Raw genomic sequence first — 225,562 nt, 5'->3', positions numbered from 1 at the left:
CCCGTGTCGGACACCGCATCTGCGTGTCTGCGCAGCACGCTGGCAGAGGTCATCCCGAAGGCGCGACGCATGTGCTCCAAGAGGGTCGGCAACGCGTCCTCGCCTCGAAGGGTGGCCCGCGCGACGTCCGAGAGGGTCCGCGCCTCTGCGGCCGCCCGGGCCGCCGCAGACGCGGTCGAGGCGGCGCGATGCACCACGCCGCTGACCAGCAGCCCGACGACGAGAAACCCCACCACGGTCCAGATGTTGCGCGCTTCACCGATCTGGAAGGTGCGTACGGGCGGGATGAACCAGTAGTTCAGCAGGCTGGACCCGAGCAGCGCGCAGAGCACCGCCGACCACTGCCCGCCCACGAGAGCCGTCACGATGACGGCAATGAGCAGAGCCAGCGCGTCGCCGGCGACACCGACGACATCACCGGCCCGCACGAGCGTCGTGGTGAGCGCGACCGGCAGCAGGACCGCGAGCGCGATGCCGCTCAGGCGACGGGTGCGGGGCAGGGCGCCCACGGCCGCGGTGTCCGGGAGCGCACTCAGCGACCCGTCGACATCGGCCGACACGTTCTGCGCCACGCCGACATCCTTGCGCACTCCATGCACGCAGGCCGCATTCCCTTGCACAACCTATGCGCGAGCGCTCCTACCGTCGGGCACGTGCTGAGACAGCTGAACACCGCCAAGCGGATCCTCGTCGGGCGACCGATGCGCAACGACCATCTCGAAGGGACCCTCCTTCAGAAGCGGATCGCGCTGCCGGTCTTCGCCTCCGACCCCCTGTCGTCCGTCGCGTACGCCACCGAGGCGATCCTCAAGGTCCTGACACTCGGTGGGCTCGCCTACCTCTCCTTCACTCCGTGGATAGGGGCAGCCGTGGTCGTGCTCCTCACCGTGGTCGTCGTGTCCTATCGACAGGTCGTCCGCGCCTACCCCAACGGCGGCGGATCCTACGAGGTGGTGCGCGACAACCTCGGCAGCGGCCCCGCCATGGTCGTGGCCGCCTCGCTCATGGTCGACTACGTCATGACGGTGGCGGTCTCGGTGGCCGCCGGCATCGACAACATCATCTCCGCCATTCCCGCCCTGCACGGTCAGCGGGTGACCATCGCCGTCGGGGTCATCGCCGCGCTGACGATCATGAACCTGCGCGGAACCCGCGAGTCCGGACGGGCCTTCGCCGTACCGACGTACGTGTTCGTCGCCTCGATCCTGTCCGTCGTCGGGGTCGGGCTGACCCGCGCGCTGCTCGGCAGTACCCCGGTTGCGGAGAGCGCTGGCTACACCGTGCATCCCGCGCAGTCGGGTCTGACCGGACTGGCGCTGCTGTTCCTCGCCCTCAAGGCGTTCTCGTCCGGGTGCACGGCCTTGACGGGCGTGGAGGCGATCAGCAACGGAGTGCCGGCCTTCCGCCCACCCAAGTCGCGCAACGCCGCCCGGACCCTGCTGGTCATGGGTGTCCTGGCGGTCACCATGTTCACCGGCATCACCGTGCTGTCGATCGTCGCCCGCGTCCACGTCGCCGAAGACGCGTGCGACCTGGTCGGCTTCCACGGGAACTGCCAGACCGACCCCCAGCAGACCGTGATCGCCCAGCTGGCGGCAGCGGTGTTCGGCCGGGGCAGCCTCATGTTCTACGTCGTCCAGGCCGCCACCGCCTTGGTGCTCCTCCTCGCCGCGAACACCGCGTACAACGGCTTCCCGATGCTCACCTCGCTGCTGGCCCGGCACCGGCTCATGCCGACCCAGCTTCGCACCCGGGGCGACCGGCTCGCCTACAGCAACGGCATCGTTGCCCTTGCCCTCGTGGCCGGGCTGCTCATCGTGGCGTATCGCGCCGACGTCGACCAGCTGCTGCACCTCTACATCCTCGGAGTCTTCACCTCCTTCACCCTCAGCCAGATCGGCATGGTGCGTCACTGGAACCGCGAGCTGGAGCGGGTCGTCGCGCCCGGGGTACGACGCCGCATCAACACGTCCCGCGCCCTGAACGCGTTCGGGGCCACGTGCACCGGGCTCGTGCTCGTCATCGTGCTCGTCACCAAGTTCAGCGGTGGGGCGTATCTCGTCGTCATCACCGTCCCCCTGCTGTGCCTGCTCATGCGAGGCGTCAACCGCCACTACACCCGCGTCGCCGGCGAGCTCGCGCCCCGACGCGACGCACGGTTGCTGCCCAGCAGGGTGCACGCCCTCGTGCTCGTGTCGCACTTCAACGAGCCGGCACTCCGAGCGGTCGCCTACGCCCGGGCGACGCGACCCTCGACCTTGAGCGCAGTCACCGTGTGCATCGACCCGGAAGAGTCCCAGGCGATCGAACGCGAATGGGCCGACGCCGAGCTGCCGGTCGAGCTCACCCTGCTCGAGTCGCCCTTCCGCGACATCACCACGCCCATCGTCGACCACATTCTGCGGCTGCGGTCGGACAACCCCCGAGACCTCGTCGTCGTCTTCATACCGGAGTACGTCGTGGACCGCTGGTGGGAGGGTCTGCTGCACAACCAAAGCGCCCTGCGCCTCAAGCTCCGCCTGCTCACCGTTCCGGGGGTCGTGGTCACCAGCGTCCCGTACCACTCGGAACCCGACGTCCGACGGACGCCGATCCACTCGAGGGTCACCGGGTGAGCCAGGTGGCGGGGGCCGTCGGGCCCACGATGCGGCGGGTCCCGCGGGACGACCTCGACCTGGCCGTCAGCGACATCACCTGCTCCCGGCGACGCCGGTGGGTTCGGCGCGTGATCCGCGGCGTCCACCTCGCCTCACCGGAAGGCCTCAACGGCACATGACGCCCAGGGCCGACGCGGCGAGGTCCCGGCTCGCCTGCCCCAGTGCCCCCACCATGGAGTCGACGAGAGGGGCCGGCGCCGCCGGCGACACCGCCAGGAGGACGTCCCGGTGCGTCGAGGCGGCGCTCACCCGGGCCACGGCCAGCTGCTCGTGCGGGTGATGCCCCAGCGCCGGGACGAGCGCGATGCCCAGGCCCGCCCGCACGAGCCCCTGGATGACGCCGTAGTCGTTGCTCCGGTACGAGACGGCCGGCTCGAACCCGTGGCCGCGGCAGAGCTGACGCAGCATCGTGGCGGCGGCCGTGCCGTTACGCGTCGAGACCCAGGTCTCCTCGGCGAGGCCGGCGACGTCGACGACGTCCGTGCCGGCCTGCGGATGGCCGGGTGGCAGGACCAGGAGCAGGTCCTCGGTGAGGAGGCGGCGGATCCTCACGCCACGTGGCCACCGCCGAGGGACCAGTGCGTACCGGTAGACGAGCGCGACGTCGAGCTCTCGTGCCAGCAGCAGCGGCATCAGCTCGTCGGGTTCGCCCTCGTCGAGCTCGACCTGGACGCGGTCGTTGCCGCGTCGGAACGCGGAGAGCGCGGCCGGGAGGAGGTGCTCACCTGCGGACGGGAAGCTGCCGAGCCGGAGGCGTCCGATGACACCCCCGAGCAGCAGGTGGATGTCGTCCTCGAGCGAGCGGAGCGACCCCAGCGCGGCGCCGCACCTCGCGACGATGAACTGGGCCACGGGCGTGGGCCGGATGCTGCGTGCGTCCCGCTCGAACAGCGAAACCTTGAGATGGCGCTCCAGCGTCGAGATCTGCTGGGACACCGCCGAGGGCGTGTATCCGAGCTGGCGCGCCGCATCGGCGAACGACCCGCACCGCACCACCGTCGTGAGGGTCCCCAGGTGCACCGGGTTGAGCATTACGAGTCCTTGTCCCGTCGCTTGATGAACGAGGCTGCCGGGGTGACGGATCGACGACCGGCTCGGCGGACATCGGCGTCCATCGCTGGAGACGATAGCCCTTCGGGCGGGAGAGGCACCCGAGAAGCCAGGGCCACGAGCACTAGCAATGCTTACCGCGACGTCAGAGCGTGGCGGTCTCCAGACCCTTCCGAAGGTGCCGGCGTGCACGGCAGGCTTCATGCGGAACGGACGAAGGAGGACGGTATGCAGCTCGACACCCTCCAGCTCATGGACGAGTGGGGGCCCGAGAAGGTCGTCTGCGTCTCCGACCGCAGGTCGGGGATGCGTGGAGTGCTCGTCATCGACAACACCGCGCGAGGCGTCGGCAAGGGTGGGACCCGGATGAGCCCGCACCTCAGCGTGTTCGAGGTGGCAAGGCTGGCCCGGACGATGACCTGGAAGTGGGCCGGGGTCGACCTCTTCCACGGGGGAGCCAAGGCCGGCATCCTCGGTGACCCGACCGCGCCGAACAAGGAGGAGGTCCTCAGGGCGTTCGCGCGAGCCCTGTCGAACGAGGTGCCGACGGAGTACGTCTTCGGCCTGGACATGGGCCTGACCGAGAAGGACGCCGCGATCATCGTCGACGAGCTCGGCGACCGTGGCGCTGCGGTCGGCCTCCCGCGCGCCTTGGGCGGCCTGCCCTACGACGAGCTCGGCGTCACCGGCTACGGGGTCGCCGAGGCGACGGACGCTGCGGCGGCAGCGATCTCGCTGCCCATCGCAGGAGCGACCGTCGCGATCCAGGGGTTCGGGGCCGTGGGTCAGGCTGCGGCCGAACGGCTCGTCGAGCTGGGCGCCGTCGTCGTGGCCGTGTCCACCGCCGAAGGGGCGATCCTCGACGCCGACGGCATCGACATCCCCAAGCTCGTCGAGCTGCGTCAGCACGTCGGGGACGGCTGCGTCGTCGAGTACGGCGGGTCCGTCGCCCCCGCGGCAGCGCTCACCTCGGAGGCACAGATCCTCATCCCTGCCGCCCGCGAGGACGTCATCGACGAGGACCTCGCCTCCTCGACGTCCGCACGTCTGGTCGTCGAAGGGGCCAACATGCCGACCACTGGGGCCGCCCTCGACGTGCTGCACGGAAGGGGGGTGACCGTCGTGCCGGACTTCATCGCCAACGCCGGGGGCATCGTCGCTGCGGCGCACTCGATGGACGCGAGGTACTCGCCGTTCACCGTCGACCCGGACGCGGTCTTCCCGATGGTCTCGGCGAAGATGCGGGAGAACACCGTCACGGTCGTCACCGAGGCCCGCAACCGGAAGCTGACCACGCACGCTGCGGCCCAGGACATCGCGCAGGAGCGGGTCCGGGCCGCCATGCAGCTGAGAGGCCGGCACGGCCGGCTCGGTCCCGGCGGAAGGCGAGCAGCATGAGCAGCATGAGCACGAAAGGCACGACCGTCAGCAGCACCGAGCTGCGCGCCCGCTTCGCGGCGCGCCTCTCGGCCCTCTACGGCAGCGAGGTGCCGGCGTACAACACCCTCGTCGAGGTGTCGCAGGAGGTGAACGAGCGGGTCATGTCCCGGCTCGGCCCGGACGCCGCGACGCTCGGCACCATGGAACGGGTCACCGCGGAGCGGCACGGAGCCATCCGGGTGGGCTCACCGCGCGAGCTCGAGCAGGTCTCGCGCGTCTTCGGCGCCCTCGGCATGTTCCCGTGCGGGTTCTACGACCTCCGCGACGCGGCGCCGGCCCCGATCCCCGTCGTCTCCACGGCCTTCCGCCCCCTCGACCGGGCGGAGCTCGCGGTGAACCCGTTCCGGGTCTTCACATCGGTGCTGGTGCCGGAGGACCGTCGCTTCTTCGACGCCGACCTCGAGCACCGGTTGACGAGCTTCCTCGAGGCCCGGGAGCTGTTCCCGCCCGAGCTGCTGACGCTGGCCGACCGCGCGATCGCCCACGGCGAGCTGTCGGCGGCCGACGCCGAGCGGTACCTGGACCTCGCGACGGCCTCGTTCGCGTTGTCCCCGGAACCCGTCGACCGGGCCTGGTACTCCGAGCTCGAACGGGTCTCGGCCGTGGCCGCCGACATCGGCGGTGTCACGACGACGCACATCAACCACCTGACACCCCGCGTCCTCGACATCGACGACCTCTACGCCTCGATGCAGGCACGCGGCGTCGAGATGATCGACGAGATCCAGGGACCGCCCCGCTGGGACGGGCCCGACGTGCTCCTGCGGCAGACGTCGTTCCGAGCGCTGTCCGAGCCGCGCACGTTCCGCCATCCCGACGGCAGCCTGACCCAGGGCGCGCTGCGGGTGCGGTTCGGAGAGGTCGAGGACCGCGGGATCGCGCTCACGCCCGCCGGCCGGGACCGCTTCGAGCAGCTGACGGCCGAGACCGACCGACGCCTCGCGGCGGGACCCGACCTGAGCCGCGCCGACGTCGCACCACAGGTCTGGGCCGAGGGGTTCCCGGGGACCGAACGCGAGCTGTGCACCCAGGGGCTGGGGTTCTTCACCGTCACCGTCGACGACGCGGTCGCGGCCGGCAACGCCGACCCCCAGCAGGCAGCTGCGCTCGAGGAGGCCACCGTCACGGGGCTGGTCGCGACCGGCGTCCTGCACCCGGTGCCGATCGTCTACGAGGACTTCCTGCCCCGGTCGGCCGCCGGCATCTTCGCGTCGAACCTGACCGACCACGGCGCGGTGGACGCCGCCGACGGTGGCGCCGACCGCGACCCGGCCTGGATGGCGCAGGTCATGGGCCGGGAGGTGATGGTTCCGGAGGAGATCTACGCCGCCGAGTCGGCGGCCTCCGTGCAGGACGTCGAGGCACTCCTGGGCCGCCGGCTCAGGTGAGACCGCGGGCTCCGACCATCTCGGCGACGATGGTCTGGGCCACCTCGATGAAGACCCGGACCGGCTCCCTGGGCGTCCCAGCGCCGCGCGTGATCAGCACGATCTGACGGCTCATGGGGTCGGCCATCTGCAGGGCGGCCAGCTGGAGGGACGGGTTGAGCCGCCGCATGAGGTCGGTCGTCACGGTCGCCCCCAGGCCTGCCGCCGCGAGCTGCAGGGAGGCACCCGTGTCGGTGACCTCGTGCACGACGCGAGGCTCGAGCCCCCGGCGTCGGAACCCGGCTCGCACCGCCCGCCCGAACTGGCTCGACTCGGGAGCCAGGATCCAGCTCAGCTCCGCCAGCTCCGTCACGGTCGCCACGCTGGCCGCGTCAGGGCCACGGCCGAAGGACCAGGCGGCCGGTGCCACGGCGACCGCGAAGGTCTCGGAGTGCAGCTCGACGACCGACAGCCCGGCATCGCGCCGCATCGGCGCATCGGCGTAGTCGAGCCCGAACGCGATGTCGACGTCCCCGTGGCGTACCGAGCCGGCCGCGTCGTCCACGTCGACCTCGCGGGACGACACGACGACCTCGGGGTACTCGGCCGCCATTCGCTCCACGACGGGAGCGAGCAGACCCACGGCCGTGCTTCCCCAGGTCCCGACGAGGAGGGGTCCGGCGGCGCCACCCTGCACAGACCTCGTGACGGTGACCGCCTCGGCCTCCAGGGCCAGGAGCCGTTCGGCGTACCCGGCCATGACACGGCCGGCATCGGTCAGCACGAGCTGCCGCCCCGAGCGCTGCACGAGCGGTGTGCCCAGGTTCTGCTCCAACGAGGAGAGGTGCTGCGACACGGCGCCCGCGGTGTACGCGAGGTGCTCGGCCGCCGCGGCGAGAGTTCCCCTGCGGACGAGCTCGCGCAGGGTGGCGAGCTGGGTGAGGTTCAACCTCGACGACGCGCCCACGACGAGCCCTCTCCGGACGGCTGGTGACTCGGCTGCTGACTTCAGGGATTCTAAACATCAAAGGCCAGAAAGGTTCGCTTGTCGTGAACCTTGCCGTGGGCCGACGATGGCTGCGAGAGCCGTCGGACCGAGGTCGTTCCCCGCGTCGGTGCTCCGTCCTCGCCCCCGACGAATCGAGGCCCACGATGGCGCAAGCCGCGAACCTGCCCACCCACGCCTCCGTCGTCGTCGTCGGCGGCGGGGTCATGGGCGTGTCCACCGCCTACCACCTAGCCCGGGCGGGTGTCACCGACGTCGTCCTCGTCGAGAGGGGCGAGCTGGGCTCCGGCTCCACGTGCAAGGCTGCGGGCGGCGTCCGCGCCCAGTTCTCCGACCGGGTCAACATCGAGCTCGGGCTGCGCAGCCTCAGGACGTTCGAGACCTTCGCGGAGACCTTCGGCCAGGAGATCGACCTGCACCAGGTCGGCTACCTCTTCCTGCTCGACCGGCCCGACCACGTTGCGGCCTTCGAGCAGAACGTGGCCCTGCAGAACGAGCTCGGCGTGCCGAGCCGGATGATCGAGGTCTCCGAGGCCAAGCAGCTCTCGCCGATGATCAGCACCGAGGGGCTCCTTGCGGCCGCGTGGTCCCCGACCGACGGGCACTGCACCCCCGAGTCGGTCGTCCTGGGGTACGCCGGCGCCGCCCGCCGCGCCGGTGCCCGCCTCGTGCGCGGCTGCACGGTCACCGACATCGCCTCCACGGGCGGCACCGTCACCGGCGTCGTGACCGACCGCGGCACCATCGCCACCGACACCGTCGTCTGCACGGGCGGAGCCTGGTCCGCGGCGGTGGGGGCCATGGTCGGAGTGGACCTGCCCGTCGAACCCCTGCGCCGTCAGATCCTCACCACCGAGGCGATCCCCGGACTGGACCCGCGGACTCCCTTCACCATCGACTTCTCCACGAGCCTCTACTTCCACTGCGAAGGGCCCGGGCTCCTGCTCGGGATGTCCGACCCGGAGGAGACCCCCGGCTTCAAGCTCACGCAGTCCGACGACTGGCTGCCGCGTCTGGCCGACGCCATCGAGAAGCGGGTTCCGGTCATGGCGGAGACGGGTCTCGCCGCCGGATGGGCCGGCCTCTACGAGATGACGCCCGACCACAACGCCCTCATCGGCGAGGCTCGCGAGGTCTCCCGGTTCCTCTACGCCACGGGGTTCTCGGGTCACGGCTTCCTCATGGGCCCGGCCATCGGTGAGGTCATGCGCGACCTCTACCTCGGCCGGCCGCCCGTCATCGACGTCTCGAGCCTGCACGGCGACCGGTTCGCCACGAGCGACATCCGACCCGAGCTCAACATCGTGTGAGCCAGGGTCACGACCTTTACCACCGACGAGCGGCCCGGCCGCGCCAGCCTCGACCGAGCGAAACCACACACCAAGGAGAACCCCATGACGACGCAGCAGACCACCCGGAGCCCCGACCTCCACAGCCTCGCCACGGAGACGGCGCGCCGCTGCGGCGTCGACATCGACGCGATCGCCGGCGACGTCGTGACCACGTCCCCGGTCGACGGCCTGCCGCTGTCCTCGGTGCGCTGGGTCGAGGGCGGTGCGGTCGACGACGCCGTGGCCCGGGCCCACGCAGCGTTCCGGTCGTGGCGCACGGTCCCGGCGCCCACTCGGGGCGCGCTCGTCAAGCGTCTCGGCGAGCTGTTGGCCCTCCACAAGGAGGACCTCGGCACCCTCATCAGCCTCGAGGTCGGCAAGATCACCTCGGAGGCGCTCGGTGAGGTGCAGGAGATGATCGACATCTGCGACTTCGCCGTCGGGCTGTCACGCCAGCTCTACGGCAGGACCATGGTGTCCGAGCGCCCCGGCCACCGGCTGATGGAGACGTGGCACCCGCTCGGGATCGTCGGCGTCATCTCGGCCTTCAACTTCCCGGCTGCGGTCTGGTCGTGGAACACCGCGATCGCCCTGGTCTGCGGCGACCCGGTGATCTGGAAGCCGTCGGAGCTGGCGCCGCTGACGGCGTTGGCGAGTCACGCCATCCTGGCCCGGGCCATCGACGAGGTCGGGGCCCCGGCCGACCTCTCCCAGGTCCTCATCGGGGGCGCCGACGTCGGCCAGGCGCTCGTGGACCACCGCGGTGTTGCGCTCCTCTCGGCGACCGGGTCCACCCGCATGGGCCGGGCCGTCGGTCCGCGGGTTGCCGACCGTTTCGGCCGGTCGCTGCTCGAGCTCGGGGGCAACAACGCCGCCATCGTCACCCCGAGCGCCGACCTCGACCTCACGGTGCGGGGCATCGTCTTCTCCGCCGCCGGTACGGCGGGCCAGCGGTGCACCACCCTGCGCCGCGTCATCGCGCACACCTCTGTGATCGACGAGCTCACCGACCGGCTCGTCTCCGCCTACTCCAGGCTCCCGATCGGCGACCCGACGAGCGAGGGGACGCTGGTCGGCCCACTCATCCACGCCCGCGCCTACGAGGCGATGCAGAGCGCCATCAGGCAGGCGGCCGAGGAGGGCGGCAAGCTCGTCGCCGGAGGCCACCGCACCCTGGAGGAGAGCGCCCCCGACGCCTACTACGTCGCCCCGGCCATCGTCCGAATCGACTCCCAGACGCCGGTGGTGCAGCAGGAGACCTTCGCGCCGGTGCTCTACCTCCTGCCCTACGAGACGATCGACGAAGCGATCGAGCTGAACAACGCTGTGCCGCAAGGCCTGTCGTCGAGCATCTTCACCCGCGACCAGGCCGAGGCGGAGCGGTTCCTGTCGGCCGAGGGCTCCGACTGCGGCATCGTCAACGTCAACATCGGCACGTCGGGCGCCGAGGTCGGTGGCGCCTTCGGCGGCGAGAAGGAGACCGGCGGCGGACGCGAGTCGGGATCAGACGCCTGGCGTGCGTACATGCGCCGCGCGACGAACACGGTCAACTACTCCGGCGAGCTTCCCCTCGCCCAAGGCGTGAGCTTCACGGTCTGACCGGGCGCGCGCCCGGCTGTCAGAGGGTGAAGGCGTCGCGGAACCGCTTGAGGGCGAGCTCCGGGGCGCCCGAGGCCCAGGCCTCGAGGCCGACGGTGCCTCGGTAGCCCATGTCGGCGAGCGCGCGAGCCACGGCGGGGTACGCGATCTCGCCGGTCCCGGGCTCGCAGCGCCCCGGCACGTCGGCGACCTGGACCTCGCCGATCCACGGCAGGGCCCGCCGGCACAGCTCGATGAGGTTCCCCTCGCCGATCTGGGCGTGGTAGAGGTCGAGCATGAGCCGCAGGTGCGGGCTGTCGACCGCCTCGACGAGCGCCAGGCAGTCGGCAGCGCGGGCGAACGGTGTGCCGGGGTGGTCGACGTCGGTGTTGAGGTTCTCGAGGACGAACTGCACGCCCTCGCGCTCGCCGAGCTCGGCGACCCGGCTCAGGGTCTCCCGGGCCTGCAGCCACATCGCCCCCGTCACCTCGTGGGTCGGCCGGACCGGGAACCCCTTGTCGTCGAGGCCGGTCCCGTGCAGGTTGAGGCGGGGGATGCCGAGGCGCGCGGCGACGGGCACCGACTCGGCGGCCGTCGCCAGCAGCTCGTCGGCGCCATCGCGGTCGGCGAGGCGCCCTCGCACGTAGCCGGTCATCGACGAGAAGACGACGCCCTCCTGCCGGAGCGCCTCCAGCGCGTCCACGTCGTGGCGCGTCCAGTCCCAGATCTCGACGGCGAAGCCGAGCTGGTGGATCCTGCGGACCCGCTCGGTCACGGGCAGGTCGAGGAAGACCATCTCGGAGCTCACGGCGAGGGTGAACGGCCCTGCGTCGCCGGGCGTCGCGGCGCTCATGCGACGACCTCGCGGTCGTCGTCGCGGATCGTGACGGTGGTGCCGCCCTGCACGGCCTCGATGCAGGCCAGGGCGATCCGCAGGGCTGCGCGCGCGTCGTGGCCGTCGACCACCGTGGGGGTGCCGGCGCGCACGGCCGTGCAGAACGCAGCCAGCTCGGCGGCGTACGCGTCGGCGAAGAGATCGGTGTCCGTGCGTGCGGTCGGCGCCGAGAGGCCGTCGACGGTCCAGAGGCTCGTCGTCAGGTGTGCGGCGCCACCTGCCTGCACCATGCCGGCCGAGCCGAAGACCTCGCCGCGGACGTCGTAGCCGTAGGCCGCCGAGAAGCTGGCCTCGGCGACGCCGATGGCACCGTTGTCGTAGCGGATCGTGACGACCGCGGTGTCGAGCAGGCCTGCACCCTTGAAGTCCGGCGCGACGAGGGCGTCGGCCATGACACTGACCTCGACGGCCCGGGCGCCGGCGTTGAACCAGTTGAGCGCGTCGAAGTCGTGGATGAGGGTCTGGGTGAAGATCGTCCACGGCGGGACGGCGCCGGGGTCGGCCAGGCCGGGGTCGCGCGTCAGCGAGCGGAGCAGCTGCGGGGTGCCGACACGTCCGGCAGCGACCGCGTCGTGGGCGGTGGCGAAGTCGCGGGCGAAGCGGCGGTTGAAGCCGACCTGCAGCGGGACGCCGGCCTGCTCGACGGCGGCGATGGCGCGGTCGGCGTCGGCGAGTGTCATGGCCATCGGCTTCTCGACGAAGACCGCCTTGCCGGCGCGGGCCGCGGCCACGACGAGGTCGGCGTGTGCCGTGCTGGCACAGGTGATGGCGACGGCCTCGATGCGCGGGTCGTCGAGGAGGGCCTGGGGGTCGGTGAGCCACTCGACCCCGAGGTCATCACCGAGGCGCCGGGCGGACGCCTCGAACGGGTCCGCGACGGCGACGAGCTCGGCCTCGGGGAGTCGACGGGCGAGAGTCGTGGCGTGGTGGGTGCCGATGCGGCCGGCGCCGATGAGGCCGACGCGTACTGGACCTGGGGCGGTCACGGGGGGCTCCTTTCGCTTCTGTACTAGAGCGCTCTAGTCCGATGGTGGGGCCGATGCCGAGTCGCCGTCAAGAGATCACCGCAGAATCGTCTGGAGCGCTCTACACTTCGGACGCATGGCGACCGCACGCGTGACGATGGAGGACGTGGCGGCACGAGCCGGAGTGTCGCGCGCGCTCGTGTCGATTGTGTTCCGCGGCGTCGCCGGGGCCTCCGAGGAGACGCGCGCCCGCGTGCTCGCCGCGGCCGCCGACCTGGACTACCGGCCGGACACCCGCGCCAGTCGGCTCGGCCGCGGCCGGACCCGGACTCTGGGTGTCACCTTCGCGGTGGGCCACGCCTTCCACGGCGAGGTGATCCGCAGCCTCTACACCGAGGCCGACGCGGCCGGGTACGAGGTGGTGCTGAGCGGCGTCACCGCCGACCGGTCCGACACGGATGCGGTCGACACGCTGCTCGCCGAGCGGTGCGAGGGGCTCCTTCTCGTGGGGAGCGGCCTCGCACCGGGCGCCATGGCGCGGCTCGCCGAACGGGTGGCGGTTGCCAGCGTGCTGCGGCCCGTCCGTGCTCGGGGAGTCGGGGTGGTGCGCACCGACGACGCACTGGGGTCGCGGTTGGCGGTCGAGCACCTGCGTCGGATCGGCCATGAGCGCATCGCCGCGCTCGACGGAGGCCGTGCGCCGGGCGCGGCCGAACGGCGACTGGGGTTTCGCCGTGGCATGGGCAGGGGGACCGGCGCGCAGGGGACGCTCCTCCCAGGAGGCCTGACGGAGCTGGACGGGGCCCGGGCGGGCCAGGCGTTCCTCGAGCTCGGGAGCGAGCAGCCCACCGCCGTGGCCGCGTTCAACGACCGGTGCGCCCTGGGTTTCATCGACGTCGTGCGCCAGGCGGGGCTGCGGGTGCCGCGCGACGTGTCGGTCGTCGGGTTCGACGACATCGAGCAGGCCGGCTACCCGCACGTGGCGCTGACGACGGTCCGCCAGGACGCCGCGAGGCTCGGTGCCGAGGCCGTCCGCGCCGTGACGTCACGGCTCGACGAGGTGGAGGTGAACGGGAGCGCCGAAGCCGTCGGTGCCGTTGTCGAGCCCGAGCTCGTCATCCGCGCCAGCACCGCCCCGCCACCGTGCTGAGGGCGGTGTCGAGGGCGGAGGGCGGCCCATGACGGGTTCGGTCCGGCGACAGGCCGCCGGACCGAACCCGTTTCGTGCGCAGGGGCCTGTTTCGCGCGGCCTCAGGCGTAGAAGGCGGGCTTGTCGATCATCTCGACCTTGACGACGCCGTCATCGGTCAGGGCCTTGACGCCGGCGTCGCAGACGCACGCTGCGGCATACCCGTCCCACGACGTGGAGCCGGTGTGCTCGCCGCGCGCCACCGCGTCGATCCACTCCTGGACCTCGGTGACGAACGCGCCCCGGAAGCGGTCGTTGTGGTCGGTGCTGATCGCGTTGCGGTGGCCCGAGCCGTCGCGCACCTCGACGGCGTTCTGGTCGGCGAGCGACACCGTGCCCTTCTCGGCCACGGCCTCGCAGCGGATGTCGTAGCCGAACTGGCAGTTGACGAAGATCTCGTCGTCGACGCGTACGCCCGACTCGGTCTCGAGGACCAGCACCAGGGGGTCCTGCAGGTGCTCGAACCGCAGGGACGTCTTCTTCGGCTTGTCGACCCGCGCGGAGACGAACTCCTCGCCGAGCAGCCAACGCATCGTGTCGATCTCGTGGATCGCCGTGTCGTTGATGGCCATGTCCCACGTGTAGTGCGCGGGCACCGTGGGGTTGCGGTGCGCGCAGTGCACCATGAGCGTCTCGCCGAGCTGCCCCGAGTCGAGCAGCGCCTTCATCTGTCGGTAGCCGTGGTCGAAGCGTCGCATGAACCCGACGGTCACCAGGCGCCGTCCGACGGCCTGCTCCGCCTCCATGATGCGCAGCGCCGCCTCGGCGGTCGGCGTCAGCGGCTTCTCGCAGAAGACCGGCTTGCCCACGGCGACCGCCGCCAGCACGTCGACCTCGTGCGCAGGTCCGTAGCTGCAGATCATCACCGCGTCGACCTCGTCCGAGCCGATGAGGTCGGCCGACGTCGCGTAGGACGTCCCCCCGATCCGTTCGGCGACCTCCTTGGCCCGGACCTCGTCGACGTCGCTCACGGCGACGACACGACCGCCCGCGATGACGCTGTGGATGCGGTCGATGTGGGCCTGGCCCATCCCGCCGGGGCCGATCATCCCGATGCGAACGGTCATGTCCTGTGACTCCTTCGTCACTTGAGGCCGAGGCCGATGGAGGCGAGGTACTCGCGGGTCTGGATGGCGTTGGGCAGCGGGTAGGACGGGTCGCAGGGATACATGTCCTGCTCACAGACGACGTAGAGCTCCTTGTCGAGGTCGGCGAGGGCCTCGACGAGCGAGGGCATGTCCGGCGCGCCGGCAGGCGGGGCGACGGAGCAGCCCTTGGCGACGGCCAGGCCGAAGGGCCAGTCCTCGTCGTGGGCCTGCTTGACCAGGCCCTCGTCCATCGCCTTGATGTGGACGTAGGAGATGCGCTCGGGGTACCTGCGGCACAGCTCCACCGGGTCGCCGCCGCCGTAGACGACGTGGCCGGTGTCGAGGCAGAAGCCGACGTAGTCGGGGTCGGTCGCCTGGAAGATGCGGTCGATGTCCTCGGGCGTCTCGATGTGGCTGTCACCGTGCGGGTGCAGCACCATCCGGAGGCCGTAGTCCTCCTTCATGATGCGTCCGAGCCGGTCGGCGTTGGCGATGTAGGCGTTCCAGGCCTCGGTCGACAGGACGCGGTCGTCGGTGAACTCCCACGTCTTGTCGTCGCGGAAGAGTGGCGGCAGGTGGACGATGTACTCCGCGCCGACCGCGGCGTGCGTCTCGGCGATCTCGCGGAAGGTCTTCTCCGTGTCGGCCCAGGCCTCCGGCCGGTGCAGGATGCCCCATCCGGTGCCGGCGACGACGCGGAAGCCGCGCTTGTCCATCTCCTCCTGGAGGCGCTTCGGATCCTTGGGGAAGTAGCCGAACGGGCCGGTCTCCATGACCGAGAAGCCGGCCTCGGCCATCTCGTCGAGCGCTGTCTCCCAATGGATCTGCTTGTCGTCCTCGGGGAACCAGACGCCCCACTGGTCGGGGCACACGCCGATCGTCAGCTTGCTGTAGCGATCGTCGGTGTTGCGGGCCTTGGACTCGGCCATGGTGCTTCCTCTCGCTTCCTCGGGTTGCGGCTCCCTCGCCGCGGGTCACCCGGTGGTCTGGTGGTGGGCGGCACTGCGCCCGGCTGGGACGGCGCGCGCTGCCGCCGCCGCCTCGTGGTGGAGCCCGGCGTGGCCGATGCGCGGCTCGTCGTACCGCAGCTCGCGGCCGTCGTGCGCGCGCAGCGTGAAGCCGCCCGGCTGGTAGAAGGGTCCGTCGATGCGCAGCGTCGCGGCCGAGCCGACGACGGTCGCGGTCGTCGGGGTGTCACCGAGGATCGTCGCGAACAGCGAGGCGACGCCACCCGATGCCGACCGCGCCGACACGGCGATCTGCCCCTCGACGCGGTCCGGGCTCAGCGACGCCGGGGCCGGCGTCACGACCTCGTGGACCTCGTCGAGGTCGCCGAGGACCCAGCGCGCGAACCACAGCGGGTAGGTCAGCAGGTCGTACCGCGGACCACCGAAGAGGTCGGCGCGCATGATCCGGTGCTCGGGCCCGAAGTGCTCACCGAGGTCGGCCTGGACGGAGTGCACCGTGCCGAGGGCGCCGTCGTCCAGCAGCTGGCGGATGACGTCGAACTTCGGCAGGTGGGCCGACCACAGCGCCTCCATGAGGAAGAGCCCCCGCGCCGACGCCAGGGCCTCGAGCGAGGCCACCTCCACCGCCGAGATGCCCATCGGCTTCTCGACGACCGTCGCCTTGCCTGCCTCGAGCGCGAGGCGCCCGTGCGGCAGGTGCAGGTGGTGCGGAGTCGCGACGTAGACGACGTCGACGTCGGGGTCGGCGACGAGTGCCTCGTACGATCCGTACGCCTTAGGGCGCTCCACGGGCCGGCCCGTGTCCACGCCGGCGTTGCGCACGACGAGGTCGTCGGCGAACGTGTCGGCTCCCTCGCGCGTCCTCGACCCGACGGCGAGCACGCGCTGGCGCGTGTGCCGCACCATCGCGTCGCAGAAGCGCTGCGCGATCCAGCCCGTCCCGAGGACGCCCCACCGCAGCGGCGGGGCATCCATCGGGTCCGGGGTGCGCGGTGCGGGCAACGCCGTGGGGAATGTCATCGGTCCGGTCTTCTCTTCCGGGGCTCGTGCAAAGGCCTTGTGGCTCAGTCGTTCTGGGGAAAGCCGAGGTTGAGGCCGCCGTGGCTCGGGTCGAGCCAGCGCGACGTCACGACCTTGCCGCGCGTGAAGAAGTGGACACCCTCGATGCCGTGCGCGTGCGTGTCGCCGAAGAGCGAGCTCTTCCAGCCGCCGAACGAGTAGTACGACACCGGCACCGGGATCGGCACGTTGACGCCGACCATGCCGACCTCGACGTTCCGCTGGAACGTGCGGGCCGCTCCGCCGTCGTTGGTGAAGATCGCCGTGCCGTTGCCGTACGGGTTGGCGTTGATGAGCTCGAGGCCCTCGTCGTAGGAGTGGACGCGCACGACCGACAGCACCGGGCCGAAGATCTCGTCGTCGTACACCGACATCCCCGGCCTGACGTTGTCGAAGAGCGTCGGCGCGAGGAAGTAGCCCTCGCCGTCGGAGTCCACGTCGCCCTCGCGGCCGTCGACGACGAGCGTCGCCCCGTCGGCCACACCGGAGTCGAGGTAGCCGGCCACCTTGTCGCGGTGCTGCTTCGTCACGAGCGGGCCCATGTCGCAGCCACGGGTACCGTCGCCCGTGACGAGCTTGCCCATGCGGTCCCTGATCTTGGAGACGAGCTCGTCGGCGATCGGCTCGACCGCCACGAGGGCGCTGATCGCCATGCAGCGCTCGCCGGCGGAGCCGAAGCCGGCGTTGACGGCGGCGTCGGCGGCGAGGTCCAGGTCGGCGTCGGGCAGCACGAGCATGTGGTTCTTCGCGCCGCCGAGGGCCTGGACGCGCTTGCCGTGCGCCGTACCCGTCTCGTAGACGTACTTCGCGATCGGCGTCGACCCGACGAACGACACCGACCTGACGTCGGGGTGGGTCAGCAGCGCGTCGACGGCCTCCTTGTCGCCGTTGACGACCTGCATGACGCCGTCGGGCAGGCCCGCCTCCTTCCACAACGCCGCCACGGCTAGGGCCGCCGACGGGTCCTTCTCGGACGGCTTGAGCACGACGGCGTTCCCGCACGCGATGGCGATGGGGATGAACCACAGCGGCACCATCGCCGGGAAGTTGAACGGCGAGATGACGGCCACCACGCCGACCGGCTGGCGGATCGAGTACACGTCGACATTCGTCGAGGCGTTCTCGCTGAAGCCGCCCTTGAGCAGGTACGGGATGCCGCAGGCGAACTCGGCGACCTCCAGGCCGCGCGTCACCTCGCCGACGGCGTCGGAGAGCACCTTGCCGTGCTCGGCGGTGATGAGCGCGCCGATCTCCTCCTTGCGGGCGTTGAGCAGCTCGCGGAAGGCGAAGAGCACCTGGGACCGTTTGGCGAGCGACGCGTCGGCCCACTCCTCCCAAGCGGCCCGGGCGCTCTTGACGGCCTCGTCGACGAGAGCCGCCGAGGCCAGGTCGAGGACGCCGGTCTGCTCGCCGGTGGCCGGGTTGAAGACGGGGGAGGTGCGCTCGGCGGTGCCGGCCCACGGCCGGCCGTCGATGAGGTGGGTGATGCGGGTGGGCGTGCTCATGGTGGTCCTTCGGTGTGACAGCCGGCGGATGCCGGGGTGGTGTGGCTCAGGGGGAGACGAGCAGGGGAGGGGTGGCCCACTTGTCCAGGTAGGAGCGGATGGTGTCGCGCATGTACGTGCTCGACTCGCGGGCGCGGTCCTCCCAGGCGAAGACGCAGGAGGTGACGATCCCGTCGAAGCCGATCCGCTCGAGGCCGGCGAAGAGCTGACCGAAGTCGACCTCGCCCTGGCCGATGTCGAGATGCTGGTGCACCGTGACCTGCGCGCCGGGCGGGTTGACGATGTAGCGCAGCCCCGACGATGCGGTGTGGTCGTAGGCGTCGGCCACGTGGACCATGGTCACGAGGTCGCCTGCCTTGTCGAGGATCCCGTCGCAGTCGTTGCCCTGGTGGAAGGTGTGCGGGGCGCAGTAGAGGAACGAGACGTTCGGCGAGTTGATGCCGCGGATGATGTCGACGGCGCGCTTGCCGTCCTCCTCCCAGTCGTCGGGGTGGGGCTCGAGCACGAGCCGGATGCCCTCCTTCTCGAGCTCGGGGAGCAGCTCCTCCATCGACTGCCAGAACCTCCGCTCGCAGACTGCGGCCTGACGAGGGTTGCCGTTGAGCTCGGAGTTCATGGTGTCGACGCCCAGGTCGGAGGTGATCTGGATGGCGCGCTTCCAGTAGCGGACGGCGGCCTGGCGGTCCTCCTCGTCCGGCCCGCTCCACCGGAAGAGCGGCAGCACCGACGACACCCCGACTCCTGCTGCGCGCAGCGCGGCCCGGAAGGCGGCCACGCCGGCGTCGTCGACGCGGGGGTGGTTGAAGAAGGGGATGAAGTCCTCACGCGGCGACAGCTCGATCCACTCGTAGCCGAGGTCGGCCACGAGGGCCGGCAGCTCGAGCAGTGGCGTCTCACGGAACATGTACGGGTCGAGGGCGAGCTTCATGGGGGCGAGCTCCTCGTCAGCCGGGTGGGTCAGCGGTCCGCGCGAGGCGGGGAGAGCAGTGGGCGCTGGGTGGCCTTGTGGTCGAGGTACTCGCCGTATGCCGTCTGCGTCGTCTCGAGGTCGCTGACCTGGGAGACCGGCACGTCCCACCACGACGCGCTGTCGGGGGCGTAGACCCTCGGGTCGGTCTCGACGTGGATGACGACGGGGCCGCCGTGGGCCGGCCACGCCTTGGCCTCCTTGACGGCCTGGCGAAGCTCGTCGACCGAGTGCACCTCGATGACGTGCGCGCCGAGCGACCGGGCGTTGGCTGCGAGGTCGACGGGCAGCACGTCGCCGTCGAGGCGACCCGAGGACTCGCCCCGGAAGCGGTAGGCCGTGCCGAAGCGCTGCGAGCCGAGGGACTCCGACAGCGACCCGATCGAGTGGAAGCCGTGGTTCTGCACGAGCACGACGACGACCTTCACCCGCTCCTGCACCGCCGTGACGAGCTCCGTCGGCATCATCAGGTAGCCGCCGTCACCGACCATCGCGAAGACGTCCCGGGACTCGTCGGCGAGCCGGACGCCGATCGATGCCGGCACCTCGTAGCCCATGCAGGAGTAGCCGTACTCGACGTGGTAGGCCTTCCGGTCGCGGACGCGCCACAGCTTGTGGATGTCACCCGGCATCGACCCGGCCGCGCAGAGCACGACGTCGCGCGGGTCGGTCAGCTCGTTGACGACCCCGAGCACCTGCCCCTGGGTCAGCAGGCCCTCGGCCAGCGTGTCCGTGACGTCGCTCGACGGGTTGAAGGCGCGCTCGACCGCCGAGTCCCACTCGGCCCACAGCGCGGCCTGGCGCGAGCGGTAGGCGTCGTCGACGGCATACCCCTGCAGGGCCTCGGTCAGCGCCGTGAGCGCCTCGCGGGCGTCGGAGACGACGGCGAGGCCGGAGTGCTTGCCCGCGTCGAAACGGGCGACGTTGATGTTGACGAAGCGGACGTCGTCTCCCTGGAAGGCGGTCCGCGACGCGGTGGTGAAGTCGCTCCAGCGCGTGCCGATCCCGATGACGACGTCAGCCTCCGCGGCGAGGGCGTTCGCCGCCGTCGTCCCGGTCGAGCCGATGGCCCCCATCTGCTGCGGGTGGCCGTGGGGGAGCGAGCCCTTGCCGGCCTGCGACTCCCCGACCGGGATGCCGGTGGCCTCGCAGAAGGCGCGCAACGCGTCCTCGGCACCGGAGTAGTGCACGCCGCCACCCGCGACGACGAAGGGCCGCCTGGCCGAGCGGACGAGCTCGGCGGCGTCGGCGATGTCGACGGCCTCGGGCAACGGTCGGGCGATGCGCCACACGCGAGCCGCGAAGAGCTCGACCGGCCAGTCGAAGGCCTCGGCCTGGACGTCCTGTGGCAGCGCGATGGTGACGGCACCGGTCTCGACCGGGTCGGTGAGGACCCGCATGGCGCCCAGTAGCGCCGACGGCAGCTGCTCGGGCCGGCTGACCCGGTCGAAGAACCTCGACAGCGGGCGGAAGGCGTCGTTGACCGTCACGTCACCGGAATGCGGCTGCTCGAGCTCCTGGAGCACCGGCGCGCTGACGCGCGTCGCGAAGGTGCCGGAGGGCAGCAGCAGCACGGGGATCCGGTTGATCGTCGCCAGGGCGGCGCCGGTGAGCATGTTCGTCGAGCCCGGCCCGACGGACGCGGTGCACGCCCACGTCTGGAGACGGTCCTTCTGCCGGGCGTAGGCGACGGACGTGTGCACCATCGCCTGCTCGTTGCGAGCGAGGACGTACGGGAGGTGCTCCTCACCGTCGGCCAGCTCGTTCTGCAGCAGCGCCTGTCCCAGGCCCGCGACGTTCCCGTGGCCGAAGATGCCGAAGCAGCCGGCGAAGAGCTTCTGCCGCTCGCCGTCGCGCTCGCTCCACTGGTTGGCGAGGAAGCGGACCACGGCCTGTGCCACGGTGAGCCGCACGGTCTGCTGGTCGTCACGCGTCATCGGGTGCCTCCAAGCGGCAGTCGAGGGTCGACCGGCTGGTCGGCCCAGGTGTCGCGGACCCAGCCGTGTGCCGGGTCGTCGCAGATGAGCCACGCGCGCTCCTCGCCGGGGCCCGCCATGACGTTGAGGTAGTAGAGGTCGTAGCCGGGAGCGGCGATCGCGGGTCCGTGCCAGCCGTGTGGGACGAGCACGACGTCGCCCGCGCGCACCTCCGCGAGCACGTCGATCGGCCGGTGCTCCGTGCCGTAGACGCGCTGGTAGCCGATGGGATCGGTGGCCGCGGCCTCGGGCGACCCCGCCTCGGGCGCCACCTCGAAGTAGTAGATCTCCTCGAGCTGCGTCTCCTCACCCGGCCGCTCCTCGTCGTGCTTGTGCGGCGGCCAGGAGCTCCAGTTGCCGGCCGGGGTCACGACCTCGCAGGCGATGATCGAGTCCGCCTCGAGGACGCCCGGGACGCCGAAGTTGCGCACCTCGCGGGAGGCGCTGCCTGCGCCACGGAGCTCGACGGGCACGTCGCTCGCGCTCACGTGCCGGAACGCGAACCGCGCCTCGGCAGAGGGCGTCACGGCGAAGACGACGGCCACACGGGCATCCCCGACCGCGGTGACGCCCAGGCCGGTCCCAGCGGGGACGTAGGCGACGTCCGTCGCGCCCTCGAACACCGAGGCGCGACCCTCGAGCTTTGCCTCGTGACGGCCGTCGGGCCCCTCCGCCGCGACGACGACGGACCCCGACAGCGGCACGACGACGTGCTCGCGGGGCCCGGCCTCGAGAGCGCGCGTCTCACCGTCGGCGAGCCGGCCGGCATACATCCCGGTGTGCTCCCAGCCGGTGGTGTCGGGCTCTATGACGACGTCCCAGCCGTCGCGCGACGCGGTGCCGTGCGGCCGGTGCCAGCTCATGCTGCACCACCCTCGGCGCCGTGCACGAGGTGGGCCGCGATGTCGACGGCGGCGGCCACGTCGCCGTCGGGTGGGAAGAGCAGGGCGCGGCCGACGACGAGGCCACGCACGGCGGGCAGCTCCAGCGCCCGGCCCCACGACGCGTACGTGTCGTCCGGGTCGCCCTGCGGGTCGCCGCCGAGCAGCAGCGTCGGCAGCGTCGTGGCGTCCATGACGCGGTCGAGCTCGTCGACGACGGGCAGCTTGAGCCACGTGTAGGCGCTCGAGGCGCCGAGGCCGGCGGCGATGTGGATCGACCGGATCGTCGAGTCGGGGTCGAGCTGGTTGACGACGCGGCCTGCCCGGCGGATGGACAGGAACGGCTCGACCATGGCCATCACCCGCCGCTCGGCGAGCTCGGTGACCGCCTGCGCGCTCGCCTGCAGGGTCGCAACCGTGCTGGGGTCGTCCAAGCAGATCCGGGTCAGCATCTTCCCGCCGTCGAGGCCGCGGGCGGCGATCTCGGCAGCGGTGTAGGCGGTGAAGCGGTCATCGAGCTCGAAGCTGGCGCCCTGGAGGCCGCCGCGGTTCATCGAGCCGATCGCGACCTTGCCCTCGAGCGCGCCGAGCAGGAGCAGGTCGTCGAGCACGTCGGGCGTGCCGAGCACGCCGTCGACGCCGGGACGCTGCAGCGCGGTCACGAGGCGCTCGAGCAGGTCGCTGCGGCTGGCCATCGCGGCGCCGGCCCCACGGACCCCCAGCGCGCCCCGGGCCGGGTGGTCGGCGGCGACGAGCAGCATCCGGCCGTCCTCGCGGACGAGAGGTCGGCGCCCGCGGGCCGCCCAGGCGGCTGTGATGCGCTCGGGCTCGCGCACCCGGATCTCGGTGAGGTCGCGGACGCGGACGGTGGCGCCGACGGGCGTGGTGGTCATCGTGCCTCCTCGGTGACGCCGGCGAACGGTGAGGCGTGCCGGTCGGGGGTGGCCAGGCGTTCCTCGACCTCGGCAGAGGTCGGCATCGCGGTCGAGCACTCGAGCCTTCCCGCGACGATCGCACCCGCGACGTTCGCGAACTCGAGGACGCGGGTCAGGTCCCACCCCTCGAGCAGGCCGTGGCACAGCGCGCCGCCGAACGCGTCCCCGGCTCCCAGGCCGTTGACGACCTCGACGGGGTGGGGACGCACCTCGACGCGCTCGTCGCGCGTCGCGGCGAGCACCCCCTTGGGGCCCTGCTTGACGACCGCGAGCTCGACGCCGCGCTCGAGCAGCGCGTCGGCCGCACGCTGGGGGTCCGTCTCGCCGACGGCGACCTCGCACTCGTCGCGGTTGCCGACGGCGACGGTCACGTGCTCCAGGGCGCGACCGACCTGCTCGCCGGCCTCGGCCGCGTCGGACCAGAACATCGGGCGGTAGTCGAGGTCGAGCACCGTGTGGGCGCGGCGGCCGCGGGCCGCCCAGCCACGGAAGTGCGCCGAGCGGCTGGGCTCCTGGGAGAGACCGGTGACGGTCGACCAGTAGACGCCCGCGTCACGAATCGCCTCGAGCGGCATCTCCTCCGGCTCGATCATCAGGTCGGGAGCGATGGGGTAGCGGTAGAACCAGAGCGGGAAGTCGTCCGGGGGGAAGACCTCGCAGAAGGTGACCGGGGTGGGCGGCCCGCTCACCGCGGAGACGAACGCGTCGTCCACGCCGAACTCGCGCAGCGCCTCGTGTACGTAGCGGCCGAACGGGTCCTGGCCGGTGCGCGTGATGAGGGCGGTGCGGTGCCCGTGACGGGCTGCCGCGACGGCCACGTTGGTCGCACTGCCGCCGAGGAACTTCTGGAAGGTCTGCACCTTCTCGAGCCCCACGCCGTGCTGGAGCGGGTAGATGTCGACGCCGGTGCGGCCCGTCGCGACGACGTCGAATGCCCTGTCCGATGTCGTGTCGCTGGCCGTCGTGGTCGGGCTGGTGGTCGCGTCGGTCGTCGCGGTGGTCGGGTGGGTGCTCATCGTGGCCGGGTCCCTCACAGGCTGGGGATCTCGTCGAGCGAGACACGGCGGTTCTCGTGGCGGGAGAGCTCGCAGGCCTCTGCGACGCGGAAGGCCTGGAGAGCGTCCTCGACCGTGCACGGCGAGGCCAGCGTGCCGCGAGCGACCGCGGCGAAGGCCGTCAGCTCGGCACGGTAGGCCGGCAGGAAGCGCTCCATGAAGGACCAGTGGCGTGGGCCCGAAGGGTAGGTGGCGCCCGGCTCGGCGGACGTGACCGCGAGGGAGTCGTCGTAGCCCACCCCGACCGTGCCCTCGCTGCCGAGGACCTCCATGCGGACGTCATGGCCGGCGCCGTTGTAGCGGGTGGCGGACAGCGACACGAGCGTGCCGTCGTCGAGGGTGAGCACGGCCGCGGCGGTGTCGACGTCGCCGGCCTTCGAGAAGAAGTCGGCGCCCTTGTTGGCGCCGGTGGCGTAGACGGAGTCGACCTCCCGACCCGTGACGAACCGGATGATGTCGAAGTCGTGGATGGAGCAGTCGCGGAAGAGGCCGCCGCTCGTGGGGATGTAGGTGGCGTGCGGCGGTGCCTGGTCGTGCGTCTGCGCCCGGATGCTGTGCACGAACCCGAGCTGCCCGGTGGCCACGGCCTGCTGCGCGCGCTGGTACCCGCGGTCGAAGCGACGCTGGAACCCGACGTGGACCGGTGTGGTCGTGGCTCGGACGAGCCGCGCGAGGTCGAGCGTCTCGTCGAGCGTCGCGGCGACGGGCTTCTCGCAGAACGTCGGGACACCGGCCTGCAGGCCGAGCCGCAGAAGGGGCGCGTGCCCGGGCGTGGCGGTGGCGATGACGAAGCCGTCGACGCCGGAGGCGAGCAGCTCGGCCGGCGACGCCGCGAAGCCGACCTCGAGCTTGTCGGCGACCGCACGGGCTGCGTCGGCGTCGAGGTCCGCCACGACGACCTCGTCGACGTCCGCGAGGTCGCGCAGGGTCTCGGCGTGGAACGCCCCGATGCGGCCGACTCCGGCCAGTCCGATGCGCATGCGCTCTCTCCCTCGGGTGGTGTCGGTGGTGGAACGATCGTCCAGCCCGCCGGCAGCCCTGTCAAGCAAATGTCAGAACATTATGATGTTTGCTCAATTGCTTGACAGGGCATCCAAACCAGAGGCATCCTCCAATCGCTGGCACTGACGCCGCGACCGGCCCGCATCGACGGAGGTGGCCGTCCACGGCGCACTGACCAGTGTGGCCACCGGTGATGCACCACATCAGCGGTTCACCCAGGACCCGCGCACCCTTCGGGCGAGGACCTCGCCCCACACCGTCCACTCGGACGCGACGCAGCCAGACCTCGCAACTGCACACGACATGCACAGCACCCGGGTCGAGCTGACCCAGGCTCCCTTCCGGCCCGCACGCCTCATGTGCCAAGGGGCACACGGCATCTGGGCTCACCTGATCGACGGGACCACCGTCACAGCACGTCGCGCCATTCGGCGACCGGGCCACCGCGACGCAACGAAAGGACTCAACGATGACTCCGACTAGGACTCGCAAGAGCCTGACGGTCGCAGCCGGCACGGCCGTGGCCGCGGCCATCGCCCTCGGCGCCTGCAGCGGCGGCGGCGCTCCCAGCACCACCTCGACGGGTGGCGGTGGGGGTGGCGGCGGCAACAGCGGTTACACCTTCGCCATGATCACGCACGAGACGCCGGGTGACACGTTCTGGGACCGCATCAAGGCCGGCGCGCAGCAGGCCGCCAAGGACACCGGTGCCACGCTGAAGTACTCCTCGGACCCGGACGCCAGCAAGCAGGCGGTGCTGATCCAGAACGCCATCGACTCCAAGGTCGACGGCATCGCCACGACCCTGGTCACCCCGGACGCGCTCATCCCGACGATCAAGAAGGCCGAGGCGGCCGGCATCCCCGTCGACACGTTCAACTCCGGCATCGACTTCTTCCAGAAGGCGGGGGCACTGACGCACTTCGCCTCCAACGAGAAGCTGGCGGGTCAGCAGGCGGGCAAGCGCGCCGCCGACGACGGCGCCACGAAGATCCTGTGCACCATCCAGCAGACCGGGTCGGTGGCCCTCGAGGACCGCTGCGCCGGCGTCAAGGACTCCTTCCCCAACACGGAGAACCTGCAGGTCAACGGCGCCGACGACGCCGCCGTCACCAGCGCCATCCAGGCCAAGCTGACCCAGGACAAGTCGATCAACTGGGTCATCACCCTCGGCGCACCGCAGGCCCTCGACACGATCAAGGCGGCCCAGACCGCGGGGGCGAACGTCAAGATCGGGACGTTCGACACCAACCCTGATGCGGCCCAGGCGGTCAGCGACGGCAAGATCCAGTGGTTCATCGACCAGCAGCCCTATCTGCAGGGCTACATGGCCATCACCCAGCTCTACCTGTTCAAGAAGAACGGCAACATCCTCGGTGGTGGCCAGGCCGTGCTGACCGGGCCGTCCTTCGTCGACAAGGCGAACATCGCCCAGGTCCTCCCGTTCATCAAGCAGAACACTCGCTAACCGCCTCCAGGGGGCCGGGCCCCTCCGGTCCGCCCGGCCAGCCCGGCCCCCGCCGAACCGCACTGGAGCTGTCATGAGTAGCACCCCCGTCAAAACCGACCCTTCGCCCCCGGCCCATGCCGAGGCGTCCAACCGGGTCACCCTGGGCTGGTCGAACCGGCTTCTCGCACGACCCGAGGTCGGGGCCCTCGTCGCGGCGGTCGTCATCTTCATCTTCTTCCTCGTCGTCGCGCCGGCCTTCCGCACCCCCGCGTCCTTCTTCACCGTCCTCTACCAGTCCTCGACGATCGGCATCGTTGCCGTCGCGGTCGGCATGCTGATGATCGGCGGCGAGTTCGACCTCTCCGCCGGCGTCCTTGTCACCACTGCTGGGCTCTTCAACGCGATGTTCTGCTACCAGCTCGGGATCAACCTGTGGGTCGGCGCGATCCTGTCTCTGGTGCTCTGCCTGGGGATCGGGTTCCTCAACGGCTACCTGGTCATGCGCACCGGGATTCCCAGCTTCCTCATCACGCTGGGTACCTTCTTCGTCCTGCAGGGCGCCAACCTCGGCGTGACCAAGCTCGTCACCGGGTCCGTGTCCAGCCCCAACATCAACCAGATGGCCGGCTACGACTCGCTCAACTGGATCTTCGCCCACGAGTGGCAGATCGGCTCGGTGACGCTGTCCATCACCGTCATCTGGTGGCTGCTCTTCGTGGCACTCTCGGCCTACGTGCTGCAGCGCACCAGGATCGGAAACTGGTTCTTCGCCGTCGGCGGCAACGCCGCGTCGGCTCGTGCGGTCGGTGTGCCCGTCACCCGGGTGAAGGTCGGCCTCTTCATGACCGTGGCGTTCCTCGGCTGGTTCGCCGGCATGCACTACCTGTACAACTACAACACCCTCCAGGCCGGCAACGGCGTCGGCAACGAGTTCCTCTACATCATCGCCGCCGTCGTGGGTGGCACGCTCCTGACCGGCGGCTACGGCAACGCCATCGGCGTGGCCATCGGTGCCTTCATCTTCGGCATGACGAGCCTGTGCATCGTGTACGCCGGGTGGGACCCGAACTGGTTCAAGGCCTTCCTCGGCGTCATGCTCCTGCTCGCGGTGATGGTCAACCTCTACGTCAAGCGACTCTCGAGCGCCCGAAAGGTGGGCTGACATGACCGACACCCTTCACGAGCACGCCGATCCTGGGCTGTACGAGGGCGAGCCGCTCGTCGAGATGATCGACATCGGCAAGACCTACGGTGCCATCCGGGCGCTCAAGGGCATCAACCTGACGGTCAACGCGGGAGAGGTCACCTGCGTCCTCGGAGACAACGGCGCGGGCAAGTCGACGCTCATCAAGATCATCTCGGGGCTGCACCCGCACAACGAGGGAACGATGAAGGTCGACGGCAAGGAGGTCCAGTTCACCAGCCCCCGTGACTCGCTCGCGCACGGCATCGCGACCGTCTACCAGGATCTGGCCGTCGTCAGCCTCATGGAGGTCTGGCGCAACTTCTTCCTCGGCTCCGAGATCACCGGGTCGTCCGTCCCGCTCGCGCCGCTCAAGATCAGCGAGATGAAGGAGATCGCCGACCAGGAGCTGCGCAAGATGGGGATCGTCGTCAAGGACATCAACCAGCCCATCGGCAACCTCTCCGGCGGTCAGCGGCAGTGTGTGGCCATCGCCCGGGCGGTCTACTTCGGGGCGCGCGTGCTCATCCTCGACGAGCCCACCGCGGCCCTCGGCGTCAAGCAGTCCGGCGTCGTCCTGAAGTACACGGCGGCAGCCCGTGACGCCGGGCTCGGGGTCGTCTTCATCACGCACAACCCGCACCACGCCTACCTCGTCGGCAACCACTTCGTCATCCTCAAGCTCGGCCAGGCCGTGCTCGACAAGAAGCGGTCCGAGGTGGCCCTCGACGAGCTGACCCGCCAGATGGCCGGCGGCGACGAGCTCGCCGAGCTCTCGCACGAGCTGCAGAAGTGAGCGGGGTGGCGTCATGAGCGTCGCCGTCGCCCACCACACCCGCAGCTCGAGCGCGCTCGCCCTCGAGGAAGGAGCCCGTCAGGCCTCGTACCGTCGCACGGGACTCGTCGTCGTGCACGTCGTCGAGTCGCTCGACAACGACATCGCGGAGGCGAACCGGGCCGGCATCTCCGACGCGGTGGAGAAGGCGCTGACCACCGCGGCACTGCCCGACATCCCCTGGGACGTGCTCCTGGTCGCCGGCGGAGGTGACACCGCCGACGTGTCCGCGGCCCTCCTCCGTGCCGTCGACGACCTGCGACCGGACCTGCTGGTCATCGGCGCCCGGCGGCGTTCCCCGGTGGGCAAGGCGTTCCTCGGGAGCGTCACCCAGAACCTCATCCTCGACGCCGACGTGCCGGTGCTCGTGGTCAAGAGCCCGAGGTGAGGACACACGGGTGTGCTGACATGAGCACCTTCGTGCATGGCACGGGCTCGTCGGTACCCTGCGGCCATGACCAAGCCCGTTGACGTCCGCATCGACCGCGAGACGCCGGTCCCGCTCTACCACCAGCTGGCCCAGCAGCTGAGCGCGGCCATCGCATGCGGGGACCTGCAGCCGGGCGACCCGTTCGAGAACGAGCTCGCCATGGCGGACCGCCTCGGCCTGTCCCGGCCGACAGTCCGGCGGGCCATCCAGGAGCTGGTCTCGCAGGGGCTGCTGCTGCGTCGCCGGGGGCTGGGCACGACCGTCGCCGGGCGCCAGATCCACCGGCGGGCCGAGCTGACCAGCCTGTACGACGACCTGCGGCGCGAGGGGTCGGGGGACCCCCGCACCGTGGTGCTGACCCACGAGGTGACGTGCGACGAGGCGGCCGCGGCCGCGATGGGACTGCCGGCCGACACGGCGCTGCTGCATCTCGTCCGGCTGCGCCTCGACGGCGACAGGCCCCTCGCGATCCTGCGCAACTGGCTGCCGCCGGCGTACTCCGACCTCAGCCGCGAGGACCTCGAGCGTGACGGGCTCTACGCGCTGCTCCGCGCCCGAGGCGGCAAGCCCGTCGTCGCCCACCAGCGCATCGGGGCCCGCCCGCCGACGGGCCCGGAGCGCAAGCACCTGAACCTCACTCCCTCACAGCCCGTGCTCACGATGTCGCGCACGGCCTTCGACGCCGTCGGCTCCCCGGTGGAGTACGGCGACCACTGCTACCGAGCCCAGGACTACTCCATCGAGGTCATGCTCGACGAGCGCTGACGGCGTCGACCGGCCGACGGCACCCTGTCGCGTAGCGTTGGTGGGTGAGCCGCGAGACCGAGGACCTCAACCGCGCCTGCTTCGCGCCAGGGACGCGATGGACCGCGCCTACGCCGAGCCTCTCGACGTGGGAACGGTCGCTGCGCTGGCGCACATCTCGCCCGCCCACTTCAGCCGCTGCTTCCGCTCCGTCTTCGGCGAGACGCCTCACCGCTACCTGCAGCGCCGCAGGGTCGAGCGCTCGATGTTCCTGCTCCGCGAGACCGACCGTACGGTCACCGAGGTCTGCCTCGCGGTCGGTTTCGCCAGCCTCGGGACGTTCAGCCGCACCTTCACGGAGATCGTCGGCGAGACCCCGAGCGCCTACCGGAGGGGGCACGGCCCGATCGTGGCGCCGCACTGCGTCCAGCTGGCCGCCCTGCGTCCCTCGGCAGCCCTGGGCGGCCAGGACGGTCGAGCAGTTCCGGAGAAGCCGGCCCGGGAGGCGGCTCCTTAGGATTGGGGTCGTCTCATCCGGAACGGCGCAGGAGACCACGATGATCAGCAGGCTGAATGTCGCGTCCATCTATGTCCTCGACAAGGAGGAGGCGCTCGACTTCTACGTCAACAAGCTCGGGCTCGAGAAGGGCAGTGACGTCCAACAGGGCGACTACCGCTGGCTGACCGTTCGGGCTCCCGGCGACCACGCCACGGAGATCTCGCTGGAGCAGCCCGGCCCGCCCCTCCATGACGAAGAGACGGGCGAGCGCCTGCGCGAGCTGGTCAGCAAGGGCGCCCTCGGCGGGCTCGTGTTCACCACCGATGACGCTCGCGCCATGTACGACACTCTCCGCGAGCGCGGCGTCACCGACTTCACCCAGGAACCCACCGAGCACTTCTACGGCGTCGACATGGGCGTTCGCGACCCGTTCGGCAACGCCATCCGCATCCTGCAGCAGGGAACCTAGCCGGGTAGCAGCCCCGGCTCCGGTGCATCAGCCGTTGTGGCCGCTAGACACCGCGGTCAGCGGATCCGGCACGTCGGCGCAGCGCGAGCCGGCGCAGACGGAGCTCGCGGACCAGCGCCCTCTGCCGGAGCAGGACCGGATGTCGGTCCGGGGCGGGTCTGGTCGCGCCCTCGGTGACCCGTGGCTGAGCGTCGCGCAGGGCGTCCTCGGTCGCGGCCAGCTGGTGCACGAGCTCTCGGATCGAGAGGTTGCTCAGGGCCGAAGGGTCGACACCGACCCCTCCGTGCGAGCCCTCTGCGATGCGTGCAGGCGACATCGTCATCGCCTGACCATGCTTCGGATGGTGCGCGGTGAGTGCTCTGCCGCGAGACGTGACAGGGCCAGTGCACCGACGAGGAGGCCGACGTCGCGCAGCGCGACGTCGTAGTAGTCGCCGATCGACACCAGGTTGACGATGATGCCGGCCAGCCAGGCGGCTACCAGCAGCGCGCCGTAACGCGGCAGCACTGCCACGGCGACGCCGGCGATGACCTCGACGACGCCGACGGCGTACATCGCCTGTTGCGCGGTGCCCGGAACCAGGTCGTCGATCCACGGGGCCAGGTACTGCGGCCAGTCGGTGAGCACGTTGCTGAACTTGTCCAGACCGAAGATGATCGGGGCCACCGTGAAGACGGTGCGCAAGAGGAGGAACGCCTGCCGGGACGACGCGGCTCCGTGCCGCACGGGGTTCACGACGTCCTCGGGCCGGGGGATGGTAGCCATCGTCAGCACCTCTCTACTCGGAGTGGGTTGGCGGAGAAGGACGCGTCAGGGTGCTTGCCACGATGCCCCACAGCGGCCGGCCTGCCAGCGTCGATGACCGGCCAAGAACGCGTCCTGTCGCTGCCGGTCCCCAGCAACATGCCGCTGGCCTTGCTCGACCGGCAGCCGGTTGCCGGTGCCCGGCAACCGGGCGTCTACTGGTGGGGCACCATCGGTCGAGCGAACGGACGTGCATGGCAGACATCGGCGACTCTGCTGCCGGCCGATCGGCTCGGAAGGGCGTGCCTCCCGAGGCGCACGACGACGAGTGGCTGAAGGATGTGGCGAAGGGTGCCAGCCGCGACGCCGGCGACGTGCCGGAGGAGTTCCTCGGTGACTACCTGCCGATGCTCGCCGATGCGGCCACGTTCGGACAACGCCCCGCTCCCGGCGACCTGGAGGCGGTGCGACTCCTGGGCCGGCGTGCGGCCGAGTCGGGGATCTCCACGCGGAGGGGCGCTGACCTGTATCTCTCCGCGGCGCGGCGGGTGTGGCTCGAGCTGCCGGCGGTGATCCGCGAACGGGACAGCGCAGCAGTCCGGTCGGCGGCCGAGGCTCTGCTGCTGGTCATGGAGGAAGCCGTTGCCACCTTCGCCGAGGGACACGCCGAAGCCGGTCGCGAGATGGTCCGGTGGGAGGAGACCCTTCGGCGAGAGCTCATCGAGGACCTGCTTCGCGGTGACGCCCACCTGGGCGAGCTGGTGGAGCGCGCGGAGCCTTTCGGGCTGGACCTGACCCGCGCGCACCAGGTCGCCCTGGCGCGACCCGAGCAGCGGTTCGCGTCGATCGAGGCCGCGACCCGTTCGTTGGAACGCGTCCTGCTGGACCGGGTCGGGGATCGGGACGTGCTCGTGACGACGAAGGAGGGGTTCGTCGTCGTCCTCGCTCCCGGCGACACGGCGCAAGCATCGACGGGAAGCAGCAGCCGCGCCAGGCCGCCAGCAACCCTCGGCGGGCTCATCCACAGCGAGCTCAGCCGCCAACGTGGTGGAGGGACGTGGCGGGTAGCCGTGGGGCGGGCGCACCCCGGCGCGTACGGGATCGCGCGCTCCTACGAGGAGGCGAGGGAGGGACTCAACACCGCAACCCGCATGCAGCTGAAGAGCCCGGTGGTCGAGGGGCAGGATCTCCTCATCTACCGGGTCCTGTTCCGCGACCAGCCCGCGATCGTCGACCTCGTCCATTCGGTCCTGGGCCCGCTGCGCGAGGCACGCGGTGGCGCCCGGCCACTTCTCGACACCCTGGAGGCGTACTTCGAGTGCGGCGGGGTCAACACCGCGACGGCGCTGCGGCTGCACCTGTCCGTTCGAGCCGTCACCTACCGGCTGGACCGTGTCAGGGCCTTGACCGCGCACGACCCCGTGGAGCCCTCGCACCGGTTCATCCTCCACGCTGCGGTGCTCGGCGCGAAGCTGTTGGGATGGCCGGAACACGAGCTGCCCGGCCCAGGTGCTGCGCTGGGCTCCGACTGACCGAGGCTGCATCGCGCCCTGGCCGCGGGCCGCGCTCCGGGACCATCGACCATCACCGTGTGTCGGGGGTTCGCCGAGCGCGACGTTGCCGCTCGGGGGCAACGAACGGCTCCGAAGTCGACCGGCCGCTGACGCTGCCGGCCCTCCCGCCCAGTGCGAACCTGGGGAGAGGCACAGGGAAACCCAGGTCGAGGAGCCGGTGGGAGAGCAGTGGATCCGCTTGTGCGACTGGTGTCGTCGATCATCTTCGTGGCGCAGCTGGACCGGTCGGTCGCCTTCTACGGCGAGGTGTTCGCCTGCCGGGAGGCGGTCCGGGATCCGGGGGCCGCTCTGCTGGTCAGCCCGGACGGCTTCCAGATGTACCTCGTCGAAAAGGGGTCCAGGGCGCAGCACCCTTCGGGACACATCGGCCTGCAGTGTCTGATGTGGTCCACGGACAGTGCTGAGGCACTCGACACCGTGGAGCGCGTCCTGGGCGAGCACGGCGCCGGCCCGGACCGGTACACCAGCGGGGGAGTGACGTTCGTGTGCGGCCGCGATCCCGACGGCATCAACGTGGTGGTTGCCCACCCGGCTCCCATGGTGCTGCCGCGGCACATCATCGCCCCTCGCCTGTACAACACCTGAGATGCGTGGTCGGACGTCAACCGGGCTGACCCGCCCGCGCCCCGTGATAGAGGCACGCGTGCGGGCAGCACGGTGCCCGGTCGTGCCCGCGGTCCGGTCGGACCGTCACGACCCTCGTAGGACGTCAGCGAGGACAGCGGCCTGACTGATCTCGACCGCCTTGGTCGCCGTGAGGAGAGTCAGGGGGCCCGCCTCGGCGAGCACCCGGAGGTGCCGCAGCGCTGCGGCCCGCAAGGGATCGTCGAGCTCGGAGCGATAGCGGCGTGCGAACTCCGCGTACAGCGCCGGGTCATGTGCGTACCACGTGCGCAGCTCGGTCGAGGGGGCGACCTCTTTGCACCAGTGCTCGATGTGCGCATCCTCCCTGCGCATCCCGCGCGGCCACACCCGGTCCACGAGGACGCGAGTGCCATCGGTCGGAGCGGGGGGGTCGTAGACTCGCGCCGCCCTGACGGTCGGTGTCTTCGCCATCCGGCTGTCCTCCTGGAGCGAGTCGGAGGCGAGTCCGTGTCGCCGCCGTGTGGTGACCGACAGTCTGCCTCCATGATGATGGACGGATCATCCTCTATCCTACTCGGGCAGACCGGCGGGCCATGAGCCGACGTGAGGAGCCAGGACCCTTGGACGAGATCATCGCGGGGATCGGGGCGAAGGTTCATCTCCTGCGCCAGGGCGCGGGCCTCTCCCTGCAGCAGCTGGCGGAGCGCTCCGGCGTCTCCGCGGCGGCGATCCACAAGATCGAACGGAACGCCATGGTCCCGACCGTCACCACCCTGATGCGGCTGGCGCAGGCCCTCGGTCGCTCGGTGGCCTACTTCGTGGAGGAGGACCGTGACGAAGCGTCGCCCGTCGTGCTCGTGCGCGCCAACGACCGCGCCACCCTGCTCCCCTCGCGAGGCGGCCTGACGAGGCAGAACCTCGCCGGGCCGCTCGGCCGTTTCGCGCTCTCGGCGTCGATCGTGACGATCCCTCCGGGTCGCGACAGCGGAAGGGCGCCCCTGGTGCAGCCGGGCGAGGAGCTCGTGTACCTGGTCAGCGGCTCCATGGAGTTCGAGGTCGACGCCACCTACCGGCTCCGGCGGGGAGACTCCCTGCATCTGCGGACGGAGCATCCACACCGCTGGCGCAACACCTCGGCACGGCCCGCCAAGGCTGTGTGGATCTCGCTGCGGGTTCCCCCGCCGAGGTGACCGGCGTTCGCCTGCACAGCCGTGGAGCCTCCACGTCGAGGTTCACTATAGGAACCGTTTTGGTTCTGATAGTAGATGTGGCCGAAGGCATCTCCCCACGACCAGATGCTCGTAGGCTGTGCAGGACGGCATCATCGCGTCAAGGTGGACATTCATGATCCGAGTCGACGGCTATGCGCCCCTGCGCTCCTACGCGGCCATCGGGGACGGCCGCACGGTGGCGCTCGTGGCCCGGGACGGCACGATGGACTGGCTCGCCGTGCCGAGCCTTGACTCGTCGAGCATGTTCGCCGCCCTCCTCGATGCGGAACAGGGCGGTTCCTTCACGCTGGCCCCCACCGTCGCAGGTGAGGTCTCCCGTCGGTACCTGCCGGGCACGAACGTGCTGGAGACCACCTTCACCACGACGACCGGGGTCGTCACGCTCTCGGACTCGATGAGCCTCGACGGCGGCACGGGCTTGTGTCCCCTGCGCGAGGTGCAGCGCCGGGTCGAAGGGGTCGCGGGGCAGGTCACGATGAGCTGGCGGGTCAGGCCGCGGTTCGGCGACGGCCAGCGGCACACGCGGCTGACCAGGCGGTACGACGTGCCGGTGTTCTCATCCGGCGCCGATGCCGTGGCCGTCTGCGCGTTCGATGCCGGCGTCCCCGAGCTGGGCAGTGACTGGGTCGGCGGCACGTTCGAGACCCGTCCCGGGTCGGCGTCGGTGATAGCGCTGTGCGCAGCCCATCAGGAGCCGCTGGTCTTTCCCGGTCGCGACGAGCTCGATGACCGCTACGCCACGACCTTGGCCACGTGGCGGAGATGGCAAGGTGCCGGGCGCTATGAAGGCCCGTGGCACGAGCCGGTGGTCCGGAGCGCGCTCGCGCTCAAGCTGCTGGTGCACGCCCCGTCGGGGGCCCTGGCCGCCGCCGCGACGACGTCGCTGCCCGAGGACATCGGCGGAGTGCGGAACTGGGACTACCGGTTCTGCTGGGTCCGCGACGCCGCCTTCACCCTCGACGCGCTGCTCCGCCTGGGCTGCACCCCCGAGGCGCAGGCGTACTTCTGGTGGCTGATGCACGCCTCACAGCTGACCCGCCCACGGCTGCAGCCGCTGTACCGGCTCGACGGCGGGGCCCGCGCCCGCGAGCAGACGCTGCCGCTGCCCGGCTACCGCGGGTCGCGGCCGGTCCGGGTGGGCAACGCGGCGGCTGCCCAGCTCCAGCTGGACACCTATGGCGAGCTCCTCCACACGGCGTGGCTCTACGCCGAGGCCGGCCATCGGGTGGACGCCGACATCGGTTGGCGCCTTGCCCAGACCGCGGACCTGGTCTGCCGGCTCTGGCGCTCCCCGGACGCGGGGATCTGGGAGGTGCGCAGCGAGCCGGCGCACTTCACCCACTCGAAGATGATGTGCTGGGTTGCGCTGGACCGGGCCGCACGCCTGGCCGAGCACGGTCTGATCCCATCGCGTCACCGGGCCCAGTGGGACGACCAGGCCGTCGCCGTCGCGGACTTCATCGAAGGCGAGTGCTACTCGAGGGAGCGGAAGAGCTACGTCCGATGGGCCGGCGGCGACGAGCTCGACGCGAGTGTGCTGCTGGGTCTCCTGTCGGGCTACGGTGACGCGCGGTCCGCGCGCTGGGCGGATACCGTGACCGCCGTTCGTCGCGACCTGGGCCATGGCTGCTACGTGCGCCGCTACAGCGGCGACGACGGGCTCGTCGGAGGGGAGGGCGCCTTCGTCAGCTGCTCCTTCTGGCTTGCCGAGGCCCTGGCGCGCACCGGGAGCACCTCCGAGGCGACCGGGTTGATGGACGAGCTCGTGGAGCTGGCCAACGACGTCGGCCTGTACGCCGAGGAGGTCGACCCCGCCACCGGAGATTTCCTCGGCAACCTGCCGCAGGCGCTGAGCCACCTGTCGCTCATCAGCGCAGCTCTGACGATCGCAGGGGAGAAGCCCCGATGAGCGTCTGGGCGGCGCTCGCCGGCGGTTTCGCCGGGACCCTGGTGCTGACCACCGTGCTACGCACGGCCAGCGAGTTCCACCTGACCCGGATGGACCTGCCGTTCCTGCTCGGTACCGCGATCACGGTGGACAGGACACGAGCCAAGGCGCTCGGGTACCTGGCCCACTTCGTCATGGGACAGCTGTTCGCCCTGGGCTACTACGTGCTCTTCCTCGCCCTCGGCCGGTCCGACTGGTGGCTCGGCGCTGCGTTCGGGCTCGGGCATGGGCTGTTCGCCGGCACGGTTCTCGTCAACGTCCTTCTGCCGCTGGTGCATCCCCGCATGGGAACGACGTCTTCCGACGCGGGCACGGTCTCGCTGCTGGAGCCACCTGGTTTCATGGCCCGCAACTACGGCGTGCGAACCCCCCTCGTCAGCCTGTGCGCACACGTCGCCTACGGCACGATCATCGCGGTCTTTCTCGGCCTGGCCCGTTGACGGTTCCCCAGGCGATGCGGATCGGGCACGGCGGCCACCGGTCCGATCGCGCGGCGCCCCAGTGCCCGGAGGCAGGCTCACGGGGCCAGACGCCGTCCGAGCTCGTCGAGGAAGTTGTCATACGCGGCGGCGACGTCGTCGAGGTCCAGCGCCTGCGGCAGGTCGACGGCAAGCTGGCGCTCGATGAGAAAGGCTGCGGTGGCCTCCACGATGCGGGCCTCGGCGGCCCCGTCCGGCTCTGGCTGTAGCCGCTCGACGACGTCGGGGCTTGCCTGGATCATGATCTCGACCAGTTCCTCGCCCTCGCGGACGTGGACCAGGTAGTCGTGGCCGCCCAGGGGGTCGACCCGTAGGTGGTTCGTCATGAGGGAGGGTCAACCGCCGGCCGCACGCGTCGCCGTCATCGCAACGTCGGTCGCGATGCTGAAGATGCGCTCGGCACGCCGCGGGTCGGACCACTGGTGACTGTCGTGGAAGCTCATCCACTGATGCGGAGGGATGACCGTCCTGCTCGAGTAGTCGAGCTCGGCCCAGGTCACGGCGAGCTCGAAGAGGTCCAGAAGCACGTCGGGGTCACTGAGTACGGTGAGGAGCCGGTGGTGATGCCACTCGGTCAGGCCGCCGAAACCGCATCGGCCACGGCAGGTTCGGACGCGCCGGGCGCTTGCGGGCCCTGGGTCCACCACACTGACCACAGGTGCCAGGCCGGACCGCCGCCGGGCCCGCTGGTCCCCGGTCCCGATGCGAACAAGACCGGTGACCGGCTCCACACCGTCGCGGGGCGGCGTCGACAGCACCCTCGGACGGTCGCGAGGGTCCTCCGGAGCTCCTGTCTCATCCCTGGCGAGGGGCATGTTCGCCTCCTTGGTGCGGCGGGGAGTTCTGTACTGGCCTGCCTCGAACGTATGGCTGCCGGAGGGCGGCGCACAGGCCGGGTGGCGGCAGGCCTGGGGTTCCTACCTTGCCGACGGTCGGCAAAGGAGCCGGCTCGGCCGAGGCCGCCGCGGCCCCACCGGTTTCCCGCTGTGGGCAACGACGAGGCCAGAACGTGTCCGGGTGTGGCCCTACCGGCTGACGCGACGGCGGGCGAGCCTGAGATGACCGAGGCCGTCCTCTCGGGGACCTGCGCCTCCGCCCTTCGTCAAAGGAGCCACCATGACGCCAGCCCGCCACCAAGGTCCCGAGTCGGCACCGTCCTTCATCATCGGCCGGCTTGCTCTCGACAGGGACGCCCGCCGCCTGCCCGTGCCGTCCGTCGCGGTGGCGCGTTCCTGCCGGTGGCCGCGGGCCGCGGAGCCGACGACGCCCGGGGTCGGCATCGGCCCCGACCCGGGCCCGTGGGACATCGTCGACGAGTGGGGTGTGCAGTCGTTCCCGGCGAGTGACCCTCCCGCGAACTGGTGAGGTCGACGGAGGCACCACTACCGTCCGGGGGCGGAACGGGGAGGTGGCCATGGGTGAGAGGCTCGACGGGCAGCACCAACGACACCACCATCGACCCCACCATCGACACGACCATCGACACGACCATCGACCCCACCATGGACACCGCCGCGATCGCGGTCCAGGAGCAGGAGACCGGTGATGACCACCGCCGCATTCGTCTACGACGCCGTCCGCACCCCGTTCGGCCGCCTGGGTGGGCTGCTGGCCGGAACCCGGCCCGACGACCTCGCCGCCCACGTCGTCGAGCAGCTCGTCAGACGGGCACCGGGCCTCGCCGACGGCGGCTTCGGCGAGCAGGTCGACGAGGTCGTCCTCGGCAACGCCAACGGCGCCGGGGAGGAGAACCGCAACGTCGCGCGCATGGCCACGCTCCTGGCCGGGCTGCCGACGAGCGTCCCGGGCTCGACCGTCAACCGGCTGTGCGGGTCGAGCCTCGACGCGGCGATGCTCGCCTCCCGCTCGATCGAGACCGGAGACGCCGACATCGTGATCAGCGGCGGGGTGGAGTCGATGAGCCGCGCCCCGTGGGTACTGCCCAAGACCGAGAAGCCCTATCCCGCAGTCGATCTGGCCCTTTCCTCGACCACTCTGGGTTGGCGGCTGGTCAACCCCGCCATGCCGTCGGAATGGACGGTGTCCCTCGGCGAGGCCACCGAGCAGCTGCGGGAGAAGTACGGCATCACGCGCGAGCGGCAGGACGCCTTCGCCGCCCGGTCGCATCACCTGGCCGACCGGGCGTGGGCCGACGGGTGGTACGACGACCTCGTCGTGCCCGTGCCCGGCGTCGAGCTCACCCGGGACGAGTCGATCCGCCCCGACACCACGCAGGAACGCCTCGCCGGGCTGCGCCCGTCGTTCCGCACGGAGGGTGGCACGGTCACCGCCGGCAACGCGTCGCCGCTCAACGACGGCGCGTCGGCGGTGCTGCTCGGTAGCGAGGGCGCCCGCGACGAGATCGGCCTCGACCCGCTGGCCCGCGTCGCCGGGCGCGGTGCGAGCGCCCTCGAGCCCCAGTACTTCGGCTACGCGCCCGTCGAGGCGGCCGAGGCGGCCCTCGCGCGCGCCGGCATCGGGTGGGACGACGTCTCCGCCGTCGAGCTCAACGAGGCCTTTGCCGCGCAGTCGCTCGCGTGCCTCGACGCCTGGCCGGTCGATCCGGAGCTCGTCAACCGGCACGGCGGCGCCATCGCCATCGGCCACCCGCTCGGGGCGTCGGGCGGTCGCATCCTCGGCACCCTGGCCCGGGACCTCCAGCGCACCGGTGGACGGTGGGGCGTGGCGTGCATCTGCATCGGCGTCGGGCAGGGCCTCGCGGTCGTGCTCGAGAACGTCAGCTCGGGCGTCACGTCGTGACGACCCAGCATGCGGGGAAGCGCCCGGACACCCGCGGTGTGGGGCAGTCGCGAGCCAGGGCGGACCCCGCTGCGCTCAGGGGCGGGGCAGCACGACGTCGACGAGGAGGGCGGGGTGGTCCGTGGTGCCCTGCATGTCGACCACCACGTGCGATCGCACACCGGCACCAGGGCTGACCACGACGTTCTGCACCACGCCGTCGTCGACGCGTTGGTAGCCGCTGGGGAGGCACGACTGTGGGCTGGGCGAACCGCGTGCCGCGAGGTTGAGATCCGCACCGAGGACGACCGGGTCGACGCCGTCGCCGCGGGTGATGCTCGGCACCACCGAGGTCAGCAGGTACCGGCACTGGTCGAGCGCGACGGCGGTGCTGGTGCTCGCCGTGTGCGTGGTGCACGCGGAGAACCGGGTGGCCACGTCGATGCACACCCAGACGCGTTCCTCCGGGTCGTCGAGGTCCTGCATGGGGTACACCCCGCTGTGGCGGCGGAGGCCGGCTGCGGCTGACGAGACGACGACGATGACCGCGTCGCCGAACTCCTGGCCGTTCTGGCACCGGACCGGGGCCCGGCTGGGGCGGTCCTTCGCGGCGGCGAAGGCCACGGCGACCTCGGCGGCGGGGAAGGCGGCCGACAGCGCCTGCTCGAGGACCCTCACGTCATCGCGGCAGACCTCGTTGAGGCTGAGCATGTCCGGCCGATGCTGGTGCACCAGTGCCACCGCCCGGCCGACGGCACGCCCGCCGGCATAGCAGGCAGCGCGCCCGCTGTTGCACAGGTTCATCTGCAGCACGCGCACCGCCGTCCCGCCCGGGCCGGTCGACGGCCGGCTCAGGCTCGGGCGCTCGCTCGCCGCGCGACCGGCGCTGCAGCCCGCGGCAGCGCCCACCGAGAAGGCCAGGAGGCACGCGACGGCGGCCCGGTGGGGCCGGCGGACGTCTCGAACCCGCATACCCATCGATCCAACCCGGCATCCGGGCGGTGTGCAATCGACGCGGGGAGCCGGTGCCCCTCAGGCTGTCCTGACGAGCCGGTCCACGTGCCAGCACCGCTCACGCGGCGAGGCCGGCCAGCGGACGAAGCCCTCGCCCGGCACGGCGAGGTACTCCTCGTCCGGCCCGCCGACGACCGCGCAGACCCTGACGCCGAGCAGTCGCGCCACCAGGTACGTCGCGCTCAGCCCCGTGACGTCGCGGGTCGTGCCGAGCGGTAGCAGCGACCGGGTCTCCGCGATCGCCTCGTGCTCACCGGCTCGGAGCACGACGCGCGTGCCTGGGGCCACCGCGTGCGCTGCCACGGCGACGGCGATGTTGTCGAGGTCGTCGGAGCCCACGGCCGCCAACGCCGCAGCCCGATGCAGCCGCAGCCGTTCGAGCACCGCCCGGTCACCGCCGTGCGCCATCACGACGGGCACCCCGAGGGTGCGGGCGAGCCGCAGGTTGGGGGCCTGCGGGTCCCGTTCGACGCCGACCACGGCCACACCGAGGCGTTGCAGCTCCTGGCACAGCCGGAGGCCAACCTGCCCCAGGCCGACGACGACCACGTGGCCGGACCGCGGCAGCGCACGGGCGCCGACCAGGCCCACGAGGCGCGGTCCGAGGAGCCGGTCGACGAGGCCCGCGGTGAAGGTCGCCGTGAGGACGACGGTCACGAGCATGGCGAGGGCCGACACGAGCAGGTAGCGCGCCGGCTCGCCCTCCGCCGACGCAGGACCCACGGTGGCCACGACCCGCGCGGCCTCGTGGAACGCCTCCGCGGACGCGTGTCCGGCCACGAGCGTCAGCCAGGCCCAGTCGCCGAGCAGGATGGCGAGCAGGCCGGCGGACCCGGCGAACAGGATGCGGCTGCCCGTGTCGTGCGGGCGAAGCTGCCCAGCCACGCGGCCCGCCCGAGCGTGCCAACGGGCCCGTCGACCCAGTGCCCACGGCGTCTCGGTGAGGGCCTCGCCGGTCCGTCGGACTGCCGTCGCCCCCTCGGCCGAGCGGCGGATCGCGAGCGCGTCCGGCGCGAGACAGGGAGCCACGAGCGAGGAAGCCGCCAGGCGGGCCGGCGACGTCACGTGGCAGTGCGGCAGGAGCCGCACCAGCTGCTCGGCCACGGTCTGGTCGAAGATCGTGACGACGAGCTCGGCCGCCGGCTCGATGTGGGCGGTCGCCAACGCGTACCGAAGCGCCGCGACGTCGTCGTGCAGGAGCACGGCCACGCCCGCGGGCCGCCACGACATGGCGCCGCGGAGGTCCTCGTCGCCGGGGGCGACGAGGTGCAGCACCTCGAACCCACGCTGGCTCAGTGACGCGCACACCCGACGTGCCACGTGGGTGTCGCCGATGACGAGGTAGGGCCGGCCCGCGTGGCACCCGTCCATCGAGGTCACCTCATGTGGGGGTAGCGGTGGTCCGTCGCCGGGACGAACGTCTCCTTGATGACGCGGGTGGACGTCCAGCGCATGAGGTTCTGCGCCGCGCCGGCCTTGTCGTTGGTGCCGGAGCCGCGGGCCCCGCCGAACGGCTGCTGGCCGACGACGGCCCCGGTGGGCTTGTCGTTGACGTAGAAGTTGCCGGCCGCGAACCGAAGTGCCTTGGTGGCGTAGGCGACTGCCGTGCGGTCCTGGGCGATGACGGCTCCGGTCAGTCCGTACTGGGACGCCGACTCCATCTGGTCGACGACCCGCTCGAAGTCGGAGTCGTCGTAGACGTACACCGCCAGGATCGGACCGAAGTACTCCGTGCTGAAGATCTCGTCGTCCGGGTCGGTGCACTCGAGGATCGTGGGCCGCACGAAGTAGCCGACGGAGTCGTCGTAGGTGCCACCGGCGACCACGGTGATCGTCGGGTCGGCGTGCGCGCGGTCGATCGCCGCGCGGTGCTTGGCGAAGGCGCGCTCGTCGATCACGGCACCCATGAAGTTGCGGAGGTCGGTGACGTCGCCCACTGCCAGGGCCTCGGTCTGCGCCACGAGCTCGTCGCGCACCAGTTCCCAGACACTCCTGGCCACGTAGGCCCGCGAGGCCGCGGAGCACTTCTGCCCCTGGTACTCGAAGGCGCCACGCAGCAGTGCGGTTCGCACCACCGCCGGGTCCGCCGACGGGTGTGCCAGCACGAAGTCCTTGCCTCCGGTCTCGCCGACGAGGCGCGGGTACGTGTCGTAGCGGGCGATGTTCTCACCCACGCTCCGCCACAGGCCCTGGAAGGTCGGGGTGGACCCGGTGAAGTGGATGCCGGCGAGGGCCGGGTCGGCCAGCGTCACCCCGGAGACGGCGATGCCGTCACCCGGGAGCATGTTGATGACGCCCGGCGGCAGGCCCGCCTCCTCCAGGAGCCGCATCGTGTAGTGCGCGGCGAGCTGCTGCGTCGGGGCGGGCTTCCAGACCACGGTGTTGCCCATGAGGGCCGGAGCGGTCGGCAGGTTGCCCGCGATCGCGGTGAAGTTGAACGGCGTGACGGCGTAGACGAAACCCTCGAGCGGGCGGTGGTCGAGCCGGTTCCACACCCCGGGCGCGTTGGCTGCCGGCTGCTCAGCCAGGATCTGCCGGGCGAAGGCGACGTTGAACCGCCAGAAGTCGATGAGCTCGCACGCCGAGTCGATCTCGGCCTGGTGGGCGGTCTTGCTCTGCCCCAGCATCGTCGCGGCGTTGAGCGTGTCGCGCCACGGTCCCGAGAGCAGCTCCGCGGCCTTGAGCAGGATGGCGGCCCGGTCGTCGAAGCCGAGGGCGCGCCATCCCGGTGCCGCGTCGCGAGCAGCGGCGGTGGCCGCCCGGGCGTCGGCCTGTGTCGCGTTGCGCAGGGTGCCGAGACGCCGGCCGTGGGCGTGCGGCTGCACGACCGCGCGCTCCGCGCCGCCCCCGTGGCGCTGCTCGCCGCCGATCGTGGCGGTCAGCTCGACGTGTCGTCCGGCCTGGTCCTTGAGGGCCAGCTCGAGCCGGGCGCGGGCGTCGCTGCCGGGCTCGTAGTCGCGGATCGGCTCGTTGGCGGGAACGGGCACCTGGGTGACGCCATCCATGGGAGTCCTTTCGGGTGGTCGGGGTCGGGTGGTCGGGGTCGGGTGGTCGGGAGGTCGGGGCGCGGGTCAGCGCGAGACGAGGGAGCGCAGGAGGAAGCCGACGTTCGCCGGACGCTCGGCGAGGCGGCGCATGAAGTAGCCGTACCAGTCGCCGCCGTAGGGCACGTAGACGCGGACCCGATGGCCGGCCGTCGCCAGACGGCGCTGCTCGCCGCTGCGGATCCCGTGGAGCATCTGGTACTCGAAGCTGCCGGGGGCGCGGCCGTGCCGCTCGGCGAGCGCGCCGGCCAGCTCGACCATGCGCGGGTCGTGGCTGGCCACCATCGGGTAGCCGTCGCCGGCCATGAGGATCTCGAGGCAGCGGACGTACGCGAGGTCGACGTCGGCCTTGGCGGGGTACGCCACGGACTCGGGCTCTGCGTAGGCGCCCTTGACCAACCGCACCCGGGAGCCCGCGTGGGCGAGGTCGCGGCAGTCGGCCTCGGTCCGGTAGAGGCACGACTGCAGCACGGCACCGGTCTCCGGGACGTCGCGGCGCAGCTCGCCGAGGATCGCCAGGGTGGAGTCGACGGTCGTGTGGTCCTCCATGTCGAGGGTCACGGTGGTGCCGGCCGCTCGCGCGGCCGCGCAGATGGCGTGGGCGTTCTCGAGCGCCACCCGGTGGCCGTCGTGAGGGAGAGCCTGCCCCACCGCGGAGAGCTTCAGCGACACCTCCGCACGGCCGGCAAGGCCGAGGTCGGCCAGGCGGCCGAGCACCTCGACGTAGGTCCGCCGGATGCCGGTGGCGTGCCCGACGTCCACGGTGTCCTCCCCGAGATGGTCGAGCGTCACCGTCAGGCCCTCGTCGACGAGGCGTCGCGTGGCCGCGAGGGCGTCACCGAGGTCCTCGCCGACGACGAACCGCTCGACGAGGCGGCGGGTCGCGGGCGCGCTCGTGACGAGGCGCTTGACCCGAGGACTGCGCGAGGCCGTCAGCAGGGCCGTACTGAGCATGGTGTCTCCTCCGGGCGGGTGGTTGGCGGCGAACCTACGCGCGCCGCAGACCCCGCGGCAGCGGACAGGTGCCACACGGCCGTCCCCCGGCTTTGGACATCTGCTCAAAGCGGCTGCGACAATGCCCGCGAGCCGCTGCCGGACCGTTGGAGGACGCCATGCGACCGGAGTTCCAGGACATCGTCGACGACGTGGCCCGGTTGCTCGCGCGGCCGGCGACCCTGGAGGACCGGGACTTCAACCTCGTGGCGTTCTGCTCGCACGAGGCGCAGGGCGACGAGGTTCGCCTGCGCTCGATCCTGCAGCGGCACTCGAGCCGCGAGGTGCAGGACTGGTTCGAGGGGTTCGGCATCGCGACGAGCACCGTGCCGGTCCGCACCCCCGCCTCGTCGCAGCTCGGCGTGCTGAGCCGGCTGTGTCTTCCGGCGCGCTGGAACGGCGTCACCTACGGGTACCTGTGGCTGCTCGACGAGCACGTCAGCATCGACGAGGCACGCATCCCTGCGGCGGTGGCACTGGCCGAGCGGGCCGGAGCGCTGATGGCCCAGCAGGCCCGCTCCCGCGAGGAGCTCGCCTACTCGGTCGAGGACCTCCTGTCGGCTGACCCCGATGCGGTCAGCAGGGCGACGGAGGCCATCGCCGACCTGGGCATCATCGGGCGCGACGCCCCGCTCGCCGCGGTCGTGCTCCGGCAGGTGGGGGACGTCGCGCCACAGCCGCTGCCGATGAACCTGTGGCGGTTGCCGAGGTCGGTGCTGGCCTCGAGCGGCGAGGACCACCACACCTTCCTCGTGCCGTCGGACCCGACCAGCCTCGACGCCGCCCGGCAGGTCGCGCGACAGGCGCTCGACCTGTACTCCGACCGCCTCCCTCCGGGCTCCCGCAGCGGTCTCGTCGTCGGCATCGGCGGCATCCGGCCGAACCTCGCCCAGGCACGCGGCAGCTGGAACGAGGCGCGGCTGGCCACCCGGGTGGCCGAGGTCGTGGACTCGCTGCGGCCCGTCGCCGCCTGGCCGGAGCTGGGAATCTACCGGCTGCTCGCCTGCGGCCCGGAGAAGGCGTTGGCGAGCGCCGTCCTCGACCCCGCCGTGCGGCGGCTGCTCGAGCAGGGCGACCCTGACCTGCGCCACACCGCGGTGACGTACCTGGAGGCCGGCGGAAACGTGCAGGAGACGGCGGCCGCACTCCACGTGCACCGGCAGACGGTGTACTACCGGCTGCAGAAGATCGAGCAGGTCACCGGGCTCGAGCTCGCCCGCGGCGACCACCGGCTGGTGCTCCACCTCGGCCTGACCCTGGCACCGTTCGTGGCAGACACCATCCAGGCCCGAGCTGCTTCGACATCTGTCTGAAAGCGCGGCGGCGACACTCGTACGGCTGTAAGTCGCAGCGGCCCGCGGCACGCGCTAGCGTCGGAGAGCCCTCAGGGACGGATCTCTCGCCCGCTCTTGCCGGCTCTCGCCGGGGCCCACCAGCAGCCCTGTGGCGCAAGGCTGGTCCCGTCGGTGAGCACCAGAAGTGCTGACGGCAGGCTCAACAGTCGCAGGACCTCCCTCCCGCCTTCGCAGGCCTTTCCCTTGGAGACACCGATGTCACCTGGACCCGAGCTGAAGAAGACCCTGACCCAGCGTCAGCTGAGCATGATCGCGATGGGGGGTGTCATCGGAGCGGGGCTGTTCGTCGGCTCCGGAACGGTGATCCACGACACCGGTCCCGGCACCTTCCTCACCTACGCAGTGACCGGCGTCCTCATCATCCTGGTGATGCGGATGCTGGCCGAGATGGCGGTGGCCAACCCGTCCACCGGGTCGTTCGCCGACTACGCGCGCAAGGCCCTCGGCCCGTGGGCCGGGTTCTCGGTGGGCTGGCTCTACTGGTACTTCTGGGTCATCGTCGTCGGGTTCGAGGCCGTGGCCGGCGCGAAGATCATCCAGTACTGGGTCGACGTCCCGATCTGGACCTCCGCCCTCGTCCTCATGGTCCTCATGACCGCGACCAACCTCTTCTCGGTCGCGTCGTTCGGCAGGTTCGAGTACTGGTTCGCCGGCATCAAGGTCGCCGCCATCATCTTCTTCATCGTGTGCGGCAGCTTCTTCGTCTTCGGCATCTGGCCCGACAAGCACCTCGACTTCAGCAACCTGTGGAGCCACGGCGGCTTCCTGCCCCACGGAACCGCAGCGCTGACGGCCGGCGTCGTCACCGTCATCTTCTCGATGGTGGGTGCCGAGGTGGCGACCATCGCCGCGGCCGAGTCCGAGAACCCCGAGCGCGCCGTCGCCAAGGCAGCCAACTCGGTCATCACCCGCATCTGCCTGTTCTTCGTGGGGTCGGTGTTCCTCCTCGCGGTGGTCCTCCCCTGGAACTCGGCCGCGCTCTCCGGCTCACCCTTCGTCGCGGCCTTCACCGAGATGGGCATCCCCTACGCCGACGACCTGATGAACGCCGTGGTCCTCACGGCCGTGCTCTCCTGCCTGAACTCGGGTCTGTACACCGCGTCGCGGATGCTGTTCGTCCTGGCCGCCCGACGTGAGGCCCCGGCACAGCTCGTCACCGTCAACGGTCGGGGCGTGCCGACGAAGGCCATCCTCGCCTCGTCGGTGATCGGCTTCCTGTGCGTCATCGCGGCAGCGATCGACGAGGACGGCGTGTTCGCCTTCCTGCTGAACTCGTCCGGCGCCATCATCCTCTTCGTCTACCTGCTCATCTCGATCTCGCAGATCCGGCTGCGGCTGCGCACCGACGAGTCGACGCTCACGGTGAAGATGTGGCTCTTCCCCGGCCTGTCCGTGCTCGCCACCCTCGGCATCGTCGCGGTGCTGGTGCAGATGGGCCTGACGCAGAGCGTGCGCTCGCAGCTCCTGCTCAGCCTGCTGTCGTGGGGCGTCGTCCTCGTCCTCTACGTCCTCAACAAGTACGTCCTGGCCCGTGCGCAGACCCCCGGGACCCCTGCGTCCGACCACGCGCGCCGGGTGCTGGTGCTGGCCAACGAGACGGTCGGCTCCGCGGAGCTGCTCGACGAGCTGCGACGCATCGACGCCGAGCGGGCGGCCACGTACTACGTGTGCGTGCCGGCGAGCCCGGTCGAGACCGGGCAGGCGGCCGTCACCGGCCCGCTGCACGTGTCGGACGCGACCGTCGAGGCGGCCCGGACCCGGTTGGACACCACGCTCGCCACGCTGCGCTCGGAGAGCCTCAGCGTCGAGGGCGACCTCGGGGACTTCCGGCCGCTGCGGGCCCTCGACACCGCCGTGCGGTCCTTCCGGCCCGACCAGATCGTCATCGCCACCAGGCCCCTGGAGGACTCGATCTGGCAACGCTACGACGTCGTCGACCGGGCCCGCACCAGCTACCCGGTCCCCGTCACGCACGTGATCGCGCACCGCACCGAGCCGGCACTCGTGGAGGAGCCGTGACCGTCGTCGTCGGCTGCACGCCGAAGGAGAGCGGCACCTCGGCGCTCGAGCTGGCCGCGCTCCTCGCCCGGTCGTCGGGGGAGGACGTCGTCGTCGCCGTGGTCGTGGCGGCCGCCTGGCCGCCCAGCACCGAGCGCGTCGACGCGGACTACCGGGCCTACCTCACCCAGCGTGGCGAGCAGTCGCTCGCTCAGGCCAAGGAACGGATGCCCGACGACGTCAACACCGCCTACGTCCTGCACCATGCCCCCTCGGTGCCCACCGGGCTGCTCGAGGTGGCCTCCGAGCACGACGCCAGCGTCCTCGTGCTCGGGTCGTCCGAGAACGGGGGGCTCGGCCTCGTCGCCCTGGGCAGCGTCGCCGACCGCATCGTGCACAGCTCGCCGGTCCCGGTCGCCCTCGCGCCGCGCGGCTACCAGGCCGAGCCCGGCGGCCGGCTCCGGCGCGTCACCGTCGCGTTCGGTGGCACGTCCAAGGACTGGTCGTTGGTCCGCGCCGCCGCGGACTACGCCGCCCGCACCACGAGCTCACTTCGAGTCGCCTCCTTCTCGGTGCGACCGAAGAAGGTCTTCGCCGCGACCCTGGCCGGCGCGGGCGAGGACCTCGTGGTGCACCAGTGGTCCCGGCGGACCAGGGAGGTCATCGACGAGCAGCTCGCCGAGGTGCGCCGGCTGCCCGACGTCCCACGCCGGCTGGAGGCCGTCATCGGTGACGGTCACAGCTGGCGCGAGGCGATGGGACAGGCACCGTGGTCCCTGGGCGACCTCCTCGTCGTCGGGTCCAGCTCGCACGGCCCGGTGGCGTCGGTGTTCCTGGGATCGAGGGCCTCGAAGATCCTGCGATGCGCGCCGGTCCCGGTCCTGGCACTGCCCGTCTCCGGGCAGTGACCCCCGGCTGGGAGCGCGCACTCAGTTCGTGGCGATCGTCTCCGCAGCGCTGGTGCCTCAGCTTCTCGACGCCTGCCTGGCACGCTGGGCATCCAACGCAGCCACGGCGACATGGAGCTGGGCGCGGAAGTCACCGGACTCGATGTCTCCGTGGAGGACGTCCTCGATGAGGTGCAACCGTTGGTACAGCGCCTGGCGCGACAGGTGGCTCCGGCGCGCGGCGACGGACTTGTTCCCCGCGGCGGCGAGGTAGTGGCGCAGCGTGGAGAGGAGGTCCGTGCCGTGCGTGGTGTCGTAGGTGAGCAGGGGTGCCAGCTGTCGTTCGGAGTAGGCCTGGACGCGCGGGTCGTCGCGCAAGGAGTAGAGCAGCTCGGGCAGACCGATGTCCGTGACGGTGTAGACGCCGGGCGGGGCGTCCGCCGGGGTGGCGTCCGCCACGTCCTCGGCCTCGGCGGCTGAGCGGCCGACGTCGGACAGCTCGCCGACCTCGGCCCCCACGTAGGCGGCGGTGCCGGCCATCTCGCTGACCTCCTCGGCGAGCGGCCGCCAGCCTTCCGCGCCTCGAAACGCCAGGAGGACGCCGACGCCTCGGTCGCCGAGGTCACCCACGAGCGCAGAGCCGTCGAACCGGCTGCGCAGCTTCTCCAGCAACGCTGCCGGCTCGTCGGGGCGGACCAGGACGACCGCCAGCCGGCGCCCCTGCGTGGGCATGCCGAGCGCGCTGATCTTGGCCCTCGTGTCGCGCCAGGACAGGTGCCGCTGCTCCAGCACGTCGACAAGGGCGTCCGAGTGCGCCTGCTCCTCCCAGTGCGTCTCGTGCGTCAGCCGGGCCAGGGTCAGGGCCGTGGCGGCGCGTTCGAGCACCATGACGTCCTCGGCATGGAACTGCTGCTCGGCGGCGCTGCTCGGCAGCACGGCGAGCCGCCCCCAACGCTGCCCACGAAACTCCACGGAGGTGACCAGCCAGCCTTCCTGGCCGGAGACCGCGGTGCGGTCGGTCGGCGTGGGGGTCGCCCGGGAACGCTCCTCCCAGCGGTTCAACACGTGCTCGAGCGTGTGCTCGCCGGGCGCGCACATCAGCGCCTGGTGCGCAAGGTTCTCCAGGACCGCCGCCCGTCCCGTCATCGTCGCCGTGGCCCGGACGATCTCCTCGGCCCCTGCGCCCCGGAGGGAGAGCCCGGTGAACGTGTCGTGGATCCGCTCCGCCGCTCGAAGCGTGCGCATCTGGCCGGTCAGGATCATCGCGTGCACCTCCTGCGTCACGTCGACGAACTTGACGCCGCGGTGCAGCACGATCAGCGGCAGTCCTCGGGCGCGGCACCCTGCGACGAGGTCGTAGGGTGCCTCCTCGAAGCACCGACCGAGCTCGAGCACGACCCCAGCCGCACCGATGTCGGCCAGCTCTGCGGCGTAGTCGTCGAGCCGACTGGGGAACCCGATGCCGGTCGTGAGGACGAGCTCACCGCCGCGCAGGGCTGAGGCAGGCTTCTCCCACTCGTTGACGTGCACCCACCTCACCGGGCGGTCCAACCGGTCCTGGCCGGCGAGCACCTTGGGGAGCCCGCCGGCCAGCACGGGGAGGGCCAGGACCTCCGCCACGGTGACCTTCCCTGCCCGACTCACCCCACCACCCTGCGCCACGCGTGAGGCGGGCGCAACGGCGCTCGTCGAAGGGCCGGCCGGAGGGCTGGGAACGAGGGTCACGAGCTCCTCGCTGCGCCTTCCGTGTCGGGTCGGCCGAGACGCCCGGCGCGGCCGTGGAGCGCCGGAGTCCGCTCCCGCACGGCTGACTCGGAGGTCACCGTGCTCGCCGTCGCCAGGGCGAGGCCCTTGGTCTCCGGAGCCAGGGCGAACGAGACCGCCAGTCCGACGAGGGTCACTCCGGCACCGATCAGGAGCGTGCCGGTGTTGCCCACCGAGGCCACGAGCACCGGAAGGAAGAACGTGCCCCCGGCCGAGCCGAAGCGGCTCATGGCCGCTGCGAAGCCCACCCCGGTCGCGCGCAGGTCGGTGGGGAAGAGCTCGCTCGGGTAGAGGAACTGCAGCGCACTGCCGGCGGCCTCGGCGAAGTGGAACACCACGAACAGGAGGATGATCGGCACGGCCAGGTGCAGGGGCAGCACGGCAAGGCCGACCAGTGCGACGAGGATCGCCGCGAAGCTGGTCAGCAGGAGGGGACGGCGGCCCACGCGGTTCACCAGGACCAGACCCGTCGAGACGCCGAGGATCGGGATCAGCATCAGGACCGCCGCACTGACGGTCGCGTTCTGCACTCCCATGGACGCGAGGATCTGCGGCTGGAACGTACGGATGGCGAACCCCGTAGTGACCTGGCACAGGAAGAAGGTCGAGCAGAACACGATCTGCCTGCCGTAGCCGCGACGGAAGAGCTGACGGATGTTGCCCAGGCCGGAGCCGTTGCGCCGAGGAGCCGCGCTCTCGCGGAGCAGCTCGTCGAGTGCGACGTCCGTGCCGACGTACGTGTGCACGACGGCGGTGGCCTCCTCGATCCGGCCACGGCTGGCCAGCCATCGCGGGGACTCCGGGACGCCGGCACGGGCGAGGAGGAACACCAGGGCCGGGACCGCGCCCGAGAGCAGCATCCACCGCCAGGCGTCCTGGCCCAGGCCGGACAGACCGAGCCCCACCCAGTAGCTGACGCCGAAGCCGACCCACCACGAGAGGACGAGCCCGGACAACGCGGGCCCACGCAGCTTCCTGGGGACGAGCTCCGCGGTGATGGCAGAGGCGATCGGGTAGTCGGCGCCGACCGCGATCCCGATGACCAGGCGCAGGGCGAAGAGCTGCCAGGCCTCGTGCACGAAGAACTGCGGGACGGAGGCCGCGACGAACACCACGAGGTTGAGCAGGTACATCAGGCGCCGACCGACCCGGTCGGTGAGCGCGCCGAAGACCATGGCTCCGACGAAGACCCCGATCAGGGCCGAGGCTGCGATCAGGCCTGACCAGACCGACCCGAGGTGCAGCTGCGGCGTGATCTGGGTCAGCGCCACCGCGATGATGCCGAGCAGGTAGCCGTCACAGAACGGGCCGCCCATCGCGATGGCGACCAGGCGCCGGTGGAAACGGTTGACGGGGACGTCGTCCAAGGTGGTTGTCATGGGAGTGCCTCTCGGTTGCCCGGGCGGATTGCGAAAATGCGACCACTGTGCGCGCGGTCACACTCCCGAGACAGACACAAACTGTCACCTGGTCGCCATCTGCCTTGACACAACGTCCCGGTTGCCGACTCTCCAGTATCGCCGGACCCGAGCCGCGCCGAGGTGGCGCCGAGGTGGCGCCGACGCACGGTGTGTCTTGCGCGCGGCCGGACTGCGGACACTTTGTCAAGGGCACGCGACCGTCCCCCGCCGTTAGCGTCGAACCGCAGCCACCCACCCCCGGCGGAAGGGAGGTCCGCTCCGTCGGGGAGGCCCGGCCGGGAAGCGTCCTCGCCCTCCTCGCGGGCTGCAGGGACCGACCCCTCTGCACGGCACGATGCCGCACGACCACCAGGAAGGCGAACCATGACCCCACGCCCCGTCGTCACGTTCGACTGTTACCGCACCCTCATCGACTTCGACCTCAACCGAGAGACCCTGCCCATCGTCCGTGACCGCCTCGACGAGGTCGGTGTCGAGCACGAGGTCTTCCTCGACAACCTGCGCGTCATGCGCTTCCAGGCCGTCGTGCAGCCGTACCGCCGGTACCGCGACATTCTCCGAGACACCCTGGAGAACTGCATGCTGCTGCACGGCATCGAGTTTCGCGACGAGGACTACGACCGGTTGATGGTCGCCGTGGAACGGTTCCCGGTCTTCCCGGACGTTCCCGACGCGCTGCGCACGCTCAAGGAGGGCTACGACATCGCGATCCTCACCAACAGCGATGACGACCTGATCCCGTTCCACCTCGACACCATCGGCGTGCCGTTCGACTACGTCGTCACCGCCCAGCAGGCCGGTGCCTACAAGCCGAGGCGGCAGGCGTTCGACAAGCTCTTCGAGGTCCTGCCGCAGAGCCGGGACCAGATCACGCACGCGGCCCAGGGCTGGGACTACGACATCATGCCGACCAAGGACCTCGGCATCCATCGCCGCGTCTGGGTCAACCGCTATGGCCTCAAGGGCAGCTCGTCCTACGAGCCGTACGACGAGATCCGGGACCTGTCCCAGCTTCCATCGCTGCTGGGGATGTCGTGAGCACCGCCATCGAGACCGGGCTCGTCAACGGAAACGTCTCGTTCTGGTTCGAGGACATGGGCGGGCGACCGTCACCGCGGCCCGGCCTGCCCGGCGACCACGAGGCGGACGTCTGCATCGTCGGAGCAGGCCTGACCGGCCTGTGGACCGCCTACTACCTGAAGAAGGCGGACCCCTCCCTCGCCATCACCCTCGTGGAGCGGGAGTTCGCCGGGTTCGGTGGCTCGGGCCGCAACGGCGGCTGGGCCTCGGGTCTGTTGGCGGGTTCACGCGACCGGTTCGCCAAGCTCTACGGGGCCGACGCCGTGCGCAGCCAGCAGCGGGCGATGAACGAGGCCATCGACGAGTTCGTCGGCGTGGCAGCCGCCGAGGGCATCGACGCGGACGTGGTGAAGGGGGGACGATCCGGATCGCCTCGTCGACGGCCCAGCTGGCGCGGCTTCGCGCCGGCGTGGAGGAGGACCACCACTGGGGCGTGCCGGAGTCGCGCATCCTCGACCGCGACGACTCCGCTCCCGCATCACCATCCCGGAGGCCATCGAGGCGGCCTACACGCCGCACTGCGCCCGGATCCAGCCGGCCCGTTTCACCCGTGGCCTGGCCGACGTCGTCGAGTCGCTCGGCGTCCGCATCTACGAGGGCACGACGGTGACCCGCATCGACAGCGGCGTCGCCCACACCGACCACGGAGTGGTCCGGGCACCGGTGATCCTCCGGGCCACCGAGGGCTACACGGCGTCGATCTCCGGCGAGCGTCGCACGCTGCTGCCGATGAACAGCTCGATGATCGTGACCGAGCCTCTGCCGCAAGCGGTCTGGGACGAGATCGGCTGGGAGGGATGCGAGACCCTGGGCGACAAGTGCTACTCCCACATGTACGGTCAGCGCACCGCCGACGGCCGCATCGCGATCGGGGGCCGCGGCATCCCCTACCGGTTCGGCTCCGCGACCGACCGCGACGGGGCCACCCAGGCGGCGACGATCCGGGCCCTGACCGAGATCCTGCACCGCCGGTTCCCGGCCACCGCCGGCCACCGGGTCGTCCACGCCTGGTGCGGCGTGCTCGGCGTCCCGCGCGACTGGTGCTCCAGCGCCGGCTTCGACCGCACCACCGGCCTGGGTCACGCGGGCGGCTACGTCGGCCAGGGCCTGACCACCACCAACCTGGCCGGGCGGACCCTCAGGGACCTCGTGCTCGGCCGCGACACCGAGCTGACCCGGCTTCCCTGGGTCGGACATGCGTCCGGCACGTGGGAGGTCGAGCCGTTGCGCTGGCTGGGTGTCAGGTCGATGTACCTCGCGTACGGCCGTGCAGACCGCAACGAGCACTCAGGGGGTCGCCCATCGCGGATCGCGCGGCTGGCCAACGTCATCACCCGCCTGCCGTGACCGCTTCCCACCCCGCGGCTAACCTGCGGACATGCTCGATGTCCATCGACTGGTGCTGCTGCGCGAGGTCCACCTTCGAGGCAGCATCACCGCCGCGGCGCGGGCGTTGTCGTACACGCACTCAGCGGTCTCCCAGCAGCTCGCCCTCCTGGAGAAGGAGGCGGGCGTGCCGCTCCTGGAGAAGGTGGGACGGGGGGTGCGGCTCACGCCCGCCGCCGAGGTGCTGGTCGAGCACGCGAACGGCATCCTGACCATCCTGGAGCAGGCCGAGACGGACCTGGCCTCCAGCATCAGCCAGGTCCGGGGGACCCTGCGCCTGGCGGCCTTCACGACGATCAGCCGCAACGTCGTCCCCCAGGTGATCTCCTCCCTGGGCAGGGACCATCCTGACCTCGACGTGCGCTTCCGGCAGGTCGAGCCCGAACAGGGGCTGCTCCTGCTCTCGTCACGTCGCCTGGACGTCCTCGTCGCCGACAGCTACCCGGGGACCTCACAGGCCGTGCCGGACGACCTTCACGCGGACCTGCTCATGGACGACCCGGTCCGGGCCTACCCGCCCGTGGGTGCCGATGCGGGCACCCTGGACGGGCTGCGCCGGCTGAGGTGGGTCATCGAGCCCAGCGGCGCCGAAGCGCACGCCTGGGTCCGCCGCGTGTGTCGCGAGCACGGCTTCGAGCCCGACGTCGCGTACGAGTCCGCCGACCTGCTCTTCCACCTGCGCCTGGTGCAGTCCGGGGTGGCGGCAGCGTTCCTCCCGGACCTCCTCGTCAGGGGCGAGGGCGCGACGCTGACACCGTCCGCGGTGCTCGGCACCCAGCAGCGCCGGCAGATCTGGCTGATCTGTCGGGCCGGGGCGGAGCGACGGCCGGCCGTTCGAGCCTGTCGCGACGCCTTCTCGCTCCACCTCGAGTCGCAGGCCTCCCGTCAGGGGTCGTCCTGACGTCGACCGGCGACTTCTCCTAACAGGAGCCGGTCAGAAACCGTCGCTTTTCTTGCGACGTCGGCCGCCCTATCGTCCTGTCTGCGGCTCCAGACGAAGGACGAACCACAGTGCGCAGGCCTCCCCTTGCCGACCGGTCGACCGGTCTCGTCGGCTCGATGATCGACTCCTCGACCTCGCTCCTCGCACGCCAGACGCATGACATCGTGCGGTTCGCCATGGGTGCGCCCAGCGACGACCTGATGCCCGTGGAGCTGCTGGACCGCTTTGCAGCGCACGCCGTGCCGGGCAAGTACAGCTACGGTGCGTCGGAGGGCGAGCCCGACCTCGTGGGCGAGATCCTCAAGCTCCAGGCCGAGCACGGGTACTCCAGCGCCGCCGAGCGCATCACGATCACCACCGGCGGCATGCAGGGCCTGGACCTCGCCTTCAAGCTCTTCGTCGACCCGGGTGAGCTGGTGGTCGTCGAGGGGCCCACCTACACCAACGGCAACGCGACTGCCCTGTCCTATGGCGCCGACCTGTTGGAGGCGCCGGTCGACGAGGACGGTCTGGTCGTCGAGGCGCTCCCGGAGCTCGTCGCGCGCGCCGGGCGTCCGCCCAAGGCCATCTACACGATCCCCAACTTCCAGAACCCGTCGGGCGTGACGCTGACGCTGGAGCGTCGCGAGCTCCTGCTCGAGCTCGCCTCGCGGTGGGGAGCGGTCGTCATCGACGACGACCCGTACGGTCTGCTGCGCTTCGAGGGCTCACCGATCCCGGCCCTGAACGAGATCGACCCGGGCAACCCGCTCATCTTCTCCGTGCGCACCTTCTCCAAGATCCTGGCGCCCGGGCTGCGGGTCGGGTGGGTCGACGCCGACGCGAGCCTCCAGCCGCTGCTCATCAACGCCAAGCAGGCCATGGACACGTGCACGAGCGTCCCGACGCAGCGCGCGGTCACCGAGCTCCTCGCCGGCGGCCATCTGCAGCCGCACCTGGACCGGGTGCTGGGCCTCTACCGCCAGCGCAAGGAGGCGATGCGGGCCGCGCTCGTCCGCCACTTCGGCGACGCGGTCCGTGCCACGGACCCCGACGGCGGCTTCTTCCTGTGGGCGACGTTCGCCGATCCGGCCGTGGACACCGCAGCCCTCTTCGAGTCCGCGCTGGCCGAGGGCGTGGCCTACATCCCGGGGCCGGCGTTCTCGACCAACGACCACTTCCACGACGCCCTGCGGCTCTGCTTCGCCACCTCGACGCCGGAGCGCATCGACGAGGGCGTCGCCCGGCTCAGGTCGGCCGTCGACACGTTCGGAGCGCGCGGGTGAGGCGCCGCACGGCTCTCGTCACGGGCTCGACCTCGGGGATCGGGTACGAGATCGCCCGACGCCTGCACGCCGACGGGCTCAACGTCGTCGTCACAGGTCGCGACGAGGTGCGCGGGGAGCGGGTCCGCGAGGAGCTGGGGGAGCGCGCCGCCTTCGTGGCGGTGGACCTGACGCGCGCGGGCGGGCCGGCACGGCTTGCCGCGAGCGCTGTCGACCGGTTCGGGCGTCTGGACGTCGTCGTCAACAACGCCGCGATCGACCACACGGACGACCTTCTCGAGGCGCCCACGACCGAGGTGCGGCGGGTCTTCGAGGTCAACACCATCGCAACCATCGCGGTGCTGCAGGAGAGCGCGAAGCGGATGGAGCACGGCGGGGCGATCATCAACATCACCTCACGGCTGGCGTCCGTCGGCGTACCGACGATGGGCATCTACAGCGCGAGCAAGGGCGCCGTCAAGGCCCTCACGACTGCGGCCGCCGTCGAGCTCGCCCCGCGCAACATCCGTGTCAACGCCGTCGCGCCGGGCATGACGCGCACGCCCTTGTACGACGCCTGGCTGGGCGAACAGGCCGACCCGGAACAGACCGAACGCGACGTTGTCGCCGCCATCCCGCTCGGCCGGCTCGCCAGCTGCGCGGACGTCGCCGCCGCGGTGAGCTTCCTCGCCTCCGAGGAGGCCTCCTACATCACCGGGGTCTCGATCCCCGTCGACGGCGGCTACAGCGCCCACTGACCCGCCTCCAGCTACCCGAAAGGACGCTCCATGTCCGCCACCCGCACGATCCTCGACGGTCCGGCCCTGTGGCCGGCGCAGGCCCATCTGCCCTCCGTCCTGGGTCGCCAGCTCGTCGTCGAACGAGGCGACGGCTCCTACGTCCACACCAGCGACGGCCGGCGCCTCTTCGACGGCACGGCCGGGCTGTGGCACGCCAACATCGGCCACTCGCACCCGGCCCTGGCCGAGGCCGCCCGTGCGCAGATGCTGAGGCTGGAGACGTACCACATTTTCGCCCGGTTCGTGAACGACCAGGCGCTCCAGCTGGCCGAGCGGCTCGCCGGGCTGTCACCGATCGCCGACCCCAAGGTCATCCTCAACTCCGGTGGCTCCGACGCGATCGACGTGGCCTGCAAGCTGGCCCGACGCCACTGGCAGCGGGAGGGCAAGCCCGCCAAGACGACCATCCTCAGCCGGGAGCACGCCTACCACGGGCTGCACGCCTACGGCACGAGCATCGCCGGCCTGGACTTCAACCGCGAGGGCTACGGCACCGAGTCGCTCGTGCCCGAGACGGCGCGGGTCCCGGTCCACGACGCCGACGCGCTCGCCGCGACGATCGCGCGGATCGGTCCGGAGAACATCGCCGCGCTCGTGACCGAGCCGATCCAGGGCACGGGCGGCGTCAACCCGCCGGCACCGGGGTACCTGGAGAAGGTCCAGGCGCTGTGCCGCGAGCACGACATCCTGCTCGTCGTCGACGAGGTCATCACCGGGTTCGGACGCACCGGCGTCATGTTCGCCACCGACCGGTTCGGTCTGGAGCCGGACCTGGTCACCTTCGCCAAGGGCGTCACCTCCGGCTACGCGCCTCTGGGCGGCGTCCTGGTCGCCCCGAGGATCTGGGAGCCGTTCTACGTCGACGACCCCGCCACGCCGGTGTTCCGCCACGGCGCGACCTATGCCGGTCACGCGACGGCGAGCGCGGTCGCCCTGGCCAACCTCGACGTCCTCGAGCAGGAGCGGCTGCTGCCCCGGGTCGTCGAGCTCGAGCACCGCCTCGACAGCCTCCTCAAGCAGCTGCTGGCCCGCCGGCCCAGCGTCGTCGACGTCCGGGTCGCCGGGTTCCTCGGCGGGGTGACGCTGCGCGACGAGGTCCCCGCCGAGCGGGCCGCCGACGCGCTCGTCGAGCTGGGCTTCATCTCCCGCCCGCTGCGCGGCAACACCTTGCAGATCAGCCCGCCGTTCATCACCACCGACGACGAGCTGACCTCGTTCGTCGAAGCCATCGAAGACGTTCTATTCGCTGAGGAGACCCGATGACCACCGACCTGAACACCCAGCGCACCACCGAGCTGACGCCGCCCGGCACCCGCCTCGCCGTCGCGAACCCCGACCGGGCGCGCGCCGCCGACCGCGTCGTGCAGGGCCTTCGGCTGCCCACCGGCCCGGCCACGTTCGACGTGCACAACCCGGCCACCGGCGCGGTCATCGCCAGCCTGCCCGACGCCGGTCCCGGCGAGGCGATGGACGCCGTCGCCCGGGCCGACCAGGCCGGTCGTGCCTGGGCGTCCACCACCCCACGGCAGCGGGCCGACGTGCTGCGTCGCTGGTACGACCTGCTCATCGAGCACGCCGACGACATCGCGCTGCTCATCACCCTGGAGATGGGCAAGCCGCTGGCGGAGTCCCGCGCCGAGGTGACCTACGGCAGCGACTTCGTCCGCTGGTACGCCGAGGAGGCGGTCCGTCCGGCCGGCAACGTCCGCGACGTCCCCACCGGTGGCGCCACGCTGCTGACCCGACGCGCCCCGGTCGGGCTGTCCGTGCTCATCACGCCGTGGAACTTCCCGCTGGCGATGGCCACCCGCAAGATCGCTCCCGCCCTTGCCGCCGGTTGCCCCGTGCTCATCAAGCCGGCCGCGCTCACCCCGCTGACGACCTACTACGCCGTCGAGCTCGCCCAGCAGGCCGGCGTCCCCGAAGAGCTCGTCCAGGTCGTGTGCACCAGCAACGCGTCGGCCTTCAGCGAGGCCGTCCTGCCCGACCCCCGCGTCCGCAAGGTGTCCTTCACGGGGTCGACCGGCGTCGGCAAGGTGCTGCTGCGCCTGGCCGCCGACAACGTGCTGCGCTCCTCCATGGAGCTGGGCGGCAACGCGCCGCTGGTCGTCTTCGACGACGCCGACCTCGAGCGGGCCGTCAACGGCGCGTACGCGGCCAAGATGCGCAACGGGGGCCAGTCCTGCATCGCGGCCAACCGGATCTTCGTCCAGGACGGCATCGCCGACGCCTTCGTCGAGGGGCTCTCGGAGAAGGTGGCGGCCGCGGTCACGGGTGACGGGCTGGCCGACGACGTCGCGCTCGGCCCACTCATCGACGACCGGGCCGTGACGAGCATGCAGCGCCTGGTCGACGACGCGGTCGCGCACGGCGCGAGTGTCCGCACCGGCGGCCGGATCCTGGCGTCGGACGGCCACTTCTTCCAGGCCACCGTGCTGGACCACGTCCCGGCAAGCGCCCAGGTCGCGAGCACGGAGATCTTCGGGCCGGTCGCGGCGATCCAGCGGTTCAGCACCGAGGCCGAGGTCGTGCAGCGGGCCAACGCGACGGAGTTCGGGCTCGCGGGCTACGTGTTCACCGAGAGCCTGGACCGGGCCCTCAACGTCGCCGATGCCCTCGAGACCGGCCTGGTCGGCATCAACCAGGGCGTCCCGTCCAACGCCGCCGCGCCGTTCGGGGGCGTGAAGCACTCCGGTCTGGGCCGCGAGGGCAGCGCCGAGGGCCTCGAGGAGTACCAGTCGGTCCGCTTCTACAACGTGGCGCGTCGAGCCACGGCCTGAGCCGGCACCGCACCGGCCGGCGGCGGCACGAGCCGACGCCGGCCGGCGGCACGTCACGCACGGAAAGACAGCACCATGCGCATCGCGACCGTCAGGGAGACGAGGACGAAGGAGGCGCGCGTCGGTCTCACCCCGGCCGGCGCCGCCGTCCTCGTGCGGGAGGGGCACGACGTCCTCGTCGAGCGCAACGCGGGGCTCGGTGCCGGCTTCTCCAACGAGGACTACGCGCACGCCGGTGCCAAGCTCGTGGACCAGCCCGAGGAGGCCTGGGCCAACGCCGAGCTGCTCGTGAAGGTGAAGGAGCCGGTCGCCTCGGAGTACCGCTTCCTGCGCGAGGACCTGACGCTCTTCAGCCACCTGCACCTCGCCGCCGACCGGCGGCTCACGCACGCCCTCCTCAACGCAGGGACGCTCGCGATCGCCTACGAGACGGTCCAGGACCACACGGGGCTGCCCCTGCTGACACCGATGAGTGAGATCGCCGGGCGGCTCGCCGCGCATGCCGCGGCGCGCTACCTGACCTCGTGCGAAGGCGGCCCGGGCCGCCTCCTCGGCGGGTCACCCGGGGTGGCCCCGTGCCGTGTCGTCGTGGTCGGCGGCGGGGTCGCGGGCACGCAGGCGGCTCTGCTCGCGCTCGGCATGCAGGCCGAGGTGACCGTCCTCGACACCGCCGCGGACCGGGTCCGCGACCTCGACGCCCTCCTGGGTGGCCGTGCCCGCGTCCTCCTGAGCGATGTCGACGCTCTCGCCCGTGAGCTGCGCTCTGCGGACGTCGTCATCGGGACGGTCCTCGTTCCCGGCAGGGCGGCGCCCAAGGTGGTCTCCCGCGCCGACCTCGCCCTCCTGCCGAGGAGCGCCCTCCTCGTCGACGTCGCCATCGACCAGGGCGGCGCCTTCGAGACCTCGCGCGCCACCACGTACGCCGACCCCATCTACGAGGTCGACGGCATCCGCCACTACTGCGTCGCGAACCTGCCGGGCGCCGTCCCGCAGACGTCCACCCGAGCCCTGACCAACGCGACCTTTCCCTACCTGCGACGGCTCGCCGACCTCGGACCCGAGCGGGCGATCGAGGAGGACCCCGCCCTGGCGCTCGGGGTCAACACGAGGGGTGGGCTGCTCATCCATCCCGGCGTCGCCGAGGCCTTCCGCGACCTGCCCCGCGCGTGAGGGTGGACGAACCCGAGGCCATACGCCACGGACGGCGCCCGGGAAGGGCGCCGTCCGTGGCTCCGTGAAGGGTCAGACGGGCTCGGGAGACCGTTCGACCGTGGGTGCCGCCGCACCCTGCCCGAGGCGGCGGCGCACCGCCGGCCAGAACAGGGCGAGAGCACCCGTCGCGAGGCAGCTGGTGAACACCTGGGTGCGGCCGCTCTCCGTCGTCATCATGATGGCGACGATCCCGATGGCGCCGGCGATGAGCACGATGTTCACCCACGGAAAGAGCCAGACCTTGAGCTTGAGGTTCCCCTCCTGCTCCGGCGTCATGGCCCGGCGCAGTCGCCACTGCGTCACGGTGATGAAGACGTACACGAAGAGCGCCACGAGGCCGGTCGAGTTCATGATGAAGTCGTAGATGCCGGAAGCGGGGCGACGAAGTTGACGACGGTGGCAACGAGGCCGCCGACCGTCGACGCGACCACCGCAAGGGCGGGGACACCACGCCTGGTCCGCCGCGCGACCGCAGCGGGCGCGAGGCGCTGCTCGGCGAGGGCCGCGAACATCCGCGACGCGGAGTAGGTGCCCGAGTTGAGCACGGACACGACGGCCGTGAAGATCACCAGGCTCATGATGGTCTCGGCACCGGGCACGCCGAACATCCTGAAGATGTGCGTGAAGGGCGCCACGACGTCGGGCGACGGGAAGTCGTTCCACGGCACGACGGTCACGATCACGAGGATGGACCCGACGTAGAACAGCATGACCCGCCAGATGACGGTGCGTGCGGCGCGTCGGATCCCGGACGCGGGGTCCTCGGACTCGGCGGCGGCCATCACCGCGATCTCCGTGCCAAAGTACGAGAAGAGGACGAGCGCGACGGACGAGATGACGACGCCGACACCGTTCGGCATGAACCCGCCGTGGGCCCAGAGGTTGCCGAGCGACCAGCTGCTGGACGGCCAGAGTCCGAACGCGAACAGGACTCCGGCAGTGAGGAACACGACGATGGCGACCACCTTGATGCTCGCGAGCCAGAACTCGGTCTCACCGAAGGACCGCAGCGAGATGAGGTTCGTCGTCACGAAGACCGCGAGCAGCGTGAGCGACCCTGCCCAGGCCGGGACGGACGGGAACCAGGTGTGGACCATGCCGCCTCCGACGACGGCTTCGTAGGCGATGACGCCGACCCAGAAGTACCAGTAGAGCCATCCGACGACGTAGGCCGCCCAGCTGCCGAGGCCGACCCTCGCGTACTCCATGAAGGATCCGACGGCGGGCCGGTCGGCTGCCATCTCGCCGAGCATGCGCATGGCCAGGAAGACCAGCAGGCCCCCGACGAGGTAGGAGATCGCCGCGGCCGGGCCGGTGGCCCGGATGATGTTGGCCGAGCCGACGAACAGGCTGGCGCCGATGATGCCGCCGAGCGTGATCATCGTGACGTGCCGGGAACGCAGCTTCTTGGCCGGCGCCGGTCCGTCCTGGGGGTCTGCCGCGCCGGCATCCGGACCGAGCAGGTCGGGGTGAGGTCGTGTCGCTGAGGTGGGCAAGGGTGCTCGAGCCACGTGGGACGCTCCTTCTGCATGACGGACGCGGCCGAGACCGCGACGCTGTGGGGGTGCCTGTCTCGCTGCTGCCGGGTTGCGGTGCGGTGGCCGGAGCCCGCGCGGGTGGGCGGGGGACCGGGGCGAGAGCACGATAGAGCGCGCGTCGGGTCTCGTGTCGTGACGCTTTTCGACCGATATGCGTCAGTGCTTCTTACGTGACAGTGCGTCGGGCTCCGGACGGCGGTCAGGCTCGGGGCCGCCGGCGTCCCGGCCTCAGAAGGCGGTGTAGCCGCCGTCGACGGGCAGGACCGCCCCGGTGACGTACGACGACTCCGACGATGCGAGGAACAGGATCGCGTCGGCGATCTCGTCGGGTGTGGCGAGCCGGTGGAGCGGGATCTGGGACTCACGCTCGCGCCGGTACGCGTCGGGGTCGGGGCGGCGCTGGATCGAGGCCTCGATGACCGGGGTGGCGGTCAGGCCGGGAGCCACGACGTTGACGCGGATGTTGCGAGAGGCCCATTCGATCGCTGCGCCCTTGGCGAGCATGATGAGACCGCCCTTGGCGGCGGAGTACAGGACCTCGTCCGGCTTGCCGACCATGCCGAGCCGTGAGCCGACGCAGACGAACGCCCCTCCCGCGGGAGGCATGAGCGGCGCGAAGTGCTTCATGACGAGGAACGCGCTGAGCAGGTTGCTGTCGAGGACGCGCTTCGCGTCCTCGTACGCCATGTCCGTGAGCGGGCTGCTGACCTGCAGGCCGTGGTTGAGGACGACGACGTCCACGGTGCCGAAGGACTCGGCGGCCCGGCGGGCCAGGCTCTCGACGAACGCCTCGTCGTTGAGGTCACCGGGGACGTAGAGGTCGTCCGGCTCGGCGGTGTCGAGGCGATCCCGGCGTCCGGTGAGCAGCAGGCGCGCGCCCTCACGGCGGAAGCGCGCGCTCACCGCCTCTCCGATCCCGCTGCTGGCACCGGTGACCAGCGCCGTCACCTTCTCGAGTCTCATGTCAGGTACGTCCTTCAGGGTGTGGTGGGTCGGGGGGATGCTGGGCCGGTTCAGCCGAGGTGGCCGCGGGCGTCGACCGGCCACCGCTGCAGCGAGGTGCCCGCGCTGTCGGTGACGAGGAGCTCCTCGAAGTTGAGCACGACGGGGCAGACGTGGTTCGGCACCACGGGGACGACGGTGCCGATGCCGGGCCGGAAGTCGCCGGCAGGCAGGCCGAGGAACCCGTGGTACTCGTTGAGCTTGGTGAGGACCGCCGTCGTGCCGGCGACGCCACCGTAGCCGCGCTCGACGCTTCCCTCGCGGCTGAGCGCCTTCGTCCCCACATCGAGGATGACCTGGTCGGGGACCCAGTCGCTGACCACCGTGGCGGCGACGAACAGGGCGACCTGGTCCTCGGTGCAGGCGCCGAGCCGGGTGTTGTCCCGGTCGCAGAAGACGTACTCGCCGGGACGGATCTCGGTGACCACGTCGCTGCCGGTGAACTCGATGGTCGGCGTGGAGCCGGCGCTGACGACCTCGGCGGTGACCCCGACGGCGCTGAGGCTGCGCACGGCGGTGACGAGCGCGTCCTGCTGGTCCCTCGCGGCCTGTCTGCGAGCCTCCCGGCCGGAGCTGCCGTGACCGGGGTACGTGAACACCCCGACCGGCACGAGCCCGCACGTGCGAGCAGCGCGCGCGAGGTCGCCCGCGAGCTCGGGCGGGGCCCCGGAACGCCGTGCGCCGCAGTCCACCTCGACGACGACCTCGAGGCGGTCGGGCTCGTCACCCATGGCGCCGGCGAGGGCCTCGATCGCCGCGACGTTGTCGACGCCCACCCGCAGCCGGGTGGACTCGGCGAGCCGGCGGATCCGTTCGCCCTTGGTCCCCGCGGGCCAGATCGGGTAGGCGATGAAGATGTCGTCGAACCCGGCCTCGGCGAACACCTCGGCCTCGCCGACGTTGCCGGCGGTGATCCCGACGGCGCCGGCCGCGACCTGGCGCCGACCGATCTCCACGCACTTGTGCGTCTTGACGTGGGGCCTGACGTCGAGACCGTGTTCGTCACCGAAGCGCTGCATGCGCTCGATGTTGTCCTGCATGACGTCGACCAGCACGATCGGCGCGGGGGTGCTGACCCGCTCGACCAGGCCGTCGAGGGCTCGTTGGATCCGGTTCACGCTGGACTCCTCCTGGTTGCGTCTGAACACGGTCGGGCGTCGTGCTGCTACACGGCGGTGCACACCATCTGGATCTCGACCGGGGTGTCGAGCGGCAGACCGGCGACGCCGATCGCGGTCCGGGCGTGCCGCCCGTTCTCGCCCAGCACCTCGATGAGCAGCTCGCTGGCCGCGTTGGCGACCTGGGACTGCAGTCCGAAGTCCGGCGGGCTGGCGACGAACACGAGCATCTGCACGACCCGGACCCGGTCGAGGTCTCCCACCGCCTGCACGGCGGCGGCGAGGCAGTTGAGAGCGGCGTGGCGTGCGAGCTCCTTGGCCGTCTCCACGTCCACGTCCCGTCCGACGACGCCCCGGCCGAGCAGCCGACCGTCCTTGAACGGCAGCTGGCCGGCGATGTGGATGCTCTCGCCCACCGCCCGGTGGTGCACGAAGTAGGCGTTGTCCTCGAGGTCCGGCAGCTCCAGCCCGAGGGCGAGGAGCCGCTCGGACGCCGAGTCGCCGGCTACGGTCTGCGGCAGGGGAGCGCTCATGCCACCACCGCCGGGCTGTCGATCATCATGTGCGCGGTCCTCCGGTCGTGTCAGGGTCGTGTCAAGGTCGTGTCAAGGTCGTGTCAGGGACGCGGCAGGCCGAAGAGGACGGGCAGGTCGGCGATGTCGGTGATCCGCTCGTAGCCGAGCCAGTGCTCGTCCTGCTCGAAGCCGCGGTCGACGTAGACCTTGTCCCGGATGCCCATGACGGCCGCGGTGCGCAGGTCGTACATCGGGCTGGCGGAGACGTGCACGAGCTCGGCGGGGGTGACGCCGAGCTTGTCGAACAGGTACTCGAACGCGGCCAGGCGGGGCTTGTAGGTGCCCATCTCCTCGGCGCTGATGACCAGCTCGAACGGGGCCTGCAGGTTCTCGGCCAGGCGCACGGCGTGCTGGGTGTCGCTGTTGGTGATGATGACCAGCGGCACCGCCTCGGCGAGCCGGTTCAGTGCCGCGGTGACCCCGGGGTAGGGGCCCCAGGTCGGGACGATGTCGTAGACGGCCCGGGCGTCCTCCTCGCGGAAGGGCAGGCCGACCCAGCGCGAGGCGCGCTCCATGGAGCGGGCCACGATCTGGTGGAAGGGCTGGTAGGCGCCGGTGCACTCGTCGATCCGGTAGGCCTTGCAGATGCGCAGGTACTCGTCGGCGACCTCGGCCGGCAGCCGGTCGCCGAGGACCTGGCGCATCGCGTCGTTGATGGCGAACTTGATCAGCGTGCCGTTCATGTCGAACGTGACGAACGTCGGCGGTGCGAAAACCACGGGTCCTCCTGGTGCTCGGTCCCAGAGCGGTCCGTTCCCTCTGGTCGATGGTCGACCATACGTGTACAGTAGTCAACTGTCAACAGCTATGCTGGCCCGCGGCGACCGGCTCCCGCCTGGTCTGGTCCGTCGCCGGCGGCCCCCCCAAGCCGCGCCCATCCCCTGCTGGAGGAGTACGAAATGAAGTTCACGTCCTACTGGCTCGACACCGCACCGGCGAGCTTCCCCGAGAGGTCGAGGACGAGCGTGGAGGGACGCACCGACGTGGCCGTCGTCGGCGGTGGCCTGACCGGGGTCGTCGCGGCGCTGCACCTTGCACGACGGGGGGCGAAGGTTCAGCTCTTCGAGCAGCACACCGTGGGGTTCGGCGCTTCCGGTCGCAACGGCGGTATGGCGACGACGGGCATGGCGATCGGCATCCGGCAGGCGGTGGAGAAGTACGGCTTCGACGCGGCAGCGCGGCTGTACGGCGCCTACACGGAGGCCATCGACGTCATCGAGAAGCTCGTGGCCGAGGAACAGATCGACTGCGACTTCGGGCGTCCCGGCAAGCTCAACCTCGCATCCAAGGCGTCGCACTACGAGGGGTTCGAGAAGACCGCAGAGCTGCTGAACACCCGCCTGGGAGGGGACTCGCAGCTCGTCCCGAAGAGCGAGCTGCGTCGCGAGATCGGGTCGGACTCCTTCCATGGGGCAATGGTGGAGTCGAAGAGCGCGAGTCTCCACGTGGGCAAGTACATCCGCGGGCTCGGCGAGGCGGCCGAGCGCGCCGGCGTGACGATCCACGAGGAGGCGCCCGTGCTGAGCCTGAGCAGGGTTGGCTCCGGCCACGAGCTCGTGACCCCGAGAGGCCGGATCCAGGCCGAGCGGTCCTCATCGCAACGGGGGCCTACACCCGCCGGCCGTTCCGCTGGCAGCAGGTCCGCATCGCTCCGGTCGGCAGCTTCATCATCGCCACCGAGCCGCTCGACGCCGGCAGGTGCGACGACCTCCTGCCGAACCGCCGCGTCGCGTCGGACTCCAAGAACCTCCTCAACTACTTCCGCATCACCCCCGACAACCGCCTCCTGTTCGGCGGCCGGGCACGGTTCGCGATGTCCAGCCCCCAGTCCGACGTGAAGAGCGGGAAGATCCTCAGGGAGGCCATGGTCGGGTTCTTCCCCCAGCTGGCCGACGCCAGGGTGGACTACTGCTGGGGAGGGCTGGTCGACATGAGCATCGACCGCCGCGTCCACGCCGGCGAGCACGACGGCGTCTACTACTCGATGGGGTACGCCGGGCACGGCGTCCAGATGGCCACGTACATGGGACGTCAGATGGCCCAGTACATGTCCGGGGTCCGCGAGGCGAACATCTGGGGCGACGTCCCCTTCCGGCGCATCCCCGGGCACTTCGGTCCGCCGTGGTTCCTGCCCGTCGCCGGCGCCTACTACAAGCTCAAGGACAGGGTCGCCTAGGGCGTGTCTCCGAGGTGGAGGCGCCCGCCGCAGCGCCCCGAGGCGGTAGGTTTCGCCGCAGGGCAGCCGGAGGGAGGGGCGATGTCGGAGTCGCGGCGAGATGCGGGGGGTGCCGACTCGCGAGTCCGACCACCTCGAGGCGTGGTCCTCACCGCCGCCGGCCCGACGATGCGCCGGGTGCTGCACGAGCTGGCACTCCCGACGTTCCGGCGTCTGGCCGACCGGTGGGGCTATGACGTCCGCGCGGTCGACGTCGAGGTGGACGGCGAGCGGGCGAGTGCGTCGGCGCAGGACGCCAAGTGGCTCAAGGTGAGCCTGCTGCGGCAGGCCCTCCAGGACTACCCGCTGGCGCTGTGGCTCGATGCGGACGTGCTGGTGATGCGCACCGACGAGGACATCGCCGACCACCTGCGCCCGGACCACTTCCAGGCTCTGGCGCTGGAGCACGTCCCGTTCGAGCACCGCGTGAACCCGAACACCGGCGTCTGGCTCATGCGGTCCTGCCCCGAGTCCTTCTCGTTCCTCGACGCCGTCTCAGCGGCGGGTCGGCAGCCCGGACCGTGGGCCGACCAGGGCGCGGTCCTCGCGGCGCTCGGCTGGCGTCGGGGAGACGACGAGTACCGGTGGGCCGGTCCGGGCCTGGGCTCGGCCTTCCTGCTGCGGACCAGCTGGCTGCCGACCGGCTGGAACCAGCCCTACCTCGAGGGCCGGACTGCGGAGACCTGCTACAACTCCTCCCCGGAGTCGTACGCGACTCGTCCCCAGGTTCCGCGGCCGCACGTGCTGCACTTCATGGGAATGACGTCCGAGGCTCGCTGGACCCAGATGGCCCGGTGCGCCGCGTCCCTCGCCGTCCGGTGAGACTGCACCCTCGCCCTGAGCGCCGTCGGTGCGGTGACGAGACTCATCGGGTCGGGCTGGTCGTATCGCGGGCGACGATGTCGCACACTCGGCGGGCGTTGTCCTCGACGTGCGTGCGCACCGCCCTCACCGCGTCGACAGGCCTGCCCGACTCGATCGCCTCGAGGATGGCCGCGTGCTCGGTCACGATGGACACCCGATGGTGGGGCTCGTGGTCCTGCATCGACAGCACGGACAGGTAGAAGCGCAGCTCGGTGGTCAACTCGGCGTAGAAGGCGTCGATCCGGCTGCTGCGGAGCAGGGCGACGATGGCCGCGTGGAAGTCGAGGTCGGCGGTGACGATGTCCATGACCTCGAGGGTGTCCGCGGCGGTGGCGAGCCGGGCGAAGGCCGCGCGCAGCGGTGCCAGCTCCGCGGCCTCCCGGGGCTCGCGCACTGCAGCGACCTCCAGCTGGCACCGCGCCTCGTAGAGGCCGTCCACGACCTCGGGCGTGGGCGCGATGACGACGGCGCCCTTGTTGACCCGGTAGCGGACCAGGCCCCCGAGCTGGAGGATGCGAACCGCCTCGCGGACGGTGTTCCGGGAGACGCCGAGCTCGGCCGCGATAGCGCTCTCGCGTAGCCGCGTCCCGGGGCCGAAGTGGCCCGAGAGGATGAGCTGCGAGAGGCCGTCCGCCACCTGCTGGGGGGCGGTCGTGCGGCGAACCGTGAAGTCCAGGTCCATGTCCTTCTCCCACGGGACGGCATCGAGGGTTTTGTAGAACTGTTCTACAGTAGCCATCTTGCGATGCGCAGTTCAACTGTTCTACAGTTTCTCCGTGAACGTCTCAACGGTGGGCCTCGGTCAGGTGTCGACGACGCCCCCCGACCGGTCCACCGTCCGGGCGGCACTGGAGCAGGCGTGCCCACAGGTGGAGCTGGACTTCTCCGACGGCGCCCGGGCCATGTACGCCTTCGACGCGTCGAACTACCGCGTGCCCCCGCTGGCCGTCGCCTTCCCGCGCACCGTGGCACAGGTTCAGGACCTGGTCCGCGCGTGTGCGGACCTCGGCGTGCCGGTCACCACCCGCGGCGGTGGGACGAGCATGGCCGGCAACGCCATCGGCGCGGGCGTGGTCATCGACCTGTCACGTCACCTCGACGCGGTCCTCGAGGTCGACCCGCAGGCTCGGCGGGCGACCGTCCAGGCCGGCGTCGTGCTCGACCGTCTCAACGCCGCCGCCGCACCCCATGGCCTGATGTTCGCGCCCGACCCGTCCTCGCACTCGCGGGCCACGATCGGCGGCATGGTCGGCAACGACGCGTGCGGGAACCACTCGGTGCGATGGGGCCGGACCTCGAGCCACGTCGAGTCGCTCGACGTCGTCATGCCGGACGGGTGTCTCCTGCGGGCCGGACGCGGCGGGGTGACGGCCCTGGACCAGCCGGGTGCCACCGCGCAGGCGCACGCCGTCGAGCACGCGGCACAGCTGACGGCGGCGCTCACCGACCTCGTGACCGCGAACCTCGTCGCGATCCGGACCGAGCTGGGCCGCATCCAGCGGCAGGTGTCCGGCTACCACCTCGACGAGCTGCTGCCCGAGCGTGGCTTCGACGTGGCACGTGCGCTCGCCGGCAGCGAGGGCACGTGCGCGCTGACCGTTGGCGCCACGCTCTCGCTCGTGCAGCGGGCCACCAGGACCACGTTGCTCGTGCTCGGGTACGACGACATCGTCGACGCCGCTGCCGACGTCCCGGTCCTCCTGCCGTTCTCACCCACCGCCGTCGAAGGGATCGACGAGGCGATCGTGGGCACCATGGTGGCGCGGCGAGGAGCCGAGTCCGTCGCCGCCCTGCCGGCCGGGAAGGCGTGGCTCTACGTCGAGCTGGACGGCGACACCGAGGAGGACCTCGCCGCGGCGGCCGAAGGCCTGATGGCCACGCTGCGTCGGCACGGCCGGCTCAGGGACGGTCTCGTCGTGACCGAGGCACCGGACCGCGCGGCCCTCTGGCGGGTGCGAGAGGACGGCGCGGGACTGTCGACCCGCCCGGACGCGACGACCCAGACGTGGGCCGGCTGGGAGGATGCGGCCGTCCACCCGGACAACCTCGCGGGTTACCTGCGCGACTTCCGGGCCCTGCTGGCCGAGCACCACCTGTCCGGCGTCCTCTACGGGCACTTCGGTGCCGGATGCGTGCACGTGCGCATCACCTTCGACCTCGGCACGGAGCGGGGCACGTCGGCCATGGCTCGGTTCGTGCGCGCCGCGGCTCGGCTCGTCGCCCGGCACGGCGGTTCCATCTCCGGCGAGCACGGTGACGGTCGCGCGCGTAGTGAGCTGCTCGCCAGCATGTACTCGCCGACGATGCTCGCGCTGTTCGCCGAGTTCCGCGCGCTCTTCGACCCACGAGGCGTCCTCAACCCCGGCATCATCGTCGACCCGGCGCCGCTCGAGCGCGACCTGCTGCCGCTGAGCGTCCGCCACCCCGCGACCGCCGGGAACGGCACCGGTTTCGCCTACCCGCACGACCGCGACTTCACCGCCGCCGTGCAGCGCTGCGTCGGCGTCGGCCGGTGCCGCAGCGACCACGGCGGTTTCATGTGCCCCTCGTACCGGGCCACCGGCCAGGAGGAGGACTCCACGCGCGGCCGCGCGCGCGTGCTCCAGGAGATGACGACCGGGACGCTGCTGCCCGACGGGTGGCGGTCCGACGAGGTGCACCAGGCGCTGGACCTGTGCCTGTCCTGCAAGGCGTGCTCGTCGGACTGCCCGGTCGGCGTCGACATGGCGACGTACAAGTCCGAGGTCCTGCACCAGCGTTACCGGCGCCGGCTGCGGCCGAGGTCGCACTACTCGCTGGGATGGCTGCCGCGCTGGATCTCCGTGGCCGGCCGCGTGCCGGCCCTCGCGAATGCCGTGCTGCGGGTCGGGGCCCTGCGCGCCCTCGCCCTGCGGATCGGGGGAGTGACACCGCACCGCGTCCTGCCCGCCTTCACGCCGCGACGTGCCGCCGTCCTCGGCAGGCACGATGAACAGCCAGACGTCCTCATCGTGACCGACTCGTTCACCCGCGGGTTCCGTCCCCGGCTCGTCGGCGCCGCCGAACGGGTGCTGAGGGAGGCGGAGCTGTCGGTGGGCGGGGCCCCCGAGGTCTGCTGCGCCCTGACGTGGATCACCACCGGTCAGCTCGACGCCGCACGCCGGATCCTCGGGCGGACCGTCGCGGCCCTGGACGCGACCGGCGATGCCGCGCTGGTCGTGCTGGAGCCGAGCTGCGCGGCCGCGCTGAAGAAGGACCTGCCCGAGCTCGTCGAGACCGAGGCGGCCCGGCGCGTCGCCGCCCGCGTCACGACGTTCGCCGCCGTCATCGAGAGCCGCCTCGACGCGGGCTGGTCCCCGCCGCGGCTTCCCGCTCGGGCGCTGACGCAGACGCACTGCCACCAGCACGCCGTGTTCGGCGCGGCGAGCAACACCCGGGTGCTGCGCCGGCTCGGCATCGAGGCCACCGAGTCGGAGGGGTGCTGCGGTCTGGCCGGCAACTTCGGCTTCGAGGCCGAGCACTACGACACCTCCATGGCCGTCGCCGGGCACGACCTGGCCGGCAAGCTGGCGAACCTGCCCCCTGATGCGGTGGCGATCGCCGACGGCTTCAGCTGCCAGTGCCAGATCGACCACCTCACGCGCACCGCCCCCGGGAGCACGCCACCTTCCGGCGCGCGCGCCCCGGTCAGGCACCTGGCCGAAGTGCTCGACGACGCCCTGACCTCGACCCCCACGATCCGCCCGAAGGAGTCCACACCATGACGACAACCACCGACCTCACGCCGGCGGCCCGGCTGTTGGCAGCCGTCCCCACGGAGCTGCTCATCGGCGGCACCTGGCGCCCTGCGGCGTCCGGCGCCACGATGGACGTCCTCAACCCGGCCACCGAGGAGGTCCTGGCCACCGTCGCGGACGCCGACGTCGCGGACGGGGCTGCGGCAGCCGCCGCGGCCCGCGACGCCCAGGCCGCCTGGGCTGCCACGCCGGCCCGGGCCCGCTCCGAGATCCTTTACCGGGCGTACGCGGCCCTGATGGAGCGTCAGGAGGACCTGGCGCTGCTCATGACCCTGGAGATGGGCAAGTCGCTGCCGGAGGCGCGTGGCGAGGTCGGCTACGCCGCCGAGTTCTTCCGGTGGTTCGCCGAGGAGGCCGTCCGCGTCGACGGCGGCTTCACCCAGCGACCCGACGGCACGGCCCGCACCCTGGTGATGCGTCAGCCCGTCGGGCCCTGCCTGCTCATCACGCCGTGGAACTTCCCGCTGGCGATGGGCGCGCGCAAGATCGGCCCCGCCATCGCCGCCGGCTGCACCATGGTGCTCAAGCCGGCCCCGCAGACCCCGCTGTCGAGCCTCGCCCTCGCCCGCATCCTGCAGGAGGCCGGGCTGCCCGACGGCGTCCTCAACGTCGTCACCACCTCCCGCGCGGCCGAGGTCATCGAGCCGGTCCTGACGGGCGGCATCATCCGCAAGCTGTCGTTCACCGGGTCGACCGCCGTCGGCAAGATCCTCCTCGAGCAGGCCGCGAAGCAGGTCGTGCGGACCTCGCTGGAGCTCGGCGGGAACGCCCCCTTCATCGTCCTGCCGGACGCCGACCTCGACATCGCCGTGGAGGCGGCGGTGCAGGCGAAGATGCGCAACATGGGGGAGGCGTGCACCGCGGCCAACCGCTTCTTCGTCCACGCCGGCGTCAGCGACGAGTTCGCCCGGCGCCTGGGCGAGCGGCTGGGCGCGATGCGCGTCGGCGACGGCACGGTCGACGGCGTGGAGGTCGGGCCCCTCATCGACGCGCCCAGCCGCGACAAGGTGCTGCGCCTGGTCGAGGACGCCGTCGCGAAGGGGGCCACGGTCGTCTCGGGCGGCAACAGCGTCCCGGGCCGGGGCTACTTCGTCCAGCCGACCGTCCTCACCGGCGTCGACGCCTCGTCCGACCTGCTCACCACGGAGATCTTCGGGCCGGTCGCCGCCATCCAGACCTTCACCGACCTCGACGAGGTCATCGCCGCCGCGAACGCCACCGAGTGGGGACTGGTCGGCTACGTCATCACCCAGGACCTCGACCTGGCCTTCAACGTCAGTGAGCGGCTCGAGGTCGGCATGGTCGGGCTGAACACCGGGCTGGTGTCGACCCCGTCGGCCCCGTTCGGCGGCATCAAGCACTCCGGGCTCGGTCGCGAGGGCGGCCGCCTCGGCATCGAAGAGTTCCTGGACGTCAAGTACATCGCCATCCCCACCCGAGAGCGAGGCCTCGCATGACCGCCCTGTCACCGCTGCTGAAGACCGCCACACCCGTCCTCGTCGACCACGCGCTCGGCAGCTACGTCTACGACGCCGACGGCCGCCGCTGGCTCGACTTCACGACCGGCATCGGCGTGACGAGCACCGGGCACTGTCACCCCGACGTCGTCCGTGCGGCCCGGGAGCAGGTCGGCAAGCTCATCCACGGCCAGTACACGACCGTGCGTCACAACCCGATCCTCGACCTGACCGAGCGCCTCGGCGACTTCCTGCCGGCCGGCCTCGACAGCGTGTTCTACGCCAACAGCGGCAGCGAGGCCGTGGAGGCGGCAGTCAGGCTGGCCCGGATGGCAACCGGCCGGCCCAACATCATCACGTTCCAGGGCGGTTTCCACGGCCGCACGGTCGCGGCCGCCTCGCTCACCACGGCCGGGACCAAGTTCCGCAGCGGGTTCTCGCCGCTGATGTCCGGAGTCTTCACGGCACCCTTCCCGTACGCGTTCCGCTACGGCTGGGACGAGGAGACGACGGTCGAGTTCGCGCTCGGTGAGCTCGACTACCTGCTGGCCACGACGAGTGCCGTCGCGGACACCGCCGCGTTCCTCATCGAGCCCGCCCTCGGCGACGGTGGCTACCTGCCCACCCCGGACGCGTTCCTGCAGGGTCTGCGTGAGCGGGCGACCAGGCACGGAATCGTGCTCGTCCTCGACGAGGTACAGACCGGGGTCGGGCGCACCGGCACCTTCTGGGGACACGAGCCCTCCGGGATCACGCCCGATGTCCTCATCACCGCCAAGGGTCTGGCCAGCGGTTTCCCGCTCTCGGCCATCGCCGCGTCCGAGTCGCTCATGAGCAAGGCGTGGCCCGGCTCGCAGGGCGGCACGTACGGCGGCAACGCCGTCTCGTGCGCGGCGGCCCTGGCGACCCTCGACGTCGTCGAGCGCGAGCGACTCGTCGAGAACTCCGCGACCCAGGGTGCGCGCCTCATCGACGCGCTGCGCGAGATCGCACCGGACATCAAGGCGACGGTCGACATCCGCGGGCGTGGGCTCATGGTGGGGTGCGAGTTCGTCGACGCCGACGGCACGCCGCGGCCCGACCTCGCCGCCGGCGTCCAGCAGGCCGCCATCGACGAGGGCCTGCTGCTGCTGACGTGCGGCACCCGCGGCAACGTCGTGCGGTTCATCCCGCCACTCATCGTCACGAGCGAGCAGATCGACGAGGGCGTCGAGGCCTGGCGCCGGGCGCTCAAGCGGGCCGACGCCTGAGCAGAGAGTGCGCGGCTGCCCGGGGTGGGCTCTCCGCCCGGGCAGCCGCGCACTCATGCCGTCGTCGGCCGGGGCTGAGGCAGACCTCGTCGTTCCAGATCTTCTCAACTGTACGGCTGTAGTACATTCGCAGGATGTCCGGGATCGAAGGCATCGAGGTGGTCGGGCGGAGCACCGCCCAGCAGGTCGCCGACGGGCTCGGGAACCTCATCCTCGACGGGTCGATGCGACCGGGTGAGCGGATCAGCGAGGCAGGCATCGCCCGGACCCTCGGCCTCTCGCGGAACACCGTGCGGGAGGCGCTGCGTCTGCTGCAGAGCTCCGGCCTCGTCCGGTACAGCTTCAACCGCGGCCTCGTGGTCTGGGACCCCACCGACGATGACATCCTCGACGTCTTCACGGTGCGCCTGCACCTCGAGAGGCTCGCCGCGACCAGTCTCGGGAAGCGCACCGACCTCAGCGGGGTCGAGGCGGCCCACGCGACGTTCGAGGCGGCGCTGGAGTCCGGGGACGCGCGCACCATCGTGGAGACCGACCTCGCGATCCACCAGGCGATCGTGGCCACCCTCGGCAGCCCCCGGCTGGACGCGTTCTATGCGGGTCTGATGGTCGAGCTGCGCTACTTCCTGGTCCTGCTCAGCGTGGACCGGCGCGAGTACGAGAACACCGACGCAGTGCGGTCCGAGCACCGTGACCTGGTGGAGGCCTTCGCCTCGCGCCGCCCGCAGAAGGCCGTCGCGGCGGTGACGGCTCTGCTGGAGGAGAACCGCGAGATGGTGCGGGACGTCATCGCCCGCCGGGCCGCCAACGAGGCCCCGGCGCCCGGCGCCTGAGCGCCGCGGGAGCGGATCTCAGCCGGCGTGCGGCCTCGAGGCGTCCGCTGCCATCCCCTCCTTGAGCGTCCCCTTCCCACCCTCGAAGTGCGTCTTCAGCACGGCGACGGCGCCCTCGACGTCACCGGTGTGGACGAGGTCGAGGATCCGGCGGTGCTCCTGGACGAGGTCGTCGCGCCGCTGCACGAGGTCCGCGCGGTCGTACGCGGTCGTCAGCAGGGCCAGGCAGAGCCGTGTCTCGGAGATCACCGTGGTGAACATGCGCTCCAGCCGGGGGCTGTCGGCGGCTGCCACGAGGGCGGTGTGGAAGTCGAGGTCGCGGCTGACGACCGTGCTCCAGTCGTCCGACTTCTCGGCCGACTCCATCGCGCGGACGATCCGGTCGAGGGTCTTGTACGACGACAGCGCCCGCGAGGTCCCGGTGACCCTCCGCAGCGCGGCCGTCTCCAGCGCCTCCCGCGCCAGGTAGATGTCGTCGATGTCCGCCGCCTCCAGCACGGGCACGAAGACACCGCGGTGCGGCTCGCTGCGCAGCAGCCCCTCCTGGATCAGCCGTTGGAGGGCCTCGCGGACCGGTCCCCGGCTCACACCGAAGCTCGCCGCGAGCTCCACCTCGTTGAGCTGGCTCCCGGGTCGGAGGGCGCCCTCGATGATGTCCGCCCGGATCCGCTCTCCGACCATGGCGGCGAAGGTGGTCCTCGGGATCGATGTTGACGAAACGGTGTTCCGCGCCACGGCGCAGCTCCCCTCAGTAAGCCGGGGCTCGGCCCCGGTGCACCGTGCTGGCACGGCATGGTCTGTCCACAGGTTGTTCGGGCTGCGGTCAGGAGCCGGTGGCGCCTGACCGCAGCCTGTTGACATTCTACAGAGACACTGATCCCTGGGTCGCGACCCTCGTACCCGGTGTGGGTGGGTCAGAGCACCTTGTCGAGGAACTTGCGGGTGCGGGGTTCCTTCGGGTTGCCCAGGACCTGGGTGGGGGGGCCTTGTTCGACGATGCGGCCGCCGTCCATGAACAGGACGGTGTCGGCGACCTCGTTGGCGAAGCCCATCTCGTGGGTGGCCACGAGCATGGTCATGCCGCGGTGGGCGAGGTCTTTCATGACCGCGAGGACCTCGCCGACGCGTTCGGGGTCCAGGGCGCTGGTGGGTTCGTCGAAGAGCATGACCTTGGGGTCCATGGCCAGGGCGCGGGCGATGGCGACGCGTTGTTGCTGGCCGCCGGACAGCTGCCAGGGGTAGTGCTCGCCGTGGCCCTGCAGCCCGACGCTGGCCAGCAGGGCCTCGGCCCGCTCGCGGGCCTCGGCCTTGGGGGTGCCCTTGACCAGGACCGGGCCGGACATGACGTTCTCGCGGGCGGTCATGTTGGGGAAGAGGTTGAAGGACTGGAAGACCATCCCGATGCGGGTGCGTTGGGCGGCGACCTGTTTGCGGGTCAGGGCCTGGTAGGCGGTGTCGTGCTCGCGGAAGCCGAGGTCCTCGCCGTTGACGCGCAGGATGCCGCGGTCGATCTCCTCGAGGCCGTCGATGCAGCGCAGCAGGGTCGACTTGCCCGAGCCGCTGGGGCCGATGAGGCAGACGATCTCCCCGCAGGCCACGTCCAGGTCGATCCGGTCCAGCACGACCCGCTGGCCGAAGGACTTGCGCAGGCCGTGGGCGTACACCGTGCCCACCCCGTCCGGGCGGTCCACCGCACGGTCCATCGCACGGTCCGGTGTGCCGTCCGGTGTGCCGGTCGTCCGGCTGGTCGGCTTGCTGGTCGTCTTGCTGTTGGTCGCACCGGTCATCGGGCTTCACCTCCGAGGGTGGCGTCCAGCGGCAGTGGGGGCTGTGCGGCACCGGTGGTGGCGCGGGTCCTGGTGCGGGAGTACTTCTTCTCGATGAGGGACTGGGGGTAGCTCAGGGCCAGGGTCATGAGCAGGTACCAGAGGCAGGCCACGATCAGCAGCGGGATGGTCTGGTAGGTGCGGGCGTAGATGAGCTGGACGCTTTGCAGCAGCTCGGCCACCCCGAGGACGCTGACCAGGGAGGTCTCCTTGAACATGCCGATGACCTGGTTGCCGACGGCCGGGATGACGGTGGGCATGGACTGCGGGATGATGATGCGCCACAGCTTGGTCCGTCCGCTCATGCCCAGGGAGTCGGCGGCCTCGAGCTGGCCCTTGTCGACGGAGGCGAACCCGCCGCGGATGATCTCGGCCAGGTAGGCGGCCACGTTCAGGGACAGCCCGACGATGGCCGCGGTGGTGGCCGACATGAGGGCGTTGACGTCCACGGCGCGGGAGATGTCGGTGAACGGGATGCCGATGCTGATGTTCGGGTAGAGCGCGGCGATGTTGAACCAGAAGATGAGCTGGACCAGCACCGGGGTGCCGCGGAAGAAGGTGATGTAGCCGGAGGCCAGCAGCCGCACCGGGCGGACCTTGGACACCCGCAGGATCGCGATGAGCAGCCCCAGGATGGTCCCGAAGAACATCGTCAGCGCGGTCAGCACCAGGGTCAGGCCCAGGCCCTTGAGCACGGTGGGGGCGGTGAAGTACTGCCCGACCACGTCCCACTCGTAGTGCTCGTTGCTGGTCAGGGTGCGCGCCAGGCCGGCCACGACCAGCACGCACAGCGCCCACGCGGCATACTCCCAGAGCCCGCGGCGGTGCAGCCGCGGCTTGTCGGCCGCCGCCGGCACCGAGCCGGCGGGGCCGGCCGGCCCAGTAGGGCCGGTGGGGCCGGTGGGGCCGGTGGGGGGTGTCGGACCTCTGTGTCGCAACGTCGTACCGGCCATGGCGTTACTTCAGCAGCTCGGAGCTGGAGATGGCGCCGGTGCCCAGGCCCCACTTGTCCAGGGTGGCCTTGTACGCCGGGCCGGCCATCAGCGACTGCATCGCCGCGTGCAGCGCCGGGCCCAGCCCTGACGTCTTCGCGGTCCCCAGTGCGACGATGTTGTTGCCGACCTTCTTCTTGTACCGCTGCGGGTACAGCTCAAAGGCCTGCGGCTGCTGCTTGGCGGCCCACGCCAACGGCGCGGTGTCGGAGAAGACGCCGTCGATCCGCTTGGAGGCCAGCTGCGTCAAAGAGCCCTGCACGTCCGGCAGGACCACCGCGTCGACCGCCGGCTTGCCCGCGGCCTGACAGTCGTCCGAGATCTGCGGCAGGTACTTCTCGGCCTGGGTCGAGCCGGTCACCACCGCGATCTTGTGTCCGCACAGCGTCATCTGGTCCGTGATGCTCAGCTTGAGCGGGTTGCCCTTGGCGATCACCAGCGACGACCCGGCCGACCAGTAGGTGACCATGTCCAGCACCTTGAGCCGCTCCGGGGTTGGGCTCATGTTCGTCGCGGTGAAGTCGAAACGACCGGCGGAGAGGCCGGGGATGATGGTGTCGAACGAGACGTTCTTGATCTCGAGCTTCAGTCCGAGCGTCTTCGCCAGGAGCGTGGCGATGTCGACGTTGTACCCGACCGGTGTCTTGTTGTCGGTGTCCAGGTACGAGGTGGGCGGGTTGTGCAGGTCCGCGGCCATCGAGATCGTGCCGCGCTCCTTGACCGCCGCCGGCAACAGCTTGACCGCCGCCGGGTCCACCTGAACCGCCGGCACCGACCCGGTCGGAGCCGCACCAGCGGCGTCGGTCGTACCCCCGGCGGCCGACGAGCTGCACGCCGCGGCCGAGAGCAGGAGCACAGGAGCCAACGCCGCGAGGCATACGCGTCGCTTGATGCTCATTGTCTGGTTTCCTTCGGTGGTAGCGCCATTGATACGGGTCATGTCCAACTTCCTTGTTTCGCGGGCGAGCTCACTCTCGCCCGGGTGGGTCTCGGTGTGTTGCTGGGTGGTCGAAGGTCCGTGCTGGGTGGCCAGCTGCCGCGGCGGGCACGAGCGATCCGCTCGGTGGAGGTGCGCCACTTCTCCGTGGTCGGTGACATCGCTGTCGCCTGCGACCCCGCGCTGGACTCACCTACTCGTCGTCAGGCAGGACCAGCCCCCCGCGCGTCGACGTCGTCGTCGCGGCGAGGAGGTCGCTCCATGTCCTCGGTGCGCAGGGGCGCGCCGAGGGATGCGGGCCGCTGCCGTAACCGGGTAGTGGCTTGTCACGGACTCTGCGCGGGTCTGCATCCGGGCACGCCGAATGCCGGTGGCTTCGGTCGGCGCGATGGGGGAGGTCCCGCTGACCACTGGCGCCTGGTGGGGGCTGCTTGCCAGGCCCGGGGTGGTCGGAGCTGATCAGGTTCTGTCGCTGGCCGGGGAGTGCGTCGGGGGGAACTGCGGAGCGCTCATTGAAGGCAGCCCTCTCTCTTCGGTCGTTGCCGCAAGAGTAGAGAGCGGGACGGAAGACTGTCAACAGTTGACGGGAAGAGTTTGGGCCTGGCTACTCGTCGTCGGTCGCGGCCGCGCCCGCGAGGACCTGGCGCAGAGCGGCCGCCTGGCCTCGCAAGACGGCGACGTCGCCCGGGCGGGGGCCCTCGGCGAACGCGTCCTCGAGCTGCCTGGCCGGTGCGGTGGCCTGCGGAAAGCCCACCGTTCCCGCTGCACCCGCGACCCGGTGCGCAGCGCGCTCGGCCGCGTGCCGCTCCTCCTCGTCGAGGACGTCGCCCGCCAGGTGCTCGACGGCCGTGTCGATGGTGTCGAGGTTCTCGGTGAAGGACGCGCGGGCCCGGTCGTAGATGGCCTGCAGCCGTTCGGCGGCGCTCGGCCCGGCACCGGCCCCGCCGGCCGGTGAGCCGTCGGAACGGGGACCTGTGGCGTTCACGAGTCCCACCCGAGCAGCTGGGAGACCTGCACCGACAGGGAGAACGGGTCGAAGGGCTTGGCGAGGACGCCCGCCACGCCCAGGCCGTCCCACCGCCGCCGTTCGGCCGGTTGCACCTTCGCGGTGAGCAGCACGACCGGCACGTCGCGCGTGCGTGGATCGTCCTGCAGCCGGGCGAAGGTCGTGGGCCCGTCCATGACGGGCATCATCACGTCGAGGATGATGGCATCGGGTGGGTCGGCGGCTGCCATGGTCAACGCCTCCATGCCGTTGGAGGCCGCGGTGACCTCCCACCCGGCCACCATCTCGAGACTGGCCTGGGCGACCTCACGGATCGCGTCGTCGTCGTCGACGATGAGCACTCGCCGGCTCATCGGGTGCCTCCCGTGACCACCGCGTCGAGGAGCTGCAGCACCTGGTGCTGCACATCGGCCGGGTTCGTCCGCGCCTTCGTGAAGAACTGCGTCGGACCGAGACGGAGTCGCTGCTTGTCGTGCTCGTCGAGCTCCAGCGCGCTGTAGACGACCAGAGGCACGCGACACAGCCTCGGGTCCTCGCGGAGCCAGTCGACCAGGTCGAACCCGTCACCGTCGGGGAGCAGCAGGTCGAGCAGCAGCAGGTCGGGCGCGATCTCCTGGCTCAGCCGGAGGGCGTCCCGGGCGGTGTGCGCGGCCACCGCGGTCACGCCGTGCTCGGCGAAGAGCGCCACGAGCACGCCGGTCAACGCCGGGTCGTCCTCGACGATGAGCAGGCGGGGTCCCGCGCCGCCGTCCGCGACCGCGACGTTCAGCTCGGCCAGCAGCCAGGCGATGTCGAGGGGCTTGGTCAGCCAGGCGACGACATCGGTCGGCACGCGTCCGGGTTCGGTGCCGCTGATGACGATGACCGGGACATCGCGGGTCCGCTCGTCGGCCCGCAGTGCCGAGATGGCCGTCCAACCGTCTTGTCCCGGCAGGGCCAGGTCCATCAGGACCGCGGCCGGCGTCTCCCGGAGAGCCAGCGTCAGGGCCTCCTCGGCGGATCCCGCGCCGACCACCCGATAGCCCTCGGAACGGAGCAGCTCGGAGATGACGGCGCGGGTCGCGGGGTCGTCCTCGCAGACGAGGACCGGTGGGACCGGTCGGATCGCGTCCGGCGCCCCGAGCGGGTCGGAGGCATCGACCATCGGGAGCGTGAAGCAGAAGGTCGCGCCCGAGCCGGGCTCACTGAGGGCCCAGATCCGCCCGCCGTGCTGCTCGACGATGCCGCGACAGATCGCCAGGCCGAGACCGCTGCCTTCCTTCTCCCGGCTGTCCGAGGCATCCACCTGCGCGAACCGTCCGAAGACGGCTTCCAGATGGTCCGCTGGGATGCCGTCTCCCTCGTCGCTGACGGTGACGGTCACCTCCCTGTCCGTCTCCGCGGCGGTGATCCGGACGGTGCCCTCGGCTGGCGAGAACTTGACGGCGTTGGAGAGCAGGTTGGTGAGCGTCTGGACGATGCGGTCCGCGTCCGCGTCCACGGCGCCTCGGACCTCGCCGACCTGCAGCCGAACCCTTGCCTGCGCGGCGAGCCCGGTCATCTCCTCGACGGCGCGGGCCACGAGCTCGCTGACCGACCACGCCTTTCGGTGCAGCGCGAGCTTGCCCGAGGCGATCCGCTCGACGTCGAGGATGTCGTTGATGAGACGGATCAGACGGTCGGTGGACTCGACCGCGATGTGCACCATGCGCTGTGCCCTCGGCTCCGCGTCCTTGAGCAACCCGCCCTGCAGCAGGCCCAGGGCGCCCCGCAGGGACGTGAGTGGTGTGCGCAGCTCGTGGCTGACGACCGAGACGAACTCGTCCTTCATCCGGTCGACCTCCCGACGCTCGGTCACGTCGCGGAACATCAGCACCGCGCCGGTGACCTCCTCCGAGTCCCGGGTCGGTGCCACGGTGAGCTCGACGGGGAAGTAGGTGCCGTCCGCCCGGCGGTAGGTCGCGTCGGTCACGGCGCGGACCTGACCGTCGAGGAGAGCCTGCGCGACCGGGTCCAACGCTGCCGGCCCGGGCTCGCCGCGGGCGTCGAGCGGCTGGGTCACCTCGTGGAGGGAACGGCCGGCGAGCTCGGTCGGCGGACGCCCGAGCAACGCCGCCGCCGCCGGGTTGACGAAGGTCAGCCGCCCCAGCCGGTCGAGACCCACGATGCCCTCGCCCGCCCCGTCGAGGATGGAGCGGTGCTGGTGCGTGAGCTGCTCGAGCGCCTGGGTGCGCCGCCGCACCGTGTCCTCCAGGTGTCCGGTGAGCCGGATGTTGTCCGCGAGCGTCAGCATGTGCCGGAAGACCAGCAGGGCAACGACGGCGACCAGGACGCCGACGAGGACTCGGTCCGCGAGCAGGCCCGGCGACCCGGCGACGACGACCAGCACGGCCGCCACGGGCAGGTAGGGCAGCAGCTCGCGCGCGAGGGCGCGCGGGTCCACGCGGTCCTCGGCGACGTCCGCACGGCGCGAGGGCGCGAGAGCGGCCAGACCGAGCAGCATGTAGCCGACGGTCCAGCCGAGGTCGAGGCCGCTTCCCGCGGCGTCCTTCCCCTGGAGCGCGAGGTAGCTGATTCCAGTGTCGGCACAGGCGATCGACACGAACCCGGCAGCGACGAGGAGGATGGGAAGGCGTTCGCGGCCCGCCGCACGGATGGCGAGGCCGGTGGCGATCGAGATGATGACGATGTCGGCGAGCGGGTAGATCAGGTAGACCGCGAGGTAGATCCAGGTCACGTCGCCGAGCTGCTCGAAGAGGGGCCCGACGACCAGGATCCAGCTGATGAACAACAGCGCGGCGCCCACGACGAGCCCGTCCGCGATGGACCGCACCCGCGCCGCCGGGGTCAGCTCCCGGCTCGGAAGCGTCAGCATCGCCCCGATGGCGAACGGCACGACTGCGACGAAGAAGACGTCAGCGGGCCCGGGATAGGTCTGCGCGTCCGGCGCCAGCACCTGGTAGTAGAACCAGACCGTGTTGCCGAGGGCGTAGCACGTCGCAGCGGCGCCCAGCAGCCACCACGGGAGGCGCTGTCCGGGCCCCCGGAGGCGGGCCGCACGGAAGCACGCACCGCCCGCGAAGACCGAGAACAGCACGAACCCCGCGTCGCTGACGGCCCGGACGACTGTCTGGCTGCCGCGGCCGGTCAGGCCGAAGGCGGCCAGCGCCACGGCCACGACGACGCATCCGATGGCCGCCCTGCGGAAAGGGACCCACTCAGTTCGTCGCACTCGAGACATGCATCCCCGTGTCTTTGCACAAAAGCCTCGAATCGGGCTGAACCGATACTGGCACGGAACCGCGGGTGCGCGCGGTGTTTGCGGAATGAACCGTGGCGGGACGAGCACTCGAGCCGGCCGCACCCGAGCGGGCCCCCGCACCGCCGGCGCGATGCGCGACCGAACGAGTCGTTCGGTCGCGAACGCGCCTCCGGGGCTCGAACGCCCCGGTGCACCGGCGTTCTCGGCACCGAACGAGTCGTTCGGTGCCGATTGGGGGTGGGGTGGGGCGCCAGGGTCGGGGACGGGTGGGTATGGGAGCTGACGGCTCGGTGCACCGCGCGCTCGGGCACCGGGCTGAGTCCGAACTGGTTCCGAAGGAGGACGCCTGTGACTACAGCACGCGAAGCAATGACCGCCGGTGCGGAGTGCATCGGCGAGAACGACACCATCCGTGAGGCCGCCCAGCGACTCAAGGAGCTGCAGGTGGGCTCGCTGCCGATCTGCGGGACCGACGACCGGCTCAAGGGCATGGTCACGGACCGTGACATCGTCATCAAGGTCGTCGCCGAGGGACTCGACCCCGAGTCGACGACGGCGGGCTCACTCGCCGAGGGCAAGCCCGTGACCATCGGTGCGGACGACTCCTTGGAAGAGGCGTTGCGCACCATGAGCGAGCACCGGGTGCGGCGCCTCCCGGTGATCGACGGCCATCAGCTGGTCGGCATGCTCAGCCAGGCCGACCTGGCGCGGGCACTGCCCGACGATGCGGCCGGCGACCTCGTCAAGGCCATCTCGGAGGGCTGAGACGCCGGTCGCGACGACGCTCGGCGTCGCGACCGGCACCGGCGGTGGGCCTGGGCAGCACGACGGCGCGCCCCCACCGCCGGTGCCGTCGCGCGCCGGCGTCCGCGTCGACCATCGCCCGTCGGGCCCTGACGGCGTTGCGGGCGGTGGTCCCGCTGGCGCAGGGCTTGTCAACGGGCTCGGCAGGGAGTCCACTGAGATCGCATCTCCACGTGGTCGTGAAGCAGTCCGCGGCCCTGGGTTCCGACAAAGGAGCACACGTGCGATCGCTTCGAAGGATCCCGCTCGTCGGGGTGGCGGTGGCCGCCCTGGTGACGAGCGCCGGCATCGCCTCCTCGGCGGCCGGCACCAGCGGTGGGAGCACCGCGCTGCCCGGCAGCCTGCCGACCTGGGCCACGGCGGCCCACCGGGTCGGTCCGGCCAGTGGTTCACAGCGGGTCGGTTTCCGCGTCTACCTGCGCAACCACGACGCCGCGGGCGCCATGGCGTACGCCCGTGCCGTCTCCACCAAGGGCAGCGCGCTCTACGGCAAGTTCCTCACTCCCGCCCAGTTCCGTGCCAGGTTCAGCCCGACGGACGCCGACGTCGCGCGGGTCGAGTCGTGGCTGCGCAGCCAGGGCTTCACGGTCGGCGTCGTCCCCGACAACAACAAGTACGTCGAGGCGGTCGGCACGGTCGCGGCGGCGTCGACGGCGTTCCACACCTCCTTCGCGACGTTCCGCTACAAGGGTCAGACGATGCGGTCGAACACGTCCGCCCTGTCGGTGCCCTCCGCGCTGAGCTCGATCCAGGGAGTGATCGGGCTGGACGAGTCGGCCAACCTCGTCCACACCGACGCATCGCCGCCCGCGGGGTTCCGCAACGCCCCGCCGTGCTCGCAGTACTGGGGCCAGAAGACGATCTCGAACACACCCACCCCCGACGGCACGGTGCTGACGCCCGGCCCGTGGTCGGACAACGCGGCCGGCACCGTGACGGCCCACTCCGTCACGGCCTTCGCCCCGTGCGGGTACGCCGGTACCCAGCTGCAGGGCGCGTACGGCCTGACCGGGGCGATCCGCTCGGGCAACGACGGGACGGGCGTGACCGTGGCCGTCATCGACGCCTACGCCTCGCCGACCGTCGTCAACGACGTGACCGAGTACTCACGCAGGCACGGTCTCCCGCCGATCGCCGGGCACTTCAGCCAGGTCGTCGCGCCGGGCACCTTCGTCCGCCCGCAGAACCCGCGACAGGACCCGGAGGGCTGGAGCGGCGAGGAGACCCTGGACATCGAGGCCGTGCACACCATGGCCCCGGGTGCAGACATCGTCTACGTGGGCTCGCCGAACAACTACCGCGACCTCGACGCCGTCATGAACAGGGTGGTCGACCGGCACCTGGCCGACATCGTCACCAACTCCTACGGGTACGCCGGCGAGGCGCTGCCTCCCGGCTACGTCAAGCCGCAGGAGGACACGTACATCCAGGCGGCAGCGGAGGGCATCAGCCTGTTCTTCTCCTCGGGCGACAGCGGCGACGAGACCTTCGGCGACGCCTCCGCCACGCCGAGTCCCGACTGGCCGGCGTCGAGCCCGTGGGTCACCGCGGTCGGCGGGACCTCGATGGGCGTGACGCAGGCCGACACCCGCCTGTTCGAGCTCGGCTGGCAGACGGGAACCAGCACGTGGAGCAGGACGGCGTCGTCGTGGGGACCGCTGTCCTACCTCTACGGCGGCGGCGGCGGGACCAGCCGGCTGTTCGCCCAGCCGTGGTACCAGCAGGGCGTCGTGCCGAACAGCATCGCGACCTACCACGGAACCGCCCCGGCGGCCCGCGTCGTACCGGACGTCTCGGCGCTCGGTGACCCGAACACCGGGATGCTCGTCGGGCAGACCCAGCGGTTCTCCGACGGCACCTACTACGACGAGTACCGGATCGGGGGCACGAGCCTGTCCTCGCCGCTGTACGCGGGCATGTTCGCCCTGGCCGTCCAGAACCACGGCAGCTACGGGCTGGCGAACCCGGCCCTGTACGCGGCCCGCACCGTGTCGTACGACGTGACGAAGAGCCTCCGCTCGACGTACCCGGGAGCCATCCGGGTCAACTTCGTCAACTCCCAGAACGGCACCGACGGATACACCTACATCACCCGGACCTTCGACTGGGACGAGCCGCTGACGATCCACGTCAGGCCCGGCTACGACGAGGTCACCGGTGTCGGGTCACCTGCCGGAACCGCCTGGTTGAGCGCGGTCAGCGGCTACGGAGGCTGAGCCTGCGACCGGGTCACCCGGTCGCCCTCGGAGGGTCCGCCGCTCAACCCGAGCGGCGGACCCGCCCTCCGGCCGGGAAGTCGGGCTAGGTTCGTGAGCATGGTCGACGAAGCTGCGGCCGTGAGGCCGACCACCGTTCCCGATGTCGTCATCGTCATGGGGGTGTCCGGCAGTGGCAAGACGACGGTTGCCAAGGGCATCTCCACCGTCATGGGGTGGGAGTTCGCCGAGGGGGACGCGTTCCACTCGGAGGCAAACGTCGCGAAGATGCGGAGCGGGCAGGCGCTCACGGATGCGGACCGCTGGCCCTGGCTCGAGTCGATCGGCAGCTGGATCAGCGCCAAGGAGGCGGCGGGGGAGTCGGCCGTCGTGACCTGCTCGGCGCTGCGCCGCGCCTACCGCGACCTCCTGCGTCGCGGCCGCCCGCACGTGCGCTTCCTGCATGTCACCGCCGCCCCGGACGTCATTCGCGACCGCATGGAGCATCGTGCGGGGCACTACATGCCGGCCTCACTCCTGCCCAGCCAGATCGCGACGCTCGAACCGTTGGACGACGACGAACCGGGTACCACGGTGACGAACGAGGGCACCGCAGCCCAGGTGCTCGCCCGAGCCCTGTCCGCCCTCGGTCTGCGAAAGGACGCCACGGCATGATCCTGCACCCGACTACTGCACCCCAGTCCTTCGTCCTCGCCCTGCCGGCGGATCCCCCGAAGGTGCCCTACGCGGGTGACGGGCAGCTCGTCGCCGCCTGCATCCTCGGCATCCTCGCCGTCGTCCTGCTCATCACCGTCGCCAAGGTCCACCCCTTCCTGTCGCTCATGCTCGGCTCGGCCGTCCTCGGCGCCGTGGCGACCATGCCGCCGGGCGACATCGTCGCGAGCTTCCTCGACGGCTTCGGCAGCACGGCCGGCTCCGTAGGCGTCCTCATCGCCCTCGGGGCCATGATCGGCAAGCTGCTCGAGGACTCCGGCGGTGCCAACCGCATCGTGTCGACCATGGTGGGCCGCGTCGGGCCCGGGCGGCTGCCGTGGGTCATGGCGGCGATCGCAGCGATCCTCGGCCTCCCGCTGTTCTTCGAGGTCGGGGTCGTCCTCCTCGTCCCGGTCATCATCCTCGTGGCCCGCCGGACCGGCCTGTCCCTGATGCGCATCGGCATCCCCGCCCTCGCCGGACTGTCCGTCCTGCACGGTCTGGTGCCACCGCACCCGGGACCGCTGACGGCGATCGGCCTCCTGAACGCCGACCTCGGCCGAACCCTGCTCTACGGCATCATCATCGCCATCCCGACGGTCATCGTCGCGGGGCCCGTGCTCGCCCGCTACGTGGATCGCTGGGTCCCCAAGTTCGTCGACACCGAGACGCGAGTTCCGGTGACGGTCGCGAGCGGCGCCGGGGCCGCGGGGGTCCGGGATCGGCGCGAGCCCGAGGGCGTCCGGGCCGGCGGGGATCCCGCACGGCCGGGCCCCCAGGCGGCACGAGGCGCGCCGGGCAACGAGGATGCCGCGCGCACGGCCCGGCGGGCCGGGCCCGTCGCCACGTTCGACGACCTCGAGGCCCCCTTGGCTCCGGGCCGGCGACGGGTGTCCTTCGGCGCCGCCATCGTCGGCATCACCCTGCCTGTGGCGCTCATGCTCATCGACGCCATCACCAAGCTCCTCGTGACCGACGCGAAGAGCGGTGTCCGCAAGGTCGTCGACTTCTTCGGCACCCCCACCGTCGCCCTCCTCATCGCGGTCCTGTTCTGCTACCTGGCGCTGGGCCTGCGCTCCGGCATGACGAAGGAGGAGGCCAGCGGGTCGGTGGGCGCGAGCCTCCCGCCGATCGCAGCGATCATCCTCATCGTCGCCGCCGGTGGCGGCTTCAAGCAGACGCTCATCGACGCCGGCGTCGGCAACGTCATCAAGGACTGGGCCACCGGGGTCAACATCTCCGTGCTCCTGCTCGGCTGGCTCGTTGCCGTGCTCATCCGGCTCGGCACCGGGTCCGCCACGGTGGCGACCATCACCGCGGCGGGGATCGTCGGCCCGCTCGCGTCCACGCTCAGCACCAGCCACCTGGCCCTCCTCGTCCTCGCCATCGGGTGCGGCTCGCTGTTCTTCAGCCATGTCAACGACGCCGGGTTCTGGCTCGTCAAGGAGTACTTCGGCCTGACGGTGGGGGAGACGATCAAGTCGTGGTCCGTGATGGAGACCGTCATCTCGGTCGTCGGCTTTGCGCTGGTCATGGTGCTGAGCATCGTCGTGTAGCTCCCATGCCTCGGGTTCACCACAGGTGCGAGGTCCCGTGGGCGATGTTGTAGTACATGCCGATGTGCGTGTAGAAGTTCATCGCGCCGAACAGGAGGAAGACCGCGCCACCCACGAACCAGGAGCGAACGGCCCAGAGCAGCAAGGCTGCTCGGTCGATGAGCTGGGCGACGGCGAACAGCAGCGCACCGATCGCGACGATGCCCCACAGGCCGCCGAGGAACAGCGCCTCGAGAAGCGGCAGGTGGCCGACGCGTCCACTGATCGGCTCCTCCGGCGGAGCGGCGCCGAGCTGGAAGCGGACGAAGGTGATGGCCAGCACGCCCATCGCCAGGCCGAGCGCGCCCACGAAGACGGCGACCGGCTTCAGGGCCCGCAGGGCCGCCGTGCCCGCCGCATCCGCATCGCCTGCGAACAGCGTCCGATGACGCCACAGGTAGACGGCCGCGAACAGGAGCAGGGCACCGAAACCAGCCGCGGGCTGGCCGAAGGCGATGTTGGCGTACTCGAAACCGTCACCGCCGAACGGCCAGGTCACGGTGGTGTGCAGCCCGAGCACGAGAAGGAGCAGTCCCGTGACGCCGAAGAAGGCGGCCCACCCCTCGCTGTCGATGCGCTTGCCGCGGATGAGATGGACCAGGAACCAGGCGAAACCCAGTAGCCCGGCTCCGGCGCTGATGGCGACCAGCTCGTTGTAGACGATCATGTCGTCCGTCCTCCTGTCTTCGACGGACGGGGACTCGGCCGTCTGTCGTTGCGTTGTCTGTCGTGGTGTCTTCTGCGTTGCAATTCCTGTTGGGGCGGATGGGTGTCCGCGGTGCGGGCACCTCTGTGGCCGAGCGCAACTCGGTCAGCGACGGTGTGCATGCGTCTCCGCCCGGGCCGCGCGACGGTCCGCCTCGACCCGCTGCACGGGGGGATCGTCGCGGGTCGCGTCGATGACGCCGACGACGAACCAGGCGACGACGAAGACGATGGCGATGACGGCCGGGACGAGTGCCTCGCCGGGGGTCATGATGGGCTCCTTCCTGGTGAGGACGTCCCTCACCATTATCGCTACAGTACGTGTAGCGATAATGGTCTCTCATTTGTTCCCGGAAGGAGCGGCATGACGCCTGCACGTGGTCGACCCCGCGACCCGAACACGGACCGCCGGATCGCCGGGGCCGCCTTGGAGCTGCTGCAGGAGCAGGGGCCCGATGGTGTCCACATCGACGCCGTCGCGTCCCGGTCCGGTGTCGCCCGCACCACCGTCTACCGGCGGTACGAGAACCGGGAGGCGCTCATGGGGGCGACCCTCGCCCTGCTGGGCGACGCGCCCGTGCCGGCGCCGGACCTGCCCGTCGAGGCTAAGGTGCGCTGGGTCCTCGAGCAGGCCCTCGACCTCGTGGAGAGGCAGCTCGGCCGCGGGGCGGTCGCGTCCGTGCTCGCCGACTCGGACCCGGCGTTCAGCGCGGCGCTGCGAGCCCTGCTCGTGGCCCGGCTGGAGTCCCTCCAGGTCGAGATCGACGCGGACATCGCGGCCGGCCGGATCCGACCCGGCACCGACGGCGAGGCGCTCGCCGGCCTCGCCTTCGGTGCCTACCTCGGGGAGCTGCTGCAGCACGGCCGGGCTCGGCGCGGGTGGGCCGACCGCGTGGTCGACCTGTTGATGCAGGGCCTTCGTCCGCCGTCCGCCTGACCGCCGCGGCCTCGGCCGGCGCGGTGAACTTCTGCGGATGCCCTCTTGACGGCGGCTGCACCGGGGTCGACACTGTGTCGAACCGGTTCGACAGAAAGCGAGAGGTGAATGACGACCATCGGGGACGTAGCCCGGCACGCGGGTGTCTCGCGCAGCACGGTCTCGTACGCCTTGTCCGGCAAGCGGACCATCTCGCCCGACACGCGCCAGCGGATCGAGCAGGCGATCACGGAGCTCGGGTTCACGGTGAACGCCGGGGCCCGCGCGCTCGCGACGTCGCAGACGATGGTGCTCGGGCTGCTCCTGCAGTTCCACCAGGACGAGTTCGCCCCGGCGATGCTGCAGTACATCCTGCCGATCTCCACCCGGGCTCGCGAGCTCGGCTACGACATCCTCATGGTCACCGACCCGGACGGGGAGTCGGCCATCCACCGGATCGCCGACTCCAACATGGTCGACGGCATCGTCCTGCTCGACGTCACGGCCGCCGACCCGCGGCTACCGGCGCTGCGCTCGGTGGCGAAGCCGAGCGCACTGATCGGCCTGCCCCGCGACACCGCTGGTCTGGACGTCATCGACCTCGACTTCGGCGAGGCGGCCCGCATGCTCGTCGACCACTTGCACGAGCGCGGTCATCGCGAGCTCATGCTCATCGCGCCTCCGCTCCACGTCGTCGAGCGTGGCGGCACGTACGCCTGGCGCTTCCGCGATGCGGCCGTCGAGCGGGCCGCCCGCTACGGCCAGCAGATCCACGTGTACCACGGCGAGTCCCGGGGTCCGGCGATCGCCAGCACCGTCAACGGCATCCTCGACGCGCACCCCGGCGCGACAGGGCTCATCGTCCACAACGACGCCACGATCGCCGCCTTGCCGGCCATCCTGCGTGACCGTGGGGTGCGCGTCCCGGAGGACCTGAGCGTCGTCAGCCTGTACTCGCGCGACTTCGGCGAGGAGTTCTCCCTCCCGTTCACGGCCGTCGAGTCGGCCGCCGCCGAGCTCGGCAACAGGGCCGTCTCGCAGCTCATCGCCCGGATCACGAACGCACCGGAGGCGGGCCCGCCCATCGTCCGGTTCGTCGCCCCGGTCCTGCGCGACCGCGGCAGCACCCGCTAGGCGGCCTCCATCGCCGACCCCTTGCCGGTGACGTCGGTATCGAACCGGTTCACCACCACTCCAACCACAAAGATGTGAAAGGACAGCACATGCGCACCACACCACCGGTCCGGCGGACGTCAGGCATCCTCCTCGCGACAGCCGTGGCCGCGTCCCTCGCGGCCTGCGGCGGTTCGGCGGGCTCCGCCTCCCCCTCCGGCGGGCCTTCCGCGGCGGTCACGACGATCGGCTTCTGGGACCCCTACCCCCAGTACGACGACACCTCGGACTGGGCCAAGTACGTCCAGGCGTGTGCGCCGGCGGGCGCCACCATCAAGCGGACCGCTGCCCCCAACACCGACCTCATCAACAACCTGACCACGGCCGTCCGCGAGGACCACGCCCCCGACGTCGTGTTCCTCGACAACCCGGCGGTCCCCGAGGCGTCGGCCTCCGGGCTGCTCGTCCCGATCGACCAGGTCGGCATCACGGCGACGGACGCCGACGCCAACCTCGCCGGGCCGGGCACGGTCGACGGCAAGACCTACGGTGTGCCGATCGGGGCCAACACGCTCGGGCTCTACTACAACAAGGCCGTCCTCAAGGACGCAGGCGTCGACCCGACGAGCATCACGGACTGGCCCAGCCTCAACGCCGCGCTGCAGAAGGTCACGGCCGCGGGACACAAGGGCATCACCTTCGCCGGGCTGCCCGGCGAGGAGGGCACGTTCCAGTTCCTTCCGTGGTTCTGGGGGGCCGGCGCGAACCTCAAGGACGTGGGCTCGGCGCAGGCCTCGCAGGCCGGCCAGCTCGTCTCGGACTGGGTCGCCAAGGGCTACGCCCCGAAGTCGGCCACCACCGACAACCAGTCGGCGTCGTGGGACCTGTTCCTCACCGGCGACTACGGTTTCGCGGAGAACGGCTCGTGGTTCGCGGCGGCGGCCGCGAAGCAGAAGTTCCCCATCGCGATGATGCCGATCCCCGGCAAGGGCGGTCAGGCGGCGCCCGTCCCGACCGGGGGCGAGTTCGGTGTCGTGCCGCTGCACAAGGACAACAGCTCGGGCCACTACGCCGCCGCCAAGCACGTCATCAGCTGCCTCCTGGGCGCGGACCAGCAGATCAAGACCGACAACATGCTGGGCTACTTCACTGCCAGCAAGGCCACGCGCGAGAAGCAGATCGCGTCCACACCGGTCTACAAGCCGTGGGCCGACGCGATCAACAGCGCCCAGGGCCGCACGACCGACCTCGGGACGGACTACCTCAAGACGTCGGCGGCGCTGTCAGAAGCGGAGCAGACCGCCCTCAACGCCGCCGGCGACTCGGCCAAGGTGGCCGAGGCCTTCAAGACCGCCGCCCAGGCGGCGCAGGGCTGAACCCGCCACGGGGTGGGCGGCAGCGTCCGCCCACCCCGAGCACCAGCAGCAGGAGTTCCCCATGAGCCAGCACACCGCGACACCCATCCAGCAGGTCGGACAACGGGCCACGCCGACAGCCGACCGCACCGCATCGCGCCCCCGAGGGCGCCAACGGCGCCGGCAGCGGGTCGCCGGGATGCTCTTCGTCGCCCCCATCGTCATCTACCTGGTGGTCTTCTACGCCTACCCCCTCGTCGTCAACGTCTCGATGAGCCTGCGGCGCTTCACCCGGGCGACCTATGTCACGGGCGAAGCGCCCTTCGCGGGGCTGGACATCTACAAGCAGGTCATCGGCTCGCCGCACTTCTGGCCGACGGTGCAGCACACCGCCGTCTTCGTCGTCGTCTCGCTCGTCTTCCAGTACGCGATCGGCCTGGCGCTGGCCACCTTCTTCTACCGCAGCTTCCCGCTCTCGACCGTTCTGCGTGGCCTGTTCCTCGTGCCGTGGCTGCTGCCGATCATCGTCTCGGCCACGACGTGGCAGTGGATGATGGACGCCGACTCGGGGATCCTCAACCGCCTGCTCGGGGTGGTCGGCATCGACCCGGTCTGGTGGCTCAACGCCGACAACTCGTTGTGGGCGGTGACCCTGGCCAACATCTGGCTCGGCGTGCCCTTCAACCTCGTCATCCTCTACTCCGGGCTGCAGAACATCCCCAAGGACCTGTACGAGGCCGCAGAGCTGGACGGGGCCGGACCCTGGCGGCGGTTCCGCTCGATCACCTTCCCGCTGCTCCGACCGGTCACGGCGATCACCCTGCTGCTCGGGTTCGTCTACACCCTCAAGGTCGTCGACATCATCTGGATCATGACGACCGGCACCGGGTCGTCGCAGACGCTCGCCACCTGGGCGTACGGCATGGCCTTCGGCAAGGGGACGTCGGCCGTCATCCAGTACTCGCAGGCGTCGGTGGTGGGGACGATCCTGCTCCTCACGGCCCTGCTCATGGGCCTGGTCTACCTCGCCGTGCAGCGGCACGAGGAGGCCTGAGATGCGAACCGTCGACCGCAGGTGGTGGAAGACCGCCATCGGCCTGGTCCTGACCGCCGTGATGCTCTTCCCGCTCTACTGGATGGTCAACGTGTCGTTCACGCAGCGTCAGGCCATCCGGCAGGGCGACCTCGTCCCGCGGGCGTTCACGCTGGACAACTACGCCGTCGTCCTTCGCGACCAGCTTCCCTACCTCGGGACCAGCCTGCTCGTCGGGGTCGGCACGGTGGCGCTGACGCTGGTCATCTCCGCGCCCGCCGCCTACGCCCTGTCGTCCCTGTTCGTCCCCGGGCGTCGCCTCTTCAACTTCGTGCTCATCGTCGCGCAGATGGTCCCGGCCGTCGTCATGGCGCTCGGGTTCTACACCATCTACGTCCAGCTGGGCGTCCTCGACACCGTGCCGGGACTCGTCATCGCCGACTCGACCATCGCGATCCCGTTCGCCGTCATGCTCTTCGAGACGTTCATGGCCGGCATCCCGCGCGAGCTGCTCCAGGCGGCTGCCGTCGACGGGGCGTCGAGCTGGGCGACGTTCCGCCGCGTCGTGCTGCCCATCTCGCGGAACGCGGCCGTCACGGTCTCGCTCTTCGCCTTCCTCTGGGCCTGGTCGGACTTCATCTTCGCCTCCACCCTGAACCGGGAAGGCGGACGGCTGAGGCCGATCACGATGGGCCTCTACGACTACATCGGCTCCCAGAACCAGGAGTGGGGGCCGCTCATGGCGACGGCGGTCGTCGCCTCGATCCCGACCGCAATCCTCCTCGTCGTCGCCCAGCGGTACGTCGCCGCCGGCGTGACGGCGGGAGCCGTCAAGGACTAGGAGCAACGATCTCGATGCCCCCCCGCGACTCCACGACCCTCAGCGGCCGCGACCCCCAGCCCTCGGCACCGGCCGAGGACCTCGGGTTCGACGTCCGGGAGATCCCCTTCTCCCGGCGTGGCAGCTGGCTCAACCTCTCTCCGGTGACGGCCCTGCACCGGACGACCGACACCATCCACCTCGTCTCGCACCGCAACGGGTTCCACGGCGTCCTGGCCCTGAGCCCCGAGGTCGACGGCACGCCCGTCGACGCGGAGTGGGTCGCAGACCCCGCGCGCTTCACCTGGCGGAGCGAGCACGGCACCGTGGACGCGGCCTTCGCCGGGGACGACGTGCTGCGGCTGCGCGGGGTGGGGCTGGCCCTTCGTGTCGCCGACGCCGCGGCGGCACTGACGCCGTTCACGGGCACCTACCTGTTCACCGACCCGAGCGACGGCGCAGCCGTGTTCACCAGCTACGAGACCGGGCACCGCTACCGGGTCCGCGTCCTGCACGGCGCCTGCGACACCGAGGGGGCCGAGGCGCTGGGGACGGCGTCCCGCTCGGTGCTCGTCGGCGCGGACGGTGAGCCCTGGGAGGCCGAGGTGCGGGAGGCGACGTCGCAGCAGACGTCCACCGCCGGCCCGTCGTTCGAGGAGGTGGTGAGCGCCTCGTGGACGGACTTCCGGGAGTACCTCGACGCCGTCGCCCCCTGGCGCGACGAACGGACCCCGGCCGCGGCCCGCGCAGCCTACGTGCTGTGGTCGGCCACCGTGGCGGGCAGCGGGCTGCTCCGCCGGGAGTCCGTGCTCATGTCCAAGCACTGGATGGACAAGCTGTGGAGCTGGGACCACTGCTTCAACGCCCTGGCCCTGGCGCCGGGAGCCGTGGACGCCGCCGTCGACCAGTTCCTCGCACCCTTCGACCACCAGGACACCTGCGGAGCGCTGCCCGACTCCGTCACCCACTCGGAGGTGCTCTACAACTACGTCAAGCCGCCCATCCACGGGTGGGCCCTCCGGCGTCTGCGCGCCCGGAGCGAGCGCGCACTCACTCGCCCCAGCTCGAGCAGATCCACACCGGCCTGGCCCGGTGGAGCAGCTTCTGGCTGGACCACCGCCGCCGGCCGGGGCACGAGCTGCCCTACTACCAGCACGGCAACGACAGCGGCTGGGACAACGCGACGACCTTCGACGTGGACCGCGTCGTGGAGGCGCCGGACCTCGCTGCCTTCCTCGTCCTCCAGCTCGACGTGCTCGCCGAGCTCTGCGACGAGCTCGGCCACCCGTCCTCGGAGTGGCGGGGCGCTCGTGACCGGCTGCTGGCCGCCCTCCTCGAACAGCTCTGGACCGGAAGGGAGTTCATCGCGCGCGGGGTGCTCTCAGGTCGGGCGAGCACGTCGACCAGCCTGCTCAACCTGCTGCCCCTCGTCCTCGGCCCACACCTGCCGGCAGAGGTCCGTGACCGGCTCGCGGCTCGCGTCGAGGAGCACCTCACCGAGCACGGGCTCGCGACGGAGCCGGTGACGTCGGCCCGCTACGAGGACGACGGCTACTGGCGTGGGCCGATCTGGGCGCCGTCGACCGCGCTCATCGAGGACGGACTGCGCGTCAGTGGAATGACCGAGCTGGCCGACACCGTGAGTGCCCGGTTCCGCGCGCTGTGCGAGCGTTCCGGTTTCGCCGAGAACTTCGACGCCCGCAGCGGCGCCGGCCTGCGGGACCGCGCCTACACGTGGACGGCCGCGGTCTACCTGCTGTTCGCCGCCGACCACGTCCGAGGGTCTGCCGCCTGACACGCCCGGGCTCCGGCGCGGTCGTCAGGCGAGACCGACCAGGACCTGCGTACGGCGGACGCCCGCCGGCCTCCCCGTGGCCAGCGGTGCACTCGACGGTGCGATGGGTATGTCGCCCTCGTTCCGTTGGCGACCCGTAGGGAGCACGACCATGACTGACAACGTGAGCTCGACCCTGACGGACCTGTGGCGCTCGATCGTGCTGTTCGCCCCGAAGTTCGTGGCCTTCCTCGTCATCCTGCTCGTCGGCTGGCTCATCGCCAAGGCGATCGGCAAGGCGGTCGACAAGGTGCTCGAGCGGGTCGGCTTCGACCGCGCCGTCGAGCGCGGCGGCATCGAGAAGGCCTTGGCGCGCAGCCGGTACGACGCGTCGACGATCGTCGGCAAGCTCGTCTACTACGCGCTGCTGCTGTTCGTCCTGCAGCTGGCGTTCGGGGTCTTCGGGCCGAACCCGATCAGTGACCTGATCACCGGAGTGATCGCGTTCCTGCCCAAGGCGATCGTGGCGATCATCATCGTCGTGGTGGCCGCGGCCATCGCGGCCGCGGTGCGTGATCTGATCGGCACGGCGCTGGGGGGCCTGTCCTACGGGCGCGTGCTGGCCACCATCGCCAGCGTGTTCATCCTGGGTCTGGGGATCATCGCGGCGCTCAACCAGGTCGGCATCGCCACCACGGTCACGACCCCGGTGCTCATCACGGTGCTCGCCACCATCGGCGGCATCCTCGTCGTCGGCGTCGGTGGTGGGCTGGTGCGCCCGATGCAGTCACGCTGGGAGCAGTACCTGGAGCGGATGTCCCACGAGTCGGGCCGCATCCGTGAGCAGGTGCAGCAGTCGTCGCGTCGCGAGCAGGCCGGCGCGGTCCGCGACCCGTACGACCCGTACGAGGCGCCGGCCGGCGCCGGTGCAGCCGGCTCGTCCTCGTGGTCCTCCACGGTCGACGACGAGGTCCCGCCGCCCACACGCTCGCAGGCGAACGACGACGTGTACCAGGCTCGGCCCGCCGGGGGCTCGGCGCCCGCTGGGGGCTCGACCGAGGTGTACGGCACCGAGGGTGGGTACGATCCCCGGCACTGAAGGCACAAGAACCCTCTCGGGTCGTCGGGGGTGGCGAGAGGTCCGAACGCCGGCAGGTGGGCCGGCGCGTCTGCGGCGGGGAGCGCTCCCGAGCCCACTGTCGTACGTACGGCCCTCGTGACCGTCTCGGCCGTCCACCCTCGCGGTCCTCGAGCCACGGCGCCGGACTCCCGGGACCGTTCCCGCCGTCGCGGTACGGCGGTCTGCGGCTCGGGGGAGGTGGCGCCGGGGCGACGCTCTCCTCCGGCCATTCGGCGACGACGATCGCCTCGAACTCGGCCCGGACCAGGTCCGGGTCCGAGCAGACCAGCTCGAGGAACCGGTCCGCGTCGGTCCGAGTGGTGCTGTGGTCACCGACGCCGGAACACGGTGAGGTGGCTCGCAGCAGCATGTCGACACCTCCATCAACGCCTCGACGCTGCGGATGCTCGTTCATCGACCCGATCCCGGGGAGTGGGATCTCTGGTGCGTGGACTAAATCTCATATAGCACTCGGCATCGAGCGGTGGCAAGAGGGCCCCGGGGGTGCTTCGGGGTGGCGCACAGCGCGCCGGCGGGCGCGCCCGGGCGGGTTGGTCACCCGGCCCGGGCGCACGCCCCGCAGGTCATTCCGAGACGCCGTCCCAGGCCTCGAAGTGGACGACCTCGGCGGCCTGACGCAGCGATGTGAGGGTCTCCTCCTTCACCGGCACGTCGGTGTCGGTGACGACATAGCCCAGCTCACCGTGCGTCGCGAGGGACTGCCCGACGATGTTGGCGCCGGCTTCGGCAAGCCGGTTGTTGATCGAGGCGAGCACGCCCGGCACGTTCCGGTGCAGGAGGGCCACCCGGAAGGCACCCTCGCGTGGCGCCGGCGCCACCTGGGGCAGGTTGACCGACAGCGCGGTGGCGCCCGTGGCCAGGTAGCCGGTGAGCTTGCCCGCCACGAACGAGCCGATCTCCTCCTGCGCCTCCTTCGTCGAGCCTCCCACGTGCGGCGTGAGGATGACGTTGTCGAGCCCGCGCAGGGGCGAGTCGAACGGGTCGCCCTGGGCCTTGGGCTCGATCGGGAACACGTCGATCGCCGCGCCGGACAGGTGCCCGCTGAGGATGTGGTCTCGCAGGGCCTGGTCGTCGACCACCATGCCGCGCGAGGCGTTGATGAACACCGAGCCGGGCTTCATCCGGGCGAACTGCTCGGGCCCGAACAGGCCGGCGTTCCCGGGCCGGCCGTCGACGTGGATGCTGACGAAGTCGGACTCCTCGAGCAGCTCGTCGAGCGAGCCCATGCGGCGCGCGTTGCCGTGCGCGAGCCGGTCGGCGGTGTCGAAGAAGACGACGCGCAGGCCGATGGCCTCGGCGACGTTGGACAGCTGCGTGCCGATGTTGCCGTAGCCCACGATGCCGAGCGTGCGGCCACGCGTCTCGTAGGCGCCCTTGGCCGACTTGTCCCAGATCCCGTCGTGCATCCGCTGGGTCTTCTCGGGGAGCCGGCGGGCCAGCGCGAGGATCTCCCCGATGACGAGCTCGACGACGCTGCGCGTGTTGGAGAACGGGGCGTTGAAGACGCCGATGCCGAGCTCGGTCGCCCGCGTCAGGTCGACCTGGTTGGTGCCGATGCAGAAGCAGCCGATGGCGCGCAGGTCGGGGGCCGCGTCGAGGACCGCGCGGGTGACCTTGGTGTTGGACCGGATCCCGAGCACGGCGACCCCCTGCAGGGCCTCGACGAGCTCGGCCTCGTGCAAGGACCCGGGGCGGACCTCGACGTCGAACCCGTGACGGCGGAACGTCTCCGGGGCGACGGGGTGGACGTTCTCCAGCAGCAGTACCTTCACGCTTGTCTCCTCTGGCCTCCCGTCAGCGCGGGACGGCCGTACTCATGGTGCTGTCGGTCTCAGGGTGCCCCAGCCGGCGGCCGGGACGTGGTCTCGTGCGCCCGGTGAGACGGGCTCGAGCCCGGGCGCGGGAGGGTGCAGGGTGCGGGTCAGCAGCTCCCCGGTGTGCTCGAGGTGGCGGCGCATCGCCGTCTCGGCGTCGGCTCCCCGGCGGTCGAGGATCGCGGCGACGATCGGTTCGTGCTCGGCACAGATCTCCGGCAGCGTCCGCCCGGCCGCGGTGGTCGGCGGGCCGAGCAGGGCCGTCGTGGCTCGCAGTCGGTCGATGATCGCGGCGGCGCGCTGGTTGCCACCCGCCCGCATCAGACGGTCGTGCAGGGTGTGGTCGGCGACCCAGAACCGGTCCTCGGCCGTCGTCGCCGCCGTCATCGCCTCGAAGGCCGCACGGATGCCGGCGTGCTCGGCCTCGCCGCCGTGCTCCGCTGCACGGCGGGCCGCGACCGGCTCGAGCGCGAGACGGATGTCGATGATCTCGTCGATGTCGTGGGCCTGCGGGGTCAGGACCCGGAACCCGCGGTTGCGGTTGATCTGCACGAGGCCGGCCTCCGCCAGTCGCAGCAGCGCCTCACGGACCGGGCTGCGGGACACCCCGAGGAGGTCCGCGAGCTGGTACACGGAGTACGTGTCGTCCGGGACGAGCTCGCCGGCGATGATGCCCGCGCGCACGGCGTCGACGACGGCGTCGGCAAGAGAGGACGCGCCGTGCGGGAGGGACAGCCGGACCATGAGTAACATGTTACCCATGGTCGAACCCTCCGCCGACGTGGTGTCCGCCCTGGCCGGCGCCGGGCTCGAGGTCCGGGCGGACGCGGGGACCCGCAGCATGTACGCCTCGGACGCCTCGTTGTACCGCATCCCACCCCTGGCCGTCGTGCGCCCACGTGGCGTCGAGGACGTCGCTGCCACCCTCGCCGTGGCCCGCGAGACGGGGGTCCCCGTCACCTCGCGAGGCGCCGGGACGTCCGTGGCGGGCAACGCCGTCGGACGCGGCGTCGTGCTCGACTTCTCCCGGCACATGAACCGGGTGCTCTCGGTGGACCCCGACACGCGTACGGCGGTGGTGGAGCCGGGCACGGTCCACGCCGTGCTGCAGCGGGCGGTCGCCCCCCACGGTGTCCGGTTCGGGCCCGACCCCTCGACGCACCCGCGCTGCACGATCGGGGGGATGATCGGCAACAACGCGTGCGGCTCGCGGTCCCTGACGTACGGGCGCACCTCCGACAACGTGGCGGCTCTCGACCTGCTGACCGCGGCCGGTGACCTTCTGTCCACGGGCTACGACGAGACGGGCGACCCGTTCGCCCGGGGCGCCGACGCCGTGGTGTCCGGCCTGCGGACCGTCATGTCCCGCCACCTGGCGACGGCGCGCACCGAGCTCGACAGGTTCGACAGGCAGGTCTCCGGGTACGCCGCGCACCACCTGCTGCCCGAGCGGTTCGACCTCACCCAGGCGTTCGTTGGCTCGGAGGGAACCCTCGGGGTCATCACGCGGGCCACCGTGAGACTCGTCGTCGACGCGCCCGTCCGCGTCGTCGTCGCCCTCGGGTTCCGCGACATCGTCGCCGCCGGGCGGGCCGCGCCCGCAGTCGTGGCGCACGGGCCGACCGCGTGCGAGGGGCTGGACTCCCGGCTCATCGACGTGCTGCGCGCTCGCCGCGGCCCGGACGCGATCCCTCCGCTGCCGCGAGGGCGGGCGTGGCTGTTCGTCGAGCTCGCCGGCGACGAGCTGGGCGAGGTCGCGGCCCGGGCACGACGCCTGGCGGGGGAGGGGCTCGCCGACGACGCCGTCATCGTCGAGGACCGCGCGGTGCAGGCACGCCTGTGGCGGATCCGCGAGGACGGCGCCGGCCTCGCCGGACGCGCCCCGTCGGGCAAGCCGGCCTGGCCCGGCTGGGAGGACGCGGCCGTGCCGCCCGAGCGCCTGGGGGACTACCTCGCCGCCTTCGACGACCTCGTCGGCTCGTACGGCCTGACGTCGGCGCCGTTCGGCCACTTCGGCGACGGCTGCATGCACGTCCGGCTCGACGTGCCGCTCGACCGGCCCGACGGGACCACCGTGCTGCGCGAGTTCCTCACCGAGGCAGCGCGGCTGGTCGGTGGGTTCGGCGGCTCCCTGTCGGGTGAACACGGCGACGGACGGGCCCGGTCGGAGCTGCTGCCCCACATGTACTCGGCCGACGCGATCGCCCTGTTCGGCGGTATCAAGCACGCCTTCGACCCGGAGAACCTGCTGAACCCCGGCGTGCTCGTCGACCCGGACCCCCTCGACCGGGACGTGCGACCCGCGGGCCGGTTCCCGCTCCATGGCCTGGCCATGGCCTACCCGCACGACGACGGCGACCTCGCCCAGGCGGTGCACCGGTGCACGGGCGTCGGCAAGTGCCGTGCCGACAACGCGGCGGCCGGCGGTGTCATGTGCCCCTCGTACCTGGCGACGCGCGAGGAGAAGGACTCCACCCGGGGCCGCGCCCGCGTCCTGCAGGACGTCGTGCGCGGCGAGCTGCCGTGGTCACACCCGTCGGTGCACGAGGCGCTCGACCTGTGCCTGTCGTGCAAGGGTTGCGCGTCGGACTGCCCGACCGGCATCGACATGGCGACGTACAAGTCCGAGGTGCTTCACCAGACCTACCGTCGCCGGCTGCGCCCTCGCTCCCACTACACGCTCGGCAAGCTGCCGATGTGGGCCCGGCTGGCGGGCCGCGTACCGGGGCTGGCCAACCGGGCGCTGACGCTCCCCGCGCTCGGCCCGGTGGCGCTGTGGCTGGCGGGCGTCGACCGACGCCGCTCGATCCCGGCGTTCCCCCGGCGTCCCTTCCGGCGCACCTTCAGGTCGGAGGCCTCGGACCTGAAACCCGTTGTGCTGTTTGCCGACTCGTTCACCGACGCGTTCTCACCAGAGGTGGCCGACGCGACCGTGCGAGTGCTGCGCCACGCCGGGTACGAGCCGCGGCTGCCGAGCCGCTCGGTGTGCTGCGGGCTCACGTGGATCACCACCGGGCAGCTCGACTCCGCCAAGGGCATCCTGCGCCGGACCGTCGCGGCGCTCGCGGCAGATGCGCGCGCCGGTGTGCCCATCGTCGGGATCGAGCCGTCGTGCACGGCGGTGCTGCGCTCGGACGTCCACGAGCTGCTCCCCGGCGACGAGGACGCAGCCCTGGTCTCCTCCCAGGTCCGCACGCTCGCCGAGCTGCTCGCCCAGACCCCGGGCTGGACCGGTCCCGACCTCACCGGGACGCAGGTCATCGCCCAGCCTCACTGCCACCACCATGCCGTGCTCGGCTGGCAGACGGACGCCGACCTGCTCGCGGCCACCGGCGCGACCGTGCAGACCCTGCCGGGGTGCTGTGGGCTCGCCGGCAACTTCGGCGTCGAGGTCGGCCACTACGACGTCTCCCTGGCCGTCGCGAACCAGAACCTGCTCCCCGCGATCGACGCGGCGCCCGATGCCGTCGTGCTCGCCGACGGGTTCTCCTGCCGCACGCAGGTGGCAGACCTGCGGGACCGGCCCGCGCAGCACCTCGCCCAGCTGCTCGACCCGGCAGCGGCCGGGACGCCTGGGTCCGGGCCCCGGTCGGGTGGCAGGAACCGCGCGTAGCCTGAGAGGTCCTCAGCCACCACCCACCGAGGGGGAGCGATGGACCGGACCCAGGCGGTGCTCGCACGACGTGCCGCGACCAGGGAGTGGCAGGAAGAGGTCTACCGGGACCTGCACGCCCACCCCGAGCTGAGCGGGCAGGAGGAGCGGACGGCCACCGAGGTCGCCCGCCGCCTCGGTGCCATGGGCTACGCCGTCCGCCGGGTCGGCGGCGGCGTCGTCGGCACGCTGGAGAACGGGGCCGGGCCGGTCGTGCTCGCCCGCGCCGACATGGACGCGCTGCCCGTCACGGAGCTGACCGGCCTGCCGTACGCGTCGAGCCGGACCGCGACGGACGCCACCGGGGCCGAGGTGGGCGTGTCGCACGCGTGCGGGCACGACGTCCACGTGGCCTGCCTCCTCGGCGCCGCCGACCTGCTCGCATCCGGTGCCGAGGCGTGGGCCGGCACCGTCGTCGCGCTCTTCCAGCCCGCCGAGGAGACCGCCGCCGGCGCGCAGGGGATGCTCGACGCCGGGCTCGCCGAGGTGATCCCCAGGCCCGACGTGGCGTTCGGCCAGCACGTCCTCGGACTCGAGGCGGGCACGGTCGGGACCGCGTCGGGCCCCGTCATGTCGGCGGGGGACAGCATCCGGATCACCCTGTACGGCAAGGGATCCCACGGGTCGATGCCGCACCTCGCCGTCGACCCGGTCGTCCTCGCGGCGTCGGTCGTCCTGCGGCTGCAGACCATCGTCGCCCGGGAGACCAGGCCGGGGGAGTTCGCCGTCGTGACCGTGGGCAGCAGCGTCGCCGGGACGAAGAGCAACATCATCCCGGACCAGGCGGTCCTGCTGGTCAACGTCCGGACCTACGACGAGTCGGTCCGCGAGCACGTGCTCGCGGCGGTCGAGCGGATCGTCCGCGCCGAGTGCGACGGTGCCGGCTCCCCCCGACCGCCGGTGTTCGAGTACTACGACCGGTACCCCCTGACGAGCAACGACGCCGGCGTCACCGCCGTCGTCACCGGGGCCTTCCGCGAGCACTTCGGCAGCGAGCGGGTCGTCGACCTGGGGCGGGTCACTGCCAGCGAGGACTTCAGCCGATTGCCCGACGCGTTCGGGGCACCCTACTGCTACTGGGGCATCGGCGGTTTCCCGGCCGGCGCGGACGCCCCGCCGAACCACTCGCCGTACTTCGCCCCGCTCATCCAGCCGACCCTCGACACCGGGACCGCCGCGCTCGTCGTCGCAGCCCTCAGCCACCTGTCCGACCCGGGCTGACGCCCGTCAGGAGGTGGCGCGCTGGTCGAGCCAGTTCTTCCCCAGGCTCGCGGCGGCCGACGCGAGGAGGACCGTGACGATGAACCCGAGCGACGTGGCGATGCCGATCTCCGGCAGCGGGATGGACCCCAGGTGGTCGATGTGCGACCCGTGCAGCGCCTCGATGATGAGCTTGGCACCGATGAAGGCCAGGATCGCCGACAGGCCGACGTTGAGGTAGATGAGGCGCTCGAGCAGCCCGCCGACGAGGAAGTACAGCTGCCGCAGCCCCATGAGGGCGAAGGCGTTGGCCGTGAAGATGACGAACGCGTCCTGCGTCAGGCCGAAGATGGCCGGGATGGAGTCGAGGGCGAAGACGACGTTCGCCAGCGCGATCGCCGACACCGCGATGACCAGCGGTGTCCAGTGGCGGCGGCCGTCCTGCCGGACCGAGAGCCGGTCGCCGTGGTAGTCCCGGCTCATCGGCAGGACGCGACGCATCGCGCGCAGCACCCGGTACTCGCCGAACTCGGGCTCGTCCTGCTCGCGCAGCAGCGTCACGGCCGTGTAGATGAGCAGGATGCCGAACAGGTAGAACGTCCACGAGGCCGCCGCGATGAGCGCTGCGCCGGCGAAGATGAACACGGCCCGCAGCACCATCGAGATGACGATCCCGAGGTAGAGGACCTTGTCCTGCGCGAAGGAGGGGACCGCGAACTTCGTCATGATGATGACGAAGACGAAGAGGTTGTCGACCGACAGGCTGTACTCGGTGATGTACCCCGAGAAGAACTCGGCGCCGGTGCGACCTCCCACGGTCAGGGCGAGCACGAGACCGAAGGCCAGGGCCAGGGAGACGTAGAAGGTCACCCAGCGGACCGACTGCCCCAGCGAGACCTCGCCGCCACGACGGGCGATGACCCGCAGGTCGACGTAGACGATGACCGCAAGGAGCGCGAGGGTGGCGACCCAGACAGGGACGGGGACAGCGCTGATCATTGAATCCTCCGGAGGTACGTGACAACTCCGGAGGTCTCCTCCGCCGAGCGAGTCGGCCCCGGACACCGGAACAGCCTGGCTGTTCGTGATGACGACGTCCGGATTCGGGAGTACTCCCCTCCACCGGGGGGCACGCTATCGCGTCGGCGCCCGCCGCTCAGCGGGTGTCCATGATCTGACCGTCCTCGTGCCCGTCCCCGTCAGGGCCGCGGGAGGACCGTGAGCACGCGCTCGACATGGGCACGGAACTCCTCCATGAAGGCGCGGAGGAACGACGCGGTGGTCTCGTCGTTGACCTCCCCGCCCGAGGCGAAGGCGTCGGGCCGGAACTGGACGTAGGCCTCGGGGGCCGTCATCTGCCGCGCGTTGCAGAAGCTCAGCACGGCGCGCAGGCTCTGCTGGGCCAGCGCGGTACCGATCGCCCCGGGCGACGCGCCGATGACCGCGGCAGGCAGGTGGTCGAACGAGTTCTGTCCCCACGGACGGGAGGCCCAGTCGATGGCGTTCTTCAGGGCGCCCGGGATGGACCGGTTGTACTCGGGGGTCACGAACAGGACGGCGTCGGCGGCGGCGATCGACGCCTTGAGGGTCCGCGCCTCGGGTGGGTAGTCGGCGTCGAAGTCGGGGCTGTAGAGGGGCAGGTTGCCGATCGGGATCTCGGTGAACCCGAGGTCGGGCGGCGCCAACCGGATCAGCGCCTGGCTGAGGGTGCGGTTGATGGACGTGGAGGACAGGCTCCCGACGAAGTAGCCGACCGTGTACGTGCTCATGGCGTGCCTCCTGAGGTGGTGGTGGGGTGGTGGACGCGGTGGTGGTGCGGGGGCGGCGGTGTGGTGCGTCGGCGGCGGCGACGACGCGCTCGGTGCTCCCTACCCGGTCGCGGGCACGTCATCCGGTTCGGCCGGTGGTAGAACACCTGTTCGACCGGGCTGCACAATGGTGGGGTGGCGGGCGGCATGAGGCGAGGGCGCGGGACCCCTTTGCGGGACCGTCCGGTCGTCGGTGCCGGGGCTGGCGCCGCCCCGGGCGGCGGTGCGGGACGACGTCACTGCTGGGTGGAGGGGCCCGCCGACCATCCCGGCCCCTGGCCCGGCGTGGTGGTCGAGTGGCGCCGCGACGCGGACGCGGGTGGCTGGAGCGCGCTCGTCGTCTACGTCGTCGCCGAGGCAGGGACGGTGACGACCGTCCAGGCCTGGGTGTCGGCGCGGTTCCTCCGCCCCGCCTGACCGGCCGCGGACGAGGCCGCCGGGCCGGCCGGTGGGGCGTGGCGCCGGGGACCACTCCGGCGGGCGGCCGTCCCCTGCTCGCGGTGTTCACTGGGGTGCATGACGACCCGACTGCTCCTGCTGGCCGACACCCACGTGCCGAAGCGCGCCAAAGGCCTGCCGGACCAGGTCTGGCGCGCCGTCGACGACGCCGACCTGGTGGTCCACGCCGGGGACTGGGTCGACGTCGCGCTGCTCGACGAGCTCCAGGCACGGGCCCGCCGGCTCGTGGCGGTCGTGGGCAACAACGACCACGGCTCCCTGCGGGAACGCCTGCCCGAGTTCGTCGAGGTGGAGGTCGAGGGGGTGCGCGTCGGCGTCGTGCACGAGACCGGTCCGGCGTCGGGGCGCGAGGAGCGGTGCGACGCGCGCTACCCCACGCTCGACGTCCTCGTCTTCGGGCACAGCCACATCCCCTGGGACTCGACCTCGGCGAGGGGGCTGCGGCTGCTCAACCCCGGGTCACCGACCGACCGTCGACGCCAGCCCTTCTGCACCTACCTGACGCTCACCGTCCACGACGGCGTGCTCGGGCCGGTCGCGCTGCACGAGATCGGGCGGACACCGGCACAGCCGGACGCTGCCCCGGACGATGCCCCCGACGCTGCCCCGGACGCTGCCCCGGTTCGGGGGTCCAGCGGTTCTCGCGCGCGGGGCCGGTCAGGTGCCTAGCGTTGGAACCGTCCACCCCGGGCGGCGAGGAGTCACGATGGCTGCAAGCACGGTCAGGTTCGAGTCGCAGACGGTGATCCACCGGCCCGCCGCCGAGGTCTTCGAGCGTCTGGCCGACCTGCCGGGCTATCGGCACTGGCTGCACCACGGCGGCCTGTTCCGGGGGAGTGACCTGACGTCGGCGCTGCCGCTGGGGGAGGGCGCGACCTATGTCGACCGCACCTGGATGGGGCGCTTCGAGGGGTGAGGTGAGCGAGCTGGTGCCGCCGGTGCGGATCGCCTTCGACGAGACGTTGAGCTGGTTCGGGCGCCCGCTGACCCGGGCGCGGCCTGGCTACGTCCTCGAGGGCCAGGGGGATGTCACGACGGTCCACCACGTCGCGGTCGCGGAGCTGTACGGCGTGATGCGGCTCCTGCTGCCGGTCGCGCGGTGGCTGGTCGACCGGGAGCGCAGCCGCACCCTCCGGGCGCTCGAGCGGTCCTTCGGGACCGACCAGCGCCGGCGTCAGCGCCAGAACTCGGCGAGCGACTCGGCGAGGTCCCGGCCCTGGGCGTAGCCTCCTCGCGCGGCCGGCAGACGCGTCGACGGATCCAGCGCGTTGGCGTCGAACACGGCACCGGCGCGGGCGTCCGGGAAGACGGTCTGCACCGAGCTGCCCGCTGCGCGCAGCTCGGCGACCTGGCTGGCCAGGTCCATGCCCCACTCCAGTGGCATGCGGGACCGGCCGCCGAAGGGTGACAGGACCAGCACCCGCCCGTACCCGGCCGCCAGGTCGGCGTTCTCGCTGCGTCGGTAGCCGCCGTTGAGGTACCGGTTCTCGCCGATGCGGTAGGGCGTCATGGCCGAGGTGCTGGCCGCGACGGCGTCCACCAGCTCGACTCCGCTGTGACGGTCGAAGAGGACCGGCTCTCCGGTGCGCGCATCGACGGCCGTGATGAGCACCGGTCGCTGCGGCCAGTGCCGGCTGGGCAGACGCGCGGCGACGACGTCGCGCCAGCGGGCCGCACCGGCGCCGTCGGACGCATCCGCCTCGAGCGCCGCGGCGCCCATCCTCCGGCGCATGTCGGCCGGGTCCTCGGCAGAGGCGATGATCCGGTCGGACCACTCCAGGTAGCTCGGGCCCGAGACGCCGGGAGCGAGTCCCCTCCCCGCCCCGCGGCCGCCGGCCCGCGTGGGAGGCGTCTCCGCGAGGATGGCGGCGTACAGCTCGGCAGGCGGGATCCCGCTGGTGATCTGGGCAGCGACCGTCGACCCTGCGGAGGTGCCGACGACGAGGTCGGCCTCGGTGACGTCGACGCCGGCATCGGACAGGCCGGCGACGAGGCCGAGCTCCCAGGCATTGCCGGCCGCTCCGCCTCCGGCGAGGACCAGGGCACGAGTCACGATCGCTCGCACGCTAGCAGGCCGGGAAGGACCAGGCAGCAGGTGGCGTCCCGGATGACGACCACCATCCACTCGTCGGCCGAAACGGCACGCACACAACCGCCGCCCCGGACGTGGTCGTGGTCGCCATCTCGAACCGCAGCCGGGAGGGGGCGCATCTGGCATGGGTCCACAGCGGGCGCTCCCTCGGGCATCGGGGTGGTCGGCCGGACCGGTTCACTGCAGCGGGAACGGCGGCTGGGACCACGACGGCTGCGGTTCGACGCTCACCTGCTCGACCCACTTGACCCACCAGAACCCCCGCCGTCCGGCCGCCACCAGCCTGACCGGGGCGCCGTGCCCGGGCGAGAGGGGCAGCCCGCCGACGTGCGTCGCGAGCAGCAACCTCGACGCGTCCTCGGACGGGAAGCGCCGGGTGTAGCCGGTCACCGAGCGCACGGCGATCGACCCGTGGTCGGGCGTCCCGAGCAGGGTGTCCAGCCGGACACCGCGCCACGTCTGCTCGGCCCACCAGCCGCCGGTGCAGTCGAGGATCGCCGACTGCGTCGCGTCACCCAGCCTGAGCAGGTCGGCGTGGGAGAGCCGCAGCACCGGCTCGCCGGGCCGGCTGACGAGCAGGTCGTAGGTGTCCGGGTCGATGCGGGGCACACCGTCGGTGAACCACTGGGTGACCGGCATCGCGGAAGGAGCGCCCGAGCCGACCTCGTAGGACCCTGTCCCGCGGCGACGAGCCCCCGGGAGACGGGCCGCCGACGTGACGGACCCCAGCGCCCCGTACGCCAGGGCCGCCGTCCCGCCGACGGCGATCGCCCTCAAGGCCGTTCGCCGGGAGAGGTCGGTCGCGCGAGGCCGCTGCCATCGACGGACCACGTGCACCAGTGCGAGCGGTGCCGCCACGAAGGCGGCGGCGACGTGCACCGTGAGGGCGCTGACCCCCGCGACCTCGAGCGGGCCGAGCGTGGCGTGCACGACGCCGGCGAGCAGGCAGACGGCGACGGCCACGGCGAACGCCACCGCGAGGGCGTGCCCGCGTCGACGACGCAGGCCGCGTCGCACGATCACCGCCTTCCACGGGCTGAGGACGAGGATGCCGAGCCCGAGGACGCCGTGGACCACGGTGACGGCCCTCGACGCGGGGCCTTCGACCCCGAAGGCCAGCCAGCCCGTCGCGAAGGCCGCCGCCAGGAGCACGAGGAGGCCGAGGTTGGTCCGTCGGCTCGGCCGGGACGACACCGCCATCAGACCAGTGTGCCGCGGCCCGTTGGACCGCCACCCCTCTCGTCGATGGCGGCGCCGTGAGGCCGATGGGGTGATGCCGTGCCGGCGCTCCCCGCCCGCCCGCCAGGGGGTCAGCGCGAGCCGAGACGCGACGAGCCCGGCACCCCGTGGAGGGGCGCCGGGCTCGTCGCGTGCGGCGGGGTCAGACCAGGTCGAACCGGTCGAGCTCCATCACCTTGGTCCACGCGGCGACGAAGTCGTGGACGAACTTCTCCCGGGCGTCCTCGCTGGCGTACACCTCGGCGAGCGCGCGCAGCTGGGAGTTCGACCCGAAGATGAGGTCGACCGGGGTGGCCGTCCACTTGAGGTCACCGCTGGCGAGGTCACGGATGTCGTAGACGTTCTCCTCGGACTCCGACGCCTTCCACTGCGTGCCGGGGGCGAGCAGGTTGACGAAGAAGTCGTTGGTCAGGACGCCCGGACGGTCGGTCAGGACGCCGTGCGCGACGCCACCGACGTTGTTGCCGAGGGCCCGCAGGCCGCCGACGAGGACCGTCATCTCGGGAGCGGTGAGGTTCAGCATGTACGCGCGGTCGACGAGAAGGACCTCCGGCTGGAGCTTGACGCCCGGACGCAGGTAGTTGCGGAACCCGTCTGCGCGCGGCTCGAGCACCGCGAAGGAGTCGACGTCCGTCGCTTCCTGCGTCGCGTCGGTGCGGCCGGGGTGGAACGGCACGGTCACCGCGACACCCGCGTCCTGCGCGGCCTTCTCCACGGCGGCGGAGCCCGCGAGGACGATGAGGTCGGCCAGCGAGATCGTCGCGCCCCCGGCCTCGTTGAACTCGCGCTGGATGCCCTCGAGGGTGTCGAGGACCGCCCCGAGCTGCTCGGGCTGGTTGACGGCCCAGCTGCGCTGCGGCTCCAGGCGGATACGAGCGCCGTTTGCACCGCCCCGCTTGTCGGTGCTGCGGAAGGTCGCGGCCGACGCCCACGCGGTCGAGACGAGCTGGGAGACCGTCAGGCCGGACCCGAGGACCTTGTCCTTGAGCGCGGCGACGTCGTCGTCGCCCACCAGCGGACCCTCGACGGCGGGCACGGGGTCCTGCCACAGCTGCTCCTCGCCGACCCACGGGCCGAGGTAACGCGAGACCGGACCCATGTCGCGGTGGAGCAGCTTGTACCAGGCCTTGGCGAAGGCCAGGCGGAACTCCTCGGGGTCCTCGAGGAAGCGACGCGAGATCTTCTCGTAGGCCGGGTCGAAGCGCAGGGCCAGGTCGGAGGTCAGCATGCGCGGCTCGTGACGCTTCGACGGGTCGTGGGCGTCCGGGATCAGGTCGGCGCCCGCGCCGTCCTTCGGCCGCCACTGGTGGGCGCCGGCCGGGGACGTCGTCAGCTCCCAGTCGTAGCCGAACAGGATCTGGAAGAACTCGTTGTCCCACCGCGTCGGGTTGGAGGTCCACGTGACCTCGAGACCGGACGTGATCGTGTCGGCGCCCTTGCCGCTGCCGAACTCGCTCTTCCAGCCGAGGCCCTGCTGCTCGAGCGGGGCACCCTCGGGCTCCGGGCCGACGAGGCTGGAGTCGCCGGCGCCGTGGGTCTTGCCGAAGGTGTGGCCACCGGCGATGAGCGCGACGGTCTCCTCGTCGTTCATGGCCATCCGACCGAAGGTCTCGCGGATGTCGCGTGCCGAGGCGACGGGGTCCGGGTTGCCGTTGGGGCCCTCGGGGTTGACGTAGATCAGACCCATCTGGACCGCGCCGAAGACCTCGTCGAGCTGACGGTCGCCGGAGTAGCGCTCGTCGCCGAGCCAGGTGTCCTCGGGACCCCAGAAGATCTCCTCCGGCTCCCAGACGTCCTCACGGCCGAAGCCGAACCCGAAGGTCTGGAAGCCCATGTCCTCGAGGGCCACGTTGCCGGCGAGCACGAGCAGGTCGGCCCAGGAGATCTTCTGTCCGTACTTCTGCTTGACCGGCCAGAGCAGGCGGCGGGCCTTGTCGAGGTTGGCGTTGTCGGGCCAGCTGTTGAGCGGCGCGAACCGCTGACCGCCGTCACCGGCCCCACCGCGACCGTCGTAGATGCGGTACGTGCCGGCCGCGTGCCAGCTCATCCGGATGAACAGGCCGCCGTAGTGGCCGAAGTCGGCCGGCCACCAGTCCTGCGAGGTGTGCAGCACGTCGACGATGTCCTGCTTGAGGGCGTCCAGGTCGAGCTTGGCGAACTCGGCCTTGTAGTCGAAGTCCGGGCCCAGCGGGTTGCCCTTGGGGGAGTGGGCGTGCAGCACCGAGAGGTCGAGCGAGTCGGGCCACCAGTCCTTGATGCCGCGCGGGCGACCGCCGGTCTTCGGCGTGGGCGAGTCGATCGCCGGGTTCTCGCTCTCGCTGCCCTGCGCGGTCGCCGAGTCGTGCATGACCGGGCAGCCGCCGCCGCTCGTGCGGTCCACCCCCTGCGGGCTATCGGGGGTGACGTGGTTCTGGATGTCGGTCATGAGTGGTTCCTTCCGGGCATCGTTGTCGCTTCAGGGGTTTCGGCGGTCGAGCAGGCGGGACAGGTGCCCCAGTAGACGACCTCCGCCTCGTCGATCACGAAACCGTGGTCGTCGGAGGCGGTGAGACAGGGGGTGTGGCCGGTGGCGCAGTCGACGTCGGCGATCGCGCCGCACGAGCGGCAGACCACGTGGTGGTGGTTGTCGCTGACCCGGGCCTCGTAGCGTGCGGTCGCCCCAGCGGGCTGGATGCGTCGCAGCAGGCCCGCGGTGGTGAGCGCACGCAGGACGTCGTACACCGCCTGGTGCGAGACCGCGCCGAGGTCTGCGCGGACCCTGTCGATCACCGTGTCGGTGTCGGCGTGCGGGTGGTTGTGGACCACCGAGAGGACTGCCAGCCGCGGCCGGGTGACCCGCAGCGACGCCCCCCGCAACACGGCCTCGTAGTCCGTCGTCGTCATGCGCACACCATGGCGTCTAATCTTGAATGAGTCAAGATGTGTCTCGAAGGCTCTCGCGCGAACACACCCGAGCACGGCGACGAGCCGGTCAGCTCCAGCGGGAGCTGACCGGCTCGGCCCGTCGACGCGTGCCTCCCGAGAGGCGGGCGCGTCAGTCGGGTCAGTCCGTGACCTGCAGCGCCTTGACCTCGTCGCGAGCGGCGAGGACCGCGGCGTGCTGCCGGGTCACGACCTCGCGGAAGCCCGCGCTGAGGTCCGCCTCGAGGGCCTTCTCGTACTCCGACACCGCGTGGTCCTCACCGGTCACCGCGGCACCCAGGACGCTGCCGGCGTCATCACCGGTCAGGGCGTCCTTGAGCGCGATCCAGCCGCGGTGCAGGGCGGCGGCGGCCGACCCGCTCTCGTCGACGTCCTCGCCGTACTCGTGGCCCATCTCGACGATCTCGCGCCGGAAGCCGGCGCGCTGCTCGGACAGGCGTTGCAGGGTGCTGGCCCACTCGGGACGGTCACCGTCACGAAGCTTCTCGGCGGCTGAGGCGAACCCTCGCTCGCCGTCCTTCAGCGTCTCCACCAGGTCCTTGGCGACCTTCTCGTCATCCGACATCTGTGCTCCTTCGTCGATGAGCTGGACCTTCGAGTCCTACCCGCAAGGTGAGGCCACCAACCGCCGGAACCGCCGTCGGACGCGGCCGGCCACCCGCTCCCTCCGGGCCACCGCTCGGGGCCGCGGCGGGCGACGTCCCGAGGGTCGTCAGTCGTCCATCGCCTCGATCCCCAGCTCGGCCAGCTCGACCATGCGCGCGCGCATGTGGCTGATCATCTCCGGGTCCGGAGGCGTCCAGCCCGTGATCTCCTCGACGACGCGCAGCGGCTCGGTCGTCCGGTAGGACCGCGTCGGGTTGCCCGGGAAGCGCTTGTCGGTGACGTTCGGGTCGTCCTCGATCCGGCCGAGCGGCTCGACCCGGTAGACGCGGCCGGGACCGTCACCGCGAGCGAGCTCGGCAGCCAGTGGTGCGCCGTCGCGCGTGGCGGTCAGGTAGATGTGCTTGGCCCGGCGCCCCGATCCGTAGTTCGAGCTCCACCCCGGCGTGAGCAGGTCACCCGGGCGCAGGTCCGCTCTCGTCCCGTGGAAGAACGGCCCGGGGTCGTCGACGACGCGCGGCGTCGGAGGTGGGTCCCGCAGCAGGCTGTCGAGCCGTTGCATGAGGACCGCGACCCGGCTGCGCCCCTTGGGCGCCCGCGGGTAGCGGCTCAGCACCTCGAGGACGACGGGCGTGGCCCGCTTGGCGGCTGCGGTGACGACGTACTCCGCGACGACCGGGTCGTCGCCCCGGGCGAGCTCGGCTGCGCGGGCGGCGTGGGCGGCCGACCCGAGGATGTGCCGCACCTGCGTCGCCCGGGCGAGGGGGTGCAGGTAGGCCGCTGCGGCGGCATCGCCCGCGGCGGTCGCCGCGTGCCGCGCGGGTTCGGCCGTCGCGTCTTTTGCGGCGCGGTGGGCGTCGGCCGCGGCGCTGCGTTGGAGGCGCGACCGCGGCGCGCCCTCGGCGAAGACCCGCGCGGCGTGGACAGCCGCCGCCGGCCGCGGGTCATCGGGACGGTCCCGCTGGAAGAGGACGAGCGCCGGTTCGGCGCACGCCGCGGCATACCCGGCGACCGCCCGCAGCTCGTCCATCGTCAGCTCGACGTCTCCTGGGCCGGTCTGCATCGCCCAAACCTCCCACACGGCATCCGCCCGCGCCCCTCGGGACGGTGCCGGCTCGCCCGCCTGCGAGGGCTGTCGCCCGCCCGCGCGGGCTGTCACCCGGCCGCGAGGGCTGTCACCCGGCCGCGCGGGCTGTCGCCCGGCCGCGCGGGCTGTCGCCCGGGCTGCGCGGGCTATCGCCCGGCCAGCTCGGCCACCACCGGGGCCAGCACGTCGGCGGAGTTCGCGCCGACGACGAAGTAGGTGTAGCCGATCTCCTCGCGGCGTCGCTCGATCTCCTCGGCGGCGGCCGCCGGGTCGCCCGGGAGCACGGCCAGCGAGTCCGCCTCCCGGAGGGCCTGCGGGTCGGTGTCGCGCACCGAGGTCATGAACGGGGCGATGGCGTCGCCGACGACGGGGACGTGGAGCGCGAGCTCGACGTCGCGCACGGCACGCAGCTCGCGCGCCCGACGCGCGACGTCGGCGCGGGCGTCACCGGGCAGCGTCGCGATCGTGACGGTGTCGGCGACCTCGGCAGCCAGCGCCAGGGCTCTCGGCCCCCGGACGGCCATGACCACCGGCGTGTGGACGTCCGGGCCGTCCAGGTCGCGCAGCACGGCCACGGTCTCACGCACCTGGGCCAGCCGCCCCTGCGGTGGCGGGACGGGCATCCCGAGCTCGCGCAGCTCGTCCTCGATCCCCGGCCGTCCGGTGCCGATGCCCATCTCGAAGCGCCCCTCGGTGAGCACCGACAGCGAGTGTGCCTCCCAGGCGGTGCTCCAGGCCGGTCGCAGCGGGGAGGCGTAGACCCAGGTACCGACGCGCAGGTCGGTCTGCGCCGCTGCCATCGCGAGTGCTGGGGCGGGCGCGGGCTGCCACTGCGGCACGTCGGGCATCAGCAGCGTCGAGTAGCCGCTGTCGGCGATGCGGCGCACCCGGTCCCGCCACGTGGGCACGTCGGTCAGCACCGGGGTGACGACCCCGAAACGAAGCGGTCTGGTCATGTCTGGACTCCGTCCGCAGGTGGCACGTCCGGCAGTCGGCGTGGCCGACGACGAACCGTGGAGCACGGAGGAGCAAGGGTAGCGGCGGCTGCTACCGTCGGTGCCAGTTGCCGTCAGAGTCCAGGCGAAGGTCGCGGGTCGCGCTCGTCGTGACCGTCGGCAGCCCGAGGCCTCCACACGGAGGCCTCGCACGACAAGAAGAGGCAAACCAGTGGCAACAGGCACCGTGAAGTGGTTCAACAGCGAAAAGGGCTTCGGCTTCATCGAGCAGGACGGCGGCGGCGCCGACGTCTTCGTTCACTACTCGGCCATCGAGAGCAGCGGCTACCGCGAGCTGCAGGAGGGCCAGAAGGTCGAGTTCGACGTCACCCAGGGCCCGAAGGGGCCTCAGGCGGAGAAGGTCAGGGGCATCTGACGCGGGACCTCCGCCCTCGTGCTCGAAGGACGATCCCCCGACCTGTCGGTCGGGGGATCGTCCGTGTGGGGAGGGTCAGGCCGCCGGGGCCGGTTTCACCGCGAGCACCGGGCATGGGGCGTCGAGGAGGACCTGCTGCGCCGTGCTGCCGGTGAGCAGCTTGCCCACGGGGGAGCGTCGACGCACGCCGATGACGACGAGGTCCGCGTCGACCTCCTCGACGCAGGTGAGGATCGCCTCGGCCGCCGAGCTGCCGGTCGTGGGTTGGCGGACGTCGTGGCCGATGTCCTGGTTGGCCAGCTGCAGGTCGATGGCGTCCATGTCCTGGGCGGTCGCGAACGAGGGGTCGGCGTAGTTGCCGTCACGGCCGGTGTTGACGACCGTGAGGTGGGCCCCGGTGCGTCGGGCGAGGTCGATGGCGGCATCGAGCGCCGCCGACCCCTCCGGCGTGGGGATGTACCCGACGACGATCCTGGCGTACATGCGTCTCCTGTCCTGCGCTCGACGGGCCCGAGGTGGGGCTGGTTCCGCCCGGTCGAGCGCGGGTTCGGTGGGGAGGGAGCGGGGCCGCCGCCTCGGTCGGCGGCCCCGCCCGTTCGTGGGGGCTACGCCTCGAGCCGCAGCGCGCCGGTCATGATGCCGACGCCCTCGGTCATCGAGTGCGACTGCGGCGTGATGACGCCGGCACAGCCGCCGAGCCGTTGGACGTGGATGCGGTCGGCCACGTCCCACACGTGCGGCATGTTGTGCGAGATGAGGATGACGCCGAGGCCCTTCTCGCGCAGCTGCCGCACCATCGCGAGCACCTGGTTGCTCTCCTTGACCCCGAGGGCTGCGGTCGGCTCGTCGAGGACGACAACCTTGCCGCCGAACGCCGCGGCCCGGCTGACGGCGACGGCCTGCCGCTGTCCGCCGGAGAGCGTCTCGACCGCCTGGCCCATGTTCTGGATCGTCTGGATGCCGAGCTTCCTGGACGGCGGCACCCGCCCGCTCCCGCATGCCCTTCTTGTCGAGCATGCGCAGCACGGACCCGAGCGGGCCCGGGCGGCGCTCCTCGCGGGCGAGGTAGAGGTTGCTCGCGATGTCCAGCGCCGGGATGACCGCCAGCTGCTGGTACACCGTCTCGATGCCGGCGTCACGCGCGTCCTGCGGGCGGGTGAAGTGCACCCGCTTGCCGTCGAGCTCGAGCACGCCGGCGTCGGGGACCAGGGCACCGGTCAGGCACTTGATGAGCGTGGACTTCCCGGCGCCGTTGTCGCCGATGACGGCAAGGACCTCACCGGGGTAGAGGTCGAGGTCGACCCCGTCGAGCCCGACCACGCGGCCGAAGGTCTTCACGAGCCCCCGGGCCGAGAGGACCGGCTGCCGGGTCCCGCTCGAGGTGCCCGTCGCGTCCGATGCCACTGCGGTCATGACTTCACCTTCCTGATCCACTGGTCGATCGCCACCGCCACGATGACGAGGACGCCCACGGCGAGCAGTCGGTACTGCTGGTCGACGCGGGCCAGGCTGAGGCCGACGTAGAAGGCCTGGACGATGAGGGCGCCGATGAGCGTCCCCACCAGCCGACCGCGCCCGCCGAAGAGGCTCGTGCCGCCGATGACGACCGCCGTGATGCTCTGCAGGTTGGCGTCGGTGATGGCGTTGGGGCTCGCTGCACCGGCACGACCGATGAGGACCCAGGCGCCGAGGCCGTAGATGAGGCCCGCGACGACGTACACGCTGAGCAGCACGCGCTTGCTCGCGATGCCCGACAGGCGCGCGGCCTCCGCGTCGTCGCCGACGGCGTAGACGTGCTGGCCCCAGGCCGTCTGGCTCAGGGCGAACCCGACCACCGCGTAGAGGACGAGCACGATGACGACGCCGACCGTGAGCCGGAATGGGCCGAGCGGGAAGCTCGTCGAGGTCCAGTTGAGCAGGTCCGGCAGCTCGTTGTTCTGGAAGCTCTTGCTGCCCGAGTAGAGCAGCGCCGCCGCGGTGAAGATGCTCAGGGTCCCGAGCGTGACGATGAACGGCGGCAGGTTGACGCGGGTGACGAGCAGCCCGTTCAGCGCGCCGGCGGCGAGGCCGAGCCCGACACCGACCAGCAGGGCCACCGGTGCCGGCCAGCCGTGGTCGGCGGCGAGCTTGGCCATGACCATCATCGCGAGGATGACGATGGCTCCGACGGACAGGTCGATGCCGGCGGTGAGGATGATGAGCGTCTGGCCGATGGCCAGGCACGCGACGACCGCCGTCTGCTGCACGAGCAGGGAGAGCGCCGCCGGGTTGGAGAACCTCGGGTTGACGGCGGTGAAGACCACCATCGTCAGGACGAGGATGACGAGCGGGCTGATCCACGGGTGTCCGTGGAGCAGGTGCTGCACGCGTTGGAGGGGGCTGTGCCGTCGACGGGTCAGCTCCGCCACCGCGGCCGAGGTGCCAGCGGTCATGTCGATCAGCCCCAGCAGATCTTCGATGCGGCGTCCGAGGTGATGCTCTCGACCCCGTCGGCCTTCTTGTCGGTGACCAGGGCGACGCCGGTGTTGTAGAAGTCCAGGCCGTTCGAGGTCTTGGGCTTCTCGCCGCCGCGCGCGATCTTGGCGATGGCCGCCATGCCGAGCGTGGCCATCTTGAGCGGGTACTGCTGCGACGTCGCGCCGATGATGCCGTCCTTGACCGACTTGACGCCGGCGCAGCCGCCGTCGACGGAGACGATGATGACGCCCTTCTCCTTGCCGGCCGCCTTGAGGGCGTTGTACGCGCCGATGGCCGCGGGCTCGTTGATCGTGTAGACGACGTTGATGTCGGGGCTGTTGGTCAGGCAGTTCTCCATGGCGGTGCGGCCGCCGTCCTCGGAACCGGTGGTCGGCTCGTTGCAGGCGATGGCGTACTGGCCGCCGGCGTAGCTGCCGGTCTTGTCCTCGTCGCCGTTCTTCTGCTTGTCCTTGGTGTCGATCCCCATGCCGGTCAGGAAGCCCTGGTCACGGTTGTAGTCGACCGAGACGACCTTGTCGTTGAACAGGTCGAGCAGGGCGATCGTGGCCTTCTTGCCGCCGAGCTGCTTGTTGGCCCACTGGCCGATCAGCTCACCGGCCTTGAAGTTGTCGGTCGCGAAGGTGATGTCGACGGTGTTTGCGGGGTCGGGCGGCGTGTCGAGGGCGATGACGTAGAGCCCGGCGTCGCGCGCCTTCTTGATCGCGGCGTTGACCCCCGGCCCGTTGGGGGTGATGAGGATGCCCTTGTCGCCCGCGGCGATGGCGTTCTCGATGGCCTGGACCTGGCCCTGCTCGTCGCCGTCCTTGGCGCCCGAGGCGATGGTCAGGTCGACGTTGTCCTTGGCCGCGTCGGCCTGGGCGCCCTTCTGCATGGCGACGAAGAACGGGTTGGTGGAGTCCTTGGTGATGAGGGAGACGCCGACCTTCTCGCCGGCGTCACCTCCGCCCGTCCCCGAGCCGGTGGCGGAACCGCCGCCGCCACAAGCCGCGATCCCGAGGACCAGGCTCCCGGCCGCCACGGCGACCAACGCCCGGCGCGCTGCAGGCCGGTGCGTGGGAACGATGGTGGTGCGCTGCATGACGTGACCTCTCTGTCCGACGTCGTCGGCTGACAACGTTGTCAGAATCTTTATAGGGGGCCGTTCCCCCATGAGTCAAGGTTTCATGACCATACTGAGACATGGATGAGACAACGTTGTCACCTGGCGGTGCCGACACCGGTCCCCGCCCGACGCCGCCGGCCGCGGCCGCCGGCCTCGATGGCAGACGCGTCGCCCGGGCCACCATGAAGGACGTCGCGACGCTCTCGGGCGTCAGCCTCAAGACGGTGTCGCGCGTCGTCAACCACGAGGCCAACGTGTCCACCGCGGTACGCCAACGCGTCGAGCGTGCGGTCGCCCAGCTGGACTACGTCCACAACGCCAACGCGAGCCTCCTGCGGCGGGCGAACAACCGATCCGGGACGGTCGGCGGGCTCTTCCAGGACCTCAGCAACAGCTTCTCCGCCAGCCTGCTGCGGTCCCTCGAGGACATCGCCCGCAGCCACGGCACCGTCGTGCTCGCGGCCAGCCTCGACGAGGAGGCGGAGCGGGAGGTCGAGCTCGTCCGTGGGCTCGTGGCGCGGCGCGTCGACGGCCTCGTCCTCATGCCCGCGACGGCCCGGCAGGAGTACCTCGCGCCGGAGCTGCGGGCCGGGCTGCCGACGGTCTTCGTCGACCGTGTCCCGCACGGGGTCGACGCCGACTGCGTCACCGTCGACAACGTCCTCGGCGCTCGTCGGGCGGTCGAGCACCTCGTGGCGCACGGACACCGACGCGTCGCGGCCCTGTGCGACCTCGCGAAGATCCAGACCGCGCAGGACCGGCTGCGTGGCTACCGCGAGGTCATGCGGGCGGCCGGAGCCGCCGAGACGGATCTCGTCGAGGTGGTCGACCTGCACACGACCGAAGCCGCCGAGCACGCGGTTCTCGGCCTGTTCGACGGGCCGGGCCCGGCGCCGACGGCCCTGTTCGCCGGGCGCAACGACCTCGCCGTCGGGGCGTTCCGGGCCCTGCGCGCGCTCGGGCTCACCCACCGCGTGGCGGTCGTCGGGTTCGACGACTTCCCGATGGCCGACCTCATCGACCCGCCCCTGACCGTGGTCCGGCAGAACGTCGAGCGCATCGGCGCGGAGGTCGGCAGGCTGCTCTTCTCCCGCATCGACGGCGACAGCACGCCGCCCCAGCGGGTCGTCATCGAGCCGTCTCTCGTCGTGCGGGGCTCGGGCGAGATCGGCCCCCACTGACGCTGCCCCGGGGGCCCTGCGCCCGTACCCGGGGGGCCCGCCTGGCCGCCACGCCGGCCCGTCGCCTGCGTCGGTCCGCGACCGGCGTGTCCACCACGCGGACGGCCGTTGCAAATCCTAGCCAGGCAGTATGAGATCAGGGCATGCGCCACCAGATGCTGACCATGCGTCGCGCGGTCGACCACATGGGTGTCGCCAGCGCCATCTGTCGCTGAGCGCGCCCCGCACGCCCCGGCCGCCCTCCGCGCGGCCCTGAAGGGCGTCGCGCCGCTCCCGGCCGAGGCCGCGAGCACGTCCCGGCCTGAGGCCCTCGGGGCGTCGCGGCCCGTCTCAGGCCCGTCGCGGCCCGTCGCGGCCCGTCGCGGCCCCTCGCCGAGAGCTGCTCCCTCCCCCCGCCCGATGGTGCCGACCGTTCCCGGACGGCCGGCCCTGCCGCGGGCTCCTTCACGCACGCCTTCCGAAAGGTCCCTTCGCCATGCCCACCACCCCGTCCGCCCACGCGCCGGACCGACGTTCCGTCCTGTTCGCCCTCGCCGCCACGCCGCTGCTCGCGACGCTCGCTGCCTGCGGTGGGACCTCCAGCGCGGCCGACGGTGGCCCGCCGCTGGCTCCCACCGCGGAGCTGCCGACCGCCGTCCCGAAGGGCACGACGCTCGTCGTCGGCGACCCGCAGGTCGAGCAGGCCCTCAGGCTCTCCGGCGAGCTGGAGAAGTTCACCTTCCCGGTCACCTTCGCCAACATCAGCGGTGGCCCGCAGACGCTGGAGGCCTTCCGGGCCAAGGCCCTGGACCTCGGTGCGGTGGCCGACATCCCGCCCCTGCAGGCCGCGTGGACCGGGGTCGACACGCGCATCGTCGCAGCGCAGTTCCGCAGGCAGCCCGAGACGCACCCGATCTACCAGCTCGGCATCGCACCGGGCGTGCGGGTCACCTCACTGGCCGACCTGCGCGGCAAGAAGATCGCCTACAGCCCCGGCCAGGCGCAGGGCGCCCTCGTCCTGCGCGTGCTGCACAAGGCCCGGCTGACCCAGCAGGACGTCCAGCTCGTCGAGCTGCCGAGCACCGGAGACGTCTACCCGACCGCCTTGGCCTCCAAGCAGATCGACGTCGCGCCCATCGGGGGAGTTGCCCTCGAGCGCTACCTCGCCCAGTACGGCAGGGACGGCGCCACCGTCGTCCCGCACGGGCTGCGCGACGACCCCGGTCACCTCTACGCCCCCGAGAAGCTCCCTGCGCGACGCCGGCAAGGCCGCCGCGATCCGTGAGTACGTCGCGCACTGGGGCGCCGCGTTGAAGTGGGTCGACGAGCACCCGAAGGAGTGGGTCGCGGGCTACTACGTCCGCAACCAGGGACTGACCGACGCCGAGGGCCAGTACCTCGTCAGGTCCGCCGGCGCCCGCGACGTCCCCACCGACTGGACGGCCGCGATCCGCCGCCACCAGGAGACCGCCGACCTCCTGTCGGCCGACCAGCGCCGCCCGCACCTCGACGTCGCCACCCTCTGGGACCGCCGGTTCGAGAAGGTCGGCGGCACCGCCTACGCGACCGGACGCGCCTCATGACGACGCTGGTCGGCATCTCCACGCGGCGCGAGAACCGCACCGCCGCAACGGTGCCCGTCGTCCGTCTGGTCGACGAGCGCCCACGGGCGACGAGGCTCGGACCGGGCCGCCGACGCCGCTTCGACGCAGTGCTCGGGTCCGTGGCCCTGCTCGCCGTCTGGGTGACGGGTTCGGCCTCCGGGCTGCTCGACCCCCGCATCCTGTCGGCCCCCTGGACCGTCGTCACGACGACGGGCGACCTGCTCGCCGACGGCCGGCTGCAGACCAACCTCGCCGTGTCTGCCCAGCGTGCCGGCCTCGGTCTGCTCCTCGGGGTCCTCCTCGGTTCCGCCCTGGCGCTGCTCTCGGGCCTGAGCCGGTTCGGTGAGGCGCTCGTCGACGGGCCGGTGCAGGTCAAGCGCGCCATCCCCTCGCTCGCCCTCCTGCCGCTGCTCATCCTCTGGTTCGGCATCGGCGAGCCGATGAAGGTCGTCACCATCACGCTCGGCGTGCTCGTGCCCGTCTACGTCCAGACCCACGCCGGGCTTCGGGGCATCGACAGCAGGTACGTCGAGCTGGCGCAGACCGTCGGGTTGAGCCGAACAGCGTTCGTACGCAAGGTGATCCTTCCCGGTGCCCTGCCGGGCTTCCTCCTCGGCCTCCGGTTCGCCGTCACCGCCGCCTGGTTGTCCCTCGTGGTCGTCGAGCAGGTCAACTCGACGTCCGGCATCGGCTACATGATGGAGCTCGCGCGCACGTACGGACAGACCGACATCATCGTCGTCGGGCTCGTCCTCTACGGGCTGCTCGGTCTGCTGTCCGACGGTGCCGTCCGACTCCTGCAGAGGAGGGCACTGGCATGGCAGCGCACCCTGGGCTCCTGAGCCCCGACCGCGTCGGCGCCGACCGCACCGCCGTCGTCGTCGAGGACCTCGTGCGCGGCTACGGACCCAAGGGCGTCCTCGACGGGGTCTCCCTCGACATCGCACCAGGGGAGTTCGTCGTCCTGCTGGGCCGCAGCGGCTGCGGCAAGAGCACGCTGCTGCGCGCGCTGGCGGGGCTCGACGGGGAGGTCAGCGGCTCGGGACGCGTCGTCGTCCCCGACCGCGTCTCGGTCGTCTTCCAGGACTCGCGACTGCTGCCGTGGGCCAGCGTCCTCGACAACGTCGTCCTCGGCCTGTCCGGCCGAGCAGCGCGCGGCAAGGGGGTGGCCGCGCTGGACGAGGTGGGGCTCGCCGGCCGCGAGCACGCCTGGCCGGCCGAGCTCTCGGGCGGTGAGCAGCAGCGCGTGGCCCTGGCCCGGTCCCTCGTCCGGGACCCCGAGCTGCTGCTGGCCGACGAGCCCTTCGGCGCCCTCGACGCCCTGACCCGCCTCCGCATGCACGACCTGCTGCGCGAGCTCTACGACCGGCACCATCCTGCGGTGCTGCTCGTGACCCACGACGTCGACGAGGCGGTCACCCTCGCCGACCGGGTCATCGTCCTGGACCGTGGGCGCATCGCCCTGGAGCGACGCATCGACCTCACCCACCGCCATGGGGACGGGCAGGCGCACGGAGGCGACCGGGACCCGTCCGACGCCGCCTACGCCGCCGTCCGGAGCGAGCTCCTCGCCGCCCTCGGCGTCACCCCCGCCCGATCCCGCACGGCCACCGAACCCACCGACACCGACCCCGACACCGACCCCGACGCCGAAAGGACCACGTCATGACAACCACCAGCCGCCGCGCCATGCACCTCAACGCCTTCCTCATGAGCACCGGGCACCACGAGGCGTCCTGGCGCCTGCCGGAGAGCGACCCCTTCGCGGGCACCGACGTCACGCACTACCAGCGCCTGGCGCAGATCGCCGAGCGGGGCCACCTCGACTCGATCTTCTTCGCCGACAGCCCGGTCCTCTGGAACGACATCGGGCGACGCCCGTCGGGGGCCCTCGAGCCCACGGTCCTGCTCACGGCCATCGCGGCGGTCACGAGCCGCATCGGTCTCATCGCCACGGCGTCGACGACGTACAACGACCCCTACAACCTCGCGCGCCGGTTCGCGTCCGTCGACCACGTCAGCGGCGGCCGTGCCGGGTGGAACGTCGTCACGACGGCCGGACCCGACGCCGCCCGCAACTTCGGCCTCGACGACCAGCCCGCGCACCACACGCGCTACGAGCGGGCCGCCGAGTTCCTCGACGTCGCCCAGAAGCTGTGGGACAGCTGGGACGACGACGCGCCGACCGGCGACAAGGCCTCCGGCCGGTGGGGCGACAACGACAAGGTCCGGGCCATCGAGCACGTCGGGACCCACTTCCGGGTGCGCGGTCCGCTGAACCTGCCACGCTCGCCGCAGGGGCACCCGCTCATCGTCCAGGCCGGCTCGTCCGAGGACGGCAAGGCGTTCGCGTCCCGGTACGCCGAGGCGGTCTTCACCGCCCACCAGACCCTCGAGGACGCCAGGGCGTTCTACGCCGACCTCAAGGCCCGCACCGCGGCCGTCGGCCGCGACCCCGAGGGCATCAAGGTCCTGCCGGGCATCGTCCCGGTCATCGGCTCGACCGAGGCCGAGGCGCGAGCGCTCGAGGCCGAGCTCGACGAGCTGATCCGCCCGGAGTACGCCGTGGCCCAGCTCGCCCGGACGCTGCGGCTCACCCCGGACGACCTGCCGCTCGACCGCCCGCTGCCGGCGGACCTGCCCTCCGAGGACGAGATCGAGGGGGCCAAGAGCCGCTACACCCTCATCGTGGAGCTCGCGCGCCGTGAGCACCTCACGGTCCGGCAGCTCATCGGCCGCCTCGGCGGTGGGCGCGGCCACCGGACCTTCGCGGGCACCCCCGAGCAGGTCGCGGACGCCCTCGAGGAGTGGTTCACCGGCGGTGCCGCCGACGGGTTCAACATCATGCCGGCCGCCCTCCCGTCGGGCCTGGAGGCGTTCGTCGACCACGTCGTGCCGATCCTCGTGCGGCGCGGCCGTTTCCGCGCCGAGTACACGGGGTCGACCCTCCGCGAGCACTACGGGCTGCCCCGCCCCGTCAACCGCTACTCGGGCACGCCGACGCGCGCCGAGGCCGCGACGGCATGAGCGACCGACCCGGCCCGGGGGACGCGTCCCGCGTCACCCCCACGACCCACCGACCCGCCTCGTGAAAGGACCCGCCATGTCCCGCATCCTCACCGTCTCCGGATCACCCAGCGCGACCTCGCGTTCGGCTGTGTTGCTCGACCACGTCTCCCGCACCGTCGTGCGGCACGGCCACGAGGTCGTGCACCTGGACCTGCGCGACCTGCCGGCCGAGGCGCTGCTCCACGCCCGGTTCGACGACCCCGCCCTCGTCGGGGCCGCCCGGCTGCTCGAGGACAGCGACGCGTTGGTCGTCGCCACCCCCGTCTACAAGGCCGCCTACAGCGGCCTGCTCAAGTCGTGGCTCGACCTGCTGCCGCAGCTGGCCCTCGCCGGAAAGACGGTGCTGCCGCTCGCGACGGGCGGCAGCCTCGCGCACGCCCTGGCGCTCGACTACGGCCTCCGGCCCGTCCTGTCCTCGATGGGAGCCCGGCACGTCGTGCAGGGCTTCCTCGTCGTCGACCAGCTCATCGAGACGTCGGCCTCGGGCGCGGTCACGTTCGGCACGGACGTGCAGCCGGGCCTGACCGCGGTCGTCGACGGGTTCCTCGACGCCCTGGCGTCGGGAGCCCCCGCGCGCCTCAGCGCGTGACCGTCGGCCGCGGCCGCGCAAGGGGTGCGGTCGGCAGGACGGGTGAGGAGCGTCTGGCAGCCCTTGTGGCGTGCAGCGAGCGCGCGCGACAATCGCGACGCAGCGACGATCGCCGGAAGGAACGTCATGCCCGCGGCCCAGCGAACCATCGTCATCCAGCGGCCCGTCGAGACGGTGTTCGCGTTCTTCACGACGCCGTCGAACGACCCACGGTGGCGACCGCACGTCAAGGAGATCGACGGGCCTGCCCAGCTGCAGGCCGGGTCGCGCATCCACCAGGTCGTCGCCGGGCCCGGCGGCCGTGGGATCGATGCCGACATCGAGGTGACCGACTACTCGGTGCCGACCCGGTACGCGTTCGAGGTCGTCGCCGGACCGGCGCGCCCGCGGGGTGAGTACGCCTTCGAGAGCACCGACGGCGGGGCCACCACGGTGACCTTCTCCCTGAGGGCCGAGCTCTCCGGGGTGAAGAAGCTCTTCATGTCGGGTCCGGTGCAGAAGTCCATGGACGGGGAGATGGCGGCGCTGGACACCGCCAAGGCCCTGCTGGAGTCCGAGTAGCGCGAGGTGGGCCCGCGGGCCGGTGAGGGCGGCGAGAAGTTCCGCGATTCCGCGGACGGCGTCGAGAACCCGTGCCACCGTGGTGGGGAGGCCCACCGCCGTGGGGGCAGGGGGCCGAGAGGCCCGGGGTGACCGGCCCGGATTGGGTTGCCGGTCCCGGACGAGCCGAGGAGTCCCCGCCGCACGGGCAAGGTGGCGGGGACTCACCTCGCCCGGCGTGGCCGCCCCGGGTACGGCGGGTGGTCGCCGGGTACCCGGCCGGCGCCGGCGACGGCCCCGGCCCGGGGGACGCGGGGGACGGCTCGGGCCGCTCCGGCTCCTGCCACGTCGTCGACGGGGACTCTCGGGGGCGACGACGTGGAGACCCACCTCTCCACGCGTGCCATGACGAGCATGAGGGCCAACCCGATCACCGGAGTCGTGAGGCCGAGGAGTGTCATGTCGGGTCCTTTCCGCGTGCGGTCCCCCGATCGAGCTTCCCCTGTCAGCGACGACGCGGGTCGGCCCGGCGTATGACGCGGTCCCACCCTCCCCGCTCGGTATCCTCGGGATGTGAGCGCACCACAGCGCGACGGGGAGGAACGGGGTCAGCCGGCGCACGACGTCGCGGACCTCATCCCCATGGTCCGGCGCATCGTGGGTGCTCGCGTCGGGGCGCACCCGGCCGCCGAGGACCTGGTGCAGGAGACGCTGGCGCGCGTCCTCGCCGCCTTCGACAGCATCGAGCCCGGGATGCTCGAGCCGTACGCCATCGCCACCGCCCGCAACGTCGTGGCGACGATGTGGCGCCAGGAGGACCGCAGGCGCCGCAACCAGCACCGCGTGGTGGACGTCAGCGCACCCGAGACACCTGAGGCCCAGGTGCTGTTCGGCGAGGACCAGGAGGCCATGGCGCGGGCCCTGGCACATCTGGACGACCGCGACCGCCGGCTGCTCCTCGAGCACGAGGTCGCCGGCACCGACACGCGGTCGCTGGCGGCCCGGGCCGGCAGCACCCCGGGGGCGGTCGCGGCCCACCTGAACCGGACCCGCGCCCGGCTCCGCGTCGAGTACCTCCTCGAGCTGGAGGACGCCCCGAGCCTGACCGACCGCTGCCGGCCGGTGCTGCTCGCCCTGAGCAGCGGCGACCAGCGCCGCCAACGCGAGGTGCAGGCCGCCCAGCACCTGCTCGAGTGCGAGCTGTGCGCCCGCCTGAGCGGGCCGCTGCTGGAGCGCGGGCAGGGACGCGACGACGCCGTGCACATCCCCATCGAGCGCGACGCCGACATCGTCCGCGCGCGCGGTGCCGCACGAGAGATGGCCTCGACCTTCGACTTCGGTCCCACCGACCTGACCCTGGTCGCAACGGCCGTCTCCGAGGTCTGCCGCAACATCGTGCGCTTCGCCGGCAGGGGAGAGGTCACCATCGAGCTCGTCGAGGTTCCGGCGCGGGGCATCCGCGTGACGGCGCGTGACGCCGGACCCGGCATCGCCGACGTCGACCGGGCCATGACCGACGGCTACAGCACCTACGGGGGCCTGGGCCTCGGGCTGCCCGGCGTGCGCCGCCTCATGGACGACTTCGTCCTGGCCAGCGACCCCGAGCACGGAACGACGGTGACCATGACCAAGTGGGAGAGGACGCGCAACGATGACTGACCACGACACCGGCCGCGGACGCGGCGGCATCGCCGAGGGCGAGCACCTGCTGTCCCAGCTCGTCGCCCACCTGCGGGAGCACCGGACCAGGCTGCGCGAGGAGTGGGCCGAACGCATCCAGCAGGCGCACCTGCTGACCGCCATGACCCAGCAGGAGATGGCCGCCGAGACGACGTCGGTCTACGACAACTACGTCGAGGTCCTCGAGACCGGCAGCGTGGAGGCCCTCCAGCACTACGCCCGGGACCTGTCCGAACGCATCATCCCGCGCGGCGTCGAGACGCACGAGGTCGTCGGCATCGTGCTGCTCCTGCGTGACGTGCTCGCGCGGTCCCTCTTCGAGAAGTACCAGCGCGACTTCGCGCTGCTCAACGAGGTGCTCGACGCCTACGAGCCCGCCGCGAACCGGATCGCGAACACCGTCGCGGTGAGCTTCGTCGAGGAGCGCGAGCGCGTCATCCGGCAGCAGCAGGACTCCATCCGGGAGCTGTCGACGCCGGTGCTGCCCGTGCGTGAGCGGCTGCTCATCCTGCCGATCATCGGCGTCCTCGACAGCGAGCGCGCCCGCCAGCTCACCGAGCAGCTGCTCGCGGGGATCCGCACGCACCGGGCCAAGGTCGTCGTCATCGACATCACCGGGTCCCCGGACGTCGACCAGGCTGTCGCCAACCACCTCGTCCAGACGGTGGACGCGTCACGCCTCATGGGTGCGAGCGTCATCATCACGGGACTGTCACCGAAGATCGCCCAGACGCTCGTGACCATCGGTGTGGACCTCAGCAAGATGTACACCATCGGTGACCTGCAAGGCGGCCTCGAGGAGGCCGAGCGTCTGCTCGGATACAGCGTCACCCGAAGGGAGGCCAGCGCCAGCTCGTGAACGGCAGCCCAGCTCTCGTGTCGATCATGCGACAGGGCCCCAACCTGATCGCGTCGATCCACACCGCCCTCGACGACTCGCAGCTCGTGCGCTTCGAGCGTGACCTCGTCGACCAGATCGGGGAGCACCGGTCGAGGGGCGTCGTCATCGACGTGGCCGCCCTCGACGTCATCGACTCCTTCGCGGCCCTGACGCTGCGTCGGGTGGTCGAGATGGCACGCCTGCGTGGGGCCCTGACGGTGATCGTCGGCATCCAGCCCGAGGTCGCCTTCACGATGGTCCGCCTCGGGGTCGGCCCCTCGGACGTGCCCACGGCGCTGAACCTCGAGGAGGGTCTGGCCGTGCTGGCCCGGGGCGGCGGGTCGACGACGTGGGCGGACGAGGGCCGCCTCCAGGGGCGCTCGTGACGGCTGGCGCGTCCCGTCCCGAGGGCGCCGACCTCGGCCGTGTGACCCAGGACTACCGACCCATCCTGCTGCGGTTCCTGCCGCACCGGGCCGAGGAGGTCCGCGCCGCGGCCTACGAGCTGGGTCGGTCGGCGTTCGCCGGCGGCGTGCCGCTGCTCGACATGTGCCGCATCCACCTGCAGGTCACCGCCGAGGTCCTGCGGGAGGCACCGGCCGAGGACGTCCTGCGGATCCACGACGCGGCCAGCGAGCTCCTCCTCGAGGTGCTGGCCGCGTACGAGATGACGCACCGGAGTGCCGTGGGTCGCTGACGGGGCCCGCCCGGACGCCTTAGGCGCCGGTGCATGACGTGCGCACGACCGTCGGTCGGGCCCACCGGCCGATGGCCCGCGCGTGGACCACGGGCTACCCGACCGGTCACCGGTCCCGCGCCGGCGCGCCCCCGTCGCGTCATGCACCCGGCCCGTGGGGGTCTTCGGTGGTGACCCGGGCCACGGGCCGCCCATGGCGGACCGACCCCAGACGACCGAGGAGCCACGCCGATGGAAGCCCGCCCGAAACCGAGCCCGAGGGATGCCGTGGCGACGGCCGCGATGGGGCGCTCGCCGGCGTCGGCCGTCCCCGCCCGTCCGGACCGTCTGCTCGGCCCATGACGCGAGGCATCGCCTCGCACGTCTCCACAGCGACGTGGGGACGCGAGACGGCGCCGCCACCCTCCCCGCGGCGCCGTCTCCTCGCGCAGCCTCCCGCCCACATGTCTCCGGGCGAGCAGGCCGCGCGCCGGCTCATCGACGCGGTGCACAGTGCCGCGACGGAGTCCGAACGGTGTGCCGCGATGGAGGCGGCGGTCGTGGCCCACCTGCCGCTGGCGAGGTCACTGGCCCGGCGCTACCTCCAGAAGGGGGTCGAGGCCGAGGACCTCGAGCAGGTGGCGGCGCTCGCGCTCGTCAAGGCGGTCACCCGGTACGACGTCACGGCCGAGACGCCGTTCGGCGCCTATGCCACGCCGACGATCACCGGTGAGCTGCGGCGCCACTTCCGCGACCACGGCTGGCTCGTCCGGCCGCCCCGCCGGATCCAGGAGCAGCGTCAGGAGATGACCCGTGCGCGCGAGGAGCTGACGCGCGACCTCGGGCGTCCCCCGACCTCGGCCGAGCTCGCCTCGGCCATGGGCCTCGACCTCGAGACCCTGGGCCAGCTCGAGATCGCCGAGCAGAACCTGCGCCCGACCTCGCTCGACGCGCCGGCACCCGACGCGGACGCCGGTTGTCCCGACCCCGCTCGCCCGGACGCACGGAGCCTGGAGGACCGGACGTCCGATGACGTCGAGACCCGGGTCGTGGTGCGCGACGCGGTGCGGTCGCTGCCGCTCGAGGCGCAGCGCCTGGTCCACCTGCGGTTCACCGAGGGACTGAGCCAGCGGGAGGTCGCGGCGCAGCTCGGCCTGTCACCGATGGCCGTGAGCCGGTTGCAACGCCGGACGCTCGAGGCGCTCGGCGAGCGGCTGGCCGACCTCGCCCCCGCTCACCTGCGCCGGACGGCCTGAGCGCCCGGAGACCCGTCGCCGACCGTCACGCCCGTCACCGCCCGTCACCGCCCGGCGTCGTCCGTCACGGCCCGTCACCGTCCGGCGTCGTCCGCGACGTCGAGACGGACGCAGCAGTGCCCCGCCGCGGGGGACAGCGACGCCTTGAGGCGACTCGCCCCGAGCCCCTCGAGCATGCCCTCGACGAAGGCGTGGTTCAGGCCGCAGACGAGCGCGGGAGCCCGCGCCGCCAGCGGGTGGAAGGGGCAGTTGCGCAGGCGCACGCACGTCGGTGTCTCGCGAGTCGGCTCGAAGCCGTGCTCGGCGAGGAGCGACTCGGCGAGGGTGAGCGCCCGTTCGGGGCCCAGCCGTCCCGGTCGCGTCACGGCGCGCTTCGAGGTGCCGGCCCGGCGGCCCCGGTCGGTGGCCGCCTCGGTGGCCGCGGTCTCGACGGCGCTGCCCGTCCCGGTCGCGACCACGGCGTCGAGGAGCAGCTCGGCGAGCAGGTCGGGCCGGCGGTCCGGGATGGTGATGCTCACCGTGTCGTCGGTGGCCTCGTACAGCCTCGGGGCGCGCCCGACGGAGCGGGGCCGCCGACCGAGGCCGAAGTGGGAGCGGAGCAGGCCGCTGTCGACGAGCTTGTCGAGGTGGAACGCCGCGAGCTTGCGGGAGATCCCGACGGCGGCGGCGGCCTCGTCGCGCGTGACGGGCCGGCCCTCGGCCCGGATGAACGCGTACATGCCACGACGCAGGTCGTCCTCGAGCGAGGCGACCGCTCGGATCTCGCGTTCCGACAGCACCTGCCCAGTCTAACGACCACGGCCGTTGGTCATGGCGAGCTCTGCACCGAGTGCCGCACTTGACGAGGAGCGCCTGATAACGCCAAAGTTTATTGGTCTTAATGTTTCGGCCCAGGAGTGGCGATGGATCTCGTGAAGGCTCAGGCGCAGGACCCCGACGAGGACCGGGTGGGCCGTCGAGGTGACAGCGGCTCCGGGCGCGACCGGGTCCTCAGGGTCGTGCACGACGCGCCCGAGAGGGACCTGGCAGCCGCCGAGCGAGCGGCGGCCCTGTTCCTCGAGGCCCTGGGGGTCCGACTCGACGACGAGAGCCTGCGCAACACCCCCGGCCGGATGGCCCGCGCCTATGCCGAGCTGTTCACGCCCCGGCCGTTCGAGCTGACGACCTTCCCCAACGACGAGGGCTACGACGAGCTGGTCCTGGCCCGCGGCATCCCGTTCCGCTCGGTGTGCGAGCACCACCTGCTGCCGTTCATGGGAGTCGCCCACGTCGGCTACCTGCCCGGCGACCGCATCCTCGGGCTGTCGAAGCTGGCCCGGATCGTCGAACACTTCTCCTGCCGGCCCCAGGTGCAGGAGCGGCTGACCAAGCAGGTGTCCGACTGGCTGGTCAACCACCTGGCTCCCAAGGGCGTCGGCGTCGTGCTCGAGGCCGAGCACCTGTGCATGTCGCTGCGCGGCGTCCAGGCGCCGGGCGTCACGACGCTGACGTCCTCCCTCGGCGGGTCGCTGCGCGAGGACGCCCGATCCCGCCAGGAGTTCTTCGCCCTCGTCGGCGTCCAGCCCTGAGCGTCCGGCCGGCGTCGTCACGCCGTCGTGCCGAGTTGTGCCGGCGACAAGCGACGACGACGGGTGCCGTCCGGCCGCGGAGGGGTCGGGCCGGACGGCACACCGCCGGTGGTGCGGGTGGACGGGGTGTCAGGCGAGCGGCGTCGCGGCCTTGACGAACTCGTCGGTGTAGGTCTTCGACAGGTCGATCGACTTGCCCTTGACCTTCGGGTTGAACTCCCCGAGGACGGACAGGCACGTCTGCGGCCCGTCCGGCGGCATGAGGCCCGTCGGGTTGAAGATGCCCTTCTCGCTGTCGAGGGCGGCGACGTAGGCGTCCTTGCCGACACCCTTGTAGTAGTCGGCCGGCATCTTGTCGGCGATGTCCGCGCCGCTGTGCGACTGGATCCACTTCAGGGTCGCGACGTAGGCGTTGACGAGCTTCTGCACGGTGCCCTTGTTGCCGTTGACCCACTCGGTCGGCATGTAGAGCGAGGTCGCCGGGTACGTGCCGCCGAGCGCCGCCTTCGACCCCGCGGCGGTGCGCATGTCGAGCAGGATGAAGGCCGTACCGTCCGACAGCGCCTTGCTCACCGTGGGCTCGGTCGTCATGCCGCAGGCGATCGTCTTCTGCTTCATCGCCGCGATGAACGTCTGGCCGGCGCCGACGCCGCGGCGGGTCTCCTGGGTCGGGTCGACGCCGTTCTTCTTGCTGAGGTACTGGGTGAGGAAGTCGGTCGAGGAGCCGGTGTCGGTGATGCCGAGCGACTGGCCCTTGAAGTCGGCCGGGCTCTTGATCGTGCCCTTGAGGTCGCTGCGGCACAGCTCGACCTCGCCGGGGATCTGGAGCATCGAGACGACCGCCTCGGAGGACTTGCCCTGCGCCTGCAGCGCGATGTTGTGGTCGTAGAAGCCGCCGACGCCCTGGACCTGTCCGGCGAGCATGTTCTGCGTCGCGTCGCCTCCGGCCGGCTCGTCGACGAGGTTGACGTTGACGCCGGCCTTCGCGTAGTAGCCGAGCTGCTTGGCGAGCATGAACGGCAGGTAGATCTGCTTGCTCATGCCGCCGACCATGATCGTCACGGTGGGGGCGTTCGGGTCGGCCGAGCCCGCCGACACGTTGGCGCCGGACGCGTTGTTGGCGCAGGCGGCCATCGTCGACGCGGCCAGCAGGGCGGCGCCGATGGCACCGATTCGCTTGCTGTTCAAGGGAACTCTCCTTTGAGTCTGTGTGGAACTGGTCCTCGGGTGCTGGTGTGTGGTGTGCGGTGCTACTCGTGCGCGCCTCCGCCATGGGTCTGCGGGGGGCGCCAGCGCAGCAGGCGGCGCTCGAGGAGGGTGATGAGGCCCTCGGCGGTCAGGGCGATGGCGGCGACGAGGACCATGCCGGCGAGGACCCCGTTCATGTCGAAGTTGTTCTGCGACGAGCGGATGAGCAGGCCGAGGCCCTCGTTGGCGCCGAGGATCTCCCCGACGAGGGCACCGATGAGGGCGAAGCCGAAGCTGATGTGCAGGCTTGCGAGGATCCACGTGAACGCCGACGGCAGCACGACGTCACGGGTGACCCGCCACCTCGAGGCCCCGAGCAGCCGGGCGTTCGCGACGAGGTTGCGGTCGACCTCGCGGCTGCCCTGGAAGGCGTTGAAGAAGACCCCGAAGAAGACGAGGACGACGGCCAGGATGACCTTGGACTGGATCCCGAACCCGAACGCAACGGTGAAGATCGAGCCGAGGATGATGCGGGGGATCGAGTTGGCCGCCTTGAGGAACGGCGCGAAGATCTCCGACAGGACCTGGATCCGGCCGAGGGCGATGCCGAGCACGACACCGAGCACGGCGCCGATGGCGAACCCGAGCACGGCCTCCTCGAGCGTCACGAGGATCTGGGTTCCGAGCGAGCCCTGTGGCGTGCCGACCGTCACCCAGGCCACGAGGGTGTCCCAGACGCCGGTCGGCTCGCCCCAGAAGAAGGGGTCGACGAGCTTGGTGTGGACGCACAGCTGCCAGGCGCCGACGAGGACCACGACGATGCCGAGCCGGACGGCAGCCAGCCGCAGCCGGCGGCGGCGCAGGACGGCGCGGGGGTCGGTCCGCGTCGCGTGCCTGTCATCGGGCGCATCGGGCGCACCGGTTGCACCGGTCGCGTCGCGCGTGCCGATGGTGTCGAGGCCGGCAGGCGGCACCTGCGAGGATGCCGTGGCGGCGGGCGTGGGGGACGGGCGTCCTGCGGTCGTGTCGATCACGAGGCCACCTCCGTCAGACGCGTCGTGCGGGCGTAGGCCTCCTCGACCTCGGCGCGCAGCGCCTCCCAGATCTGCCCGTAGAGGCGGGTGAAGCGCGGGTCGAGGCGGATCTCCTGGACGACGCGCGGGCGCGGCAGGTCGATCTCGAACTCGGCCTTGACCGTGCCGGGGCCCGCGGTGATGACGACCACCTTGTCGGCGAGCGCGATCGCCTCCTCCAGGTCGTGCGTGACGAACACGACGGCCGGACGCGTCTGGTCCCAGAGGTGCAGCAGCTCGGTCGACATGATCGCCCTGGTCTGCACGTCGAGCGCGCTGAACGGCTCGTCCATGAGCAGGATGCGCGGCTGGTTGACGAGCGTCTGGGCCAGCGCGACGCGCTTGCGCATGCCGCCCGAGAGCTGGTGCGGGTAGCGGTCCTCGAAGCCGGAGAGCCCGACGCGGCGCAGCCAGTCGCGGGCGAGCCCGGTGGCCTCGGCGCGGGGCGCTCCGCGGTAGAGGGGTCCGGCCGCGACGTTGTCGAGGACCGTGCGCCACGGGAAGACGGCGTCCTGCTGGAAGACGAAACCGGTGCCGGTGTCGATGCCCCGGACCGGCTCGCCGTGGACGACGGCCTCACCTCGGGTGGGACGCTCCAGCCCGGAGACCAGGGTCAAGGTGGTGGACTTGCCGCAGCCGGTCGGGCCGACGACGGCGCAGAACTGACCGTCCTCGACGGTCAGGCTGAGGTCCTCGATCGCGGTGTACGTGCCGCCCCCACTCGTGGGGAAGGTCTTGGTGACGTTTCGTAGCTCGATGGCGGCCATGGGCCGAAACCCTTTCTCCTCGTTGAGTTGCGTCACCGTAGGGGCGGGTCGGTCCGGTGCTGAAGCCTTGTGCGCCTTGGTCGTGATAGCCGCGTTAGCCGTGGTTTTGTGCGTTCTGCTCAGTCATGCTGGAGCGAGTCCCCGTGGTGTGAGGTGAGGTATGCCGAGGTTTGGCCGGACGCTGGCGTCCCGGATCCTCGTGGCCGTGCTCGGCATCGTCGTCGCGACCATGGCCGTGGGGTTCGGCTTCTACACGCGGCTGACCGGCCGGGCGGCCGACGCGCATGCGACCGACCAGGCCACGAGCATCGCCGTCACCGTCGGCCGGGTGCCCGAGGTGGCCGCCGCGGTCGCGTCGGGCGACCCGGAACACGTGCTGCCGCGGCTCGCCGAACGCATCCGTGCCGCGTCGGGGGCGTCGTACGTCGTCATCATCGACCGCCGCGGCGTGCGCTACTCCCACCCCAACCCGGCCCTCGTCGGCCGGCGCATCGAGGAGCCTGTCGTCGCCCTCGACGGCCACGTGCACACCGGGATCGACGAGGGCAGCCTCGGCCGTTCGGCCAACTCGCGGGCCCCCGTCATCGACGCGTCGGGCCGCCCCGTCGGCGAGGTGTCGGTCGGGATCCTCGAGTCCGAGGTCGGCGTCAGGGTCTCGGCCGAGGTGGCCGACATCGCGCTCTACAGCCTGGTCGCGCTCGGTCTCGGCGTCCTGGCCTCGGTCCTGCTGGCGAGGGCCATCAAGCGGGTGACCTTCGGGGTCGAGCCCGCCGAGATCGTCGCGCTCGTCCAGGAGCGCGAGGCGATGCTGCACGGCATCCGCGAGGGGGTCCTCGGGGTCGACGCCGACGGGGCGATCAACGTCCTCAACGACGAGGCGCGCCGGCTGCTCGGCATCGACACCGCCCGGCTCGGCCAGCCGGTCGAGGAGGTGCTGCCGGCGGGCCACCTGCGCCGGATCGTCACGGGGGAGGTCGAGGGCAGCGACCTCGTCGCCGTCACCGACCAGAACCTGCTCGTCCTCAACCGGATGCCGGTCATCGTCGGCGGTCGCAACGCCGGCTGGGTCGTGACGATCCGCGACCGCACCGAGCTGGAAGCCCTTCTGCGCCAGCTGGACTCGGTCGAGAGCCTGACGACCGCCCTGCGTGCGCAGGAGCACGAGTTCTCCAACCGGCTGCACGTGCTCGCCGTGCTCCTCGAGATGGGCGAGGTCGAGGAGGCCACCCGGTACAGCCAGCAGCTCTGGCAGGAGACCTCGCTCGCCAGCGAGGAGATCCGGTCGCAGGTGGCGGCACCGGTCGTCGCCGCCCTCCTGCTCGCCAAGACGACGGTGGCCGCCGAACGCGACGTGCTCGTGCACCTGGACCCGACCAGCCGCCTCGAGGCCCACGACGTCGACGGCCTGCCGGTCGCGACGGTGCTCGGCAACCTCGTCGACAACGCCGTGGACGCCGTCGCCGACGACCCGCGCACGAGCGGGCGGCACCCGCGCGGCGACGTGACGGTGCGCCTCCTGCGCCGGGACGGACACCTGCACCTGTCGGTCCTCGACACGGGCCCGGGGATCCCTGCGGACCGCCTCGCCGACGTCTTCGTCGACGGGTACTCGACGAAGGACCCCCGGGGCGGGATGCGTCGCGGCGTCGGGCTGGCGCTCGTGCACCGCCTCGTCACGCGCGCGGGTGGCACGATCACCGCGTCCTCGCCGGGCGGAGCCCGGTTCGAGGTCACCCTGCCCGTCCGGGTGCGGGAGGGGGCCGCGTGATCAGCGTCCTCGTCGTCGACGACGACTACCACGTCGCCCATGCCCACGCGCTCGCCATCGGACGGGTCGAGGGCTTCCGCGTCGTCGGTGAGGCCCACACCGGGACCGAGGCCGAGCGGCTCGTCGGCGAGACCGAGCCGGACCTCGTCCTCCTCGACATGTACCTGCCCGACTTCACGGGCCTGGAGCTCGTCCGGCGGCTCGCGGCCGCCGGGCGCCCGGTGCCCGACTTCCTCCTCGTCACGGCGGCCCGCGACCTGGAGTCCGTGCGCACGGCGATGCAGCTCGGCGCGTTCTACTACCTCGTCAAGCCCTTCACGTTCGCGGCCCTGCGCGAGCAGCTCGAGGCCTACCGCGCGTGGGCCGAGCGGCTCGAGCGAGCCCCCGCGGGCGAGGGCGGCGTCGACCAGGACGTCGTCGACGCGCTGTACGGCCTGCGGGGCACCCCGCCCCGCAAGGCCGCGACGGTGCGCGGGCTGCAGCCGACGATGGCACGTGTGCTCGAGATCGTCACCGCCGCACCGGCGCCGGTGGGGGCCGCCGAGGTGGCGCAGATCCTCGGTGCGAGCCGCCCCACCGCGCAGCGCTACCTGGCCACGCTCGTCAAGAAGCAGCTCCTCGACCTCGACCTGTCCTACGGCGCGACCGGGCGGCCCGAGCACCGCTACCTGCCCCGGCGCCGCTGACCCGGGCTCCGCCCGGCGTCAGGGCGTGTCGTCCTCGCTGACACCGATGCGGATCCGGCCCTTGCCGGTGCAGTCGTCCTGGTGGACGAGGGCGTCCTTGCGGGCCTTGTCCCGCGCGCGCCGGGCCGGGCCCGTCCAGTCGCAGCTCTTGCAGTAGCCGAACGCGAAGGCGCCGTCCTCGTGCGCACCGAAGGCCTCGACCTTCCGGAGGGTGGCGCGATGCTCCTCGCCCTCATCGTCGCGGACGGTCAGCTCTCGTCCGTCGCGAGCGAGGAAGCGGAGTCCGCGTTTGCGCGCCATGGGGCCATGATGCACGGCACCGCCGCCGTGTGCCGAGCCGGGCTCCCCGACCGTCCGCACGGTCGGATCGGGTCGTTCTCTCCATACACGCGGCGTATGCACGCTTTGTCGGCTGCGGCACGTTAAGCGCGAATCCTCCTGTCAATTCTCGGAATTCAGCTTGGGAATTTCGTGAAAGCCCAAGCGCTCGGAGCTGCGGTCGTAACCTGAGTCTCGCTGGACCAGCCGGATGAACGGCCCGGGGGCATCGGGTGGCCGACCAGCCAACAGACGCTGGACGTCAGGGGCGCACCGGGGGGCGCGAGTCAGCACAGCCTAGAGGGGGGCGATTCGGACATGGAGTACAGCACTCCGACACAGATCGGACGAGGGTGGGCCGGGCCGGACACCGACCCGGTCCGGGGCCTGCTGCACGACCTGCGCGAGCCGCTGGCAGCGATCCTGCTGCTGTCGACCTCGGGCCGCGGGGACGTGCAGGAACGCCTCGGCCACATCTACGAACAGGCCGCCTGGCTGTCCGAGCTCGTCGCGTCGAGCCTGGACGGCGCGGCCGGTGACGACCCCCAGGTCGTCGACGCCGGCTCGATCGCCCACGAGGTGGCCGACCGGGCCCGCATGACGACGACGGCGACGATCGACGTCGAGGTCGTCGGCGAGGGCCTCGTGCTCGCCCGCCCGGTCGCGCTCGCCCGAGCGCTCGGGTGCGTCGTCGACAACGCGGTGCGCGCGGCGGGACCGTCGGGCCACGTGCGCGTCGAGGTCGGCGAGGGGGACGACGGCATGCACGTCCGCGTGCTCGACGACGGCCCAGGGCTGGGCCGCGTCGTGAATCGCACGTCGATCGGCCTGGCGACGACGCGGGCCATGGTCGCCGCGTGCCAGGGGACCTTCCGCCTCGCGGCGCGGCCGGACGGCGGTGCGTCGGCCGACATCGCGCTGCGCCGCGGCAGCCACGCGCTGGCCTCCTGAGGGCGGCGCCGGTCATGAAGCTGGTCGTCTGCGACGATCACCGGCTCATCCTCGACACCCTCGGCGCGGCCCTGTCCGACCTCGGCTACGACGTCACGACGGCCCACGGTCCCGCCGAGGCGCTCCAGGCGGTCGCCGAGGTCCAGCCCGAGGTCTGCCTCCTCGACGTCAACTTCCCCGACGGGTCGGGTCTGGACGCCATCGCGAAGATCCGGGCGGAGTCGCCGGGCACCAAGGTCGTCATGTTCTCGGCCGACGCCTCGGACGTCTCGGTGCGGCGAGCCATCGCCATGGGCGCCTCCGGTTTCGTGCGCAAGGACCGCGGGCTGCCACAGCTCGTCGAGGCCATCGGCCTGGCCGTCAGCGGCCACCTGGCCGTCGAGCCGCGGATCCTGCAGAGCGCCATGCGTTCCGGGGACCCCCAGGAGAGCCCGACGTGGGTGCTGTCGTTCCTCACCGAACGCGAGTGGCAGGTGCTGCGGTGCATCACCGACGGGCTCGGGACCGACGAGATCGCCTCCGCGCTCGACGTGCGCCGGAGCACGGCGCGCACCCACGTGCAGAACGTGCTGACGAAGATCGGCGTCCACTCACGCCTGCAGGCCGTTGCCCTCGTCGCCGCCCACGCGGACGAGATCGAGTGGCCGGCGCACGTGCGCCCCGCCTGACGCGCGTCGCCGACGCCCGAGCCCCCGGGGTCATCCGTTTGACGTAGTGCGCAGTCGTGCCCGCGTCGGGTCCGCATCGATGCGCAGGGAGGGACCCTCGTGGACATGGAACAGGACGTCCGAGTGGTCATGGTGGACGTGCGTCAGGGCTTCCTCGACGCCGTCGCCCTGGTGCTGGCCGAGCACCGCACGCTGCGTCTCGTCGGCAGTGCCCGGACCATCACGGAGGCGCTCGCGCACGACCTCGCCGCCCGCTGCGACGTCGTCGCCGTCGCCATCGACGACCTGGCCGACGTGTGCAACCTCCAGCGGCTCTGCATCGAGTGCCCCTCGCTCGGCGTCGTGGTCCTGTCCCCGGCCGGCGGCGAGGTGCACCTGCCCGACGCGCTGGCGTGGGGCGTCCGGGGCTGGGTCTCGCGCCAGGACGGCGTCAACGAGCTCCTCGACGCGCTCATCGACGTGGCTGCGGGCGAGGCGCACCTGCCGGCCGAACCGCTGCACGCGATGTTCGCCGCCGCACTGCGCGAGCGACCCGAGGCCGTGCTGCCGGACTCCCGTCCGCTGACCGAGCGCGAGTCGGCGGTCCTCGACTGCCTGGCCGCCGGCATGACGCGGCACGACATCGGCATCGCGCTCGACCTGTCCGACAACACGGTCCGGACCTACGTGCGGCGCATCCTGCGCAAGCTGCACGTCCACTCCGCCTCCGCCGCGGTGGCGCTGACGAGGAGCGAGGTGCAGCTCCATGGTTGAGATCGCCCGCCGTCCCCGGGCACTGACGCGCCCCGGCACCCGGAACGCGCCGGGCGCCGTCGCCCCCGCGCCGACGCCGACGCCGGCGCTCACGGCGGCCGCGCCCGTGGCGCCCACCGCCACCGAGCCGCACGTCGTGCCGTTCACCCGCACGCGGATCTGTCCGGAGGCGCGCCAGGCCGTCGCGGAGGTGCTCGAGTCCGGATGGGTCACCTCGGGGCAGCAGGTCGTCGAGTTCGAGGCGGAGCTCGCGGCCTACGTCGGCGCCGAGCACGGCATCGCCGTCAGCTCGTGCACCGCGGCCATCGAGCTGGCCCTGCGGGCGCTGGAGCTGCCGCCCGGCTCGAAGGTCCTCATGTCGACGGTGACGTTCTGTGGCGCTGCGGCCGCCATCCGGCACGCCGGCCACGTGCCGGTCCTGGCCGACGTCGACCCCGTCACGGCGATGCCCTCGCCCGAGACCGCGGCGGCCGCCGCGCACGGCGCCGGCGGCGTCGACGCGCTCGTCGTCGTCCACCTCGCCGGGCTGCCGACCGACGTCCGCGCGCTCGCCGCCGCGGCCGGCGTCGACCTCGACCGCGTCGTCGAGGACGCCGCGCACGCCCTCGGCACCGTCGTCGGCGACGAGCCCGTCGGGACGATCTCGCGGGCCACGTGCTTCAGCTTCTACGCGACGAAGAACCTGGCCATCGGCGAGGGCGGCATGGTCACGACCGACGACCCCGAGCTCGCCGACCGCATCCGGCGGACCCGGCTGCACGGCATGTCGGCCGACGCATGGCGCCGCTACCTGCCCGGCGGCGGCTGGCGCTACGACGTCGCCGTCGACGGCCTCAAGGCGAACATGACCGACGTCCAGGCCGCGATCGGCCGGGCCCAGCTGCGCCGGTTCGACCGCGACCAGGCCCGCCGCGCCGAGGTCGCCGCGCGTTACGACGAGGGGCTGGCCGGCATCCCCGGACTGCGACGCCCGCCGCGCCCCCTCGAGGGCCGCCACGCCTGGCACCTCTACCCGGTGCGCGTGGAGCCGGCCTACGGGATGAGCCGCGACGCGCTCGTCGACGCGCTGCGCGCGCAGGGCGTCTGCACGTCGGTGCACTTCATCCCGCTGCACCGGCTGACGTGGTACCGGGACCACTGCATCGTCCCCGCCGAGGGACTGCCCGGTGCCGACCGGGTCTTCGACCGCATCCTCTCGCTACCGATGGACGCGGTCATCACCGACGCGGAGATCGACCAGGTCTGCGCGGCGCTGGCTGAGACTGCACGAAGGGGAGCGACAGGGTGAGCACGACACTGAGCTACGGATGGAATCCCTCGGACATCGGCTTCGTGCCGACGCTGCAGAAGGGGCTGCGGACGCTGATCGTCGGCGCCGGCGAGGCCGGCCGGGCCCTGGCCCGCGACCTCGAGAGGGTGCGCGACTTCGGCCTCGCGCCGATCGGCTTCCTCGACGACGACACGAGCAAGCGCGTCGTGCGGCGGCTGCCGGTCCTCGGCACGCTGTCCGACCTGCTGTCGGTCGTGACGGTGCAGCGGGTCGACGTCGTGCTCCTCGCGATCCCCGGGCTGCCGGCCGACCAGGTGCGCATGCTCGCGACGACCGCGGCACGCGTCGGCGCCAGCGTGCGTCACCTGCCCTCGTTCGTCTCGATGCTCCAGCGCGACGTCGTGGGCACGGACCTGCGCTCGCTCGAGGTCGGCGCCCTCATCGGGCGCCCGGAGATGCACGTCGTCTCGCCCGAGGTGCGGGCCACGATCAGCGGCGCGACTGTGCTCGTCACCGGCGCCGGCGGCTCGATCGGCAGCGAGCTGTGCCGCCAGGTCAACGGGTTCGGACCCGAACGCCTCGTCATGCTCGACCACGACGAGTCGAACCTGCACCGTCTGCAGCTCGAGCTGACCGGGGAGGGGCTGCTCGACACCGACGACGTCGTCGTCGCCGACATCCGCGACGCCCGCCGGATGCGCCAGATCATCGCCGACGTCCGGCCGGACGTCGTCTTCCACGCGGCGGCCCTCAAGCACCTGCCGATGCTCGAGCGGCACCCCTGCGAGGGCGTCAAGTCCAACGTGGCCGGAACCCTCAACGTCGTGCGGGCCGCCGTCGAGCACGGCGTCGGCCGGTTCATCCTCATCTCGACCGACAAGGCCGCGGACCCGACCTCGGTGCTCGGCGCGACGAAGCAGCTCGCCGAGCGGGTCACGCGGCACGCGTCGCGAAACTCGCGCGGGACGATCGTGTCGGCGGTGCGGTTCGGCAACGTCCTCGGCAGTCGGGGATCCCTGCTGCACGTGCTCGCCGAGCAGCTGCGCAACGACGAGCCGTTCACGGTCACCGACCCGGACGTCACCCGGTTCTTCATGACGATCGAGGAGGCCGTGGGCCTCGTCCTCGAGGCGGCGCACCTGGCCCGCGGCGGCGAGACGTTCGTCCTCGACATGGGCCAGCCGGTGCGCATCGTCGACCTGGTCCAGAGCTACTCGCGTCAGCTGGGGCTGCCCGAGCCCGACATCCGCTACACCGGGCTGCGGCCGGGGGAGAAGCTGCACGAGGCGCTCTTCTCCGAGGAGGAGGAACGGACCCAGACGGCGCACCCGCGGATCTTCAGCACGTCGCCCGACGCCCTCGACCCGGACTTCGACGACCACCTCGAGGCCCTCTTCGACGCGGCGGCGCGCAACGCCGTCGACGAGGTCAAGACGATCCTCGAGCTGCTCCTGCGCAACTACGTCCCGTCGCGCGACGACCGGCGTCTGGTCGCTGCGGTCCCGTACCCCGACGACTACTGAACCGACCCACCCACCGGCCACCCACCGGCCACCTCACCGGCCCACCTCACCGGCCCACGTCACCCCGCCCACCTCACCGACGCACCCACCGACCGACCACACGACCAGGACAAGGGGACACTCGTGGACCTCACCGTCATCGCCGGGACCGGAGCCGAGCGCCCGGCACCGGGCGCGACCAGCCCGACGACCTCCGGACCGGCCCCCGGGCCGGGACGGACCGCCACCGTCATCGAGGGACCGGGCCTGCGCGCCGACGAGGCGGTACTGCGCTCCTTCGAGATGGGGGCGGCCGGCCTCGACCTCGCGGCGCCGCCCGTCGTGCTGCCGGACTTCCACCACAAGCGGAAGATGGAGATGCCCTCGAGCATCGCCGTCGCGACGCGCGGCACGATCCGCCCGACGTTCACCAGCTCGTCGGTCAACTGCGGCATGGCACTCATCGCGCTCGGCACCGACAAGCCGGCCGACCACGCGGTCGACGCGTTCTACCGGGCCGTCCGGGAGAAGTACCCCTACCCGACCCGCGGGGCGCGCGAGCTGACGGCCGGCGAGGTCGTGGCCGCAGCCACCGAGGGAGCGCAGTTCGCGGCCGAGCGGTGGGGCGTCGAGGCCGAGGAGCTCGAGCGGATCGAGGAGTGCGGGCGGGTCGACCTCGAGCCGTGGGGCGGCGCCGCGCGGCTGCGCAAGGAGATCCCGGCCCTGACGTGGCAGCTGGCGCGGCTGCGGTTCGGCACGGTGGGCCCGACGAACCACTTCGTCGAGCTCCAGCAGGTCGAGGAGATCCTCGACCCGGAGGCGGCCGAGCTGCTCGGGATCCGGCAGGGACAGGTGACGCTCCAGTACCACGCCGGCGGCGGCGTCCTCACCGGTGAGATCGGGCACCTGTTCCAGCGGCGCAAGGACACGGCACGCGCCATGAAGGCCGTCATGGCGGTGCAGAAGCCGCTCTACCACCTGGCGACGGCGCGTTCGGCCGCCCAGCTGCGCGAGCGGATGCGGCTCTACTTCGCCAAGGGCTGTGCGCCGGTCGACCTCGACAGCGACGAGGGCCAGCGGCTCATGCTCGCCAACGCGTCGGCGATGAACTACGGCTACGCGTTCCGGGTGGCGACCTACGCGGCGCTGCGCCGCATCGCCCTCGACACCTTCGGCGGCGAGCCGGGACGCCTCGTCGTCGACTCGCCGCACAACTCGATCTACGAGGAGTCCGTCGGGGGGCAGCGCGCCGTCGTGCACCGGCACAACTCGTGCCGCGCCTTCCCGGCCGACCGGATGCCCGAGGGGTCGGTCTTCGCGACGACGGGCCAGGCGGTCCTGCTGCCCGGCACGCACCGCACCTCCTCCTACCTCGCCGTCGCCGGTGAGCGCAGCAGTGACAGCCTCCACTCCGCGTGCCACGGTGCGGGGACCGTCATCGAGCAGTTCGAGAAGGACGGACGCTCGACGCTCGACCCCGGGGGCCGCTCGACCCGCCGCTACCGGTACAGCGACGAGGCACCGACATCGGCACCGCACCTCGACGACCACGGCGTCAACGCCGCCATGTCGGTCCTGACCCGCCACCGCATCGTGCGGCCGGTGGCGCGGATGCGCCCCTTCGCCGTCCTGCACTGACCGACCAGCGAGATGACCACCGAGAAGACCACCGCGAAGACCACCGAGAAGACGACCTGACTCCGGTGCCGGGACGCCCTGCGGCGCACCCCGGCCCCAGAGGCCGCGACCGGGACGCCGTCCACCCTCCAACACTCCCCCCGGGGAGACGTCGTCCCGGCCGCCCACGGCGCGGCCCGAGCACCCCCCCGCTCGGGCCGCGCCGGTCTGCTGCTCGGCGCCGGCCGCCGGCCGTCCGAGACCCCGGGGGTCGGCCGTTTGACGTAGCCGGGGGTCCGCTGCGGGAGCGATGTGGGGGCTCGCGGGCCGTCCTACGGTCGAACGGAGCCGCGCAGCAGCACTGCCCGGCAAACCACCGGATCCGGGGGGATCATGACGATCGACGAGGCATTCGGCCGGGTCATCCGCGGCCACTGGCTGGTCATCCTGTTGTGCGTGCTCGTTCCGTTCGGGGCGGCCTGGTACATCGGCCGCAGCCAGCCCAACGAGTACGAGGCCGTGGCCCGGATCCAGATGGGCAGCGACCTCGCCGCGTCGAACGTGCAGGCCGACGCCACGAGCCAGCGCGTCCTCGGCATCGCGACGAGCCCGGGCGTCGTGCGCGTGGCGCTCGACAAGGGAGGCCTGCAGACCGACATCGCGGCGTTCGCCGCCAACAACATCGACGTCCGGCGCGTCGGCGTGTCGCCGGTCATGGAGATCGCGGTCACCGACACCTCGCCGCACCGCGCGGCCGTCATCGCGACGTCGCTGACCCAGGACGTCATCGAGTTCACGAACGTCGGCGACCAGCCGGCCATCGTCAAGCGACGCAGCGAGGTGCAGCACCAGCTCGACGTCCTCGGCCGCCAGCGCGACCAGCTCGTCAAGCGCCTCGCCAGGGCCGCGCCGGGCGACGTCCTCGCGATCCAGGCGCAGCTGAGCGCCCTGACGACGAGCCAGGCCGAGCTCGAGCGGCAGCTGTCCGACCTCGACCTCGCGACGGTGTCGACATCCCGGGCCGTGCTGCTCGACCCGGTCCGGGAGCCGACGATCCCGCTGCCCGCGCACATCTACCAGCGGGCCATCCTCATCGCCCTGCTCGGTGCGCTCTTCGGCGTCGGACTCGCCGCGGTGCTCGAGGCGTTCCGGCCGCGGCTGCCCACCCCGCGCGCCGTGGCACGCACGCTCGGCGTCCCGCACATCGGGTACCTGCCGCACCGCGACCTGTCGCCCGGCACGCTCGGGGCGGCCGGCCCGGTCGCCGACCGGCTCGCGCTGCTGGCCCGGCGCTACGACGCGACCCAGCTGCTCCTCGTCCTCGTCGACGCCCGGGAGGAGGCGTGGGCGCGGTCCCTCGCGCCGCTCCTCGGCCCGACCGACGGCCGCACGGACCACCGGCTCCCGGTGTCGGTCCTCGGCCGCGAGTGGACCGACCCGGGCGAGCGTCCGGTCCTCGTCGTGCTCTCGCCCGACCAGGTGTCCTCCGGGGCGCTGGACCGGACACGGGCCATGGTCGAGGCGCTCGGGTGGCCCGTCGTCGGCCTGGTCAGCTATCCGCACGGCCACCGGCACCACTGGCTCCCGCGCCCCACCGGCGGCGCCCACGAGGTCGTCCAGGCCGAGTCGCCGACGGCCGCGACCAGGCCGACGGCGTCCCTCGACCCGGCGTCCTCCCCCGGGGAGGGCGACGTGGACGAGCCGACGTCCGTCTGGGAGTCCCCGTGGGACCGGGAGCCGACGGCCGCGGCGGACCGGGGCGACGACTCACGGGGCGTGACCAGGCCGGCATCGCGCGGTGACACGACGGCCGGGCCCGCGACCTCGAACGGCACCGGCGACCGCGCGTCGCAGGAGGTGCTGCACGGATGAGCGTCTGGCTGCGCACGGCGGGGCTCGCCGTGCAGGTCGACGGCGACGAGCCGTGGACCGAGCTCGTGCGCGAGTCGTGCGCGGGACAGGAGCTGGAAGAGCCGCCGGTGACCCCGGACGTCCACGTCATGGTGACCCGTGACGCCGACGTCGGGCCGGGCAGCGGCCACCGGCTCGTGACCCGCGGCGCGTGGAGCGACGGGCGCGAGGTCGTCCTCGCCGACGCGTGCTCGAGCGGCCTCGACGTGGCCGTCCGCCCGTCCGCCGTACGGCTCGAGGTGCTCGTCCGGCCGCACCGTGGCTGGCGGCACCGCGCCCTCGGGATGGCGGCGCCCGACCGCCAGGTCCTCCTGCAGCGAGCCGTCCTCGTGCAGTACCCGGCCCTGTGGTGGGCCGGTACGAGGGGCCACGTGCCGATGCACGTGTCGGCCGCCTCCGTCGACGGGTACGCCGTCGTCCTCGCGGGGCCGGGCGGCGTCGGCAAGTCGACGCTCGTCGCGACGCTCGACGGACCCACCGAGGCGCCGGTGAGCGACAACCTGTGCGTCAGCGACGGCCGCGTCGTGCACGGTCTTCTCGAGCCCACCCGCGCCGAGGGCGGGACGGGCCGGCGGATGCCTCACGGGCGCCGCGAGTCCGGCTGGGCGCGCCGCGTCGAGTCGGTCCGGCCCGACGCCGTGCTCGTCCTGAGCCGGGGGGAGCGCGACGAGGTGACGCTCACGCGCACCGACCCCGACGCGGCGGCCCGCGAGCTGACGGGCGGCACGTACGCCGCGGGTGAGCTGCGCCGCTACTGGGCGTACGCGGCCACGCTCGCCCTCGGGACCGGGCGCGGTCCGGCCCACCCGCCGGTGGCCGACGTCGCCGACGCGCTGGCCACGAGCGTCCCCGTCCTCGACGTGCACCTGCCCCGCTCGCCCGGCACGACCCTGCGCGACCTCGTCGGGCGGGCCCGGGCACTGGCCCGTCCGGAGGAGGTGGGTCGGTCATGACGACCCGCGTCATGCACATCGTGACCCGTTGCGTCGCGGGCGCAGGCGGCGTCGCCGTGCGCGGTGCCACGGCGCTCGACCCGACCCGCTACGACAGCGTGCTCGTCACCGGCACCCGCGAGGGCGCGCTGCTCGACCGGGCCCGCGCGGGCGGCGTCGAGGTGGTCGTCGTGCCCGAGCTCGTCTCGCCGATCCGGCCGCGGGAGGACGCCGCGGCCTGGGCCCGGCTGCTCGACCTCGTCCACGCCCGTCGGCCCGACGTCGTGCACACGCACAGCGCCAAGGCCGGTGCCCTCGGCCGGATGGCGGCCTACCGCAACGGGGTCCCGCTCATCGTCCACACGATGCACGGCTTCCCCTTCCACGAGTTCCAGAACCCGGCGGTGCGCACGGCGTACATCGGCATCGAGCGGCGCCTCTCGCGGGTCACCGACGCCTACCTCGCCGTCGGCACCGGCGTCGCCGTGGAGGCGCTCCGGCGCGGCCTCGCCCGGCCCGACCAGCTGCACACCGTCGGCCCCGCGGTCGACGAGCCCAGCGTCCGCCTCGACCCGGCGACCCGCGCCCGGGCGCGCGCCCTGCTCGGGCTGCCGGACGACGTCCCGGTCCTCGGCACCGTCGGCCGCCTCGACTTCCAGAAGGCACCGGAGATCATGCTCCAGGCGCTGCGCCGGATGCGGACGCCCGCGGTGCTGGTCTGGGCCGGTGACGGCGAGCTGGCCGAGCGGACGCGGCGCGACGTGCACCGGCTCGGGCTCGACGGCCGGGTCCGGCTGCTCGGCAACCGCTCCGACGTCGCGGCCCTGCTGCCGGCCTTCGACGTGTTCGCCATGGCCAGCCGCTACGAGGGCCTGCCGTGCGTCGTCGTCGAGGCCCAGCAGTGCGGCATCCCCGTCGTCGCGACGGCGGTCAACGCCGTGCCCGACGTCGTCATCCCCGGCGAGACCGGCCTCCTCGTGCCGCCGGGGCGCGCCGACCTGCTCGCCGCAGCCGTCGACCACGCCTTCGCCCACCCGGACGAGGCCCACCTGTGGGCGGTCCGGGCGCGCGAGCACCTCGGGGACCGGTACGACCAGACGACCGCCGGTGAGGTCCTCGACCGGATCTACTCGCAGGGACCGACGCAGCCGCGACGCCAGCTGGTCGGCGCCGGGCCCGGGGTGACGCTCGGGTCGTCGCTGGGTGCGGCGCTGGGTGCGTGGAGGACGTCATGACGGTCGCTCCTTCCCCCGTCGTGGCCTCGGTAACGCCGTCCGTCCCGGCGCCCGCGGCCGTGCTCGTGCCCTCGGGGGCGCCGGTGGTGTGGCCCTCGGTCCGGGCCGACGCCGAACGGGCACGGGTCCTGCCGGCCGGTTCACCGGTGGCCCTGGCCGACCGGCGCGCCGGCGGCCGAGGGCGCCTCCGGCGGGCCGCAGGTCGGCTCGGCATCGAGGTGCAGGCTGAGTACGTCGTGCTGCCGTCGTGGGGATCGGCGACGTTCGTGGCCGCCGACGACCCCGACGCGGTCACGTGGCTGCTCGCGACCTTCCTCACGACGCCGCCCCGCGTCGTCCGGGGCCGTCTCGTCCTCGAGGTGGTGCGCCGCCTCGTCGACGCGACGACACGGACGAGGGCCGGCGCCGCGTTGGTCCGGCTGGTCCTCGGCGCGCTCGTGCCCGGGCGTCTTGTCGTCGGGGTGCGCCGATGACCGACATGCTGGCCCCGGACACCGTCCCGGCCGAGGCCGGTGACCTGCTGCGCGCCGCACTGCGCGAGCACGCGGGGGCGGGCACGCCGCGCCTCGTCGTCGTCGGCCTGTCCAAGGACGAGAACCCGAAGGCGACGATCCTCGTCTTCGACCGCGGGCAGCCGCGACCCCGGCTCGTCGCCAAGGTCGCCCTCACCGCGGTCGCCGCGGGGTCCGTCGTCGCCGAGGCCGCCGCGCTGCGAGCCGTCGGCGACCTCGACCCGCGCCTCGTCGGCGGGACGGTGCCGCGGCTCGTCGACATCCGGCGCGACCGCGGTGGGGCCGTGCTCGTCACCGAGGCGGTGCCGGGCACGCCCATGTCGGTCGACTACCACCGGTGGCGCGGCACGACACGTCCGGACGTCGTCCGGGCCGACCTCGCCGGCGCCGCGGCCTGGCTGCGCGACCTGTCGGACGCCGTCGGCCCCCAGGAGGTCGCCGCGTCACCGGGCGGCTGGCCCGGGATCGCCAAGCGCCTGCGGGCGCGGTGGCCGGCCGACGGGGTGGCACGCGCCGTCGCCGACGGCGTCGCCACGACGCTGCCCGGCCTGCGGCTGCCCGCCACCGGGCCGTGGTCGGTCGTCCACGGCGACTTCTGGGCCGGCAACGTGCTGCGCACCGACCGGCGCGTGACTGGCGTCGTCGACTGGGAGCACGCCGTGGTCGGCGGGGACCCGCTGCGTGACCTGACCCGCTTCGTCCTGTCGTACGTGCTGTACCTCGACCGGCACACGCGCAGCGGCCGCGCCGTCCGGGGCCACCCCGGCCTCGTCGCCGGGGCGTGGGGCGAGCCGCTGCGCTACCTGGCCGCCGGCTCCGGCTGGCTGCCCGAGCTGGTCCGCGAGGTCCTCGCCGAGCACCTCGAGCGCACCGGACGCGACCCGGACCGCTGGCGCGACGTCCTCGCCGTCGGCACCGCGGAGGTCGCGGCGCTGGCGGACGAGGCCACCTTCGCCCGGCAGCACCTCCTTCTCGCAGCGGAGCTGTTCCGATGCTGACGCCCGGGGGACCGGGTGCCCTCGCCCCGTCCGCGAACACTGCCGCGAACACTGCCGCGAACACGGGCGCGACAGGCTCGGGACGGCAGGAGGGACGCGGTCCCCGCCGGGTGGCGGTCGCCCTCGCGTTCTCCGTCTGCGTCATGCCGCTGCTCATCCCGAGCGGGCCGGGCAACACGGGTCTGGCCGACGTCGGCATCCTCGCCGTCGTCATCACGGTCGCGGCGTGGCTGCGCACCAAGCTCGTCCCCGTCCGGGTCCCGTACCTCCTGCCGGTCGCCATCCTCATGCTGGGCGGCTCGGTCGCGGCCTACCACGTCGAGGCCGAGAGCGCGCTGCTCCCGGTGGTCCAGGACGGCTTCCTGCTCGTCTGGAGCGCCGCCATCGCCAACGCGGTCCGGCAGTACCGCTGGCTGCTCGGCGTCGTCCTGCGCGCCTGGGTGTGGTCGGGCATCGCCTGGGCCGTCGTGCTCTGCGTCGGGCGGATCGCCGGCATCAGCTGGATGGCGGGCCTCAGCGCCAGGGACGGTGGACGGGCCTCGCTGACCTTCGCCGACCCGAACCTATGCGCGAACTACTTCCTCATCTGCCTCGCGCTCACGCTCGCGACGTCCGTGGTGCGCCGGCGACTGTCGCGCGTCCTCGCGACGGCCACGATCCTGCTCGCCATCGTCTTCACCGGCTCCAACGGCGCTGCCGTCGGGCTCGGCGCCATGGTCGTGGTGACGCTGCTCGTCGGGCTCGTCAAGCGACGCGGGGTCATCGTCGCGGTCGCGGTGGCCTGCCTCGGTGCCGGCACCCTCGCGGTCGGCGCACCGCACGTCGACCTCAACGCCATCGGCCAGAAGGCCAGCGACAGCGTCCAGCTGCTGCGCGACTCGCTCGGGCGCACCGACGAGTCGAGCGGGTCACGCACCGTGCTGGCCACCGAGACGTTCGGCCTCTACCTCGAGGGCGACCTGCTCGGCGTCGGACCGGGACGCACCAAGGCGACGTTGAGCGGTCAGGCCGCGCCGTACGTCAAGGAGGCGCACAACGACTACCTCGCGACGCTCGTGGAGCGCGGCGCGATCGGCGGGCTCGGTCTCGTCGTACTGCTCGTCGTCGTCGCCTTCCGGCTCGGGCGGGTGGCCCTGTGGCCCCAGGACGAGGAGGTGCGCCGGCTCGTGCCGCGTCCCGAGGTGCTGCTCGGGCTCGGGTGCGCCCTGGTCGTCGCCGGCCTCTTCTACGAGGTGCTGCACTTCCGGCACGTGTGGGCCTTCCTCGGGCTCGTGGCCGGGATCGACCCGGGCAGGCCGGGTGCCCGCCCCTTCGCCCGGACGCCGGTGGGGAGCTCCTCATGACGTGGGCACGAGTGCTCGAGCGGTCCCGTCCGCGGCTGCGCGGCGCGACGGCGCGGTCGGTCGTCGGCAACGTCGGCGCCCGGCTCGTCGCGCTCGTGTCCATCGCGCTCGTCACCGTCCTCGTCGCCCGCACCGGCGGGGCCGACGACGTCGGCGTCCTCGCGCTGATGCGCGTCCTGCCCGGCCTCGTCGGGGTCGTGGCCGCCTGCGGGCTGCCCGGAGCCATGGGGTACTTCGTCGCCGGTCCCGACGCGCGGCACGCCGGCCTGTGGCCGACGGTGCTCGTCACGATGGCGGCCGGCGGGCTCCTCGGCACCGCGGCGTGGCTCGTCCTCACGCCGGTGGTGCACGACCGGCTCATGACGACGACGACGACGTCCGTCGTCGTCGCCACCGGGCTCACCGTGGCGACGCAGCTTCCCGTCGCCGTCGGCAAGTCGTGCCTGCAGGCCCTCGGCGACGCCCGGGGGTCCAACATCGTCACGGCCGCCGAGGAGGCCGTCTTCGTCCCGGCGTTCGTGCTGCTCTGGGCGCTCGGCCTGCGCGGCGGGTGGCTGCTCGTGGCGGCGCTCCTGCTCGCCGACGTCCTCGTCGCGGTGCACGCGTGGGTGCGGATCGCCAAACGGGTCCACGAGCGTGGCGGACGGCTGGCGGGACGGCCCGACCTCGCCCTGGCCCGCCGGATGGCGGCCTTCGGTGGGCGCAGCCAGGTCGGGGGCATCCTCAACCTGCTCAACCTGCGCCTCGACGTCGTCGTCCTCGGCGCGCTGACGGGTCCGGCGCAGGTCGGCGTCTACGTCGTCGCCTCGAAGTACGCCGAGCTGCTCCGCCTCCCGGGGCTCGCACTGACGTGGGTGACCTACCCGAAGTTCGCCGGGCGGGAGGGCTCGGCCCGCCACCCGGAGTGGCTGCGGGTGGGCCGGCTCCTCGCGCTGGGGGCGGCCGCGGCCGTCGTCGTCGCCGCCAGCGCCACGGTGGTGCTGCCCCTCGTCTACGGGGAGGCGTTCCGTGATGCCGTCTGGCCGGCAGTGTGGATCTCGCTCGGCCTCGTCGTCGAGCCTGCCGCCGGGGTCGCGTCGGGCTACCTGCTCGGGTGCGGCCGGCCCGGGCTCAACTCGCTCATCCTCGGCGGCGGCTTCCTCGTGACGCTCGTGCTCGACGTGCTCCTCATCCCGCGGTACGGCTCGCTCGGGGCCGCGTGGGCCAGCGCCGCCGCCTACCTCGTCACCGACGTGCTGCTCGTGCAGGCGTGGCGACGGGTCGCCGGGAGGGTGGCATGAGACGACGCCGCCCAACCCTGACCGCCGCCTGCCTCGCCCTGGTCCTGCTCGCCGGCGGTTCCGCGTGCTCGGGCGACTCGGGCCGGACACCGCCGCGCTCGGCCACGACGACGCTGCGGCCGCAGTACGTCGCGCTCGCCGAGGCCGTCGCGTCGCACGGTGCCAAGGCGTGGGTCGAGGCCGACCTCGTCAAGGCCTGGCTGGCGGGACCGGAGCGCTACGCCTCGGTCCTCGACACCGTCGTGCTGCTCGCCGACCGCCCCGGGGTGGCCGGGGTCAAGATCGCCGACGAGCTCGGCTACGAGGACGACACGGACGAGACGACCGTCCTGCCGTTCCTCACGTCGACGACGCAAGCCCTGCACAGCCGCCTCCCGGGCCGGAAGATCGTTGTCGACCTCATCGTCCCCGAGCTCGGCTGCCTCGGCTGGGCCGGGGTGTCGACGTCGGTCGTCGGCGCCGACTCGGCCGACGCCCGTCGCAAGTGCGCCCAGGGGGAGGTGCTCCGCAACCCGGCGGTCGCGCTCGCGGACATCGACCGCTACATCGCCAAGGGCGGCCTCGACGTCGTCGACCTCAGCGTCGGCCTGCGCAGCGATGCCGAGTACGCGTCGTGGGGCACGACCCGCGACGCCGCCATGGCCGCGGCGTGGGACGAGGCGTCCCGGCGCTGGGGCGGCACGGTGCGGCTGCAGGCGCGCAAGGCCCTGGCCCACCCCGGTCGCTACGAGGGCACCCGGGAGTCGGCGGAGGCCGACGCCCGCACCTACGTCGACATCCCGCTGGCGCACGGCGCCCACGCCGTCGACATCTGGACGTGGGCCCAGCCGTACAAGGACGGCATCTACACGCTCACCGACCCCCAGCTCGCGCCGAACGACCTCACGCGCGCCCTCCTCGAGCGCCGGCGTCGCGGGGCCGAGCTGTGGACCCACATGACGCCCTCGCACCTGCAGGTCGGGCTCGACACGGACGTCGCAGCGGCAGTGTCCATCTTCAGCGGCGTGCTGGTCGCGTCGGGAACGGGGTGAACCATGACGATCCACGACGCCGTCCCGGAGCGGTCCACCTCCGCCGTGGTGGGCCGGCGACCGCCTGCGCCACCCACGCCACCCACGTCGGCTGCCCGGCGGGCCGGCGGCACGGGCTCGGCCGCAGCGCAGCGGCGTCCGCGCGTCGGCGCGATCTCGTGGCAGCGGCGGACGCTCGACCTCGCCGTGGCCGTCACGGGCCTGCTCGTGCTCTCGCCGGTGCTCCTCGTGCTGGCGGTCGCCGTGCGCCTGTCGAGCCCCGGCCCGGTCATCTTCCGGCAGGTCCGGCTGACCCGAGGCCGGCAGCCGTTCACCCTGTACAAGTTCCGCACGATGCGCGTCGACACCGCCGGGCCCGAGGTCACCCGGCGCGCCGACCCGCGCGTCACCCGCCCGGGACGGCTGCTTCGGAGCACGAGCCTCGACGAGCTTCCCGCAGCTGGTCAACATCCTCTGCGGACAGATGACTCTCGTGGGGCCCCGTCCGGAGACCCCGGCGCTCGCGGCGCGCTACCCGGCGGAGGTGGCCTGGGTGCTCGACGAGACGCCGGGGCTGACAGGACCCACCCAGATCACCCTGCGCGACGACGTCAGCGTCCCCCCGTCCCAGGACGGCTTCGACCCGTCCGACCCCGGCGCGGTGGAACGCTGGTACCTCGAGCAGCTGGTGCCGCGGCGCGTGGCCACGGACCTGACCTTCCTGCGCCGCCCGACCCTCCGGGCGACGCTGCGCATCATCGCCCTGACCGCCCGCTACATCGTCACCGGGCGGCGACCCGAGATCCGACCCGCCGCGTGACGAGAGGGTCGCACCGGGCGTTGAGGCACTCACCGGTGTCGAGGTCGAACTCGAAGTTGTGGGCCAGGCACCGCAGGACGCCGTCGCGGAGGACGGCCCCGTGTGCCAGGTCCTCGCCGGCGTGCGGGCAGTAGCGGCTGACCTCCCAGTCGCGCGCGCCGTCCCCGCACCGCTCGGCCAGCCTCACGGTGTCCTCGGGGTCCCGCTCGGTCTCGTAGCGCTCGACCTCGTCGAGCGCGGCGGCGTCGGCATGCTTGAGCAGGCCGACGAGGTAGTCGTTGTACCGGTCGGGGTCGCGCCAGGCCGAGATGCGCAGGGACAGGAACAGGTCCTCCCAGCGGACCCGGCCGGTGAGGACGGCGTCGAGCCAGCGCGCCTCCACCGTGATGCGGTACCCCGGGTGCGAGCTGCTCGCGGTCAGGTCGACGCGGCACCTCGACGGCCCGAGGTCGACGTCCCAGGTGCCGCCGTCCGCGCCGTTCACGACGAACCGGACGGTCATGGCGATGCGGTTGAGGAAGTAGTCGGACAGCGTCCCGAGCTGCTCGAAGTGGGCGACGAACCGTTGGGCGAGGCCACTGCCGCGGGGCGGGTCGGGGAAGGCGGCGTAGACGGCCTCGATGTCACCGGCCCGACGCCGGGCGTAGTCGTCGAGGTACGCGTGCAGGTCGTCGGGCAGCCGGCCGTCCGCGGCGATCTCGTCTCGGTCGCCGAGGAGGCTGAAGCCCGCCCAGTGCGGGTCGGGCCGCACCTGCCCCGTCCCCACGTCGATGCGGTCCCCGGGCAGCAGCCGCACGACTCGCTGGTCGCGCAGCCGGGACCGCAGGAACGCGGCGGCCTGCGCGGTGTCCGGGAAGATTCCGGGCGGCGCGATCCGGTCGTTGTGCTGCGCGAGCGCCGGGTCGAGGAAGCAGGGCGGCCCCGCGTAGGGCATGACGATCCTCGGCGGGGCCGCGCGCAGCAGGCGGCTCACCGACTTGAACTTGCCGAGGCGCTTGTCGGCGCTCATCGAGGCGACGACCTCCGGCGGGTACTCATAGCAGATCGGGTGCCACGACGCACCGGACATCTGCACGCCCATGAGGTCGAGCGGCCGGCCGGCCTCCTCCACCACGCGCCGCAGCTGGGCCACGGTGAGGCGGGCGTCGTTGGTGTGCAGGATCGCGTGCCCGGAGGCGTGGACGAGGATCGCCGAGTCGTGGCACATCGGCGACTGCTCCTGGATGACGGTCATCCAGTCGCCGTGGTGGTTGAGCGCGAGCCGCTCCCAGCGGTCCAGCTCGATGACGACGTTGCGGATCCCGGCGGCGCGGATGCGCGAGAGCATCTCCGGCGCCGGGTAGCGCGGGATGACGATGCGCACGTTCTCGGGCAGGATCCGGAGCAGGTCGAGGTCGAGGTGGTCGAGGTGCTCGTGCGAGATCGCGACCCAGTCGGCGTCGAGCACCTCGGGCCGCAGGAGGTGCGAGTTGTCCGGGAACGGGAACCACGAACCCAGGAAGGCGCCCTGCGGCGACATCCACGGGTCGCAGAGCATGGTCAGGTGCGGGGCGTCGATGCGCAGTCCCGCGTGTCCCAGCGAAGTCAGAACCGGCGCGTTCATACCGTTATGGTCCGGCGGCGCGAGCGCCGGGTGCACCGCCGGCCGCCCGAGCCGCGCCTACATCACCTGCTGTACGCCGACCGCTCCCATGGGCCCCCCTGTGCACACCGGCTGACCGTGTACGGCGGCGGGGCGACGTGCCAGTGTGGTCGGGGAGCGAGCAGCTGCTCGCCTGCGGGGCAGGGGGTGGACGATGACACGGCAACCACCACGGGAGTACGCGCAGGTTCTCGACGCGGACGTCGGCGAGGTCGACGGGCTCCTGCAGCACGAAGGCTCCGTGGCGGTGGCGCGCCGGCTGGTCGACCTCACCGCCCGGCTCGTGCCGCACGCCGAGCACGCCGCGGTCACGGTCGTCGGCCCGGGTTCCCCGGTGCGGACCACCGCAGCCACCGGCCCGGTGGCGACCGCCGTCGACGCCCTGCAGTCCCGCACCGGCCAGGGACCCTCGCTCGAGCCCGTCGGGGCCGCGCCCGCCGTGTCGAGCGGCGACCTGTGCGTCGAGCGGCGGTGGCCCGGGTTCTCGGGGCCGTGTGCCGACGTGCTCGGCATCCGCAGCATGCTCAGCGTCCGGCTGGCCGTCCCCGACGGGCACCGCGTCGCCCTGAGCCTCTACGCCTCGGCCCCGCAGGCCTTCGACGACGGCGACCTCGGCACGGCGGCGATGCTCGCCCCGTTCCTCGCCCTGGCCCTCGGACCGAGCCAGCGCGACGGGGACGCCCTCGGCCCGATCGACGCCCTGGACGCGAGCCGGCGGATCGGGACCGCGGTCGGCATCCTCACGGCGCGGTACGCCGTGGCCGTCGACGAGGCGTTCGCGGTGTTGCGTGGGACCAGCGGGCGGCTGCGGCGACAGGTCCGGGACGTCGCCGACGACGTCGTGGCCCTCGGGGACCTGCCGGCCGGCGAGGACGAGCCGCACGCTGGAGGCGTGGTCGGGACACCGGCGCGCGGCGGGTAGACTGGTCGGAGCGACCCGCCCAGTTCTGCCTCGGGTCGCCTCTTCTCGGCCTGGTGCCCTGCGCCGGCCCGTCGATTCGCTCTTGCGCCGCGACCCTCAACGACCGAGGCCCTCGCGCCGGGCAGAACGACCCTTTGACCTTTGGAGTCCCACCGGTGTCCACTGACACGACCTTCGCCGCCCTCGGCGTGCCCACCTCCCTCGTCGCGGTCCTCGACGACCTCGGCATCACCATTCCGACCCCGATCCAGGCGGCGACGCTGCCCGACTCGGTCGCCGGACGCGACGTGCTCGGGCGCGGTCGCACCGGCTCCGGCAAGACGTACGCGTTCCTGCTGCCGGTGCTGACGCGCCTCGCGCAGTCCGGCCGCCGGCCCCAGTCCCGTCGTCCCCGGGCCCTGGTCCTGGCGCCGACGCGTGAGCTCGCGACCCAGATCGAGGCCGCCATGACCCCGCTCGCGGCGGCCCTGGGCCTCACCTCCCAGACCGTCTTCGGCGGTGTGGGCCAGAACCCGCAGGTCCAGGGACTCCGCCGGGGCGTCGACGTCGTCGTCGCCTGCCCGGGCCGCCTCGAGGACCTCATGCAGCAGGGCCACGTCTTCCTCGACGCCGTCGAGATCACCGTCCTCGACGAGGCGGACCACATGGCCGACCTCGGGTTCCTCCCCGGCGTGCGTCGCATCATGGACAAGACCGCCCGCGACGGGCAGCGCCTGCTGTTCTCCGCGACGCTCGACGGCGCGATCAACGTGCTCGTCAAGCGGTTCCTCACGAATCCCGTGACGCACGAGGCGGACTCGGCGCAGTCGCCCGTCTCGACGATGAGCCACCACGTGCTCCACGTCGACGACGGCGCGCACCTGCCGGTCATCCTCGACCTCGCTGCGGCGCCCGGCCGCAAGGTGGTGTTCACGCGCACCAAGCACCGGGCCAAGAGGCTCGCCAAGCAGCTCAACGCGTCGGGAGTTCCGGCCGTCGAGCTGCACGGCAACCTCAGCCAGGGTGCCCGCACGCGCAACATGGACGACTTCCACTCGGGCCGCGCCCAGACGCTGGTCGCGACGGACATCGCGGCCCGCGGCATCCACGTCGACGACGTCGCGCTCGTCATCCACGCCGACCCGCCGGTCGAGCACAAGGCCTACCTGCACCGTTCGGGTCGCACCGCGCGTGCGGGCAACGCCGGCACGGTCGTGACGATGATGCTCGACGAGCAGGTGCGCGACGTCCGCGACCTGACCCGCAAGGCCGGGATCAGACCGACGACGACGCGTGTCGCGCCGGGCCACCCGCTGCTCGAGCAGCTCGCGCCGGGTGCGCGGTCCTTCGCCGGAGCCCTCGTCCGGGAGGAGACGCGTCCGTCCACCGGGCGCCCCGCCCGCCAGGTGTCCGCCGACACCCCTGCCCGTGGTCGTGGCCGGGGTCGGAGTCGCGCGGCGCAGGGCTCCGGCGCGCCGGGTGGCTCGAGCCAGGGGAGTGGTCGCCCCGGAGGCCGGGGCCGCGCCGACGCCGGTCATCTGGACTCCCGGTCGGGCGGACGTCGCTCGGGCGGCCAGCCGGGCCAGCGCGGTCAGGCGGCCTCGACCGGGTCCGGTCGTTCGGGCGGATCGGGCCGGTCCGGTGGGCCGGGCCGACGAGGCGGTTCGACGACCGTCTACTCGACGAGCAGCGGCGGCAGCGCCGCCGCCTTCTCGGCCGGCACGCGGGCCGGCAGCCGCCGCTCCCGCTGAGGTCGCGCGAGGGCTGCCCGTCCGACCGGCGGTGACCGGCGGTCGAACGGGCGTCTCGCGGCTCGCCCTCGTGGAGCGGGCGTGAGCACTGGCGCGCTGCGCCGGTTGTCGCTATCGTCCATCGTGTCGAGGCAATACCCCTGTGGGTATGTGAACGGAGGAGGACCACCATGTGCCGTCCGACCGCCTGCCGCACGTGCGGCAAGACGACGTGGGCCGGCTGCGGCCAGCACGTCGACGAGGTCATGCGCACCGTTCCCGTCGGCGAGCGCTGCGGCGGTCACGAGCCGGAACGGCCGGCCCGGGCCGGCGGCTTCCTGTCGCGGCTGTTCAACCGCGCCTGAGGGCCGACGCCCGGCTCGCGCTCGTATGCCGGGTCCGGAGCCGGCCGCCGCGCCGCCGACACAAAACCCGTGGCCCGGATGCGGCGCGGCGACGAGACTGGCCCGCGTGACGAGCAGCGACGTGTGGACCGAGGAGACCGCGGCGACCTATGACGCGGACGCCGCCGACCACTTCAGCCCGGAGGTCCTGGGCCCGACGGTCGACCTCCTCGCGCGGCTCGCCGGCGAGGGGCCCGTGCTCGAGCTCGCCGTCGGTACCGGGCGCGTCGCGCTCGCGCTCGCCGACCGCGGCCTGCCGCTCAACGGCATCGAGCTGTCCGAGCCGATGGCCGCGCGGCTGCGCGCCAAGGATCCCGACGGACGCGTCCCGGTGGTGGTCGGGGACATGGCCACCAGCGTCGCCCCGGGTGCGGGCGCCTACAGGCTCGTGTACCTCGTCTGGAACAGCATCTCCAACCTGCGCACCCAGGCCGAGCAGGTTCAGTGCTTCCGCAACGCGGCGCGGCACCTGCGCCCCGGTGGACGGTTCGTCATCGACCTGTGGGTACCGGCACTGCAGCGGCTGACACCCGGACAGGAGGCCGTGCCGGTGAGCATCGGCGAGGACCATCTCGTCTTCGACACCTACGACGTCGTCAGCCAGGAGTGCTCCTCGCACCACTACCGCACCCTCCCCGACGGCACCGTGCACCACGACGTCGGGCACTTCCGCTACATCTGGCCGGCGGAGTGCGACCTCATGGCCCAGCTCGCGGGGCTCCGGCTCGAGTCCCGGTGGGCCGACTGGGCGGGCACGCCGTTCACGGCCACGAGCGAGGCGCACGTGTCGGTGTGGCGCAAGCCCTAGCGGTCTCCTCCTGCGGCCTGCCCTCCCCCTCCCGGCCCCTCCCTGCGGTTCGAGGTATCTGCTCGCGCCTGGGTGCGACGAATCACCTCCACTCAGAGGGTGGGCGATCGGTTCGAGGTATCTGCTCGCGCCCGGGTGCGACGAATCACCTCCACTCAGAGGGTGGGCGATCGGTTCGAGGTATCTGCTCGCGCACGGGTGCGACGAATCAACGTCATCCGCGTTCGGCGTCGCCGACCTCCTCGCGACGCTCGGCGCGGCGCCGGCGCACCTGCCACACGACGACGCCGACGACGACGAGCACCGCCACGACGACCGCCGCGCCACGACCGAAGTACGACTCGACCCTGGCGTAGGAGTGACCGGCGACGAACCCGATCGTCACGACCGTCACGCCCCAGGCGATGCCGCCCGCGGCGTTCCACGTCAGGAACGTGGGGTAGTGCATCTTCGACATCCCGGCCAGGGCCGGCATGACGGCGCGCAGGAAGGCCGTCCACCGGCCGAGGAAGACGGCGATGCCGCCCCGGCGGCCGAGCAGCTCTTGGGCGCCCGCGATCCGCGAGCGGTGCCGGTCGAAGGCGCGCAGCCTCAGCACCCGCACCCCGAGGTGGCGGCCGACCTCGAAGCCGACGCTGTCGCCGGCGATGGCGGCGAGGACGACCACGACGAGCACGGCGACGTAGGGCACGTGGCCGACGGAGGCCGCGACGCCACCGAGGACCGCGACCGTCTCGCCGGGAACGACGAAGCCGACGAAGATCGCGTCCTCGGCGAAGACGACGAGCGCCACGACGACGAGCACGAGCCACGTCGGAGCGGCCAGGAGCTGCTGCATGGCGCTGTCGAGCAGGTGGGTCACGGTTCGGCTCCTCGTGCGCTCATGGTCCGCCGGCGAACTGGCGGCCCGGGTCTGCGCGGGCCGGGACCGGCCCTGCCGGGACTCCGCGGGGACCGTCGTGGCGTGTCCCGAGTCTCGACAACGAGTCTGCACGCCCGCTGGGAGCCGCGCAGCCGTTCGGGACGCGGTCTTCAGTCCTGGCGGGTGCGTTCGCGGATCCCGAGCTGGGAGAAGGCAAGGGCACCCACGGCCACGATCGTCAGCAGGACGAGCCCGACACCGTAGGCCGGCAGCACCTTCTCGTACGTCGCGCCCAGGACGAGCGGCGGGAAGTAGCCACCGAGCCCACCGGCCGCACCGACGAGGCCGGTGACGCTGCCGACGCGCGCCGGCGGCGCGGCCTTGGCGACCCAGGCGAAGACGCCACCGGTGCCGAGCCCGAGGAAGAACGCCATCGCGACGAACGCGATCCCGGCCGGCAGCTCGAGCGGGGGCCGGAACGCGAGCACGACGGCGAGGACCGCGGTGCCGGCCAGGGAGACCCCGAGCACCGCCCGCGGACCGATGCGGTCGCTGAGGATCCCGCCGAGCGGACGGGCGAGGACCGCGGCGACGGCGAACCCGGCGGTCCGCGTGCCGGCGGCGGTGAGGTCGAAGGCGTAGACGTCCTTGAGGTAGGTGGGCAGGTACGTCGAGAAGGCGACGAAGCCGCCGAAGGCGACGGCGTAGAGGAACGACATCTGCCACGTGATCGGCAGCCGCAGGGCCGCGGTGAGCTTGGGCACGACGGGGTCCGTGTTCGGCGTCCAGGCGGGCGAGTTGCGCATGCCGAACCAGCAGATGGCGGCGGTGACGACGAGCGCGGCGGCGAGGATGACGTGGGTCGGGGTGTAGCCGAACCACGTGACGAAGCGCGGCGTGAAGAACGCCGAGAGCGCCGTGCCGCCCATGCCGGCCCCGAAGATGCCGGTGGCGAAGCCGCGGCGGTCGGCCGCGAACCAGGCGTTGACGAACGGGATGCCCACGGCGAAGGTCGTGCCGGCGATGCCGAGGAAGAACCCGACGAGCAGGAGCATCCCGAACGACCGGGCGTTGCCGGCGGCGGCGACGAGCAGGACGAACGGCACGCCGGCCAGGGTGAGGAGGGGGAACATGAGGCGGCCGCCGAACCGGTCGGTGAGCGCACCGACGGGGATGCGGCCGACCGACCCGACGAGCACGGGCGTCGCGACGAGCAGTGCCTTCTGGCTGCCGGACAGACCGAGCTGTCCCGTGTAGCGCACGCCGAGCGGACCGATGATGTTCCAGGCCCAGAACGTCACGGTGAAGGCGAGCAGGGCCAGGCCCAGGTTGCGGTTGCGGCCGGAGAGGTCCGGCCCGGTGGTTGCCGTGGTCTCGGTAGCCGTGCGGCTCATCGGGACTCCTTGTGCGGTGAGGGGTTCCAGCAGGGGTTCAAGGGGCCGGCCGGGGCCGGTCGGGTGCCGGTCAGGTGCCGGTCACGGCCGGCGGTCGCGATCGGTCGTGCCGACGCTGCTCCAGCCGGGGCGGGCCGAGCGCGCGCCCGTCGCCGCCCGGTCCCGGGACCGGTACACGATGTAGGGACGGAAGAGGTAGTGCAGCGGCGCGGTGAACGCGTGCACGAGCCGGGTGAAGGGCCACAGGGCGAACAGGAGCATCCCGACGATCGCGTGGACGTGGAACTGGATCGGCGCCTCCTCCATCGCTGCGACGTCAGGACGCAGGAGGAACACCGACCGGAACCACGGCGACACCGACTCCCGGTAGTTGTGCGCCTCGCTGCCCGCACCCACGCTGACGAGCGTCGTCCAGAGACCGAGGACGATCGCCGCGACGAGCAGGACGTACATGAGCTTGTCGTTCTTCGTCGTCGCCATGAAGACCGGCCCGGTGCGCCGCCGCCGGTACACGAGGATGAGGATGCCGACGAGGGTGCAGACGCCCGCGAGGCCGCCGAAGAGCAGGGCGTTGAAGTGGTACAGGCCCTCGCTCACGCCGAGCGCCTCGGTCCACGCCTGTGGCACGACGAGCCCGCCGACGTGGCCGATGAAGACGAGCAGGATGCCGAAGTGGAACAGCGGAGACCCGATCCGCAGCAGCCGCGACTCGTAGAGCTGGGACGAACGGGTCGTCCAGCCGAACTTGTCGTAGCGGTAGCGCCAGACCGTGCCGCCGACGAGGCTGGCGATGCAGAGGTAGGGCAGGACGCCCCAGAGGAAGGTGCTCATCGTCGGGCTCCGGTTGCCTCGGGCTGGGCGGTGGACGAGACGTCGCGCAGGGGCAGCAGGCGCGGGTCGTAGGGGTCGAGGCCCACGGTCTCGACGGGGGCGGCCCACCGAGGCCGGCCATCGCCATGACGGCGGCCCGGTCGCGTGGTGACTCGCCGGGCAGCGTCGCGCAGACGGCGACGGCCGCCGCGGCGTAGTGGGACCCCTTCTCCTGCAGCGCGATCCGCAGCAGCTCGAGGCTGGGCCGATAGTCCTCGAGGATCGCGCGCCCCACCTCCGGGTCGGCGACGGCCGCGAACTCGAGGACCATCGGCAGGAAGTCGGGCAGCTCGCCGTGGGTGTCGACGACGAAGCCGCTCGCGCGGTAGGCGGCCTTGAAGCGTCCGAGCACCTCCCCACGTCGACGCGTGTCGCCGTCGGTCCAGTAGGACAGGTAGAGGGCATGCTTGCGGCTGAGGTCGAAGGTGTCGACGTAGGCCCGCTGGAGCGCGTCGAGGGGCGTCGCCCCGAGGTGTGCCAGGAGCGGTTCGAGGTGGCCCGCGGCACGCGAGTCCCGTTGCTCCGCAAGGGCGTCGGCGAGCATCGGCAGGGCGGCGAGAAGGTCCTCACTCGGGTAGTCGAGGCATCGTGCGGCGACGAGGTGCACGACCCGGTCGCCCCGGCCCCGGCGGGACGCACGCGCCTGACGGCTGGTCACGGAGCGGCGGCCGATCACGGCCGGGCCTCCGGCGGGTTGGGCCGAGCCTCCGGCGGGTTGTCGGGGAAGAGACCCGGTGGGGTGCCGTTGCCGTCCCAGTTGAGCAGGTTGACCCGCCCGCGGAGCTTCCTCGGAGGAGGTGGGGGAGTCGGTCGTCTGGCGCTGCCTCAGCGCGGCGAACGTCTCGACGGCCACCGGCGCGGGCCGGCCACTCGCCTCGCCGAATGGGCCGGAGTCGTACATGCCCGGGCCGCCGTCGTAGTCGAGGGAGCAGGCGATCTCCTCGAGCTCGTGCGCCCGCTCGACGTGCGCGGTGGGGATGACGTAGCGGTCGGCGTACTTGGCGATCGCCATGAGCCGGTACATCTCGTACAGCGACTCCTCGCTCATGCCGACCGACTCCGGGATCGACGGGTCGCCGTCGCGGCCCAGGGACACGTCGCGCATGTAGGCGCGCATCGCGGCCAGCTTTCGCAGGACACCGGTGACGACGTCGGTGCGCCCGGCCGTGAAGAGCTCGGCGAGGTACTCGACGGGGATCCGCAGGGCCTCGATCGCCCCGAAGAGGACGTCGCGCGACTCGGCGTCGTGGCCCTGCGAGGACAGCACGTCGACGACCGGCGACAGCGGCGGCACGTACCAGACCATCGGCATGGTGCGGTACTCCGGGTGCAGCGGCAGCGCGACGCGGTACGTCTTGGCGAGCGCGTACACCGGGCTGCGCCGGGCCGCCTCCATCCAGTCGTCCGGGATGCCGTCGCGCCGGGCCGCGGCGATGACCACGGGGTCCGCCGGGTCGAGGAGCAGGTCGAGCTGGGCCTGGTAGAGGTCACCCTCGTCCGGCGTCGACGCGGCCTCGGTGACGCGGTCGGCGTCGTAGAGGAACAGGCCGAGGTAGCGCAGCCGCCCCACGCACGTCTCCGAGCACACGGTCGGCAGTCCGACCTCGATGCGCGGGTAGCAGAAGGTGCACTTCTCGGCCTTGCCGCTCTTGTGGTTGAAGTAGATCTTCTTGTACGGGCAGCCGGTGATGCACTGGCGCCAGCCGCGGCAGCGGTCCTGGTCGACGAGGACGATGCCGTCCTCCGCGCGCTTGTAGATCGCGCCGGACGGGCAGGAGGCCATGCACGACGGGTTGAGGCAGTGCTCGCAGATGCGCGGCAGGTAGAACATGAAGGTCTTCTCGAGCTCGAACCGGACGGTGTCCTCGGACTGCCGCCGGACCTTCTCCACGACGGGGTCGAGGTGGCCGAGCTGGCTCGTGCCGCCGAGGTTGTCGTCCCAGTTCGCCGACCACGTGATCTTCGTGTTCTCGCCGGTGATGAGCGACTTCGGGCGCGCCACCGGGAAGTCGTCGCCGAGGGGTGCCTCGACGAGCGTCTGGTAGTCGTAGGTCCACGGCTCGTAGTAGTCCGCGAGCTCGGGCTGGACCGGGCTGGCGAAGATGCCGAGCAGCTTCTGGACGCGTCCGCCCGCCTTGAGCTTCAGGCTTCCCCGGTGGGTCAGGGTCCATCCGCCGCGCCACTTCTCCTGGTCCTCGTAACGACGCGGGTAGCCCTGGCCGGGCCGCGTCTCGACGTTGTTGAACCACACGTACTCGGTGCCGGCGCGGTTGGTCCACGCCTGCTTGCACGTGACCGAGCACGTGTGGCAGCCGATGCACTTGTCGAGGTTCATCACCATGCCCATCTGGGCCATGACGCGCATCAGTACGTCACCTCCTGCGAGCGCTTGCGGACCGTCGAGACCATGTCGCGCTGGTTCCCGGTCGGGCCGAGGTAGTTGAAGGTGTACGACAGCTGCGCGTAGCCGCCGATGAGGTGGGTCGGCTTGACGAGCAGCCGGGTGACCGAGTTGTGGATGCCGCCGCGGCGGCCGGTGGCCTCGGACTTCGGCACGTCGATGGTGCGCTCCTGCGCGTGGTAGACGAACACGACGCCCTCGGGCATCCGGTGGCTGACGATGGCGCGTGCGACGAGGACCCCGTTGGCGTTCGTGCACTCCACCCAGTCGTTGTCCTCGACCTCGATCGACGCAGCGTCCTGGGGACTCATCCACACCGTGGGCCCGCCCCGTGAGAGCGAGAGCATGAGCAGGTTGTCCTGGTACTCGGAGTGGATCGACCACTTGCTGTGCGGCGTGAGGTAGCGCACCGTCACCTGCTTGGCGCCGTCGGGTCCGAGCCTCGGCTCGCCGAAGAGGCGGTGCATGTCGAGCGGTGGCCGGTAGGTGGGCAGTGCCTCCCCGACCTCCTGCATCCACTCGTGGTCGAGGTAGAAGTGCATCCGGCCGGTCAGGGTGTGGAACGGCTTGAGCCGCTCGATGTTGACGGTGAACGGCGCGTACCGCCGGCCACCGGTCTCGGAGCCGGACCACTCCGGTGAGGTGATCACCGGCACCGGCTGGACCTGCGTGTCGGCGAAGGTGATCCGCTTCTCCTCCGAGCCCTCGGCGAGGTCGACGAGCTTCTTGCCGACACGCTCCTCGAGGGTCCTGAAACCCTGCACGGCCAGGTGGCCGTTGGTCGTGCCGGAGAAGCTCAGGATGGCCTCGGCGAGCTTGGCGTCGGTGTCGATGGCGGGGCGGCCGTCGCCGGCCCCACCGAGCATGACGCCGTTCGTCCGCGCGAGACGGACGACCTCCTCCTCGACGCGGTACGTCACGTTCTTGACGGTGAAGCCGAGGGAGTCGGCGAGCGGGCCGACCGTCGCGAGCTTGTCGGCGATGGCGGTGTAGTCGCGCTCGACCACCTGGAAGACCGGCATCGTGCGACCCGGTGTGCCCGGCGCCCCGGTCGTGCGCCAGTCGACGACGCGGCCGCCGGGCTGGGCCGTCTCGCCCGGGGTGTCGTGCTGCAGGGGGACGCTGACGAGGTCCTTGACCGTGCCGAGGTGGGTCTTGGCCAGGTCCGAGAACCGCTGTGCCAGAAGGTGGAACAGGTCGAAGTCGCTCTTGGCCTCCCAGGGCGGGTCGATGGCCGGCGTGAAGGCGTGGACGAACGGGTGCATGTCGGTCGAGCTGAGGTCGTGCTTCTCGTACCACGTCGCGGCCGGCAGGACGATGTCGGACAGGAGCGTCGTCGACGTCATCCGGAAGTCGGCCGACAGGAGCAGGTCGAGCTTGCCCTGCGGTGCCTCGTCGTGCCATGCCACGTCGGCCGGCCGCGGCGTGCCGGGGTTCTCGCCGCCCATGACGTTCGAGTGGGTACCGAGCAGGTGCTTGAGGAAGTACTCGTTGCCCTTGGCCGAGCTGCCCATGAGGTTGGAGCGCCAGAGGACGAGGGTGCGGGGCCAGTTCTCCGGCGCGTCGACGTCCTCGATCGAGGCCCTCAGCGTGCCCTCGTGCAGCGCGTTCGCCACGTAGGCCGCCGGGCTCTCGGCGGTTCCGGCAGCCACCGCGGCCTCGGCGTCCTCCGCCACCCGCAGCGGGTTGGTGCCGAACTGCGGGTAGAACGGCATCCATCCCAGGCGCGCCGACTCGGCGATGGTGTCGGCGGTGTGCTTGCCGGCGAGGTGCCCTCGAGCGAGCGGCGAGGCGAGCGAGTCGGCCGAGTAGCCGTCGTTGCGCCACTGGTCGGTGTGCATGTACCAGTACGCCGTGCCGATCATGGTGCGCGGCGGGCGTGACCAGTCGAGCGCGTTGGCCAGGGAGATCCAGCCGGTGATGGGCCGGCACTTCTCCTGGCCGACGTAGTGCGCCCAGCCGCCGCCGTTGCGGCCCATGCAGCCGGTGAGCAGCAGGAGCGACAGGATGGCGCGGTAGGTGGCGTCGCCGTGGAACCACTGGCAGATGCCGGCGCCCATGATGATCATCGACCGGCCCCGGGACTGCTCGGCATTCGTGGCGAACTCGCGTGCGATGCGGATGCACTGCTCGGCGGGAACCGCCGTGACCTCGGCCTGCCACGCCGGCGTGTACGGCGTCGAGACGTCGTCGTAGCCGCCGGCCCACTCACCGGGCAGGCCCTCACGGCCGACCCCGTACTGCGCCAGCATGAGGTCGTAGACGGTCGTGACGAGGTGGTCGCCGACGCGCCGGGCCGGCACGCCGCGTCGCAGCACCGAGCCGGTGCCGTCGGGCTCGACGAAGGCCGGCAGCAGCACCTCGACGGGCGTGGCGTCGGCACCGGCCATCGACAGGGCCGGGGAGACGCCGTCGAGGTCGAGGTTCCAGCGGCCCTTGCCGGAGTCGGCGTACCGGAACCCCATCGAGCCGTTCGGTACGACGGGCCGGCCGGTGGCCTCGTCGAGCAGGACCGTCTTCCAGGCACTCTCGGGCGCCGACGCGTCGGCACCCCCGAGGTCGGACGCGAGGAGGAACGTACCGGGCACCATGGTGCCGGCCGGCTGGTCGCTGCCCGCGGGCTCGAGCCGGACGAGGAACGGCAGGTCGGTGTACGTGCGCACGTAGTCGCGGAAGAACGGCACCTCGCGGTCGACGAAGAACTCCTTGAGCAGCACGTGGCCCATGGCCATCGCGAGCGCGGCATCGGTCCCGGCCTGGGCCGGCATCCACTCGTCGGCGAACTTCGTGTTGTCCGCGTAGTCGGGGCTGACGCTGACGACCTTCGTCCCGCGGTAGCGCACCTCGGCCATCCAGTGCGCGTCGGGCGTCCGGGTGACCGGGACGTTCGAGCCCCACATCATGAGGTAGGTCGAGTCCCACCAGTCGCCCGACTCCGGCACGTCGGTCTGGTCGCCGAAGACCTGCGGGCTGGCGACGGGCAGGTCGGCGTACCAGTCGTAGAAGCTCGTCATGACGCCGCCGAGCAGCTGGATGAACCGGGTGCCCACGCAGTGCGACACCATCGACATCGCGGGGATGGGCGAGAAGCCGGCGACGCGGTCGGGTCCGTACTCCTTGATGGTGTGCACGTGGGCGGCGGCCGCGATCTCGACGGCCTCGCCCCACGAGGCGCGCACGAGCCCGCCCTTGCCCCGGGCGGTCTGGTACCGGCGCCGCTTGTCCGGGTCGGTCGTGACCTCGTGCCAGGCGGCGACCGGGTCACCGAGCCGCGCCTTGGCCTCGCGGTACATCTCGAGCAGGACTCCGCGCACGTACGGGTACCGGACCCGGGTCGGCGAGTAGGTGTACCAGGAGAAGGCTGCGCCGCGAGGACAGCCGCGCGGCTCGTACTCGGGCCGGTCGGGCCCGACGGACGGATAGTCGGTCTGCTGCGTCTCCCACGTGATGATCCCGTCCTTGACGTAGACCTTCCACGAGCAGGAGCCGGTGCAGTTGACCCCGTGCGTCGAGCGCACGACCTTGTCGTGGCTCCACCGGTCGCGGTAGAAGACGTCGCCGGCGCGACCCCCCTCGCGGAACACGGCCCGCCCGTCAGCGGACTCGTCCCACCTCGTGAAGAACCGGCCCGCCCTCAGCAGGGCCGCGGACACCGGGCCGTCGAGCTCCGGCGTGGGTCGAGCCGCGTTCACGACCGCGCCTCTCGTCGGTGTCGGAGCACCGGCCGGTGCGCCGGGGCGACCTCGCGTCGGGGAGCGGGGTGGGATGCGAGCTGCATGAATCCTCCAAAACGGAGCGACGGCCTCCTGCAAAACCCAGGCGCCGTCGCCGGCCGGGAGGGAGGCCCTTGGGCCTCACCGTAGCGGCGTCCATGCTGTGGCGGGGGGAAATCCGGGCGTGTGCGACGCGTTCTCGGACATTCGTCGGACGCGGCCACGACTCCTCGATATCCTCCAAATCGGCCGAAGAAGGAGTCCGATGGCGATCCCCGTCCCTGCACCCGTCCCTGCACCCGTCCCTGCACCCGTCCCTGCACCCGTCCCTGCACCCGTCGCTGACCCTGTCGCTGCACCTTCCCCGGTGGGCGACCCCGGCCGGGTCGAGACCCGGCGCGCCGTCCTCGAGCTGCTGTCCCGACCCCCGGCCGACCCGCGCGAGACGGTGTCCGTGCTCACCGCCGCCGAGGTCGGCGACGCTCTCGGCATCCACGTCACCACGGCGCGGTTCCACCTCGAACGGCTCCTCGACGCGGGGGTGCTCGTGTCCGTCCTGCGCCGTGCCGGCGTCGGCCGGCCGCGCAAGCTCTACGCGCTCGCCGAGCCGCCCGCGCCGGGCCTGACGGGGCACGAGGCCCTCGCGTCCTTCACCGAGCTGCTGACCTCGGCATGGGCGCAGTCCCAGGACGGCGTGCCGATCGGCCCCGAGGAGGCCGGTGCGCGGTGGGTCGCCGAACGCACCGCCACCGACGACCGGCCGCTGCCGGTGGCGACGACCCCGGGTGCCTGGCTCGGCAAGGTCGGCCTCGCGGTCGACCTGCTCGACGAATGGGGGTACGAGCCGGACCTGCGCACGAGCGACCACGGCCGGACGGTCGAGCTCACCCTGCACGACTGCCCGTTCATGGCCATGGCCCGCAACCACTCCGAGGTCGTCTGCGGCATCCACCGCGGGCTGGTGCGGGGCACGCTCGCCGCCGTGGGTGAGGCCGATGCCGACGTCGAGCTCGTCCCGTTCGTGACGAACCGGTCGTGCATCGCGCGGTTGACCAGTGACGCGGTGGCGACGCGGCGCTCGTCCCGCCCCGACGCCCCGGCCTGAGGCGCGACCCCGGACTGAGACGAGACCCGGGACGAGGCGCGACCGGCCACCGCGACGACCGGCGTGGCGCGTCGGTCAGTACTGGTAGGTGCCGTGGAGGATCGCGCGGCCCAGCGTCTTGAACGCGAGGTTGAACGAGACGACTGCGGGCGTCGCCGAGTCGTCGACGCCGAGCGTCGGCTCGGACACGGCGTGAACGACGAAGAAGTAGCGGTGCGGCTGGTCGCCCTGGGGCGGTGCCGCACCCATGAAGGTGGCCTGGCCGGCGTCGTTGCGCACGTGGAACGCGCCGCCCGGCAGCGGGCCCGAGGCAGCGCCGGTGTCGAGCGACGTGACGTCGGCCGGGAGGTCGACGAGGACCCAGTGCCAGTAGCCCGACGGCGTGGGGGCGTCCGGGTCGAAGCAGGTGACGACGTAGCTCTGCGTGCCCTCGGGTGCCCCGCTCCACGACAGCTGCGGGGAGGTGTTGCCGCCGGACGCCACCTGCGCGTCGGCCAGCGGCTCGCCGTCGGTGACGTCGGTGCTCGTCACGGTGAACGACGCGACGGCCGGCAGCAGCTCGTACGGGTTCGGTGCGACCGGGCGGTCGAGGCTCATGCGGTGCTCCTTCGATCGGGTGCGGACGGTGCCGGTGACCGGGATCCGGCCCCGGTCCCGACCCTAGACCGGCCTCAGCCCGAGGCCCAGCGGCCGACGGCGCCGGCGTCCTCGAGGGCGTCGTAGACCGCCGCCATGAGCAGGGTGTGGCCACTGGCGTTGGGGTGGTCACCGTCGTCGAGCAGGTCGCTCGTCGGGTCGCGGTCGCCGGCCTCGCCCTTGAGGGGCGTGTAGGCGTCCACGTAGACGGCGCCCGTCGCGGTGGCCACCTGCTGGACGGTGCTGTTGACGACCTTCGTCAGGGCGTCGCTGCCGAGGACGAAGGCGCCGCCCTGCGCGCGCCCGACGGCACCGTCGACGGTCACGTTCCAGTAGCCGACGACCGCGACGCGGAGGTCCGGGTTCGGGTCGGCGGCCTTGACGCCGTCGACGATCCGCGTCAGGCCGTCGTGCAGCCCGTGGAGCGTGTCGGTCCAGCACGGCGACGTCGCCGCCGGCAGGCAGGTCGGGTCGTCCACGCGGTCGAGGTCGAAGTCGTTGGCGCCCACCTCGACGACGACGAGGTCGGCGCCGACGATGTCGCGGTGGGTCGACGCGGAGTCGAGGTCGTGCTCGACGTCCTCGGTGGTCCACCCGCCGACGGCGTCGTTGTGGATCACCGGAGTCCGGCCCGTGGCGGACCCGAGCCGGGCGCCGAGCTGCTCGACGTAGCCCGCGCAGCCGCACGTCGTCGCCGACGGCACCGAGTCGCCGAGCGCGACGACGACGAGGGGGGCGGGCGAGGTCGACGTCGCACCGGAGGTCGGCGGCGCGGACGGGTCGGCGCCGGTGGGGACGCCTGCGGGACGGCCGGCACCACCGACGGCGTCCTCGAGCGTGCCGGGGCCGACGCCGGCCGCGAGGGCCACGGCGACGAGCGCCACGGCGCACGCCGCGACGACGAGGCCGATGGCGACGTGGTGGGCCCGGACGCCGAGGTGCCGGTGCGGCCGACCGTGCGCGGTCCTGTGCCCGCTTCGCCTCGCCGCGGGACGGTGCCCTACGGGGTCAGCCACGGAACCCCGGCAGGGTCTGGCCGAGCCAGGCCATGGCCCGACCGACGTACGGCTCCCACACGGTGTCGCGGTGCCCGCCCGAGGCCAGGACGGTGGCCGCCACGTCGAGCGGCGGTTTGGCGACGCTGAGGAACTTCGACGTCGACGGGTAGGACAGCGGGTCCTGGCGCGAGGTCAGCACCCAGAGGGCGACCGGCGGTGGGCTCGTGCGGGCGAGGCGGACGAGGTCGTAGGCCTCGGTGCCGCGCGGCGTCAGCGGGTCGTAGCTCGCCGAGAAGTCCGGGCGGAAGTAGCCCTGCAGGACGATGGCGGCCCCGAAGACGTCCGGGTGACGCATCGACAGCGACGCGGCGCACCAGCCGCCGTACGAGTAGCCCATGACGGCCCAGGACGTGCGGTCGCGACGCGCGTGCAGGTGGGTGACGACCCAGGCGGGCAGGTCGCGGGCCAGCCACGTGTCGGTCTGCGGCAGTCCACGCGCGCCGTTGACGCACTCGGTGTCGAGGCTGGCGGGGGTGTCGATGCGCGGGATGACGACGAGCGAGGGCGCGAGCCGGTGCTGCGCGACGAGGGCGTCGGCGGTGGTGAGGAAGTCCAGCCGGGAGAACGACTGGGGGCTGCCGGGGAACCCGTGGAGGCCCTCGATGACCGGGTACGTGCGGCTCGAGGCGGGGTCGTAGCCGGCCGGCAGGTACACGAGCACCTGTCCGGACATGCCGGTCCGCGGGTCGGTGACCACATAGGTCTGCAGCCGCGAACCCGGTTGCGGCAGACGGTAGCTCGTGGGCCCCGTGGCCCGGGCGAGCCCCGGCCCGACGACCTTCGCCTCGACCACCTCCCGGGCGCCGCCGCCGTGGTGCAGCTGCACCTCGGTCGAGCGGGACCCGAGCAGGTCGGACCAGCTGGAGTAGAAGAGGTACTGGTCGTTGAGGGCGGCACCGGCCAGGGCGACGACGACGACGTTGAGCAGCACCACCTGGACGCCGCGGACGGCTCCGTGCGCGACGCGTCCGCCCCAGCGGGGCCAGCCGACGACGACGAGGGCGAACAGGGTGAGGGCCACGAGGACGAGGACGACGATGACGCCGGGGTCGGTCAGCTCCACGTCAGGCTCTCCCTCTTCTCCGTGCTCCGCCGGCCCCCCGGCTCGGGGCGCACGAAGGGGAAGGTGAGGACCGAGCGGATCGGGGTGTTCGTCAGGAGCATGACGAGCCGGTCGACGCCGATGCCGAGACCGCCCGTGGGCGGCATGCCGAGCTCGAGGGCGTGGAGGAAGTCCTCGTCGACCTCCATGGCCTCCGGGTCGCCCGCGGCGGCCTTGAGCGACTGCTCGGTGAGGCGTCGGCGCTGCTCGACGGGGTCGGTCAGCTCGCTGTACGCGGTGCCCACCTCCATGCCCGCGACGACGAGGTCCCACCGCTCGACGAGCCCGCGCTCGGTGCGGTGGGGGTGCACCAGCGGCGAGGTCTCGACGGGGAAGTCGGTGTAGAAGGTCGGCAGGACCGTGACGGGCTCGACGAGCCGGCCGTAGAGCTCCTCGACGACGTGGCCCCACCCGGCGTCGTCGGGGACGGTGATGCCGTGCCGGGCGGCGAGGTCGAGGAGCACGTCCAGGTCGGTGTCGGGGCCGACGGGCAGGCCCACGGCACGGCTCACCGCATCGAGCACGGGCACGACGGGGAAGGACGCACCGATCTCGACGAGCTCGACGCCGTCGAGGCCGTCGCGGACCCGCCCCGGCGGCGGCAGGGGGATGACGGGTCGGCCGTGCACGGCGACGGCGGCCTCGCGCACGAGGTTCTCCGCCAGGAGGCGCATGTCCACGTAGTCGGCGTGCGGCTCGTACACCTCGAGCGAGGTGAACTCCGGGTTGTGGGTGGCGTCGGCTCCCTCGTTGCGAAAGCTGCGGCCCAGCTCGAACACCGGGCCGAGGCCACCGACGAGGAGCCGCTTGAGGTGCAGCTCGGGAGCGATGCGCAGGGCCAGGTCGATGCCGTAGGCGTTGATGTGGGTCCGGAAGGGGCGAGCGGAGGCGCCGCCGTGCGTCACGTGCAGCATCGGCGTCTCGACCTCGAGGAAGCCGCGCTCGGCCAGGGTCCGGCGCAGCGTCGCCACCACGGTCGAGCGGCGCCGCAGCAGCTCGACCTGGGCGGGGTGCACGAGCAGGTCGGTCGACCGACGTCGCACGCGAGCCTCGGGGTCGTCGAGGCCGCGCCACGGCACCGGGTGCAGCGCCTTGGCCTCCAGGCGCCAGTCGTTCACGAGCAGGCTCGGCGTGCCGGTGCGGGAGCGCCCCGTCCGACCGGCCAGGCGCACGAGGTCCCCGGTGTCGACGGCGGCCGTGAACCGGCCGAGGGAGCGCCGCCCGGTCCGGGACGTCTCGAGGAGGGCCTGCACGCGCGCCCCGGCGTCCTCGAGGGTGACGAAGACGACGGCGCCGTGGTCGCGCAGCTCACGGACGCGGGCCACGACCTGGACGGGTTCGCCGTCCGTCCACGAGCCGCAGCGCACACCGGGGACGAGGGCGAGTGGGGTGACCGGGCCGCCCCCGACAGGGTAGGGGTCCTCGCCCGCCGCCCGGAGCCGGTCGAGCGTCGCGAGGCGGTGCCGCGACTCCTCGCTGCGCCGGGGCCCGAGCCGGGTGGGGTCCAGGGCCGGCCCCGCCGCCTCGAGCACGGCCACCTCGGCGAGGTGCTCGGCATCGAGCAACCCGCTCGTCGAGCGGTGCCGGGCCGGCCAGGGCACGAAGCCCTCGAGCGCGGCCGCGGCGATGACGACCTGGGGAAGGGAGAGGCCGTCGTCGTAGCAGAGGAAGCGTGGGGTCCACTCGGGGTCGTACTTGTCGGTGGCGCGGTAGAGCCGCTCGAGCTGCCAGAACCGGTCGAACAGCCCGAGCACCGACGCGTTGAGGCGGGTCAGCGTGCTCGACCCGAGGCGGGCGGAGCCGGCGAAGACACCGCGGAACATGCAGAAGTTGAGCGAGACCCTCGCGATGCCGAGCTCGTCGGCGCGCGTGAGCAGCTCGGTGACCATGAGCTCGGTCGTGCCGTTCGGGGCGTCAGGCGAGCGGCGCATGAGGTCGAGGGAGATGCCGGCGCGGCCCCACGGCACGAAGGTCAGCAGACCTACCGGCGTGCCGTCGGCGTCCGCCGCCTGGACGTGCACGACGCGGCCGTCGGCGGGGTCGCCGGTGCGGCCCAGGGCCATCGAGAAGCCGCGCTCGGTGTCGCCGGAGCGCCACTGCCGCGCCGACGCCGCGGTGCGGTCCAGCTCGTCCGGGGCGAGGTCGGCCTGGCGCCGGATGCGGACCGTCACGCCGGCGCGACGGGCCCGGGCGGCCGCCTGCCGCGCGCGTGTCAGTCGGGCGCCGTCGACGTCGACGCGACGTGGCTCGAGGACCGCCTCGTCGCCGAGGGCGACGACCCGCATCCCCCGCGACGCATAGGCTCGGGCACCCTCCTCGCTCGCCGCGAGGACCGCCGGCAGCCAGCCGTACTCGCGGGCCTCGGCACGCCACGCGTCGATGGCGGGCAGCCAGGCCTCGCGCGGGCCGACCGGGTCGGCCGAGGCGAGGGACACACCCGCGGCGACGGCGTACGTCACGGCCGCGCGGCCCTGTGCGTCGAAGACCGATGCCTTGTCCCGCCGGGTGGCGAAGTAGCCGAGCGAGTCGTGGCCGCCGTGGCGGGCGAGGAGGCGCCGCAGCGAGACCTCACGCTCGGGCGACCAGCGGTTGAGCGGCCGGGCCGAGGCGAGGAAGAGGGTGACGGCCACGACGATCGTCGCGCCGGCGCAGAGGGCGACGCTGTCGACGACCCAGGGGGGACGAAACCGCCCGGCCGCGGCGAGACCCCGCCGAGCACCGCGAACACCGTGCCGACGAGCGCCTCGGCCTGCGACCGGGGCACGCCCACCGCGCCGAGCAGCCCCCACGCGACGCCGAGGGTCGTGACGGACCCCGCCACGAGGGCGACCGCCGCGAGCCAGCCCGACCCGCGCTGGAGGCGCCCGGTGAACTGGCCGCGGAGCCGCCACAGCCACCACCCCGCGGCGAGCGCGACGACCATGCCGGCGGCGTCGACGAACCGGCCGAGGTCGCCCCGGGTCTGCCACATCCACAGGTACGGGCGGCGCGCGGGCGGCAGCACGGCGACGAGCCCGATGAGCACCCCGAGCGCCTGGAACGCGGCGACGAGCAGCAGCCCGATCCGCTTGCGACCGAGGAGCGCGCGGGTCACGATCGCCAGCACGACGACGGACAGGACGCTGGGCGCGACCGGCACGTTGAGCAGGCCGAAGACCACCTCCGTCGGGGTCGGGCCGGGGCGGTGCGGATGGGACAGGACGAGCAGCAGAGCCACGACGGTGGCGAGGGCGTAGGTGCCGGTGAGAACGCGGGCCGCGCGGGGTGATCCCGGGTCGACCGGTCGGCGAGTGGCCATGGCCCTAGACGATGGACCGGTGCGCTGGACGCTCGCTGCACGTCTCCTGTGGACGGAGTGACCCCGCTCGGTCAGGCCTGCGGCGGCTTGTCCGGGGCGCCGGACTGCGACGGGTCGCGGGTGAAGAACGACAGGCGGCCGTCGGCCTCGAGCACGGCGTACTCGATGTCGGCGGTCGAGCGGATGCCCTGCTCGCGGGCCGCCACGAGCAGGTCGGGAAGGGACAGGCGCTGGCGGCGCATCGCGTCCTCCACGGGGGAGCCGTCGGCGAAGACGAGCACGGGGCGCCCGGTCACGAGGGGGCGGACCCGGGGGAAGCGCCACTGGGTCCACGACAGGCCGACCGTGAGCAGCGCGAAGGTGCTGACCGCGAGGATCGCACCCGTGACGGAGTAGTCCTGCTGCGTCACGCCCTGCTGCACGAGGTCGCCCATGGTGACGTAGAGGACGAGCTCGAAGGTGCTGAGCTCACCGAGCGTCGACCGGCCGACCGACCGCGTGACCAGCCAGAGGAAGACGAAGACGACGAGCGCGCGGGCGACGATCTCCACGGTGGCTCCTCTCGGCGCGTGTCGGGTGGGCGGGCGGTGGGCGGGCGGACGGCGCCGGTCAGGGCAGCAGGATGGTGCGGAAGTCCAACGACACCGCCTCGCGGCCCCGGTCGAGGACGGCGAGGTGCCCCGAGCGGCCGACCTGGCTCGAGGGCTGGATGTAGGCGTCGTAGGCCGCGACGAGGGTGTCGCCGGGTGGTTTGCTGAAGGTCAGGTACAGCGTGTCGCCCTCGCGCGTCGAGTCGGAGGGGTCGGGGCGCCAGCCCTGGGTCTCGTAGATGTCGAAGTAGCTCCCCGTGACGGCGAGGGTGATGTCGCCGGTGAACCCGCCGGCCCGGTGCACGCTGACCTCCCAGGGCACGTCCATGCCGGCCCGCGAGGAGGTCGCCCACGTCAGGGTCAGGTCGATGCCGTCGCCCGACACCCGGGTCGTCTGCGTCGTGTCGCCGAGCAGACCGGCGGCGCCGAGGAGGACGACGACGAGCAGCGCCGCCACCGCACCTCGGCGCGACCACGCGCTGGTCCGCGCCGGACCCGGCCCCTCGAGGCCCTCGAGGGTCGAACGCGGCATCTCCACGCTGTCGGTCTAGCACCGCGGCGTGGGTCAACCGCGCACGACGCGCCGAGCCAGGTCGCTCCATCCCGCCAGGATGCGGTCGCGGTCGACGCCGAGGTCGAGCTGCTGGCGCAGGATCGGCACCTCGAGCGGGGCGAGCAGCGCGGTGGCGAGCACGGGCAGGTCGCCTTCGACGCCGGCCGATGCGAGGAGCACGCGGACGTGCGCGGTGTAGAAGGCCGCGGCCGGCAGCGACCGGCCGTACCGCCCGACCGCGGCGACGACGAGGTCGCCGTGGAGGAGGTTGCGGTCGAGGCGCGACTCGCCGAAGGCGAGCAGCCGCGTCAACGGCGGGGCGCCGGGCCCGAGCGGCGGGGGCCCGGAGATGACGCGCTGCTGCCAGGTCGTCTCGCTGTGGTCGAGCAGCGCCGCCATGAGCCCGGCCCGGCTGCCGAAACGGCGGAAGACCGTGCCCTTGCCGACGTGGGCGGCCGCCGCGACGGCGTCCATCGTCACGGCGTCGACACCGCACGACTCCACGAGGCGCGTGGCGGCGTCGAGGAGGGCCTCGCGGTTGCGCGCGGCGTCGGCCCGCTCGGGCCGCTCTGGGCGCAGCCCGAGCTCGACGGGCCGCCCGGTCGGGCGTCCGGCGTCGAGAGGCGGGCGGGTGGCCGGCACCCGCCGATCGTAGGCGGAGCGGCGGGCGGCGTCCGCCGGTTTTCCGCATCCCCGAGCCGACTGCCGCGCCCGGCCGTCGAGCGACGCCGAGCCCGACCCCGAGCCCGGCCCCGAGCCGAGCGGACGCCGTGCCCGACGCCGAACCCGACGCCGAGCCCGACTGTGGGCCCACTCGCTACGTCAGTGCTCACTCCGACTGAGCAGTGACGTAACGAACGGGCCTCACGTCTGCCGGTCAGCGGCGCGGGTGCAGGCCGCGCGCAGGGTCACGTCGACCAGGACGAGCGGAATAGAACCGGACCGGGGTCCGTTTGGTGTGTCATGACCAACGCTGCCACGCCCCGCACCCGAGTCGCCGTCCTCGTCGGGAGCCTGCGCTCCGGCTCGGTGAACCGCCGCATCGCCGAGGCCCTACGAGACCACGCCCCGGACGGCGTCCAGCTCGAGATCGTCGGACGGTCGTGGAGGGAACGTCCGAAGCCCCACCCCCGGTCGACGGGACCGGGGAGAGGGTGGCACGTCAGCCCGCCGAGGGGGCGGGCGACGGGCCGCTCCCCGAGGGGCGGGACGTCGTCGGGGACGCAGCAGCCGGTCAGGGCCTGGTGCGTCCCCGACGCCACACCATCGCGTGCGAGGCTGGACCCGTGCGCCCGTTCCGCTTCCACCACACGTGGCACGTGCCGGCCGACGCCGCGACGACGTTCGCGGCACTCGCCGACGTCGACGCCTACCCGCGCTGGTGGCCCCAGGTCCGAGCCGTGGCGCGCATCGACGCCGACAGCGGCCATGCCTACGTGCGCAGCCTCCTGCCCTACACGCTCGACCTCGTCCTGACCCGCGAGGTCGAGGACGCCGACGCCGGGCTGCTGCGCGTGCGCATCGACGGGGACCTCGAGGGGTGGAGCCAGTTCCGCCTCGAGCCGGGGACTCCTGTCGGCCCTGACCGCACGGCGGTGGCGCCGCGCCCCGTACCGCTCACCCGCGCCTCGTACTCGCAGGAGGCGACGGTCACCACGCGCGGGCTCGATCGGCTCGCGCCGGTGGCGGCCCCGGTGCTGCGGCTCAACCACGCCTTGATGATGCGGGCGGGCGAGCGCGGCCTGGCCGCCTGGGTCCGCGACTCCGCCGACGCTGCCGACCCCGGCACGGTGTCCCGGTGACCGATCCGACCCCCGACCTCGTCGCCGAGACGCTCGAGGTGGCCGGTCGCCTGCTCGGGGCCGCTCTCGCGGCCGACGGCGACATCTTCCCGGGCAGCCGCCGCACCCTCGTGGTCCGGGCCCGTGAGGCGTCCGGTCGTCGGGTCGTCGTCAAGCGCTACCTCACCGACCAGGTGGAGGCACCGTATGCCCGAGAGGCCGCCGCGCTCGCGGCGCTGACCACCGTGCCGGGGGCGCCGGCGCCGCGGCTGCTGGCCGAGTGTGGTGACCCGCGGGTCGTCGTGCTGTCCGACCTCGGCGACGCGCCGCACCTGGCCTCGCACCTGCTCGGGTCCGACGCCCACGCGGCCGCGGCCTCGCTCGCCGACTGGGCCGAGGGGCTCGCCCGTCTCCACGTCGCCGGCCGCGGCCTGAGGGACGCCTTCGTCGACGGTGTGCGAGCACGGGCGGGTGACGCCGTGGTCGTCGACTACCTCCCCGCCCACCTCGCGGGGGCCGCCCGGGCGTGGCCGGGGCTCGCGCGGGCGCTGGGCGTCGAGGTGCCCGACGACGCGTGGGAGGTGCTGCGCGAGGTGCCGTCACGCTTTCGCGTCGACGCCGCCAGCCTGTCGGCGGCCGACATGTGCCCCGACAACAACCTCCTCGACGACGCCGGCGTGCGCCTGCTCGACTTCGAGTTCGCGATCTGGCGGCCCGTCGCGTGGGACGTCGCCTACCTGCACGTCCCGTGGCCGACGTGCTGGTGCGCGTGGTCCCTCGACGCGTCCGCCGCGGAGGCCGCGCTCGACCGGTGGCGCGGCGTCGCGGCGACGGCCTGGCCCGGCGTCGCGACGCCTGCCTTCGACGTCGACCTCGCCCTCGCGCGGGAGGCGTGGGCGTGGCTCGCCGGGTCGTGGTGCGTCGCCGAGGTCGTCGAGGGCCGCCGCCGGACGCCCAACCCCGCCAAGCCGATGCCGCGGATGCCCGACCGGAGCCTGCGCCTGCTGCGAACCGCAGCCGAGGGTGTGGCGCTGCCCGAGCTCGCCGACGTCGCGCGTCGGCTCGCGGACGCCGTCGCCGACGCGCACGGGGCGGTCGCGGTGCCCCTTGCCCCGGCCTTCGCGGCGGGGGCCTCGTGAGCGGGCGGGCCGACGGCTGGACGACGCGTCGGGCCGGTCGCGGCGACATCGAGTCGGTCCTTGACCTGCGAGCCCTCATGTTCTCGGCCATGGGCGTGCCCGGTGTCGGTGACCCCGGGTGGCGTGCCGCGGCCCGCGAGTGGTTCGAGGCCGAGATCGAGGGGCCGCGCTGCTGCGTCGTCGTGGCCGTCGACGCGGCCGGGCGGGTCGGGGCCGGCGCCATGGGCGGGCTGCGCCTCGAGGCCCCGTCGCCGGTCAACCCGAACGGTGTGTGGGGACTGGTCAACAACGTCGCGACGCACCCCGACGCGCGGCGCCGCGGACTCGCCCGCGCGTGCGTGGAAGGCGTGCTCGCGTGGCTCCGAGACGACACCGAGGCCTGCGTCGTCGAGCTCTTCGCGACAGGGGAGGGCGCCGGTCTCTACACCGAGCTGGGCTTCGCCCCGACGGCGTGGCCGGCGATGCGCCTGCGCATCGACCGGGGCTGACCTCGCCGGGCCAGGGGTCAGGCCGGCGTCAGGGCACGCGTCAGGACTCGGTGGGCACCCCAGGCGAGCAGCACCGCGAGGCCGCCGGCGACGACGGTGACGGCGTAGGCCGGGGTGTGGCCGCCCCAGTCGGCGAGGCGGCCGGCCACGGCCGCACCGATGGCGTACCCGAGCCCCGTGGCCGCAGCCAGCGCGGTCATCGCGGCACCTGTGCGCGAGGCTGGTGCGACGCGCTCGGCGAGGGTGAAGGTCGTGATCATGTACGGCGCGACCGTGAACCCGAGGACGACGAGCACCGGCGCGAGCCCGGCGAGCGAGCCGACCGCGAGCAGTGGCACCGACAGCGCGAGGAGGCCGCCGGCGAACCAGCGCAGCCGTCGGGGCAGGCCGACGCGCGGTGGGAGCATCGCCACGGCCAGCCCGGCGACGACGCTGCCGACGCCGAGCAGCGCGTGGAGGTAGCCGGTGAGCCCGGGCGACCCGGCAGCCGTCGCCAGCACCGACGTGCCGGTCTGCACCGAGCCGAACACCGACCCGATGAGCAGCTGTGCGACACCGAGGACGACGAGGGCCGGAGTCAGCAGGCAGCCGCCCGCCGCGTCGGCGCGGGCGGTCGTGCGGTGGGTGACCACCGCGGTCTCGTGCAGGGCGAACCACGTGCCGAACACGGCCAGGGCGACCGCGGCGAAGGCCAGGGCGGCCGTCGGGCTCGCGACCGAGACACCGAGACCGACGATGGCCGGACCGAGGACGAACGACGCCTCGTCGGCGGCTCCCTCGTAGGAGAACGCGGCGTCGACCAGACGCGGCTGGTGCCCGCCGGCCGACGCCGTGATCGGCCGCCAGCGGACCCGTGCGAGCGGACCGACCTGCGGCAGAAGCAGGCCCGCGACGCCGCTGACGAAGGCGGCCACGCCCCAAGGCAGCCCGGTCTCGACGACGACGAGGACGGCACCCACCGCGGCCGCACCGGCGAGCGACTGTGTGGCGACGACCCGACGCTGCCCGAGGCGGTCGGCGCGGGCACCCCAGAACGGCGCACCGACGGCGTTGGCGACGGCGAGCGCTCCGGCGCAGAAGCCGCCCGCACCGTAGCTGCCGGTGGCCCCGGCGACGAGCAGGAGGGTGCCGAGCTGGGCCATGGCCAGCGGCAGCCGGGCGAGGAAGGCGACGACGATGTACGTGGCGCCGGTGAGGCCGAACAGGCGTCGGTACGACTCGATGGGTGACACAGGGCGACTCCGGTGGTGGGCGCGCGGGTAGCGCGCAGCGGGTGCGCGACCTACCCGCCCATCAGGCCGCGCGGAGTCCCTGAGCAGCCTCCAGTGTACGGGCGCGGGCGAGGGTGGCCGGACGCCGCCCGGGGACCCCCGTTACTGGCCGGTCCTCGGACGGTGGTGAAGCGGCTTCTCGGATCGTGGGACGATTGGCCGGTGACTGAGTCGATCCAACGTGCCCGCGCCACCACCGCCTCCTACTCGATCACCATGCGAATCCACACCGGCACCGACCCGGCCGTCATCGGCACGCTGGCGGTCAAGGTGGCCGAGAGCGGCGGCATCACCACCGCCCTCGACATCGTCGACTCGCACCCGGACCGGCTCGTCATCGACCTCACGTGCTCCGCGAGCAACGCCGAGCACTCGACCGAGATCGTCGCCGCCGTCGAGACGCTCGAGGGTGTGCGGGTGCACAAGGTCTCCGACCGCGTCTTCCTGCTCCACCTCGGGGGCAAGATCTCCGTCGAGTCCAAGGTGAACCTGCGCAACCGCCAGGACCTCGCGATGGCCTACACCCCCGGCGTCGGCCGCGTCAGCCAGGCGCTCGCCGACCACCCCGAGGACGTGCCCAAGCTGACGATCAAGGGCAACTCGGTCGCCGTCGTCACCGACGGGTCAGCGGTGCTGGGCCTCGGCAACATCGGCCCGATGGCCGCGCTGCCGGTCATGGAGGGCAAGGCCGCGCTGTTCAAGCGCTTCGCCGACATCGACGCGTGGCCCATCTGCATCGACACGACCGACGTCGACGAGATCGTGCGCACCGTCGAGCTCATCGCACCCGGCTTCGGCGGCATCAACCTCGAGGACATCGCCGCGCCGCGCTGCTTCGAGATCGAGGCCAAGCTGCGCGAGCGGCTCGCGATCCCCGTCTTCCACGACGACCAGCACGGCACGGCCATCGTCGTGCTCGCGGCCCTCAAGAACGCGCTTCGCATCATCGACAAGAAGCTGCCCGACGCCCGCATCCTCGTCTCGGGTGGTGGCGCCGCCGGCTCGGCCATCGTCCAGCTGCTCCTCGCCGCCGGGGCCACCGACGTGACCGTGAGCGACCGGCCGGGCCTGCTCAACAAGGCCGACGAGTCGCTGACGCCGGCGTGGCGCGAGCTCGCCGAGAAGACCAACCCGCGCGGCCTCACCGGCACGCTCCGCGACGGCCTGCAGGGCGCCGACGTCTTCATCGGCGTGAGCGCGCCGCGCATCCTGCACCCCGAGTGGATCGACGAGATGGCCGACAAGCGCATCGTGTTCGCGCTCGCCAACCCCGACCCCGAGGTCGACATCCACGAGGCGACGCAGCGCGCCACGGTCGTGGCCTCGGGCCGCAGCGACTACCCGAACCAGATCAACAACGTCCTCGCCTTCCCCGGCGTCTTCCGGGGCCTGCTCGACGCGCGCGCCACCGACGTCACCACCGAGATGCTCATCAAGGCCGCAGACGCCATCGCCTCGGTCGTCACCGACGAGCAGCTCAACCCGAACTACATCATCCCGAGCGTCTTCCAGCCGGACATGAGCAAGACGGTCGCCAAGGCGATCGTCGACTGCGTCCCCAAGGCGCCGGCGGCGTCGATCCCGATGACGGGAGCCAGCTGACGGCATGAGCGGCACGCCCCCCTCCGGTCTCCGGTTCCCGCTCGACGGGCGTCGCGCCTGGGCGGTGTGGGCGGCTGCCATCGCGGTCTACGTCCTCGCCGTCTTCCACCGGACCTCGCTCGGTGTGGCCGGCCTCGAGGCCGCGCACCGGTTCGGCGTCAGCAGCTCGCAGCTGTCGACTTTCACGATCCTGCAGGTGCTCGTCTACGCGGCGATGCAGCTGCCGGTCGGGGCGCTGCTCGACCGGTTCGGCTCGAAGCGGCTCCTCGCCGTCGGGCTGACGATGCTCACGGGCGCCCAGCTCGGCTTCGCCTTCGTCCACTCCTTCCCGGCCGCGCTCGCGTGCCGGGTGCTGCTCGGCATGGGCGACGCCATGGTCTTCATCTCGGTGCTGCGCCTCGTCGCCGTGTGGTTCTCCTCGCGGCGCACGCCGATGGTCACCCAGCTGACGGGCCTGTTCGGCCAGCTGGGTGCGCTCGCCGCCGCCGGGCCGCTCGCGGCCGCCCTCGACCGCTTCGGGTGGACGCCCTCGTACACCGTCGCGGCGTCCATCGGCGTCCTGACCGGCATCGCCCTCGTCGTGCTCGTGCGCGACTCGCCGTACGCCGACCACCACCGCGAGGACCTGCGGATGCGCGCCCTGGCCAGGGCGCTGCGTGAGGCCTGGCTCGTCCCCGGCACCCGCCTCGGCCTGTGGTCGCACTTCACCGCGCAGTTCGCGGCGAACATGTTCACGATGCTGTGGGGCTTCCCGTTCCTCGTTGCCGGAGAAGGGCTCTCGCCCGGGACCGCCAGCACGCTGCTCATGGTCATGGTCGCCACGACCATGACCACCAGCCCACTCGTCGGCTCGCTGACGATGCGGTACCCGTTCTCGCGCAGCACCCTCGTCCTGTGGATCGTCGGCGGCGCCGTGGCGGCCTGGACCGCCGTCCTGCTCTGGCCCGGTCCCGCGCCGCTCTGGCTCCTCGTGCTCCTCGTCGTGGTCATCGCCGTCGGCGGGCCGGGGTCGATGATCGGCTTCGACCTCGCGCGCACCTTCAACCCGCCGACCCGCCTCGGCAGCGCGTCCGGCATCGTCAACACCGGCGGTTTCGTCGCCACCCTGACCGCGGTCGCGCTCGTCGGCGTCGTCCTCGACCGCGTGGCACCGGCCGGCCCCTCGACGTGGGACCTCGACGCCTTCCGCGCCGCCATGGCGGTCCAGTACCCCGTGTGGGCGCTCGGTGTCGTCCAGGTGCTGCGCTACCGGCACCGGGCCCGCCGCGCGGCGCTCGAGTCCGACCCCGAGGCGTACGCCGCGATGCGCGCCGGTCGGTCGGTCACCTTCCACTGACCTGCCGCCGGAAGGAGGCTGTGATGGCGACGTGGTCCGACGTGGACGAGCTGGCCGGACGGCTGCCCGGCGCCGAGCCCATCCGGACCCGCGAGGGCGAACCCGCCTGGTACGCCGGCCGCCACCCGTTCGCCCGGCTGCGTCGGGACGACGCGGGTCGCGAGCTGGTCCAGGTGTGGACCGGCGAGATGGACACCGAGCCTGCCCTGGCGGCCCGACGCGACACCTTCGTGCGCGTCGACACGTTCCGGTTCCGCGTCACGATGTGGGCCCGGCTCGACCGCCTCGACCGGGCCGAGCTGGCCGAGCTGCTCCTCGACTCCTACGACGTGCGCGGCGGACCCCGACGCCGGGGCGACACCGGGCTGGCCGACCTCCTGCGCTGAGGACCGCGAGCGCGCCGTACGACGACGCTCAGGGTTTTCCCAGACGCCAGGTATGTGGTCGAAGACGGCACGACGGAGACCCCGCCGTCCCGCGACCACAGGGAGGACCAGATGGCTGCCCACGCACCGACCCGCACGCGACTCACGTCGGACCAGCGCAACTCGTTCGTCGCCGCCTACCTCGGGTGGGCGATGGACGCCTTCGACTACTTCCTCGTCGTCCTCATCTACGCCGACATCGCGAAGGACTTCCACAAGTCCCTGCCCGAGATGGCCTTCATCACCACGATGACCCTCGTCATGCGTCCCGTCGGCGCGTTCGTCTTCGGCTTCTGGGCCGACCGACGCGGCCGCCGCGTCCCGCTCATGACGTGCGTCGCCTTCTACAGCGTCGTGGGGTTCGTGTGCGCCTTCGCGCCGAACTTCGGCGTCCTCATGGTGCTGCGGATGCTGTACGGCATCGGCATGGGCGGTGAGTGGGGACTGGGTGCGGCGCTCGCCATGGAGAAGCTGCCGACCGACCGCCGGGGGTTCTTCTCGGGCATCCTCCAGGGCGGCTACTCGATGGGGTACCTGCTCGCCTCGCTCGCCTTCCTCGTCGTCAACACGTGGCTCGGCCTGTCGTGGCGCTGGATGTTCGCGCTGTCCATCATCCCGGCCGCGATCACCTTCATCATCCGCTCGCGCGTCGTGGAGTCGGAGGTGTGGCGCGGTGCCGACGAGCGCATCCGGCAGACGAGCACGTCGGTGCGCGAGCTGCTCGCGAACCGGGCCATCTGGCGTCGGTTCGTCTTCCTCGTGCTGCTCATGACGGCGTTCAACTGGATGAGCCACGGCACGCAGGACGTCTACCCGACCTTCCTCAAGGCGACCGACGAGGGCGGCGCGGCGCTCGCGAAGAGCACCGCGTCGTGGATCGCCGTCATCTACAACGTCGGCGCCATCGCGGGTGGCGTCGTCGCCGGGACGCTGTCCGAGCGGTACGGGCGCAAGGTCGTCATCATCGTGTGCGCCGTGCTCGGCCTGCCGATCGTCCCGCTCTTCGCGTACTCGCACACGGCCGGCATGCTCGCGCTCGGCTCGTTCCTCATGCAGGTGATGGTCCAGGGCGCCTGGGGCGTCATCCCGGCGCACCTGACCGAGCTGTCGCCGGACGAGATCCGCGGGTTCTACCCGGGCGTCACCTACCAGCTCGGCAACTGCCTCGCGGCCTTCAACCTGCCGATCCAGGAGGCGCTCGCGACCTCGCACGGGTACCCGTTCGCCCTCGCCGTGACGATCGTGCCGGTGTTCGTCGCGGTCATCGTGCTCACGGCACTCGGCAAGGAGCGCCGCGGCGTCCGGTTCGGCACCAGGGAGACGAGTCTCCTCGAGTCCGGCGCCGCCAGTCTCGCGGCGGCCCGGTAGCGGTCCCCGCCGCCACGGGTCGCTCAGGCGTCACCGATGGTGAGGGCCTGTGCCTCCGTCTGGGACGTCACCGGCTCGGCGCCGTGGCCGGGCGCCTCGTCGAGGGTGCCGATGATCCGGCGGGCCGTCGACAGCACGAGGACGGCGAGGACCACGGCCACCGAGCCGACCCAGAACGGCAGGTGGATCGACCGCTCGCCGAGGGTGCCGGCCAGCCACGGGGCGACGGCGCCGCCGCTGAAACGCACGAAGCTGTACGCCGCCGAGGCGACGCCGCGCTCGACCGGGGCCACCTTCATGACGGTCTCCGTGATGAGCGTGTTGTTCACGCCGAGGAAGGCGCCGGCGAGGACGACACCGACGACCAGGACGGTCCGGTTGCTCGTCGCCACCGCCATGACAGCGAGGATCACGGCGAAGCCGAGCAGCGCGCCGACGATTCCCGTCATGGTGCCGAAGCGTCGCTGGATCATCGGCGCGACGAAGACCGACGTGATGGCGAGCAGCAGGCCCCAGCCGAAGAAGATGAAGCCGATCTCGTGGGCGCCCATCGCGAGCGGGAACGGCGTGAAGGCGAGCAGCGTGAAGAAGCCGAAGTTGTAGAGGAGCGCGGTGAGACCGACGGTCAGCAGGCCGCGGTGGCCGAGGGCCCGCAGCGGCGCGGTGATCGACGTGGGGCGTCCCGCTGCTGGTGTCGCCGGCAGCGTCGTGACGGTGGCGAGGAAGGCCACCGCCATGAGGATCGCGACGCCGTAGAACGGCCAACGCCACGAGATGCCCCCGAGCCAGCCGCCGAGCAGCGGGCCCGTGGCGATGCCGACGCCGAGGGCGGCCTCGTAGAGGATGATCGCCTGCTTGACCGAACCCGATGCCGCGTTGACGATCGTCGCGAGCGCGGTGGCGATGAACAGCGCGTTGCCGAGCCCCCACAGCGCGCGGAAGGCGACGATGCCACCGACGGTGTCCTGGCTGCCGGCGAGGGCCGAGCCGACGATGATGAGCGCGAGGCCGAGCAGCAGCGTCCGCTTGGCGCCTACCCGGCTGCTGACCCAGCCGGTGCCGAGCATGGCGACGCCCATGACGGCGAGGTAGCTGGTGAACAGGAGCGAGACCTGCGAGGGCCCGGCGCCGAGCTCGTCGGCGATGGGCTTGAGGATGGGGTCGACGAGGCCGATGCCCATGAAGGAGATCACGCAGGCGAAGGCGATCGACCAGACGGTCTTGGGTTGGCGCCACATGGCGGTGGTCATCCGTCCTCTCGGGTGGGGTGGGTGTCGGTGGCGGCCGCAGCGGCGGCCAGCAGCTCGTCCATGACGTCGATGGCGACGCGGACGCGGTCCAGGGCGGGGCCGTCGAGCTGGTCGAGGGCAGGGGACAGGACGGCCAGCCTGGCGCGGCGCACGCTCTCGAGGGCCCCACGGCCCTCCTCGCTGAGGGAGACGACCGTGGCTCGGGCGTCGCCGGGGTCGGGGGTGCGGTGCACCCACCCCGACGCCTCGAGGCGCTGCAGCTGGCTCGTGATCGTCGGCTGGCTGCTGTGGTCGGCGGCGGCGAGGGCGCTGACCCGCGAGGGTCCGAGCTCGTCGAGGAGCGCGAGCAGGCGGGCCTGCGCGAAGGGCACGTCGAACGACGCGTGCCGGCTGGCCCAGCGCGAGAGCCGAGCGGCCGAGCGCAGCAGGTCGTTGCCCAGCGAGGTCGGTTCGGTCACCCGGACCAAGTTACATAGATAACCTATGCAAATCAAGCCGCGGTGGTGACACCGGCCGACGATGGATCGGGTGCCCTCGGGACAGCTGTGAGACGACCGTGGCTGCGACCTCGGACAGGTGGTCGAGGTCCGCGAGGTCGAGGACCTGCAGGTGCGCGGCACCGGCAGCCGGAAGGTGGCCGACGTGACGAGCGGGGCTCGGTGAAGATGCGCAGGTCGAGGCCCATGACCCTGCAATCACCGGTCAGTCGCGAACGATCCCGTCGACGATGACCTCGAGCATCGGGCGGACGTCGAGGTCGGCGTGGCTCGTGTCGGCGACGCTCGCGACCCCGCTCACGAGCCGCATGACGTTCGCGGCGTCAACGCCGTCGCGCAGCTCGCCGCGCTCGCGCAGGAAGTCGACGACGCGTCCGTTGGCCTCGCCCATGACGCGGCACTTGCGGTACATCGGCGACCGGGGGTCGTCCATGGCGGCACAGATCTTGCTCGCGGCGCCTCGATGCAACGTGATGTGGTCGATGAAGTGCTCGAACCAGCCGAGCAGCATCTCGTGGGCAGGGGCACCCGTGGCGATCGCGCGGTCCGCATCCGCGGCGACGCGGTCGGTCCAGTCCTGCATGAGGGCGTCGACGAGCGCGTCCCGGTTGGGGAAATGGCGGTAGAGCGTGCCCGGACCGACGCCGGCACGCTTGGCGATCTCGTCGAGGGAGCAGTCGGTCCCGCGCTCGGTGAAGACGATGCGGGCCGTCGCGAGGATCTTGTCGTAGTTGCGACGGGCGTCGGCGCGCTTCGGGCGGACGGGTTTCGCGCGGGTCTCGGGCGTGGTCGTCGTGTCCGGATCGGGCTGGGCCCCAATGGAGCCCGGCGACGGAGCGAGCGTCGCCTGACCGGTGTCGGCAGGCGTCACGGGAAAACCCCCTTGCGAAAACGGAGACTGTCTCCGTATTGTGGGTCGAGCAGAACCGGAGTGGTTCTCCGCTAATAGTAGCGCCGACTGACGTCCCAGAGGAGTCCGGCCGCATGACGACCACGATCCGACCCACCCGCCAGGCCCTGCGCCTGCACCAGTCCCACCTCGCGACGACGCACCGAGCCCCTCTCGTGACGCGCAGCGAGGGCAGGGAGGGCAGCGTCCGTACCCGCGCCACGGCCTTCACGCCGCTGCGCCGCGACCCGCTCAGCGTCGAGCGCCACCCGTCCTCCCACCCGTCCTCCCACCCGTCCTCCCACCCGTCCTCCCACCCGTCCTCCCACCCGTCCTCCCACCCGTCCTCCCACCCCGACGAAGCCTGAGGTCCTGATGTCGACCGTCACCAACACCACACCCCCGACCACGACACCCACGACACCCACGACACCCGCCGCCCCAGCAGCGGGCACGGCGGCCCGGCGTGCCTCCATCGGCATCGGCATCGTGCTCGTCGCGCAGCTGATGCTCGTGCTCGACGCCACCGTCGTCAACGTCGCGCTTCCGCACATCGCGACCGACCTGGGCTTCACGCCGGCGGGCCTGTCGTGGGTGCTCAACGCGTACACGCTCGCCTTCGGCGGCCTGCTCCTGCTCGGTGGACGCCTCGGCGACGTCCTCGGGCGCCTGCGCACCTTCGAGATCGGCCTGGCGGTCTTCACCGTGGCGAGCCTCCTCGGGGGCCTGGCCACGACGCCGGGCTGGCTCATCGCCGCGCGGACGCTGCAGGGCGTCGGCGCCGCCTTCGCCGCCCCCGGCGTCCTCGCCCTCGTCACGACGAGCGCCCCGGACGAGGCCGCCCGCAACCGCGGCCTGGCCCTGTTCACCGCCGTGTCGTCGGCGGGGGCGTCGATCGGCCTGCTGCTCGGCGGCGTCCTCACCGACTTCGTCAGCTGGCACTGGACCCTGTTCGTCAACGTGCCGATCGGCGCCGTCGTCCTCGTCCTGGCCCGCCGGTTCGTCACCGAGACCCCGCGGGTCCGGGGCCGCTTCGACGTCGTCGGTGCCGTCACCGCCACGCTCGGCTCGGTGGCCGTCGTCAACGGGTTCATCAGCGCCCCGGACCACGGCTGGTCCTCGCCGCTGACGCTCGGCTCCTTCGCCCTCGGGCTCGCGCTGCTCGCCCTCTTCGTCCGGACCGAGCGACGCGTCGCGAACCCGCTGCTCCCGCTCGGGCTCGTCCGTTCGCGCTCGCGGGCCGGGGCGCTCGTGCTCATGGCTCTCGTCGTGGGCGCGCAGTTCTCGACGTTCTTCCTCGTGACGCAGTACCTGCAGCTCGTCCTCGGCTTCAGCCCGGTGGCGACGGGTGCGGCGTTCCTGCCCCTGAGCCTCGCGATCTTCGCGACGTCGCGGGTCAGCGCCCGGCTCGTGGCCAGGGTCGGTCCGAGGCCGCTCATGCTCGTCGGCACCATCGGCCTGACGGCCAGCTTCGTGTGGCTGAGCGGGATCTCGGAGTCGAGCACGTACGCCGCGCACCTGCTCGGCGCCCTCGTGCTCAACGGCGTCTCGGCGGCCCTGGTCTTCATGCCGGTGACCGTCGTCGTCCTCGGCGGTGTCGACCGCGCCCAGGCCGGCACCGTCTCGGGTCTGCTGCAGACCGCGCAGCAGCTCGGCGGGGCCGTCGGCCTCGCGGCCATCGTCAGTGTCTACGCCTCGCAGGCCGTCCCCGGACGCTTCGTCCCCGGGGTCGAGCCCGCGTTCTTCACCTCGGCGGCCTTCACGCTCGTCGCGCTGCTCGTCGCCGCTGTCCTGCTGCGGACGCGTCGGGCTCCGGAGCCGTCGCGCGAGACGGTGGCCGTCGCGGTAGCCGACCGCGCCGAGACCGCCTGACGGACCCCCGGCCTCGGCGGCTCGAGGCGCCCGACATGGCCGACCCCCGGTCCCTCCAGCGAGGTGACCGGGGGTCGCGCGGTGGCCGCGGGTCGAGCCTGCGGCTCAGTGGCGTCGAGCCTGCGGCTCAGTGGCCCTGCGGCATGGCCCAGCGGGCCGTCGAGACGCCCTGCTCCTTGGCGCGCTCCAGGGCCTCCGTGATGATCTTCTCGGCGTCCGCGCGGTTGCCCCAGTCCGAGGCCTCGACGTGCTTGCCCGGCTCGAGGTCCTTGTAGCGCTCGAAGAAGTGCTGGATCTCCTTGAGCGTGAACTCGTTGACGTCCTCGATGTCCTGGAGGTGGGCGTTGCGGGGGTCGACCGGCACGCAGAGCACCTTGTCGTCGCCGCCGGCCTCGTCGGTCATGTGGAAGATGCCGATCGGGCGGGCCTCGACGACGACGCCGGGGAACAGCGGCTCGGGCAGCAGCACGAGGGCGTCGAGCGGGTCGCCGTCCTCGCCGAGCGAGTCCTCGATGTAGCCGTAGTCGGCCGGGTAGGCCATGGGCGTGAAGAGGTAGCGGTCGAGGCGGACGCGGCCCGTCTCATGGTCGATCTCGTACTTGTTGCGCTGTCCGCGCGGGATCTCGATGGTGACGTCGAACTCCACGTCTTCCCCTTCACACGGTGGTGGGCGGCCGGACCGCACCGGCTGGCGCGGGAGCCGCGGTGCCGGCGTGGGAGCCGGCGGCTGACAGAATCTTCCGCGACAGTCTGGCAGCAACAGCGGCCCGCGCGCGAAACCGGTGACCCGCGCGAGACGGGCACTCGGGACGAGGCACGAGAAGGGATGGGCGTGATCCGCGGGATGACCTACACGATGGCCGCGATCTGCTCGGCCGTCGCCATCGTCCTCGGCTACGCGGTGCTCGACGTCGCCGGCGCCGCACCCGGCATCCTCACGACCGCGCCCGTGCCGCCCCCGCCGCCGACCGAGACTCCCGGTACCCGCACCCTGCCCGTCGTCCCCCAGCCCACGCTGTCGACGTCGGTCCCGCCCCCGTTGCCCTCCCTCGCCGGCGAGACCGCCGCACCGTCGGCAGCGGGTGTCGAGGCGGCCCTTGCGCAGGTTCGCGCGCTTCCGGCGCTGCGCGACGCGGCGCTCGTCGTGCGCGACGGACAGAGCGGACGGGTGCTCCTCGACCAGGACGGCGCCGCCCTGCGCATCCCCGCCTCCACGACCAAGCTGCTGTCCGCCGCCGCCATCGGGCAGGTCTTCCACGCCGACGAGACGCTGTCGACCGTCGTGCGCGCCGGCGCCGCCGCCGACGAGATCGTGCTCGTCGCGGGCGGCGACTCGCTCATCAACCCCGGCAAGGGCGACCCGGACGCCGTCGCCGGGCGCGCCGGCCTGCGCGACCTCGCCGACGAAGTGGCCCGGGCCCTGGAGGCGCGCGGCGTCACGGCGGTGCGCCTGTCCGTCGACGAGTCCTACGCCGACGGCCCGCTCCTCGCGACGACGTGGGGCGGCGACTTCCGGCGCCTCGCCCTCACCGGCCCGGTGTCGATGCTCGGCCTCAGCACCCAGCGGGCCCGGCCCGGGCACCCGGCGCTCGCCGACCCGGTCGCCTCGGTGCGCGACCGGCTCGCCGACCTCCTCGGGGCCGACGGCATCGCGGTCACCGTCGAGAAGCGTCCCGAGGCGCTCGTCCGGCGGGGCCGCACCGACAACACCGCGATCGTCCCGGCGCCCGCGCCGTCGCCGTCGCTCGACGGCACGACCGGGTCGGCGGGGTCCACGGGCGGCGCGACCGGCACCGCCGACGCGACGGGCGGGGCGGACGCGACCCGCCCCACGGACGCGACGGGCTCGGCGGCCTCCGGCGGCTACGCGCCCGGTACCGTCCTGGGCCGGATCGAGTCCGCTCCGGTGCGCGACCAGCTGGCCCTGGCCCTCACCGACAGCGACAACGCGCTCACCGAGATCCTCGCCCGCCAGGCCGCCTTCCGGACCGGCGCCGGCACGTCGTTCCCCGAGGTCGGCGCCTGGGTCGTGTCGCAGGTCGGCGCGCTCGGCCTCGACACGACGGGGGTGACCCTGGCGGACGCGTCGGGGCTCAGCCGCGAGAACCGGGTGCGCGCCGACCTGCTCGCCGACGTGCTCGTCCTCGGGTACGACGGTCGCCACCCGGTGCTGCGCCGGGCCCTCGACGGGATGCCCATCGGGGGTCTCACCGGCACGCTGGAGGGACGCTTCACCGGCGCCGACCACGAGGCCGCGGGCCGCGCGCGGGCCAAGACCGGCACGCTGACGGGTGCCAACGCGCTCGCCGGTTCGGTCGTCGACGACGACGGCCGACTCCTCGTGTTCGTGGGTATGGTCGCCGGAGCGGGAACCAACGACGCGCGAGCGGCGTTGGACCGTCTGGTGGCGACCGTCGCCGGGTGCGGCTGTCGCTGACGGACCGGTGACTCCTGCGGGCGCGAGTCGAGGACCGACGGCCGGACTCGCGCGGCCCCAACCGGGCCGGTGACCCAGACCGTCACGAGAGCCGTCACGAACCGAAAGGGCCGCGATGACCGACACGACCGTCACCGACGGGGGGACGAACGGCCCTCACGGTGGCCCCAGGGGCCGGAGCGGCCCGAACGGGGTCAGCGCGCAGTACGTCGACTACGAGTTCGCCAAGCGCGCCGGGCGCACCGTCGTCGCCGCCGGGCCCCAGGTGACCTCCGCGGAGGCCGCGGCCGTGGTCGCCGACCTCCGGGCCGCTGCCACGGCAGCCGTCGAGCCGGTGGCCACGACGAGCGGTCTCGTCGCTCCGCACGACGCGCCCGCGCCCCTCGTCGTCGACCGCATCGGCTGGATCGAGGCCAACGTCGACTCCTTCCGCGCCATGCTCGACCCGGTCGTCGACAAGCTCGTGGCCCGCAAGAAGGTCCCGAGCGCCGCAGCCACCGCGATCGGCGGCAAGGTCACCGGCGCCGAGATGGGCGGCCTGCTCGCATTCCTCGCCACCAAGGTGCTCGGTCAGTACGACCTCGCGCCGGGCGGCACTCCACGGCTGCTCCTCGTCGCTCCCAACATCGTCGCCACCGAGCGCCGCCTCGACGTCGACCCCACCGACTTCCGCCGCTGGGTCGCGATGCACGAGGAGACGCACCGGGTGCAGTTCACCGCGGTGCCGTGGCTGCGCGACCACCTGGTGCGCGAGTCGCAGGCCCTCGCCGTCGACCTCGCCCCGACACCCGAGGACCTCAACCGGCGGCTCGAGCAGCTGGCCCGCAACCTGCCGGAGGTGTTCACCTCCGGAGAGGGCATCGCCCAGATCCTCGCGACGCCCGAGCAGCGGGCCCGCATCGCCGAGCTGACCGCCGTCATGTCGCTGCTCGAGGGCCACGCCGACGTCGTCATGGACGACGTCGGGCCGAAGGTCATCCCGAGCGTCGCCGAGATCCGCCGCAAGTTCGACCAGCGCCGGTCGGCGTCGGTCGGCATCGACCGGATCCTGCGGCGCCTGCTCGGCCTCGAGGCCAAGATGCGCCAGTACCGCGACGGTGCCGTCTTCGTGCGGGCGGTCAGCGACCAGGTGGGCCGCGACGGTTTCAACGCCGTGTGGTCCTCGCCCGAGGCGTTGCCCCGGGCGGCCGAGATCGTCGAGCCGGGCGCCTGGGTGCGCCGGGTCCACGGCTGAGGCATGGAGGCTCCCGCCGAGATGCCCGGTCCCGATCCCGCCGTCGCCGTCACGCGCCTCGCGGTCCGCGAGCACCTGCTCGACCTGCCGCCGGGGGCCCTCGTCCTCGTCGCCTGTTCGGGTGGTCCGGACTCCGTCGCCCTCGCCGGCGCCCTCGCCTTCGAGGCGCCGCGGGTCGGGATGCGCGCCGGCGCCGTCGTCGTCGACCACGGGCTCCAGGAGGGCTCCGACCGGGTCGCCGACCACGCGGCGGACGTGTGCCGTGGCATGGGCCTGGACCCGGTCGAGGTCGTCCGGGTCGATGTCCAGCCCTCCGGGTCAGGACTCGAGGCCGACGCCCGCACCGCCCGGTACGCCGCGTTCGAGCAGGTCGCGAGCCGGCTCGGCGCCGAGGTCGTGCTCATCGGCCACACCCGCGACGACCAGGCCGAGCAGGTGCTCCTGGGTCTGTCCCGCGGGTCGGGCGCGCGCTCGTTGAGCGGGATGCCGGCTCGACGCGGACGCTTCGTGCGGCCCCTGCTGGCGCTGCCGCGGGCCACGACGCTCGCCGCCTGCGCGGCCTACGGCATCGAGCCGTGGGAGGACCCCCAGAACGCCGACGACAGCTTCCGGCGGGTCCGGGCCCGGCGCCTGCTCGCCACCCTCGAGGCCGACCTCGGACCGGGTTTCGGCGCGGCCCTGGCCCGCAGCGCGGACCTGCTGCGCGAGGACGCCGACTACCTCGAGACGCTGGCCCGCCAGGCGCGGGCCGGGCTGCCGGAGGTCCCGGGCGGCGGCGTCGACCTCGAGGCGCTCGCCGCGCTGCCGCGGGCCCTGCGCACGCGCGTGTGGCGGCTGCTCGCCGCCGAGGCCGGGGCACCGCTCGCCGACGTCACCGCCGCGCACGTCGAGTCGCTCGACGCGCTGCTCACCTCGTGGCACGGTCAGGGCCCGCTGCACGTCCCCGGCGGCATCGCCGTGGCGCGCGAGCGGGGGGCCATCCGCTTCACCGTCCTCGACCCGGCGGGCCGAGCCGCGGCAGGCTGAGCCCGACGGGCTGCCTTGCGGGCCGGGCCGCGAGGACTGTGGTCGCCGGGCCTCGCACGTCGGCGCCCGGGGCGGGCGCTGACCCGCGCGGCCCGCTGCGCTTGAATGGGTCCGCACGTCCGTGCGCGTCCCACCGCACAACGCGAAGGAGCCCCCGTGGACCACGAGCACATGGGCGACGACCTGGCCAAGGTCCTCTTCACCGAGGAGCAGATCCAGGCCCGTCTCGCCGAGCTCGCAGAGGAGATCTGGAAGGACTACGAGGGCAAGGACTTCCTGCTCGTCGGCGTCCTCAAGGGCGCGGTCGTCGTCATGGCCGACCTCATGCGTGCCCTGCCCGGCACGGCGCCGATGGACTGGATGGCCGTGTCGTCGTACGGCTCGGGCACCAAGTCCTCGGGCGTCGTGCGCATCCTGAAGGACCTCGACACCGACATCACCGGGCGGCACGTGCTCATCGTCGAGGACATCATCGACTCGGGCCTGACGCTGTCGTGGATCAAGTCGAACCTCGAGTCGCGCCGACCCGCCTCGGTCGAGATCTGCACGCTGCTGCGCAAGCCGGACGTCGTCAAGGTGGACATCCCGGTTCGGTACGTCGGCTTCGACATCCCCAACGAGTTCGTCGTCGGCTACGGCCTCGACTACGCCGAGAAGTACCGCAACCTGCGTTGCGTCGGCACCCTGGCGCCGCACGTCTACTCCTGAGGCGGCGGCCGTGACGTTCTCGATCGTCGCCCGGCAGGGTGAGGCCTACGGCGTCGCCGTCGCCAGCAGGTTCCTCGCGGTCGGTGCCGTCGTACCCGGTGCACGCCTCGGCACCGGGGCCGTCGCCACCCAGTCCTATGCGCGCGTGGCCTACGTCGACGAGCTGCTCTCACTCCTCGGCGCAGGACAGGACGCGGCGTCGGCGGTCGACGCGGCCACCGCCCTCGACACCGACCGCGAGACACGCCAGGTGGGCGTCGTCGGGGCCACGAGCGCGGCCACCTTCACCGGCTCGGAGTGCAACCCGTGGGCCGGGGGCGTCGCGCGCGAGGACGGCGACACCGCCTACGCCATTCAGGGCAACATCCTCACCGGGCCCGAGGTCGTGGCGGCCATGGAGGAGGCGTGGCACGGCTCCGCGGGCCAGGGGCTGTCCCGACGCCTGCTCGCCGCCCTCGCGGCCGGCGACGCCGCCGGTGGTGACTCGCGCGGCCGGCAGAGCGCGGCCGTCTACGCCGTCGAGCCGGGGGCGGGCTACGACGCGTGCGGCGTCCTCGCCGACCTGCGCGTCGACGACCACCCCGACCCGGTCGCCGAGCTCGGGCGGCTGCTCGACGAGTGGGAGCTGTACTTCGGCAAGCCGGAGGACGTGCAGCCGCTCACCGGGATCCTCGGGGAGGAGGTCGCCGACCGGCTCGCCCGCCTCGGTCACCCCGTCGGCGACGGCGGCGCGCCCGACCTTCCCACCGCGCTGGCCGACTGGGCCGGCAACGCCAACTACGAGTCGCGGCTGAGCCCCGACGGCATCGACCGCCGCGTCCTCGAGGCCCTCCGAGCGGCCACCACGCCCGCCACCGCCCCCTGAGCCCCTGAGGCCCTGAACCCCCCCGAGCCCCCCAACTCCCCGGCTGGCCGGCCGCTTCCTCCCGCTTCCCGCGCTTCCTGACCGAACGAGTCGTTCGGTGCTCGAACGCGGTGGTGCACCGGCTCGTTCGGCACCCTCCGACGCGTTCGGCACCGAACGACTCGTTCGGTGCTGGGGGTCGGTCGCGGGGTCGGGTGCCGCCGGGTGGGGTTCGGTGCGGGGTCAGAGCTTGCCGGCGACGCGGAGGAGGTACTCGCGCCGGTGGAGCGGGTCGAGGTCGGTGCGTGGTCGCGACGGGCGCGGGCCGACGACCGGTCGGTACCCGTCAAAGTCGCACACGAGGTCACCGAGCCCGCTCGTCAGGCCGGGCACCCGGTGCTGCAGCTCGTGCAGGCTCTCGGCCGGGACCTCGCCGCGCAGCCGTGTCACCTCGCCGAGGACCTCCGTCTCACGCGGCGCGGTCCGCACGTGGCCGAGCATCGTGAGGACCTGACCCAGCACGTCGCTCGGCACCTCGAGCTCGAACCGGTGCACCGGCTCCTCGACGGTGGTCCCGGCGGTGCGGAGCGCGTCCATCAGGACGAGCGGGGTGAGGCTGCGGAAGTCACCCGCGGTGCTCGACATCGACCGGTCGAACTTCTGGTGCATGTGGCTCTGCCGCGGCCAGTAGCCCGAGTGCGTCATCGTGACGGCGCAGTCGGTGACCGGCCACCCGTCGAGCCCCTGTCCGAGCGTCGCGTGGACGGTCTCCTCGACGGCCGTGAAGAACGCCGGTGGCATCGACCCGAGCTCGACCTCGAGCGCGAACCGCACTCCGCTGCCCGCCGGCGCGGGGTCGACGCGCAGGCCGACCGTGGCGTTGAACGGGTTCGGCGCCACCCCGATCAGCTCGACGGCGCAACCGGACCCCGTGACCCGCTCGCGGCAGATGACCGTCGTGGTGCGGAACCTCACCTCCACGCCGTGGTCTGTCGCCAGCGTCGCGCCGATGACCTCCTTCTGCACCTCGCCGTAGAGCGAGACGTGCGTCTCGCCGCGGACCTGGTCGTGGCGCAGGTCGATGAGCGGGTCCTGCTCGACGAGCCGGGTCAGGGCCGTCTGCAGCTGCGCCCGGTCGGCGGGGTCGAGCGGCTCGACGACGGTCTCGAGCGTCGGCGGCGAGAACTCGTGGACGAGCGGCCGCGCCAGCCGGACGTCACCGACGAGGTCGCCGATGCGGGCCCGTTCGAGCCCACGACCCTCGCGATCCGGCCCGCCGGGACGCGGTCGACGCGCGTGACCCCGCCGGCCTCGTGGACGGCCAGCCCGGTGACCCGCGCGTCCCGGTCGGTCGCGCGTCCGGCTGCCCGACCTCCCGTCCTCGGGGGAGCGCCGCGCTCGCTGGGGACCTCCGTGGGGGCGAGTGCGTCCGCCGGGGCGCCGGCCTCGAGAGCCCGGCCGTCGTGGAGAGCCACGCGCTCGCGCACCGCGACGGAGCCCGACGTGACGTTGACGAGGGCGACCTTCTCGCCGGCCGCCCCCCGCTGGACGGCGAAGACGGTTCCGGCGAGCGGGCCGTGCGCGTCGGGGGTCGTCGTCGGTAGCAGCCACGGCAGGGCGTCCGCCAGCTCCCGGACACCCACGCCGGTCATCGCGGAGCCGAGCAGGACCGGGCACACGAGACCGCGCCGGGTCTGGTCGGTGAGCTCGGCGAGCAGCCGATCGGCGGAGACGCGACCGGGGCGTTCGAGCCAGTCGTCGAGCAGCTGGTCGTCGGCCCGGCTCAGCGCCTCGACGACGCGTTCGCGGGCGGCCGTCCGTGCCGGCCGTCCGCGCCCGGGCACGGAGGTCGACGTGGTCCCGACCGCCGGGGCGAGCCCGAGAATTCCGAGACCGTCCGGCACGACGGTGGCCGAGCGCGTCCCCTCGTCGATGCCGCGCTCGAGGAGCACGGGCGTCACGGCGAGACGCTCGACGACCTGGCGCAGGACCCGGTCGGTGCACGCGCCGGTGCGGTCCAGCTTGTTGACGAACAGGAGGGTCGGGACGCCCAGCCGCCGCAGCGCCCGGTGCAGGACCCTCGTCTGTGCCTGGACGCCCTCGACGGCGGAGACGACGAGCACGGCGCCGTCCAGCACCGCGAGCGAGCGCTCGACCTCGGCGATGAAGTCCGAGTGGCCCGGTGTGTCGACGAGGTTGACCGTCAGCAGTCCGCCCGGCGCACCGCTGGCCAGCTCGAACGACACGACGGCGGCCTTGATCGTGATGCCGCGGGCCCGCTCGAGGGCGAGCGTGTCGGTCTGGGTGCTGCCGTCGTCCACGCTGCCGAGCTCGCCGATGACGCCGGCGTGCAGCAGCAGGCGCTCCGTCAGGCTGGTCTTGCCCGCGTCAACGTGGGCGAGGATCCCGAGGTTGGTGGTGCGCGACGGCACCGGTGAGGTGAGTGGGGTGTCCAAGGTGCTCCATGTCCTGTGCGTAGGTACGGCTGACCTGCTCGGGTGACATGAAGCTGCGGCGCATCCCGCTCTCCCTTCTCTCTGGGTCTCTGGCTGTCTCAGGGCTCCGTCGAGCTCTCGAGCTCTCTCGAGCTCTCTCGAGCTCTCTCCGGCGTCCGTCCGCACGTCCCTGCGACGTGGCGGCGCCCTCCAGTGCAGCAACCCCCGACGCGACGGGCAACCGAATATCCGCCACGCTCCCGGCCGCGAGGCGTCCGCCGGCACGGTCCGGGGCGGGGACGGGTGCGGGCTGGTTGGTCAGCCACCCTCGCGATGCGGAACACTGGTAGGTGGCCGGACGTTGAGCCGGAGGACGAACCCACCGGACGAGCAGGAGGACCGGGGCTGCCCGCCCCGCACGTACATGGACGCTAAGCGGATACTGCGCACCCCACTGCTGTGGATCTTGGTCCTCATCAGCGCGCTCGTCTTCGGGATGATGTTCTCCCAGTCCGGCCCGCCGCGGATCGACACCTCCGAGGCGATGAAGCAGATCACGAGCGGCAACGTCACGTCGGCCAAGCTGATCAACAACGAGCGGATGGAGCTGACGCTCTCCAAGCCGTACACGTCGCCCGACGGCGCGGTCAAGGACGCCAAGTCGGTCTACGCCTACTACGTCGACGCGCGTGCCGACCAGGTCGTGCAGGCCCTCGACGCCAAGCAGCCGGCCAACGGCGTCGACGACTACATCGAGCAGCAGAGCTGGTTCGGCTCGCTGCTGTTCTCGATCCTGCCGATCATCGTCATCCTCGCGATCTTCTGGTTCCTCATGGGCCAGATGCAGGGCGGCGGCAACCGCGTCATGCAGTTCGGCAAGTCGCGGGCCAAGCTCGCGAGCAAGGACACCCCGAAGGTCACCTTCGCCGACGTCGCCGGCTGCGACGAGGCCATCGAGGAGCTCCAGGAGATCAAGGAGTTCCTCCAGGAGCCGGCGAAGTTCCTCGCCGTCGGGGCGAAGATCCCCAAGGGCGTGCTGCTCTACGGCCAGCCCGGTACCGGCAAGACGCTCCTCGCGCGGGCCGTCGCCGGCGAGGCGGGGGTACCCTTCTACTCGATCTCCGGCTCGGACTTCGTCGAGATGTTCGTCGGTGTCGGCGCGAGCCGCGTCCGCGACCTCTTCGAGCAGGCCAAGGCGAACGCCCCGGCGATCGTGTTCGTCGACGAGATCGACGCCGTCGGACGCCACCGTGGTGCCGGCCTCGGCGGTGGCCACGACGAGCGCGAGCAGACCCTCAACCAGCTGCTCGTCGAGATGGACGGCTTCGACGTCAAGACCAACGTCATCCTCATCGCCGCGACCAACCGCCCCGACATCCTCGACCCCGCCCTGCTGCGCCCCGGACGCTTCGACCGGCAGATCGCGGTGGAGGCGCCCGACATGCTCGGCCGACACCGCATCCTCCAGGTGCACGCCCAGGGCAAGCCGATGGCCCCCGACGTCGACCTGCTCGCCGTTGCCCGCCGCACGCCCGGCTTCACCGGTGCCGACCTCGCCAACGTCCTCAACGAGGCGGCGCTCCTCACCGCGCGCAGCGACCGGAAGGTCATCGACAACGTGGCGCTCGACGAGGCGATCGACCGCGTCATCGCCGGCCCGCAGAAGCGCACCCGCATCATGTCGGCCAAGGAGCGCAAGATCACGGCCTACCACGAGGGCGGCCACGCCCTTGTCGCGGCGGCGCTCAACCACACCGACCCGGTGACCAAGGTGACGATCCTGCCGCGCGGCCGCGCGCTCGGCTACACGATGGTCATGCCCGTCGACGACAAGTACTCGACGACGCGCAACGAGATCCTCGACCAGCTCTCGTACGCCCTCGGCGGACGCGTCGCCGAGGAGATCGTCTTCCACGAGCCGACCACCGGTGCCAGCAACGACATCGAGAAGGCCACCGGCATGGCCCGCAAGATGATCACCGAGTTCGGCATGAGCGAGCGCATCGGCGCCATCAAGCTCGGCCAGTCCAACGGCGAGGTCTTCCTCGGCCGCGACATGGGCCACGAGCGCGACTACTCCGAGCGCGTCGCGAGCGTCGTCGACGAAGAGGTCCGCAAGCTCATCGAGGCCGCCCACGACGAGGCGTACGAGGCGATCAACACCAACCGCGACATCCTCGACCACCTCGTCCTCGAGCTGCTGGAGAAGGAGACGCTCAACCAGGCCGAGCTCGCTCAGGTCTTCGGCAACGTCGTGCGGCTGCCGGAGCGCCCGACGTGGCTGTCCTCGCAGACGCGCGTGCCGGGCGACCGGCCGCCGGTCCTGACGCCGGCCGAGATCGCGGCAGCGCAGAACGGCTCGGGGCAGAACGGCCACCTGCCGCCGCCGGTCGCACCCGACCGCGAGCTGGAGGAGAAGATCGACGAGGCCGCGTCCGTCGGTGCTCACCCCCTCGCCGAGGAGCACCCGGCCCAGGAGGTCATCGAGGTGCCGGACGACCGTCCGGTCAACCCCAGCGAGAAGGGCTGACGGGTGGCGGTCGACCACGCACGCGCCGAGGCGGCGGTCCGCGAGCTGCTGCTCGCCGTCGGTGAGGACCCGGAGAGGGAAGGGCTGAGGGACACCCCGGCCCGCGTGGCACGGGCGTACGCCGAGATCTTCGCCGGCATCGACAAGACGGCCGCGGAGGTCCTCAGCACGACGTTCTCCATCGACCACGAGGAGCTCGTCATTGTCCGCGACATCGAGCTCTACAGCACGTGCGAGCACCACCTCGTGCCGTTCCACGGCGTCGCGCACGTCGGGTACATCCCGGACAAGGACGGCCGCGTCACGGGCCTGTCCAAGCTCGCGCGGCTCGTCGAGGTGTTCGCGCGGCGGCCGCAGGTGCAGGAGCGGCTGACCTCGCAGATCGCCGACGCGCTCGTCGACCACCTGTCGGTGCGCGGCGTCATCGTCGTGATCCAGGCCGAGCACCTGTGCATGTCGATGCGCGGCATCCGCAAGCCGGGCGCCTCGACCATTACCTCGGCCGTGCGAGGCCAGCTGCGTGACCCCGCCACTCGAGCGGAGGCCATGGCGCTCATGCTCGAGGGCAACAAGTGACGGCCACCGGCATCGAGGAGCTGCTGCAGGTCACCGACCGCACGCTCGTCATGGGCGTCGTCAACGTCACGCCGGACTCCTTCTCCGACGGCGGCGAGTGGTTCGAGCCGGAGGCCGCCGTCGCCCACGGCCTGGAGGTCCTCGCTGCGGGCGCCGACGTCGTCGACGTCGGCGGCGAGTCGACGCGCCCCGGGGCCGAGCGTCCGTCGATGGCGGAGGAGATGCGCCGCGTCGTGCCCGTCGTGCAGGCCCTGAGCGGGCAGGGCGCCGTCGTGTCCGTCGACACGATGCGCGCCGAGGTGGCCGCGGCGGCGCTCGAGGCCGGTGCTGCGCTCGTCAACGACGTGTCCGGCGGCCTCGCCGACCCGGACATGGTGCCGCTGGTGGCCGCCATGGGCCGGCCGTTCGTCGCGATGCACTGGCGCGGCCACAGCACGCAGATGCAGTCCCGGGCGGTCTACGGCAACGTCGTCGGCGAGGTGCTCGACGAGCTGTCGGCCCGACGCGACGACCTGCTCGGGGCGGGCATCGCGCCGGAGAGGCTCGTGCTCGACCCCGGGCTCGGCTTCGCCAAGACCGCCGAACACAACTGGGCGCTCATGGCGGCGCTGCCGGTGCTCCACGGGCTCGGGCACCCGGTGCTGCTCGGTGCCTCCCGCAAGACGTTCCTCGGCCGGCTCGGTCGCGATGTCGACGCCCCACCGCGCCCGGCCGCCGAGCGTGACCTCGAGACGACGGCCACCTCCGTCATGGCCGCCATGGCCGGGCTGTGGTGCGTCCGGGTCCACGACGTCGCCTCCACCGTCCGGGCCCTCGCCGTCGTGCAGGCGGCGCTCGACCATGCCGGTGACGACCTCATCGAGGAGCTCGACTGATGCCTGACCGCATCGTGCTGCAGGGTGTCACCGCCCGCGGCCACCACGGAGTGCTCGCTGCCGAGAAGCGAGACGGGCAGACCTTCGTCGTCGACGTCACCATGACGCTCGACCTCGAGCCGGCCGGACGCACCGACGCGCTCGTGGCCACGGTCAACTACGCGGAGGTGGCCGGCGACGTCGTGGCCCGGGTCACCGGCCCGTCGTTCGACCTCATCGAGCGGCTCGCCGAGGTGATCGCCGACGACGTGCTGCGCCACGACCTCGTCGAGGTCGTCGAGGTCGTCGTGCACAAGCCGGAGGCGCCGGTGGGGCACCCCTTCACCGACGTCCAGGTGCGCGTCGAGCGCAGCAACGCCGCGCACGTCGTCGTCGCGCTCGGCACCAACCTCGGGGACCGCGGCCAGACGCTGACGGACGCGATGGTGGCCCTGACCGCCCTGCCCGGGCTGACGCTGACCGGCATCTCCGACATCGTCGCCACGGACCCGGTCGGCGGCCCCGAGCAGCCCGAGTACCTCAACGCAGTCGTGGTGGGGCGCTCGCTGCTGCACCCGGCCGACCTGCTCGCCGAGCTGCACCGCATCGAGGCCGAGCACGGACGCACGCGTGAGGTCCGTTGGGGCGCAAGGACGCTCGACCTCGACCTCATCCAGTACGGCCGCCCGGGGGGTCATCACGAGGTCGTCAGCGACGACCCGGAGCTGACGCTGCCGCACCCTCGCGCGCGCGAGCGGGCGTTCGTCCTCGTGCCGTGGCTCGATGCCGACCCGCGCGCGACCCTGCGGGTCGGCGAGGGCACGGCCGGCATCCGCCGCGTCGAGGAGCTCCTCTGCGACCTCGACCGCTCCGGCGTGCGCCCCGGCCCCGGATGGGAGCAGCAGTGAGACCGCACGCCGGCATCCGCGTCACGGCCCTGGTGCTGACCGGGCTCGTGGTCACCGTGCTCGCCTGGGTCGTGCTTCGTTCGGTGGCCGGCGGCGGTCACGGCCTGCCCGACCCCGGCTGGCTCGGCCTCGTCGCGATGCTCTTCCTCGGCGGCGGCCTCGTGGTGGCAGGCTGGCAGGTCCGCAAGGTGCGCGACGGTCTCGACCAGCCGCACGTCACGCCGCTGCGCGCGGCCCGCACCCTCGTGCTCGGCCAGGCGGGCGCGCTCACCGGCGCCGCCCTCGTCGGCTGGTACGCCGCGAACGTCCTCGTGCTGCTGCCCGACGCCGACGTCCAGTCCCAGCGCGACCGCATCTGGCCGTTCGTGGCCCATGCCGTGGTCGCCCTCCTGCTGTCGGCGGCCGGCATGCTCGTGCAGCGCTGGTGCCGCCTGCGCCCGACCGACGACGAGGACGAGCCCCGCAACGGACGCGACGGCGCCTGACGGCGCCCGATGCGCCCGCAACGGGTGGCAGCCGAGAACCCGCAGGGCCCCTCCGCCCCTCCACCCCCTGGCCACGGGCACCACTCGGCCCATCCGCCGACCGGACCCGCTGGGCCCCGATCGGCTACGTCACTGCTCACTCAGAGTGAGCAGTGACGTAGGCGCCGGGGGACCAGCGGTACACCCTTGAGGTACCCCCCTGGTGGAAGGCGCAGGCTGAGCCCCGCGGCGACCGTCGTCGAGCCGTCGCAGCGGCGTGGGTCGGGTCCCGGCGCCGCGGGCGTCAGCGGGGCGTCGACAGGACCGGCGGGCCGGTCGTGGTCGACGTGGTGGTCGGCGTCGTGGTCGGCGTCGTGGTCGGCGTCGTGGTCGGGGACACCGGCGTCGTCGTCGAGGTCGTTCCGGTCTGACGCGGTGGGCCGGCCGGGCCGTCGGGTGTCGTCGTGCGCGCCGGCCACGGCGGGGGGATGGTGTCGACGGTGTCCTCGTCGGAGCACGCGGCGGCGAGGGTCACCGACGCCGTGATGACGGCGACCGCGGCCGCGCGCAGCCAGGTCGCCCGCGACGCGCCGCGCCACGAGGTCGACCGCAGCATCCGCAGCCTCACTTGTCGACGTCGCCGACGACGAAGAACATCGAGCCGAGGATGGCGACCATGTCGGCGATGAGCTGGCCCGGGAGCATCTCGCTCAGCACGGAGATGTTGTTGAACGAGGCCGACCGCAGCTTGAGCCGCCACGGGGTCTTCTCGCCGCGGGACACGAGGTAGTAGCCGTTGAAACCGAGGGGGTTCTCGGTGGCGCAGTACAGCTGCCCCTCGGGCACCTTGAGCACCTTGGGCAGCTTGACGTTCACGGGGCCCTGCGGCAGGCCGACGAGCCGGTCGAGGCAGGCCTCGGCGAGGTCGAGCGACACGTGGACCTGCTCGAGCAGCACCTCGAGGCGGGCCAGGCAGTCGCCCGCCCTGCGGGTCACGACGCGTCCGGGACCGCCCTTCGCGAAGAGCTCGCCGTACGCGAGGTACGGGGTGTCCCGGCGCAGGTCGACGTCGACGCCGCTCGCCCGGGCGATGGGACCCGAGACGCCGTAGGCCAGGGCGGTCTCTCGCGGCAGGACGCCGACCCCGCGGGTGCGACCCTCGAGGATCTCGTTGCCGACGACGAGCCGCTCGAGCGCGGGCAGCCGCCGGCGGACGTTCTCGACCGCCTTGCCCGCGCGCCCGAGCCACCCCGCGGGGAGGTCCTCCTTGAGGCCGCCGACGCGGTTGAACATGTAGTGCATCCGGCCCCCCGACACCTCCTCCATGACCGCCTGGAGCTCCTCGCGCTCACGGAACGCGTGGAAGACCGGCGTGATGGCGCCGAGCTCGAGGGGGTAGGAGCCGAGGAACATCAGGTGGTTGAGCACGCGGTTGAGCTCGGCGAGCAGGGTGCGAGCCCAGACGGCCCGCTCGGGGACCTCCATGCCGAGCATGTGCTCGACCCCGAGGACGACCCCGAGCTCGTTCGAGAAGGCCGACAGCCAGTCGTGGCGGTTGGCCAGCACGATGATCTGGCGGTAGTCCCGCACCTCGAAGAGCTTCTCGGCGCCCCGGTGCATGTACCCGATCACCGGCTCCGCCGTGACGATGCGCTCGCCGTCGACGACGATGCGCAGCCGCAGGACGCCGTGGGTCGCGGGGTGCTGCGGGCCGATGTTGAGCACCATGTCGGCGGTCGCGAGGCCGCCGGCCCCGACCCCCACGGTCAGGGCCTGGCGGCGTGCCGGAGCCGCGGTCGTGCCGGGGACCTCGGACGCGGGGGGCATGTGCTCGAGTATGCCGTGCCGCGCCGGTCGTCACGTCGCGACCCCGGGGCTGCCGTGGCGCACCCGGGTCGGGCACAGTGGGTTCGTGAGCCAGCCAGAACCCGACACCGCTGCCGACGGCACCGCCTCCGGCGTCCCCGACCCCGCCGGACGTCGTTCCGCCGTGCCGACCGCACCGGCCGCCGTCGACCTGTCCGCGGCGGCCTTCGTGGCCGACCCGTACGGCGACCTCGCCGTCATGCGGCAGGTGGCGCCCATCGTCTGGCACGAGGGGCTCGGCCTGTGGCTCACGACGACGCACGCCGCGGCCAACGACGTGCTGCGGGACCGACGGCTCGGCCGCATCTTCCGGCCTCGGGCCACCTCCGAGGACGACCCCTGGACCGTGTTCGACTGGCTGCACGCCGACTCGATCCTGGACTCCGAGCCGCCCAAGCACACCCGGCTGCGCCGCCTCGTCGCCGGCGCCTTCAACCGCGGGCACATCGAACGGCTCCGGCCGCGCGTGGAGCAGATCGCCGACGAGCTGCTGTCCGAGGCCCTTGCGCGCCTCGACGGCGACGAGGTCGACGTCATCGAGACCTACGCCGAGCCCCTGCCCGTCCGCGTCATCTGCGAGCTGCTGGGCGCGCCCGCGTCCGACTGGAAGCGCTTGCGCGACTGGAGCCAGGCCATCGTCCGGATGTACGAGGTGGCGCCGTCCGCCGACGCGCAGCTGGAGGCGCAGCGGGCCTGTGCCGAGTTCGCCGGGTACGTCGAGGCGCTCGCGGCCGAGCGCGTCGAGAACCGGGGCGACGACCTGCTCACCGCCCTCGTCGAGGAGCGCGACGGCGGGGACCGGCTCTCGCGCCGCGAGCTCGTCGCCACCGTCGTCCTGCTGCTCAACGCCGGCCACGAGGCCAGCGTCAACGGGTTCGGCAACGGCCTCGCGTCCCTGCTGTCGGACCAGGCACAGCTGCAGGCGGTCCTCGGCTCGCTGGACGACGACGCAGCGGTCGCGCGCCTCGTCGAGGAGATGCTCCGGCACGACTCGCCGCTGCACCTGTTCGAGCGCACCGCGACGACCGACGTCGAGCTGCACGGTGTCACGGTCCGCGAGGGCCAGAAGGTCGCCGCCCTGCTCGGCGCCGCCAACCGCGACCCCGCCGTCTTCCCGGACCCGGACCGCTTCGACGCCGGGCGCGACCCCAACCCGCACCTGGCCTTCGGGGCCGGCATCCACTTCTGCCTCGGCGCGCCGCTGGCCCGGATGGAGTTGCAGATCTCCGTCCGGGCGCTGCTGCGGCGCCTCGGTGCGGTTCGCGTCGTCGAGGCGCAGCGACGTCCCACCTTCGTGCTCCGCGGCTACGAGCGCCTCGTCGTCGAGCGCGTCGACTCGCAGGTCGACGCGCTCGACGACGACCGCTGAGGCCTCGTCAGGGCCGCTTCGAGGTGCGGGTGCGCACGACCAGGAAGCCGCCGAGCGCGAGCAGGACGGCGGTGCCGACGATGGTCAGGAGCACCGGCACGAAGGTGGACGGGGCGGCCTCCTCGTTCGTCGAGTCGTGCTGGCGCACATGGACGCTCGGCCCCGCCGTAGCCGTCGAGCCGTCGAGGCCGACCATGGCGTGGAAGGAGAAGGTGCCGCTGACCGGGTGGCCGTCGTCGGACGTGACGCGGTAGGTCACCGTGTAGTCGCCGCCCGGGGCGCTCGCTGCGAGCCGCTGGCGCACGACCGAGCCGTCGATCGTCGGCGCGCCCTCGGCGATGTCGCCCTTCGGGCCGGTGACGACGACCTGCGTCCCGACCGAGAGGGGCGCCTCGGCGAAGGTGAGCTCGACTGTGCCCGGCAGCGTGTCGACGACCGCGCCGTCCGAGGGGTTGGTGCGCTCGAGGACGTCGTGGGCCGATGCCACGGCGGGCAGCCCGACGGTGACCGAGAGCGCGACGCCGAGGGCGAGCAGGAGGGACGACACGCGACGCATGACGATCAGGGTACGTGGGGCCCTCGCAGCCGCTTCACCGCCCACCGGAACCCGCCGAACCCCGCCGGGTCGACGAGGCGCGCCTCCGCGCTCGTGCGCTCGAGGGCGGCGAGGTAGCCGAGCGGGTCCTGCAGCGCGAGCGCGTGCGGCGGGACCGTCGCGGTGACCCCGAGCCGGCGCAGCACCTCGCGCTGGGTCGGGGTCTCGTCGGCGTCCAGGGTGTCCACGGCGACGTGGGCGGTGAGGTCGCACGACCCGTCGGGCACCGGTGTCGTCAGGTGCCCGGACGCGTAGCCGGCGAGCGTGCCGTGCGCCGGCCGGACGTCGCGGGTGTGGCCGTAGTCGACCCCGACGAGGGTGCCCGAGCGGACGCGTCGGACGAGGCCGGCCCACGCACGGTCACGGTCGAGGCCGACCTCGACGCGGTCGCCGGGGGCCGACGCCGGCCAGTGGTCGCGGGCCCAGGCGAGGTCCGCGCCCTCGAGCGGCCCGCCGAGCTGCTCCTGACCGGTCGCCGCGTCGACGAGCACGACGCGCAGCAGGCCCGAGCCGTCGACCTCCGCCACGGTGCACGGAACGACGTCGAGCCACTCGTGCGCCACGACGAGGCAGTCCTCGAGCCCGTCGAGCGCCTCCGGCAGGTCGGGGCCGCCGGGGGAGCGGACCCACTCGATGCGCTCGTCGAGGCCCTCGGGCCGGTCGACGACGTCGACGGCCACCACCCGGACGCCGGCCTCGCTCGGAGGCGACGCGCCGCGGTCGGTCCCGTCCGCGTACCTCGCCCCGGCGGGGGCGCCGTCGTCCAGCGCGGCCCGCAGGTGCCTCGCCAGCTCGCCGCGTCCCGCCCCCACGTCGACGACGAGCCGCACCGGGTGGTCCGGCAGCGCGAGGAGGGCCCGCGCCAGCACGGCGCCGGGTGCGCCGTGCGCCGCCGTCGTGAAGTGGGCCGCGGGCCCGCCCGCTGCGACGTAGAAGCCGCGCCCGGGCGCGTAGAGCGCCTCGTGCCACGCCTCGCGCCAGGGAAGGACGTCCACGGCGCCCGACTGTAGGCGATACCGTGCGCGGGTGAGCAGCCCCAGCGAGCGCCCCGCCCGTTTCGACGTCGGCGTCGTCGGGGCCGGACGCGTCGGTTCCGTGCTCGGCGCAGCCCTCGCGCGCGCCGGTCACCACGTCACGGGCGTCTCGGCGGTCAGCGAGGCGAGCCTCGACCGGGCGGCCCGGATGCTTCCCGGCGTGCCGGTCAAGCCGATCCCCGACGTCGTCTCGGGAGCCCACCTCGTCGTGCTGGCCGTGCCCGACGACGCGCTCGCCGACCTCGTCGCCGGCCTCGGCGCGACGGGCACCTTCACGCCCGGGCAGCTCGTCGTGCACACCTCGGGCGCCCACGGCATCGGCGTCTTCGAGGCCGCCCTCGACAGCGACATCGTCCCCCTCGCGCTGCACCCGGTGATGACCTTCACCGGCACCGAGGTGGACCTCGAGCGCCTCCAGGACTGCTGCTTCGGGGTCACGACCGTCGACCTCGCGCGGCCGGTCGGCGAGGCCCTGGTCATCGAGATGGGTGGTGACCCCCTCTGGGTCCCCGAGGAGGACCGGGTCACCTACCACACGGCCCTGGCCCACGGCGCCAACCACCTCGTCACGCTCGTGGCGCAGTCGATGCAGCTGCTCGGGGAGGCCGGCATCGAGGACCCGGCCCGGGTGCTCGAGCCGCTGCTGACGGCCGCGCTGGGCAACACCCTCCAGCTGGGTGATGCTGCCCTCACCGGCCCGGTGGCGCGCGGAGATGCCGGTACCGTGGCCGGGCACGTCGCGATGCTGCGCACGGTGGCGCCCGACATCCGGCCGACCTACCTGGCGCTGGCGCGCGCGACGGCGCAGCGGGCCCTGCTCAGCGGACGCCTCCGGGCGGACGTCGCGGACCCGCTGCTCCAGCTGCTGGCCCGCGAGGAGGACCGACCGTGACCCAGACCCCCGTCGTCGCCCGGACGCGCGACGAGCTGCGCGAGGCCCGGGCCTGCCTCGACGACGGCGACGTGGCCGTCGTCATGACGATGGGCGCGCTGCACGACGGCCACGCGACGCTGATCCGGCGGGCGCGCGAGACCCACGCCCACGTCGTCGTGACGATCTTCCTCAACCCGCTGCAGTTCGGGCCCAAGGAGGACCTCTCGCGCTACCCGCGCACGTTCGACACCGACCTGCAGATCTGCACCGACGCCGGGGTCGACCTCGTGTTCGCCCCGACGCCCGACGTCATCTACCCCGACGGCGACCCGGGCGTGCGCGTCTCGGCCGGGCCGCTCGGTGACGTCCTCGAGGGTCAGGCCCGGCCGGGGCACTTCGACGGCATGCTCACCGTCGTCGCGAAGCTGATGCAGCTGACCCGCTGCACGTCGGCCTACTTCGGCCAGAAGGACGCCCAGCAGCTGCTCCTCATCCGCCGGATGGTCCGCGACCTCGACTTCCCCGTCAACGTCGTGTCAGTGCCGACGGTCCGCGAGGCCGACGGGCTCGCGATGTCGAGCCGCAACACCTACCTGACGCCGTCGGACCGCGAGACCGCGCTGTGCCTCTCGGCGGCGCTGCGGGCCGGAGCCGACGCCGCCACCGAGGGGCCCTCGGCCGTCCGTCGCGCGGCGCGGTCGGTGCTCGTCCGGGAGCCGCTGGCGCTCGTCGACTACCTCGTGCTCGTGCACCCGGACACCCTCGAGGACGTGCCCGAGTGGTACCGCGGCGAGGCCCTGCTCGCGGTCGCCGGCCGGGTCGGCACGACGCGTCTCATCGACAACCTGCCCGTGCTCGTCGGCCCCGGCGGCGGCGCCCGCGAGACCTTCTCCCACCCCTGACGCTCCCCGGCGCCGTCAGCCCGAGCCCACCGCAGCCCATCGCATCCCCTTCAAACCCCGTCGAATCCCCTTCTCCTGAGGACAGATCCACCGTGCAGCGATTCATGCTCCACTCGAAGATCCACCGTGCCACGGTGACCCAGGCCGACCTGCACTACGTCGGCTCGCTCACCATCGACCGCGACCTCATGGACGCCGCGGACCTCTGGCCCGGTCAACAGGTCGACGTCGTCGACGTCGACAACGGCAACCGCCTCACGACGTACGCCATCGAGGGCGAGCGCGGCAGCGGCATCGTGTGCATCAACGGCGCGGCGGCGCGGCTCATCTCGCCCGGCGACACCGTCATCGTCATCGCGTACGCCGCGATGGACGACGCCGAGGCGCGCGCCTTCGAGCCGAACGTCGTCTTCGTCGACCGCGACAACCGCGTCGTCGGGACCGGCCACGACGCCGGCGACGTGCCGGACGGCTTCGGTCTCCTGACGTCCGCGGTCACGGAGCGGAACCACGCCCACCACCTCTGACGCCGCGGCATACGGTATGGGGCACGACCTCCACCGGGACCCCACCGTCCCCACCGGTCCCACCGAGACGCCCCCATCGAGAAGGTGCTCATGAACGACAGCGGCATCACGGTCCCGCGCCGGCTCCGGGCGCCTGCGCCGGGCTGGACGGCGACGGCCGACGTCATCGTCGTCGGCAGCGGCATCGCGGGCCTCACGACGGCCCTGCGGCTGCGGCGTCGCGTCGACCGCGTCCTGCTCGTGACGAAGACCGTCCTCGACGAGGGGTCGACGGCCTGGGCGCAGGGCGGCATCGCCGCCGTGATGTCGCCGGAGGACAGCCCGGCGGAGCACATCCACGACACGCTCGTGGCGGGCGTCGGGCTGTGCGACGTCGACGCCGTGCGCACGCTCGTCACGGAGGGCACCGACGCCGTCTGGGACCTCATCGCGCTCGGGGCCGACTTCGACCGGGGCGAGGCGGGCGGCCTGAGCCTGACCCGCGAGGGAGGCCACCACCGCGACCGCATCCTGCACGCGGGTGGTGATGCCACCGGCCGGGAGATCAGCCGCGCCCTCATCGCCGCGCTGGACCGCGTCCGTGACGACCCCGGCATCGAGGTCATCGAGCACGCGCTCGTCGTCGACCTGCTCACCGACGCCGACCGGCGCGTCTGCGGCGTCACGCTGCACGTCATCGGCGAGGGCCAGGTCGACGGCGTCGGTGCGGCGCACGCGCGGGCCGTCGTCCTCGCGACCGGTGGGCTCGGTCAGATCTACTCCTCGACGACCAACCCGTCCGTGGCGACGGGCGACGGCATGGCGGCCGCGCTGCGGGCCGGTGCCGTCCTCGCCGACCTCGAGTTCGTCCAGTTCCACCCGACCGTGCTGTGGCTCGGTGAGGGCTCGCGCGGCCAGCAGCCGCTCATCTCCGAGGCGGTCCGCGGCGAGGGAGCCTTCCTCGTCGACGCGGCGGGCGAGCGGTTCATGCAGGGCCAGCACCCGCTGGCCGACCTCGCGCCGCGTGACGTCGTCGCCCGGGCCATCATCCGGCGGATGCGAGAGACCCACGCCGACCACGTCTACCTCGACTGCCGCCACCTCGGTGCGGCCTTCCTCGAGCAGCGGTTCCCCTCGATCGTCGCGCGCTGCCGGGAGCTCGGCTTCGACCCGGCGACGCAGCTGCTGCCGGTCGCGCCGGCCCAGCACTACGCGTCCGGCGGCGTGCGCACCGACCTGCGCGGGCGCACCTCCCTCGAAGGTCTCTACGCGTGCGGCGAGACCTCGTGCACCGGCGTGCACGGGGCCAACCGGCTCGCGTCCAACTCGCTGCTCGAGGGCCTCGTCTTCGCCCGGCGCATCGCCGACGACCTCACCGCACGGCTCGGCGCGGGCGAGCTGCCACCCACGACGCCCGCGCAGGAGCCGGACGCCGTCGCGCCGGAGCTGGTCCGGGGCAAGCGCCGGCTCGACGTGCAGCGGGCCATGACGGCCGGGGCGGGCACGGTGCGCTCGGCGGCGTCGCTCGCGGCGACCGAGCAGGCGCTGGCCGCGGTGTCCGAGCGGTCCGCCCGCGACACCGACCGGCAGGGCGGACCCAAGAGCTGGGAGACGACCAACCTCGTGCATCTCGGCCGGGCCCTGACGCACGCGGCTGCGCTGCGCGAGGAGACCCGGGGCGGCCACGTGCGCGAGGACTTCCCGACCCGCGACGACGAGCGCTTCCTCCACCACGTCCACCTCGTGCGGGGCGCCGCGGGGCGTCTGGAGGCGAGCGTCGTCCCGGTGCCGCGCGCGAGCCTCGACGGCCTCGACCTCGACGCGGGCGTGCCCGACCGACCCGCCGGCCACCTTGTGGCACAGCGCGACTCACGATCCGAGGAGGACCGGTGACCGACCGGCACGACATCGCGACGCAGCCGAGCGGCCTGAGCGGCTTCCCCGAGGAGTGGGCCCGCCGAGTCGTCGACGTGGCCCTCGAGGAGGACCTCGGGCCGCGGGGCCTCGACGTCACGACCCTGGCGACGATCCCCGCCGACCAGGACCGCGTCGCGGAGGTCGTGGCCCGCGGCCCCGGGGTCGTGGCCGGCGTCCCGGTCATCGGCCTCGTCCTGTCGGCGGTGGCCGTACGGCTCGAGCTGCCGGTGCCGGCGGTCGAGGTGCTCGCCGACGACGGGGCCCGGGTCGAGCGCGGTGACGTCATCGCCCGCGTCACGGGCCGGACCCAGGTGGTGCTCGTCGCCGAGCGGACCGTCCTCAACGTGCTCAGCCGCCTGTCCGGCGTCGCGACCCACACGCGCCGGTGGGCCGACGCGCTCGAGGGCACGCCGACGATGGTCCTCGACACCCGCAAGACGACGCCGGGGCTGCGCTGGCTCGAGAAGTACGCGGTGCGCTGCGGCGGCGGCACGAACAAGCGCATGGGGCTGTACGACGTCGCGATGATCAAGGACAACCACAAGCTCGCGGCCGGGTCGGTCGCCGCGGCGTACGCCCTGGTGCGGGGGCGGTTCCCCGACGTCGACGTGCAGGTCGAGGTCACGACGCCGGCCGAGGCCCGGGAGGCCTACGACGCCGGAGCCCGGTTCGTCATGTGCGACAACATGACCGTGCCGGTGCTCGCCGAGACCGTCGCGCTGCTGCGCGCGGCCGGCGAGCCGGTCGAGATCGAGGCGACGGGCGGGATGACCCTCGAGGTCGCGCGCGCGTACGCCGAGACGGGCGTCGACTTCATCTCGGTCGGCGGCCTGACCCACTCCTCGCCGATCGTCGACATCGCCCTCGACCTCGTCGACTGACGGACGGCCCGCGACGCAGCCCACGCGCGGGGGTCCGCGGCGTACCCTTCGTGGCAGGAGGGTGAGGCCCATGGGCGTCGTCGACGAGCTGCTCCGCGCCAGAGCCGAGTTCGAACGCGGCGACTGGCGGGCGGCCTACGCCACGTGGACCGGGCTCGACCTCGCCGGTCTGTCCGTGGAGGACCTCGAGCGGTCCGCTGCTGCCGCCAACCTCCTGGGCCGGGCGGACGAGGCGTCCGAGCGGTACGCGGCTGCGTACGAGGCCCGGCTGTCAGCGGGGCAGGACGCCGCCGCGGCGATGTGCGCGTTCCACGTGACGATGGTGCTGCGCGCGGCCGGTGGCCGCTCGGCCGCCGCCGGGTGGCTGGCTCGCGCCGAGCGGCTCGTGACCGACCTGCCGCCGGCCGACACCGCGCGGGGCTGGGTCACGTTCGCGCGGATGTTCACCCACCTCGAGGCCGGACGCTTCGACGACGCCCTCGCGTGCGCCCTGGCCGTGACCGACGCCGGTCGCGCCGGCGCCGATGCCGACCTGGTGGCCACCGGCCTGTGCGCGCAGGGCCGGATGGCGATCTACGGTGGCCGGGTCCGCGACGGCATCGCCCTGCTCGACGAGTCGATGCTCGAGGCCGAGCGCGGAGCGCGGGAGCCGGTCACCGTGGGGCACGTCTACTGCACGGCGATCGAGGGCTGCCAGGAGGTCTGCGACCTCCTCCGCGTCGCGGAGTGGACGACGCGCCTGACCGCCTGGTGCGCGGCTCGTCCCGCGCTCGTCCTGTTCACCGGGCAGTGCGCGCTGCACCGCGCGCAGGTCATGCGGGCCCGGGGCGCGTGGGACGAGGCGCTCGACGAGCTCGACGCCGCGGTCACCCGTTACCTCGCGGCCGGGGCCGTCGATGCGGTGGGGCAGGCGTCGAGCGAGCGGGGCGACCTGCTGCGGCTGCGCGGCGAGCTCGCGGCGGCCGACGAGGCGTACGCCCGCGCCGGCAGGCACGGGTACGAGGCGCAGCCGGGCCTGGCGCTGCTCGCGGCGGCCCGCGGGCACACAAGCGCGGCGGCCGCCACGGCACGGCGGCTGCTGGCGGAGCCCGGGTCGAGCGTCCTTCGCGGCCGTTTGCTGCCCGGGGTGGTCGAGGTGCTCGTGGCTGCCGGTGACGTGGACGCCGCCCGCGCCGCGGCGCAGGAGCTCGACGAGGTGGCGACGGCGTTCGGGTCCGACGCGCTGGGGGTCCGGGCCGCCCTCGCGTGGGGGCGCGTGCAGCTGGCGCAGCGCGACGCGTCCGGTGCCCTTCCGTACCTGCGTCGCGCCCGGCAGTCGGCGATGTCGCTCGACCTGCCGTACGAGACCGCCCTGGCCGACCTCGAGACCGGCCGCGCCCTCCTCGCCCTCGGCGACGTCGACGCCGCGCGGCGCTGCCTCGCCGGGGCGCGCGAGGTGCTCGACCGGCTGGGAGCCCGGCCCGCCGTCGAGGAGGTCGATGCGCTGACCGGCCGCCGGCCCCTGCCCGCGGGGTTGACCGGGCGGGAGGTCGAGGTGCTGCGTCTGGTCGCGGCCGGGTGCAGCAACGCCGACATCGCGACCGAGCTGGTCCTCAGCGAGCGGACCGTCGCCCGCCACCTGTCCAACATCTTCGGCAAGCTCGGCGTCGGCAGCCGCACGGCCGCGGCTGCCTTCGCGTTCGAGCAGGGGCTCGTCGCCGGCTCACGCGACGCGGTCGGCCGCCCGGCCGGCGACCCCTGAGCCGGACGCCGCCCGCTGCGCCGGGGCCCGGTGCCGGGCGATGTGCCCGGCGACGTACGCGGCGTCGCGACCGACACCCGGGAGCACCATCGAGGCGAACGAGTACTGGAACGACAGGCCGCAGAAGTAGAGGCCCGGCACGTCCTGCGCCACGCCCCGGAACTCGCGCGGCCAGCCGTCGTCACCGATGGCGGGAAGGTCGAGCCAGTCGAAGCGCTGCTCGAACCCGGTGGCCCAGACGATGTTCGGCACGTCGAGCACCGAGCCGTCGGCCAGGGTGGGGCGTCCGTCCGTCACGCCGGTGACGCGGTCGAGGCGCCGGTCGACGCCCCGGGCCGCGAGGTCCTCGCGCTTGACGCGCAGCATCGGGCCGCCGTGGTGTCGGATGCCGGCCATGGCCTTGCGCCCCATCGGCGTCCGCCGCGTCAGCACGTGCCGCCAGGCGAAGAGCAGCAGCGGGAAGAGCGCGTGGACCGCCGGGGAGTCCCACCGGACGCCGAGCTGCCCGCAGTCGCGACCGGCGAGCGTCGTCGGACGTCCCTGCGCCAGCTCGTAGGCGATGTCGCACCCCGAGTGCGACGCGCCCACGACGAGCACCGGCCCCTCCCGCAGCTGTGACGGGCGTCGGTACTGGCTCGAGTGCAGCTGGAGGATGCCGGGGTCCAGGTCGGCGGCGAAGGCCGGCACGTGCGGCGACCGGCCGAACGTCCCGGTGGCCACGACGACGTTGCGGCACGCGATGACGCCGTGGTCCGTCGTCACCACGAAGCCCTGGGAATCTCCTGCGGCACAGACGTTCTCGACGCGCACGCCGAGTCGCACCGGCAGGTCGAACCGTGCGGCGTACGCGGCGAGGTAGGCGGCGACGTCGTCCTTGCCCGGGAAGACGCGCGGGTCGCCGGGGAACCGGAGCCCGGGCAGTGCGTCGTGCGCCGCGGGCGTGTAGAGCCGGAGCGAGTCGTACTGCTGGCGCCAACCGTCGCCGACGGCGGCGTTGCGCTCGAGCACGATGCAGTCCCGGCCCCGGGCGAGCAGCTCCCGTGCCGTGGCGAGCCCGGCCTGGCCGGCGCCGACGACGACGGTGTCGACCGTCTCGTGGGTCTCCAGGGTCTCGAGGTCCTCAGTGGCGGGGTGATCGGCGGCTGTGGTGGTCCTGATGTCGTCCATGGTGTTCCTCCTGTGGTCCGTGCAGCCACGGTAGGAACGGCGGCCCGGGTGCCGCGTCGGTCGTGATGCCCATCCGCTGCGATGCGGGAATGGGCAGAAATGACCACGACGGCGCCTCGGCGCGGGCTCGAGGCGACGGTCCGACGGCGGTGGGCAGGTCAGGTCAGTAGCGGCGCCACCAGAGGTTGACCGCGTAGTCGACGCCGGTCGCGTCGGGGTGCTCCGCCAGGACGAGGTCGGCGTGCTCCGGCGCGAACTCGATGCCGACGACGGACTCGAAGTCCTCGCGCGAGTCGAAGTCCCAGCGGATGTCGAGGCGCTCGCGGGACCAGCCCCGCCGCTGCCAGAAGCGCTCGACGGCGCGCGGGTCGTAGGACGGCAGCGCCCGCCGGAACCACGTGCCGAAGGTCGAGCGGGTGGCGTCGTTGTCGATGACGAACGCGGCACCGCCGGGGCGCATGACCCGGTCGAGCTCGGCGAGCCCGGGCTCGCAGCCGGGGCCGAAGAAGTAGGACCAGCGGGCGTGCGCGACGTCGAAGGACCCGTCGGGCACCCCGATCGCGGCTGCTGCCTCCTCGCGGACCGAGGCGTTCGGCAGGTGTGAGACCCGTTGCGCCGCAAGGGCGGCCAGCGGCGGGTGTGGTTCCACGCCGACGACCGTCCGCGCGGAACCGGCGAACATCGGCAGGTGGAAACCCGTGCCGCAGCCGATGTCGACGACGTCGCGGTCCGCCCAGTCGAGCACCGAGCGCATGGCCGCCTCGATGACGTGGTCGCGGTCGACGCCGAGGTTCTCGATCTCGTAGACGTCCGGGGAGTCCCAGATGTTGGGGGAGGGGATGACCTCGCTCACCGTGCGGCTCCCGCGTCCCGGCCCGGCGAGCGCGGCGCCGGTCGCAGCCGCTCGCCCTGCGCGTCGAGCGTCGCCGGGTGGACGAGCAGCGGCAGCAGCTTGCGGACGCCACGAGCGCGGACCGCCTTGACCTGGGCCAGGTGCGCCTCGGCGCGGATGACGAGCTCGGCGTACGCCATGGGGCCCATGAGCTCGACCAGCTCGGCCTCGTTGGAGCGGTAGACCGGCTCTCGGCCGACGTGCGCCTCGGGGTTGCCCGAGCAGTACCAGTCGAGGTCGTGGCCGCCCGGGCCCCAGCCACGCCGGTCGTACTCGGTGATCGTCACCTCGAGGTAGCTGGTCTCGTCGGGCAGCTCGACGGTGCGGAAGGTGCGGCGGATCGGCAGCTGCCAGCAGACGTCGGGCTTGAGCGTGTGCGGCTGCACGCCGGTGAGCACGGCGTGCTGGTGGAGCGCGCAGCCCACGCCCGCCGGGAACCCCGGACGGTTGAGGAAGATGCAGGCGCCGTCGACGACCCGGGTCTTGCGGGCGCCGTCCTCCTTCTCGGTCCAGTCGTCCTTGTCGCCGGTGGCAGTGCCGACCGAGTGGTACTGCCACTCGTCCTCACCGAGCTCCTCGACGGCCCGCTGGACCCGCTTCCAGTCGGCCTTCTCGGTGAAGTGTGCCCCGAGCGTGCAGCACCCGTCGTCGGGCCGGTCGGCGTAGATGCCGTGGCACCCCGAGCCGAAGATGCAGGTCCAGCTGCTCGTGAGCCAGGTCAGGTCGCACCGGAAGCGCTGGTCGGCGTCCGCCGGGTCGGTGAACTCCACCCAGACGCGAGGCAGGTCAAGGGGTGCTTCGGCCACCGGCACACCCTACGTCCGTCTTCCTCCGGGGCGAACACCCTGTTCGCGTCCGCGTCGGTCCGACGGTGCGCTCCGGCACCCGGGCGAGCGCGAGCACGGTGGTCGCCGAGGGAACCGGTGGGGCCTACCGTGTGGTGCATGACAGCGAGACCGACGCCGCGGGGGAGGGGCCGGCGTCCGGGCGGGGCAGACACCCGCGCCGCCATCGTCGACGCCGCGCGCCGGTCCTTCGCGACGCACGGCTACGACAAGGCGAGCGTGCGCGGCATCGCGCGCGAGGCCGGCGTCGACCCCGCCCTCGTCCACCACTACTTCGACGGCAAGGCGGCCCTGTTCGCCGAGACGCTGTCGGTGCCCGTGGACCCGGCCCGGATCGTCGAGCGCATCCTGGCCGGCGGCCCGGACGGCGTCGGCCGGCGTGTCATCGAGACGTTCCTGGCGGTGTGGGAGCCCGGTGACCGGCGCGACGCCCTCGTGGCGCTCGTGCGATCGAGCATGACGAGCGAGGACGCCGCCCGGGTGCTGCGCGAGTTCCTCGGCCGCGAGATCTTCGGCCGGGTCGCCGCCGCCTTCGGGCTGCCCGACGTGCAGCTGCGGGGCGGCCTCGTGGCCTCGCAGATCATCGGGCTCGTCGTCATGCGGTACGTCCTGCGCATGCCGGGGGTCGCCGATGCGAGCGTCGAGCAGCTCGTCGAGCGCATCGGGCCCGTCATCGAGCACCACCTGTTCGGCCGCTCGGCACCGGCCGGGGTCGGACCGGCCGAACCCGTTTACAGCGCGGGGGCCGAGGAGTAGATTTCATCGCATGATGAATAACTCGTCGGACCCGGCGGTCGTCGTCCGCGACCTGCGCGTCGTGCGCGGCAAGCGCCTCGTGCTGCCCGGTCTCGACCTCGAGGTGCCCTCGGGCAGGGTCGTCGGGCTGCTCGGCCCCTCCGGCTCCGGAAAATCGACGCTGATCCGGTGCATCGTCGGCGTGCAGGTCATCGAGTCGGGCACCGTCACCGTCCTCGGGCACCCCGCCGGCTCGGCCCCGCTCCGGGCCGACGTCGGGTACGTCACGCAGACCCCGAGCGTCTACGCCGACCTCACCGTCCGCGAGAACGTCGCCTACTTCGGGCGGGCCGTCGGGCTGCGCGGTCCGGAGCTGCGGGCGGCCGTGGACCGGACCCTCGCCGAGGTCGACCTCGCCTCCCACGCCGACCAGCTCGTCCGCGACCTGTCCGGCGGGCAGGAGTCGCGCGTCTCGCTCGCGGCCGCCCTCGTCGGCCGACCCAGCCTGCTCGTCCTCGACGAGCCGACCGTCGGCCTCGACCCCGTGCTGCGGCGCGACCTCTGGAACCTCTTCCGCGACCTCGCCGAGGCGGGCCACTCCCTCATCGTCTCGAGCCATGTCATGGACGAGGCGACGCGCTGCCACCAGCTCGTCCTCCTGCGCGAGGGACGCGTCCTCGCCGACGTCACGCCGGACGAGCTGCTCGCCCGCACCGGCGCTGCCGACGCCGACGCCGCGTTCCTCGCCCTCATCGACGCCGAGGCCGCGCGCGAGAGGAGCGCGTCGTGAACCCCGGCCTCGCCCTCGCCACCGCCGGACGCGTCCTGCGCCAGGTCCGCACCGACCACCGCACCATCGCCATGATCCTCGTCGTGCCGTGCGTCCTGCTCGGCCTGCTCGCCTGGATCTTCGACGGCACGCCGGTCTTCGACCACATCGGGCCGGCCCTGCTCGGGATCTTCCCGATGATCGTCATGTTCATCGTCACGTCGATCGCCACGCTGCGCGAGCGGCAGTCGGGCACCCTCGAACGCCTGCTCACGACGCCGATGGGCAAGGGTGACTTCATGCTCGGCTACGGACTCGCGTTCGGCGGGCTGGCCATCGTCCAGGGCGTGGTCGCGACGGGCTTCGCGGTGTGGGTGTGCGGCCTCGACGTCGCGGGCCCGTTGTGGCTGCTGCTGGTCGTCGCCCTCGCCGACGCGGTCCTCGGCACCGCGCTCGGTCTGCTCGCGAGCGGCTTCGCGCGCACGGAGTTCCAGGCCGTCCAGTTCATGCCGGCGTTCGTGCTGCCGCAGGCGCTGCTCTGCGGCCTCTTCGTCGCTCGCGACCAGCTGCCGACCCTCCTGTCGTGGATCTCCGACGTCCTGCCGCTGTCGTACGCCGTCGACGCGATGAACGCCATCACCTCGAGCGCCGACGGCACCGGGGACGCGCTGCGGTCCCTCGGCATCGTCGTCGCGTTCATCGTCGGCGCGCTCGCGCTCGGCTCGCTCACCCTCAGCCGCCGCACCCCGTGACCGGTCGCTGCCCGCCCGCTGGGCGGTCCGGGGGGCGCGACCGCGGCCGCCGTTAGGGTGAGGGCATGCGTCTGGGCGTCGTCGACATCGGGTCGAACACGGTCCACCTCCTCGTCGTCGACGCCCACCCCGGAGCCCACCCGCTGCCGGCCTTCTCGCACAAGACCGAGCTGCGCCTGTCCGAGAGCCTCGACCCGCAGGGACGCGTCGACGACGGCACCGCCGACCGGCTCGTCGCGTTCCTGCACGAGTGCCTCGAGGTGGCCGACGACCAGGGCGTCACCGACCTGTTCGCCTTCGCCACGTCGGCCCTGCGTGAGTCGCCGAACGGCGAGGCCGTCATCGACCGGGTGCGCGCCGAGACCGGCATCGACCTCGAGGTGCTGAGCGGCGTCGACGAGGCTCGCATGACGTTCCTCGCGGTGCGACGCTGGTTCGGCTGGTCGAGCGGGCGGGTCCTCGTCGTCGACATCGGCGGTGGCTCCCTCGAGCTGGCGGCCGGTTTCGACGAGGAGCCCGACGTCGCGCTCAGCCTCCCCCTCGGCGCCGGACGGGTGACACGCGAGCAGCTGCCCGGCGACCCGCCCGAGCCCGACGTCGTCCGCCGCGTCCGGTCCGGCATCCGCGCGACGCTGGGCGAGAACGTGCGCCCCCTCCTCACGGGTGGGGTCCCCGACCGCGTCGTCGGCACGTCGAAGACGATGCGCTCGCTGGCGCGGATCGCCGGTGCCGCACCGCGCGCCGAGGGACCGTTCGTGGCGCGGTCGATGACCCGCGGCGACCTCCACGTGATCGGCCAGAAGCTCACCGGTATGGACGTCGCCGCCCGTGCCGCGCTGCCCGGCGTGTCCGAGGGCCGGGCACGCCAGCTGCTCGCCGGGGCCCTCGTCGCCGAGGCTGCGCTCGACCTGCTCCAGGTCGAACGCGTCGAGATCTGCCCCTGGGCGCTGCGCGAGGGGCTCATCCTCCGTCGCCTCGACCACCTCGTCGGGTGATGCCGACAATGGCCGGATGACGATCCGCATCGGGCTGTCGACGTCGTCGGTGTACCCCGGCAACGCCGCCACCGCGTTCGCCACGGCGGCCCGGCTCGGCTACGACTCGGTCGAGGTCATGGTGTGGACCGACCCGGTCACCCGCGAGCCCGGTGCGCTCCGCGCGTTGTCCGAGCTGCACGGCCTGCCGATCGCCTCGGTCCATGCCCCGACGCTCCTGCTGACCCAGCGGGTCTGGGGCACGGACCCGTGGACCAAGATCGACCGGTCGGTCGACCTCGCGCTCGAGGTCGGTGCGCCGGTCGTCGTGCTCCACCCCCCGTTCCGCTGGCAGAAGGACTACGCGGCGGAGTTCGTCGACGGGATCGCCGAGCGGGAGGCCGCGGCCGGAGTCCGGCTCGCCGTCGAGAACATGTACCCGTGGCGCACGGCCCGTCGCGACGTGCTGGCCTACCTGCCGCACTGGGACCCCGTCGACCAGCGCTACGACAGCGTCACCCTCGACCTGTCGCACACGGCCACCGCGGGGTCGGACGCCGTCGCGATGGCCCGCGCGCTCGGCCCACGGCTCGCACACCTGCACCTCGCCGACGGGCTGGGGTCGTTCAAGGACGAGCACCTCGTTCCCGGGCGGGGGAGCCAGCCGTGCTCCGAGGTGCTCGAGCTGCTCGCCGACGCCGGCTGGTCCGGGGACGTCGTCGTCGAGGTGTCGACGCGCAAGCTGTCGGC

At 72.4% G+C, this 225,562-nt stretch carries 210 protein-coding genes and 9 pseudogenes (2 of these 219 running past the window's edge); 126 read left to right on the top strand and 93 right to left on the bottom strand.

All coding sequences use genetic code 11. The annotated features are described in order from the left end of the window. Positions 1-572, bottom strand: the beginning of a protein-coding gene (locus AC1VM9_RS03360; RefSeq protein WP_483121162.1) for a sensor histidine kinase. 1,042 nt of this gene lie to the left of the window's left edge; the window shows 572 of its 1,614 coding nt (coding positions 1-572); it begins with the start codon at positions 570-572; its stop codon lies off the left edge, out of view. 81 nt (positions 573-653) lie between these two features. Between AC1VM9_RS03360 and AC1VM9_RS03355 the strand changes: the two genes are divergently transcribed. Together AC1VM9_RS03355 and AC1VM9_RS03350 are read left to right on the top strand one after the other, a co-directional pair. Beyond that, a complete protein-coding gene (locus tag AC1VM9_RS03355) occupies positions 654-2,615 on the top strand; it encodes an APC family permease (protein WP_483121160.1) in 1,962 nt (653 codons plus the stop codon). Next, on the top strand, positions 2,612-2,776 hold the full coding sequence (locus AC1VM9_RS03350; RefSeq protein WP_483121159.1) for a hypothetical protein: 165 nt from the start codon (positions 2,612-2,614) through the stop codon (positions 2,774-2,776). Before AC1VM9_RS03355 ends, AC1VM9_RS03350 begins: the two co-directional genes overlap by 4 nt. On the opposite strand, the gene AC1VM9_RS03345 is transcribed toward AC1VM9_RS03350, so the two are convergent. Continuing rightward, positions 2,763-3,689, bottom strand: a complete 927-nt coding sequence (locus AC1VM9_RS03345; RefSeq protein ID WP_483121157.1) for a LysR family transcriptional regulator — start codon at positions 3,687-3,689, stop codon at positions 2,763-2,765. The two genes, AC1VM9_RS03350 and AC1VM9_RS03345, sit on opposite strands and share 14 nt — an antisense overlap. A 246-nt stretch (positions 3,690-3,935) precedes the next feature. Here AC1VM9_RS03345 and AC1VM9_RS03340 point away from each other — a divergent pair, with 246 nt between their 5' ends. Continuing rightward, complete coding sequence (locus tag AC1VM9_RS03340) at positions 3,936-5,105, top strand: Glu/Leu/Phe/Val family dehydrogenase (protein ID WP_483121155.1); 1,170 nt, start codon at positions 3,936-3,938, stop codon at positions 5,103-5,105. A gap of 5 nt (positions 5,106-5,110) precedes the next feature. Further along, positions 5,111-6,535 carry a 2-oxoadipate dioxygenase/decarboxylase gene (hglS, locus tag AC1VM9_RS03335; protein WP_483121153.1) on the top strand — a complete coding sequence of 475 codons (1,425 nt, stop codon included), beginning with the start codon at positions 5,111-5,113 and terminating at the stop codon, positions 6,533-6,535. On the opposite strand, the gene AC1VM9_RS03330 is transcribed toward hglS, so the two are convergent. Next, positions 6,528-7,463, bottom strand: a complete 936-nt coding sequence (locus AC1VM9_RS03330) for a LysR family transcriptional regulator (protein ID WP_483121151.1) — start codon at positions 7,461-7,463, stop codon at positions 6,528-6,530. The genes hglS and AC1VM9_RS03330 overlap by 8 nt on opposite strands. Positions 7,464-7,666: 203 nt before the next feature. On the opposite strand from AC1VM9_RS03330, the gene AC1VM9_RS03325 reads away from it, so the two are divergent. Beyond that, positions 7,667-8,830, top strand: a complete 1,164-nt coding sequence (locus AC1VM9_RS03325) for an NAD(P)/FAD-dependent oxidoreductase (protein WP_483121149.1) — start codon at positions 7,667-7,669, stop codon at positions 8,828-8,830. An 84-nt stretch (positions 8,831-8,914) separates the two neighbouring features. Next, a complete protein-coding gene (amaB, locus tag AC1VM9_RS03320; protein WP_483121147.1) occupies positions 8,915-10,450 on the top strand; it encodes an L-piperidine-6-carboxylate dehydrogenase in 1,536 nt (511 codons plus the stop codon). 19 nt (positions 10,451-10,469) lie between these two features. Here amaB and AC1VM9_RS03315 read toward each other — a convergent pair whose 3' ends face one another. After that, entirely contained in the window at positions 10,470-11,282 is an 813-nt protein-coding gene (locus tag AC1VM9_RS03315; RefSeq protein ID WP_483121145.1) for a TIM barrel protein, read from the bottom strand. Then, a complete protein-coding gene (locus tag AC1VM9_RS03310) occupies positions 11,279-12,310 on the bottom strand; it encodes a Gfo/Idh/MocA family oxidoreductase (protein ID WP_483121143.1) in 1,032 nt (343 codons plus the stop codon). Before AC1VM9_RS03310 ends, AC1VM9_RS03315 begins: the two co-directional genes overlap by 4 nt. Before the next feature lie 115 nt (positions 12,311-12,425). Here AC1VM9_RS03310 and AC1VM9_RS03305 point away from each other — a divergent pair, with 115 nt between their 5' ends. Further along, positions 12,426-13,439: a LacI family DNA-binding transcriptional regulator gene (locus tag AC1VM9_RS03305; protein ID WP_483121141.1), complete on the top strand. Its 1,014-nt coding sequence runs from the start codon at positions 12,426-12,428 to the stop codon at positions 13,437-13,439. Positions 13,440-13,540: 101 nt separating this feature from the next. On the opposite strand, the gene AC1VM9_RS03300 is transcribed toward AC1VM9_RS03305, so the two are convergent. The 10 genes from AC1VM9_RS03300 to AC1VM9_RS03255 are packed head-to-tail and all read right to left on the bottom strand — an operon-like array spanning position 13,541 to position 24,892. Further along, entirely contained in the window at positions 13,541-14,545 is a 1,005-nt protein-coding gene (locus AC1VM9_RS03300; RefSeq protein WP_481341156.1) for a Gfo/Idh/MocA family protein, read from the bottom strand. Between the two features lie 17 nt (positions 14,546-14,562). Then, positions 14,563-15,495, bottom strand: a complete 933-nt coding sequence (locus tag AC1VM9_RS03295) for a TIM barrel protein (RefSeq protein ID WP_481341157.1) — start codon at positions 15,493-15,495, stop codon at positions 14,563-14,565. Positions 15,496-15,540: 45 nt separating this feature from the next. Next, positions 15,541-16,554, bottom strand: coding sequence for a Gfo/Idh/MocA family protein (locus tag AC1VM9_RS03290; protein WP_483121138.1), 1,014 nt, complete (start codon positions 16,552-16,554; stop codon positions 15,541-15,543). Between the two features lie 44 nt (positions 16,555-16,598). Further along, positions 16,599-18,098, bottom strand: a complete 1,500-nt coding sequence (locus AC1VM9_RS03285) for a CoA-acylating methylmalonate-semialdehyde dehydrogenase (protein ID WP_481345267.1) — start codon at positions 18,096-18,098, stop codon at positions 16,599-16,601. Between the two features lie 46 nt (positions 18,099-18,144). Beyond that, a complete protein-coding gene (locus AC1VM9_RS03280; RefSeq protein WP_481341160.1) occupies positions 18,145-19,026 on the bottom strand; it encodes a sugar phosphate isomerase/epimerase family protein in 882 nt (293 codons plus the stop codon). A 29-nt stretch (positions 19,027-19,055) separates the two neighbouring features. Continuing rightward, positions 19,056-21,002, bottom strand: coding sequence for a 3D-(3,5/4)-trihydroxycyclohexane-1,2-dione acylhydrolase (decyclizing) (iolD, locus tag AC1VM9_RS03275; protein ID WP_483121136.1), 1,947 nt, complete (start codon positions 21,000-21,002; stop codon positions 19,056-19,058). After that, positions 20,999-21,904 carry a 5-deoxy-glucuronate isomerase gene (iolB, locus tag AC1VM9_RS03270; protein WP_481345270.1) on the bottom strand — a complete coding sequence of 302 codons (906 nt, stop codon included), beginning with the start codon at positions 21,902-21,904 and terminating at the stop codon, positions 20,999-21,001. The genes iolD and iolB overlap by 4 nt, the downstream gene beginning before the upstream one ends. Further along, positions 21,901-22,815 carry a Cgl0159 family (beta/alpha)8-fold protein gene (locus AC1VM9_RS03265; protein ID WP_481341163.1) on the bottom strand — a complete coding sequence of 305 codons (915 nt, stop codon included), beginning with the start codon at positions 22,813-22,815 and terminating at the stop codon, positions 21,901-21,903. Before AC1VM9_RS03265 ends, iolB begins: the two co-directional genes overlap by 4 nt. Next, the gene (gene iolC / locus AC1VM9_RS03260) at positions 22,812-23,873 is read right to left on the bottom strand and encodes a 5-dehydro-2-deoxygluconokinase (RefSeq protein WP_481345271.1); all 1,062 of its coding nucleotides are present in this window, start codon (positions 23,871-23,873) and stop codon (positions 22,812-22,814) included. The genes AC1VM9_RS03265 and iolC overlap by 4 nt, the downstream gene beginning before the upstream one ends. A gap of 14 nt (positions 23,874-23,887) precedes the next feature. Continuing rightward, the gene (locus AC1VM9_RS03255; protein WP_481345272.1) at positions 23,888-24,892 is read right to left on the bottom strand and encodes a Gfo/Idh/MocA family protein; all 1,005 of its coding nucleotides are present in this window, start codon (positions 24,890-24,892) and stop codon (positions 23,888-23,890) included. A gap of 491 nt (positions 24,893-25,383) precedes the next feature. Here AC1VM9_RS03255 and AC1VM9_RS03250 point away from each other — a divergent pair, with 491 nt between their 5' ends. The 7 genes from AC1VM9_RS03250 (at position 25,384) to AC1VM9_RS03220 (ending at position 30,524) form a co-directional block, all read left to right on the top strand. Continuing rightward, entirely contained in the window at positions 25,384-26,382 is a 999-nt protein-coding gene (locus AC1VM9_RS03250) for a substrate-binding domain-containing protein (RefSeq protein WP_481345273.1), read from the top strand. Between the two features lie 73 nt (positions 26,383-26,455). Next, complete coding sequence (locus AC1VM9_RS03245; protein ID WP_481342694.1) at positions 26,456-27,526, top strand: ABC transporter permease; 1,071 nt, start codon at positions 26,456-26,458, stop codon at positions 27,524-27,526. Position 27,527: 1 nt separating this feature from the next. After that, the gene (locus AC1VM9_RS03240) at positions 27,528-28,343 is read left to right on the top strand and encodes an ATP-binding cassette domain-containing protein (RefSeq protein ID WP_483121132.1); all 816 of its coding nucleotides are present in this window, start codon (positions 27,528-27,530) and stop codon (positions 28,341-28,343) included. Positions 28,344-28,356: 13 nt separating this feature from the next. After that, positions 28,357-28,770 carry a universal stress protein gene (locus AC1VM9_RS03235; protein WP_481345275.1) on the top strand — a complete coding sequence of 138 codons (414 nt, stop codon included), beginning with the start codon at positions 28,357-28,359 and terminating at the stop codon, positions 28,768-28,770. A 66-nt stretch (positions 28,771-28,836) separates the two neighbouring features. Continuing rightward, positions 28,837-29,577, top strand: a complete 741-nt coding sequence (locus AC1VM9_RS03230; RefSeq protein WP_481342691.1) for a GntR family transcriptional regulator — start codon at positions 28,837-28,839, stop codon at positions 29,575-29,577. Between the two features lie 127 nt (positions 29,578-29,704). After that, positions 29,705-30,073 carry a helix-turn-helix transcriptional regulator gene (locus tag AC1VM9_RS03225; protein ID WP_481345276.1) on the top strand — a complete coding sequence of 123 codons (369 nt, stop codon included), beginning with the start codon at positions 29,705-29,707 and terminating at the stop codon, positions 30,071-30,073. Between the two features lie 40 nt (positions 30,074-30,113). Next, the gene (locus AC1VM9_RS03220) at positions 30,114-30,524 is read left to right on the top strand and encodes a VOC family protein (protein ID WP_481345277.1); all 411 of its coding nucleotides are present in this window, start codon (positions 30,114-30,116) and stop codon (positions 30,522-30,524) included. Positions 30,525-30,567: 43 nt separating this feature from the next. Here AC1VM9_RS03220 and AC1VM9_RS03215 read toward each other — a convergent pair whose 3' ends face one another. Both AC1VM9_RS03215 and AC1VM9_RS03210 read right to left on the bottom strand, forming a co-directional pair. Further along, the gene (locus AC1VM9_RS03215; protein WP_481345278.1) at positions 30,568-30,846 is read right to left on the bottom strand and encodes a hypothetical protein; all 279 of its coding nucleotides are present in this window, start codon (positions 30,844-30,846) and stop codon (positions 30,568-30,570) included. Further along, entirely contained in the window at positions 30,843-31,289 is a 447-nt protein-coding gene (locus AC1VM9_RS03210; protein WP_481345279.1) for a DoxX family membrane protein, read from the bottom strand. Before AC1VM9_RS03210 ends, AC1VM9_RS03215 begins: the two co-directional genes overlap by 4 nt. Before the next feature lie 233 nt (positions 31,290-31,522). Between AC1VM9_RS03210 and AC1VM9_RS03205 the strand changes: the two genes are divergently transcribed. Next, the gene (locus tag AC1VM9_RS03205; RefSeq protein ID WP_483121128.1) at positions 31,523-32,800 is read left to right on the top strand and encodes a PucR family transcriptional regulator; all 1,278 of its coding nucleotides are present in this window, start codon (positions 31,523-31,525) and stop codon (positions 32,798-32,800) included. 231 nt (positions 32,801-33,031) lie between these two features. After that, positions 33,032-33,427, top strand: a complete 396-nt coding sequence (locus tag AC1VM9_RS03200; RefSeq protein WP_483121126.1) for a VOC family protein — start codon at positions 33,032-33,034, stop codon at positions 33,425-33,427. Between the two features lie 105 nt (positions 33,428-33,532). Here the strand turns inward: AC1VM9_RS03200 and AC1VM9_RS03195 are convergent, their stop codons facing one another. Beyond that, positions 33,533-33,898: a DUF488 domain-containing protein gene (locus AC1VM9_RS03195; RefSeq protein WP_483121124.1), complete on the bottom strand. Its 366-nt coding sequence runs from the start codon at positions 33,896-33,898 to the stop codon at positions 33,533-33,535. Between the two features lie 149 nt (positions 33,899-34,047). Here AC1VM9_RS03195 and AC1VM9_RS03190 point away from each other — a divergent pair, with 149 nt between their 5' ends. The 3 genes from AC1VM9_RS03190 to AC1VM9_RS03180 all read left to right on the top strand — a co-directional run bounded on the left by AC1VM9_RS03190 (position 34,048) and on the right by AC1VM9_RS03180 (position 37,047). After that, the gene (locus AC1VM9_RS03190; protein ID WP_481345282.1) at positions 34,048-34,617 is read left to right on the top strand and encodes a helix-turn-helix domain-containing protein; all 570 of its coding nucleotides are present in this window, start codon (positions 34,048-34,050) and stop codon (positions 34,615-34,617) included. 154 nt (positions 34,618-34,771) lie between these two features. Further along, positions 34,772-36,568, top strand: coding sequence for a glycoside hydrolase family 15 protein (locus AC1VM9_RS03185; protein ID WP_483121121.1), 1,797 nt, complete (start codon positions 34,772-34,774; stop codon positions 36,566-36,568). Next, positions 36,565-37,047, top strand: coding sequence for a hypothetical protein (locus AC1VM9_RS03180; RefSeq protein WP_481342681.1), 483 nt, complete (start codon positions 36,565-36,567; stop codon positions 37,045-37,047). The genes AC1VM9_RS03185 and AC1VM9_RS03180 overlap by 4 nt, the downstream gene beginning before the upstream one ends. A 77-nt stretch (positions 37,048-37,124) precedes the next feature. Here AC1VM9_RS03180 and AC1VM9_RS03175 read toward each other — a convergent pair whose 3' ends face one another. Together AC1VM9_RS03175 and AC1VM9_RS03170 are read right to left on the bottom strand one after the other, a co-directional pair. Then, positions 37,125-37,412 carry a hypothetical protein gene (locus tag AC1VM9_RS03175; RefSeq protein WP_483121119.1) on the bottom strand — a complete coding sequence of 96 codons (288 nt, stop codon included), beginning with the start codon at positions 37,410-37,412 and terminating at the stop codon, positions 37,125-37,127. Positions 37,413-37,421: 9 nt separating this feature from the next. Next, positions 37,422-37,844: a hypothetical protein gene (locus tag AC1VM9_RS03170; protein ID WP_481346395.1), complete on the bottom strand. Its 423-nt coding sequence runs from the start codon at positions 37,842-37,844 to the stop codon at positions 37,422-37,424. Positions 37,845-38,202: 358 nt separating this feature from the next. Here AC1VM9_RS03170 and AC1VM9_RS03165 point away from each other — a divergent pair, with 358 nt between their 5' ends. Together AC1VM9_RS03165 and AC1VM9_RS03160 are read left to right on the top strand one after the other, a co-directional pair. Then, positions 38,203-38,451, top strand: coding sequence for a hypothetical protein (locus AC1VM9_RS03165; RefSeq protein WP_483121117.1), 249 nt, complete (start codon positions 38,203-38,205; stop codon positions 38,449-38,451). Between the two features lie 180 nt (positions 38,452-38,631). Next, positions 38,632-39,846, top strand: a complete 1,215-nt coding sequence (locus AC1VM9_RS03160) for a thiolase family protein (protein ID WP_481342677.1) — start codon at positions 38,632-38,634, stop codon at positions 39,844-39,846. Between the two features lie 75 nt (positions 39,847-39,921). Here AC1VM9_RS03160 and AC1VM9_RS03155 read toward each other — a convergent pair whose 3' ends face one another. From AC1VM9_RS03155 to AC1VM9_RS03140, 4 genes are all read right to left on the bottom strand, one after another. Continuing rightward, positions 39,922-40,797, bottom strand: a complete 876-nt coding sequence (locus tag AC1VM9_RS03155) for a hypothetical protein (RefSeq protein ID WP_483121115.1) — start codon at positions 40,795-40,797, stop codon at positions 39,922-39,924. Between the two features lie 60 nt (positions 40,798-40,857). Then, positions 40,858-42,210, bottom strand: coding sequence for an NAD-binding protein (locus AC1VM9_RS03150; RefSeq protein WP_483123962.1), 1,353 nt, complete (start codon positions 42,208-42,210; stop codon positions 40,858-40,860). A gap of 5 nt (positions 42,211-42,215) precedes the next feature. Next, positions 42,216-43,844, bottom strand: coding sequence for an L-glutamate gamma-semialdehyde dehydrogenase (pruA, locus tag AC1VM9_RS03145; protein WP_483121113.1), 1,629 nt, complete (start codon positions 43,842-43,844; stop codon positions 42,216-42,218). A 66-nt stretch (positions 43,845-43,910) separates the two neighbouring features. Next, entirely contained in the window at positions 43,911-44,837 is a 927-nt protein-coding gene (locus AC1VM9_RS03140) for a proline dehydrogenase family protein (protein WP_483121111.1), read from the bottom strand. A gap of 158 nt (positions 44,838-44,995) precedes the next feature. On the opposite strand from AC1VM9_RS03140, the gene AC1VM9_RS03135 reads away from it, so the two are divergent. The 3 genes from AC1VM9_RS03135 to AC1VM9_RS03125 all read left to right on the top strand — a co-directional run bounded on the left by AC1VM9_RS03135 (position 44,996) and on the right by AC1VM9_RS03125 (position 49,137). Continuing rightward, positions 44,996-46,189 (top strand): PucR family transcriptional regulator, encoded by a 1,194-nt coding sequence (locus AC1VM9_RS03135; RefSeq protein WP_483121109.1) that lies wholly within the window; start codon positions 44,996-44,998, stop codon positions 46,187-46,189. A 237-nt stretch (positions 46,190-46,426) separates the two neighbouring features. Continuing rightward, positions 46,427-48,250: an amino acid permease gene (locus tag AC1VM9_RS03130; RefSeq protein ID WP_483121107.1), complete on the top strand. Its 1,824-nt coding sequence runs from the start codon at positions 46,427-46,429 to the stop codon at positions 48,248-48,250. After that, positions 48,247-49,137, top strand: coding sequence for a universal stress protein (locus AC1VM9_RS03125; RefSeq protein WP_483121105.1), 891 nt, complete (start codon positions 48,247-48,249; stop codon positions 49,135-49,137). The genes AC1VM9_RS03130 and AC1VM9_RS03125 overlap by 4 nt, the downstream gene beginning before the upstream one ends. A 57-nt stretch (positions 49,138-49,194) precedes the next feature. On the opposite strand, the gene AC1VM9_RS03120 is transcribed toward AC1VM9_RS03125, so the two are convergent. Continuing rightward, entirely contained in the window at positions 49,195-50,760 is a 1,566-nt protein-coding gene (locus tag AC1VM9_RS03120; RefSeq protein WP_483121104.1) for a PucR family transcriptional regulator, read from the bottom strand. 77 nt (positions 50,761-50,837) lie between these two features. Beyond that, on the bottom strand, positions 50,838-52,259 hold the full coding sequence (locus tag AC1VM9_RS03115; protein WP_483121102.1) for an MFS transporter: 1,422 nt from the start codon (positions 52,257-52,259) through the stop codon (positions 50,838-50,840). Between the two features lie 405 nt (positions 52,260-52,664). Here AC1VM9_RS03115 and AC1VM9_RS03110 point away from each other — a divergent pair, with 405 nt between their 5' ends. From AC1VM9_RS03110 to ald, 9 genes and pseudogenes are all read left to right on the top strand, one after another. Beyond that, entirely contained in the window at positions 52,665-53,339 is a 675-nt protein-coding gene (locus AC1VM9_RS03110; RefSeq protein WP_483121100.1) for an HAD family hydrolase, read from the top strand. Positions 53,340-53,395: 56 nt separating this feature from the next. Continuing rightward, positions 53,396-53,752: pseudogene (locus AC1VM9_RS03105) on the top strand (FAD-dependent oxidoreductase); the annotation flags it as partial. 55 nt (positions 53,753-53,807) lie between these two features. After that, positions 53,808-54,728, top strand: a complete 921-nt coding sequence (locus AC1VM9_RS03100) for an NAD(P)/FAD-dependent oxidoreductase (RefSeq protein ID WP_483123961.1) — start codon at positions 53,808-53,810, stop codon at positions 54,726-54,728. 31 nt (positions 54,729-54,759) lie between these two features. Beyond that, a complete protein-coding gene (locus AC1VM9_RS03095) occupies positions 54,760-55,668 on the top strand; it encodes a LysR family transcriptional regulator (protein WP_483121098.1) in 909 nt (302 codons plus the stop codon). A gap of 158 nt (positions 55,669-55,826) precedes the next feature. Continuing rightward, positions 55,827-56,975 (top strand): aminotransferase-like domain-containing protein, encoded by a 1,149-nt coding sequence (locus AC1VM9_RS03090; protein WP_483123959.1) that lies wholly within the window; start codon positions 55,827-55,829, stop codon positions 56,973-56,975. Next, positions 56,972-57,712: an SDR family NAD(P)-dependent oxidoreductase gene (locus tag AC1VM9_RS03085; RefSeq protein ID WP_483121097.1), complete on the top strand. Its 741-nt coding sequence runs from the start codon at positions 56,972-56,974 to the stop codon at positions 57,710-57,712. The genes AC1VM9_RS03090 and AC1VM9_RS03085 overlap by 4 nt, the downstream gene beginning before the upstream one ends. A 30-nt stretch (positions 57,713-57,742) precedes the next feature. Then, entirely contained in the window at positions 57,743-59,017 is a 1,275-nt protein-coding gene (locus tag AC1VM9_RS03080) for an aminotransferase family protein (protein WP_481346405.1), read from the top strand. After that, complete coding sequence (locus tag AC1VM9_RS03075; RefSeq protein WP_483121095.1) at positions 59,014-60,534, top strand: NAD-dependent succinate-semialdehyde dehydrogenase; 1,521 nt, start codon at positions 59,014-59,016, stop codon at positions 60,532-60,534. Before AC1VM9_RS03080 ends, AC1VM9_RS03075 begins: the two co-directional genes overlap by 4 nt. 75 nt (positions 60,535-60,609) lie before the next feature. Further along, positions 60,610-61,704 (top strand): alanine dehydrogenase, encoded by a 1,095-nt coding sequence (gene ald, locus AC1VM9_RS03070; RefSeq protein ID WP_483121093.1) that lies wholly within the window; start codon positions 60,610-60,612, stop codon positions 61,702-61,704. 72 nt (positions 61,705-61,776) lie between these two features. On the opposite strand, the gene AC1VM9_RS03065 is transcribed toward ald, so the two are convergent. The 6 genes from AC1VM9_RS03065 to AC1VM9_RS03040 form a co-directional block, all read right to left on the bottom strand. Next, the gene (locus AC1VM9_RS03065) at positions 61,777-62,097 is read right to left on the bottom strand and encodes a hypothetical protein (RefSeq protein WP_483121091.1); all 321 of its coding nucleotides are present in this window, start codon (positions 62,095-62,097) and stop codon (positions 61,777-61,779) included. Continuing rightward, entirely contained in the window at positions 62,094-63,257 is a 1,164-nt protein-coding gene (locus AC1VM9_RS03060; RefSeq protein WP_483121089.1) for an amino acid permease, read from the bottom strand. Before AC1VM9_RS03060 ends, AC1VM9_RS03065 begins: the two co-directional genes overlap by 4 nt. Positions 63,258-63,512: 255 nt before the next feature. Beyond that, complete coding sequence (locus AC1VM9_RS03055) at positions 63,513-64,247, bottom strand: SDR family NAD(P)-dependent oxidoreductase (protein WP_483121087.1); 735 nt, start codon at positions 64,245-64,247, stop codon at positions 63,513-63,515. A 50-nt stretch (positions 64,248-64,297) separates the two neighbouring features. After that, positions 64,298-65,404: an alanine racemase gene (locus AC1VM9_RS03050; RefSeq protein WP_483121085.1), complete on the bottom strand. Its 1,107-nt coding sequence runs from the start codon at positions 65,402-65,404 to the stop codon at positions 64,298-64,300. Positions 65,405-65,451: 47 nt separating this feature from the next. After that, positions 65,452-65,937 (bottom strand): RidA family protein, encoded by a 486-nt coding sequence (locus AC1VM9_RS03045; protein ID WP_483121083.1) that lies wholly within the window; start codon positions 65,935-65,937, stop codon positions 65,452-65,454. Between the two features lie 83 nt (positions 65,938-66,020). Beyond that, the gene (locus tag AC1VM9_RS03040) at positions 66,021-66,698 is read right to left on the bottom strand and encodes a haloacid dehalogenase type II (RefSeq protein WP_483121081.1); all 678 of its coding nucleotides are present in this window, start codon (positions 66,696-66,698) and stop codon (positions 66,021-66,023) included. Between the two features lie 180 nt (positions 66,699-66,878). Here AC1VM9_RS03040 and AC1VM9_RS03035 point away from each other — a divergent pair. The 3 genes and pseudogenes from AC1VM9_RS03035 to AC1VM9_RS03025 form a co-directional block, all read left to right on the top strand. After that, a pseudogene (locus AC1VM9_RS03035) lies at positions 66,879-67,496 on the top strand (NAD(P)/FAD-dependent oxidoreductase); the annotation flags it as partial. 77 nt (positions 67,497-67,573) lie between these two features. After that, positions 67,574-68,155: an NAD(P)/FAD-dependent oxidoreductase gene (locus tag AC1VM9_RS03030; protein WP_483123958.1), complete on the top strand. Its 582-nt coding sequence runs from the start codon at positions 67,574-67,576 to the stop codon at positions 68,153-68,155. 141 nt (positions 68,156-68,296) lie between these two features. Continuing rightward, complete coding sequence (locus AC1VM9_RS03025; protein ID WP_483121079.1) at positions 68,297-69,016, top strand: hypothetical protein; 720 nt, start codon at positions 68,297-68,299, stop codon at positions 69,014-69,016. 43 nt (positions 69,017-69,059) lie between these two features. Here AC1VM9_RS03025 and AC1VM9_RS03020 read toward each other — a convergent pair whose 3' ends face one another. Continuing rightward, a complete protein-coding gene (locus tag AC1VM9_RS03020) occupies positions 69,060-69,797 on the bottom strand; it encodes a GntR family transcriptional regulator (protein ID WP_483121077.1) in 738 nt (245 codons plus the stop codon). 37 nt (positions 69,798-69,834) lie between these two features. Here AC1VM9_RS03020 and AC1VM9_RS03015 point away from each other — a divergent pair, with 37 nt between their 5' ends. The 4 genes from AC1VM9_RS03015 to AC1VM9_RS03000 all read left to right on the top strand — a co-directional run bounded on the left by AC1VM9_RS03015 (position 69,835) and on the right by AC1VM9_RS03000 (position 76,374). After that, the gene (locus AC1VM9_RS03015; RefSeq protein ID WP_483121075.1) at positions 69,835-72,801 is read left to right on the top strand and encodes an FAD-binding and (Fe-S)-binding domain-containing protein; all 2,967 of its coding nucleotides are present in this window, start codon (positions 69,835-69,837) and stop codon (positions 72,799-72,801) included. After that, complete coding sequence (locus AC1VM9_RS03010; RefSeq protein ID WP_481346684.1) at positions 72,798-74,291, top strand: NAD-dependent succinate-semialdehyde dehydrogenase; 1,494 nt, start codon at positions 72,798-72,800, stop codon at positions 74,289-74,291. Before AC1VM9_RS03015 ends, AC1VM9_RS03010 begins: the two co-directional genes overlap by 4 nt. Further along, complete coding sequence (locus tag AC1VM9_RS03005) at positions 74,288-75,541, top strand: aspartate aminotransferase family protein (protein ID WP_483121073.1); 1,254 nt, start codon at positions 74,288-74,290, stop codon at positions 75,539-75,541. Before AC1VM9_RS03010 ends, AC1VM9_RS03005 begins: the two co-directional genes overlap by 4 nt. A gap of 134 nt (positions 75,542-75,675) precedes the next feature. Then, a complete protein-coding gene (locus AC1VM9_RS03000) occupies positions 75,676-76,374 on the top strand; it encodes a GntR family transcriptional regulator (protein ID WP_483121071.1) in 699 nt (232 codons plus the stop codon). 18 nt (positions 76,375-76,392) lie between these two features. Here the strand turns inward: AC1VM9_RS03000 and AC1VM9_RS02995 are convergent, their stop codons facing one another. The 7 genes from AC1VM9_RS02995 to AC1VM9_RS02965 all read right to left on the bottom strand — a co-directional run bounded on the left by AC1VM9_RS02995 (position 76,393) and on the right by AC1VM9_RS02965 (position 84,292). Beyond that, a complete protein-coding gene (locus AC1VM9_RS02995; RefSeq protein WP_481341885.1) occupies positions 76,393-77,055 on the bottom strand; it encodes a GntR family transcriptional regulator in 663 nt (220 codons plus the stop codon). Positions 77,056-77,288: 233 nt separating this feature from the next. Beyond that, the gene (locus AC1VM9_RS02990) at positions 77,289-78,077 is read right to left on the bottom strand and encodes an amino acid ABC transporter ATP-binding protein (protein WP_483123957.1); all 789 of its coding nucleotides are present in this window, start codon (positions 78,075-78,077) and stop codon (positions 77,289-77,291) included. 80 nt (positions 78,078-78,157) lie between these two features. Continuing rightward, the gene (locus tag AC1VM9_RS02985; RefSeq protein ID WP_483121069.1) at positions 78,158-79,057 is read right to left on the bottom strand and encodes an amino acid ABC transporter permease; all 900 of its coding nucleotides are present in this window, start codon (positions 79,055-79,057) and stop codon (positions 78,158-78,160) included. A gap of 100 nt (positions 79,058-79,157) precedes the next feature. Continuing rightward, entirely contained in the window at positions 79,158-80,090 is a 933-nt protein-coding gene (locus AC1VM9_RS02980) for an ABC transporter substrate-binding protein (RefSeq protein ID WP_483121067.1), read from the bottom strand. 643 nt (positions 80,091-80,733) lie between these two features. Further along, positions 80,734-81,114 (bottom strand): Hpt domain-containing protein, encoded by a 381-nt coding sequence (locus tag AC1VM9_RS02975; protein WP_483121065.1) that lies wholly within the window; start codon positions 81,112-81,114, stop codon positions 80,734-80,736. Further along, a complete protein-coding gene (locus tag AC1VM9_RS02970) occupies positions 81,111-81,488 on the bottom strand; it encodes a response regulator (RefSeq protein WP_481343809.1) in 378 nt (125 codons plus the stop codon). Before AC1VM9_RS02970 ends, AC1VM9_RS02975 begins: the two co-directional genes overlap by 4 nt. Then, complete coding sequence (locus tag AC1VM9_RS02965; protein WP_483121063.1) at positions 81,485-84,292, bottom strand: ATP-binding protein; 2,808 nt, start codon at positions 84,290-84,292, stop codon at positions 81,485-81,487. Before AC1VM9_RS02965 ends, AC1VM9_RS02970 begins: the two co-directional genes overlap by 4 nt. A 432-nt stretch (positions 84,293-84,724) precedes the next feature. On the opposite strand from AC1VM9_RS02965, the gene AC1VM9_RS02960 reads away from it, so the two are divergent. The 4 genes from AC1VM9_RS02960 to AC1VM9_RS02945 all read left to right on the top strand — a co-directional run bounded on the left by AC1VM9_RS02960 (position 84,725) and on the right by AC1VM9_RS02945 (position 89,645). After that, a complete protein-coding gene (locus tag AC1VM9_RS02960; protein WP_481341818.1) occupies positions 84,725-85,141 on the top strand; it encodes a CBS domain-containing protein in 417 nt (138 codons plus the stop codon). A gap of 260 nt (positions 85,142-85,401) precedes the next feature. Then, positions 85,402-87,396 (top strand): S53 family peptidase, encoded by a 1,995-nt coding sequence (locus AC1VM9_RS02955; RefSeq protein WP_483121060.1) that lies wholly within the window; start codon positions 85,402-85,404, stop codon positions 87,394-87,396. A 99-nt stretch (positions 87,397-87,495) separates the two neighbouring features. After that, positions 87,496-88,050, top strand: coding sequence for a gluconokinase (locus AC1VM9_RS02950; RefSeq protein WP_483121059.1), 555 nt, complete (start codon positions 87,496-87,498; stop codon positions 88,048-88,050). Then, positions 88,047-89,645 (top strand): GntP family permease, encoded by a 1,599-nt coding sequence (locus AC1VM9_RS02945; RefSeq protein WP_483121057.1) that lies wholly within the window; start codon positions 88,047-88,049, stop codon positions 89,643-89,645. The genes AC1VM9_RS02950 and AC1VM9_RS02945 overlap by 4 nt, the downstream gene beginning before the upstream one ends. 16 nt (positions 89,646-89,661) lie before the next feature. Here the strand turns inward: AC1VM9_RS02945 and AC1VM9_RS02940 are convergent, their stop codons facing one another. Further along, the gene (locus AC1VM9_RS02940) at positions 89,662-90,351 is read right to left on the bottom strand and encodes a DUF981 family protein (protein WP_483121055.1); all 690 of its coding nucleotides are present in this window, start codon (positions 90,349-90,351) and stop codon (positions 89,662-89,664) included. A 144-nt stretch (positions 90,352-90,495) separates the two neighbouring features. After that, positions 90,496-90,660: a hypothetical protein gene (locus tag AC1VM9_RS02935; RefSeq protein ID WP_481341823.1), complete on the bottom strand. Its 165-nt coding sequence runs from the start codon at positions 90,658-90,660 to the stop codon at positions 90,496-90,498. 93 nt (positions 90,661-90,753) lie between these two features. Here AC1VM9_RS02935 and AC1VM9_RS02930 point away from each other — a divergent pair, with 93 nt between their 5' ends. The 7 genes from AC1VM9_RS02930 (at position 90,754) to AC1VM9_RS02900 (ending at position 98,499) form a co-directional block, all read left to right on the top strand. Beyond that, on the top strand, positions 90,754-91,326 hold the full coding sequence (locus AC1VM9_RS02930; protein ID WP_481344450.1) for a TetR/AcrR family transcriptional regulator: 573 nt from the start codon (positions 90,754-90,756) through the stop codon (positions 91,324-91,326). A gap of 108 nt (positions 91,327-91,434) precedes the next feature. Next, positions 91,435-92,439: a LacI family DNA-binding transcriptional regulator gene (locus tag AC1VM9_RS02925; protein WP_481341825.1), complete on the top strand. Its 1,005-nt coding sequence runs from the start codon at positions 91,435-91,437 to the stop codon at positions 92,437-92,439. An 89-nt stretch (positions 92,440-92,528) separates the two neighbouring features. Next, a complete protein-coding gene (locus AC1VM9_RS02920; RefSeq protein ID WP_483121053.1) occupies positions 92,529-93,794 on the top strand; it encodes a sugar ABC transporter substrate-binding protein in 1,266 nt (421 codons plus the stop codon). Between the two features lie 61 nt (positions 93,795-93,855). Further along, entirely contained in the window at positions 93,856-94,827 is a 972-nt protein-coding gene (locus AC1VM9_RS02915) for a carbohydrate ABC transporter permease (protein WP_481341827.1), read from the top strand. Position 94,828: 1 nt separating this feature from the next. Beyond that, a complete protein-coding gene (locus AC1VM9_RS02910) occupies positions 94,829-95,647 on the top strand; it encodes a carbohydrate ABC transporter permease (protein ID WP_481341828.1) in 819 nt (272 codons plus the stop codon). A 988-nt stretch (positions 95,648-96,635) separates the two neighbouring features. Continuing rightward, the gene (locus tag AC1VM9_RS02905) at positions 96,636-97,421 is read left to right on the top strand and encodes an MGH1-like glycoside hydrolase domain-containing protein (protein ID WP_483121051.1); all 786 of its coding nucleotides are present in this window, start codon (positions 96,636-96,638) and stop codon (positions 97,419-97,421) included. A gap of 151 nt (positions 97,422-97,572) precedes the next feature. Beyond that, positions 97,573-98,499: a mechanosensitive ion channel family protein gene (locus AC1VM9_RS02900; RefSeq protein ID WP_481344448.1), complete on the top strand. Its 927-nt coding sequence runs from the start codon at positions 97,573-97,575 to the stop codon at positions 98,497-98,499. Between the two features lie 605 nt (positions 98,500-99,104). Here the strand turns inward: AC1VM9_RS02900 and serA are convergent. Next, positions 99,105-100,313 (bottom strand): phosphoglycerate dehydrogenase, encoded by a 1,209-nt coding sequence (serA, locus tag AC1VM9_RS02895; RefSeq protein WP_481341831.1) that lies wholly within the window; start codon positions 100,311-100,313, stop codon positions 99,105-99,107. A gap of 42 nt (positions 100,314-100,355) precedes the next feature. Beyond that, positions 100,356-101,117: a GntR family transcriptional regulator gene (locus AC1VM9_RS02890; protein WP_481341832.1), complete on the bottom strand. Its 762-nt coding sequence runs from the start codon at positions 101,115-101,117 to the stop codon at positions 100,356-100,358. On the opposite strand from AC1VM9_RS02890, the gene AC1VM9_RS02885 reads away from it, so the two are divergent. Then, entirely contained in the window at positions 101,116-103,968 is a 2,853-nt protein-coding gene (locus AC1VM9_RS02885; protein WP_483121050.1) for an FAD-binding and (Fe-S)-binding domain-containing protein, read from the top strand. The genes AC1VM9_RS02890 and AC1VM9_RS02885 overlap by 2 nt on opposite strands. A 39-nt stretch (positions 103,969-104,007) precedes the next feature. Beyond that, positions 104,008-105,228, top strand: a complete 1,221-nt coding sequence (locus AC1VM9_RS02880; RefSeq protein WP_481341835.1) for an amidohydrolase — start codon at positions 104,008-104,010, stop codon at positions 105,226-105,228. Between the two features lie 6 nt (positions 105,229-105,234). Here the strand turns inward: AC1VM9_RS02880 and AC1VM9_RS02875 are convergent, their stop codons facing one another. Next, positions 105,235-106,206 (bottom strand): TerC/Alx family metal homeostasis membrane protein, encoded by a 972-nt coding sequence (locus AC1VM9_RS02875; protein ID WP_481341836.1) that lies wholly within the window; start codon positions 106,204-106,206, stop codon positions 105,235-105,237. A gap of 200 nt (positions 106,207-106,406) precedes the next feature. After that, a complete protein-coding gene (locus AC1VM9_RS02870) occupies positions 106,407-106,976 on the bottom strand; it encodes an NADPH-dependent FMN reductase (protein ID WP_483121047.1) in 570 nt (189 codons plus the stop codon). A gap of 285 nt (positions 106,977-107,261) precedes the next feature. Here AC1VM9_RS02870 and AC1VM9_RS02865 point away from each other — a divergent pair, with 285 nt between their 5' ends. The 4 genes from AC1VM9_RS02865 to AC1VM9_RS02850 all read left to right on the top strand — a co-directional run bounded on the left by AC1VM9_RS02865 (position 107,262) and on the right by AC1VM9_RS02850 (position 108,700). Continuing rightward, positions 107,262-107,432: a hypothetical protein gene (locus tag AC1VM9_RS02865; protein WP_481341838.1), complete on the top strand. Its 171-nt coding sequence runs from the start codon at positions 107,262-107,264 to the stop codon at positions 107,430-107,432. 99 nt (positions 107,433-107,531) lie between these two features. Beyond that, complete coding sequence (locus tag AC1VM9_RS02860) at positions 107,532-108,143, top strand: metallophosphoesterase family protein (protein WP_483121045.1); 612 nt, start codon at positions 107,532-107,534, stop codon at positions 108,141-108,143. Positions 108,144-108,180: 37 nt separating this feature from the next. Next, positions 108,181-108,390: a hypothetical protein gene (locus tag AC1VM9_RS02855; protein ID WP_483121044.1), complete on the top strand. Its 210-nt coding sequence runs from the start codon at positions 108,181-108,183 to the stop codon at positions 108,388-108,390. Between the two features lies 1 nt (position 108,391). Further along, positions 108,392-108,700, top strand: a complete 309-nt coding sequence (locus AC1VM9_RS02850) for a hypothetical protein (RefSeq protein WP_483121042.1) — start codon at positions 108,392-108,394, stop codon at positions 108,698-108,700. Here the strand turns inward: AC1VM9_RS02850 and AC1VM9_RS02845 are convergent. From AC1VM9_RS02845 to AC1VM9_RS02810, 8 genes and pseudogenes are all read right to left on the bottom strand, one after another. Continuing rightward, a complete protein-coding gene (locus tag AC1VM9_RS02845) occupies positions 108,649-109,527 on the bottom strand; it encodes a patatin-like phospholipase family protein (protein WP_483121040.1) in 879 nt (292 codons plus the stop codon). The genes AC1VM9_RS02850 and AC1VM9_RS02845 overlap by 52 nt on opposite strands. Before the next feature lie 216 nt (positions 109,528-109,743). Continuing rightward, complete coding sequence (locus AC1VM9_RS02840) at positions 109,744-110,766, bottom strand: molybdopterin-dependent oxidoreductase (protein WP_483121039.1); 1,023 nt, start codon at positions 110,764-110,766, stop codon at positions 109,744-109,746. Positions 110,767-110,947: 181 nt separating this feature from the next. Then, complete coding sequence (katG, locus tag AC1VM9_RS02835) at positions 110,948-113,230, bottom strand: catalase/peroxidase HPI (RefSeq protein ID WP_483121037.1); 2,283 nt, start codon at positions 113,228-113,230, stop codon at positions 110,948-110,950. Beyond that, a complete protein-coding gene (locus AC1VM9_RS02830; protein ID WP_481341198.1) occupies positions 113,227-113,688 on the bottom strand; it encodes a Fur family transcriptional regulator in 462 nt (153 codons plus the stop codon). Before AC1VM9_RS02830 ends, katG begins: the two co-directional genes overlap by 4 nt. 160 nt (positions 113,689-113,848) lie before the next feature. After that, a complete protein-coding gene (locus tag AC1VM9_RS02825; RefSeq protein WP_481341199.1) occupies positions 113,849-114,292 on the bottom strand; it encodes a ferritin-like domain-containing protein in 444 nt (147 codons plus the stop codon). Positions 114,293-114,439: 147 nt separating this feature from the next. Next, the gene (gene arr, locus AC1VM9_RS02820) at positions 114,440-114,892 is read right to left on the bottom strand and encodes an NAD(+)--rifampin ADP-ribosyltransferase (protein ID WP_483123955.1); all 453 of its coding nucleotides are present in this window, start codon (positions 114,890-114,892) and stop codon (positions 114,440-114,442) included. A 117-nt stretch (positions 114,893-115,009) separates the two neighbouring features. After that, positions 115,010-115,360: pseudogene (locus AC1VM9_RS02815) on the bottom strand (putative immunity protein); the annotation flags it as partial. A gap of 203 nt (positions 115,361-115,563) precedes the next feature. Beyond that, the gene (locus AC1VM9_RS02810) at positions 115,564-116,373 is read right to left on the bottom strand and encodes an LLM class flavin-dependent oxidoreductase (RefSeq protein WP_483121035.1); all 810 of its coding nucleotides are present in this window, start codon (positions 116,371-116,373) and stop codon (positions 115,564-115,566) included. A 211-nt stretch (positions 116,374-116,584) separates the two neighbouring features. On the opposite strand from AC1VM9_RS02810, the gene AC1VM9_RS02805 reads away from it, so the two are divergent. Continuing rightward, complete coding sequence (locus AC1VM9_RS02805) at positions 116,585-116,788, top strand: cold-shock protein (RefSeq protein WP_481341201.1); 204 nt, start codon at positions 116,585-116,587, stop codon at positions 116,786-116,788. Between the two features lie 75 nt (positions 116,789-116,863). Here AC1VM9_RS02805 and AC1VM9_RS02800 read toward each other — a convergent pair whose 3' ends face one another. The 4 genes and pseudogenes from AC1VM9_RS02800 to AC1VM9_RS02785 form a co-directional block, all read right to left on the bottom strand. Continuing rightward, a complete protein-coding gene (locus tag AC1VM9_RS02800; protein ID WP_481341202.1) occupies positions 116,864-117,271 on the bottom strand; it encodes a universal stress protein in 408 nt (135 codons plus the stop codon). A 122-nt stretch (positions 117,272-117,393) separates the two neighbouring features. Continuing rightward, a pseudogene (locus AC1VM9_RS02795) lies at positions 117,394-118,201 on the bottom strand (ATP-binding cassette domain-containing protein). Beyond that, positions 118,198-119,220 carry an ABC transporter permease gene (locus AC1VM9_RS02790; protein WP_481341204.1) on the bottom strand — a complete coding sequence of 341 codons (1,023 nt, stop codon included), beginning with the start codon at positions 119,218-119,220 and terminating at the stop codon, positions 118,198-118,200. Before AC1VM9_RS02790 ends, AC1VM9_RS02795 begins: the two are co-directional and overlap by 4 nt. A gap of 5 nt (positions 119,221-119,225) precedes the next feature. Continuing rightward, complete coding sequence (locus tag AC1VM9_RS02785; RefSeq protein ID WP_481341205.1) at positions 119,226-120,344, bottom strand: substrate-binding domain-containing protein; 1,119 nt, start codon at positions 120,342-120,344, stop codon at positions 119,226-119,228. A 101-nt stretch (positions 120,345-120,445) separates the two neighbouring features. Between AC1VM9_RS02785 and AC1VM9_RS02780 the strand changes: the two genes are divergently transcribed. From AC1VM9_RS02780 to AC1VM9_RS02720, 13 genes are all read left to right on the top strand, one after another. Then, on the top strand, positions 120,446-121,549 hold the full coding sequence (locus tag AC1VM9_RS02780; RefSeq protein ID WP_481341206.1) for a LacI family DNA-binding transcriptional regulator: 1,104 nt from the start codon (positions 120,446-120,448) through the stop codon (positions 121,547-121,549). A gap of 475 nt (positions 121,550-122,024) precedes the next feature. Next, the gene (locus AC1VM9_RS02775) at positions 122,025-122,813 is read left to right on the top strand and encodes an ABC transporter substrate-binding protein (RefSeq protein WP_483121031.1); all 789 of its coding nucleotides are present in this window, start codon (positions 122,025-122,027) and stop codon (positions 122,811-122,813) included. 25 nt (positions 122,814-122,838) lie between these two features. Further along, on the top strand, positions 122,839-123,111 hold the full coding sequence (locus AC1VM9_RS02770) for a hypothetical protein (protein ID WP_483121029.1): 273 nt from the start codon (positions 122,839-122,841) through the stop codon (positions 123,109-123,111). Then, positions 123,108-123,974, top strand: coding sequence for an ABC transporter permease (locus tag AC1VM9_RS02765; RefSeq protein ID WP_483121028.1), 867 nt, complete (start codon positions 123,108-123,110; stop codon positions 123,972-123,974). Before AC1VM9_RS02770 ends, AC1VM9_RS02765 begins: the two co-directional genes overlap by 4 nt. Next, positions 123,950-124,801 carry an ABC transporter ATP-binding protein gene (locus AC1VM9_RS02760; protein WP_483121026.1) on the top strand — a complete coding sequence of 284 codons (852 nt, stop codon included), beginning with the start codon at positions 123,950-123,952 and terminating at the stop codon, positions 124,799-124,801. Before AC1VM9_RS02765 ends, AC1VM9_RS02760 begins: the two co-directional genes overlap by 25 nt. Then, on the top strand, positions 124,798-126,159 hold the full coding sequence (locus AC1VM9_RS02755; RefSeq protein ID WP_483121025.1) for an LLM class flavin-dependent oxidoreductase: 1,362 nt from the start codon (positions 124,798-124,800) through the stop codon (positions 126,157-126,159). Before AC1VM9_RS02760 ends, AC1VM9_RS02755 begins: the two co-directional genes overlap by 4 nt. Positions 126,160-126,235: 76 nt before the next feature. After that, on the top strand, positions 126,236-126,790 hold the full coding sequence (ssuE, locus tag AC1VM9_RS02750; RefSeq protein WP_483121023.1) for an NADPH-dependent FMN reductase: 555 nt from the start codon (positions 126,236-126,238) through the stop codon (positions 126,788-126,790). 126 nt (positions 126,791-126,916) lie between these two features. After that, entirely contained in the window at positions 126,917-127,351 is a 435-nt protein-coding gene (locus tag AC1VM9_RS02745) for an SRPBCC family protein (RefSeq protein WP_483121021.1), read from the top strand. A 552-nt stretch (positions 127,352-127,903) separates the two neighbouring features. After that, complete coding sequence (locus AC1VM9_RS02740; RefSeq protein ID WP_483121019.1) at positions 127,904-128,989, top strand: sigma-70 family RNA polymerase sigma factor; 1,086 nt, start codon at positions 127,904-127,906, stop codon at positions 128,987-128,989. Then, on the top strand, positions 128,982-129,869 hold the full coding sequence (locus AC1VM9_RS02735; protein WP_481341214.1) for an STAS domain-containing protein: 888 nt from the start codon (positions 128,982-128,984) through the stop codon (positions 129,867-129,869). Before AC1VM9_RS02740 ends, AC1VM9_RS02735 begins: the two co-directional genes overlap by 8 nt. A gap of 26 nt (positions 129,870-129,895) precedes the next feature. Beyond that, the gene (locus AC1VM9_RS02730) at positions 129,896-130,276 is read left to right on the top strand and encodes an STAS domain-containing protein (RefSeq protein WP_481341215.1); all 381 of its coding nucleotides are present in this window, start codon (positions 129,896-129,898) and stop codon (positions 130,274-130,276) included. Continuing rightward, positions 130,273-130,587, top strand: coding sequence for a phosphatase RsbU N-terminal domain-containing protein (locus tag AC1VM9_RS02725; RefSeq protein ID WP_483121017.1), 315 nt, complete (start codon positions 130,273-130,275; stop codon positions 130,585-130,587). The genes AC1VM9_RS02730 and AC1VM9_RS02725 overlap by 4 nt, the downstream gene beginning before the upstream one ends. A gap of 338 nt (positions 130,588-130,925) precedes the next feature. After that, the gene (locus AC1VM9_RS02720; protein WP_481344427.1) at positions 130,926-131,822 is read left to right on the top strand and encodes a sigma-70 family RNA polymerase sigma factor; all 897 of its coding nucleotides are present in this window, start codon (positions 130,926-130,928) and stop codon (positions 131,820-131,822) included. Positions 131,823-131,896: 74 nt separating this feature from the next. On the opposite strand, the gene AC1VM9_RS02715 is transcribed toward AC1VM9_RS02720, so the two are convergent. Continuing rightward, positions 131,897-132,601 carry a helix-turn-helix transcriptional regulator gene (locus AC1VM9_RS02715; protein WP_481341218.1) on the bottom strand — a complete coding sequence of 235 codons (705 nt, stop codon included), beginning with the start codon at positions 132,599-132,601 and terminating at the stop codon, positions 131,897-131,899. Between the two features lie 123 nt (positions 132,602-132,724). On the opposite strand from AC1VM9_RS02715, the gene folE (AC1VM9_RS02710) reads away from it, so the two are divergent. Next, positions 132,725-133,390: a GTP cyclohydrolase I FolE gene (gene folE, locus AC1VM9_RS02710; RefSeq protein WP_481341219.1), complete on the top strand. Its 666-nt coding sequence runs from the start codon at positions 132,725-132,727 to the stop codon at positions 133,388-133,390. Between the two features lie 129 nt (positions 133,391-133,519). Here the strand turns inward: folE (AC1VM9_RS02710) and AC1VM9_RS02705 are convergent, their stop codons facing one another. From AC1VM9_RS02705 to AC1VM9_RS02695, 3 genes are all read right to left on the bottom strand, one after another. Beyond that, a complete protein-coding gene (locus AC1VM9_RS02705; RefSeq protein WP_481341220.1) occupies positions 133,520-134,578 on the bottom strand; it encodes an ABC transporter substrate-binding protein in 1,059 nt (352 codons plus the stop codon). Positions 134,579-134,640: 62 nt separating this feature from the next. Beyond that, positions 134,641-135,612: an ABC transporter permease gene (locus tag AC1VM9_RS02700; protein ID WP_483121014.1), complete on the bottom strand. Its 972-nt coding sequence runs from the start codon at positions 135,610-135,612 to the stop codon at positions 134,641-134,643. Continuing rightward, entirely contained in the window at positions 135,609-136,418 is an 810-nt protein-coding gene (locus AC1VM9_RS02695) for an ABC transporter ATP-binding protein (RefSeq protein ID WP_481341222.1), read from the bottom strand. Before AC1VM9_RS02695 ends, AC1VM9_RS02700 begins: the two co-directional genes overlap by 4 nt. A gap of 160 nt (positions 136,419-136,578) precedes the next feature. Between AC1VM9_RS02695 and AC1VM9_RS02690 the strand changes: the two genes are divergently transcribed. Together AC1VM9_RS02690 and AC1VM9_RS02685 are read left to right on the top strand one after the other, a co-directional pair. Next, positions 136,579-138,186: an ATP-binding protein gene (locus tag AC1VM9_RS02690; RefSeq protein ID WP_481344423.1), complete on the top strand. Its 1,608-nt coding sequence runs from the start codon at positions 136,579-136,581 to the stop codon at positions 138,184-138,186. Then, the gene (locus tag AC1VM9_RS02685) at positions 138,183-138,872 is read left to right on the top strand and encodes a response regulator (RefSeq protein ID WP_481341224.1); all 690 of its coding nucleotides are present in this window, start codon (positions 138,183-138,185) and stop codon (positions 138,870-138,872) included. Before AC1VM9_RS02690 ends, AC1VM9_RS02685 begins: the two co-directional genes overlap by 4 nt. Positions 138,873-138,890: 18 nt before the next feature. Here AC1VM9_RS02685 and AC1VM9_RS02680 read toward each other — a convergent pair whose 3' ends face one another. Next, positions 138,891-139,172 (bottom strand): hypothetical protein, encoded by a 282-nt coding sequence (locus AC1VM9_RS02680; RefSeq protein ID WP_483121012.1) that lies wholly within the window; start codon positions 139,170-139,172, stop codon positions 138,891-138,893. Between the two features lie 336 nt (positions 139,173-139,508). Between AC1VM9_RS02680 and AC1VM9_RS02675 the strand changes: the two genes are divergently transcribed. The 16 genes and pseudogenes from AC1VM9_RS02675 to AC1VM9_RS02600 all read left to right on the top strand — a co-directional run bounded on the left by AC1VM9_RS02675 (position 139,509) and on the right by AC1VM9_RS02600 (position 155,992). Next, complete coding sequence (locus AC1VM9_RS02675) at positions 139,509-140,141, top strand: sensor histidine kinase (protein ID WP_481341226.1); 633 nt, start codon at positions 139,509-139,511, stop codon at positions 140,139-140,141. 14 nt (positions 140,142-140,155) lie between these two features. Beyond that, positions 140,156-140,809: a response regulator gene (locus AC1VM9_RS02670; protein ID WP_481341227.1), complete on the top strand. Its 654-nt coding sequence runs from the start codon at positions 140,156-140,158 to the stop codon at positions 140,807-140,809. 105 nt (positions 140,810-140,914) lie between these two features. After that, the gene (locus AC1VM9_RS02665) at positions 140,915-141,562 is read left to right on the top strand and encodes a LuxR C-terminal-related transcriptional regulator (RefSeq protein ID WP_483121010.1); all 648 of its coding nucleotides are present in this window, start codon (positions 140,915-140,917) and stop codon (positions 141,560-141,562) included. Continuing rightward, on the top strand, positions 141,555-142,850 hold the full coding sequence (locus AC1VM9_RS02660) for a DegT/DnrJ/EryC1/StrS family aminotransferase (protein ID WP_483121008.1): 1,296 nt from the start codon (positions 141,555-141,557) through the stop codon (positions 142,848-142,850). Before AC1VM9_RS02665 ends, AC1VM9_RS02660 begins: the two co-directional genes overlap by 8 nt. Further along, positions 142,847-144,355, top strand: coding sequence for a polysaccharide biosynthesis protein (locus AC1VM9_RS02655; protein ID WP_481341230.1), 1,509 nt, complete (start codon positions 142,847-142,849; stop codon positions 144,353-144,355). Before AC1VM9_RS02660 ends, AC1VM9_RS02655 begins: the two co-directional genes overlap by 4 nt. 123 nt (positions 144,356-144,478) lie before the next feature. Then, positions 144,479-145,972 (top strand): RtcB family protein, encoded by a 1,494-nt coding sequence (locus AC1VM9_RS02650; protein WP_481341231.1) that lies wholly within the window; start codon positions 144,479-144,481, stop codon positions 145,970-145,972. Positions 145,973-146,344: 372 nt separating this feature from the next. Then, positions 146,345-147,823: a YveK family protein gene (locus tag AC1VM9_RS02645; RefSeq protein ID WP_481344421.1), complete on the top strand. Its 1,479-nt coding sequence runs from the start codon at positions 146,345-146,347 to the stop codon at positions 147,821-147,823. Beyond that, positions 147,820-148,815, top strand: coding sequence for a hypothetical protein (locus tag AC1VM9_RS02640; RefSeq protein ID WP_481344420.1), 996 nt, complete (start codon positions 147,820-147,822; stop codon positions 148,813-148,815). The genes AC1VM9_RS02645 and AC1VM9_RS02640 overlap by 4 nt, the downstream gene beginning before the upstream one ends. Then, complete coding sequence (locus AC1VM9_RS02635; protein ID WP_481344419.1) at positions 148,812-150,029, top strand: glycosyltransferase; 1,218 nt, start codon at positions 148,812-148,814, stop codon at positions 150,027-150,029. Before AC1VM9_RS02640 ends, AC1VM9_RS02635 begins: the two co-directional genes overlap by 4 nt. Further along, positions 150,026-150,502, top strand: coding sequence for a hypothetical protein (locus AC1VM9_RS02630; RefSeq protein ID WP_481344418.1), 477 nt, complete (start codon positions 150,026-150,028; stop codon positions 150,500-150,502). Before AC1VM9_RS02635 ends, AC1VM9_RS02630 begins: the two co-directional genes overlap by 4 nt. Further along, positions 150,499-151,539 (top strand): phosphotransferase family protein, encoded by a 1,041-nt coding sequence (locus AC1VM9_RS02625; RefSeq protein WP_481341346.1) that lies wholly within the window; start codon positions 150,499-150,501, stop codon positions 151,537-151,539. The genes AC1VM9_RS02630 and AC1VM9_RS02625 overlap by 4 nt, the downstream gene beginning before the upstream one ends. 110 nt (positions 151,540-151,649) lie before the next feature. Next, a complete protein-coding gene (locus AC1VM9_RS02620; protein ID WP_481344417.1) occupies positions 151,650-152,882 on the top strand; it encodes an O-antigen ligase family protein in 1,233 nt (410 codons plus the stop codon). Further along, positions 152,879-154,162 carry a lipopolysaccharide biosynthesis protein gene (locus AC1VM9_RS02615; RefSeq protein WP_481344416.1) on the top strand — a complete coding sequence of 428 codons (1,284 nt, stop codon included), beginning with the start codon at positions 152,879-152,881 and terminating at the stop codon, positions 154,160-154,162. The genes AC1VM9_RS02620 and AC1VM9_RS02615 overlap by 4 nt, the downstream gene beginning before the upstream one ends. Next, complete coding sequence (locus AC1VM9_RS02610; RefSeq protein WP_481344415.1) at positions 154,159-155,193, top strand: hypothetical protein; 1,035 nt, start codon at positions 154,159-154,161, stop codon at positions 155,191-155,193. The genes AC1VM9_RS02615 and AC1VM9_RS02610 overlap by 4 nt, the downstream gene beginning before the upstream one ends. Before the next feature lie 3 nt (positions 155,194-155,196). Further along, positions 155,197-155,616: pseudogene (locus AC1VM9_RS02605) on the top strand (sugar transferase); the annotation flags it as partial. Between the two features lie 16 nt (positions 155,617-155,632). Further along, on the top strand, positions 155,633-155,992 hold the full coding sequence (locus tag AC1VM9_RS02600; protein WP_483123954.1) for a sugar transferase: 360 nt from the start codon (positions 155,633-155,635) through the stop codon (positions 155,990-155,992). Here AC1VM9_RS02600 and AC1VM9_RS02595 read toward each other — a convergent pair. Next, positions 155,955-157,595 (bottom strand): Rieske 2Fe-2S domain-containing protein, encoded by a 1,641-nt coding sequence (locus tag AC1VM9_RS02595; RefSeq protein WP_483121003.1) that lies wholly within the window; start codon positions 157,593-157,595, stop codon positions 155,955-155,957. The two genes, AC1VM9_RS02600 and AC1VM9_RS02595, sit on opposite strands and share 38 nt — an antisense overlap. A gap of 193 nt (positions 157,596-157,788) precedes the next feature. On the opposite strand from AC1VM9_RS02595, the gene AC1VM9_RS02590 reads away from it, so the two are divergent. From AC1VM9_RS02590 to AC1VM9_RS02575, 4 genes are all read left to right on the top strand, one after another. Beyond that, a complete protein-coding gene (locus AC1VM9_RS02590) occupies positions 157,789-158,556 on the top strand; it encodes an ANTAR domain-containing protein (protein WP_481344412.1) in 768 nt (255 codons plus the stop codon). A gap of 155 nt (positions 158,557-158,711) precedes the next feature. Then, positions 158,712-160,286, top strand: coding sequence for a DEAD/DEAH box helicase (locus AC1VM9_RS02585; protein WP_483121000.1), 1,575 nt, complete (start codon positions 158,712-158,714; stop codon positions 160,284-160,286). A gap of 170 nt (positions 160,287-160,456) precedes the next feature. Further along, positions 160,457-160,630, top strand: a complete 174-nt coding sequence (locus AC1VM9_RS02580) for a hypothetical protein (protein WP_481341338.1) — start codon at positions 160,457-160,459, stop codon at positions 160,628-160,630. A 106-nt stretch (positions 160,631-160,736) separates the two neighbouring features. After that, complete coding sequence (locus tag AC1VM9_RS02575) at positions 160,737-161,477, top strand: class I SAM-dependent DNA methyltransferase (protein WP_481344410.1); 741 nt, start codon at positions 160,737-160,739, stop codon at positions 161,475-161,477. 214 nt (positions 161,478-161,691) lie between these two features. Here the strand turns inward: AC1VM9_RS02575 and AC1VM9_RS02570 are convergent, their stop codons facing one another. The 6 genes and pseudogenes from AC1VM9_RS02570 to AC1VM9_RS02545 all read right to left on the bottom strand — a co-directional run bounded on the left by AC1VM9_RS02570 (position 161,692) and on the right by AC1VM9_RS02545 (position 170,696). Next, positions 161,692-162,339: a DedA family protein gene (locus AC1VM9_RS02570; RefSeq protein ID WP_483120998.1), complete on the bottom strand. Its 648-nt coding sequence runs from the start codon at positions 162,337-162,339 to the stop codon at positions 161,692-161,694. A 170-nt stretch (positions 162,340-162,509) separates the two neighbouring features. Next, positions 162,510-163,733, bottom strand: coding sequence for an MFS transporter (locus AC1VM9_RS02565; protein WP_481344408.1), 1,224 nt, complete (start codon positions 163,731-163,733; stop codon positions 162,510-162,512). A gap of 81 nt (positions 163,734-163,814) precedes the next feature. Further along, entirely contained in the window at positions 163,815-164,564 is a 750-nt protein-coding gene (gene narI, locus AC1VM9_RS02560) for a respiratory nitrate reductase subunit gamma (RefSeq protein ID WP_481341334.1), read from the bottom strand. Positions 164,565-164,805: 241 nt separating this feature from the next. Further along, positions 164,806-165,147, bottom strand: a pseudogene (gene narJ, locus AC1VM9_RS02555) (nitrate reductase molybdenum cofactor assembly chaperone); the annotation flags it as partial. 128 nt (positions 165,148-165,275) lie between these two features. Then, a pseudogene (narH, locus tag AC1VM9_RS02550) lies at positions 165,276-166,968 on the bottom strand (nitrate reductase subunit beta). Beyond that, positions 166,968-170,696: a nitrate reductase subunit alpha gene (locus tag AC1VM9_RS02545; RefSeq protein WP_483120995.1), complete on the bottom strand. Its 3,729-nt coding sequence runs from the start codon at positions 170,694-170,696 to the stop codon at positions 166,968-166,970. The pseudogene narH and the gene AC1VM9_RS02545 overlap by 1 nt, the downstream one beginning before the upstream one ends. A 388-nt stretch (positions 170,697-171,084) precedes the next feature. Between AC1VM9_RS02545 and AC1VM9_RS02540 the strand changes: the two genes are divergently transcribed. Further along, positions 171,085-171,822 (top strand): helix-turn-helix transcriptional regulator, encoded by a 738-nt coding sequence (locus tag AC1VM9_RS02540; protein ID WP_483120994.1) that lies wholly within the window; start codon positions 171,085-171,087, stop codon positions 171,820-171,822. Between the two features lie 75 nt (positions 171,823-171,897). Here the strand turns inward: AC1VM9_RS02540 and AC1VM9_RS02535 are convergent, their stop codons facing one another. The 8 genes and pseudogenes from AC1VM9_RS02535 to AC1VM9_RS02500 all read right to left on the bottom strand — a co-directional run bounded on the left by AC1VM9_RS02535 (position 171,898) and on the right by AC1VM9_RS02500 (position 179,701). Beyond that, on the bottom strand, positions 171,898-172,419 hold the full coding sequence (locus AC1VM9_RS02535) for a YbhB/YbcL family Raf kinase inhibitor-like protein (RefSeq protein ID WP_481341329.1): 522 nt from the start codon (positions 172,417-172,419) through the stop codon (positions 171,898-171,900). 74 nt (positions 172,420-172,493) lie between these two features. Continuing rightward, the gene (locus AC1VM9_RS02530) at positions 172,494-173,474 is read right to left on the bottom strand and encodes an SGNH/GDSL hydrolase family protein (protein WP_481347341.1); all 981 of its coding nucleotides are present in this window, start codon (positions 173,472-173,474) and stop codon (positions 172,494-172,496) included. Further along, positions 173,467-174,579 carry an alpha/beta hydrolase gene (locus AC1VM9_RS02525; RefSeq protein ID WP_481341327.1) on the bottom strand — a complete coding sequence of 371 codons (1,113 nt, stop codon included), beginning with the start codon at positions 174,577-174,579 and terminating at the stop codon, positions 173,467-173,469. The genes AC1VM9_RS02530 and AC1VM9_RS02525 overlap by 8 nt, the downstream gene beginning before the upstream one ends. Then, positions 174,570-177,248: a bifunctional lysylphosphatidylglycerol synthetase/lysine--tRNA ligase LysX gene (lysX, locus tag AC1VM9_RS02520; protein WP_483120992.1), complete on the bottom strand. Its 2,679-nt coding sequence runs from the start codon at positions 177,246-177,248 to the stop codon at positions 174,570-174,572. The genes AC1VM9_RS02525 and lysX overlap by 10 nt, the downstream gene beginning before the upstream one ends. A gap of 203 nt (positions 177,249-177,451) precedes the next feature. Then, positions 177,452-177,916, bottom strand: a pseudogene (locus AC1VM9_RS02515) (bifunctional lysylphosphatidylglycerol synthetase/lysine--tRNA ligase LysX); the annotation flags it as partial. Positions 177,917-177,987: 71 nt separating this feature from the next. Beyond that, the gene (locus AC1VM9_RS02510; protein WP_483120991.1) at positions 177,988-178,467 is read right to left on the bottom strand and encodes a DUF421 domain-containing protein; all 480 of its coding nucleotides are present in this window, start codon (positions 178,465-178,467) and stop codon (positions 177,988-177,990) included. A 58-nt stretch (positions 178,468-178,525) separates the two neighbouring features. Continuing rightward, the gene (locus tag AC1VM9_RS02505; RefSeq protein ID WP_483120989.1) at positions 178,526-179,038 is read right to left on the bottom strand and encodes a hypothetical protein; all 513 of its coding nucleotides are present in this window, start codon (positions 179,036-179,038) and stop codon (positions 178,526-178,528) included. 33 nt (positions 179,039-179,071) lie between these two features. Continuing rightward, positions 179,072-179,701, bottom strand: a complete 630-nt coding sequence (locus AC1VM9_RS02500; protein WP_483120987.1) for a TetR/AcrR family transcriptional regulator — start codon at positions 179,699-179,701, stop codon at positions 179,072-179,074. Between the two features lie 512 nt (positions 179,702-180,213). Here AC1VM9_RS02500 and AC1VM9_RS02495 point away from each other — a divergent pair. From AC1VM9_RS02495 to AC1VM9_RS02485, 3 genes are read left to right on the top strand one after another with little or no spacing between them, the layout of a single operon-like run. Continuing rightward, positions 180,214-180,861, top strand: coding sequence for an SRPBCC family protein (locus AC1VM9_RS02495; RefSeq protein WP_483120986.1), 648 nt, complete (start codon positions 180,214-180,216; stop codon positions 180,859-180,861). Beyond that, positions 180,858-181,979, top strand: a complete 1,122-nt coding sequence (locus AC1VM9_RS02490; protein ID WP_483120984.1) for a phosphotransferase — start codon at positions 180,858-180,860, stop codon at positions 181,977-181,979. The genes AC1VM9_RS02495 and AC1VM9_RS02490 overlap by 4 nt, the downstream gene beginning before the upstream one ends. Next, a complete protein-coding gene (locus AC1VM9_RS02485) occupies positions 181,976-182,467 on the top strand; it encodes a GNAT family N-acetyltransferase (RefSeq protein ID WP_483120982.1) in 492 nt (163 codons plus the stop codon). The genes AC1VM9_RS02490 and AC1VM9_RS02485 overlap by 4 nt, the downstream gene beginning before the upstream one ends. Positions 182,468-182,484: 17 nt before the next feature. Here AC1VM9_RS02485 and AC1VM9_RS02480 read toward each other — a convergent pair whose 3' ends face one another. Next, the gene (locus AC1VM9_RS02480) at positions 182,485-183,699 is read right to left on the bottom strand and encodes an MFS transporter (protein ID WP_483120981.1); all 1,215 of its coding nucleotides are present in this window, start codon (positions 183,697-183,699) and stop codon (positions 182,485-182,487) included. A 201-nt stretch (positions 183,700-183,900) separates the two neighbouring features. Between AC1VM9_RS02480 and AC1VM9_RS02475 the strand changes: the two genes are divergently transcribed. The 4 genes from AC1VM9_RS02475 (at position 183,901) to AC1VM9_RS02460 (ending at position 188,469) form a co-directional block, all read left to right on the top strand. Then, positions 183,901-185,340 (top strand): NAD-dependent malic enzyme, encoded by a 1,440-nt coding sequence (locus tag AC1VM9_RS02475; RefSeq protein WP_481341364.1) that lies wholly within the window; start codon positions 183,901-183,903, stop codon positions 185,338-185,340. Positions 185,341-185,344: 4 nt separating this feature from the next. Next, positions 185,345-186,676, top strand: coding sequence for an MFS transporter (locus AC1VM9_RS02470; protein ID WP_481341363.1), 1,332 nt, complete (start codon positions 185,345-185,347; stop codon positions 186,674-186,676). Positions 186,677-186,699: 23 nt separating this feature from the next. Beyond that, positions 186,700-187,062, top strand: coding sequence for a hypothetical protein (locus AC1VM9_RS02465; protein WP_483120978.1), 363 nt, complete (start codon positions 186,700-186,702; stop codon positions 187,060-187,062). Between the two features lie 111 nt (positions 187,063-187,173). Beyond that, a complete protein-coding gene (locus AC1VM9_RS02460; protein WP_483120976.1) occupies positions 187,174-188,469 on the top strand; it encodes an MFS transporter in 1,296 nt (431 codons plus the stop codon). Positions 188,470-188,492: 23 nt separating this feature from the next. Here AC1VM9_RS02460 and AC1VM9_RS02455 read toward each other — a convergent pair whose 3' ends face one another. The 3 genes from AC1VM9_RS02455 to AC1VM9_RS02445 all read right to left on the bottom strand — a co-directional run bounded on the left by AC1VM9_RS02455 (position 188,493) and on the right by AC1VM9_RS02445 (position 191,087). Beyond that, positions 188,493-189,719, bottom strand: a complete 1,227-nt coding sequence (locus tag AC1VM9_RS02455) for an MFS transporter (RefSeq protein WP_483120975.1) — start codon at positions 189,717-189,719, stop codon at positions 188,493-188,495. Then, a complete protein-coding gene (locus AC1VM9_RS02450) occupies positions 189,716-190,177 on the bottom strand; it encodes a MarR family winged helix-turn-helix transcriptional regulator (RefSeq protein WP_481341359.1) in 462 nt (153 codons plus the stop codon). Before AC1VM9_RS02450 ends, AC1VM9_RS02455 begins: the two co-directional genes overlap by 4 nt. Positions 190,178-190,421: 244 nt before the next feature. After that, entirely contained in the window at positions 190,422-191,087 is a 666-nt protein-coding gene (locus AC1VM9_RS02445; protein ID WP_481341358.1) for a TetR/AcrR family transcriptional regulator, read from the bottom strand. Between the two features lie 113 nt (positions 191,088-191,200). On the opposite strand from AC1VM9_RS02445, the gene AC1VM9_RS02440 reads away from it, so the two are divergent. Together AC1VM9_RS02440 and AC1VM9_RS02435 are read left to right on the top strand one after the other, a co-directional pair. Next, on the top strand, positions 191,201-191,473 hold the full coding sequence (locus AC1VM9_RS02440; RefSeq protein ID WP_483120972.1) for a hypothetical protein: 273 nt from the start codon (positions 191,201-191,203) through the stop codon (positions 191,471-191,473). Between the two features lie 7 nt (positions 191,474-191,480). Next, positions 191,481-192,977, top strand: coding sequence for an MFS transporter (locus tag AC1VM9_RS02435; RefSeq protein WP_483120970.1), 1,497 nt, complete (start codon positions 191,481-191,483; stop codon positions 192,975-192,977). A gap of 127 nt (positions 192,978-193,104) precedes the next feature. Here AC1VM9_RS02435 and AC1VM9_RS02430 read toward each other — a convergent pair whose 3' ends face one another. Continuing rightward, complete coding sequence (locus AC1VM9_RS02430; RefSeq protein ID WP_481341355.1) at positions 193,105-193,623, bottom strand: inorganic diphosphatase; 519 nt, start codon at positions 193,621-193,623, stop codon at positions 193,105-193,107. A 180-nt stretch (positions 193,624-193,803) separates the two neighbouring features. On the opposite strand from AC1VM9_RS02430, the gene AC1VM9_RS02425 reads away from it, so the two are divergent. From AC1VM9_RS02425 to AC1VM9_RS02405, 5 genes are all read left to right on the top strand, one after another. Next, entirely contained in the window at positions 193,804-195,414 is a 1,611-nt protein-coding gene (locus AC1VM9_RS02425) for a D-alanyl-D-alanine carboxypeptidase/D-alanyl-D-alanine-endopeptidase (protein ID WP_483120968.1), read from the top strand. Between the two features lie 115 nt (positions 195,415-195,529). Further along, entirely contained in the window at positions 195,530-196,648 is a 1,119-nt protein-coding gene (locus AC1VM9_RS02420; protein ID WP_483120966.1) for a zinc-dependent metalloprotease, read from the top strand. Positions 196,649-196,669: 21 nt separating this feature from the next. Next, positions 196,670-197,674: a tRNA lysidine(34) synthetase TilS gene (gene tilS, locus AC1VM9_RS02415; RefSeq protein ID WP_481341380.1), complete on the top strand. Its 1,005-nt coding sequence runs from the start codon at positions 196,670-196,672 to the stop codon at positions 197,672-197,674. A 156-nt stretch (positions 197,675-197,830) separates the two neighbouring features. Beyond that, positions 197,831-198,382, top strand: a complete 552-nt coding sequence (hpt, locus tag AC1VM9_RS02410; RefSeq protein ID WP_481341352.1) for a hypoxanthine phosphoribosyltransferase — start codon at positions 197,831-197,833, stop codon at positions 198,380-198,382. A 10-nt stretch (positions 198,383-198,392) separates the two neighbouring features. Further along, positions 198,393-199,247, top strand: a complete 855-nt coding sequence (locus tag AC1VM9_RS02405; protein WP_483120964.1) for a DUF1028 domain-containing protein — start codon at positions 198,393-198,395, stop codon at positions 199,245-199,247. A 222-nt stretch (positions 199,248-199,469) separates the two neighbouring features. On the opposite strand, the gene AC1VM9_RS02400 is transcribed toward AC1VM9_RS02405, so the two are convergent. From AC1VM9_RS02400 to AC1VM9_RS02390, 3 genes and pseudogenes are all read right to left on the bottom strand, one after another. Beyond that, entirely contained in the window at positions 199,470-200,207 is a 738-nt protein-coding gene (locus AC1VM9_RS02400; RefSeq protein ID WP_483123953.1) for a hypothetical protein, read from the bottom strand. A 45-nt stretch (positions 200,208-200,252) separates the two neighbouring features. Further along, a pseudogene (locus AC1VM9_RS02395) lies at positions 200,253-200,351 on the bottom strand (hypothetical protein); the annotation flags it as partial. Then, positions 200,336-201,682 carry a GTP-binding protein gene (locus tag AC1VM9_RS02390; RefSeq protein ID WP_483120962.1) on the bottom strand — a complete coding sequence of 449 codons (1,347 nt, stop codon included), beginning with the start codon at positions 201,680-201,682 and terminating at the stop codon, positions 200,336-200,338. The gene AC1VM9_RS02390 and the pseudogene AC1VM9_RS02395, both read right to left, overlap by 16 nt. A gap of 403 nt (positions 201,683-202,085) precedes the next feature. Between AC1VM9_RS02390 and ftsH the strand changes: the two genes are divergently transcribed. Genes ftsH through AC1VM9_RS02365 form a run of 5 tightly spaced genes read left to right on the top strand, consistent with a single transcriptional unit; the run spans position 202,086 to position 207,014 of the window. Beyond that, positions 202,086-204,191 (top strand): ATP-dependent zinc metalloprotease FtsH, encoded by a 2,106-nt coding sequence (ftsH, locus tag AC1VM9_RS02385; protein ID WP_483123951.1) that lies wholly within the window; start codon positions 202,086-202,088, stop codon positions 204,189-204,191. Between the two features lie 3 nt (positions 204,192-204,194). Then, positions 204,195-204,767, top strand: coding sequence for a GTP cyclohydrolase I FolE (folE, locus tag AC1VM9_RS02380; RefSeq protein WP_481340315.1), 573 nt, complete (start codon positions 204,195-204,197; stop codon positions 204,765-204,767). 50 nt (positions 204,768-204,817) lie between these two features. Continuing rightward, positions 204,818-205,642 (top strand): dihydropteroate synthase, encoded by an 825-nt coding sequence (folP, locus tag AC1VM9_RS02375; protein WP_483123950.1) that lies wholly within the window; start codon positions 204,818-204,820, stop codon positions 205,640-205,642. Further along, positions 205,642-206,529 (top strand): 2-amino-4-hydroxy-6-hydroxymethyldihydropteridine diphosphokinase, encoded by an 888-nt coding sequence (folK, locus tag AC1VM9_RS02370; RefSeq protein ID WP_481340317.1) that lies wholly within the window; start codon positions 205,642-205,644, stop codon positions 206,527-206,529. The genes folP and folK overlap by 1 nt, the downstream gene beginning before the upstream one ends. Then, positions 206,526-207,014, top strand: a complete 489-nt coding sequence (locus tag AC1VM9_RS02365) for a DUF3180 domain-containing protein (protein WP_481345756.1) — start codon at positions 206,526-206,528, stop codon at positions 207,012-207,014. The genes folK and AC1VM9_RS02365 overlap by 4 nt, the downstream gene beginning before the upstream one ends. Positions 207,015-207,297: 283 nt before the next feature. Here the strand turns inward: AC1VM9_RS02365 and AC1VM9_RS02360 are convergent, their stop codons facing one another. Together AC1VM9_RS02360 and AC1VM9_RS02355 are read right to left on the bottom strand one after the other, a co-directional pair. Beyond that, the gene (locus AC1VM9_RS02360; protein ID WP_483120959.1) at positions 207,298-207,609 is read right to left on the bottom strand and encodes a hypothetical protein; all 312 of its coding nucleotides are present in this window, start codon (positions 207,607-207,609) and stop codon (positions 207,298-207,300) included. An 8-nt stretch (positions 207,610-207,617) separates the two neighbouring features. Beyond that, a complete protein-coding gene (locus AC1VM9_RS02355) occupies positions 207,618-208,820 on the bottom strand; it encodes an NADH-quinone oxidoreductase subunit D (protein WP_481340323.1) in 1,203 nt (400 codons plus the stop codon). A gap of 85 nt (positions 208,821-208,905) precedes the next feature. On the opposite strand from AC1VM9_RS02355, the gene AC1VM9_RS02350 reads away from it, so the two are divergent. Beyond that, complete coding sequence (locus AC1VM9_RS02350) at positions 208,906-210,228, top strand: cytochrome P450 (protein WP_483120957.1); 1,323 nt, start codon at positions 208,906-208,908, stop codon at positions 210,226-210,228. Between the two features lie 7 nt (positions 210,229-210,235). Here the strand turns inward: AC1VM9_RS02350 and AC1VM9_RS02345 are convergent, their stop codons facing one another. Together AC1VM9_RS02345 and AC1VM9_RS02340 are read right to left on the bottom strand one after the other, a co-directional pair. After that, a complete protein-coding gene (locus AC1VM9_RS02345) occupies positions 210,236-210,784 on the bottom strand; it encodes a copper resistance CopC family protein (protein WP_483120955.1) in 549 nt (182 codons plus the stop codon). A 5-nt stretch (positions 210,785-210,789) separates the two neighbouring features. Further along, positions 210,790-211,818 (bottom strand): SAM-dependent methyltransferase, encoded by a 1,029-nt coding sequence (locus tag AC1VM9_RS02340; RefSeq protein ID WP_483120952.1) that lies wholly within the window; start codon positions 211,816-211,818, stop codon positions 210,790-210,792. A gap of 31 nt (positions 211,819-211,849) precedes the next feature. On the opposite strand from AC1VM9_RS02340, the gene AC1VM9_RS02335 reads away from it, so the two are divergent. The 6 genes from AC1VM9_RS02335 to AC1VM9_RS02310 all read left to right on the top strand — a co-directional run bounded on the left by AC1VM9_RS02335 (position 211,850) and on the right by AC1VM9_RS02310 (position 218,678). Then, on the top strand, positions 211,850-212,749 hold the full coding sequence (locus tag AC1VM9_RS02335; RefSeq protein WP_483120950.1) for a Rossmann-like and DUF2520 domain-containing protein: 900 nt from the start codon (positions 211,850-211,852) through the stop codon (positions 212,747-212,749). Then, positions 212,746-213,633 carry a pantoate--beta-alanine ligase gene (panC, locus tag AC1VM9_RS02330; protein ID WP_481340334.1) on the top strand — a complete coding sequence of 296 codons (888 nt, stop codon included), beginning with the start codon at positions 212,746-212,748 and terminating at the stop codon, positions 213,631-213,633. The genes AC1VM9_RS02335 and panC overlap by 4 nt, the downstream gene beginning before the upstream one ends. A gap of 104 nt (positions 213,634-213,737) precedes the next feature. Beyond that, positions 213,738-214,160 (top strand): aspartate 1-decarboxylase, encoded by a 423-nt coding sequence (gene panD / locus AC1VM9_RS02325; protein ID WP_481340336.1) that lies wholly within the window; start codon positions 213,738-213,740, stop codon positions 214,158-214,160. A gap of 90 nt (positions 214,161-214,250) precedes the next feature. Then, positions 214,251-216,032, top strand: coding sequence for an L-aspartate oxidase (locus AC1VM9_RS02320; protein WP_481340338.1), 1,782 nt, complete (start codon positions 214,251-214,253; stop codon positions 216,030-216,032). Then, positions 216,029-216,937 carry a carboxylating nicotinate-nucleotide diphosphorylase gene (gene nadC / locus AC1VM9_RS02315; RefSeq protein ID WP_483120947.1) on the top strand — a complete coding sequence of 303 codons (909 nt, stop codon included), beginning with the start codon at positions 216,029-216,031 and terminating at the stop codon, positions 216,935-216,937. Before AC1VM9_RS02320 ends, nadC begins: the two co-directional genes overlap by 4 nt. 70 nt (positions 216,938-217,007) lie before the next feature. Further along, positions 217,008-218,678: a LuxR C-terminal-related transcriptional regulator gene (locus AC1VM9_RS02310; protein WP_483120945.1), complete on the top strand. Its 1,671-nt coding sequence runs from the start codon at positions 217,008-217,010 to the stop codon at positions 218,676-218,678. On the opposite strand, the gene AC1VM9_RS02305 is transcribed toward AC1VM9_RS02310, so the two are convergent. The 3 genes from AC1VM9_RS02305 to AC1VM9_RS02295 form a co-directional block, all read right to left on the bottom strand. Further along, positions 218,640-219,845, bottom strand: coding sequence for a flavin-containing monooxygenase (locus AC1VM9_RS02305; RefSeq protein WP_483120943.1), 1,206 nt, complete (start codon positions 219,843-219,845; stop codon positions 218,640-218,642). The genes AC1VM9_RS02310 and AC1VM9_RS02305 overlap by 39 nt on opposite strands. A gap of 163 nt (positions 219,846-220,008) precedes the next feature. Then, complete coding sequence (locus AC1VM9_RS02300) at positions 220,009-220,698, bottom strand: class I SAM-dependent methyltransferase (protein ID WP_481340346.1); 690 nt, start codon at positions 220,696-220,698, stop codon at positions 220,009-220,011. Continuing rightward, positions 220,695-221,543 (bottom strand): DUF3109 family protein, encoded by an 849-nt coding sequence (locus tag AC1VM9_RS02295; protein ID WP_483120941.1) that lies wholly within the window; start codon positions 221,541-221,543, stop codon positions 220,695-220,697. The genes AC1VM9_RS02300 and AC1VM9_RS02295 overlap by 4 nt, the downstream gene beginning before the upstream one ends. A gap of 138 nt (positions 221,544-221,681) precedes the next feature. On the opposite strand from AC1VM9_RS02295, the gene AC1VM9_RS02290 reads away from it, so the two are divergent. The 5 genes from AC1VM9_RS02290 to AC1VM9_RS02270 all read left to right on the top strand — a co-directional run. Then, complete coding sequence (locus AC1VM9_RS02290) at positions 221,682-222,338, top strand: TetR/AcrR family transcriptional regulator (protein ID WP_481340350.1); 657 nt, start codon at positions 221,682-221,684, stop codon at positions 222,336-222,338. Positions 222,339-222,348: 10 nt separating this feature from the next. Then, a complete protein-coding gene (locus AC1VM9_RS02285) occupies positions 222,349-223,107 on the top strand; it encodes an ABC transporter ATP-binding protein (protein WP_481345745.1) in 759 nt (252 codons plus the stop codon). Further along, positions 223,104-223,838, top strand: a complete 735-nt coding sequence (locus AC1VM9_RS02280) for an ABC transporter permease (RefSeq protein ID WP_481340354.1) — start codon at positions 223,104-223,106, stop codon at positions 223,836-223,838. The genes AC1VM9_RS02285 and AC1VM9_RS02280 overlap by 4 nt, the downstream gene beginning before the upstream one ends. Positions 223,839-223,903: 65 nt before the next feature. Continuing rightward, entirely contained in the window at positions 223,904-224,833 is a 930-nt protein-coding gene (locus tag AC1VM9_RS02275) for a Ppx/GppA phosphatase family protein (RefSeq protein WP_481340356.1), read from the top strand. A gap of 16 nt (positions 224,834-224,849) precedes the next feature. Next, a protein-coding gene (locus AC1VM9_RS02270) for a sugar phosphate isomerase/epimerase family protein (RefSeq protein ID WP_483120938.1) crosses the window boundary here: on the top strand, positions 224,850-225,562 show its 5' portion. The gene runs 85 nt beyond the window's last position; 713 of the gene's 798 nt are visible here — the first part of the coding sequence; its start codon is at positions 224,850-224,852; the stop codon falls past the right edge of the window.

It is taken from the genome of Monashia sp. HAY1-11D (genome assembly GCF_056868035.1).
This window is presented reverse-complemented; position numbering and strand designations above follow the sequence as displayed.

Excerpts from the sequence above, each read along its gene's own strand:
- AC1VM9_RS02825 (WP_481341199.1), bottom strand. The coding sequence starts at position 114,292 with ATGTCGGATGACGAGAAGGTCGCCAAGGACCTGGTGGAGACGCTGAAG.
- AC1VM9_RS02305 (WP_483120943.1), bottom strand. The coding sequence starts at position 219,845 with ATGGACGACATCAGGACCACCACAGCCGCCGATCACCCCGCCACTGAG.
- AC1VM9_RS02680 (WP_483121012.1), bottom strand. The coding sequence starts at position 139,172 with ATGGCGCGCAAACGCGGACTCCGCTTCCTCGCTCGCGACGGACGAGAG.
- AC1VM9_RS03235 (WP_481345275.1), top strand. The coding sequence starts at position 28,357 with ATGAGCGTCGCCGTCGCCCACCACACCCGCAGCTCGAGCGCGCTCGCC.
- AC1VM9_RS03230 (WP_481342691.1), top strand. The coding sequence starts at position 28,837 with ATGACCAAGCCCGTTGACGTCCGCATCGACCGCGAGACGCCGGTCCCG.
- AC1VM9_RS02345 (WP_483120955.1), bottom strand. The coding sequence starts at position 210,784 with ATGCGTCGCGTGTCGTCCCTCCTGCTCGCCCTCGGCGTCGCGCTCTCG.
- AC1VM9_RS02730 (WP_481341215.1), top strand. The coding sequence starts at position 129,896 with ATGCGACAGGGCCCCAACCTGATCGCGTCGATCCACACCGCCCTCGAC.
- AC1VM9_RS03055 (WP_483121087.1), bottom strand. The coding sequence starts at position 64,247 with ATGAGACTCGAGAAGGTGACGGCGCTGGTCACCGGTGCCAGCAGCGGG.
- AC1VM9_RS02595 (WP_483121003.1), bottom strand. The coding sequence starts at position 157,595 with ATGAACGCGCCGGTTCTGACTTCGCTGGGACACGCGGGACTGCGCATC.
- AC1VM9_RS02910 (WP_481341828.1), top strand. The coding sequence starts at position 94,829 with ATGCGAACCGTCGACCGCAGGTGGTGGAAGACCGCCATCGGCCTGGTC.
- AC1VM9_RS03130 (WP_483121107.1), top strand. The coding sequence starts at position 46,427 with ATGTCACCTGGACCCGAGCTGAAGAAGACCCTGACCCAGCGTCAGCTG.
- AC1VM9_RS02885 (WP_483121050.1), top strand. The coding sequence starts at position 101,116 with ATGGTCGAACCCTCCGCCGACGTGGTGTCCGCCCTGGCCGGCGCCGGG.
- AC1VM9_RS02720 (WP_481344427.1), top strand. The coding sequence starts at position 130,926 with ATGACGCGAGGCATCGCCTCGCACGTCTCCACAGCGACGTGGGGACGC.
- AC1VM9_RS02690 (WP_481344423.1), top strand. The coding sequence starts at position 136,579 with ATGCCGAGGTTTGGCCGGACGCTGGCGTCCCGGATCCTCGTGGCCGTG.
- AC1VM9_RS02610 (WP_481344415.1), top strand. The coding sequence starts at position 154,159 with ATGAGACGACGCCGCCCAACCCTGACCGCCGCCTGCCTCGCCCTGGTC.
- iolB (WP_481345270.1), bottom strand. The coding sequence starts at position 21,904 with ATGAGCTGGCACCGGCCGCACGGCACCGCGTCGCGCGACGGCTGGGAC.
- tilS (WP_481341380.1), top strand. The coding sequence starts at position 196,670 with ATGCCCGGTCCCGATCCCGCCGTCGCCGTCACGCGCCTCGCGGTCCGC.
- AC1VM9_RS03160 (WP_481342677.1), top strand. The coding sequence starts at position 38,632 with ATGACCACCGCCGCATTCGTCTACGACGCCGTCCGCACCCCGTTCGGC.
- AC1VM9_RS03240 (WP_483121132.1), top strand. The coding sequence starts at position 27,528 with ATGACCGACACCCTTCACGAGCACGCCGATCCTGGGCTGTACGAGGGC.
- AC1VM9_RS02745 (WP_483121021.1), top strand. The coding sequence starts at position 126,917 with ATGCCCGCGGCCCAGCGAACCATCGTCATCCAGCGGCCCGTCGAGACG.
- folP (WP_483123950.1), top strand. The coding sequence starts at position 204,818 with ATGGGCGTCGTCAACGTCACGCCGGACTCCTTCTCCGACGGCGGCGAG.
- AC1VM9_RS03135 (WP_483121109.1), top strand. The coding sequence starts at position 44,996 with ATGCGACCGGAGTTCCAGGACATCGTCGACGACGTGGCCCGGTTGCTC.
- AC1VM9_RS02455 (WP_483120975.1), bottom strand. The coding sequence starts at position 189,719 with ATGACCACCGCCATGTGGCGCCAACCCAAGACCGTCTGGTCGATCGCC.
- AC1VM9_RS02670 (WP_481341227.1), top strand. The coding sequence starts at position 140,156 with ATGAAGCTGGTCGTCTGCGACGATCACCGGCTCATCCTCGACACCCTC.
- AC1VM9_RS03195 (WP_483121124.1), bottom strand. The coding sequence starts at position 33,898 with ATGGCGAAGACACCGACCGTCAGGGCGGCGCGAGTCTACGACCCCCCC.
- AC1VM9_RS03185 (WP_483121121.1), top strand. The coding sequence starts at position 34,772 with ATGATCCGAGTCGACGGCTATGCGCCCCTGCGCTCCTACGCGGCCATC.
- AC1VM9_RS03205 (WP_483121128.1), top strand. The coding sequence starts at position 31,523 with ATGGCAGACATCGGCGACTCTGCTGCCGGCCGATCGGCTCGGAAGGGC.
- iolC (WP_481345271.1), bottom strand. The coding sequence starts at position 23,873 with ATGAGCACCCACCCGACCACCGCGACGACCGACGCGACCACCAGCCCG.
- AC1VM9_RS02875 (WP_481341836.1), bottom strand. The coding sequence starts at position 106,206 with ATGATCAGCGCTGTCCCCGTCCCTGTCTGGGTCGCCACCCTCGCGCTC.
- narI (WP_481341334.1), bottom strand. The coding sequence starts at position 164,564 with ATGAGCACCTTCCTCTGGGGCGTCCTGCCCTACCTCTGCATCGCCAGC.
- AC1VM9_RS02890 (WP_481341832.1), bottom strand. The coding sequence starts at position 101,117 with ATGGGTAACATGTTACTCATGGTCCGGCTGTCCCTCCCGCACGGCGCG.
- AC1VM9_RS03265 (WP_481341163.1), bottom strand. The coding sequence starts at position 22,815 with ATGACCACCACGCCCGTCGGCGCCACCGTCCGCGTCCGCGACCTCACC.
- AC1VM9_RS03090 (WP_483123959.1), top strand. The coding sequence starts at position 55,827 with ATGATCGACTCCTCGACCTCGCTCCTCGCACGCCAGACGCATGACATC.
- AC1VM9_RS02940 (WP_483121055.1), bottom strand. The coding sequence starts at position 90,351 with ATGATCGTCTACAACGAGCTGGTCGCCATCAGCGCCGGAGCCGGGCTA.
- AC1VM9_RS03280 (WP_481341160.1), bottom strand. The coding sequence starts at position 19,026 with ATGAAGCTCGCCCTCGACCCGTACATGTTCCGTGAGACGCCACTGCTC.
- AC1VM9_RS03175 (WP_483121119.1), bottom strand. The coding sequence starts at position 37,412 with ATGACGAACCACCTACGGGTCGACCCCCTGGGCGGCCACGACTACCTG.
- AC1VM9_RS02810 (WP_483121035.1), bottom strand. The coding sequence starts at position 116,373 with ATGACCAGACCGCTTCGTTTCGGGGTCGTCACCCCGGTGCTGACCGAC.
- AC1VM9_RS03180 (WP_481342681.1), top strand. The coding sequence starts at position 36,565 with ATGAGCGTCTGGGCGGCGCTCGCCGGCGGTTTCGCCGGGACCCTGGTG.
- AC1VM9_RS02970 (WP_481343809.1), bottom strand. The coding sequence starts at position 81,488 with ATGAGCCGGCGAGTGCTCATCGTCGACGACGACGACGCGATCCGTGAG.
- AC1VM9_RS03295 (WP_481341157.1), bottom strand. The coding sequence starts at position 15,495 with ATGGCCGAGTCCAAGGCCCGCAACACCGACGATCGCTACAGCAAGCTG.
- AC1VM9_RS02355 (WP_481340323.1), bottom strand. The coding sequence starts at position 208,820 with ATGCCCCCCGCGTCCGAGGTCCCCGGCACGACCGCGGCTCCGGCACGC.
- AC1VM9_RS03080 (WP_481346405.1), top strand. The coding sequence starts at position 57,743 with ATGTCCGCCACCCGCACGATCCTCGACGGTCCGGCCCTGTGGCCGGCG.
- AC1VM9_RS03290 (WP_483121138.1), bottom strand. The coding sequence starts at position 16,554 with ATGACATTCCCCACGGCGTTGCCCGCACCGCGCACCCCGGACCCGATG.
- ftsH (WP_483123951.1), top strand. The coding sequence starts at position 202,086 with ATGGACGCTAAGCGGATACTGCGCACCCCACTGCTGTGGATCTTGGTC.
- AC1VM9_RS03255 (WP_481345272.1), bottom strand. The coding sequence starts at position 24,892 with ATGCGCATCGGACTGGCCGGAGTCGGCCGCATCGGGGCGTTCCACGCC.
- AC1VM9_RS02590 (WP_481344412.1), top strand. The coding sequence starts at position 157,789 with ATGACACGGCAACCACCACGGGAGTACGCGCAGGTTCTCGACGCGGAC.
- AC1VM9_RS03210 (WP_481345279.1), bottom strand. The coding sequence starts at position 31,289 with ATGGCTACCATCCCCCGGCCCGAGGACGTCGTGAACCCCGTGCGGCAC.
- AC1VM9_RS02930 (WP_481344450.1), top strand. The coding sequence starts at position 90,754 with ATGACGCCTGCACGTGGTCGACCCCGCGACCCGAACACGGACCGCCGG.
- AC1VM9_RS02780 (WP_481341206.1), top strand. The coding sequence starts at position 120,446 with ATGGATGAGACAACGTTGTCACCTGGCGGTGCCGACACCGGTCCCCGC.
- AC1VM9_RS02465 (WP_483120978.1), top strand. The coding sequence starts at position 186,700 with ATGGCGACGTGGTCCGACGTGGACGAGCTGGCCGGACGGCTGCCCGGC.
- AC1VM9_RS02790 (WP_481341204.1), bottom strand. The coding sequence starts at position 119,220 with ATGACCGCTGGCACCTCGGCCGCGGTGGCGGAGCTGACCCGTCGACGG.
- AC1VM9_RS03345 (WP_483121157.1), bottom strand. The coding sequence starts at position 3,689 with ATGCTCAACCCGGTGCACCTGGGGACCCTCACGACGGTGGTGCGGTGC.
- hglS (WP_483121153.1), top strand. The coding sequence starts at position 5,111 with ATGAGCACGAAAGGCACGACCGTCAGCAGCACCGAGCTGCGCGCCCGC.
- AC1VM9_RS02855 (WP_483121044.1), top strand. The coding sequence starts at position 108,181 with ATGGCTGCAAGCACGGTCAGGTTCGAGTCGCAGACGGTGATCCACCGG.
- AC1VM9_RS02800 (WP_481341202.1), bottom strand. The coding sequence starts at position 117,271 with ATGTACGCCAGGATCGTCGTCGGGTACATCCCCACGCCGGAGGGGTCG.
- AC1VM9_RS02695 (WP_481341222.1), bottom strand. The coding sequence starts at position 136,418 with ATGGCCGCCATCGAGCTACGAAACGTCACCAAGACCTTCCCCACGAGT.
- AC1VM9_RS02535 (WP_481341329.1), bottom strand. The coding sequence starts at position 172,419 with ATGAGCCTCGACCGCCCGGTCGCACCGAACCCGTACGAGCTGCTGCCG.
- AC1VM9_RS03305 (WP_483121141.1), top strand. The coding sequence starts at position 12,426 with ATGGCGACCGCACGCGTGACGATGGAGGACGTGGCGGCACGAGCCGGA.
- AC1VM9_RS03095 (WP_483121098.1), top strand. The coding sequence starts at position 54,760 with ATGCTCGATGTCCATCGACTGGTGCTGCTGCGCGAGGTCCACCTTCGA.
- AC1VM9_RS03010 (WP_481346684.1), top strand. The coding sequence starts at position 72,798 with ATGACGACAACCACCGACCTCACGCCGGCGGCCCGGCTGTTGGCAGCC.
- AC1VM9_RS03000 (WP_483121071.1), top strand. The coding sequence starts at position 75,676 with ATGTCCGGGATCGAAGGCATCGAGGTGGTCGGGCGGAGCACCGCCCAG.
- AC1VM9_RS02735 (WP_481341214.1), top strand. The coding sequence starts at position 128,982 with ATGACTGACCACGACACCGGCCGCGGACGCGGCGGCATCGCCGAGGGC.
- AC1VM9_RS02675 (WP_481341226.1), top strand. The coding sequence starts at position 139,509 with ATGGAGTACAGCACTCCGACACAGATCGGACGAGGGTGGGCCGGGCCG.
- AC1VM9_RS02625 (WP_481341346.1), top strand. The coding sequence starts at position 150,499 with ATGACCGACATGCTGGCCCCGGACACCGTCCCGGCCGAGGCCGGTGAC.
- arr (WP_483123955.1), bottom strand. The coding sequence starts at position 114,892 with ATGCAACGGCTCGACAGCCTGCTGCGGGACCCACCTCCGACGCCGCGC.
- AC1VM9_RS03220 (WP_481345277.1), top strand. The coding sequence starts at position 30,114 with ATGATCAGCAGGCTGAATGTCGCGTCCATCTATGTCCTCGACAAGGAG.
- AC1VM9_RS02880 (WP_481341835.1), top strand. The coding sequence starts at position 104,008 with ATGGACCGGACCCAGGCGGTGCTCGCACGACGTGCCGCGACCAGGGAG.
- AC1VM9_RS02505 (WP_483120989.1), bottom strand. The coding sequence starts at position 179,038 with ATGCCGCGTTCGACCCTCGAGGGCCTCGAGGGGCCGGGTCCGGCGCGG.
- AC1VM9_RS02765 (WP_483121028.1), top strand. The coding sequence starts at position 123,108 with ATGACGACGCTGGTCGGCATCTCCACGCGGCGCGAGAACCGCACCGCC.
- katG (WP_483121037.1), bottom strand. The coding sequence starts at position 113,230 with ATGACCGACATCCAGAACCACGTCACCCCCGATAGCCCGCAGGGGGTG.
- AC1VM9_RS03165 (WP_483121117.1), top strand. The coding sequence starts at position 38,203 with ATGACGCCAGCCCGCCACCAAGGTCCCGAGTCGGCACCGTCCTTCATC.
- AC1VM9_RS03150 (WP_483123962.1), bottom strand. The coding sequence starts at position 42,210 with ATGGACGGGTGCCACGCGGGCCGGCCCTACCTCGTCATCGGCGACACC.
- AC1VM9_RS02460 (WP_483120976.1), top strand. The coding sequence starts at position 187,174 with ATGGCTGCCCACGCACCGACCCGCACGCGACTCACGTCGGACCAGCGC.
- AC1VM9_RS02870 (WP_483121047.1), bottom strand. The coding sequence starts at position 106,976 with ATGAGCACGTACACGGTCGGCTACTTCGTCGGGAGCCTGTCCTCCACG.
- AC1VM9_RS02660 (WP_483121008.1), top strand. The coding sequence starts at position 141,555 with ATGGTTGAGATCGCCCGCCGTCCCCGGGCACTGACGCGCCCCGGCACC.
- AC1VM9_RS02565 (WP_481344408.1), bottom strand. The coding sequence starts at position 163,733 with ATGAGCCGCACGGCTACCGAGACCACGGCAACCACCGGGCCGGACCTC.
- AC1VM9_RS03155 (WP_483121115.1), bottom strand. The coding sequence starts at position 40,797 with ATGCGGGTTCGAGACGTCCGCCGGCCCCACCGGGCCGCCGTCGCGTGC.
- AC1VM9_RS02995 (WP_481341885.1), bottom strand. The coding sequence starts at position 77,055 with ATGGTCGGAGAGCGGATCCGGGCGGACATCATCGAGGGCGCCCTCCGA.
- AC1VM9_RS02420 (WP_483120966.1), top strand. The coding sequence starts at position 195,530 with ATGACCGACACGACCGTCACCGACGGGGGGACGAACGGCCCTCACGGT.
- AC1VM9_RS02640 (WP_481344420.1), top strand. The coding sequence starts at position 147,820 with ATGAGCGTCTGGCTGCGCACGGCGGGGCTCGCCGTGCAGGTCGACGGC.
- AC1VM9_RS02830 (WP_481341198.1), bottom strand. The coding sequence starts at position 113,688 with ATGACGACGACGGACTACGAGGCCGTGTTGCGGGGGGCGTCGCTGCGG.
- folE (WP_481341219.1), top strand. The coding sequence starts at position 132,725 with ATGGATCTCGTGAAGGCTCAGGCGCAGGACCCCGACGAGGACCGGGTG.
- AC1VM9_RS02990 (WP_483123957.1), bottom strand. The coding sequence starts at position 78,077 with ATGGACCGTGCGGTGGACCGCCCGGACGGGGTGGGCACGGTGTACGCC.
- AC1VM9_RS02935 (WP_481341823.1), bottom strand. The coding sequence starts at position 90,660 with ATGACCCCCGGCGAGGCACTCGTCCCGGCCGTCATCGCCATCGTCTTC.
- AC1VM9_RS02925 (WP_481341825.1), top strand. The coding sequence starts at position 91,435 with ATGACGACCATCGGGGACGTAGCCCGGCACGCGGGTGTCTCGCGCAGC.
- AC1VM9_RS02320 (WP_481340338.1), top strand. The coding sequence starts at position 214,251 with ATGAACGACAGCGGCATCACGGTCCCGCGCCGGCTCCGGGCGCCTGCG.
- AC1VM9_RS03250 (WP_481345273.1), top strand. The coding sequence starts at position 25,384 with ATGACTCCGACTAGGACTCGCAAGAGCCTGACGGTCGCAGCCGGCACG.
- ssuE (WP_483121023.1), top strand. The coding sequence starts at position 126,236 with ATGTCCCGCATCCTCACCGTCTCCGGATCACCCAGCGCGACCTCGCGT.
- AC1VM9_RS03065 (WP_483121091.1), bottom strand. The coding sequence starts at position 62,097 with ATGAACTCGACCGGCCTCGTGGCGCTCTTCGTGTACGTCTTCATCACC.
- AC1VM9_RS02980 (WP_483121067.1), bottom strand. The coding sequence starts at position 80,090 with ATGAGCATCAAGCGACGCGTATGCCTCGCGGCGTTGGCTCCTGTGCTC.
- iolD (WP_483121136.1), bottom strand. The coding sequence starts at position 21,002 with ATGACGCGTGACGACCAGCAGACCGTGCGGCTCACCGTGGCACAGGCC.
- AC1VM9_RS03285 (WP_481345267.1), bottom strand. The coding sequence starts at position 18,098 with ATGAGCACGCCCACCCGCATCACCCACCTCATCGACGGCCGGCCGTGG.
- AC1VM9_RS02840 (WP_483121039.1), bottom strand. The coding sequence starts at position 110,766 with ATGGCGGTGTCGTCCCGGCCGAGCCGACGGACCAACCTCGGCCTCCTC.
- AC1VM9_RS02920 (WP_483121053.1), top strand. The coding sequence starts at position 92,529 with ATGCGCACCACACCACCGGTCCGGCGGACGTCAGGCATCCTCCTCGCG.
- AC1VM9_RS02645 (WP_481344421.1), top strand. The coding sequence starts at position 146,345 with ATGACGATCGACGAGGCATTCGGCCGGGTCATCCGCGGCCACTGGCTG.
- AC1VM9_RS03020 (WP_483121077.1), bottom strand. The coding sequence starts at position 69,797 with ATGGCTACTGTAGAACAGTTCTACAAAACCCTCGATGCCGTCCCGTGG.
- AC1VM9_RS02425 (WP_483120968.1), top strand. The coding sequence starts at position 193,804 with ATGGGCGTGATCCGCGGGATGACCTACACGATGGCCGCGATCTGCTCG.
- AC1VM9_RS02360 (WP_483120959.1), bottom strand. The coding sequence starts at position 207,609 with ATGCTGCGGTCGACCTCGTGGCGCGGCGCGTCGCGGGCGACCTGGCTG.
- AC1VM9_RS02945 (WP_483121057.1), top strand. The coding sequence starts at position 88,047 with ATGATCCTGCACCCGACTACTGCACCCCAGTCCTTCGTCCTCGCCCTG.
- AC1VM9_RS02435 (WP_483120970.1), top strand. The coding sequence starts at position 191,481 with ATGTCGACCGTCACCAACACCACACCCCCGACCACGACACCCACGACA.
- AC1VM9_RS02290 (WP_481340350.1), top strand. The coding sequence starts at position 221,682 with ATGACAGCGAGACCGACGCCGCGGGGGAGGGGCCGGCGTCCGGGCGGG.
- AC1VM9_RS03005 (WP_483121073.1), top strand. The coding sequence starts at position 74,288 with ATGACCGCCCTGTCACCGCTGCTGAAGACCGCCACACCCGTCCTCGTC.
- panD (WP_481340336.1), top strand. The coding sequence starts at position 213,738 with ATGCTCCACTCGAAGATCCACCGTGCCACGGTGACCCAGGCCGACCTG.
- folK (WP_481340317.1), top strand. The coding sequence starts at position 205,642 with ATGCCTGACCGCATCGTGCTGCAGGGTGTCACCGCCCGCGGCCACCAC.
- AC1VM9_RS02760 (WP_483121026.1), top strand. The coding sequence starts at position 123,950 with ATGGCAGCGCACCCTGGGCTCCTGAGCCCCGACCGCGTCGGCGCCGAC.
- AC1VM9_RS03110 (WP_483121100.1), top strand. The coding sequence starts at position 52,665 with ATGACCCCACGCCCCGTCGTCACGTTCGACTGTTACCGCACCCTCATC.
- AC1VM9_RS02285 (WP_481345745.1), top strand. The coding sequence starts at position 222,349 with ATGATGAATAACTCGTCGGACCCGGCGGTCGTCGTCCGCGACCTGCGC.
- AC1VM9_RS02615 (WP_481344416.1), top strand. The coding sequence starts at position 152,879 with ATGACGTGGGCACGAGTGCTCGAGCGGTCCCGTCCGCGGCTGCGCGGC.
- AC1VM9_RS03300 (WP_481341156.1), bottom strand. The coding sequence starts at position 14,545 with ATGACCGTTCGCATCGGGATGATCGGCCCCGGCGGGATGGGCCAGGCC.
- AC1VM9_RS03140 (WP_483121111.1), bottom strand. The coding sequence starts at position 44,837 with ATGCTCAGTACGGCCCTGCTGACGGCCTCGCGCAGTCCTCGGGTCAAG.
- AC1VM9_RS02470 (WP_481341363.1), top strand. The coding sequence starts at position 185,345 with ATGAGCGGCACGCCCCCCTCCGGTCTCCGGTTCCCGCTCGACGGGCGT.
- AC1VM9_RS02785 (WP_481341205.1), bottom strand. The coding sequence starts at position 120,344 with ATGCAGCGCACCACCATCGTTCCCACGCACCGGCCTGCAGCGCGCCGG.
- AC1VM9_RS02580 (WP_481341338.1), top strand. The coding sequence starts at position 160,457 with ATGTGCCGTCCGACCGCCTGCCGCACGTGCGGCAAGACGACGTGGGCC.
- AC1VM9_RS03340 (WP_483121155.1), top strand. The coding sequence starts at position 3,936 with ATGCAGCTCGACACCCTCCAGCTCATGGACGAGTGGGGGCCCGAGAAG.
- AC1VM9_RS03325 (WP_483121149.1), top strand. The coding sequence starts at position 7,667 with ATGGCGCAAGCCGCGAACCTGCCCACCCACGCCTCCGTCGTCGTCGTC.
- AC1VM9_RS02755 (WP_483121025.1), top strand. The coding sequence starts at position 124,798 with ATGACAACCACCAGCCGCCGCGCCATGCACCTCAACGCCTTCCTCATG.
- AC1VM9_RS03045 (WP_483121083.1), bottom strand. The coding sequence starts at position 65,937 with ATGAGCGCTCCCCTGCCGCAGACCGTAGCCGGCGACTCGGCGTCCGAG.
- AC1VM9_RS02635 (WP_481344419.1), top strand. The coding sequence starts at position 148,812 with ATGACGACCCGCGTCATGCACATCGTGACCCGTTGCGTCGCGGGCGCA.
- AC1VM9_RS03315 (WP_483121145.1), bottom strand. The coding sequence starts at position 11,282 with ATGAGCGCCGCGACGCCCGGCGACGCAGGGCCGTTCACCCTCGCCGTG.
- AC1VM9_RS02860 (WP_483121045.1), top strand. The coding sequence starts at position 107,532 with ATGACGACCCGACTGCTCCTGCTGGCCGACACCCACGTGCCGAAGCGC.
- AC1VM9_RS03215 (WP_481345278.1), bottom strand. The coding sequence starts at position 30,846 with ATGACGATGTCGCCTGCACGCATCGCAGAGGGCTCGCACGGAGGGGTC.
- AC1VM9_RS03245 (WP_481342694.1), top strand. The coding sequence starts at position 26,456 with ATGAGTAGCACCCCCGTCAAAACCGACCCTTCGCCCCCGGCCCATGCC.
- AC1VM9_RS02630 (WP_481344418.1), top strand. The coding sequence starts at position 150,026 with ATGACGGTCGCTCCTTCCCCCGTCGTGGCCTCGGTAACGCCGTCCGTC.
- AC1VM9_RS02915 (WP_481341827.1), top strand. The coding sequence starts at position 93,856 with ATGAGCCAGCACACCGCGACACCCATCCAGCAGGTCGGACAACGGGCC.
- ald (WP_483121093.1), top strand. The coding sequence starts at position 60,610 with ATGCGCATCGCGACCGTCAGGGAGACGAGGACGAAGGAGGCGCGCGTC.
- AC1VM9_RS02440 (WP_483120972.1), top strand. The coding sequence starts at position 191,201 with ATGACGACCACGATCCGACCCACCCGCCAGGCCCTGCGCCTGCACCAG.
- AC1VM9_RS02665 (WP_483121010.1), top strand. The coding sequence starts at position 140,915 with ATGGAACAGGACGTCCGAGTGGTCATGGTGGACGTGCGTCAGGGCTTC.
- AC1VM9_RS03115 (WP_483121102.1), bottom strand. The coding sequence starts at position 52,259 with ATGACAACCACCTTGGACGACGTCCCCGTCAACCGTTTCCACCGGCGC.
- AC1VM9_RS02310 (WP_483120945.1), top strand. The coding sequence starts at position 217,008 with ATGGGCGTCGTCGACGAGCTGCTCCGCGCCAGAGCCGAGTTCGAACGC.
- AC1VM9_RS02900 (WP_481344448.1), top strand. The coding sequence starts at position 97,573 with ATGACTGACAACGTGAGCTCGACCCTGACGGACCTGTGGCGCTCGATC.
- AC1VM9_RS02950 (WP_483121059.1), top strand. The coding sequence starts at position 87,496 with ATGGTCGACGAAGCTGCGGCCGTGAGGCCGACCACCGTTCCCGATGTC.
- AC1VM9_RS02775 (WP_483121031.1), top strand. The coding sequence starts at position 122,025 with ATGCCCACCACCCCGTCCGCCCACGCGCCGGACCGACGTTCCGTCCTG.
- AC1VM9_RS03075 (WP_483121095.1), top strand. The coding sequence starts at position 59,014 with ATGACCACCGACCTGAACACCCAGCGCACCACCGAGCTGACGCCGCCC.
- amaB (WP_483121147.1), top strand. The coding sequence starts at position 8,915 with ATGACGACGCAGCAGACCACCCGGAGCCCCGACCTCCACAGCCTCGCC.
- pruA (WP_483121113.1), bottom strand. The coding sequence starts at position 43,844 with ATGGATGGCGTCACCCAGGTGCCCGTTCCCGCCAACGAGCCGATCCGC.
- AC1VM9_RS02275 (WP_481340356.1), top strand. The coding sequence starts at position 223,904 with ATGCGTCTGGGCGTCGTCGACATCGGGTCGAACACGGTCCACCTCCTC.